At 56.0% G+C, this 230,686-nt stretch carries 218 protein-coding genes and 5 pseudogenes (1 of these 223 cut by a window edge); 116 read left to right on the forward strand and 107 right to left on the reverse strand.

The features are described from left to right. Positions 1–133: 133 nt before the first annotated feature. The 14 genes from FO268_RS14710 to FO268_RS14780 form a co-directional block, all read right to left on the reverse strand. The gene (locus FO268_RS14710) at positions 134–649 is read right to left on the reverse strand and encodes a hypothetical protein (RefSeq protein WP_150994068.1); all 516 of its coding nucleotides are present in this window, start codon (positions 647–649) and stop codon (positions 134–136) included. 124 nt (positions 650–773) lie between these two features. Continuing rightward, positions 774–1,058, reverse strand: coding sequence for a hypothetical protein (locus tag FO268_RS14715; protein ID WP_150994069.1), 285 nt, complete (start codon positions 1,056–1,058; stop codon positions 774–776). A gap of 101 nt (positions 1,059–1,159) precedes the next feature. After that, a complete protein-coding gene (locus FO268_RS14720; RefSeq protein ID WP_150994070.1) occupies positions 1,160–1,486 on the reverse strand; it encodes a hypothetical protein in 327 nt (108 codons plus the stop codon). A gap of 515 nt (positions 1,487–2,001) precedes the next feature. Continuing rightward, positions 2,002–2,343, reverse strand: coding sequence for a hypothetical protein (locus FO268_RS14730; RefSeq protein ID WP_150994072.1), 342 nt, complete (start codon positions 2,341–2,343; stop codon positions 2,002–2,004). A gap of 109 nt (positions 2,344–2,452) precedes the next feature. Beyond that, positions 2,453–2,737, reverse strand: coding sequence for a hypothetical protein (locus tag FO268_RS14735; RefSeq protein WP_150994069.1), 285 nt, complete (start codon positions 2,735–2,737; stop codon positions 2,453–2,455). A gap of 126 nt (positions 2,738–2,863) precedes the next feature. Beyond that, positions 2,864–3,163, reverse strand: coding sequence for an antibiotic biosynthesis monooxygenase family protein (locus FO268_RS14740; RefSeq protein ID WP_225316741.1), 300 nt, complete (start codon positions 3,161–3,163; stop codon positions 2,864–2,866). Between the two features lie 433 nt (positions 3,164–3,596). Further along, positions 3,597–5,279 carry an AMP-binding protein gene (locus FO268_RS14745; RefSeq protein ID WP_227716502.1) on the reverse strand — a complete coding sequence of 561 codons (1,683 nt, stop codon included), beginning with the start codon at positions 5,277–5,279 and terminating at the stop codon, positions 3,597–3,599. 75 nt (positions 5,280–5,354) lie between these two features. Beyond that, entirely contained in the window at positions 5,355–5,933 is a 579-nt protein-coding gene (locus FO268_RS14750) for a peroxidase-related enzyme (protein ID WP_150994075.1), read from the reverse strand. A 145-nt stretch (positions 5,934–6,078) separates the two neighbouring features. Then, positions 6,079–6,987, reverse strand: coding sequence for a hydroxymethylglutaryl-CoA lyase (locus FO268_RS14755; RefSeq protein WP_150994076.1), 909 nt, complete (start codon positions 6,985–6,987; stop codon positions 6,079–6,081). Then, positions 6,987–8,990 carry an acetyl/propionyl/methylcrotonyl-CoA carboxylase subunit alpha gene (locus FO268_RS14760; protein ID WP_150994077.1) on the reverse strand — a complete coding sequence of 668 codons (2,004 nt, stop codon included), beginning with the start codon at positions 8,988–8,990 and terminating at the stop codon, positions 6,987–6,989. The genes FO268_RS14755 and FO268_RS14760 overlap by 1 nt, the downstream gene beginning before the upstream one ends. After that, positions 8,990–9,796 (reverse strand): enoyl-CoA hydratase-related protein, encoded by an 807-nt coding sequence (locus tag FO268_RS14765; protein ID WP_150994078.1) that lies wholly within the window; start codon positions 9,794–9,796, stop codon positions 8,990–8,992. The genes FO268_RS14760 and FO268_RS14765 overlap by 1 nt, the downstream gene beginning before the upstream one ends. Before the next feature lie 14 nt (positions 9,797–9,810). Beyond that, positions 9,811–11,418 carry a carboxyl transferase domain-containing protein gene (locus tag FO268_RS14770; RefSeq protein WP_150994079.1) on the reverse strand — a complete coding sequence of 536 codons (1,608 nt, stop codon included), beginning with the start codon at positions 11,416–11,418 and terminating at the stop codon, positions 9,811–9,813. Positions 11,419–11,674: 256 nt separating this feature from the next. Beyond that, on the reverse strand, positions 11,675–12,841 hold the full coding sequence (locus FO268_RS14775; RefSeq protein ID WP_150994080.1) for an isovaleryl-CoA dehydrogenase: 1,167 nt from the start codon (positions 12,839–12,841) through the stop codon (positions 11,675–11,677). Positions 12,842–13,006: 165 nt separating this feature from the next. Beyond that, positions 13,007–13,447, reverse strand: coding sequence for a MerR family transcriptional regulator (locus FO268_RS14780; RefSeq protein ID WP_150994081.1), 441 nt, complete (start codon positions 13,445–13,447; stop codon positions 13,007–13,009). Positions 13,448–14,028: 581 nt separating this feature from the next. Between FO268_RS14780 and FO268_RS14785 the strand changes: the two genes are divergently transcribed. The 5 genes from FO268_RS14785 to FO268_RS14805 all read left to right on the forward strand — a co-directional run bounded on the left by FO268_RS14785 (position 14,029) and on the right by FO268_RS14805 (position 20,049). Continuing rightward, positions 14,029–14,844, forward strand: a complete 816-nt coding sequence (locus tag FO268_RS14785; RefSeq protein ID WP_150994082.1) for a PilZ domain-containing protein — start codon at positions 14,029–14,031, stop codon at positions 14,842–14,844. Between the two features lie 63 nt (positions 14,845–14,907). Beyond that, entirely contained in the window at positions 14,908–16,536 is a 1,629-nt protein-coding gene (locus FO268_RS14790) for an acyl-CoA synthetase (RefSeq protein WP_150994083.1), read from the forward strand. Between the two features lie 189 nt (positions 16,537–16,725). Further along, positions 16,726–17,487, forward strand: coding sequence for an SDR family NAD(P)-dependent oxidoreductase (locus FO268_RS14795; protein WP_150994084.1), 762 nt, complete (start codon positions 16,726–16,728; stop codon positions 17,485–17,487). A gap of 32 nt (positions 17,488–17,519) precedes the next feature. After that, complete coding sequence (locus FO268_RS14800; protein WP_150994085.1) at positions 17,520–18,671, forward strand: acyl-CoA dehydrogenase family protein; 1,152 nt, start codon at positions 17,520–17,522, stop codon at positions 18,669–18,671. Between the two features lie 196 nt (positions 18,672–18,867). Further along, positions 18,868–20,049, forward strand: coding sequence for a thiolase family protein (locus FO268_RS14805; RefSeq protein WP_150994086.1), 1,182 nt, complete (start codon positions 18,868–18,870; stop codon positions 20,047–20,049). A gap of 12 nt (positions 20,050–20,061) precedes the next feature. On the opposite strand, the gene FO268_RS14810 is transcribed toward FO268_RS14805, so the two are convergent. Further along, positions 20,062–21,066, reverse strand: coding sequence for an AraC family transcriptional regulator (locus FO268_RS14810; RefSeq protein WP_150994087.1), 1,005 nt, complete (start codon positions 21,064–21,066; stop codon positions 20,062–20,064). A 116-nt stretch (positions 21,067–21,182) separates the two neighbouring features. On the opposite strand from FO268_RS14810, the gene FO268_RS14815 reads away from it, so the two are divergent. Continuing rightward, positions 21,183–22,067, forward strand: coding sequence for a chemotaxis protein (locus FO268_RS14815; protein ID WP_150994088.1), 885 nt, complete (start codon positions 21,183–21,185; stop codon positions 22,065–22,067). A gap of 9 nt (positions 22,068–22,076) precedes the next feature. On the opposite strand, the gene FO268_RS14820 is transcribed toward FO268_RS14815, so the two are convergent. After that, positions 22,077–22,850, reverse strand: coding sequence for a GntR family transcriptional regulator (locus FO268_RS14820; RefSeq protein ID WP_150994089.1), 774 nt, complete (start codon positions 22,848–22,850; stop codon positions 22,077–22,079). A gap of 204 nt (positions 22,851–23,054) precedes the next feature. Here FO268_RS14820 and FO268_RS14825 point away from each other — a divergent pair, with 204 nt between their 5' ends. Further along, positions 23,055–25,859, forward strand: a complete 2,805-nt coding sequence (locus FO268_RS14825) for an FAD-binding and (Fe-S)-binding domain-containing protein (protein WP_150994229.1) — start codon at positions 23,055–23,057, stop codon at positions 25,857–25,859. Here the strand turns inward: FO268_RS14825 and FO268_RS14830 are convergent. Beyond that, positions 25,853–26,926, reverse strand: coding sequence for a mechanosensitive ion channel family protein (locus FO268_RS14830; protein WP_150994090.1), 1,074 nt, complete (start codon positions 26,924–26,926; stop codon positions 25,853–25,855). The two genes, FO268_RS14825 and FO268_RS14830, sit on opposite strands and share 7 nt — an antisense overlap. Before the next feature lie 141 nt (positions 26,927–27,067). Here FO268_RS14830 and FO268_RS14835 point away from each other — a divergent pair, with 141 nt between their 5' ends. Next, on the forward strand, positions 27,068–27,742 hold the full coding sequence (locus FO268_RS14835; protein ID WP_150994091.1) for an NAD-dependent epimerase/dehydratase family protein: 675 nt from the start codon (positions 27,068–27,070) through the stop codon (positions 27,740–27,742). An 18-nt stretch (positions 27,743–27,760) separates the two neighbouring features. Here the strand turns inward: FO268_RS14835 and FO268_RS14840 are convergent, their stop codons facing one another. Then, positions 27,761–28,072 (reverse strand): hypothetical protein, encoded by a 312-nt coding sequence (locus FO268_RS14840; RefSeq protein WP_150994092.1) that lies wholly within the window; start codon positions 28,070–28,072, stop codon positions 27,761–27,763. A gap of 138 nt (positions 28,073–28,210) precedes the next feature. Here FO268_RS14840 and FO268_RS14845 point away from each other — a divergent pair, with 138 nt between their 5' ends. Next, entirely contained in the window at positions 28,211–29,101 is an 891-nt protein-coding gene (locus tag FO268_RS14845; RefSeq protein WP_150994093.1) for a LysR substrate-binding domain-containing protein, read from the forward strand. A 72-nt stretch (positions 29,102–29,173) separates the two neighbouring features. Here the strand turns inward: FO268_RS14845 and FO268_RS14850 are convergent, their stop codons facing one another. Together FO268_RS14850 and FO268_RS14855 are read right to left on the reverse strand one after the other, a co-directional pair. Then, entirely contained in the window at positions 29,174–29,554 is a 381-nt protein-coding gene (locus FO268_RS14850; protein ID WP_150994094.1) for a DUF4168 domain-containing protein, read from the reverse strand. A gap of 227 nt (positions 29,555–29,781) precedes the next feature. Next, positions 29,782–30,576, reverse strand: a complete 795-nt coding sequence (locus FO268_RS14855) for an enoyl-CoA hydratase/isomerase family protein (protein ID WP_150994095.1) — start codon at positions 30,574–30,576, stop codon at positions 29,782–29,784. Positions 30,577–30,747: 171 nt separating this feature from the next. Between FO268_RS14855 and FO268_RS14860 the strand changes: the two genes are divergently transcribed. Genes FO268_RS14860 through FO268_RS14885 form a run of 6 tightly spaced genes read left to right on the forward strand, consistent with a single transcriptional unit; the run spans position 30,748 to position 37,371 of the window. Then, entirely contained in the window at positions 30,748–31,563 is an 816-nt protein-coding gene (locus tag FO268_RS14860) for an ABC transporter ATP-binding protein (protein WP_150994096.1), read from the forward strand. Further along, the gene (locus tag FO268_RS14865; protein ID WP_150994097.1) at positions 31,563–32,441 is read left to right on the forward strand and encodes a branched-chain amino acid ABC transporter permease; all 879 of its coding nucleotides are present in this window, start codon (positions 31,563–31,565) and stop codon (positions 32,439–32,441) included. The genes FO268_RS14860 and FO268_RS14865 overlap by 1 nt, the downstream gene beginning before the upstream one ends. Position 32,442: 1 nt before the next feature. Beyond that, positions 32,443–33,486 carry a branched-chain amino acid ABC transporter permease gene (locus FO268_RS14870; protein WP_150994098.1) on the forward strand — a complete coding sequence of 348 codons (1,044 nt, stop codon included), beginning with the start codon at positions 32,443–32,445 and terminating at the stop codon, positions 33,484–33,486. 59 nt (positions 33,487–33,545) lie between these two features. Then, positions 33,546–34,754 carry an ABC transporter substrate-binding protein gene (locus FO268_RS14875; protein WP_150994099.1) on the forward strand — a complete coding sequence of 403 codons (1,209 nt, stop codon included), beginning with the start codon at positions 33,546–33,548 and terminating at the stop codon, positions 34,752–34,754. Positions 34,755–34,762: 8 nt separating this feature from the next. After that, a complete protein-coding gene (locus FO268_RS14880; RefSeq protein WP_150994100.1) occupies positions 34,763–35,572 on the forward strand; it encodes an ABC transporter ATP-binding protein in 810 nt (269 codons plus the stop codon). After that, a complete protein-coding gene (locus FO268_RS14885) occupies positions 35,569–37,371 on the forward strand; it encodes an AMP-dependent synthetase/ligase (protein WP_150994101.1) in 1,803 nt (600 codons plus the stop codon). Before FO268_RS14880 ends, FO268_RS14885 begins: the two co-directional genes overlap by 4 nt. On the opposite strand, the gene FO268_RS14890 is transcribed toward FO268_RS14885, so the two are convergent. From FO268_RS14890 to FO268_RS14920, 7 genes are all read right to left on the reverse strand, one after another. After that, positions 37,362–38,378: an L-threonylcarbamoyladenylate synthase gene (locus tag FO268_RS14890; protein ID WP_150994102.1), complete on the reverse strand. Its 1,017-nt coding sequence runs from the start codon at positions 38,376–38,378 to the stop codon at positions 37,362–37,364. The two genes, FO268_RS14885 and FO268_RS14890, sit on opposite strands and share 10 nt — an antisense overlap. After that, positions 38,379–39,293 carry a sulfate adenylyltransferase subunit CysD gene (cysD, locus tag FO268_RS14895; RefSeq protein WP_263645068.1) on the reverse strand — a complete coding sequence of 305 codons (915 nt, stop codon included), beginning with the start codon at positions 39,291–39,293 and terminating at the stop codon, positions 38,379–38,381. It lies immediately after the preceding gene. A 14-nt stretch (positions 39,294–39,307) separates the two neighbouring features. Next, the gene (locus FO268_RS14900) at positions 39,308–40,705 is read right to left on the reverse strand and encodes an NAD(P)(+) transhydrogenase (Re/Si-specific) subunit beta (protein WP_150994103.1); all 1,398 of its coding nucleotides are present in this window, start codon (positions 40,703–40,705) and stop codon (positions 39,308–39,310) included. Positions 40,706–40,707: 2 nt separating this feature from the next. After that, on the reverse strand, positions 40,708–40,995 hold the full coding sequence (locus FO268_RS14905; protein WP_150994104.1) for an NAD(P) transhydrogenase subunit alpha: 288 nt from the start codon (positions 40,993–40,995) through the stop codon (positions 40,708–40,710). Continuing rightward, positions 40,995–42,164, reverse strand: coding sequence for a Re/Si-specific NAD(P)(+) transhydrogenase subunit alpha (locus FO268_RS14910; protein WP_150994105.1), 1,170 nt, complete (start codon positions 42,162–42,164; stop codon positions 40,995–40,997). The genes FO268_RS14905 and FO268_RS14910 overlap by 1 nt, the downstream gene beginning before the upstream one ends. Then, the gene (gene mqo / locus FO268_RS14915) at positions 42,161–43,678 is read right to left on the reverse strand and encodes a malate dehydrogenase (quinone) (protein WP_150994106.1); all 1,518 of its coding nucleotides are present in this window, start codon (positions 43,676–43,678) and stop codon (positions 42,161–42,163) included. Before mqo ends, FO268_RS14910 begins: the two co-directional genes overlap by 4 nt. Positions 43,679–43,855: 177 nt before the next feature. After that, positions 43,856–44,956, reverse strand: a complete 1,101-nt coding sequence (locus FO268_RS14920) for an oxidoreductase (RefSeq protein ID WP_150994107.1) — start codon at positions 44,954–44,956, stop codon at positions 43,856–43,858. A 162-nt stretch (positions 44,957–45,118) separates the two neighbouring features. Between FO268_RS14920 and FO268_RS14925 the strand changes: the two genes are divergently transcribed. The 4 genes from FO268_RS14925 to FO268_RS14940 all read left to right on the forward strand — a co-directional run bounded on the left by FO268_RS14925 (position 45,119) and on the right by FO268_RS14940 (position 49,494). Then, complete coding sequence (locus FO268_RS14925; protein WP_150994108.1) at positions 45,119–45,337, forward strand: DUF3565 domain-containing protein; 219 nt, start codon at positions 45,119–45,121, stop codon at positions 45,335–45,337. A 185-nt stretch (positions 45,338–45,522) separates the two neighbouring features. Continuing rightward, positions 45,523–48,108: a sensor domain-containing protein gene (locus tag FO268_RS14930; protein ID WP_150994109.1), complete on the forward strand. Its 2,586-nt coding sequence runs from the start codon at positions 45,523–45,525 to the stop codon at positions 48,106–48,108. 2 nt (positions 48,109–48,110) lie between these two features. Then, positions 48,111–48,872, forward strand: a complete 762-nt coding sequence (locus tag FO268_RS14935) for an FkbM family methyltransferase (protein ID WP_202336637.1) — start codon at positions 48,111–48,113, stop codon at positions 48,870–48,872. A gap of 82 nt (positions 48,873–48,954) precedes the next feature. Beyond that, complete coding sequence (locus FO268_RS14940) at positions 48,955–49,494, forward strand: cytochrome b (RefSeq protein ID WP_150994110.1); 540 nt, start codon at positions 48,955–48,957, stop codon at positions 49,492–49,494. An 8-nt stretch (positions 49,495–49,502) separates the two neighbouring features. Here FO268_RS14940 and FO268_RS14945 read toward each other — a convergent pair whose 3' ends face one another. The 9 genes from FO268_RS14945 to FO268_RS14980 all read right to left on the reverse strand — a co-directional run bounded on the left by FO268_RS14945 (position 49,503) and on the right by FO268_RS14980 (position 56,911). After that, on the reverse strand, positions 49,503–49,757 hold the full coding sequence (locus FO268_RS14945) for a sulfurtransferase TusA family protein (protein WP_150994111.1): 255 nt from the start codon (positions 49,755–49,757) through the stop codon (positions 49,503–49,505). Continuing rightward, complete coding sequence (locus FO268_RS23225) at positions 49,750–49,875, reverse strand: hypothetical protein (protein WP_263645072.1); 126 nt, start codon at positions 49,873–49,875, stop codon at positions 49,750–49,752. The genes FO268_RS14945 and FO268_RS23225 overlap by 8 nt, the downstream gene beginning before the upstream one ends. Continuing rightward, on the reverse strand, positions 49,872–51,044 hold the full coding sequence (locus tag FO268_RS14950) for a formate dehydrogenase subunit gamma (RefSeq protein ID WP_150994112.1): 1,173 nt from the start codon (positions 51,042–51,044) through the stop codon (positions 49,872–49,874). The genes FO268_RS23225 and FO268_RS14950 overlap by 4 nt, the downstream gene beginning before the upstream one ends. Before the next feature lie 85 nt (positions 51,045–51,129). Next, positions 51,130–51,738, reverse strand: a complete 609-nt coding sequence (gene fdh3B, locus FO268_RS14955) for a formate dehydrogenase FDH3 subunit beta (protein ID WP_150994113.1) — start codon at positions 51,736–51,738, stop codon at positions 51,130–51,132. Between the two features lie 18 nt (positions 51,739–51,756). Beyond that, positions 51,757–54,642 (reverse strand): formate dehydrogenase subunit alpha, encoded by a 2,886-nt coding sequence (locus tag FO268_RS14960; RefSeq protein ID WP_150994114.1) that lies wholly within the window; start codon positions 54,640–54,642, stop codon positions 51,757–51,759. Between the two features lie 90 nt (positions 54,643–54,732). Continuing rightward, positions 54,733–54,924: a twin-arginine translocation signal domain-containing protein gene (locus FO268_RS14965; RefSeq protein ID WP_150994115.1), complete on the reverse strand. Its 192-nt coding sequence runs from the start codon at positions 54,922–54,924 to the stop codon at positions 54,733–54,735. A gap of 41 nt (positions 54,925–54,965) precedes the next feature. After that, positions 54,966–55,577 (reverse strand): TorD/DmsD family molecular chaperone, encoded by a 612-nt coding sequence (locus FO268_RS14970; RefSeq protein ID WP_150994116.1) that lies wholly within the window; start codon positions 55,575–55,577, stop codon positions 54,966–54,968. A gap of 126 nt (positions 55,578–55,703) precedes the next feature. Beyond that, a complete protein-coding gene (locus tag FO268_RS14975; RefSeq protein ID WP_150994117.1) occupies positions 55,704–56,333 on the reverse strand; it encodes a DUF3306 domain-containing protein in 630 nt (209 codons plus the stop codon). Further along, entirely contained in the window at positions 56,333–56,911 is a 579-nt protein-coding gene (locus tag FO268_RS14980) for a DUF3305 domain-containing protein (RefSeq protein WP_150994118.1), read from the reverse strand. The genes FO268_RS14975 and FO268_RS14980 overlap by 1 nt, the downstream gene beginning before the upstream one ends. A gap of 170 nt (positions 56,912–57,081) precedes the next feature. On the opposite strand from FO268_RS14980, the gene FO268_RS14985 reads away from it, so the two are divergent. The 4 genes from FO268_RS14985 to FO268_RS15000 are packed head-to-tail and all read left to right on the forward strand — an operon-like array spanning position 57,082 to position 61,101. Beyond that, positions 57,082–59,061 (forward strand): 4Fe-4S binding protein, encoded by a 1,980-nt coding sequence (locus FO268_RS14985; RefSeq protein WP_150994119.1) that lies wholly within the window; start codon positions 57,082–57,084, stop codon positions 59,059–59,061. 20 nt (positions 59,062–59,081) lie between these two features. Further along, positions 59,082–59,927 carry an Mrp/NBP35 family ATP-binding protein gene (locus FO268_RS14990; protein WP_150994120.1) on the forward strand — a complete coding sequence of 282 codons (846 nt, stop codon included), beginning with the start codon at positions 59,082–59,084 and terminating at the stop codon, positions 59,925–59,927. Then, positions 59,924–60,628, forward strand: a complete 705-nt coding sequence (locus FO268_RS14995; protein ID WP_150994121.1) for a biotin/lipoate--protein ligase family protein — start codon at positions 59,924–59,926, stop codon at positions 60,626–60,628. Before FO268_RS14990 ends, FO268_RS14995 begins: the two co-directional genes overlap by 4 nt. Then, positions 60,625–61,101, forward strand: coding sequence for a DUF6505 family protein (locus FO268_RS15000; protein ID WP_150994122.1), 477 nt, complete (start codon positions 60,625–60,627; stop codon positions 61,099–61,101). The genes FO268_RS14995 and FO268_RS15000 overlap by 4 nt, the downstream gene beginning before the upstream one ends. A gap of 11 nt (positions 61,102–61,112) precedes the next feature. Here the strand turns inward: FO268_RS15000 and FO268_RS15005 are convergent, their stop codons facing one another. From FO268_RS15005 to FO268_RS15035, 7 genes are all read right to left on the reverse strand, one after another. Beyond that, on the reverse strand, positions 61,113–62,360 hold the full coding sequence (locus tag FO268_RS15005; RefSeq protein ID WP_150994123.1) for a molybdopterin-binding protein: 1,248 nt from the start codon (positions 62,358–62,360) through the stop codon (positions 61,113–61,115). Beyond that, the gene (mobB, locus tag FO268_RS15010) at positions 62,344–62,898 is read right to left on the reverse strand and encodes a molybdopterin-guanine dinucleotide biosynthesis protein B (protein ID WP_225316745.1); all 555 of its coding nucleotides are present in this window, start codon (positions 62,896–62,898) and stop codon (positions 62,344–62,346) included. Before mobB ends, FO268_RS15005 begins: the two co-directional genes overlap by 17 nt. Beyond that, complete coding sequence (gene mobA / locus FO268_RS15015; protein WP_150994124.1) at positions 62,874–63,461, reverse strand: molybdenum cofactor guanylyltransferase MobA; 588 nt, start codon at positions 63,459–63,461, stop codon at positions 62,874–62,876. Before mobA ends, mobB begins: the two co-directional genes overlap by 25 nt. After that, positions 63,454–64,323, reverse strand: a complete 870-nt coding sequence (locus FO268_RS15020; protein ID WP_150994125.1) for a formate dehydrogenase accessory sulfurtransferase FdhD — start codon at positions 64,321–64,323, stop codon at positions 63,454–63,456. The genes mobA and FO268_RS15020 overlap by 8 nt, the downstream gene beginning before the upstream one ends. 65 nt (positions 64,324–64,388) lie before the next feature. Then, positions 64,389–65,195 carry a substrate-binding domain-containing protein gene (locus tag FO268_RS15025; protein ID WP_150994126.1) on the reverse strand — a complete coding sequence of 269 codons (807 nt, stop codon included), beginning with the start codon at positions 65,193–65,195 and terminating at the stop codon, positions 64,389–64,391. Positions 65,196–65,226: 31 nt separating this feature from the next. Continuing rightward, positions 65,227–65,970, reverse strand: coding sequence for an ATP-binding cassette domain-containing protein (locus FO268_RS15030; RefSeq protein WP_150994127.1), 744 nt, complete (start codon positions 65,968–65,970; stop codon positions 65,227–65,229). Then, positions 65,967–66,668 carry an ABC transporter permease gene (locus FO268_RS15035; RefSeq protein WP_150994128.1) on the reverse strand — a complete coding sequence of 234 codons (702 nt, stop codon included), beginning with the start codon at positions 66,666–66,668 and terminating at the stop codon, positions 65,967–65,969. Before FO268_RS15035 ends, FO268_RS15030 begins: the two co-directional genes overlap by 4 nt. Positions 66,669–66,783: 115 nt before the next feature. Here FO268_RS15035 and FO268_RS15040 point away from each other — a divergent pair, with 115 nt between their 5' ends. The 3 genes from FO268_RS15040 to hppD all read left to right on the forward strand — a co-directional run bounded on the left by FO268_RS15040 (position 66,784) and on the right by hppD (position 70,129). Next, positions 66,784–67,668: a helix-turn-helix transcriptional regulator gene (locus FO268_RS15040; RefSeq protein WP_150994129.1), complete on the forward strand. Its 885-nt coding sequence runs from the start codon at positions 66,784–66,786 to the stop codon at positions 67,666–67,668. A 34-nt stretch (positions 67,669–67,702) separates the two neighbouring features. Continuing rightward, positions 67,703–68,839: a putative sulfate/molybdate transporter gene (locus FO268_RS15045; protein ID WP_150994130.1), complete on the forward strand. Its 1,137-nt coding sequence runs from the start codon at positions 67,703–67,705 to the stop codon at positions 68,837–68,839. Between the two features lie 216 nt (positions 68,840–69,055). Continuing rightward, entirely contained in the window at positions 69,056–70,129 is a 1,074-nt protein-coding gene (gene hppD / locus FO268_RS15050) for a 4-hydroxyphenylpyruvate dioxygenase (RefSeq protein WP_150994131.1), read from the forward strand. A 98-nt stretch (positions 70,130–70,227) separates the two neighbouring features. On the opposite strand, the gene maiA is transcribed toward hppD, so the two are convergent. From maiA to phnD, 9 genes are all read right to left on the reverse strand, one after another. Next, positions 70,228–70,869 (reverse strand): maleylacetoacetate isomerase, encoded by a 642-nt coding sequence (gene maiA / locus FO268_RS15055; RefSeq protein ID WP_150994132.1) that lies wholly within the window; start codon positions 70,867–70,869, stop codon positions 70,228–70,230. Then, on the reverse strand, positions 70,866–71,891 hold the full coding sequence (locus FO268_RS15060) for a fumarylacetoacetate hydrolase family protein (protein WP_150994133.1): 1,026 nt from the start codon (positions 71,889–71,891) through the stop codon (positions 70,866–70,868). The genes maiA and FO268_RS15060 overlap by 4 nt, the downstream gene beginning before the upstream one ends. Positions 71,892–71,912: 21 nt before the next feature. Next, complete coding sequence (hmgA, locus tag FO268_RS15065; RefSeq protein WP_404802929.1) at positions 71,913–73,229, reverse strand: homogentisate 1,2-dioxygenase; 1,317 nt, start codon at positions 73,227–73,229, stop codon at positions 71,913–71,915. A 101-nt stretch (positions 73,230–73,330) separates the two neighbouring features. Next, positions 73,331–74,086, reverse strand: a complete 756-nt coding sequence (locus FO268_RS15070; protein ID WP_150994134.1) for a DeoR/GlpR family DNA-binding transcription regulator — start codon at positions 74,084–74,086, stop codon at positions 73,331–73,333. Beyond that, entirely contained in the window at positions 74,083–74,862 is a 780-nt protein-coding gene (locus FO268_RS15075) for an HAD-IIB family hydrolase (protein WP_150994135.1), read from the reverse strand. Before FO268_RS15075 ends, FO268_RS15070 begins: the two co-directional genes overlap by 4 nt. Positions 74,863–74,887: 25 nt before the next feature. Continuing rightward, positions 74,888–75,697, reverse strand: a complete 810-nt coding sequence (gene phnE / locus FO268_RS15080) for a phosphonate ABC transporter, permease protein PhnE (RefSeq protein ID WP_150994136.1) — start codon at positions 75,695–75,697, stop codon at positions 74,888–74,890. Next, positions 75,691–76,509: a phosphonate ABC transporter, permease protein PhnE gene (gene phnE / locus FO268_RS15085; RefSeq protein WP_150994137.1), complete on the reverse strand. Its 819-nt coding sequence runs from the start codon at positions 76,507–76,509 to the stop codon at positions 75,691–75,693. The genes phnE (FO268_RS15080) and phnE (FO268_RS15085) overlap by 7 nt, the downstream gene beginning before the upstream one ends. Continuing rightward, positions 76,506–77,300, reverse strand: coding sequence for a phosphonate ABC transporter ATP-binding protein (gene phnC / locus FO268_RS15090; protein WP_150994138.1), 795 nt, complete (start codon positions 77,298–77,300; stop codon positions 76,506–76,508). The genes phnE (FO268_RS15085) and phnC overlap by 4 nt, the downstream gene beginning before the upstream one ends. Before the next feature lie 78 nt (positions 77,301–77,378). Then, positions 77,379–78,374, reverse strand: coding sequence for a phosphate/phosphite/phosphonate ABC transporter substrate-binding protein (phnD, locus tag FO268_RS15095; RefSeq protein ID WP_150994139.1), 996 nt, complete (start codon positions 78,372–78,374; stop codon positions 77,379–77,381). Between the two features lie 215 nt (positions 78,375–78,589). Between phnD and FO268_RS23025 the strand changes: the two are divergent. Together FO268_RS23025 and nadE are read left to right on the forward strand one after the other, a co-directional pair. After that, a pseudogene (locus tag FO268_RS23025) lies at positions 78,590–79,042 on the forward strand (CinA family protein); the annotation flags it as partial. 75 nt (positions 79,043–79,117) lie between these two features. Further along, positions 79,118–79,927, forward strand: coding sequence for an ammonia-dependent NAD(+) synthetase (nadE, locus tag FO268_RS23030; RefSeq protein WP_202336661.1), 810 nt, complete (start codon positions 79,118–79,120; stop codon positions 79,925–79,927). Positions 79,928–79,954: 27 nt separating this feature from the next. On the opposite strand, the gene FO268_RS15105 is transcribed toward nadE, so the two are convergent. From FO268_RS15105 to FO268_RS15115, 3 genes are all read right to left on the reverse strand, one after another. Continuing rightward, positions 79,955–80,146, reverse strand: a complete 192-nt coding sequence (locus tag FO268_RS15105; RefSeq protein ID WP_150994141.1) for a hypothetical protein — start codon at positions 80,144–80,146, stop codon at positions 79,955–79,957. Continuing rightward, positions 80,146–81,309, reverse strand: coding sequence for a zinc-dependent alcohol dehydrogenase (locus FO268_RS15110; protein WP_150994142.1), 1,164 nt, complete (start codon positions 81,307–81,309; stop codon positions 80,146–80,148). The genes FO268_RS15105 and FO268_RS15110 overlap by 1 nt, the downstream gene beginning before the upstream one ends. Positions 81,310–81,537: 228 nt before the next feature. Next, positions 81,538–82,206 (reverse strand): hypothetical protein, encoded by a 669-nt coding sequence (locus FO268_RS15115; RefSeq protein ID WP_150994143.1) that lies wholly within the window; start codon positions 82,204–82,206, stop codon positions 81,538–81,540. Between the two features lie 108 nt (positions 82,207–82,314). On the opposite strand from FO268_RS15115, the gene FO268_RS22845 reads away from it, so the two are divergent. Further along, positions 82,315–82,464 carry a hypothetical protein gene (locus FO268_RS22845; RefSeq protein WP_191966971.1) on the forward strand — a complete coding sequence of 50 codons (150 nt, stop codon included), beginning with the start codon at positions 82,315–82,317 and terminating at the stop codon, positions 82,462–82,464. 245 nt (positions 82,465–82,709) lie between these two features. On the opposite strand, the gene FO268_RS15120 is transcribed toward FO268_RS22845, so the two are convergent. From FO268_RS15120 to FO268_RS15150, 7 genes are all read right to left on the reverse strand, one after another. Continuing rightward, a complete protein-coding gene (locus FO268_RS15120) occupies positions 82,710–83,333 on the reverse strand; it encodes an SCO family protein (protein WP_150994144.1) in 624 nt (207 codons plus the stop codon). Further along, a complete protein-coding gene (locus FO268_RS15125; RefSeq protein ID WP_138435657.1) occupies positions 83,330–84,172 on the reverse strand; it encodes a cytochrome c oxidase assembly protein in 843 nt (280 codons plus the stop codon). The genes FO268_RS15120 and FO268_RS15125 overlap by 4 nt, the downstream gene beginning before the upstream one ends. A gap of 19 nt (positions 84,173–84,191) precedes the next feature. Beyond that, on the reverse strand, positions 84,192–84,830 hold the full coding sequence (locus FO268_RS15130) for a DsbA family protein (protein WP_150994145.1): 639 nt from the start codon (positions 84,828–84,830) through the stop codon (positions 84,192–84,194). Positions 84,831–84,874: 44 nt separating this feature from the next. Next, positions 84,875–85,867 (reverse strand): arsenic resistance protein, encoded by a 993-nt coding sequence (locus tag FO268_RS15135; protein WP_225316747.1) that lies wholly within the window; start codon positions 85,865–85,867, stop codon positions 84,875–84,877. Positions 85,868–85,909: 42 nt separating this feature from the next. Further along, the gene (locus tag FO268_RS15140) at positions 85,910–86,818 is read right to left on the reverse strand and encodes a cation diffusion facilitator family transporter (RefSeq protein WP_150994146.1); all 909 of its coding nucleotides are present in this window, start codon (positions 86,816–86,818) and stop codon (positions 85,910–85,912) included. 97 nt (positions 86,819–86,915) lie between these two features. Further along, positions 86,916–87,431, reverse strand: a complete 516-nt coding sequence (gene lspA / locus FO268_RS15145) for a signal peptidase II (RefSeq protein ID WP_011786687.1) — start codon at positions 87,429–87,431, stop codon at positions 86,916–86,918. Between the two features lie 4 nt (positions 87,432–87,435). Beyond that, positions 87,436–88,332 carry a cation transporter gene (locus FO268_RS15150; protein ID WP_041343110.1) on the reverse strand — a complete coding sequence of 299 codons (897 nt, stop codon included), beginning with the start codon at positions 88,330–88,332 and terminating at the stop codon, positions 87,436–87,438. Positions 88,333–89,006: 674 nt separating this feature from the next. Here FO268_RS15150 and FO268_RS15155 point away from each other — a divergent pair. From FO268_RS15155 to FO268_RS15165, 3 genes are all read left to right on the forward strand, one after another. Continuing rightward, positions 89,007–89,996, forward strand: coding sequence for a porin (locus FO268_RS15155; RefSeq protein WP_225316749.1), 990 nt, complete (start codon positions 89,007–89,009; stop codon positions 89,994–89,996). A gap of 248 nt (positions 89,997–90,244) precedes the next feature. Continuing rightward, positions 90,245–91,651, forward strand: coding sequence for a hypothetical protein (locus FO268_RS15160; protein ID WP_150994147.1), 1,407 nt, complete (start codon positions 90,245–90,247; stop codon positions 91,649–91,651). A gap of 73 nt (positions 91,652–91,724) precedes the next feature. After that, positions 91,725–93,263, forward strand: coding sequence for a hypothetical protein (locus FO268_RS15165; RefSeq protein ID WP_150994148.1), 1,539 nt, complete (start codon positions 91,725–91,727; stop codon positions 93,261–93,263). 30 nt (positions 93,264–93,293) lie between these two features. Here FO268_RS15165 and FO268_RS15170 read toward each other — a convergent pair whose 3' ends face one another. Together FO268_RS15170 and FO268_RS15175 are read right to left on the reverse strand one after the other, a co-directional pair. Beyond that, positions 93,294–94,607 (reverse strand): ATP-binding protein, encoded by a 1,314-nt coding sequence (locus FO268_RS15170; RefSeq protein ID WP_150994149.1) that lies wholly within the window; start codon positions 94,605–94,607, stop codon positions 93,294–93,296. 185 nt (positions 94,608–94,792) lie between these two features. Continuing rightward, entirely contained in the window at positions 94,793–95,089 is a 297-nt protein-coding gene (locus FO268_RS15175) for a hypothetical protein (RefSeq protein WP_150994150.1), read from the reverse strand. A 600-nt stretch (positions 95,090–95,689) separates the two neighbouring features. Between FO268_RS15175 and FO268_RS15180 the strand changes: the two genes are divergently transcribed. The 8 genes from FO268_RS15180 to FO268_RS15215 all read left to right on the forward strand — a co-directional run bounded on the left by FO268_RS15180 (position 95,690) and on the right by FO268_RS15215 (position 109,183). Further along, a complete protein-coding gene (locus FO268_RS15180) occupies positions 95,690–96,943 on the forward strand; it encodes a DcaP family trimeric outer membrane transporter (RefSeq protein ID WP_225316752.1) in 1,254 nt (417 codons plus the stop codon). Positions 96,944–97,233: 290 nt separating this feature from the next. Then, complete coding sequence (locus FO268_RS15185) at positions 97,234–98,535, forward strand: TolC family protein (protein WP_150994151.1); 1,302 nt, start codon at positions 97,234–97,236, stop codon at positions 98,533–98,535. A 47-nt stretch (positions 98,536–98,582) separates the two neighbouring features. Beyond that, positions 98,583–99,767 carry an efflux RND transporter periplasmic adaptor subunit gene (locus tag FO268_RS15190; RefSeq protein ID WP_150994152.1) on the forward strand — a complete coding sequence of 395 codons (1,185 nt, stop codon included), beginning with the start codon at positions 98,583–98,585 and terminating at the stop codon, positions 99,765–99,767. A gap of 14 nt (positions 99,768–99,781) precedes the next feature. Then, positions 99,782–102,889, forward strand: coding sequence for an efflux RND transporter permease subunit (locus FO268_RS15195; RefSeq protein WP_113880236.1), 3,108 nt, complete (start codon positions 99,782–99,784; stop codon positions 102,887–102,889). A 17-nt stretch (positions 102,890–102,906) separates the two neighbouring features. After that, positions 102,907–103,251 carry a P-II family nitrogen regulator gene (locus FO268_RS15200; protein ID WP_007151691.1) on the forward strand — a complete coding sequence of 115 codons (345 nt, stop codon included), beginning with the start codon at positions 102,907–102,909 and terminating at the stop codon, positions 103,249–103,251. A 227-nt stretch (positions 103,252–103,478) separates the two neighbouring features. After that, positions 103,479–104,696: a TolC family protein gene (locus tag FO268_RS15205; protein ID WP_058092801.1), complete on the forward strand. Its 1,218-nt coding sequence runs from the start codon at positions 103,479–103,481 to the stop codon at positions 104,694–104,696. Between the two features lie 24 nt (positions 104,697–104,720). Then, a complete protein-coding gene (locus tag FO268_RS15210; RefSeq protein ID WP_004581709.1) occupies positions 104,721–105,971 on the forward strand; it encodes an efflux RND transporter periplasmic adaptor subunit in 1,251 nt (416 codons plus the stop codon). A 14-nt stretch (positions 105,972–105,985) separates the two neighbouring features. Then, positions 105,986–109,183 (forward strand): efflux RND transporter permease subunit, encoded by a 3,198-nt coding sequence (locus FO268_RS15215; protein ID WP_004581710.1) that lies wholly within the window; start codon positions 105,986–105,988, stop codon positions 109,181–109,183. An 87-nt stretch (positions 109,184–109,270) separates the two neighbouring features. On the opposite strand, the gene FO268_RS15220 is transcribed toward FO268_RS15215, so the two are convergent. Next, on the reverse strand, positions 109,271–110,638 hold the full coding sequence (locus FO268_RS15220) for a sensor histidine kinase (RefSeq protein ID WP_225316754.1): 1,368 nt from the start codon (positions 110,636–110,638) through the stop codon (positions 109,271–109,273). Positions 110,639–110,948: 310 nt separating this feature from the next. On the opposite strand from FO268_RS15220, the gene FO268_RS15225 reads away from it, so the two are divergent. Both FO268_RS15225 and FO268_RS15230 read left to right on the forward strand, forming a co-directional pair. Next, positions 110,949–111,179 (forward strand): hypothetical protein, encoded by a 231-nt coding sequence (locus FO268_RS15225; protein WP_150994153.1) that lies wholly within the window; start codon positions 110,949–110,951, stop codon positions 111,177–111,179. Positions 111,180–111,708: 529 nt separating this feature from the next. Further along, on the forward strand, positions 111,709–112,437 hold the full coding sequence (locus FO268_RS15230; protein ID WP_004581713.1) for a TorF family putative porin: 729 nt from the start codon (positions 111,709–111,711) through the stop codon (positions 112,435–112,437). A 123-nt stretch (positions 112,438–112,560) separates the two neighbouring features. Here FO268_RS15230 and FO268_RS15235 read toward each other — a convergent pair whose 3' ends face one another. The 3 genes from FO268_RS15235 to FO268_RS15245 all read right to left on the reverse strand — a co-directional run bounded on the left by FO268_RS15235 (position 112,561) and on the right by FO268_RS15245 (position 115,464). Beyond that, positions 112,561–113,247 (reverse strand): response regulator transcription factor, encoded by a 687-nt coding sequence (locus FO268_RS15235; protein WP_004581714.1) that lies wholly within the window; start codon positions 113,245–113,247, stop codon positions 112,561–112,563. 209 nt (positions 113,248–113,456) lie between these two features. Then, positions 113,457–114,812 carry an ATP-binding protein gene (locus FO268_RS15240; RefSeq protein WP_150994154.1) on the reverse strand — a complete coding sequence of 452 codons (1,356 nt, stop codon included), beginning with the start codon at positions 114,810–114,812 and terminating at the stop codon, positions 113,457–113,459. Continuing rightward, positions 114,799–115,464 (reverse strand): response regulator transcription factor, encoded by a 666-nt coding sequence (locus FO268_RS15245; protein ID WP_058092402.1) that lies wholly within the window; start codon positions 115,462–115,464, stop codon positions 114,799–114,801. Before FO268_RS15245 ends, FO268_RS15240 begins: the two co-directional genes overlap by 14 nt. A gap of 204 nt (positions 115,465–115,668) precedes the next feature. Here FO268_RS15245 and FO268_RS15250 point away from each other — a divergent pair, with 204 nt between their 5' ends. The 9 genes from FO268_RS15250 to FO268_RS15290 all read left to right on the forward strand — a co-directional run bounded on the left by FO268_RS15250 (position 115,669) and on the right by FO268_RS15290 (position 124,340). Next, a complete protein-coding gene (locus FO268_RS15250) occupies positions 115,669–116,196 on the forward strand; it encodes a cupredoxin domain-containing protein (RefSeq protein ID WP_058092401.1) in 528 nt (175 codons plus the stop codon). 87 nt (positions 116,197–116,283) lie between these two features. Further along, on the forward strand, positions 116,284–118,068 hold the full coding sequence (locus FO268_RS15255) for a copper resistance system multicopper oxidase (protein ID WP_150994155.1): 1,785 nt from the start codon (positions 116,284–116,286) through the stop codon (positions 118,066–118,068). After that, positions 118,065–118,814 (forward strand): copper resistance protein B, encoded by a 750-nt coding sequence (locus FO268_RS15260; protein ID WP_150994156.1) that lies wholly within the window; start codon positions 118,065–118,067, stop codon positions 118,812–118,814. Before FO268_RS15255 ends, FO268_RS15260 begins: the two co-directional genes overlap by 4 nt. Positions 118,815–118,965: 151 nt before the next feature. Then, positions 118,966–119,319: a hypothetical protein gene (locus FO268_RS15265; protein ID WP_150994157.1), complete on the forward strand. Its 354-nt coding sequence runs from the start codon at positions 118,966–118,968 to the stop codon at positions 119,317–119,319. 11 nt (positions 119,320–119,330) lie between these two features. Beyond that, the gene (locus FO268_RS15270) at positions 119,331–120,686 is read left to right on the forward strand and encodes an APC family permease (protein ID WP_149600501.1); all 1,356 of its coding nucleotides are present in this window, start codon (positions 119,331–119,333) and stop codon (positions 120,684–120,686) included. A gap of 27 nt (positions 120,687–120,713) precedes the next feature. Further along, on the forward strand, positions 120,714–120,941 hold the full coding sequence (locus FO268_RS15275; protein ID WP_096006448.1) for a DUF805 domain-containing protein: 228 nt from the start codon (positions 120,714–120,716) through the stop codon (positions 120,939–120,941). Further along, positions 120,934–123,294 (forward strand): heavy metal translocating P-type ATPase, encoded by a 2,361-nt coding sequence (locus tag FO268_RS15280; protein WP_022990674.1) that lies wholly within the window; start codon positions 120,934–120,936, stop codon positions 123,292–123,294. The genes FO268_RS15275 and FO268_RS15280 overlap by 8 nt, the downstream gene beginning before the upstream one ends. A 24-nt stretch (positions 123,295–123,318) precedes the next feature. Further along, positions 123,319–123,705 (forward strand): DUF302 domain-containing protein, encoded by a 387-nt coding sequence (locus FO268_RS15285; RefSeq protein WP_022990673.1) that lies wholly within the window; start codon positions 123,319–123,321, stop codon positions 123,703–123,705. Positions 123,706–123,881: 176 nt separating this feature from the next. Further along, on the forward strand, positions 123,882–124,340 hold the full coding sequence (locus FO268_RS15290; protein ID WP_022990672.1) for a hypothetical protein: 459 nt from the start codon (positions 123,882–123,884) through the stop codon (positions 124,338–124,340). Between the two features lie 60 nt (positions 124,341–124,400). On the opposite strand, the gene FO268_RS15295 is transcribed toward FO268_RS15290, so the two are convergent. Further along, on the reverse strand, positions 124,401–125,693 hold the full coding sequence (locus FO268_RS15295) for an ATP-grasp domain-containing protein (RefSeq protein WP_150994158.1): 1,293 nt from the start codon (positions 125,691–125,693) through the stop codon (positions 124,401–124,403). Between the two features lie 188 nt (positions 125,694–125,881). Here FO268_RS15295 and FO268_RS15300 point away from each other — a divergent pair, with 188 nt between their 5' ends. Next, on the forward strand, positions 125,882–126,952 hold the full coding sequence (locus tag FO268_RS15300; RefSeq protein ID WP_150994159.1) for a YncE family protein: 1,071 nt from the start codon (positions 125,882–125,884) through the stop codon (positions 126,950–126,952). 56 nt (positions 126,953–127,008) lie between these two features. On the opposite strand, the pseudogene lspA (FO268_RS15305) reads toward FO268_RS15300, so the two are convergent. Next, a pseudogene (gene lspA, locus FO268_RS15305) lies at positions 127,009–127,386 on the reverse strand (signal peptidase II); the annotation flags it as partial. Between the two features lie 3 nt (positions 127,387–127,389). After that, positions 127,390–128,286 carry a cation transporter gene (locus FO268_RS15310; protein WP_004574643.1) on the reverse strand — a complete coding sequence of 299 codons (897 nt, stop codon included), beginning with the start codon at positions 128,284–128,286 and terminating at the stop codon, positions 127,390–127,392. Between the two features lie 95 nt (positions 128,287–128,381). Here FO268_RS15310 and cadR point away from each other — a divergent pair, with 95 nt between their 5' ends. Beyond that, positions 128,382–128,789, forward strand: a complete 408-nt coding sequence (gene cadR / locus FO268_RS15315; RefSeq protein WP_068812297.1) for a Cd(II)/Pb(II)-responsive transcriptional regulator — start codon at positions 128,382–128,384, stop codon at positions 128,787–128,789. Positions 128,790–128,950: 161 nt separating this feature from the next. Here the strand turns inward: cadR and FO268_RS22850 are convergent, their stop codons facing one another. Together FO268_RS22850 and FO268_RS15320 are read right to left on the reverse strand one after the other, a co-directional pair. Next, positions 128,951–129,190 carry a hypothetical protein gene (locus tag FO268_RS22850; RefSeq protein WP_191966975.1) on the reverse strand — a complete coding sequence of 80 codons (240 nt, stop codon included), beginning with the start codon at positions 129,188–129,190 and terminating at the stop codon, positions 128,951–128,953. A gap of 149 nt (positions 129,191–129,339) precedes the next feature. Then, positions 129,340–129,624 carry a hypothetical protein gene (locus FO268_RS15320; protein ID WP_150994161.1) on the reverse strand — a complete coding sequence of 95 codons (285 nt, stop codon included), beginning with the start codon at positions 129,622–129,624 and terminating at the stop codon, positions 129,340–129,342. Positions 129,625–129,890: 266 nt separating this feature from the next. Here FO268_RS15320 and FO268_RS15325 point away from each other — a divergent pair, with 266 nt between their 5' ends. The 4 genes from FO268_RS15325 (at position 129,891) to FO268_RS15340 (ending at position 136,403) form a co-directional block, all read left to right on the forward strand. Further along, complete coding sequence (locus FO268_RS15325; protein WP_225316762.1) at positions 129,891–131,159, forward strand: TolC family protein; 1,269 nt, start codon at positions 129,891–129,893, stop codon at positions 131,157–131,159. 5 nt (positions 131,160–131,164) lie between these two features. Further along, the gene (locus tag FO268_RS15330) at positions 131,165–132,460 is read left to right on the forward strand and encodes an efflux RND transporter periplasmic adaptor subunit (RefSeq protein ID WP_150994163.1); all 1,296 of its coding nucleotides are present in this window, start codon (positions 131,165–131,167) and stop codon (positions 132,458–132,460) included. Next, on the forward strand, positions 132,457–135,579 hold the full coding sequence (locus FO268_RS15335) for an efflux RND transporter permease subunit (RefSeq protein ID WP_022990635.1): 3,123 nt from the start codon (positions 132,457–132,459) through the stop codon (positions 135,577–135,579). Before FO268_RS15330 ends, FO268_RS15335 begins: the two co-directional genes overlap by 4 nt. 209 nt (positions 135,580–135,788) lie before the next feature. After that, a complete protein-coding gene (locus FO268_RS15340) occupies positions 135,789–136,403 on the forward strand; it encodes a tyrosine-type recombinase/integrase (RefSeq protein ID WP_149600559.1) in 615 nt (204 codons plus the stop codon). Between the two features lie 264 nt (positions 136,404–136,667). On the opposite strand, the gene FO268_RS15345 is transcribed toward FO268_RS15340, so the two are convergent. From FO268_RS15345 to FO268_RS15375, 7 genes are all read right to left on the reverse strand, one after another. Continuing rightward, positions 136,668–137,390 (reverse strand): cytochrome c biogenesis CcdA family protein, encoded by a 723-nt coding sequence (locus FO268_RS15345; protein ID WP_150994164.1) that lies wholly within the window; start codon positions 137,388–137,390, stop codon positions 136,668–136,670. Positions 137,391–137,416: 26 nt separating this feature from the next. Further along, the gene (locus FO268_RS15350) at positions 137,417–137,893 is read right to left on the reverse strand and encodes a hypothetical protein (protein ID WP_150994165.1); all 477 of its coding nucleotides are present in this window, start codon (positions 137,891–137,893) and stop codon (positions 137,417–137,419) included. 49 nt (positions 137,894–137,942) lie between these two features. Further along, the gene (locus FO268_RS15355) at positions 137,943–138,398 is read right to left on the reverse strand and encodes a c-type cytochrome (protein ID WP_011784882.1); all 456 of its coding nucleotides are present in this window, start codon (positions 138,396–138,398) and stop codon (positions 137,943–137,945) included. After that, complete coding sequence (locus FO268_RS15360; protein ID WP_150994166.1) at positions 138,391–139,245, reverse strand: WD40/YVTN/BNR-like repeat-containing protein; 855 nt, start codon at positions 139,243–139,245, stop codon at positions 138,391–138,393. The genes FO268_RS15355 and FO268_RS15360 overlap by 8 nt, the downstream gene beginning before the upstream one ends. A gap of 10 nt (positions 139,246–139,255) precedes the next feature. After that, positions 139,256–139,765: a DUF411 domain-containing protein gene (locus FO268_RS15365; protein ID WP_008173723.1), complete on the reverse strand. Its 510-nt coding sequence runs from the start codon at positions 139,763–139,765 to the stop codon at positions 139,256–139,258. Between the two features lie 99 nt (positions 139,766–139,864). Beyond that, on the reverse strand, positions 139,865–140,149 hold the full coding sequence (locus FO268_RS15370; RefSeq protein WP_008173724.1) for a hypothetical protein: 285 nt from the start codon (positions 140,147–140,149) through the stop codon (positions 139,865–139,867). A gap of 111 nt (positions 140,150–140,260) precedes the next feature. Next, positions 140,261–140,644, reverse strand: a complete 384-nt coding sequence (locus FO268_RS15375) for a hypothetical protein (RefSeq protein ID WP_008173725.1) — start codon at positions 140,642–140,644, stop codon at positions 140,261–140,263. A 270-nt stretch (positions 140,645–140,914) separates the two neighbouring features. On the opposite strand from FO268_RS15375, the gene FO268_RS23230 reads away from it, so the two are divergent. Beyond that, positions 140,915–141,046 (forward strand): hypothetical protein, encoded by a 132-nt coding sequence (locus FO268_RS23230; protein WP_263645069.1) that lies wholly within the window; start codon positions 140,915–140,917, stop codon positions 141,044–141,046. 24 nt (positions 141,047–141,070) lie between these two features. On the opposite strand, the gene FO268_RS15380 is transcribed toward FO268_RS23230, so the two are convergent. Both FO268_RS15380 and FO268_RS15385 read right to left on the reverse strand, forming a co-directional pair. Then, positions 141,071–142,645: a multicopper oxidase family protein gene (locus FO268_RS15380; RefSeq protein ID WP_150994167.1), complete on the reverse strand. Its 1,575-nt coding sequence runs from the start codon at positions 142,643–142,645 to the stop codon at positions 141,071–141,073. Next, a complete protein-coding gene (locus FO268_RS15385; RefSeq protein WP_150994168.1) occupies positions 142,645–142,866 on the reverse strand; it encodes a hypothetical protein in 222 nt (73 codons plus the stop codon). The genes FO268_RS15380 and FO268_RS15385 overlap by 1 nt, the downstream gene beginning before the upstream one ends. Before the next feature lie 171 nt (positions 142,867–143,037). Here FO268_RS15385 and FO268_RS15390 point away from each other — a divergent pair, with 171 nt between their 5' ends. The 4 genes from FO268_RS15390 (at position 143,038) to FO268_RS15405 (ending at position 146,939) form a co-directional block, all read left to right on the forward strand. Next, the gene (locus FO268_RS15390) at positions 143,038–143,439 is read left to right on the forward strand and encodes a MerR family transcriptional regulator (protein ID WP_036206275.1); all 402 of its coding nucleotides are present in this window, start codon (positions 143,038–143,040) and stop codon (positions 143,437–143,439) included. Between the two features lie 69 nt (positions 143,440–143,508). Beyond that, positions 143,509–145,995, forward strand: a complete 2,487-nt coding sequence (locus FO268_RS15395) for a heavy metal translocating P-type ATPase (protein WP_150994169.1) — start codon at positions 143,509–143,511, stop codon at positions 145,993–145,995. Between the two features lie 31 nt (positions 145,996–146,026). Then, positions 146,027–146,212 (forward strand): hypothetical protein, encoded by a 186-nt coding sequence (locus tag FO268_RS15400; protein WP_091704931.1) that lies wholly within the window; start codon positions 146,027–146,029, stop codon positions 146,210–146,212. Continuing rightward, the gene (locus FO268_RS15405; RefSeq protein WP_091704929.1) at positions 146,190–146,939 is read left to right on the forward strand and encodes a TVP38/TMEM64 family protein; all 750 of its coding nucleotides are present in this window, start codon (positions 146,190–146,192) and stop codon (positions 146,937–146,939) included. The genes FO268_RS15400 and FO268_RS15405 overlap by 23 nt, the downstream gene beginning before the upstream one ends. Before the next feature lie 33 nt (positions 146,940–146,972). On the opposite strand, the gene merA is transcribed toward FO268_RS15405, so the two are convergent. The 3 genes from merA to merT all read right to left on the reverse strand — a co-directional run bounded on the left by merA (position 146,973) and on the right by merT (position 149,127). Beyond that, the gene (gene merA, locus FO268_RS15410) at positions 146,973–148,379 is read right to left on the reverse strand and encodes a mercury(II) reductase (RefSeq protein WP_091704926.1); all 1,407 of its coding nucleotides are present in this window, start codon (positions 148,377–148,379) and stop codon (positions 146,973–146,975) included. 86 nt (positions 148,380–148,465) lie between these two features. Further along, complete coding sequence (gene merP / locus FO268_RS15415) at positions 148,466–148,762, reverse strand: mercury resistance system periplasmic binding protein MerP (protein ID WP_011784884.1); 297 nt, start codon at positions 148,760–148,762, stop codon at positions 148,466–148,468. 14 nt (positions 148,763–148,776) lie between these two features. Then, positions 148,777–149,127: a mercuric ion transporter MerT gene (merT, locus tag FO268_RS15420; RefSeq protein WP_011784885.1), complete on the reverse strand. Its 351-nt coding sequence runs from the start codon at positions 149,125–149,127 to the stop codon at positions 148,777–148,779. A 73-nt stretch (positions 149,128–149,200) separates the two neighbouring features. On the opposite strand from merT, the gene merR reads away from it, so the two are divergent. From merR to FO268_RS15485, 12 genes are all read left to right on the forward strand, one after another. After that, complete coding sequence (gene merR, locus FO268_RS15425) at positions 149,201–149,641, forward strand: Hg(II)-responsive transcriptional regulator (RefSeq protein WP_011784886.1); 441 nt, start codon at positions 149,201–149,203, stop codon at positions 149,639–149,641. A 1,319-nt stretch (positions 149,642–150,960) separates the two neighbouring features. Next, positions 150,961–151,407 carry a MarR family transcriptional regulator gene (locus FO268_RS15435; RefSeq protein WP_150994170.1) on the forward strand — a complete coding sequence of 149 codons (447 nt, stop codon included), beginning with the start codon at positions 150,961–150,963 and terminating at the stop codon, positions 151,405–151,407. Between the two features lie 336 nt (positions 151,408–151,743). After that, complete coding sequence (locus FO268_RS15440) at positions 151,744–152,676, forward strand: lipid A deacylase LpxR family protein (RefSeq protein ID WP_225316764.1); 933 nt, start codon at positions 151,744–151,746, stop codon at positions 152,674–152,676. A gap of 56 nt (positions 152,677–152,732) precedes the next feature. Then, positions 152,733–153,986 carry an efflux RND transporter periplasmic adaptor subunit gene (locus FO268_RS15445; protein WP_104416573.1) on the forward strand — a complete coding sequence of 418 codons (1,254 nt, stop codon included), beginning with the start codon at positions 152,733–152,735 and terminating at the stop codon, positions 153,984–153,986. Next, entirely contained in the window at positions 153,983–157,150 is a 3,168-nt protein-coding gene (locus FO268_RS15450; protein ID WP_150994171.1) for an efflux RND transporter permease subunit, read from the forward strand. The genes FO268_RS15445 and FO268_RS15450 overlap by 4 nt, the downstream gene beginning before the upstream one ends. Next, positions 157,140–158,576, forward strand: a complete 1,437-nt coding sequence (locus tag FO268_RS15455; protein ID WP_150994172.1) for an efflux transporter outer membrane subunit — start codon at positions 157,140–157,142, stop codon at positions 158,574–158,576. The genes FO268_RS15450 and FO268_RS15455 overlap by 11 nt, the downstream gene beginning before the upstream one ends. Further along, positions 158,560–159,030: a GbsR/MarR family transcriptional regulator gene (locus tag FO268_RS15460; protein ID WP_150994173.1), complete on the forward strand. Its 471-nt coding sequence runs from the start codon at positions 158,560–158,562 to the stop codon at positions 159,028–159,030. Before FO268_RS15455 ends, FO268_RS15460 begins: the two co-directional genes overlap by 17 nt. Positions 159,031–159,256: 226 nt before the next feature. Continuing rightward, the gene (locus FO268_RS15465) at positions 159,257–159,877 is read left to right on the forward strand and encodes a glutathione S-transferase family protein (RefSeq protein WP_104417610.1); all 621 of its coding nucleotides are present in this window, start codon (positions 159,257–159,259) and stop codon (positions 159,875–159,877) included. A gap of 62 nt (positions 159,878–159,939) precedes the next feature. Further along, positions 159,940–160,608 (forward strand): cupin domain-containing protein, encoded by a 669-nt coding sequence (locus tag FO268_RS15470; RefSeq protein WP_150994174.1) that lies wholly within the window; start codon positions 159,940–159,942, stop codon positions 160,606–160,608. Positions 160,609–160,652: 44 nt separating this feature from the next. Beyond that, complete coding sequence (locus FO268_RS15475) at positions 160,653–161,219, forward strand: TetR/AcrR family transcriptional regulator (protein WP_150994175.1); 567 nt, start codon at positions 160,653–160,655, stop codon at positions 161,217–161,219. Between the two features lie 144 nt (positions 161,220–161,363). Further along, complete coding sequence (locus tag FO268_RS15480) at positions 161,364–162,170, forward strand: dienelactone hydrolase family protein (RefSeq protein ID WP_150994176.1); 807 nt, start codon at positions 161,364–161,366, stop codon at positions 162,168–162,170. 84 nt (positions 162,171–162,254) lie between these two features. Further along, positions 162,255–163,340, forward strand: coding sequence for an aldo/keto reductase (locus FO268_RS15485; protein WP_104425591.1), 1,086 nt, complete (start codon positions 162,255–162,257; stop codon positions 163,338–163,340). Between the two features lie 88 nt (positions 163,341–163,428). On the opposite strand, the gene FO268_RS15490 is transcribed toward FO268_RS15485, so the two are convergent. From FO268_RS15490 to FO268_RS15510, 5 genes are read right to left on the reverse strand one after another with little or no spacing between them, the layout of a single operon-like run. Beyond that, on the reverse strand, positions 163,429–166,467 hold the full coding sequence (locus FO268_RS15490) for an efflux RND transporter permease subunit (RefSeq protein WP_150994177.1): 3,039 nt from the start codon (positions 166,465–166,467) through the stop codon (positions 163,429–163,431). Next, on the reverse strand, positions 166,464–167,516 hold the full coding sequence (locus tag FO268_RS15495) for an efflux RND transporter periplasmic adaptor subunit (RefSeq protein WP_150994178.1): 1,053 nt from the start codon (positions 167,514–167,516) through the stop codon (positions 166,464–166,466). The genes FO268_RS15490 and FO268_RS15495 overlap by 4 nt, the downstream gene beginning before the upstream one ends. A 37-nt stretch (positions 167,517–167,553) precedes the next feature. Further along, the gene (locus FO268_RS15500; protein ID WP_150994179.1) at positions 167,554–168,456 is read right to left on the reverse strand and encodes an alpha/beta fold hydrolase; all 903 of its coding nucleotides are present in this window, start codon (positions 168,454–168,456) and stop codon (positions 167,554–167,556) included. Then, positions 168,446–168,937: a PaaI family thioesterase gene (locus FO268_RS15505; protein ID WP_150994180.1), complete on the reverse strand. Its 492-nt coding sequence runs from the start codon at positions 168,935–168,937 to the stop codon at positions 168,446–168,448. Before FO268_RS15505 ends, FO268_RS15500 begins: the two co-directional genes overlap by 11 nt. Further along, complete coding sequence (locus FO268_RS15510) at positions 168,934–169,419, reverse strand: PaaI family thioesterase (RefSeq protein ID WP_150994181.1); 486 nt, start codon at positions 169,417–169,419, stop codon at positions 168,934–168,936. Before FO268_RS15510 ends, FO268_RS15505 begins: the two co-directional genes overlap by 4 nt. Positions 169,420–169,673: 254 nt before the next feature. On the opposite strand from FO268_RS15510, the gene FO268_RS15515 reads away from it, so the two are divergent. Further along, on the forward strand, positions 169,674–170,282 hold the full coding sequence (locus tag FO268_RS15515; RefSeq protein ID WP_150994182.1) for a TetR/AcrR family transcriptional regulator: 609 nt from the start codon (positions 169,674–169,676) through the stop codon (positions 170,280–170,282). 38 nt (positions 170,283–170,320) lie between these two features. On the opposite strand, the gene FO268_RS15520 is transcribed toward FO268_RS15515, so the two are convergent. From FO268_RS15520 to aupA, 4 genes and pseudogenes are all read right to left on the reverse strand, one after another. Continuing rightward, entirely contained in the window at positions 170,321–171,391 is a 1,071-nt protein-coding gene (locus FO268_RS15520) for an AraC family transcriptional regulator (protein WP_150994183.1), read from the reverse strand. Between the two features lie 88 nt (positions 171,392–171,479). Continuing rightward, positions 171,480–171,800, reverse strand: a pseudogene (locus tag FO268_RS15525) (transposase); the annotation flags it as partial. Between the two features lie 187 nt (positions 171,801–171,987). Beyond that, positions 171,988–175,182 carry an Ig-like domain-containing protein gene (locus tag FO268_RS15530; protein ID WP_150994184.1) on the reverse strand — a complete coding sequence of 1,065 codons (3,195 nt, stop codon included), beginning with the start codon at positions 175,180–175,182 and terminating at the stop codon, positions 171,988–171,990. 11 nt (positions 175,183–175,193) lie between these two features. Then, entirely contained in the window at positions 175,194–176,534 is a 1,341-nt protein-coding gene (aupA, locus tag FO268_RS15535; protein WP_150994185.1) for an alkane uptake protein AupA, read from the reverse strand. A 119-nt stretch (positions 176,535–176,653) separates the two neighbouring features. On the opposite strand from aupA, the gene FO268_RS15540 reads away from it, so the two are divergent. Then, a complete protein-coding gene (locus FO268_RS15540) occupies positions 176,654–177,178 on the forward strand; it encodes a TetR/AcrR family transcriptional regulator C-terminal domain-containing protein (RefSeq protein WP_225316766.1) in 525 nt (174 codons plus the stop codon). A gap of 30 nt (positions 177,179–177,208) precedes the next feature. Here the strand turns inward: FO268_RS15540 and FO268_RS15545 are convergent, their stop codons facing one another. From FO268_RS15545 to FO268_RS15560, 4 genes are read right to left on the reverse strand one after another with little or no spacing between them, the layout of a single operon-like run. Further along, entirely contained in the window at positions 177,209–178,171 is a 963-nt protein-coding gene (locus tag FO268_RS15545; protein WP_150994187.1) for a lipid A deacylase LpxR family protein, read from the reverse strand. 33 nt (positions 178,172–178,204) lie between these two features. Beyond that, a complete protein-coding gene (locus tag FO268_RS15550) occupies positions 178,205–178,996 on the reverse strand; it encodes a MipA/OmpV family protein (RefSeq protein WP_150994188.1) in 792 nt (263 codons plus the stop codon). A gap of 13 nt (positions 178,997–179,009) precedes the next feature. Continuing rightward, complete coding sequence (locus FO268_RS15555) at positions 179,010–180,419, reverse strand: TolC family outer membrane protein (protein ID WP_150994189.1); 1,410 nt, start codon at positions 180,417–180,419, stop codon at positions 179,010–179,012. Then, positions 180,416–181,039: a TetR family transcriptional regulator gene (locus tag FO268_RS15560; RefSeq protein WP_150994190.1), complete on the reverse strand. Its 624-nt coding sequence runs from the start codon at positions 181,037–181,039 to the stop codon at positions 180,416–180,418. Before FO268_RS15560 ends, FO268_RS15555 begins: the two co-directional genes overlap by 4 nt. Before the next feature lie 307 nt (positions 181,040–181,346). Between FO268_RS15560 and FO268_RS15565 the strand changes: the two genes are divergently transcribed. The 15 genes and pseudogenes from FO268_RS15565 (at position 181,347) to FO268_RS15645 (ending at position 201,589) form a co-directional block, all read left to right on the forward strand. Further along, positions 181,347–182,366: an efflux RND transporter periplasmic adaptor subunit gene (locus FO268_RS15565; RefSeq protein ID WP_263645070.1), complete on the forward strand. Its 1,020-nt coding sequence runs from the start codon at positions 181,347–181,349 to the stop codon at positions 182,364–182,366. Further along, positions 182,366–185,482, forward strand: coding sequence for an efflux RND transporter permease subunit (locus FO268_RS15570; RefSeq protein ID WP_150994192.1), 3,117 nt, complete (start codon positions 182,366–182,368; stop codon positions 185,480–185,482). The genes FO268_RS15565 and FO268_RS15570 overlap by 1 nt, the downstream gene beginning before the upstream one ends. Before the next feature lie 88 nt (positions 185,483–185,570). Continuing rightward, positions 185,571–186,284: pseudogene (locus FO268_RS15575) on the forward strand (amino acid permease); the annotation flags it as partial. Positions 186,285–186,314: 30 nt separating this feature from the next. Next, entirely contained in the window at positions 186,315–186,542 is a 228-nt protein-coding gene (locus tag FO268_RS15580) for a DUF805 domain-containing protein (protein ID WP_075195217.1), read from the forward strand. Further along, positions 186,535–188,898 (forward strand): heavy metal translocating P-type ATPase, encoded by a 2,364-nt coding sequence (locus FO268_RS15585; protein WP_150994193.1) that lies wholly within the window; start codon positions 186,535–186,537, stop codon positions 188,896–188,898. The genes FO268_RS15580 and FO268_RS15585 overlap by 8 nt, the downstream gene beginning before the upstream one ends. Positions 188,899–189,924: 1,026 nt before the next feature. Next, positions 189,925–192,333 (forward strand): phosphoketolase family protein, encoded by a 2,409-nt coding sequence (locus FO268_RS15600; protein ID WP_150994194.1) that lies wholly within the window; start codon positions 189,925–189,927, stop codon positions 192,331–192,333. A gap of 94 nt (positions 192,334–192,427) precedes the next feature. Next, positions 192,428–193,939 (forward strand): thymidine phosphorylase family protein, encoded by a 1,512-nt coding sequence (locus FO268_RS15605; protein ID WP_150994195.1) that lies wholly within the window; start codon positions 192,428–192,430, stop codon positions 193,937–193,939. A gap of 2 nt (positions 193,940–193,941) precedes the next feature. Then, positions 193,942–194,859, forward strand: coding sequence for a ribose-phosphate diphosphokinase (locus FO268_RS15610; RefSeq protein WP_191966972.1), 918 nt, complete (start codon positions 193,942–193,944; stop codon positions 194,857–194,859). 195 nt (positions 194,860–195,054) lie between these two features. Beyond that, on the forward strand, positions 195,055–195,261 hold the full coding sequence (locus FO268_RS15615) for an MBL fold metallo-hydrolase RNA specificity domain-containing protein (RefSeq protein WP_225316768.1): 207 nt from the start codon (positions 195,055–195,057) through the stop codon (positions 195,259–195,261). 174 nt (positions 195,262–195,435) lie between these two features. Next, positions 195,436–196,398: an HlyD family secretion protein gene (locus tag FO268_RS15620; protein WP_191966973.1), complete on the forward strand. Its 963-nt coding sequence runs from the start codon at positions 195,436–195,438 to the stop codon at positions 196,396–196,398. A gap of 6 nt (positions 196,399–196,404) precedes the next feature. Then, positions 196,405–198,135 (forward strand): ATP-binding cassette domain-containing protein, encoded by a 1,731-nt coding sequence (locus FO268_RS15625; protein ID WP_150994198.1) that lies wholly within the window; start codon positions 196,405–196,407, stop codon positions 198,133–198,135. Further along, the gene (locus FO268_RS15630; RefSeq protein WP_150994199.1) at positions 198,132–199,226 is read left to right on the forward strand and encodes an ABC transporter permease; all 1,095 of its coding nucleotides are present in this window, start codon (positions 198,132–198,134) and stop codon (positions 199,224–199,226) included. Before FO268_RS15625 ends, FO268_RS15630 begins: the two co-directional genes overlap by 4 nt. Further along, the gene (locus FO268_RS15635) at positions 199,226–200,329 is read left to right on the forward strand and encodes an ABC transporter permease (protein WP_150994200.1); all 1,104 of its coding nucleotides are present in this window, start codon (positions 199,226–199,228) and stop codon (positions 200,327–200,329) included. Before FO268_RS15630 ends, FO268_RS15635 begins: the two co-directional genes overlap by 1 nt. A 168-nt stretch (positions 200,330–200,497) precedes the next feature. Continuing rightward, positions 200,498–200,746 (forward strand): hypothetical protein, encoded by a 249-nt coding sequence (locus FO268_RS15640; RefSeq protein WP_150994201.1) that lies wholly within the window; start codon positions 200,498–200,500, stop codon positions 200,744–200,746. Between the two features lie 3 nt (positions 200,747–200,749). Further along, a complete protein-coding gene (locus tag FO268_RS15645) occupies positions 200,750–201,589 on the forward strand; it encodes a universal stress protein (RefSeq protein ID WP_150994202.1) in 840 nt (279 codons plus the stop codon). Between the two features lie 145 nt (positions 201,590–201,734). Here FO268_RS15645 and FO268_RS15650 read toward each other — a convergent pair whose 3' ends face one another. Beyond that, entirely contained in the window at positions 201,735–202,031 is a 297-nt protein-coding gene (locus FO268_RS15650; protein ID WP_150994203.1) for a MipA/OmpV family protein, read from the reverse strand. On the opposite strand from FO268_RS15650, the gene FO268_RS15655 reads away from it, so the two are divergent. Both FO268_RS15655 and FO268_RS15660 read left to right on the forward strand, forming a co-directional pair. Beyond that, entirely contained in the window at positions 201,986–202,108 is a 123-nt protein-coding gene (locus tag FO268_RS15655; RefSeq protein ID WP_082905064.1) for a type II toxin-antitoxin system RelE/ParE family toxin, read from the forward strand. The two genes, FO268_RS15650 and FO268_RS15655, sit on opposite strands and share 46 nt — an antisense overlap. A 10-nt stretch (positions 202,109–202,118) precedes the next feature. Continuing rightward, entirely contained in the window at positions 202,119–202,331 is a 213-nt protein-coding gene (locus FO268_RS15660) for a HigA family addiction module antitoxin (protein ID WP_150994204.1), read from the forward strand. A 105-nt stretch (positions 202,332–202,436) separates the two neighbouring features. On the opposite strand, the gene FO268_RS15665 is transcribed toward FO268_RS15660, so the two are convergent. Continuing rightward, the gene (locus FO268_RS15665; protein ID WP_318527311.1) at positions 202,437–202,802 is read right to left on the reverse strand and encodes a hypothetical protein; all 366 of its coding nucleotides are present in this window, start codon (positions 202,800–202,802) and stop codon (positions 202,437–202,439) included. 229 nt (positions 202,803–203,031) lie between these two features. Here FO268_RS15665 and FO268_RS15670 point away from each other — a divergent pair. The 20 genes and pseudogenes from FO268_RS15670 to nadC all read left to right on the forward strand — a co-directional run. After that, positions 203,032–203,555: pseudogene (locus tag FO268_RS15670) on the forward strand (NapC/NirT family cytochrome c); the annotation flags it as partial. Between the two features lie 295 nt (positions 203,556–203,850). Next, complete coding sequence (locus FO268_RS15675; RefSeq protein WP_150994205.1) at positions 203,851–205,311, forward strand: 2-hydroxymuconic semialdehyde dehydrogenase; 1,461 nt, start codon at positions 203,851–203,853, stop codon at positions 205,309–205,311. A 17-nt stretch (positions 205,312–205,328) separates the two neighbouring features. Further along, positions 205,329–206,114, forward strand: a complete 786-nt coding sequence (gene dmpE / locus FO268_RS15680; protein ID WP_150994206.1) for a 2-oxopent-4-enoate hydratase — start codon at positions 205,329–205,331, stop codon at positions 206,112–206,114. 23 nt (positions 206,115–206,137) lie between these two features. Further along, a complete protein-coding gene (locus FO268_RS15685; RefSeq protein WP_150994207.1) occupies positions 206,138–207,073 on the forward strand; it encodes an acetaldehyde dehydrogenase (acetylating) in 936 nt (311 codons plus the stop codon). 13 nt (positions 207,074–207,086) lie between these two features. Beyond that, positions 207,087–208,130, forward strand: a complete 1,044-nt coding sequence (gene dmpG, locus FO268_RS15690) for a 4-hydroxy-2-oxovalerate aldolase (RefSeq protein WP_150994208.1) — start codon at positions 207,087–207,089, stop codon at positions 208,128–208,130. Next, on the forward strand, positions 208,127–208,915 hold the full coding sequence (gene dmpH / locus FO268_RS15695) for a 2-oxo-3-hexenedioate decarboxylase (RefSeq protein ID WP_202336643.1): 789 nt from the start codon (positions 208,127–208,129) through the stop codon (positions 208,913–208,915). Before dmpG ends, dmpH begins: the two co-directional genes overlap by 4 nt. A gap of 37 nt (positions 208,916–208,952) precedes the next feature. Then, positions 208,953–209,150, forward strand: coding sequence for a 2-hydroxymuconate tautomerase (locus tag FO268_RS15700; protein WP_150994210.1), 198 nt, complete (start codon positions 208,953–208,955; stop codon positions 209,148–209,150). Then, the gene (locus FO268_RS15705; RefSeq protein WP_150994239.1) at positions 209,150–209,983 is read left to right on the forward strand and encodes an alpha/beta fold hydrolase; all 834 of its coding nucleotides are present in this window, start codon (positions 209,150–209,152) and stop codon (positions 209,981–209,983) included. Before FO268_RS15700 ends, FO268_RS15705 begins: the two co-directional genes overlap by 1 nt. A gap of 71 nt (positions 209,984–210,054) precedes the next feature. Beyond that, a complete protein-coding gene (locus FO268_RS15710; protein WP_150994211.1) occupies positions 210,055–211,365 on the forward strand; it encodes an aromatic ring-hydroxylating oxygenase subunit alpha in 1,311 nt (436 codons plus the stop codon). A gap of 36 nt (positions 211,366–211,401) precedes the next feature. Beyond that, the gene (locus FO268_RS15715; protein ID WP_150994212.1) at positions 211,402–211,932 is read left to right on the forward strand and encodes an aromatic-ring-hydroxylating dioxygenase subunit beta; all 531 of its coding nucleotides are present in this window, start codon (positions 211,402–211,404) and stop codon (positions 211,930–211,932) included. Between the two features lie 144 nt (positions 211,933–212,076). Beyond that, positions 212,077–213,120, forward strand: coding sequence for a TAXI family TRAP transporter solute-binding subunit (locus FO268_RS15720; RefSeq protein WP_150994213.1), 1,044 nt, complete (start codon positions 212,077–212,079; stop codon positions 213,118–213,120). Positions 213,121–213,279: 159 nt separating this feature from the next. After that, a complete protein-coding gene (locus FO268_RS15725) occupies positions 213,280–214,617 on the forward strand; it encodes an OprO/OprP family phosphate-selective porin (protein ID WP_150994214.1) in 1,338 nt (445 codons plus the stop codon). 51 nt (positions 214,618–214,668) lie between these two features. After that, positions 214,669–216,687, forward strand: a complete 2,019-nt coding sequence (locus FO268_RS15730) for a TRAP transporter permease (protein ID WP_225316778.1) — start codon at positions 214,669–214,671, stop codon at positions 216,685–216,687. A 40-nt stretch (positions 216,688–216,727) separates the two neighbouring features. Next, positions 216,728–217,585 carry a VOC family protein gene (locus FO268_RS15735; protein ID WP_008172184.1) on the forward strand — a complete coding sequence of 286 codons (858 nt, stop codon included), beginning with the start codon at positions 216,728–216,730 and terminating at the stop codon, positions 217,583–217,585. Between the two features lie 56 nt (positions 217,586–217,641). Then, the gene (locus FO268_RS15740) at positions 217,642–218,448 is read left to right on the forward strand and encodes an SDR family NAD(P)-dependent oxidoreductase (RefSeq protein WP_039881928.1); all 807 of its coding nucleotides are present in this window, start codon (positions 217,642–217,644) and stop codon (positions 218,446–218,448) included. 88 nt (positions 218,449–218,536) lie between these two features. Continuing rightward, positions 218,537–219,433 carry a DMT family transporter gene (locus FO268_RS15745; RefSeq protein ID WP_008172181.1) on the forward strand — a complete coding sequence of 299 codons (897 nt, stop codon included), beginning with the start codon at positions 218,537–218,539 and terminating at the stop codon, positions 219,431–219,433. 17 nt (positions 219,434–219,450) lie between these two features. Beyond that, positions 219,451–219,801 carry a non-heme iron oxygenase ferredoxin subunit gene (locus tag FO268_RS15750; protein WP_008172179.1) on the forward strand — a complete coding sequence of 117 codons (351 nt, stop codon included), beginning with the start codon at positions 219,451–219,453 and terminating at the stop codon, positions 219,799–219,801. Between the two features lie 20 nt (positions 219,802–219,821). After that, a complete protein-coding gene (locus tag FO268_RS15755) occupies positions 219,822–220,814 on the forward strand; it encodes an amidohydrolase family protein (RefSeq protein WP_039881927.1) in 993 nt (330 codons plus the stop codon). Between the two features lie 9 nt (positions 220,815–220,823). Next, positions 220,824–221,900, forward strand: a complete 1,077-nt coding sequence (locus tag FO268_RS15760; protein WP_202336651.1) for an FAD-binding oxidoreductase — start codon at positions 220,824–220,826, stop codon at positions 221,898–221,900. A gap of 94 nt (positions 221,901–221,994) precedes the next feature. Then, the gene (gene nadC / locus FO268_RS15765; RefSeq protein WP_008172173.1) at positions 221,995–222,843 is read left to right on the forward strand and encodes a carboxylating nicotinate-nucleotide diphosphorylase; all 849 of its coding nucleotides are present in this window, start codon (positions 221,995–221,997) and stop codon (positions 222,841–222,843) included. Positions 222,844–222,850: 7 nt separating this feature from the next. Here the strand turns inward: nadC and FO268_RS15770 are convergent, their stop codons facing one another. The 7 genes from FO268_RS15770 to FO268_RS15800 are packed head-to-tail and all read right to left on the reverse strand — an operon-like array spanning position 222,851 to position 227,632. After that, a complete protein-coding gene (locus FO268_RS15770; RefSeq protein WP_008172171.1) occupies positions 222,851–223,642 on the reverse strand; it encodes an energy-coupling factor ABC transporter ATP-binding protein in 792 nt (263 codons plus the stop codon). Then, positions 223,639–224,403: a cobalt ECF transporter T component CbiQ gene (gene cbiQ / locus FO268_RS15775; RefSeq protein WP_225316780.1), complete on the reverse strand. Its 765-nt coding sequence runs from the start codon at positions 224,401–224,403 to the stop codon at positions 223,639–223,641. The genes FO268_RS15770 and cbiQ overlap by 4 nt, the downstream gene beginning before the upstream one ends. Further along, the gene (locus FO268_RS15780) at positions 224,400–224,975 is read right to left on the reverse strand and encodes a carboxypeptidase-like regulatory domain-containing protein (protein WP_008172169.1); all 576 of its coding nucleotides are present in this window, start codon (positions 224,973–224,975) and stop codon (positions 224,400–224,402) included. The genes cbiQ and FO268_RS15780 overlap by 4 nt, the downstream gene beginning before the upstream one ends. Further along, positions 224,968–225,588 carry a cobalt transporter CbiM gene (gene cbiM / locus FO268_RS15785; protein ID WP_150994215.1) on the reverse strand — a complete coding sequence of 207 codons (621 nt, stop codon included), beginning with the start codon at positions 225,586–225,588 and terminating at the stop codon, positions 224,968–224,970. The genes FO268_RS15780 and cbiM overlap by 8 nt, the downstream gene beginning before the upstream one ends. An 8-nt stretch (positions 225,589–225,596) precedes the next feature. Then, complete coding sequence (locus tag FO268_RS15790; protein ID WP_150994216.1) at positions 225,597–226,385, reverse strand: DUF4198 domain-containing protein; 789 nt, start codon at positions 226,383–226,385, stop codon at positions 225,597–225,599. A gap of 27 nt (positions 226,386–226,412) precedes the next feature. Continuing rightward, the gene (gene nikR, locus FO268_RS15795) at positions 226,413–226,895 is read right to left on the reverse strand and encodes a nickel-responsive transcriptional regulator NikR (RefSeq protein WP_150994217.1); all 483 of its coding nucleotides are present in this window, start codon (positions 226,893–226,895) and stop codon (positions 226,413–226,415) included. Between the two features lie 53 nt (positions 226,896–226,948). Continuing rightward, a complete protein-coding gene (locus tag FO268_RS15800; protein WP_150994218.1) occupies positions 226,949–227,632 on the reverse strand; it encodes a dienelactone hydrolase family protein in 684 nt (227 codons plus the stop codon). A 316-nt stretch (positions 227,633–227,948) separates the two neighbouring features. Here FO268_RS15800 and FO268_RS15805 point away from each other — a divergent pair, with 316 nt between their 5' ends. From FO268_RS15805 to dctP, 3 genes are all read left to right on the forward strand, one after another. Then, positions 227,949–229,418 carry a hypothetical protein gene (locus FO268_RS15805; protein WP_150994219.1) on the forward strand — a complete coding sequence of 490 codons (1,470 nt, stop codon included), beginning with the start codon at positions 227,949–227,951 and terminating at the stop codon, positions 229,416–229,418. A 20-nt stretch (positions 229,419–229,438) separates the two neighbouring features. Beyond that, the gene (locus FO268_RS15810; RefSeq protein ID WP_150994220.1) at positions 229,439–230,215 is read left to right on the forward strand and encodes a citryl-CoA lyase; all 777 of its coding nucleotides are present in this window, start codon (positions 229,439–229,441) and stop codon (positions 230,213–230,215) included. Between the two features lie 95 nt (positions 230,216–230,310). Next, on the forward strand, positions 230,311–230,686 hold the 5' portion of the coding sequence (gene dctP / locus FO268_RS15815; RefSeq protein WP_150994221.1) for a TRAP transporter substrate-binding protein DctP. The gene runs 602 nt beyond the window's last position; 376 of the gene's 978 nt are visible here — the first part of the coding sequence; it begins with the start codon at positions 230,311–230,313; its stop codon lies off the right edge, out of view.

A 230,686-nucleotide genomic window follows, 5' to 3' on the forward strand; every position in this document is an offset into this window, starting at 1 on the left:
TGTGAGTGCCTGACAGCCCCACGAGACTAGCGAAGCAGGCGTTCTCGCTCATGGGTTTAAGTTGGCCGCTGGCGCGGCCAAAAAAATGACTATTGCCTATTGATCCCGAGAAGGCTCATATGTGTTAACAGGTCTATGATTCAGCGACATATTTTCGGTGCCACGAATGAATTTCACTGCCAGTACGTAAGGTAGCAAAATACGGTAACGACACGATGAAATATAGTGAACGCTCAAGAAGGCTATCGAATACAAAAATTGATGAAAGCAGCAGGTAGCCGATGCCTAATAATGCCCCCGCGAGCAAGGAGCTGACCCAAATATTTGAAACTACTAAACACGGGTACTTTGAGGCCGCTACCGCTACAAGAGGGTCATCGATATCGCGCAACACATTAAAAGCTCGACTTGTTGAAAACCAAGCAGTGACCCCAGAGCCGATGTATAGAACAAGAAGTACAACCTGGAGAGACTCTAGAGAGCTGAACTCGACGTTTAAAAACGGCACGCCCGGAAGAGCCCTGCCTTCATCCATATGTCCCAAGTAATGCACTATTCCCGCAACAAGAAGCCCCAGAAAAATTGAACGCTGGGTAAGCTTCAGAGACTCACGAAAATTCTCGACCTGGATGCTCTGAACGTGACTCAATGCTCCCTCCCTGGGAACTGCTAACGCCTTGGTTTAGCGGCGCACATGTAGCGCAGCGAAATGGGCGTCCGGTGGAGGGCCAAAGGCCCGGAACGTACTACAACAAATTGTTAAAATGTCTCGATCAAGACAGCTTGAAGTACACCAGCGCCCCAACTGGAATCACAACGAAAAAGTACAGGGTGAGGCGAACCCAATCCCGAGCCATAGTCCAGATGAACGCGGGCAAAAGTACGTAAACGCCCACACCAAGAAAGAAAAACCACAGAACTATGGCCACGTCTGCGACCCTTGCAGCCAAATAATTGCCTGTGGCTGCATAGGAAAACATCACGATCGCGACAACCGCGGTGAATATGTAAAAACCTCTCGCCCAAAGGCGGAAAACTCTATCTTTTATATCGCTCATCTATACTTTTAACGCGAAGCTTAGCGGCGCCCTTGTAATGGAGGCGAAGCCGCAATGAAAAGGGCGTCCGGCGGCCATCGGCCGCGTACTACAGCGCCTTGTTAAACGGTTCCCCTAGAGCTCAAGAGCCGGCCACTTACCGCTGAAAGCATGATGATTAGAGCCGACCAAATTACCAAGAACGTATGGGGATGGAAAACCAGAACACCGACCAAGACAACCGTTGCGATGAGTACGTTCAGACCAAGAAGTACCAACTGATATTTCGTTTTTTGGGAACGAATTGAGACCACCAGTAGCCCTCCGCAGAAAAACATAGCGATGCCAAAAATGACAGCAGGAATATTCCCCACTGCAGCTACGATGACAGGTACAGACACGCCGACCATAAGTCCACCGCAGAGAGCTATTGGAATTTTTGGACTCACGACATTTCCTTAGGCAATACGTTTAACGCTGAATGTTAAGCGGCGCCTGCGAAGCGCAGCGTAGTAGGCGTCCGGCGGACGGCCGCCAGGCCGGTAGCGAACTTGAACGATTGGTTATACACAAGGCTACCAGCCCCACCAACGCTCGACCCTGACAATACCGCGCCAGATACCCCCGAGAATAGATGGAAACAGTTGCGGGAGTAGCAACGCCAACACAGCAAAAATGATGATACAGGCGACAAGGTAGGTACTGCTGAGAAACCCACCCCAGTACGCGAGTTCTTTGTTAACCCCGAGCCAGATAAACGCTGCGGTCGGGACAGAGAAAAACAGAGATGCGAAGAGGCTGATCAACCTTGATTCAATTGGCCCACCTTGGCCGCGATTCCTTGCCATTTTCTGTGACTACTCCTTGTGTATAACGCCGAAGCACAGCGGCGACCTTGGAGTGGCGACGAAGGAGCCACGTAAAGGGCGTCCGGCGGCCACCGGCCGCGAACTGCTGCGCCTTGTTATGCACGCTGAGCCACCTTGCGCGAAGCCACGATGAAAATGATTAGCGGCAGCCATACCAAAATAGCCAGAATTGCCGCTTTGAAGCTATAGGGTGCAAACATTAGCCCGTAGACCGCCCACGCTGGAAGGTTGAGCCAGGCCGACACAATGTCAGATGCCCAAAACCCCTGACAGTGAAAACCAATCACCATTGCATCGGTAAGATAGCAACCAACAGATTCAGCGGTCAGCGCACCACGCCCGATGAATAATGCGACGAGGATATCTGCTAACACTGCCAAACCGATCAATGTCAGCGCTCCGCCTGATAATTTTTTAGCGATTGACCAGTTCATCATCCTGCATAACGCCTTGGTTTAGCGGCGCACATGTAGCGCAGCGAAATGGGCGTCCGGTGGAGGGCCAAAGGCCCGGAACGTACTACAACAAATTGTTAAAATGTCTCGATCAAGACAGCTTGAAGTACACCAGCGCCCCAACTGGAATCACAACGAAAAAGTACAGGGTGAGGCGAACCCAATCCCGAGCCATAGTCCAGATGAACGCGGGCAAAAGTACGTAAACGCCCACACCAAGAAAGAAAAACCACAGAACTATGGCCACGTCTGCGACCCTTGCAGCCAAATAATTGCCTGTGGCTGCATAGGAAAACATCACGATCGCGACAACCGCGGTGAATATGTAAAAACCTCTCGCCCAAAGGCGGAAAACTCTATCTTTTATATCGCTCATCTATACTTTTAACGCCAATGTTAAGCGGCGACCTTTTTGGAGCGCAGTGGAGAAAAGGGCGTCCGGTGGACGGCCGTCAGGCCGGGAACGAACTTGAACGACTGGTTACAAAGCAAGTGCACCCGTTTACCCCCGCTGCTCTGACGAAATCTGATGTTCGATGACCTCATAGTGCTGCACAGAAAGGTCAGGCTCAAGCTCGTAAACCTCATCTTCCGGGTACAACCGAGCCTGTGAAATATCGTTGCCAGCAAACGCCTTGATAGACTCCAGGTTGTCCCAGTACGTGATGAGGGTAAGCTCTATTTTGGCGACCAGTGAACGACGGAAAATTTGAGCACCGAGAAAGCCAGGTGTTGCAGACGAATCCTTGATGCCGGTTTCGTAGAGGTAGCTTGTGAACCCTTCACTATGTGCTTCAGGCACTCGGCATTTCCATTCCCTGGCGATCATTACTGCTCAATCTCCCTTGATTTGTAACAGCGTATTATACGAACGCGTTCGTATATCCCCCATTCGTATAATTCCAATTTCAGCCGCCCAGACGACCTCCAAAAATGTTTTTAAAACAACAGCTAACCAAGATTCGCCATAGCTACCGCCGAAGTTATACGCCCTGCTTGGTCTGCGCTTCTCCCTCTAAGGAGGGCGTATAATTCCAAAGCATTAAAATTCAGCTTTAACAGTATCAGATACTTATAAAGGTTTCCCGCCCCTTCCTTGGAGTTTTGCGAACCGGTTCGTATAACTCCGGACCGCTACAGCCCTTGCATGCTCCCGGCTTCTCTGGGAGCGCACATAAAGCACAAACCCCAGCACATAGCTGGGGCTTGAAGCAGGAACGGAATGGAGGAGAGGCCTACTTCTTCAACCCCATCTCCTCAATAGAAATCTCCCGCATTTTGAACTTCTGGATCTTCCCGGTGACCGTCATGGGGAATTCATCCACGAACTTGTAGTTCCTGGGGATCTTGAAGTGGGCGATCTTGCCTTTGCAGAATTCCCGCAGTTCGTCGCCGGTGACCTGGTCGGCATCCGGGGCCAGTTTTACCCAGGCGATGAGCTCTTCGCCGTACTTGTCGTCGGGGATGCCGGTTACCTGCACTTCCTCGATGGCGGGGTGGGTGTAGAGGAATTCCTCGATTTCTTTCGGGTAGATGTTCTCGCCGCCGCGGATGACCATGTCTTTGATGCGACCGACGATCTGGATGTAGCCTTCTTCGTCCATGGTGGCCAGGTCGCCGGTGTGCATCCAGCCGGCTTCGTCGATGGCCTCATTGGTTTTTTCTTCGTTGTTCCAGTATCTCAGCATCACACTATAGCCGCGGGTGCAGAGCTCGCCGGTTTCGCCCCGGGGCAGGATGTTGCCGGTGCCGGGGTCGACGATCTTGGTTTCCAGGTGCGGCTGGGTGCGGCCCACGGTGGTTACCTGCTTCTCGAACGGGTCGAGGGAGCTGGTCTGGGTGGACACCGGGCTGGTTTCGGTCATGCCGTAGGCGATCTGAACTTCTTTCATGTTCATCTTGCCGTTGACCTTTTTCATCACTTCCGCCGGGCAGATGGAGCCGGCCATGATGCCGGTGCGCAGGCTGGAGAGGTCGTAGCTTTCAAACTCCGGCTCGGCCAGTTCGGCGATGAACATGGTGGGCACGCCGTAAAGGGCGGTGGCCTTTTCCTGGTGCACCGCCTGCAGTACGGATTTGGGCTCGAAGCCTTCACCCGGGTAGATCATGGTGGAGCCGTGGGTGATGCAGCCCAGGTTGCCCATTACCATGCCGAAGCAGTGGTACAGGGGAACGGGGATGACCAGGCGGTCTTTCTCGGTCAGGCGCTGGCTCTCGCCCACAAAGTATCCGTTGTTGAGGATGTTGTGGTGGGTGAGGGTGGCGCCTTTGGGGTTGCCGGTGGTGCCGGAGGTAAACTGGATGTTGATGGGGTCATCAAACTGCAGCACGCTCTGGCGCTTGTCCAGTTGCTGCTGGGTGACGTCGTCGGCCTTGCCGAGGAAGTAGCTCCAGGTCCACATGCCTTCGTGGCTGCGCTTGTCGAGGTTGATCACGCCTTCGAGCTTTTCAAGGCGCCGGGACTTGAGCTTGCCGGGTTGGCTGGCGTGCAGTTCCGGCGCCAGTTCGTAGATCATCTTGCGGTAGTCGGAGGTTTTGAAGCTGTCCGCCGAGACCAGAAAGCGTATGCCAGCCAGGTTGAGGGCGTATTCCAGTTCGTGCACGCCGTAGGCCGGGTTGATGTTTACAAGGATGGCGCCAACCTTGGCGGTGGCGAACTGGGTGACGGTCCACTCGTAGCGGTTGGGGGACCAGATGCCCACCCGGTCGCCGCGTTCAACGCCGATGGCCATGAAGGCCCGGGCCGCTTCGTTGACCTTTTCCAGGAATTCCTTGTAGGTCCAGCGGATGTCCTGGTGTAGGGAGACCAGTGCTTCGGTGTCTGGATACTTCTCGGCGGTGCGGTCGAGCATTTCGCCGATGGTCATGCCCAGCAGTGGGCTTTCTGAGGTGCCACTGGTATAGCTTGGGAGAGTCATGCTCATTATCTCTACCTCCGTTGTTCTTGTATTTGGAAACGTTGTTGTATTCGAGGGCGAGCAGGGTCGAACCTGCTAGCGACTCTGGCTGTGATATTCCGGGTTTGGTTGCATATCGCTGGCGATGGCCACGCGATTGGACATGTTGTAGAAGCCGATCAGGTTGCTCAGGTCCCAGATGCCGCGGTCACTGAGGCCGGCATCCCGCAGGGCCTGGATGTGTTCTTCGGTGACGGTGGCCGGGGAGCGGGTGAGGTGCGATGCAAAGTCCAGCATCGCCCGCTGGCGCTTGTCGAGATTGGCGGTGCGGTAGTTCATCACCATGTGCTCGCCCAGTTGAGGGTCACCACTTAATACGCGAACGGCGGCGCCGTGGGCTACCAGGCAGTAGAAGCATTTGTTCTCGGAGGACACCACCACGGCGACCATTTCCCGCTCGAGTTTGCTGAGTTCGCCTTCGCCCATCATCAGTTCGTTGTAGAGGCGGGTGAAGCCTTCGAGTTGTTTGAGGTTCTGGCTGTAGGCGGTGAGCACATTGGGGATCATGCCGAGTTTTTCCTGGCAGATCTGGAAGTACTTCTGGGTGTCTTCTGGCATGTCTTTGATCTCCGGGATTGGGAGATCCAGGGCTACTACATTCTTGGTCTGGGTCATTGAAAAACGCTCCTAGCCTGTTAATTGAGTGCTTTGGGGAGCGGGCCCGGTTGCCCGGGACACGCCGTTAATACGTCCATGTAGGCTCGTAAAAAACATCCCTGTTTTTTACGGTCCCGGGCAACCGGGCCCGCTCCCCATTTGATCATTTGCAGTTACCGCCCAGGGCTTGGCCTACTTTTGAGCCGTTTTGGCGATTCAGCTGTGCGCTTATCCATTCGCCGGTTGCCACTAATTTGTCCAGATCGACGCCTGTTTTTATGCCCAGACCGTTAAGCAGGTATAGCACGTCTTCTGTTGCCACGTTGCCGGAGGCGCCCTTGGCGTAGGGGCAGCCGCCGAGGCCGGCTACGGAGGCGTCGATAACCGAAATGCCTTCTTCCAGTACGGCGTAGAGGTTTGCCAGCGCCTGGCCGTAGGTGTCGTGGAAGTGGGCGGCCAGTTTTTCGATGGGTACCTCGGCGGCGACGGCTTCGAGCATGCGTTTTGCCTTCAACGGAGTGCCAACGCCGATGGTGTCGCCCAGGGAGATTTCGTAGCAGCCGAGTTCGGCCAGGGCTTTGGCAACCTTGGCGACCTGTTCGGGGGCGATGTCGCCTTCGTAGGGGCAGCCGAGGACGGTGGAGACGTAGCCGCGGACCGGTATGTGGTGCTGTTTGGCGGCTTCCATCACCGGCAGGAAGCGTTCGAGGCTTTCGGCGATGGAGCAGTTGATGTTTTTCTGGCTGAAGGATTCGGACGCAGCGCCGAAGACAGCCACTTCGTCCACCCCGGCCGCGAGGGCGTTTTCGAAGCCCTTGAGGTTGGGGGTGAGTACGGAGTAGCGCACGCCGGGTTTGCGTTTGATGCCGGCCATGACGTCGGTGGCGTCGCCCATCTGCGGGACCCATTTCGGGGACACGAAGCTGGCGGATTCGATGTGGTTGAGGCCGCAGTCGGCCAGCCGTTCGATGAGCTCGGTTTTGATGGCGGTGTCGATCACCGGGCCGGGCTCGTTCTGCAGGCCGTCCCGGGGGCTCATTTCAACCAGTCGTACTTTTTGGGGAAAGGCCATTATCCTGCCTCCTTCTCCGCGTCTGCGGTGACTTCAATAGCGATCAGTTCGGCGCCTTCGGATACCTGGTCGCCTTCGGCGAAGAAAATGTCGGTTACGACGCCGTCAGCCGGGGCTTTGATGGCGTGTTCCATTTTCATGGCTTCCATGATCACCAGGCTCTGGCCAGCCCTAACGGTGTCGCCCACCTTGGCCTGGACGGCAACGATGGCGCCGTTCATGGGGGCGGCCAGGCTGCCTTCGCCGGCCATTTCTTCGAAGCCGTAGGTTTCCCGGTACAGAATGCACTGGAAGGTGTCGCCTTCGTAGAAGAGTACCAGTTGGTCGTTGTGCAGGTTGCCGTGGATGCTGATGCGGTGGCCGTTGATGACGGCCTGCAGGTAGTCGTCGTCCAGGCGGGCGGTGAGGTTGTACACGCTGCCACCAACGAACACCTGGTAGCGGTCGTCCCGCTCCAGCACCTTGAGTTCGTGGATGTCGTCACCCACCTGCAGTTGCAGGGGCTGGGCGTATTCAGAGTTCATGCGCCAGCTGTTCTGGCGGCCGAAGGGCGACCAGGGGTCGGTGCTGATTACTTCCCGGGATTTGCGCTGTTCCAGCACGAAGCCGGCGGCCAGTACCAGGGCTTTGTGGGTGTCGAGTTTGGATTTCGGGAACAGCAGTTCGCGGTGTTTTTCGATAAACCCGGTGGTCAGCTCCGCTTCCCGGAACGGCTGGGCATCGGCCAGGGCATGGAGGAAGCGGATGTTGGTTTTGACGCCAGCAATCCGGTAATGCTCCAGGGCCTGGACCATGCGGTTGATGGCCTGGTCCCGGGTTTCGTCCCACACGATGAGCTTGGCGATCATCGGGTCGTAGTGGATGCTGATGTCGTCGCCTTCGGTGACGCCTGTATCCACTCGCACATGCGCGCTCTCATCAGGAGTACTCAGGTAACGCAGGTTGCCGGTGGCGGGCAGGAAGTCCTGGTCCGGGTCTTCGGCGTAGATGCGCGCCTCCAGGGCGTGGCCCCGGGTTTTCACCTGGGACTGTTCCAGCGGCAGCGGGTCGCCCCAGGCCACTTTCAACTGCCATTCCACCAGGTCCTGGCCGGTGACCATTTCGGTGACCGGGTGCTCTACCTGCAGGCGGGTGTTCATTTCCATGAAGAAGAAGGAGCCGTCCACGTCGTAGAGGAATTCCACGGTGCCGGCGCCCACGTAGTTGATGGCCTGGGCGGCTTTGACGGCGGCTTCGCCCATGGCCTTGCGGGTGTCGTCGCTCAGGCCGGGTGCCGGGGCCTCTTCCAGTACTTTCTGGTGGCGGCGCTGTACGGAACAATCCCGCTCGGCCAGGTACACGCCTTTGCCGCTTTTGTCGCAGAACACCTGGATTTCCACGTGGCGTGGCTGGGTCAGGTAGCGTTCGATGAGCATGTCAGGGTTGCCGAAGGCGTTCTTCGATTCCCGTTTGGCGGCGGCCAGGGCGTCATCAAATTCTTCCATGCGCTCAACCACCCGCATGCCTTTACCACCACCACCGGCAACGGCTTTGAGCAGCAGCGGGAAGCCGCATTTCTCGGCTTCCTTGCGCAGGGTGTCCGGGGACTGGTCGTCACCGTGGTAACCGGGCACCAGGGGCACGCCGGCTTTTTCCATGATGGATTTGGCTGCGGATTTGGAGCCCATCGCCGCGATGGCGGAGGAGGGCGGGCCGATGAACACGATGTTGTTGGCTTCGCAGGCTTCGGCGAACTGGGTGTTCTCGGAGAGAAAACCGTAGCCCGGGTGAACGGCCTGGGCACCGCTTTCTTTCGCCACTTCGATGATCTTGTCGGCTTTCAGGTAGCTCTCGGAGCTGGGGGCCGGGCCGATGTTGAAGGCTTCGTCGGCCATCGCCACGTGCCGTGCGTCGGCGTCGGCGTCAGAATAGACGGCGACGACACGGATGCCCATGCGATGGGCGGTCTGTATGATCCGGCAGGCGATTTCGCCGCGGTTGGCGATCAGGATTTTGCTGAACATTAGTCTTCCTCCGGAACCCAGTTGGCTTTGCGCTTGTTCAGGAAGGCATTGAGCCCTTCCTGCCCTTCGGCACCCACCCGGATGTCCGCGATGCGTTGTGCGGTGTCGTCGATGACGTCGTTGCCGATGACCTTGTGGCTGACAGCGAACACCAGGTCCTTGGCCGCCTGCATGGCTTCAGGGCCGTTGAGGGCAAGCTGCAGCAGCAGCTCATCACAGCGGCGCTCCATGGCGTCCACGTCGTCACACACTTCGTGTACCAGGCCGAAGTGTTCGGCTTGCCGGGCGGTGAAGATTTCGGCTGTAATGAAATAGCGGCGGGCCTGGCGTTCGCCAATGGCGCGGACCACGTAGGGGCTGATCACCGCCGGAATCAGGCCGAGTTTGACTTCACTCAGGCAGAAGCTGGCTTTTTCGGTGGCGAGCACGATGTCGCAGCAGGCAGCCAGGCCCACAGCGCCGCCAAAGGCCGCGCCCTGCACTAGCCCGATCACCGGCTTGCCGAGGTGGTTCAGGGTGTTCATCAGCCGCGCCAGTTCCCGCGAGTCGTCCAGGTTTTCCTGGCGGGTGTTGTCCGCCATGCGGCGCATCCAGCCCAGGTCTGCCCCGGCGGAGAAGTGCTTGCCCTCGGAGCGCAGGATCACGATGTTGGTTTTGTCGTCGGCGTTCACTTTTTCCAGCGCGTTGATCAGCTGCTGGATAATCACGTCGTCGAAGGCGTTGCGTTTGTCCGGCCGGTTGAGCACCACTTCGGTGACACCCTCGGCGCGTTGGTTGAGCAGTACCGCTGATTCCTGATCGGTCATGGCGTTGTCCTCCGTTACATGCGGAACACGCCGAAGCGTGTTGGCTTGGCCGGGCGATTAAGGGTGGCGGACAGGCTCAGGGCGACCACTTCGCGGGTCTGGGCCGGGTCGATCACGCCGTCGTCCCACAGGCGGGCGCTGGCGTAGTAGGGGTGGCCCTGGTGTTCGTAGGAGTCGACGATGGGTTTCTTGAATTCTGCCTCTTCATCGGTGCTCCACTCCTGGCCCTTTCGCTCCATGCCTTCGCGCTTGACGGTCGCCAGTACGCCTGCGGCCTGTTCGCCGCCCATCACTGAGATGCGGGCGTTGGGCCACATCCACAGGAAGTCGGGGCTGTAGGCGCGGCCGCACATGCCGTAGTTGCCCGCGCCAAAAGACCCACCGATCAGTACGGTAATCTTGGGCACTTCGGCACAGGCCACAGCCATCACCATCTTGGCGCCGTGCTTGGCGATGCCTTCAGCCTCGTGTTTCTGGCCCACCATGAAGCCGGTGATGTTCTGCAGGAACAGCAGCGGGATGTTGCGCTGGCAGCAGAGTTCAATAAAGTGCGCGCCTTTCTGGGCGGACTCGCTGAACAGGATGCCGTTGTTGGCAATAATGCCCACCGGGTAGCCGTGGATATGGGCAAAGCCGGTGACCAGGGTCTGGCCGTAGTAGCGTTTGAATTCATCGAATTCGGAGCCGTCGACGATGCGGGCGATGACGTCGCGCACATCGAACTGTTTGCGAAGGTCGGTGCCGACGATGCCGTAGATTTCTTCGGCGTTGAACAGTGGCGCCTTGGGCTTGCGGATCTCCACGTCCGCCGGTTTGCGGCGGTTGAGATTGGAGATGCAGCGCCGGGCGATTTCCAGGGCGTGGGCGTCGTTTTCAGCGTAGTGGTCAGCCACGCCGGAGACTTTGCAGTGTACGTCGGCACCGCCCAGGTCTTCGGCGCTGACCACTTCACCGGTGGCGGCTTTGACCAGCGGCGGGCCGGCCAGGAAGATGGTGCCCTGGTTGCGCACGATGATGGATTCATCTGCCATGGCGGGTACGTAGGCACCGCCGGCGGTGCACAGGCCCATGACGACGGCGATCTGGGGGATGTCGTCGGCGGACATTCTCGCCTGGTTGTAGAAGATGCGGCCGAAGTGGTCGCGGTCCGGGAAGACTTCGTCCTGCCTGGGCAGGTTGGCGCCGCCGGAGTCTACGAGGTAGATGCAGGGCAGGCGGTTCTGCAGGGCAATTTCCTGGGCGCGGAGGTGTTTTTTAACCGTCAGCGGGTAGTAGCTGCCGCCTTTTACAGTGGCGTCGTTGGCGATGATCATGCATTCGGTCCCGGACACACGGCCTACGCCTGCGACAACGCCGGCGGCGGGGACTTCTTCGTCGTAGACGTTGTAGGCGGCGAACTGGCCTACTTCAAGAAACGGGGAGCCGTCGTCCAGGAGGCGGTTGATGCGCTCTCTCGGGAGCAATTTGCCGCGGGCAATGTGGCGTTCCTGGTAGGAGGGGCCGCCGCCCTGCTGGATGGTGGCTACCTTGTCCCGCAGGTCGGCCACGGCTTTGGCCATGGATTCCTGGTTGGCCTGGAATTCTTCGGACCTTGGGTTAACTTTGCTTTGGAGTACCGTCATAGCATTTTAGTCCGTGTGTCTGAGTCCGTGCGTCGGGTCTGGTGGCATGGCGCTCCAGACCCTCGTCTGAATTTGGTTGCTATCCGCTCTTTGTACTTCTGTTTGAGGGCAACTACCCAAGTTCGGGCGGTTGGCCGGGTGGGGCTTTCGGGAATGTCGTAGGCCAAGGATGGCCTACGTCAAGCGCACATGGATGTGCTCGTAGCGGTTCCCGAAAGCCCCACCCGGCCAACCGCCTCCACCCGGAACAGCGGGCCTAGTTGTTCAGGTACAGCTCACGACCGATCAGCATCCGGCGGATTTCGGACGTGCCGGCTCCGATTTCGTACAGTTTGGCGTCCCGCAACAGGCGTCCTGTCGGGTATTCGTTGATGTAACCGTTGCCGCCGAGCAGCTGGATGGCGTCCAGGGCCAGTTTGGTGGCCATTTCCGCGGAGTAGAGAATCGCGCCAGCAGCGTCTTTTCGGGTGGTGTTGCCGCGGTCGGCGGACATGGCGACCATGTAGACGTAGGACTTGGCGGTGTTCATCCAGGTGTACATGTCGGCGACTTTGCCCTGGACCAGTTCGAATTCGCCGATGGCCTGGCCGAACTGTTTGCGTTCGCGGATGTAGGGAACCACTACGTCCATGGCGGCCTGCATGATGCCCAGCGGGCCGCCGGAGAGAACGAGGCGCTCGTAGTCGAGGCCGCTCATGAGCACTTTGGCGCCGTTGCCGACGCCGCCCATGACGTTTTCCTTGGGTACCTTGGCGTCTTCAAACACCAGCTCACAGGTGTTGGAGCCGCGCATGCCCAATTTGTCGAGTTTCTGCGCCTGGCTGAATCCCGGGGTGTCGCGTTCGACGATGAAGGCGGTGATGCCCCTTGGGCCGGCGGCCGGGTCGGTTTTGGCGTAGATGACGTAGACGTTGGCATCCGGGCCGTTGGTGATCCACATTTTGCTGCCGTTGAGCACGTAGTGGTCGCCGGCGTCTTTGGCGCTGAGTTTCATGGAGACGACGTCGGAACCGGCGTTGGGTTCGGACATGGCCAGGGCGCCGATGTGTTCACCGCTGATGAGCTTGGGCAGGTACTTCTCTTTCTGCTCGTCGGTGCCGTTGCGGTTGATCTGGTTCACGCACAGATTGGAGTGTGCGCCGTAGGACAGGCCAACGGAAGCCGATGCACGGCTGATTTCTTCCATGGCGATTACGTGTGCAAGGTAGCCCATGCCGGAGCCGCCGTAGGCTTCATCGGCCGTAATACCCAGTAAGCCCATGTCGCCGAACTTTTTCCACAGGTCGTTCGGGAACAGGTTTTCGCGGTCAATATCTTCGGCGCGAGGGGCGATGTCCTTTGCGGCAAAGCCGTTGATCTGCTCCCGGAGCATATCGATGGTCTCGCCGAGGCCGAAGTTGAACTCTGAGTATGCTGATTTCATTGTTGGCTACCTTATGATCTTTTGACCTTCGCAGAGAGTTGGCTGACAAGGTGAGCGGGCAGGGCTTCCGAAACCGTGCGGAGCCATGGATGGCGGAGCCCGAGCGTACAGGGACGTATTTACAGCGTGTTTCGGAAGCCCTGCCCGCTTGCCTTGTCATTCCCGTTATTTCTGTTCAACTGGTTCTTCCGTCTTAGCTTTAGTCTGTTGGCGCTTTTTCTTCTGAAGCTCGGCGAGGGCTTCCCTGCACCGGGCTTCTGCCGTATCCATTTCCATTTCTGCCTGGGCGATGTCGTTTTTCTGCTGCTCGAGCTGGGCCCGCTTGTTTGCCAGGGTGTCCAGCATCAGCAGCAGCTGTTTTTCGTTGCCGCTGAGAGTTTCGTCCCACAGGTCGAACAGCTCCTTGGTTTCTGCCAGGGAGAAGCCCATGCGCTTGCCGCGCAGGATCAGCTTCAGGCGCACCCGGTCTTTTGAGCTGAAGATGCGGGTCTGCCCACGTCTGGTGGGGTGTAGCAGGCCCTGGTCTTCGTAAAAACGTACGCTTCGGGTGGTGACGTCGAACTCCTTGGCGAGTTCGCTGATGCTGTAAGTTTTCTTGATGTCCATGGCGGTTTCCTTTTTTAGACTTAGGTTAGATAAAGTTTACGTAAACGTAAAGTATTTTTCGGGCCCAATTTAAACCAGGAGAGTTGAACAGAAGAGGGTGATGAAGGGCGCTCAACGATGTGGAGCCCATTGTAACAGGGGGAGCTTCGGGCTGGGATGAGGGCGGGTGTCGCTGATTGCACCACTTAAAGGGTGCAATTTTCTTCGTACAGCCTCGTATAACGACGGTTCCGGCAGTGGGGTTCCATGCGCAAAATAGCGCCTGATTCGATTTTTTTATAACAGCTTTTGCTTTGTTGCGAAAACGAAATAGATAAAGCTCTTTCCGGTCCCCCCAGGCAGCTTTGGCCGATATAAACAGGTGGTCTTCTTCCGCAGCAGGCCTTGCGCGACCTGCCGTAGAGGATTATCTGTAGTCTTGGATTCCACAGTTAAAAAATAGACATGTATCTGCTTTATGTATTCCTGATTATGGTTTCGTAACCGGTATTTAACATCGAGTTGCGATAATTTGCTTGTGGTTGGAGCAGCGCGGAAATTTCCCGTGAATACCAATTGACGATCACGCAAGGGCCAGATTAATGAATACGGCATCAGTGGCACCGCACTTTGTCCGCGAATCCGAAGCGCAACAAAAGTACGCCCGGATAACTATTGCGGCCTGGCTGCATGTAAACCTCGACGGCAGGATACAGAAATTTCCGGTGGCTGAATTGTCAGCTGCCGGTTTTAGTGTGAGCGCGGGGCTGGAAGCCTTGCGGCTGCGTCAGGTTTACAATGGTCACCTGGTGTTCGAGGTTGATGGCTCTGATGTCTCCATCGACGTGAACTTTGTCCCGCGCAGTTTTGATTCGGTGAATGATCGCTGCGGGTGTGAGTTCCAGAACCTGGGGCATCGCGAGTTTTCAGCCCTGCGACACTTCATTACCGCCTCCCTCAGTGGTGAACTGGTTTCCGCCAATGACGTGCTCAGCACGCTATCCCGCAAAGACGTCGACAAGGCCCGCAAGGGTAAGGGCAGCGATGAGCCCGGTTTCTTCGGCATGCCTCGGGCCATGGTCGGCAGCGTGATCGTGATGCTTGTCGCTCTGTTTGCCATCAGCTTTGTGACCTCTGCGCTCTCGGACATCTATTTCATGACCAAGGCGGAGTCCGAGGCTGTTGCCACGTTCCACGCTGCTGAGTGGGCGAACGGGGAGGATCTGCTGGGCGACGACACATACAGTGTCAGTCAGGTTGACGTTGCCAGCTTGTCCGTTGAGGCAATTGAAGCCTTGCCGTTCGACGCCGGCGGGCGCCCAGGCAGTGTCCCCAATGATCACTTGTGGGCGCCGAGCCTGCCGGAGGTCGTCGTTCCGGAAGGCAGCCGGAATAGCGAAAGCATATCGGCTCCGTAGACTCGCCGAAACGTCTGCTGTGCCCTATAGTCAGGTGTTAAATAACAACACCAGGAGACCGGTATGAACTCCATCTTTGACACGGGCCTGCAACCAAACGACGCCAATCGAGCCACCCTGAGCCCACTGGATTTTCTGGCACGCACTGCCAGCGTTTACCCCGAATATCCGGCCGCGATTCATGGTCAGACACGCCGCAACTGGCAGGAAACCTATGAACGCTGCCGGCGCCTTGCCTCTGCGCTGTCGGCGAAGGGGGTGGGCAAGGGAAGTACGGTTGCGGCGATGCTGCCGAACATTCCCGAGATGCTGGAGTGCCATTTCGGTGTTCCCATGCTGGGCGCAGTACTGAATGCGCTTAACACTCGCCTGGACGCCAAGACCATTGCCTTTATGCTGGAACATGGCGAAGCCAGGGTGCTGATTGCCGACCGGGAATTTGGCGATGTGATCAATGAAGCCGTCGGGCTGCTGGATAATCCACCGCAGGTGATTGATGTGAACGATCCGGAGTTCGGCGGTGGTGGCACTCAGGTGAGTGACCTGGACTACGAAGATTTCCTGGCCAGTGGCGATCCCCAATTCGAATGGCAGATGCCGACGGATGAATGGGATGCCATTTCCCTGTGTTATACCTCCGGCACCACCGGCAATCCGAAAGGGGTGGTGTACCACCATCGTGGGGCCTATGAGAATGCCATGGGCAACCAGGCGGTATGGTCCATGGGCATGCACCCGGTGTACCTGTGGACGCTGCCGATGTTCCATTGCAATGGCTGGTGCTTCCCCTGGACCATCACTGCCTTTGCAGGCACCCATGTGTGCCTGCGTAAGGTGGACCCGGAGAAGATTCTGCAACTGATCAGCGAACACAAGGTCAGCCACATGTGTGGTGCGCCCATTGTGCTGAACACCCTGCTGGGTGCATCGGACGCCCTGAAATCCAGCTTCAGCCATACCGTGCAGGCAATGACGGCTGGCGCCGCACCCCCGGCCAAGGTTATCGAGGCCATTGAAGAAATGGGCATCCAGGTGACCCACGTATACGGCCTCACCGAGGTGTATGGCCCGGTCACCGTGTGTGCCTGGAAATCCGAATGGGACGACCTGCCGGTGGAAGACCGCGCCCGCATCAAGGCGCGGCAGGGGGTTCGTTACCATACCCTCGCTGGCATGATGGTGGGGGATCCGGACAGCATGGAGGCCGTGCCGAAAGACGGTAAAACCATCGGCGAGATCTTCCTGCGTGGCAACACCGTGATGAAGGGCTATCTGAAAAACCCAAAGGCTACTGAGGAAGCCCTGCGGGGAGGCTGGTTTCACACCGGCGACCTGGCGGTGTGGCATCCGGATGGCTACGCGGAGATCAAGGACCGCCTGAAGGATATTATTATCTCCGGCGGCGAGAACATCTCCACCATTGAAGTGGAAGACGTGCTCTACCGCCATCCCGATATTCTCGAAGCCGCCGTAGTGGCCAGGCCGGACGAAAAATGGGGCGAGACCCCCTGCGCCTTCGTGACACTGAAGCCGGAAGCCGGGGAAGTGAGTGAAGAGGACATCATTGCCTTCTGCCGCGAGCGGCTGGCGAAGTTCAAGGTGCCCAAGACCATTGTGTTCAGTGAACTGCCGAAAACCTCCACCGGCAAGATCCAGAAGTTCGTGTTGCGGGACGACGCCAAAAAGCTCTGAACGCCTGCAGTAAGCCCTGGGGCCGGATCGGTTTTGGCCCCAGGGTGTCAATTTTTATCAAATTTCCTGCTCGGTTATGTCATGGCGCCCAGGAGGTGACTGAGACAGACTGCCCCCATATCCAAATTCGAACTGTTCGCCGGCGGGCCTTTGCGGCTGCGCCGGCGGCTCTGATATCAGGAGATAACCATGGAATTTCAGGGTGTACCAGCAATAGTAACCGGTGGCGCTTCAGGTCTTGGCGAAGGTGCTGCCCGGGCGCTGGCTGCGGCCGGCTGTAAAGTAGCCATTTTTGACCTGCAGAAAGAGCAGGGCGAAGCCGTTGCAAAAGACATCGGCGGTGTATTCATCGAGTGTGACGTGTCTTCCGCCGATAGTGCTGAAGCTGCCGTAAAAGCGGCCCGTGACGCCCATGGCCTGTGTGGCATCGCGGTCAACTGTGCCGGCATTGCGCCAGCGGCCAAGATCCTCGGCAGGGACGGCCCCATGCCGCTGGAGAACTTTAACAAGGTTATCCAGGTCAACCTGATTGGCACCTTCAACATCATGCGCCTGGCCGCCGCCGACATGGCCCAGCGCGAGCCCAACGCCGATGGCGAACGCGGCGTGGTGATCAACACCGCTTCCGTTGCGGCCTTTGAAGGCCAGATCGGCCAGGCCGCCTACAGCGCCTCCAAGGGTGGCGTCGTCGCCATGACCCTGCAGTCCGCACGGGAGCTGGCGCGGGAAGGCATCCGCGTGAACACCATCGCCCCGGGCATCTTTATGACCCCGATGATGGCCGGCATGCCTCAGGAAGTGCAGGACAGCCTGGCCGCCACACTGCCGTTCCCCAAACGCCTGGGCAAGGCCGAGGAATTCGGCATGCTGGTGGACCAGATGGTGCGCAACCCGATTCTCAATGGCGAGGTAATCCGCCTCGATAACGCCCTGCGTATGGCGCCCCGGTAATTCTGGTGCCAAAGCAAGTGGAGGAAACACCCATGACCAGCGTTGTTGATAAAGAAGAACTCGAGATGTTCCGGGAGTCCGTCATCAAGGCCCTGGAAACCGAGGTAACTCCCCATTACGAAGCCTGGGAAAAATCCGGCATCGTACCCCGGGAACTCTGGAACACCCTGGGCAACGCCGGCATGCTGTGCGTCGACGTCCCGGAAGATTGGGGCGGCTGCGGCGCGCCCTTCCAGTACTCCGTTGTAGTGGGTGAAGAAATGGCCCGCATGGGTTTCGGCGCCCTGTCCACCAACGTCATGGTGCACTCCGACATCGTCGCCCCCTACCTCAGCCACATCGGCAACGAGGAACAGCGCCAGCACTGGCTGCCGAAAATGGTCTCCGGCGAAGCCGTCGGCGCCATCGCCATGACCGAACCCGGCGCCGGAAGCGATCTCCAGGCCATCCGCACCAGTGCCGTCAAAGACGGCGACGACTACATCCTCAACGGCTCCAAGACCTTCATCACCAACGGCCAACACGCCGACATGGTCATCGTCGCCGCCAAAACCGACCCTAAAGCGGGCGCACGAGGCATCAGCCTGTTCCTGGTAGATACCTCGTTGCCGGGCTACAGCAAAGGCCGCAACCTCGACAAAATCGGCCAGCACTCCGGCGATACCTCGGAACTCTTCTTCTCCGACATGCGCATCCCCGCCTCGGCACTGCTGGGCGAAGAAGGACAGGGCTTCATGTACCTGATGCGTGAATTGCCACGCGAACGCCTGGTCATAGGCGCTCTCGGCGTCGCCGCCGCCCGCGGCGCCCTGGACCTGACCATCGCCTACTCCCAGGAACGGGAACTGTTCGGCCAGAAACTGGCCCAACTGCAAAACACCCGCTTCGAAATCGCCCGCATGGAAACCGACTGCCGCGTGAACCGCGCCTTCGTCGACGAATGCATTGCCCTGTACGAAAAAGGCGAACTCGACGCTCCGACGGCTTCCATGGCCAAGTACAGCGCCACGGAAATGCAGTGCCGGGTAGCGGATGGTTGTCTGCAGTTGTTCGGTGGCTACGGTTACACCAGCGAATACCCGATTTCCAGAGCGTTTATCGATGCGAGGGTACAAAGAATCTACGGCGGTACATCCGAGGTGATGAAAGAAATCATCGCGAGGTCTGTTCTAGGCAAAGCGTGAACACAATCCTGAATCAGACCAGGAGATAACTCACAAGCCGGAAGCTGGGTGGCGTCCCTCCCCTCCGGGACAGTAAAAAACAGGGATGTTTTTTACGAGCCTACATGGACGTATTAACGGCGTGTCCCGGAGGGGAGGGGCGTCACCCAGCCAACTCCCGAGCTAGCAGTCTTACCGAACAAAGAGGGCACGAAAAATGTCAAACACAGAAGTAGTCATAGCAGGCTCCGCCCGAACCCCCATGGGTGGAATGATGGGCGACCTCAGCACCGTGCGTTCCCCGGACCTGGGCGCCACCTCCATCAAGGCAGCCATCGAAAGAAGCGGCCTGCAACCCGCTGACATCCAGGAAGTCATCATGGGCTGCGTACTGCCCGGCGGCCTCGGCCAGGCACCCGCGAGACAGGCCTCCCGCGCCTCCGGCATCCCGGATTCAACAGGCTGCACCACCATCAACAAAATGTGCGGCTCCGGCATGCAAGCCGTCATCATGGCCCACGACCAGATCAAAGCCGGCACCAACAACATCATGATTGCCGGCGGCATGGAAAACATGAGCCAGGCGCCTTATCTGCTGCCCAAAGCCCGCGCCGGTTATCGCATGGGCCACGGCCAGGTCATGGACTCCATGTTCCTCGACGGCCTTGAAGACGCCTACGAAGGCGGCCTCATGGGCGTATTCGCCCAGCGCACCGCCGACAAGTTCGACATCAGCCGCGAAGCCATGGACAACTTCGCCATCGCCTCCCTCGAGCGCTCCCTGGCGGCCATCAAGAACGGCGGCTTCGCCGACGAAATCACCCCCGTGACCGTCTCCGGTCGTGGCGGCGACACCGTTGTCGATACCGACGAACAACCCGGCAAAGCCAAACCCGAAAAAATCCCCCAGTTGAAGCCGGCCTTCGCCAAAGACGGCTCCGTGACCGCCGCCAACTCCAGCTCCATCAGCGACGGCGCCTCCGCCATGGTACTGGCCAGCCGCGAAGAAGCGGAAAAACGTGGCCTCACACCCCAGGCCCGCATTGTGGCCCACGCCACCCATGCCCGCCTGCCGGCCGAGTTCACACTCGCGCCCATCGGTGCCATCGAAAAAGTACTGAAAAAAGCCGGCTGGAGCCGCGACGACGTCGACCTGTTCGAGATCAACGAAGCCTTCGCGGTGGTCACCCTGGCGGCCATCAACGAACTCGGGCTCGACCCCGACAAGGTCAACGTCCACGGCGGCGCCTGTGCCCTGGGTCACCCCATCGGCTCCTCCGGTTCACGCATCATGGTCACCCTGATCAACGCCCTGAAACAGCGTGGCCTCAAGCGCGGTGTGGCATCCCTGTGCATTGGTGGCGGGGAAGGTACTGCGGTAGCGATCGAACTGCTGTAATCGCAGAGGGAACTACTGGTCCTGCTTGCGGTAGGCCAGTGGGCTGAGCCCGGTCCAGTGCTTGAAAGCACGGGAAAAAGCGCCGGGCTCGGCAAACCCCAGCTGTGACGAAATCTCCGACACCGTCAGGTTCTGCCGCGTGAGCATGATCACCGCCTGATCCCGCCGCAGGTTGTCCTTGATCTTCTGGTACGAACTTCCTTCCGCCTTCAGTTTCCGCGACAGGGTATAGGCTGTCATGTGCAGTTGCTCGGCCATCTGCTCCTGGGTGGGTAACCGCTCGTCTTCGACATTCTCTAGAATCTGCCGTACCCGGGTGGTGAGGCTGTCGTCCTCATCGGTCCAGATCAGCAGGTTGCGAGGCGACTGTGCGATAAATTCGTCCAGCTCTGCCGGCGTTCGTGTGACCGGCATGTCCAGGTAGTTGTGGCTGAAGAACAGGCTGTTGCGGTCGCGATTAAAGAAACACTGGCAGGGAAACACAAAGCGGTATTCATCAAAGTGGTGGGGCAGCGCGTGCTGAAAGGTGGCGTGGCTCAGCACGATCTTGCGGCCAATCAGCCAGCCCACCAGGCGGTGCCATACCAGTAACAGCCACTCCACCAGAAAATTGTCCGGGTCCAGCTCGGGGTGGCGATGGGTGATGCTGAGCTCCACTTCTTCGCCTCGGGTGTCCAGCTCGATCACGATGTCGTCGGAGAATAAGCGGTAACAGCGAATGCTCTGGCGGATCACCTCCTCCAGGTTATCGCTGTGAACCGCAAGCGATCCCATCAGGTGAAAATGCCCGACACGGCAGGGCTGGGTGGTGCGGCCCATGAATTCGTCGTCCAGTTTGCCCCAGACCAGACGGAACAGACGTATAAACTGCTCAGTGGGCACCCGCGCCCGAGGTGAGCTAATGAATTCCGGATCGATGCCGTTATTACACAGTAGTTCATCGGAATAGCCGCCCGCCTTCTCAAGGCCGTACAACACGGCCCTGGCGTAGTGGGAGGAGAAGGTCAGGTGCTTCATCGGGCGTTCATCTCGGGTGAGGCTGGCGGCTGCAAAATCTTACAATTTCAGAGAGGCCGACGTGTTATTGTCGGCGTCATATATTTTTCGCAAAGTTCGAGACAGGTTACAAGGTTATGGCCGAGGGCACCAAGCACCCCCAGAAACTGTTGCTGTTCTATCTGACCAGTCACCGGCCTTTTGGCCTGGGTACTCTGAAAATTCGCGAAATCATGCCGTTTGTTCCGTTGACCAAGCTGCCACATAGCCATTCGGCGGTCGTTGGCACCATGAGTTTCCGTGGCTCGGCGGTGCCGGTGATCGACATGGCGGCGGCAGTGGGGTCGCCACCGCTGACCGCGGAAGAGCGCAAGACAGCTTCCATCATCGTGACCGATATTCAGCGCAAGGAAATCGGCTTTCTGGTGCGAAGCGTGCGGAAAATCGTCGAGACGGACTGGAAGGATGTGATGTCACCGCCCCAGAGCCTGGGCGACCGGGCTTTCATTACCGGCCTGGTGAACATCGAGGACGAGATTGTCCAGTTACTGGATGTGGAGCTGCTGCTGGCGCGGGTGTATCCGGAATCCGTCAATCCCCGTGAAGTGGTGCTGACCGATGTGCAGCGGGAAACCCTGAAAGGCCTGAACATCCTGCTGGTGGACGACTCCCAGGTGGCACGCAAGCAGTTGTCCGATGCGCTGGACAGCAAGGACGTTACCTATTTCGTGACCACCAACGGCCAGGATGCGCTGGACCTGATGATCAACGCCAATAACGATGGCAAGCCTATTGATATCCTGGTGAGTGACATCGAGATGCCGGGGCTGGACGGTTACGAGCTGACCTTCAATGTCAGGGACAGCAGTTCCCTCCGGCAGCCCTACATTATTCTACATACCTCGCTGAACAGCGAAATGAGCGTGAGCTACGCCAAACAGGTGGGGGCAGACGAAGCCCTGACCAAGTTTGATGCCGAAGAGCTGCTGCACGCGATCCTGCGCGGTGCAGAGCGCGACTAGAGAGCGCAACTAGCTCGTCGGACTGCTCCGGCGCAGGGATCGTTCCATCCTCCGGTTACTTTCGTGTTGTTCGGATAACACATTCTGTGCGTACTGGATGTGCTGCCCGGCGAAATGCCGGGCGTCGTCCGCGCGCCCTTCAATAATCGCTTCGAACAGCAGCCGATGCTGTTCCATCAATTCGCTCCGGGTCTGCTTTTCCCGGGCGTACATGCTGCCGATAGTGTTGACTACGTTGGTTTTCAGCAGGCTGAACAGCCCCCGAATAGTGTGGAGAAGAATGACGTTGTGGCTGGCTTCGGCGATGGCCAGGTGAAAGCGGGCGTCGGCAGCTCCCTCCTCGCTCAGGTCACTGCTGCTGTCCGAGGCGTAACAGGCCTGCAGGGTTTCGTAGGCGGTTTTCAGGTGCGCCTTGTCCACCGCCGTTGCCCGGAGCGCGGCGTAATAGGCGCAGTCTGCTTCCAGGGTGCGGCGGTATTCCAGCAAATCCCGCTGGGCGTCCGGGCGCCCTTCCAGCAGGGCGATCAAAGGATCGGTAAAGCTCGATCCCAGTGATTCCGCCACATAGTGGCCGCCACCCTGGCGGCTGACCAGCAGGCCTTTGGCCGCCAGCCTTTGAACGGCTTCCCGCAATGACGGGCGCGACACCCCGAACCGTTCAGCAAGGGTACGCTCAGCCGGAAGCCGCTCCCCGGGCTGCAGGGTGCCCTCCAGAATCATGTTTTCCAGCTCTTCTACAATGCTGTCTGCGAGACGTTTTGGTGCAATTTTCCCGATACTCATTGCGTTCCCGATGTGGTCTTACCAATTTTCAATTATGACGAACAGCCCGGTGAATGGAATACCTGATATCCGGGAACGAGACTATTGTCTAGATATTATTCTTTGAAGTTGTCGCAGAATTTCCCTATCTTATTACCCCAGACAGTATAAATTGGTATGACCAATTATCCAAAACTTCTGATGGGCAACGCCCAGAGGTATCTGATGTCACCTGACGTCATCGCGGCAATAAAAGAGCTGGTTCCGGCTGCGCGGGTTTACGATGACCCTCTGTCGACCCTGGCTTACGGTACCGATGCCAGCTTTTACAGGCTGATTCCTGGCGTTGTGGTGAAAGTGGAAAGCGAAGAGGAAGTGGTCAGCCTGCTGGCCATCGCCCGACGCTTCTCCGCCCCGGTGACGTTCCGGGCCGCCGGCACGAGTTTGTCTGGGCAGGCCATCAGCGACTCCATTCTGCTGGTGCTGGGTGACCAGTGGAAAGACCACGAGATTCGCAATGAAGGCCGGCAGATCCGCCTGCAGCCGGGCATTATTGGTGCTCAGGCCAACGCCTGGCTGGCGCCTTATGGCTACAAGATAGGCCCGGACCCCGCCTCCATCAATGCCTGCAAAATAGGCGGGATAGTGGCCAACAACGCCAGTGGCATGTGTTGTGGTACAGCCCAGAACACTTACCATACCCTGGCCAGCATGCGGCTTGTTCTGGCGGACGGCGCGGTGGTGGATACCGAGGACTTCGCAAGCGTTAAAGTGTTTCGCAGCAGCCACGCCCCGTTGTTGGCAGAGCTGGAGCAGTTGGCGGCGGAGACCCGGGCCAATACCGAGCTTGCGGACCGTATCCGCCACAAATACCGGCTTAAAAATACCACCGGCCTGTCGCTCAACGCCCTGGTGGACTACAGCGATCCGCTGGATATCCTCACGCACCTTATGGTGGGCTCCGAGGGTACTCTCGGGTTTGTCAGTTCGGTTACCTACAACACGGTGCCGGATTACCCCAACAAGGCCACTGCGTTGCTGGTATTCACCAATGCAGACAGCTGCTGCCGTGCGGCTGCGTTGTTGCGTTCGCAGCCGGTTGCTGCTGTGGAGCTGCTTGACCGGCGAAGCCTGCGCTCGGTACAGGACAAACCCGGCCTGCCGGGTTGGATACACGGCTTGTCGGAGGATGCCTGCGCCCTGTTGATCGAAACAAGGGCGCCGGATGCCACCATCCTGCAGGAGCAACTGGTGCAGGTCCGGGCCGCCCTGGCTGAGTTCCCGGTAGAAGAAAAGGTGGATTTCACCACTGACCCAAAGGTGTCTGACCTGTTGTGGGCCATACGCAAGGGTACCTTTCCCGCAGTGGGCGCAGTGCGGCCAACCGGTACCACGGTTATCATCGAAGATGTCACTTTTCCCCTTGATCAACTGGCCGAGGGCGTCAAGAGACTGCAGGCGCTGTTTGTCAAACACGCCTACGACAACGCCATCATCTTTGGCCACGCCCTGGAAGGAAACCTTCACTTCGTGTTTCCCCAGGGTTTTGACGACCCTGATGAAGTGGCCCGCTACGACGCCTTCATGAAGGACGTCTCGCAGCTGGTGGCAGTGGAGTTTGGTGGTTCCCTCAAGGCGGAGCACGGCACCGGCCGCAATATGGCGCCGTTTGTGGAGTTGGAGTGGGGGCACGATGCCTGGGAACTGATGTGGAAGATCAAGGGCCTGCTGGACCCGGAGAATCTGCTCAATCCGGACGTGGTGCTTTCCCGGGATCCGGATATTCACCTGAAGAACCTGAAGCCGTTGCCCGCCGCCGATCCATTGATCGACAAGTGTATCGAATGTGGTTTCTGCGAACCGGTGTGTCCATCGGAAGGGCTGACCCTGTCGCCGCGCCAGCGTATTGTTATCTGGCGGGATATCCAGGCGAAAAAACGGGCCGGCAAGGATACCTCGGAACTGGAAGCGGCCTACCAGTATCAGGGTATAGATACCTGTGCCGCAACGGGGCTATGCGCCCAGCGTTGCCCGGTGGATATCAACACCGGCGATCTGGTGCGCAAGCTGCGGGCTCAGAAAACCGGCCACGCCGGAACGGCTGATTGGGTGGCGGAGCATTTTCAAACGGTGCTGCGTGGGACCCGTTTCGTGCTTACCGTGGCCTCTGGTGTCGAAAAGCTGCTAGGTGCGCCAAGGCTGGCAAAACTCAGTGCGGGGCTGAGCAGAATCTCCGGTCAGCGGCTGCCGCAGTGGGACCCGTCCATGCCCCAGCCCATCCGTTTTGTGCCGCAGGCTCCGGCAGCGGAAAGCGACGCACCACGAGTGGTTTACCTGCCAGCCTGCGTTTCGCGGGTGATGGGCCCTGCCAGTGGCGATGCAGAGCAAACCACGTTGTATGACAAAACCCGCCAGTTGCTGGAAAAAGGTGGCTACCAGGTTATTCAGCCCCAGGGGCCCGATACCCTGTGCTGTGGTCAGCCCTTTGCCTCGAAAGGTTACCCGGAGCAGGCGGACCGCAAGAAATCCGAATTGTTGCAGGCGTTGCTGGCCGCCACCCGTAACGGCAGGGACCCGGTCTACTGTGATACCAGCCCCTGTACCCTGCAGATCCAGGACGCGGCGCGGGAGTTGGGGATGGACCTGTATGACCCGGTGAAATTCATCCGCGAGAAGCTGGTGGACCGCCTGGTGTTCAAGCCCGAAGACACATCGATTGCTGTCCACGTTACCTGCAGTACCCAGCATCTGGGCGAGTCACAGGGGCTGATCGACATTGCGCGGCGCTGCAGCACCAACGTGGTGATTCCGGAAGACATCCACTGCTGCGCCTTTGCCGGCGACAAAGGATTCAATGTGCCCGAGCTGAACAGCCATGCCCTGCGAACTCTGCCACGCCAGGTCGCCGGCTGTACGGAGGGCATCTCCACCAGCCGCACCTGCGAGATCGGCCTCAGCCGCCACGGCGGGATCGATTATCACGGGCTGGTTTACCTGGTGGATCGGGTAACGGAAGCTGCGCCTTACTGATCGGGTTGCTCTACCAGCCTTGCGCGAACGCGGGGCAGTTGGTCCGGGAACTGCTCCTGAATGAAGGTGATCATGCCTTCGCGAATGGCGCAACGAAGATCCCACAGTCCGGAAGAGTCTTTGGCGCTCATCAACAGGCGAACCTCGATGTTGGTGTCGCCGGCGTCGGTAACCTGGACGGTGGCGGTGTGGCCATTCCACTGCGGTGCCCGCTGTAGCAGGCGGTTGAATTCAGTTCGCAGTGGTTCAATAGGCATGGAATAGTCCACGTGAATAAACACCGGCCCCGTCAGTTCGGTGTCGTTTCTCGACCAGTTCTGGAACGGATTCTCGATAAACCACTGCAGGGGCACCACCAACCGCCTCAGGTCCCAGACCCTCAGCACCACGTAGGTGGCGGTTACTTCCTCCACCCAGCACCACTCGCCCTGCACGTGCAGTACGTCGTCGATGCGGAAAGGCTGGGTCAGGGCGATCTGCATGCCTGCCAGCAGATTGCTGAGCACCGGTTTGGCGGCAAAGCCGAGGATGATGCCGCCAATGCCGGCCGAGGCCAGCAGGCTGCCGCCCAGGTGGCGAACCGGTTCGAAGGTCATCAGAGCAACACCCAGCCCCAGGATGACGATAAGAATGTTCAGCACCCTCACCAGGAAACGTGTCTGGGTTTCCACCTTGCGGGCACGTTTCCATTGCCCCTCCAACACCGGGTTCATAGCGACAATCACATTGCCGATGGCGGATGTGCACCGGACCAGTGCCCAGGTGACCGCGATAATCAACAACAGGGTCGCCATGTGTTGGATGTGGCTCAGCAACGGCAGGTCGGAAGGGGCGGTTTCCAGAACGCCGTTGAGGACCAGTAACGCAATGACAATCCCCAGCGCTGTGGACGAAGCGTCCAGGAAAAGGCGGGGAACCGTCTTGCTGCGGGTCAGTCGTTGAATGACCGCTAACACACCCCTGTAAGCGAGGAAGGTGAAAACAACGGACAGTACAGCGGTAATGCCGGGGCGGAACCAGTCCTGGAGGACGGCCTGCATCACGTTCAGGGCTTCAAAATCATTCATTGGCAACCGACGTTGAATCAGCAGGTGTATCAGCTTTTTACTGTGGTCAGTTTAAACCGCTTTTTAACCTCGTGATATGGTTGCGACCCGATCACTGGCACTAAACTGAATTTATGAAACGTCCTGGTTGAGGAAGACTGTATGAAAGTGATGCTACTGGGTGCCACCGGCCTGACCGGCGGCAAAGTACTGGAAGGACTCCTGACGAGGGAGGAGGTGTCATCGGTGGTGGCGCCGGTGCGCCGGAAACTGCCCGTGAGCCATGCAAAACTCGAGCAGCACGAAATCGATTTTGACCGCATGGACGAGCACAGCGAATTATTCGCGGTGGATGCGATCATCTGTTGCCTGGGCACAACCATAAAAAAGGCCGGTTCCCGGGAGCAGTTCCGCAAGGTGGATTTCGGTTATCCCCTGAAAGCGGCCGAGCTTGGTCGGGCAAACGGCGCAAAGGCATTTGCCCTGATGTCGGCCATCGCGGCATCGTCGTCCTCCACCGTTTTCTACAACCGGGTGAAAGGTGAGTTGGAAGATGCGGTGAAAGCCCTGGGTTATTCCTGCCTGGCTATCTACCAGCCCAGTCTTTTGCTGGGCGACAGGGCCGAGCAACGCACCGCCGAAGCTCTGGGCATGAAAGCCATGCCGCTGATCAACCGGGCGCTGATAGGCCCGCTGGAAAAGTTTCGGGGTATTGAAGCGGCTACCGTGGCCAGTGCGATGGTCAACGAGGTGTGCAGCCTTTCCCGGGACGCTTCCACTGCGTCAGTGGTGCGGGTACATGAGTACCCGGACATCGTGGCATTGGCACGGGGCTGAGCGTCAGCCCCGGCGCTTTCATTTCTTTGCTCGCCCCTTGCGGCAGACTTCCAGTGCCTTCAGGGCGTCCACTTTCAGGGGCAGCTTGAGTGCCCACTGAATGTCCGTCCTTTCGAACCCGATATCAGACAGTGTCCTGTCCTCCTCATCCAGCAGTGGCACAAACAGGTGCCGAAAATGATACCGGCGGCGGAAGATCTTTATCCAGAACTCCAGCGTTGCAATGAAAGCCAACGGCGGTGTTGCCGGCATGTACAGATCCAGCTCGGGTGGCTTCACCGGGGTATCCGGGCGTAGCCTGGGGCGATGGAATTCCTGCTGATTGCACATCCTGGCGTCCTCCTTCTTAACGATGGGCATGTTTCAAGCATGCAACGCCATCTTTGATCAGACAAACGAAAAGATTTAACATGTGTGTTAAGTAAAATTGAACGATCAGAGGTCGGGAGCGGAAGAGAGGGTCAGGCGATGGACAGTTCGAAGCCGGTGATTACACGCGAGGCTATCCCGCTGCTGGATACCGACGTACTGAGAACCTTTGTGGCGATTGCCGAGAGTGGAAGCTTCACCCGGGCGGCAAAACAGGTTTTCCGCACTCCCTCGGCCCTGAGCATGCAGATAAAACGGCTTGAGGAGATTCTCGGGCATGTCCTGTTTGTGCGTGAGGCTCGCCATGTCAGGCTCACGCCTGAAGGTGAAGTGTTGCTGGGCTATGGGCGCCGGCTGCTGCGGTTGAATGAGGAGGCCATACAGCAGTTCCTGGCGCCCAGCCTGCAAGGCCGGGTCAGTTTCGGTACTTCGGATGATGTGGGCAGCCGCATTCTGCCCAGAGTGCTTGCCCAGTTTGCCCGGTCCTACCCGGCTGTGCAGGTAGACGTGGTGGTGGGGTCAAGCCAGCAGAATCTGGAGCGCCTCGATGCCGGCGAACTGGATATGGTATTGATCACCATCGGGAACGACGGCCAGGAATGGCGGGGCGAGGTGGTGCACACGGAGCCTTTGGTGTGGGCAGGGCGCGAAGGCGGCATTGCCGCCAATCGTTCACCCTTACCGGTGTCCCTCGCCAACCACGGCTGTGCCTGGCGCAGGATGGCGCTGAATGCACTGGATGACGCCCATATGTCTTACCGGGTTGCCTATACCTGTGATAATTGTTTCGGTCAGGAAGCGGCCATGCTGGCGGACCTGGCCGTCGCTCCTTTCCCGGTCAGCCTGGTGCAATCACCCTTGCGAAAGCTGGACAGGGAGGGCCTGCCGGCATTGCCGGATTATCAGATCGCCCTGGTGCGCAGTGGCAGCAATCCGGTAAACGATGCATTGGCTGGTCATGTAAAAGAGGCGTTCGCTGACTTGAGGTGAAGAATCTGAAGTTGCACAAAAAAAGTCCCGGCGCGGAACGCCGGGACTTTTCGGGTTTGCACTCGCTGACTGTTACATCATCTCATCAACGCGCTCACGGGTTTCAGGATCGCTGTTGTACGCGGTGGCGATGCTGTTGTAGGTCTGGATTTCCATGTTCTCGTCTTCGATGACCTTGACCATTTCGTCATTGGCTTCCTGTTGGAGCTCCTGAGCTTTGGCCTGGTCATCCGCAGACTCGATCTTCTTCATGTACTCATCGCGGACCTCGTTGATGCCTTTCTGGGCACTTACGAATTTTTCCAGTTCCTGGTCGTTGAAATCGGTCTGAGGAGCGCTTTGCTCACCCTGCATGGCATTGCTGCCGCTTTGCTGATTCTGATCCTGTGCCAGAACAGGGCCGGTTGCCAGCAGTGCCAAAGATGCGGTCAGTGAGATCAAAAGCTTGTTCATACGTCTCTCCTTGGTTTGCTCAGTTTGCTTCATTCAAGTGCGGGCGGATTCACCCGCCTTCTAAGGTTCACTGAGGACGTATCAAGTCCCGTGCCAGTATGAAGTTCTACTGGAAAATCGAATGAAAAGGTAAAATTATCAGTGTCTTACGGATTTCGGGCAGGTTAACTCCGCTTAACCCGGTTTGTGGCATATCGCCTCATGAGGCGTTGTTGTGTGGCAACGGGTCAATACCCGTGAAAACGGGCGGAGCGCTTGGCCAGAAACGCTGAGACTCCCTCGGCAAAATCTTCGGTTCGGGTCATTTCCAGAAATGCCGCTCGCTCTGCTTCCAGGTGGGCGGCTAGCTGATTGCCATTGGCCCGATCGGTAAGCCGGCGGAACGCGCCAAAGGCACGGGTCGGTCCGCTGGCAACTTTGCCGGTGACCTCGGTCAACAGATCTTCATAGCTGTGCTCCGGGGCATACTCGGTGATCATTCCCCAGTCTTTGGCCTCCGCAGCACTGAGCGTTTTCCCAAGCAACATCAACTCTGCTGCCCGGCCAGCGCCTATTTTGTGGGCCAGAAACCAGCTGCCACCACAGTCAGGAACAGCACCGATGCCGTTGTAGGCGACCAGAAACCTGGCATCCTCCCGGGCGACCACCAGGTCTGACATCAGCGCCAGACTGAGCCCCGCGCCAGCGGCGACGCCCTTGACCGCGGCGATCACCGGCGCATCCAAACTGCGCAGCAGCAGGATGGCAGGATTGACAGCGTCCAGGATGGCGCTGATGGCATTGCCCGCCTGCTCTGGAGTGCCTGCCATACTGGGTACGTCACCGCCCGCCATAAAGGCACGCCCCGCCCCTGCCAGAACAACACATCGCACGCCCGATAAGGATTTCAGTCCCTGGACAGCGGCCAGAAAATCCTCCGCCAGGGGCACATTGATCGCGTTCAGGGCTTCCGGCCGGTTGAAGGTCAGTGTTGCCACACCGGTCTCAGGGGCAAAATCGGTGGTTACCATTTTATCGGCCATATCGGATTTTTCTCACGCCATGGTGCATCTGGAGGTCAATTCCCTGCGTAACGTCATCATCCTGCGTCAGGTAACAGCGTAGAAGCGTTTGCCTAATGTTGCCTGCATGAACTACTTTAAATCTGGGTCGGGGCGTGCCTCGATGACAATAAAAAAATAAGAATTACAATCATGAGCATCCTTGAAATCAGTAACCTGTCTCTCTCGTTTGGTGGTGTAACGGCCCTGCAGGATGTCAGCTTCCGCGTGCCCGAAAACACCGTCACGACCATTATCGGCCCCAACGGCGCCGGCAAGACGTCCCTTTTCAACTGCATTTCCGGTTTCTACAAACCCCAGCAGGGCACGATCAGTTATCAGGGCCAGATACTTTCAGGCGGTATCAAGCCGCCCAAGCGGGCTGCGCTAGGGCTGGCCCGGACTTTTCAGAACATTGCCCTGTTCCGTGGCATGACCGTACTGGACAACATAAAACTCGGCGCCCACGTTCACATGAAAAGCGGCCTGCTGAGTGCGCTGGCCTATTTCGGCCCCGCTCGTCGGGAGGAAATAGCCGTTCGCAAAGATGTCGAGCAGCGAATCATCGATTTTCTGGAAATTGATCATATCCGTCGCCAGCCGGTGGCGAGCCTCTCCTACGGTTTGCAGAAGCGGGTGGAACTGGCACGGGCCCTGGCCATGCGTCCGAAAGTGCTGATGCTCGACGAGCCGGTGGCCGGCATGAACCGGGAGGAAAAAGAGGACATGGCCCGTTTTATTCTGGATATCCGGGAAGAATGGGGCATCACCGTGCTGATGGTGGAACACGACATGGGCATGGTGATGGATATTTCCGACCACATTGCGGTGCTCAATTTTGGCCAGGTGATTACCGAGGGTCTGCCGGAGGATGTCCAGAAAAACCCGGAGGTGATCAAGGCCTACCTCGGTAACAGTGACATCGACAGCTTACGCAAAAAGCTCAATCCGGAAGGGGAGGCCGCCTGATGGATTGGATGTTCTTTGGTGAAATAAGCCTGGCGGGCCTCGCCATGGGCGGGCTCTATGCGCTGATTGCCTTGGGCTTTGTCATTATCTACAAGGCAACCCGGGTCATCAATTTCGCCATTGGCGAAATCATGATGTTTGCGGCCTACCTGTTCCTGGCCTTTGCTGGCGGTATGGAGATGTCGGCCTGGATTGCGCTGCCGCTGGCGGTGATCGGCGGCAGCCTTCTGGGCGGGGTGATCGAGAAAACCATGATCCGGCCGATGCTGGGGGAATCTCCGATTTCAGTGGTAATGGTGACCATCGGTATTGCCAGTATTCTGGTCGGTCTGGTGGAGTTTATCTGGACCGCCGATCCACAACTGCTTCCGAGTTTTCTGCCCCGGGAGCCAGTGTTTATCGGTGATCTCTACCTGGCTCCGAAAATCGCCTACGGCTTCCTGATCGGTGCCGCCGTGCTGATTGTTTACCTGCTCTATTTCCGCTTCTCCCGTGGCGGCGTGGCGTTGCGGGCGACTGCCTCGGACCAGGCCGCAGCCTATTCCATGGGCATCAACGTGCGCCGGGTATTCAACATGGCCTGGGTATTCGGTTCGCTGGCCGCTTCACTGGCCGGCGTACTGGTGGCGGCTACCGGTGGTCTCAGTCCGCAGTTCGGGATCATCGGTCTGAGTGTGCTGGTGGTGGTCATTGTCGGTGGCCTGGACAGCATTCTGGGGGCGCTGATTGCCGGCGTGTTCATCGGCTGGCTGGAAACCGTGGCCGGTGCCTATTTCGGTGGCGAGTACCGGATGCCGGCTACGTTTCTGGTTCTGGCCGTGATTCTTGTTATCCGACCCTATGGCCTCTTTGGCACCCACGAAATAGAGCGAGTGTAAGATGCGTATCGCTGATGCGAAACAGACTTACGAGGCCGATGAGGCGATCTGGACCACCCAGACCCAGAAGCTCTGGTTTGGCCTGTTCCTGCTGGTACTGCTGGTGTTCCCCTTCATGGCCGATTCCTATCTGCTGTACCTGGGGTGCCTGGTGGGCATTGCCGTGATCAGCACCACCGGCCTGAATATCCTCACCGGCTTTACCGGCCTGATTTCCCTGGGCCAGGCCGGTTTCATGGGGGTTGGCGCCTATACCGTTGCCTGGCTTTCCCTCAACACTGGCTTGCCGTTTCCCGTAACACTGCTGCTGGCAGGGCTCATGGCAGCCGCGGTGGGTATACTGGTGGGCCTGCCTTCACTGCGGGTCAAGAAGCTTTATCTGGCAATCGCTACCCTGGCGGCCAGTGTTTTCCTGCATTTCATTTTCGCAGAATGGGAATCGGTCACCGGCGGCATGGGCGGTCTGAGTCTGGAACCGGCGCATCTGTTCGGGTGGTCGTTCCAGAGCGATTTCATGATGTATTTCATCATCGTACCGCTGGCGGTGCTGATGGTGCTCGCAGCCGCCAATGTATTCCGCACCCGGATTGGCCGGGCTTTCATTGCCATTCGTGACCGCGATATTTCCGCCGAGATTCTTGGTATTAACCTGTTGCGTTACAAGCTGATGTCCTTTGCGCTCAGTTCTTTCTACGCCGGGATAGCCGGAGGCCTGTTCGCCTACTTCTACCGTGTGGTAACGCCGGAGAGTTTTCCGTTGTCCATGTCCATATTCTACCTTGCGGCGGTGATCGTGGGCGGCATGGGTAACCTGCTGGGGGGCATACTGGGTGCGGCCTTTATGACCCTGGTACCGGAAGCCCTGAAGTTGCTCACTGCAGCACTGACGCCATTCTATCCAGACGCCCCGGTGTTCATGTCGCCGATGCTGGAGATCATTTTTGGCGCCCTGATTGTGGGCTTCCTGATTTTCGAACCCCATGGCCTCGCAGAAATATGGCACCGCATCCGCCGTTTCTTTCACCTGTGGCCGTTCAGAAATTAACCGTGTTTCAGCGACAACCGATGCACCACCAACAACAAGAAGCAGCAAGGAGAAGGAACATGTTCAGAAACATACTTGAAAAAGGACGCAGGCTCGCCGGGCTTGGCAGTCTGGTTGCGGCATTAACCGTAACCGCTCCGGCCATGGCGCAGGACAAGGAACCCATCGTGTTCGGTGGCTCCATTCCACTTTCCGGCGTGTTTGCCTTTGCCGGCATTCACATTCATGCAGGCCTGACGGACTACACGGACTGGATTAACAGCGAGGGTGGCATCAACGGTCATCCGGTAAAGTACGTGATGGAGGATACCGCCTACGAGGTGGACCGCTCGGTGGCTGCTTTCAAGAAAATTTCCGGCAGTGAATCACCGGCCACCTACTACGGTGATAGCACCGGTTTCATGAAAGCCATTGCCTCGGAGCTGAACAGCCAGGGCAATACCCTGATGAGTGGCGCGTCCTTTGCCACTGCGCTGACGGATAACGAGCAATACCCGTATCAGTTCATTCCGGGCCCCAACTACAGCCAGATGTTCGGCATTATTCTGGAGTACATTGCTGACCAGGGTAAGGATGGCGACATGCCGACCGTGGCCTTTGTTTACAGCGATACCGAGTTTGGCAAGGATCCCATCGAGAATGGCAAGGCACGTGCCGCCGAGCTGGGTATTGAGGTGGTTGAGGACATCGTTACCAAACCCGGTAGCGTAGACGTGTCGTCTGAAATCCTGAAACTGCGCCGGGTTCGCCCGGATTACGTGGTGTTCCACGGCTACGTTCTGTCGCCGATCAACGAGTTCATGGTGCAGATGCGTCAGATGGGGCTGGATACCCAGTTCATGGGCACCTTCTGGTCGTCGGACAAGCTGATCATCGACAAGATGGGTGAAGACGCCGACGGCTACATGGGCGTGATGCCCTACAACTACTATGACAGCGAAGAAAGCGGGCCAATGCTGGATGCACTCAGGGCACAGGCCGAGAAGAGCGACCCGGAAGCCGGTTACCGTCCCACCGGTTACATGCAGGCCTGGTTCAACGCCATGGTGTGGACCGAAGTGGTCAAGCGCACCCTCGACGCTGACAAGGAACTGACCGGTGACAACATGGCCGAGGCACTGGCCTCCATCGAGGACTGGGATACCGGCGGCATCATCGGCATTCCCGTAACCGTCCGGGACATGTCTTTTCCAGTAGGTCGTATCTGGCGCGTTAATGCCGAAAAAGGCCGTTACGAGCCGGTATCGGACTGGATCCACCTCGACTGAGGGGCTGTATGGAAGCCTTACTGGAAATCGATAACATCGAGGTGGTCTACAACAAGTCGGTACAGGTCCTCCGGGGCCTGTCGCTGCGGGTGCCGGAGGGGGCCATCGTGGCGCTCCTCGGCTCCAACGGTGCCGGCAAGTCCACCACGCTGAAGAGTGTCTCCGGCCTGCTGACTCTGGAAGACGGTGAAGTAACCGCCGGGGAAGTCCGTTTCCAGGGCAAGGATGTAAAGGGCACACCGCCCGAGAAACTGGTACGTAACGGGCTGTTCCATGTAATGGAAGGCCGCCGCGTGTTTGAAGACCTGACGGTGGAAGAGAACCTGGTTGCCGCTACCTATGCACTCAGTGGCAACAGGCCACCCCTGAGCGACAGCTATGAACTGGTCTATAACTATTTCCCGCGCCTGAAGGAACGTCGAAAACAGCTGGCGGGGTACCTGTCCGGTGGAGAACAACAGATGCTTGCCCTGGGGCGGGCACTGATCGCACAACCGAAGCTGATCATGCTGGATGAACCTTCGCTGGGTCTGGCGCCGCTGTTGGTGGAGGAAATTTTTACCATCGTGGCGCGGATCAACCGGGAGCAGGGCACCGCCATTCTGCTGGTAGAGCAGAATGCTGCGGTTTCGCTGGCGATCGCATCCTACGGTTACATCATGGAAAGCGGCAAGATCGTGATCGACGGGCCGGCGGACAAACTGACCTCAAACGAGGATGTCCGGGAGTTTTACCTCGGGGTGGGTGGCAAGGAAGGCGAAGCCCGCAGTTACCGTGACATCAAGCACTACAAACGCCGTAAACGGTGGCTTTCATGACAACACCTTCCATACCCGATCTGACCCTGACCCAGATGTTACGGGCCCATGCCAGAGAGCGGCCTGAGGCGCTGGCCCTGCGCCAGAAGGATTTCGGCATCTGGCAGGCCTATAGCTGGCAGGATTACTACCGTCGCGCCCGGCATTTTGGTCTGGGACTGCGCGCGCTGGGGCTCAAGGAAGGTGGCCATGTGGCCATCATCTCGGAAAACCGGGTGGAGTGGGTTATTGCCCAGATGGGTATAGGCATAGCCCGGGGCATCTGTGTGGGAGTCTATCCGACCAGCCCGTGGAACGAGGTGGCCTATGTCCTCGAGCACAGCGATGCGGAAATAGTGGTGTGTGAGGATCAGGAGCAGACCGACAAGGTACTGGAAGCCTGGCCCGACCTGCCAAAGCTGAAGTACACCATCGCCGTCGATATGAAGGGGCTTGGTTATTATCCGGAGCCTCCGACGGCGTTCGAGGATGTCGAGGCCAGGGGGCGGGAATTCGAGAATGAGCACCCGGGGCTGGCTGATGAATTGCTGGATGGCCAGCAGATGGGTGATACCGCGCTGATGGTTTACACCTCCGGCTCCACCGGCCGGCCAAAGGGCGCCATGATCAGCTGGGGCAACCTTCATGCAGCAGCCCCCGGTCTTATTGAGCTGTTACAGGCAGACGAACATGGGTCCTGTCTTTCCTACCTCCCGCTATGCCATGTGGCAGAGCAGGCGGTCACCAACATTGGGCCGGTTTACGCGGGCAGTTCGGTCAGCTTCGGTGAAAGCCTGCGGACAATCCAGGAGGATTTGCGGGAAATTGCACCGACCTTTTTCCTGGGGGTTCCCAGAATATGGGAAAAACTGCACTCCTCCATCTATATCAAGATCCAGGAAACCGGCCGGTTCCGCCGGGCACTGTTCAAGTGGGCGGTCCAGGTGTGTTCGCCCATGGCTACCAGGCCCCGGGCGCAGTGGAGCCTGAAGGAAAAATGTCTGTACAGCCTCAGTTACTGGCTGATCTTCCGGGCATTGCAGAACTTTATTGGACTGCGCCGTTGTACCCTTGCGATGACCGGAGCCGCCCCCATTTCCACCGGCATTCTGGAGTTCTTCCGCACCATGGGAATTCCCCTGGTGGAAGTCTACGGACAGACGGAAAGTACAGGCGTTGCAACCGCCCAACCGGTGGACAACGTGCATCTTGGAACCGTGGGGGTTGCCATTGCCGGTGTGGAGGTCAAGCTCGGCGAGCATAACGAGATCATCATGCGTGGCGGCAGTATGTTCAAGGGCTATTACAAGAACGAGGAAACAACCGCTGCAACCCTGAAAGACGGCTGGTTGCACACGGGGGATGTGGGCGAATGGCGGGACGGCCAGCTCAAGATTGTTGACCGCCTGAAAGACATCATCATAACGGCCGGGGGCAAGAATCTCTCCCCAACCGAGATCGAGAACACCATCAAGGCCAGCCCCTATATCAAGGAATGCATCGTGATTGGCGAGGCCCGGAAGTATGTCTCTGCCCTGATCCAGATCGATTTTGACACCGTCGCCAAGTGGGCCGAGCAGGAGCGGATTGCCTACACCACCTTCCGTAGCCTGACGGAGCAGCCGCAGGTGAAAGACCTGATTGAGGCGGAAGTGAACAAGGGTAACGAACAGCTGCCCCAGGTGGCGCAGATCAAACGCTTCCACTTGCTCACCAAGGAACTAGATCACGACGATGATGAAGTAACGGCCACCATGAAGGTACGCCGGAGCAAAATCTACGAAAAATACACGGATGTGATCGAAGCGCTCTATACCTGATCATGTGTTGCTGGATAGGTGAACGCCTGGCTGCAGGCACGGCCCAGCCTGTCATGAATGGCCAGCCATGGCTCTGTCTTCGGTGGCAATTCAATCACGATACGGGCCAGATCTGCCTGGTCCATGGCATGCATGGCGGTGTAGAGCATACGGGCATAGCCGTCGGGGTTGTCACCGAGGCGGATTGACTCGGAAAAGGCAGGCCCCGGTGGCGGTGATCGCCACCAGATTGCACCTGTTCGCCCGGCTTGCCCGGTTAACTCTTGCAGCGCCTCGGAAAAGTGCTCTGGTGGTACGCCGATGGTGGGGGTGACGGGCTGGTAGTGGTGTTTGACGTTTCCGGGCACGGCTGGCGTGACGGCTGCATGGTCAGAGAAAGACATGCCCAGAAAAGCCTCAAGTTCGCTCCGGCCTATCTGGCCGGGGCGTGCAATCCTGGGCACGTCACCGGTGAGATCGAGGATTGTGGATTCAATGCCAACCGCACAATCACCGCCATCAAGAACCGCATCGATACGGCCGGCCATTTCCCGGAGGACATGGCTGGCAGACGTCGGGCTTATCCTGCCGTAAGGGTTGGCAGACGGGGCGACGATATCGCCACCCAGTAAGCGGATGGTTTCCAGTGCAACGGAATGGGCCGGCATTCTGATGGCCACCCCCGGGTGGCCACCGGTAATGAGTTCGCTTACTCCTGCCTTTTTGGGCAGCAGTATGGTCAGAGGGCCGGGCCAGTAGGTATCAACAAGTTGCCACACAAAGTCCGGTACCTGCTCCACCCACCGGTGAATTCTCGCGGGGTCGGACAGGTGTACGATCAGGGGGTGCCCGATCGGCCGCTGTTTCGCCTCAAAGACCTTTTTGATCGCCGCCGGGTTGCTGGCGTCTGCCGCGAGGCCGTAAACTGTTTCCGTTGGAAGAGCCACTAGGTGCCCGGCCCGGAGAAGGTCTGCAGCCTGTTCAATGGAGCCGGGTTGCACGGAGTCAAGGTTAAGGGTATCCGGCATTCAGAAATATCCCTCGCGTTTCTTGCGCTCCATCGACGCAGTCTGATCCTTGTCCAGTAACCGGCCATCCCTTTCGCTGGTGCGAGCTGCGATCATTTCCATGACAATCGCCTCTGCGGTTTTTGCCGTACTTTCAACAGCGCCCGTCTGTGGGTAACAGCCGAGTGTCCGGAAGCGTATGGTGCGTTCGGAGAGAGACGCTTTTTCGCTGGCCGAAAGGTAAGGGAGCATGCGTTCATCATCCAGCGCCAGAATAATGCCCGATGCATCATCCTGCCAGCTTAGCCGCGGGGCGGAATAATAGAGAGGCACGATCTCGATCTGTTCCCTGAGGATATACATCCAGATATCCAGCTCTGTCCAGTTGGACAGCGGGAATACCCTGACCGACTCGCCTTTACTGATCTTCGTATTATAGATGTTCCAGGGTTCGGGCCGCTGGTTCTTGGGGTCCCATTGCTGCTGGCTGTTTCTGACAGAGAAGATACGCTCCTTGGCCCGCGATCGCTCTTCGTCACGCCTTGCTCCGCCCAAGGCTGCGTCGAAGCCGAAATGGGCAAGTGCCTGCTTCAGCGCCTGTGTTTTCATCTGATCGTTGTACACAACGGATCCTGATTCAATCGGATGCACGCCATTTTTGAGGGCATCGTTATTGACCCAGACCTTGATATCAAGGTTATGTTGGCGCGCCAGCCGATCACGGAAGTGGCCCATTTCCGCGAATTCCCAGGTGGTGTCGATGTGCAGCAGCGTCAACGGCACAGAGCCGGGCCAGAATGCCTTGCGCGCAAGATGGAGCATAACCGTGGAGTCTTTGCCGATGGAATAGAACATGCAGGGGTTTTCGAAGCAGGCTACGACCTCCCGCATGATATGAATTGCTTCCGCTTCCAACTGGTCCAGGTGTGTCAACACGGTGATTTTTCCTTCTAAAGGTCCTTGATGGCCCGGGTGGTTGCCTGCAATACATCCTTGGCATCGCCCTTGAGCATCAGGCTGTTTTCCTTGATGAAGAGGCTGTTGGGGATGCCGGCAAAACCGGGGGAGAGGCTGCGCTTCACAACGACCACGGTCTTTGCCTTGTGAACATTGAGTATGGGCATGCCGTAGATGGGTGAACTGGGCTCCTCGGCCGCGGCCGGATTGACCACGTCGTTGGCACCGAGAACGATAACCACATCCGCCTGGGGTAGCTCCGGATTAATGGCATCCATGTCCTTGAGTTGGTCGTAGGGAATTTCGGCTTCAGCCAGCAGCACGTTCATGTGCCCGGGCATCCGGCCTGCAACCGGATGGATGGCATAGCTGACACTGGCGCCACGGCTTTCAAGCTGGGACGCCAGCTCCTTGACCGCATGCTGGGCCTGGGCCACAGCCAGACCGTAACCGGGAACCATGACAACCTTGCGAGCGCTATCCAGCAGCAACGCCAGGTCATCAGCGGTGGCGTATTTCACCTTGCCGGCGTAAAAATCACCTTCGTCCTGCGCTTTGGCTCCGCTGCCACTCTGACCAAAAGCACCTCCAAACAGGACATTGGGCAGTGACCGGTTCATGGCCTTGCACATGACCGCCGTCAGGATCAGGCCGGAGGCACCGACCAGTGAGCCGGTGATGATCAGCCCCTGATTGTCCAGCACAAAGCCCGTGGCGGCGCCCGCGAGGCCCGAATAGGCGTTCAGCAGGGCGACAACCACCGGCATGTCAGCGCCACCGATGGGTTGCACCAGGCCTATGCCCAGGAGCAGGCACAGTCCAGCCAGCGCTGCCAGTACCAGGGGCTGAACGCCAGTGCCGGTGGCAAACAGGGCGCTGCCGCCCACAACAGCGATCAATGTGAGCAGGGCGACCGCCTGCCAGGCTCTGTTCCTGCCGGAGTCGCCAATGGTGCCGTGCAGTTTGAGCACGGCAACCAGCGAGCCAGAGAGCGTAACCGCACCAATCACAATCGATACCAGAATCGCCACGGTCCAGCCCGTGCTGCCCAGGTTGTCGGTATTCAGGGCATGAAGCCAGGTGCTGGTGGCGACCGTAACGGACGCGGCACCGCCGACACCATTGAGGCTTGCCACCAGTTCCGGCATCTGTGTCATGGCGGTGCGCCGGGCTAGCCAGACACCAATGGCCGCGCCCAGCAGCATGCCCGCTATGATGGTTGCGTAGTTAATGATTTCCTTGTGCAGCAGCGCGGCAATGACGGCGATGAGCATGCCAACGGCGGCAAGCTGGTTACCCCGGACTGCGGTACTGGGCTTGGTCATACCCTTGATGCCGAGGATAAAGCAAACGGCCGCTGCCAGGTAAGAGAAGTTGATCAGTGCAAACATGGTTATCCCTTCCGCTTGAACATGTTGAGCATCCGGTCTGTGACCAGAAAGCCGGCCACGATGTTGATGCTGGCCAGGGTAACGGCAACAAATCCGAGGGCCCCGGCCACATTGGGTGACAGATCGGTACTGCCAGCGCTGATGATGGCGCCGACAATGACCACGCCCGATATGGCGTTGGTGCCGCTCATCAGCGGCGTGTGCAGGGTGGGGGGCACCTTGTTGATAAGCTCGACGCCGACAAACAGGGCAAGAATGAAAATCGTGAAACTAAGAACAAACATTTCCATCAGGCGGTTTCCTCAGTGTCCGTTTCCGCATTTTCCAGAGCAACGGTTTCCCTGGGCTCCTGACCATGCAGGATCTGGCCCTGATGGACGACTCGTGTTGCGGTGACGATGTCATCCTTCGGGTCGGGTTCAAAGCGCCCTTCGCTGGTCATGTTCAGCAGGAAGCCGGTGATATTCCGGGTCAGGAGCTGTGAGGCGTGCACCGGTACCCTCGAAGGGTGGTTGGCATGGCCCACCAGGGTAACGCCATCCAGGTCCACCTTTTTGTTCAGCACCGTACCTTCGACATTGCCACCTTTGTCAGCGGCAAGATCGACAATGACAGAGCCGCTTTTCATGCGGTGGATCATGTCGCGATCAATCAGCTTTGGCGCCGGTTTTCCCGGTATGGAGGCGGTGGTGATCACCAGGTCTGCCCGGGCCACGCAGTCAGCGAGTTGTTGCCTCTGGGCGGCGTAGAACTCGGCGTTCTGGGCCCTGGCGTAACCGTCGTTCCCGGAGGCCGCCGGTTGTGGAACCTCGATTTCTATAAAATCCGCACCCAGGCTGTTCACCTGCTCCTTTACCTCAGGGCGCAGGTCATAGGCTTCTACCACGGCACCCAGTCGGCGGGCCGTGGCAATGGCCATCAGGCCGGCGACACCAGCCCCGATAACCAGAACGCGGGCCGGGTGGATAGTGCCGGCGGCGGTCATCAGCATCGGGAAGTAACGTGGCAGGGCCATGGCACCACTGAGCACCGCCCGGTACCCGGTGATTCCGGCCATGGCACTGAGTACGTCCATGGATTGGGCGCGGGTGGTACGTGGTACCAGGTCCAGTGCGAATGCCTGTACGGACTGGTCAGCCAGTTGCTGCAGAAGAGGCCGGCTAAACCAGGGGTCGAGCAGGCAGATCAGGGTGGATTCAGGCTGGATCAGGGCGGCTTCATCAGGCTCAGGAGCCCGCACCTTGAGGATGATTTCAGATTGCCGGTAGAGTGCTGCGGCGTCATCGGCGATGATGGCTCCGCAATGTCGGTACTCTTCGTCTGTAAAGTGAGCAGCCAGGCCTGCACCGCTCTCCACGACCACTTCGTAGCCGGATTCCAGTAGTTGCGTTACGCCTGGGGGGATAATCGCGACCCGGTTTTCACCAGCGAGTTTCTCCCGGGGGATACCAATCATCATGCGGAAATGCTCCGTTCAGGGGAAAGTTGTGAGGGGGTGGGCGTCAGTCCCAGGGTTGCCGAGGTGTACTGCCGAACGTCCTCCAGCAGTACGGAATCCTTTTGCAGCGACTGGCCGTAACTGGGAATCAGTGTCTGAAGGGTTTCCAGATGCCTGCCTGTGACCAGTTCGGGCAGGCAGCGCTCGATCACGTTCAGCATTGCGGATACACAGGTGGAGGCGCCCGGGGATGCCCCGAGTAAGGCCGCCATTGATCGGTCGGCTGTTGTGAGCACTTCAGTGCCGAATTCCAGCGTGCCGCGGTTACGACCGTTGGATTTGATGATCTGGACCCGCTGGCCGGCCTGGCGCAGGCGCCATTGTTCCGGTTGCATATCCGGCAGGAATTTACGGAGCTGGTCCAGCCTGGAGTCTCTGGAACTGAGGGCTTCTTTGATCAGATAGCGGGTCAGCGGCCAGTTCGTTGCGGCCACATCCATGAGGTTCTGCAGGTTATGGCCGCGAACGGATTTGACGAGGTCGAACGCCCCTCCGGCCTTCAGGAAGCGGGTGGTGAATCCTGCAAACGGCCCGAACAGCAGGGCTGGCTTGCCATCGATGAAGCGGGTGTCAAGGTGTGGCACCGACATTGGCGGCGCACCCACCGGCGCTTGGCTGTAAACCTTGGCATTGTGAACCATCGCCAGCGACTCGTCCTCACAGGCCAGCCATAGCCCCGAAACCGGGAACCCGCCGTAGCCTTTTGCTTCGGGTACACCGGATTTCTGCAGCAGGTGCAGCGCAGCGCCGCCGGCGCCGACGAACACGAAATCGGCGGTCAGTTCGGTCGTCTTTCCGGACTCAAGGTCTAGTAGTGTGACCAGCCAGCTATTCTGCTTGCGCGTGAGATTGGTAACGCGGGTTTGCAGGCGGATATCCGTGTTTTTCTGCTGGGCCAGGGAATGCCCCAGCAGTCGGGTCAGAGCGCCGAAGTTCACATCACTGCCATGGGCAACGCGGGTGGCGGAGGTGGGTACAATGGATGACCGGGAGCCCGTCACCAGGGGCAGCCAGTCCGACAGGGTGGACGGCCGGCTGGAAAATTCCATGGCTGCGAACAGTGGGTGTGACTGGAGGGCCGAATACCGTTTGTTCAGGTACTGACATGCATCCGCCCCCTGAACCCAGCTTAAATGAGGGACGTTGCGGATAAAGCGATCAGCCCGGGGAAGCACCTTGCGATCAACCAGCGAACTCCAGAACTGCAGAGACACCTCGAACTGTTCGTTGATTTTCAGTGCGCGCTCGATGTCTACCGTGCCATCTGATTTCAGAGGTGTGTAGTTGAGCTCGCAGTAACCGGCATGACCGGTGCCCGCGTTATTCCAGGCATCGGAGCTCTCTTCGCCAAGCTGGCCGGATTGCTCGGCCAGGGTGATAGATCGAGAGTTATCCAACTGGCTGATCAGCGAAGCGAGCGTAATGCTCATAATGCCGCCGCCAATCATCAGAATGTCAGTGTGGTGACTCGCCATATCGTGACCTTTTTGGTAGTGCCCGGAAAAAGGCCTGCTACCTTAGTCTAATGACGAATCACACAAAAACAGATTTAAAAATAAGAATGGATCGAAAAATTCGATGCAATACGATAGGTAATGGCTCATCAGGACCGCCTGAGTAAGGAGATCAGGATGAGCCAGCTGGGTCTGGCTTTAGGCTGCGTTCTGCTTCCGCCACGTCAGTTCGTTGGTGATGGTGGCCTTGGGTTGCAGCATTCCGAAGTCAAGATCGGCAATTTCCTTGCCGTCCTTCAGGCGCTGCACGAAATCCGGATTTGCCAGGGCTTTCTTGCCTACAGCCAGCAAGGCACCGGGGAACTGGTTGGCTAGGTCCTGGTAGTTGGTTTCTTCAATGCCGCCATTTACGATCAGATCAATACCCTGAACGTCAGTGGCAACACTTGCCAGGCTCTGGTCACCATCGGTGAAATGCTGCCGGTTAACATCGCCGTCGGTGGTGTGGACAAAGTCTGCACCGGCATCACGCACGGCTTCGACTATCCGGCGGAAGCCTGCTGCGCCTTCGGGTAACTGGTAGTCAGGGTCGGTCACGGTACCCTGGGAAAGCCGGATGCCGACTGGGTAGTTATCGCCAACGGCCTTGCGAACGGCATGAACTACTTCCACGACCAGGCGCAGGCGGTTCTCCAGTGAGCCGCCATAGTTGTCATCGCGTCTGTTGAAATACGTGCTCAGGAACTGGTTAAGCAGGTAACCGTTGGCACCGTGAATTTCGATGCCATCGAAGCCAGCGGCTTTGGCATTCACAGCGGATTGGGCGAAGCCTTCAATGGCTGTCTGGATATCGGCCGCAGTCATGGTAGTGGGTGTTTGCCAGGCCGTCTGGTCGCCGTAAAAGCTCAGGGGGGCGCCCTTGGGTGCAACCTCACTGGGGCCGATCGGCTGGTCGGTGTAATGGTTGGCCTGAAATTGGGCCCCGGCATGCATGAGCTGGACAAAGATCTTGCTGCCCGCTGCATGAACACGGTTAACAATTGTCGCCCAGCCCTCTATGTGGGCGTCGTTGATAATACCCGGCTGATTTGCGTAGCCCTGGCTGGCTTTGTTGTCAGTGTATGTACCCTCGGTGATCACCAGGCCAAATCCACCTTTGGCGTAGCCTTCATAATGATCGGCCATAAGAGTGTTCGGCGTGCCATCGGCCTCTGCGCTGGTGCGCGTCATGGGGGCCAGAGCAAACCGGTTCGGCACTTCAATGGATTGGAAACTGACAGGCTGCATTTCGTCGCTCATAGGAACCCCTTAGGTTGTTGGAAAGCTACAGGCTCTGCATTCTCCGCGGGGCCAGAGAATTCTTAAACCGAAGATAATTGACCTAGCTCGTCAGTATTTTTGAACGAATGATCAAGTGGCTGTTTTTGCGGCAGCAATGGAAGACCGGTATAGACTGGGGGTATGAAACAACCCATCACCGGCTACCATAAAGATGAAGAAAACCACTGGGTCGCTCAGTTGGCGTGCGGCCATAACCAGCATGTGCGCCATACGCCGCCGTGGGTGAACCGCCCCTGGGTCACCACGGAGGAGGGGCGGGAGTCGATGCTGGGGTTTGAGCTTGACTGCAGGAAGTGTGACGAGGGTGCGCCGAAAGATGAGAGAGGCGAACACCATTGATAATCTGTCATCTCACAGATGGAGGTCCACGGCGGCAGATAGAGTATAGTTAACGGGCACGCCTTCAGGACTTCAAGTATTGTGAAGATCTTTGCGTAAGTACTCTGACAGTTCTCTTGGCAGTCTTTGCGTCTGGACTGACAGGCAGGCTGGCGGAACGGCGTTCGAATCTTTAGGTGGAGGCTATGAAAGGAGTTGACCATCAGAATGTGTTACGCACACATGAGGCGGAGTTCCGGACGCTGGTCGAAACCATGCCGCAAATTGTCTGGGTCACCCTCCCCGATGGGCGCCACATCGACTTCAATCAACACTGGCTGGATTTTACCGGGCTGACACTTGAAGAGAGCCTCGGACACGGCTGGAACCCGCCTTTCCACCCGGAAGACCGAGAGCTTGCTGCAGAACGCTGGCGGCAAGCGATCAACAGTGGCGAACCCTATGAGATCGAGTACCGGCTACGTCGGTGGGACGGGGTTTATCACTGGATGCTCGGCAGGGCACTGCCCATGCGCGATGCTGAGGGCAACATCATCAAGTGGTTTGGCACCTGCACGGACATTGACGATCTCAAGCGAACCCAGGAGCGCCTGGATGAGGCCCAGCGCATCGGGAAGATCGGGGATTGGGAATACAATCTCGTCACAGAAGAGACCACCTGGTCACCGGAGGTCTACAGGATATTCGGAAGAGACATCCGGCTCGGCCCACCCCGAACCTTCCATGACAGCGCGGCTCTCTATGATGCTGAAAGTGCCGTTCTTCTGGAAGAAATGATCAGCCTGGGAATCGCCTCGGGCGAAGCTCAACAATTTGACCTTCGAACAAAGGGGGTCGACGGCAAACAGTCTTATGTCCAGATCGTTGCGGTCCCAAGGAAAGATGGTCATGGTCAGGTGGCAGGTCTTTTTGGCACCGTTCAGGACATTTCCGAACGCAAACATGCAGAACTGGCGCTGCACGACAGGGCCCAGCAACAACTGCTCGTCGCAGCGCTTGGACGGTTTGCACTGTCCGCCGCGAGTCTTGACGATGTGTATGCCGAAGCTGCGTCAACCATCACGAAAGGGCTGAATGTGGAGTTCAGCAACGTCCTGCTGCTGAACGGGCTTCAAAACCCCCTGGTTCTGAAGGCCGGTATCGGATGGGGGCCAGGATGGGTCGGGCGCCAGGTGGACGACCCAATGGAGCAGACACAAACTCATCGGGTTCTTGCCTCCCGAGAACCGGTCATCATTCATGATTTCGGTAACGATTCGCGATTCACTCCCTCCGAACTCCTCTCCTCCCATGGTGTGGTCAGCGGCGTCGAGGTGCTGGTTGGGGGAACTGAAAGGCCGGTTGGTGTTCTGGGCGCTTACGCCAGTACGCCCCGTAAATTCTCAACCGATGATGTCGGTTTTCTGCAAGGGGTTGCCAATATTCTTGGTGCTGCAGCCGAACGCCAACGGGCCAATGCCCAGCTTAGCCACATGGCTCTTCATGATCCGCTCACAGACTTGCCAAACCGTCTGCTCTTAATCGATCGGCTCAATATAGCCCTGTCGCATGCGCAGCGGCATGATCAGCAGGTTGCGCTCCTTTTCCTGGACCTCGACCGGTTCAAGCATGTGAATGACGTATTCGGGCATGCCCTGGGCGACCATGTTCTTCATGAGGTGGCGAAGCGCCTCTCCCACTGCGTCCGCTCAGAGGATACGGTAAGCCGACAAGGCGGCGACGAGTTTATTGTGGCCCTGACGGGCATTGACGAAGAAAAGGATGCCGCCCTTATCGCTGAGAAGGTTCTCGCTGCCATTACCTCCCCCTTTGTTCTGGAAGGGACCGAAATTATCCTGGGCATCAGTATCGGGATTGCGTGTTTCCCCCGCGATGGCGAGGACGCAGAAGCGTTGCTGCGTAATGCAGATGCGGCAATGTACGTTGCCAAGGACCTGGGGCGTAACGGTTACCAGTTTTACGCGCCTGAAATGAACATGCGAGGGCTCGATCGTTTAACCCTGGAAAGCGACCTGCATCGTGCCATCGAACGTGATGAGCTGTTTCTGATGTATCAGCCCCAACTTGACCTCAACACCGGAGAGGTTGTCGGCCTGGAAGCGTTGGTTCGATGGCAGCATCCATCCCGGGGGCTGATATCCCCCGCCCAGTTTATCCCTATTGCGGAGATCTGTGGCCTGATCACCCCGGTGGGGGACTGGGTGCTGGAGTCCGCCTGCAACCAGCATGTTCGCTGGGTCTCTCAGGGTTTGATAAAAGGGACTATGGCGGTCAACATCTCGGCCCATCAATTCCGCCAGGCTGACTTCTGTGATCGGGTAAACGATGTGCTTTTACGTACAGGACTTAAGCCTGATCTACTGGAACTGGAGGTCACGGAAAGCGTGGTGATGCATGGCATTGACCAGGTTCTGCACAAGCTCAACATACTTCGTGAATTGGGTGTCACGCTTGCCATAGACGACTTCGGAACCGGCTATTCAAGCCTGAGTTACCTGAAGCAGTTCCCGCTCCATCGGTTAAAAGTCGATCAGTCATTCACCTGGGGGCTACCCGCTGATCTGGAAAGCAGCGCAATTGCCGAAGCGATCATCCAGATGGGGCACAGTCTGGGACTGGACGTATTGGCTGAGGGAATCGAGACCATGGCGCAGGTAACGAATCTACAATCCCTGGGGTGCGACGCCGGGCAAGGTTTTCTGTACGCCAAGCCGCTTTCGGCCGAGGAGTGCGGGGAATATCTTCTTGAGGCCGAAAGCAACAGGAGCTGACCTTGCCCGTTGCCATTACCGACCAACTGAACCGCGGGTGGGGACTGCTACGCTCCCTGTTCATCTATCGACGCCCCGGGCGCCAGAAGTCTCTACGCCGTCTCTACCGTGAATTTATCCGGCCCGGGGATCTGGTATTCGACATCGGCGCTCATCTTGGGGACCGCAGCTCCGCGTTTGCCGCGCTGGGAGCGCGGGTGGTGGCGTTGGAACCGCAGCCACAGTTGCTGAGTTGGCTTCGGCGGCTCACGCGGCATCAACCCGAAGTGGTGTGCCTGCCACTGGCCGTGGGGCGGGCCCCGGGTAACGCCGAACTGGCACTGAGCTTGCGCAATCCTACCGTGGCCTCACTGGACAGCCGTTGGCGTGAACACCTGTGTACAACAACTGCCGGTTTCCGGCACGTGCGCTGGGAGGACTCGGTTACCGTCACCGTCACCACCCTGGACGAGCTGATACGAGAATATGGCCGCCCCAGCTTTTGCAAAATTGACGTGGAAGGTTTTGAGGCGGAGGTGTTGGCGGGGCTGAACCAGCCGCTGCCGGCCCTGTCTTTTGAATTCGTGAACGGCGTGCTGGATCAGGTGCCGCCCTGCCTTGAGGAGCTTGAGCGACTGGGGCGGTACGAGTTCAATGTTATTGCTGGCGAGCGGCGCTGGTTTATCTGGTCTTCATGGCAGAAGCCGGACTCACTCCGGCGTTGGATTGATGCGGGAGCTGACGAAATCGCCTCGGGGGATATTTATGCGCGGCTTCTCACATGAACACTCCTCTTGCGGACTACCCGAATAAATCCGATGATGGATTCAGCACCGAAGCGAAAGGGACTGACGTGGAGGGAAGAGTATGCCGCAGGTTCAGAAATACCCCGCAGGCTGGCGGGTACTGCATTGGGTAATTGCGCTGCTGGTTCTGACGCTGTTACCTGTTGGGCTCTGGATGGCTTCACGCGCGGAAGCGGACATCTGGGGAGCGCTGACAAATACCTTGTACAGTGTGCACAAAGCAATCGGCTTCAGCGTGCTGTTGCTGATGATTCTTCGAATCGTGGTGAAAATCCGGTTAAAGGGCCCGCCATACCCGGCAGAGATGCCACGCACATTGCAGATTGCCGCCAAGAGCGTGCATCACCTCATGTATGTAATGCTGGTAATAACACCGTTGTTTGGCTGGGCCGGTGTGACGGCGTATCCGGCTCTGGCCATAGTGGGCGATTTCAAACTGCCCGCCATGCCTTTTGTACCTGAGGACGAAGAATTGGCTGGCACCCTGTTCTACATACACGGGTGGCTTGCCATAACGTTGAGTGTGCTGATTGCAGGCCATATCGCGGCAGCTTTACGCCATTTGTTGCGCAAAGACGGTATTTTTCAACGGATGGTTTGAAAAGGCAACTACGCCAGACGGATCCTGTACCGGAGGACGCCAGCGTCTTCTTCGCGGACCCATTCAATCCTGTGGCCGGTCAACTCACACAGTACCTGCAAGTCCCGGCGGCCACTGGGGTCATCGGCCAGGAAGTCGACCTGCGTGCCGCTGGGTAAATGTTGAGTGCGTTTTTTGAAACGCAAAATGGGAAGCGGGCACACCAGGCCGACAGCGTCGACCAGATGTACCTCCTGATGTGCTTCTGATTGATCATCAGTCAAGCCGCACGCTCTCACTGCTGTATTGCTCCGCTGAAGACCACCCGAACTGCTCCAGAACGACCGGAGCGAGTGCGGCGATCACCAGGGCGGCGACAAATCCCAGAATCATGACTTTCACGGTGATTCTCCCTTGCCTTGTTTGGCCTGACGCTCTTCCACCCACAGATCGTGGTGTTGGCGAGCCCACGCCAGGTCAACATGACCGTCACCCATGGCATCGTACGCGCCTTCCATACCAACCGTACCGATATATATGTGTGCGATGATGGCCAGCATCATCAGGAACGCCACAATCGAGTGCCAGATGTTGGATAACTGCATCTCTTCATGAGGTGCCAGGGCTGTCGGGAAATCGGTTCCCAGGACGCTGTTGATGACTTCAAAGGTTGAGGCAAACATCGGCATTTCAAACGGAAACAGCAGCGACAGGCCCGACAGGGAGACTGAAAAGCCCAGTATCATTACAGTCCAGAAGATAATTTTCTGGCCGGCATTAAACTTCTTTGCCGAAGGGTGGGAATTGGTAAAGATACCTCCGCCCGCCTTGAGCCAATGCCAGTCCAGCTTGTTGGGGATGTTGTGTGCCACCCACATAACGAACGTCATCACCAGGCCCAGCATAAAGGCCCAGGCGATGTTGTTGTGAAGCCACTTCGAGCCGATAGCCAGAGGGGAAAAGGCTTCCTGTCCTATAACAGGAATCAGGAAACTGCGCCCCATGAGGGTGAGCAGCCCCGTCAGGGCCAACGCAATGAACGAGCCGGCCAACAGCCAGTGGCCAAATCGTTCGATGGCCTTGAAGCGTTCAATCTTGGTGCCTGAAGGGCCGCCGTCGATCTTGATTCTGCCGCGAACAAAGTAGAACACCACCAGCAGCAACAGGAAGGCCAGGATTGCACCACCGCCATAGGTGATGACCGGCCCTCTCCGTAACTCATACCAGGGCATGCCTCCGTCCTGAATGAGGACGTCGACTGCAGGCCCCCGAACCTGGGTGCTGGTTTCAATCTCGTTGTAACGAACGCCTCGCCAGATCTCGGGCTGAGAACGTCCTCCGAGGGTGCCCAGTTGCTCATTGATCGGCGCCGCGCGGGCAGGATCACCCAGGTTTTCTGACCGGAAGGACTCGTCAACTTTCAACTGCTCCTGACGAGCCATGATGTCTTCCAGGGTCTGAGCCCCCCCGGTACTTGTCCGATCAACCTCGGGGGCTTCTTGTGCCCAACCCGGGTTGGTAAACAGTGTCGCCAGTACAAGAACCGCGGCACCGATTATTTTAACGTTCATGAGAGCGCTCCAGCGGAATGAACAAAAAGAATCCATTGCCTCAATGAATTCCGGGGCGCAGAGGCCCCGGATTCATCAGGTGGGCTCAAGCGCCCTTCTTCTCATAGGCTGTGCCCCATCCCCAGGCGCCTGAACCGAAACCGCGGTTCACCACACGCTGGCGATAGATGTCTGCCACGTCGTTGCCATCACCGGCCAACAACGCTTTGGTCGAGCACATTTCCGCACAGATCGGCAGCTTGCCCTCCGCAATACGGTTGCGACCGTACTTGTTGAATTCGGCTGTCGAATTGTCTTCCTCAGGACCACCTGCACAGAACGTACATTTGTCCATCTTGCCACGGCTGCCAAAGTTACCCGCTTGCGGGAACTGCGGCGCGCCAAAGGGGCAAGCGTAAAAACAATACCCACAACCAATACACAGGTCCTTGGAGTGCAACACGATTCCGTCTTCGGTCTGGTAGAAGCAATCCGTCGGACAGACGGCCATACAAGGCGCGTCTGAACAGTGCATGCAAGCTACCGAGATCGAGCGCTCGCCAGGTTTGCCATCTTCGATGGTTACCACGCGGCGACGGTTGATGCCCCAGGGAACTTCATGCTCATTCTTACAGGCCGTAACGCAGGCATTGCATTCGATGCAGCGTTCGGCATCGCAAAGGAATTTTGCGCGTGCTTGTCCTTCAAGTGCCATTTTGTACACCTCTTATTGTTATGCCGGCGTAATCGCACACAGGGTGCATTTTGTCTCTTGCATCTGCGTGACCGAGTCATACCCGTATGTCTGAACCGTATTAGTGGATTCCCCCAGAACATAGGGGTCGGCACCCTTGGGATACTTGTCCCTTAAATCCTTACCTTCCAGGTGTCCACCGAAGTGGAAGGGCATAAAGGCTACGCCTTCGCCGACACGTTCTGTGATCATCGCCTTCACCTTGATGCGTGCGCCTTCAGGGCCGGCGACCCAGACATCCTCCCCGTCACGGAGATTCAGGTTATTGGCATCGCGCGGATTCACCTCGATGAACATGTCCTGCTGCAGTTCTGCCAGCCAGGGGTTTGACCTGGTCTCGTCACCACCGCCCTCATACTCAACCAGTCGGCCGGAGGTCAGAATGATGGGGAAGTCCTTGCTGAAATCCTTCTTCTGAATGGACTCGTACAGGGTCGGGACACGCCAGAAGTGCTTGTCTTCATAGGTCGGATAATCTTCCACCAGATCACGGCGATTGGTGTACAGGGGTTCGCGGTGAAGCGGCACGGGGTCCGGGAAGTTCCAGACGATAGCGCGGGCCTTGGCGTTACCAAAGGGTGCGCACTCGTGCTTGATCGCAACACGCTGGATACCGCCTGACAGATCGGTCTTCCAGTTGGTCTCGGGGCCCGCAACCGCGTCAATGCTGGCACGCTCTTCGTCCGTCAGGTCACCATCCCAGCCCAGGTCCATCAACATCTGCATGGTGAACTCGGGATACCCGTCCTTGATCTCGGAGTTTTTCGAGTAGACGCCTTCAGCAAGCAGGTTATCGCCGTCACGCTCGACACCAAATCGGGCACGGAATGTCAGGCCGCCCTCGGAAACCGGCAGGGACATGTCGTACAGATTCGGAGTTCCCGGATGGTTCATCTCGGCGGTGCCCCAGCATGGCCACGGCATACCGTAGATATCACCATCGCAGGGCCCTCCCGTCGCACGCAAGGTAGTCCTGTCGAAGTGGTGCTGGTTCGCCATGTGCTTTTTGAGGCGATCAGGCGATTGTCCGGTGTAGCCGATTGTCCACATGCCGCGGTTGAACTCGAGCGTGATGTCCTCGATGACCGGCTCGTCGCCTTCAATGGCAATGTTGCGGAACATGCGATCGGTAAACCCGAACTTGTCCGCAAACAGCTTCATGATTTCGTGATCGACCTTCGAGTCAAACAGCGGCTCGATGACCTTTTCACGCCACTGGAGCGACCGGTTGGAAGCGGTTACTGAGCCTGAGGTCTCGAACTGGGTTGTTGCTGGCAACAGGTAGGCACCGTCCTTGCGGTCGTGCAGCACCGCGGAGACGGTGGGGAAGGGGTCCACGACGACCAGCAGGTCCAGTTTTTCCATGGCCTCCTTCATTTCCAGCATACGGGTTTGCGAGTTGGGGGCGTGGCCCCAGAGAACCATGGCCCGGGTGTTGTCGGGCTGGCCCAGGTTTTCCTTGGCTTCCAGAACACCATCAATCCAGCGGGAAACGGGAATGCCTTTCTCGTTCATCATCGCGCGGGACTTGCCATCTTTGTCCCAGGTCGCAAAGCGACCCTTGAGCCATTCCAGATCTTCGTCCCAGACACGGGCCCAGTGAGCCCAGGAGCCAGCGGCCAGGCCGTAGTAGCCGGGCAGGGTATCGGCAAGTACGCCCAGGTCTGTGGCACCCTGAACGTTATCGTGGCCACGGAAGATGTTGGTGCCGCCGCCGGGGACGCCCATGTTACCCAGCGCCAGCTGCAACACGCAGTAAGCACGGGTGTTGTTGTTACCGTTGGTGTGCTGTGTGCCACCCATACACCAGATCACGGTGCCCGGACGGTGATTGGCCAGGGTACGCGCGACGCGTTCGAGCTGTGCACCCGGCGTGCCGGTAACGCGTTCCACTTCCTCAGGGTTCCAGCGCTTCACCTCTTCACGGATGTCGTCCATGCCGTACACTCGGGTGCGGATGAACTCCTGGTCTTCCCAGCCGTTCTCAAAGATGTGCCATAACAGGCCCCAGATCAGCGCGACGTCTGTGCCCGGCCGGAATCGCACATATTCATCAGCATGCGCCGCAGTTCGTGTGAAACGCGGGTCACAGACAATGAGCGGCGCGTTGTTCTGTTCCTTGGCTTTGAGGATGTGCAGCAGCGACACCGGGTGTGCTTCTGCGGGGTTACCCCCGATCAGGAAGATCGCTTTGGAATTGTGGATGTCGTTGTACGAGTTGGTCATCGCCCCATAGCCCCAGGTATTGGCTACGCCGGCGACCGTCGTTGAGTGACAGATCCGGGCCTGGTGATCGACGTTGTTGGTGCCCCAGTAGGCGGCAAATTTGCGGAACAGGTAGGCCTGTTCGTTGTTGAACTTTGCGCTTCCAAGCCAGTAGACCGAGTCAGGGCCGCTCTCATCGCGGATCTGCAACATCTTGTCGCCGATCTCGTTGATCGCCTGGTCCCAGGGAATCTTCTGCCATTGGCCATTGACCATCTTCATGGGGTATTTCAGGCGGCGTTCACCATGACCGTGCTCTCGCACCGAGGCGCCCTTGGCACAGTGGGCACCCATATTAAAGGGGCTGTCCCAGCCGGGCTCCTGGCCCGTCCATACGCCATTCTGAACTTCGGCTTCAACCGTGCAGCCGACCGAACAGTGGGTACACACCGATTTCTTCCGAACGACTTCGCCCCCCTCCGTTGATGGGGTGGCTGCCTTGACGCGCGTGGACGGCAGCGATAAAGCTGCCAGGCCTCCCACTGCGACGCCAGAGGCCGTCAGGAATCCCCTGCGGTCCATAGTCGTTGCGGCGAGGGATGAAAGTAAAGATCCCGCACGGGAGCCTTTCGCTACCCCGTTTGTTTTCTTCCTCAACATGTCTCGTACCTCTCTCTTTTTGTTATTCTCGTTTTCCGGGAACTGCGGTCACTCAAGAGCCTTTCGCAACCTTGAATGACTCACGCTTCCTCAAAAGCGAGCCGATTCCAGATACTTTCGTGTGTGCTCAGTGTCACGTAGACCGCTGCTTTTAGGGGCGTCTGCAGAGACGACCTCGGCTGCGGCGTTCGGTGCTACTGCCACGGCAACGGCAGCCGGAACTGCTGTTGCTGCCATCCGCAAGAAGCGGCGACGGCTGTTATCACGCTGTTGGTTGTCCATAGGACACCTCCACCCGGGTTAAGGGATCCGGCAGATCCCGGTTATTGAAGTGCAAACGCCTCGGCCTCTACGGCCATGAAAGCCCGACCCAACGAGCCAACAGGCGCGTAGAAAATCGCGGTTTGCGCTTTCTCCAAATCGGTAAAAAATAACGCCGCCCACTTTGCCAGGTGCGCGTCAAAAAAGGTCTTTTGAGACGACAGGCCACTGTCGCACTCGAACTCGCCCGTAATAATGCCCGCCATGATTTCACACAGCGTGCCGATGTGATCTTCCGGTTCCTTGATGTCGTCACTGGCTTTGATGCCCCTGGCCATCAGATCGCCACGCAAATCCGCCAGGGGCTTCTCATTCAGGAAACCGGTGAGGTAATAACTCGCGTAGGGGAGCAGTTCGCCACGGCCGACGCCGATAAAGAGGTTGTTGTATTCCCGGTTGGCGTCTTCAGGGGAGGTGCGCTCGGCAAGGGCCGCCAGTGTTCTGGAGGCGGACCCCAGCGTGGTTTCATCGCCCTTCAAAGATGCCAGCCCCCGGAGTAGCTCACCCGTAGGTGGGCCGCTCAGCAAGACACCGAGCAACTGATACATCTGGGCCCGGGCGCGCTCTTCGTCGGTGATAGAACGGGGGCACTGAATTTCAGCCGTGTTGTTCAAATCTTTGTCCTTTATGTTATTTTTGTGCGTTTTTCGCGACACTAATTTATGGACATTTGTTCATTCTTTATACGCCCAATCAGGTTCGTGAGCAATTGCACTTCCAATCGTGTCTGATAGCCAAAACTAATGATCAAAACGCATCCGGGGACGATAGCGCGGTTCCGGTTCCGCCTCAGCCTGAGGCGCCCCGACATCCGTGTGCCCAGCAGTGATCGTGTGCCCGACTGCGAGTTCGGGCTCTGAGCTCTCAGCCGGCTCTTTATTTTCAGGTACCCCTGCAGGAATGCCAGCTTCTGACGCCTCGGCGGGCTCCTTAATCTGATCCCCGGCCTGACCATCCGTTTTCTCAGCCACGGCTGGTGTTCTGTCAAAACCCTGCCCCACCTTGTACAAGGTTTTCATGGCGTTGGTCGCAACGGCAGCGTCGGTATAATCTTCGTCGTAATCATTGAGGCCGTCGAGCACCGCCAGTACGGGGTTGGATCTCCAGAGGGAGCGCAGGGCCCTGCGGCGCAGGAGTTCCGGAATCTCTTTTTTCATGAATCCGGTAATGTCGGTGCCCAGCTCGATGGCATCCGGGTCCGGAAGATCGTACTTCTGCAATACCTCCTGTTCAGGCAGGGCTTCATTGACAGCAAGTTCCTGCTCTTCGGGGGAGGGCTCGGGCTCGATGACCGAAGGAGGGGGAAGCTCGGCCTCTTTGCTGGCGCCGGTTTTTCTTCGCGACCAACGCTGTAACCGTGACTCAGCCATCAGTGCACTCCCGGTTTTTTCATGTCTGAGGGGGCACGGAAAACATCGCTTTGCTGACGAATACGGGCATCGCCTTTGCCGTCTTCACTGCCATCAACACGGACCTCGTCACGGCGGCGCTTCTTGAAAGGCTCTTCGATATAGTGCATGTCGACAAATTCTTTGATCCAGGCCGCCATGGACTCGGGAATCGGCACTGCCTCGACGATGCTTTCGCCGCTGTCCAGAGCATCCAGGGCTTCATGGGCACTGGCGGTAACGGTGCTGACAACCCATCCTGACGGAGACTGGCTGGTCTGGTCTTTGTCCATTACGATCCAGACGGAGGGGGAGGCCATGTTCAGGGAGACAAGGTAACCTTCCACATCGGCGCGAAATAACTCCATCGCCACTGTGGCCGCGTGATAATCGACGGTTTCGCCCTCGCGGAGCAGTTCTTTCCAGAACGCCTCCGGCGCGCCCGGTATCACCGCCACTGGCTTCCAGACCTCACGAGCCCATTGTGTTACGCCAGGGGACCGGCGAACCACGGCACCGACTTTCAACTCGCGCTTCCAGCTAGCTACATTACGGCTCATGACAGATCTCTTTACTGCGGCTGATGCGACAGCTCTACTTTCTATGAAGCTAGCAGAGCCCCGGCAATTAGCCAATTATTCAATTGTCGAAGGACAAACGGGTGTGGCATCCTCGATGAACGGCATTGAACATGTATACGTATAAAAATAACTACAAGAGCAGAATCCTGATGAGCGCACCCAAGACCCTACTGATATGTTCCTGCGACAAGACCCAGTCTCTTGATCCTGAGGTATTGCGAACGGCCGCGGCAGCTGAGCAGGTGATCATGGTGGATCAACTGTGCGGCGCCGACATGAAGACGGCGGCCGAGTACCTGAGCGGCAGTCATGAGCTGCTTATCGCCTGCCGCCAACAGGCCGCCCTGTTCGAGCGTCTGAGCGAGGACGTAGAGGCTGAAACCGGGCAGTCCGCTCCGCTGAGTACCATCGACATCCGGGATCGCGCTGGCTGGAGTGCGTCCAGCGCAAAGCCCGGGCGCCTGCACGCCAAGCAGGCGGCGCTGCTGGCCGCCGCTCAGATACCGGCTCCTGTGGCGCCCGTGAAAACGATTCAGTCCAGCGGCGTGTGTTGCATTATTGGCCCCACCGAGCAGGCCATCAGAATGGCCGAGCTGGTACAGGACGAACTGGGCGTTACCTGTATCGTCAATGATGCGGGGCCGATACAGCTCCCCTCCGCCGGTTACGACTTTGCCAAAGGTCGGTTGACGGGCGCCTATGGCGCACTGGGCAACTTCAAACTGGAGTTTGCCCAGCTACAGGCCCTGAATCCCTCGGGCCGTGGCCAGCTCGGGTATGGCGAGGTCAAAGCTACCGCCAGTAGTGAGTGCGATGTGTTTATCGATTTGCGTGGTGGTGCGCCAGCGTTTCCCCACCATGAAAAACGCAACGGCTACTTCTGGGCTGATCCGGCCAAAACCGGCGAGTTGGAGCGTATCGCCCTGACGGCCAGGGACCGGGTTGGTGAATTTGAGAAAACCGTGTACTTCAACCTGGAAACCTCCCTGTGTGCCCACTCACGGGCGAATCAGCCCGGTTGCACTCGCTGTCTGGATGTTTGCAGCACCGAGGCGATTTTCTCTTTCGGGGAACATGTGCAGATTGATTCTGATATTTGCGCTGGCTGCGGGACCTGTGCGGCGGTTTGCCCTACCTCTGCCATCACCATGAACGAAACCCCCTTCGAGGCCCTGACCCAGGCCATGGACGTTATGGCCCGGGTCTATCGCGAGCATACCGGGGAATCCCCGCGCCTGGTTATTCATACTCTGGGCGCTGGTGCTGACGCCATTGCTTACCTGGCAAGGTACCACGATGGATTGGCGGACGACCTGCTTCCGCTGGGGCTGGAACAGGTCGACCGTATCGGCCACGCAGAGATTATGGCCGCCTTCGGCGCGGGTTATGCCGAAGTCCTGCTCCTGGCGGACAGCGAGCTGGATCGCCGGGCAGTTGCTTCGGAAGTTGAACTCGCACAGGCAATGTTGAAAGGTACCAAAAACTCTCCCGGCCGGGTCCGGGTAATCGCAGCCGAAGAGCTTGGCGAGGCCGGAGACAACGCCGGGCGCGTGAGCGAACCGGTTCTGCTGGTCGGCGGCCGCCGGGACATCACGCGGGTCACCGTCGCTGCCATGGCGAACAGGATCGAGGCACCGATCCCCCTGCCAGCGGGCGCACCCTACGGCGCGATCGAGATCAACTCCGACAAATGCACGCTCTGTCTGGCCTGCGTGTCGCTGTGTCCCACTGGTGCCCTTGGTGATCATCCGGACCGGCCGGAGGTTCAGTTCACCGAAAATGCCTGCGTTCAGTGCGGCGTCTGCGAGAGCACCTGTCCGGAGACGGCTATCACCCTGGTACCCCAGCTGGATGTGTCGAAAGATGCCCTGAGTCCGCGGGCACTGCATGGGGAGGAGCCGTTTGAATGTATCAAATGTGGCAGGCCCTTTGGCGTAGCAAGTACGATTAACCGAATCGTTGAAAAGCTGGAAAACAAACACTGGATGTACACCAAGTCTGACAATGTTCAGCTCATCAAGATGTGTGACGACTGTCGCGTCAATGCCCAGTTCCATGGGGAGACCGCGCCCATGGCCGGAGGCGAGCGTCCCCGGGTTCGTACCAGTGACGACTACCTCGACAGCTGAAAAATCAAACAGGACACAACATGGTTCAATACACCGAAGTGGGAAAATCCAACCTGATCGGTACGGACGCGCCCCGGCCGCAGGATAAAAATCCGAAGGGCATTGATCGCATCATCGCCATTGCCTCGGGCAAGGGCGGCGTCGGAAAGTCGACAGTGGCGTCCAATCTGGCGGTAGCGCTGGCTTCGAAAGGTCTCAAGGTGGGGCTGCTGGACGCTGATGTTTACGGCCCCAGCCAGCCTCGCATGCTGGGGGTTTCCGGCCGCCCCTCCAGCCCCGACGGCCATACCATCCTGCCCCTGAGAAATCATGGCGTGACCCTGATGTCCCTCGGTCTGATGGCTCCGGATGGCGAAGCCATCGTCTGGCGCGGTCCCATGCTGATGGGCGCCCTGGAGCAGATGATGAACCAGGTGGACTGGGGAAGGCTGGATGTGCTGTTGGTCGATCTGCCCCCGGGCACCGGTGATGTCCAGATGACCCTGAGCCAGAAATTCTTTGTGGCGGGCGCGGTTGTGGTGTCGACACCCCAGGACATTGCCTTGATGGACGCGCGCAAAGGCATCGACATGTTCAACCGGATGGATGTGCCGCTGTTTGGCATCATAGAGAACATGGCATCCTTTGTCTGCGACGGCTGCGGTAAAGAGCACCACCCCTTCGGTTCCGGCGGTGCCCGGGCTGAAGCCGAAAAACTGGGGGCGCCCTTCCTGGGTGAAATTCCGCTCGATCTGGATATCCGGATTGGTTCGGACGGCGGTGTCCCGATTGTGGTGTCCAAGCCGGACAGCCCTCAGTCCCGGTCCTTCCAGCGCATTGCCGATGAAATCATCGCCTCTGATGTCTACGCACAGGCCATCCGATGATCGAATCACCTCAATTCCCGCCGTTATTGTCGGGGCAGCCCGTGCCCAGGCACACGGACCCTTTTGATAAAGCCGTTAGCCAGGCCATTGCAGGAGTGGACTCCGGCACGATCTTTTACTCGGAAGCGGGCGATATCCTGCGCGCAGCCCTGGTGCTGGCACCAGAAACGCCTCTGGAAGAAGCTATTCAGGCTGTCTATGTGGCCCAGATAGGCCTGGCGGAGAGTCTCGGCGCCCTGGCCCCGCCCGAAGTTCCGGTGCACTTCCAATGGCCCGATCGCATCAAGGTCAACGGTGCCGTTTGCGGTCGCGTACGCTTTGCAACGGATGCGTCGGATCCCAAAGCGCAGCCCAGTTGGCTGGTTATCGGCATCGAAGTGCCGTTCATTCCTGCGGGCGACGAGCCGGGCAAAAACCCGAACGAAACCTGTCTGCTGGAAGAGGGTTGCAGTGATGTCCAGCCCATGGCGCTGTTGGAAAGCTGGTCCAAGCACACGCTGCTTTGGCTGACCTACTTCATGGACAGCGGATTTGAGCGCGTACACAATGAATGGCGGCCACGCTGCGACACACTAGGCAAAATGATTGAGCAACCAAGGCCCGGCATTTTTGTCGGGCTGGATGAGAAAGGCCGTATGCTATTGCGCCAGGATGTCATGACTGAAACAGTGAGTTTGATTGAATTCGCGGAGCACACATGAAACTGGCCCGAACCCTGCGACTGGATATATCCGATGAAAATGTTTACGAACAGCCTGCCCCCAGCGGCGAATGGGCCATTTCGGGCGGGTTCGAGTTCTCCAACTGGAACGAAGCGGACCTGAAAGGCAAGGCTCGTCAGGCCTTTACCAACGGTTGGTACAGCATAGAATCGGGTGGCCGCGCCAGCTTCGTTGGCGTATGCAATATTACCGAGGCCGAGCTGGAACAGTTGCAGCAGACGTTGGCGCAAACCTTTGTGGAGGTTTACGGCGCGCCGGACATTGATGCGGCCTATCCGGTGGCCTGCGAAGAAATCGACCAGATGCGCAGGATGTGCGAGGACTTCGAGGAGAATACCCTGCTGATGGTCAGCCGTACGCTGACCGAGCTGGGTGTTGAGGAAACCTATCGCTCCCGCGCCCCGCAAGACGCCTCGCTGGAGGCCTTTGCCGTACACGGCGGCTATGAGTGATTAATGCGTGATTAAAGCCCGAAGCTGGAGTAGGGGATAAACCGCACCGGGGTCCCCGGCTCGATCTGCATGGCACTCTCATCCAGTTCCACCATACCCTCGGACCAGGCCAGACCGGTCACCCGGCCCGAGCCTTCAGAGCCGAATACTTCAACCTGGCCATCACGGACCCTGGCGCGCAACATCTCGCTGCGACCCGGTTTCTTGTTTTTGGAGAAGTTGGCGGGCAGGACATAGCTGCGGGGTTCGAACCATTCCCCGCCGGCCAGCAGTGCCATCGCCGGAGCGCCAAAACGGAGCGCGCAGACCCAGGCGGCAACCGGATTTCCCGGCAAACCCACCACAGGCGTCTCCTGGAACATGGCCAGGGCGAGTGGTCGGCCCGGCTTGATCGCGATGCGCCAGTTGCTGATCTCACCATGGGCTTTCAGGGTTTTCGACACATGGTCCTCGTCTCCTGCTGAAACGCCGCCACTGGTCAGTATCAGATCGCACTGCTCGGCACCGCGCTCCAACGCTTCCCTGACGTCCTCGGCCCGGTCCAGCACATGTCCCAGGTCCACCAGCGCATAGCCAAGCTGCGTGACCATGGCGCTCAGCATCGGGCGGTTGGCATCGTAGATCTGCCAGTCGGTGACGGCTGAACCGACTGGCTTCACCTCGTCACCGGTGGACAGCACTCCGACGCGTAGCCGCTGATAGACGTCGACTGCGCCGACTCCGACACTGGCGAGGACGGAAATCTGGGTGGGGGTCAGACGGGTTGCGGCCGTGAGGATCCGCTCTTCAGCCTGAATGTCCTCCCCGGCCTTCCGGGCGTTGGCGCCCGCTTTCAGCGTGCCGTTCAGGTGTAGCTGTCCGTCTTTAACCTCGCAGTCTTCTTCCAGGACCACCGTATCGGTGCCGGCCGGAATGACCGCGCCGGTCAGAATCCGGATGGCATGGCCTTCGGGCACCTGCCCGGTATATGGCCCTCCGGCGGCACTGCGGCCGTCCACCAGAGGCAGGGCGCAGGGCACCTTGGTTATCGGTCCTGCAAGGGCATAGCCATCGACCGCAGAATTGTTGCTGGGGGGGTGGGCGCGGGGGGCAAACACGTCGCTTGCCAGTATCCGGCCATTCACCTGTGACAGCGGGACAGCGCGATCCACCCCAACCACTGGGTGCAGTCGTGAGCGTAAACGGTCCAGTGCTTCTTCCACCGGCGTCCAGTTGACTCCGGGGGGCAGGGCAAAGCAGTCGTTACGAAGCGGTTTCATCGCTTTCCCGTTGCTGGTTGTATCGTTCATGGTTTTCAGGGCTCAGAATAAAGTCAGCGATTGCGGGGACATCGTTCATATCGAAAACGGGCCCCGAAAAATCTGCAGCATAGTCTGCCGCTACCGCAATAATATTGGCGTCCTCCGGGTAGAGGGGGGGCCGCGGGCTTTCCTTTCGGTGGACCTCTATCTTGGGGTGTGAATGGGTTTTGAAGCCCTCAACCACCACCCAGTCGCAGGGGCCCAGACGGCCCAGCAATTCATCCAGGGTCGGCTCTTTGGCCCCTTGCAGCTCATGCATGATGGCGAAACGCTGTCCTCCCGCAAGAAGGACTTCCCGGGCGCCGGCCTCACGATGTTTGTAACTGTCGGTGCCGGGCTGATCTACATCCACCATATGGTGGGCGTGCTTGATCGAGTTAACCGTTAATCCCCTGGCGGACAGCTCGCGGATCAGAGCCGCAGCCAGCGTGGTTTTTCCGGAGTTTTTCCAGCCCACAATGCCTATGACGTTCACTTCAGGTACTTCTCCGCCCAAGCCAGGTCTTCCGGTGTATTGATGTTGAAAAAGTCATTCTCGCCAAACACCACCAGGGTCTCACCCTGAGCCTGTGTCCACTGGCGAATCTTGCGTACTCCGTCGTTCAGAGCGGCTCGCAGCTCATGCCGCAACGCCACCTGCCAGCGGCCAAAGGTGGGTTGGGGCAGTCTCCCGCGTTCCGGATCCGGCGTAGCTGCCAGCACCACGGGGGTATCATGCCCGGCCAACCGCTTAGCCAGATCCCGGGGGAACGAGGGGGTATCCGCCGCCACGCTGATCAGCCATTCATGCCCGTGTTCGGCAGCCCAGTCCATACCGGCGAGTACACCCGCCAACGGGCCCGGGAAGTCGCTGATCGAGTCGGCCACCACGGGCAGACCCAGATCGTCAAACCGGCTCAGATCCCCGTTGGCATTCAGTACCACCGCGTCGACCTGGGGCGTGATCCGCTCGATGACCCGTTGGATCAGCGATTGATCGCCCAGCATCAGCCGCCCTTTGTCACCGCCGCCCATGCGGTTCGCCTGGCCGCCGGCCAGAATGACGGCACACTCAGTCATGCTCTGCCCCTTTTCGACGCATTTTTTTATCTTCATCGGGAATTTGAGACAGGTCCTGATCGAACACCAGCCGGTGCTGGCCGCTGAGACAGGTGAACTTCTTGCCCCGCATCCGGCCTATCAGCGTCAGCCCCACCTGTCGGGCAATATCCACACCCCAGGCGGTGAAGCCGGACCGGCTGATCAGTGTGGGAATGCCCATCAGGGAGGTTTTAATGACCATTTCGGAGGTCAGGCGCCCAGTGGTGTAGAGGACTTTATCTGCCGCCGTGATGCCGTTTAAGTGCATCCAGCCTGCAATTTTGTCGACGGCGTTATGGCGCCCGACATCCTCCATGTACGCCAGAACCTGAAGTCCCTGGCACAAAGCGGTGCCATGAATGGCGCCGGTTTCCATATACAGGCTGGGGGTGTGGTTAATCTGGTAGGAAAGGTCGTAAAAGGTACTGGTGTGCACCGGCGTGTCCGGCAACTGTAACCCATCAAGCCCGGCCATCATGTCACCAAATACAGTGCCCACGGCGCATCCGGAGGTACGGGTTTTCTTCTCCAGCTTGTCTTCCACATCAGTGACACCTGCGGTGCGGACCACAGCGACTTCCAGTTCTTCGTCGTAATCAATCCTTGTGACCTGGTCGGTGTCACGCAGCATTCCCTGATTCAGGAGGAAACCGAGCGCCAGATATTTCGGGTGATCGCCGATGGTCATGGCCGTGACGATTTCCTGGCTGTTCAGATAGATGGTCAGAGGGCGCTCTTCGATCACGCTGATCGACTTCGACTGTCCGTGTTCATCAACACCTTCAACAGCGCGGGAAAGCCGGGGATCTTTGGGGTCGGGAAGCAGGGAATCAATCGTCATTTTTGTTATAGCCGTTTCAGGGACACCGCAGAATGGAATATTTACGGGGACAGGAAGAGATTAGCCTATTTGGCATTCGGGAAAAACAGTTGTTGGCCGTCTACCCTGAAGTGGGTAATCGCTTGTTGGCCCTCCCCGGACACCAGCCAGTCGTGCCACCGCCTGGCCAGATCATGCTTGAGATGCGGGTGTTTCTCTTCGGAGAGCAATAAGCTGCCGTATTGGTTGAACAGCACGTCGTCACCTTCAAAAAGCAACGTCAGGTTCTGACGGTTTCCAAAGGCCACCCAGGTGGCGCGATCTGACAGTACGTAGGCGTTCATGGCGGCGGCGGTGTTGAGCGTTGGCCCCATGCCGCTGCCCAGTTCACGGTACCAGTCGCGGTCGGGTTCGACCCCGGCCTTTTCCCAGAGGCGTAACTCGGCGCGATGGGTGCCGCTGTCATCGCCGCGTGACGTGAAGGGCGCTGTGGCATTGGCGATCGCCGCGAATGCTTCGGCAGCGCTTTGCGTTCCACGGATATTCGCCGGATCATCGGCAGGGCCAATCAACACGAAATCGTTGTACATGACATCGGCCCGTTCGCTGGCGTGACCGTTCTCCACAAAGCGTTGCTCACCGGTGGTATCGTGCACCAGAAGGCTGTCCGCGTCGCCCCGGCGGGCGATTTCAAATGCCTGCCCGGTGCCCACCGCCACCACCCGCACCTCAATGCCGGTGGCGTCTTCAAACTTTGGTACAACAGCGTCGAACAGCCCCGAGTTTTCGGTGGAGGTTGTCGAGGCGAGGGTGATGTAGTCGCCGGCGTAAGCGGTGAACGCCAGGCCCAGGCTGGTGACGCCGGCGAACAACAGGTTTACCATCTTTGTCATCTTTTTTTCTCCTGGCGTACCCAGAGCCGACTTACTCGACCAGTTCGCCGGCAATATACGCTTGCGCCTCTCGCGAAACGGGCCCGTTGAAGAAGGCGGCAGCGGGGGTGTGTTCGCGCACTTTTCCGCCAGAAAGAAACAGTACATCCCCGGCGAGGCGCCTGGCCTGATGGAGGTCGTGAGTGGTCATCACGATGCGGGTTCCCCGCTGATGAAATTCCCTCACTGCAGCCTCTACCGCTTTAATCGCTGCCGGATCGAGGGCGGAGGTGGGTTCATCCAGAAACAGTACCTGGGGAGAAAGCACCCAGGCGCGCGCCAGTGCCAGGCGCTGCTGTTCGCCGCCGGAAAGTACCCGGGCGGGCGTATTGGTGCAGGCGCTGAGGCCAAAACGCTCAAGCGCATCACATGCGAGTTTCACACGGGTCCTGCGTGGCACATTATTAACTGCCAACGCGTGAGTGAGGTTGGCTACCGCCGAGCGCCGCAAAAGCACCGGTTGCTGGAACACCATCGCCTGGCGGGGGCGAAGGTCACTTGACCAGGTTACCTCCCCCTGCGTGGGCGCGAGCAAACCGTGAGCCAGCCGCAGCAGAAGACTTTTACCGGCGCCGTTTGGCCCCATCACCAGGGTGGGGCCGGTGCCCTGCAGGGTGAAGGAGCACGGCCCCAGCAGTAGCTTGTCCTCTTGGCTGAAGCTGACCTCTTCAAAGCACAGCGTCGGTGCCGGGATAAGGGCGGATGAGGCGAGGAGGGGGCGGTTGAATGAGCTCATCCTGTCCGCCTTCTGGTCAGTTCGCCCACGAGATAGACGCCTGCGTTAATCAGCATGACCAGCATCAGCAGCACAATGCCCAGCCCCAGCGCGAGGGGCAGGTTGCCTTTGCCGGTTTCCAGCACAATGGCGGTCGTCATTACCCGTGTGACTCCATCAATATTGCCCCCCACCATCATCACCGCGCCCACTTCGGCGCTGGCGCGGCCAAATCCGGCAAGCAGGATGGTCAACAGCGCAAAACGGGCATCCCACAACAGGGTGGGCATCATGCGTGGGCGTGACATACCCAGCGAAACGAACTGTTCGCGGTATTCACCCAGCAACTCTTCTACCTTCTGACGTGACAGTGCGGCCAGGATCGGTAACACCAGCACCACCTGCGCAATGACCATTGCCCCCGGTGTAAACAGCAGCCCCCAGTCACCCAGCGGACCGGCACGCGAGAGCAGCAAATACACCATGAGCCCGGCCACCACCGGAGGCAGTCCCATCAGGGCGTTGAGCAGAACAATCACCCCGCCGCGGCCCGGGAAGCGCCACAGCGCGACCGCCGCGCCGAGGGGAAACCCCAGCACGGCCGCGATCAGTACCGCGAGAATCGAAACCTGCAGCGACAGCGCCACGATCTGAACGAGCGAAGCGTCGAAATCCAACAATAGCGACAGCGCCACATAAAACGCATTATTATTTTCCACGGCTGCGTCTCCTTGATATTGAGCATCGTGGCGTTTATGACTACGCTTTGCACAGCTTGCTGAAAAATATGCAGCTGAAAACAGTCTTACGCTTTTTCGGACAGCAGGATAGACGATGCCCCTTCCTACTTACCTCACCACGGCCGAAGCCGCCGAGTATTTGCGTCTGAAAGAGCGCAAAGTCTACGATCTGGTCAGCCAGGGCGTTATTCCCTGTGTGCGGGTAACGGGAAAGCTATTGTTTCCACGCCAGCGTATAGATCTGTGGTTGATGAACCACCTGGAAGGTGACGACGCCGTCAGCTCCCCGATCCCGCCGGTGCTGGCGGGCAGTCAGGATCCGTTATTGGAATGGGCCGTAAAGGAGAGCAACGCAGAACTGGCTTTGTTGTGTCAGGGAAGCGGCGATGGCGTCCAGCGATTAATCGCAGGGCGGGCGATGCTCGCCGGGATGCATATCTGGCATGCCGAAACCCAGCGTTATAACGACCCCGCCACGCTGGGGTTGAGCGGGATGCGCGACCTGGTACTGATCCGGTGGGCCAAACGCCAGCAGGGACTTCTTCTGGCTGCGGATAATCCTCATCAACTTGAACAACTTGAGGATATCGCCCGTACCGGCATACGTATTGCGCATCGCCAACCCGATGCCGGCGTCAGCCATTTGTTGCAGAGCCTGCTCACGCGTCACCGGATCGATGCCAGGCACCTTATATGGGCTGCTCATCCGTCGCTCAGTGAGGACGATCTCGCGTTGGCCATTCGCCAGGGCGAAGCAGATGTTGGCGTGGGAATCGAAGCTGCGGCGCGGCGCCAGGGCCTGGCGTTTATTCCTTTGCAGCAAGAACGCTTTGACCTGGCGATGCGCCGGCGCCACTACTTCGAGCCGGCAATCCAGCGTCTGCTGGCGTTCGCAGGTACTGAGCGCTTTGTCCATCGTGCCGAGGCGCTGGGTGGTTACGACATCAGTGAACTGGGCCAAGTTGTGTATAACGCTTGAACAGCCCCAATAACAACAAACAGGCGGATCAATCATGCCTTCAGTACCAAAAAACCTGGTAAGGGATGCCAGTGGAGCGCTCGGTGACATTGGTACCCTGATTCCACTGGGTCTGGGGGCTATCGGGGTGGCGGGGTTGGCACCGATACCCGTTCTGGTGGGTTTTGCCGTTTTCTACATCGCCACGGGGCTGTATTACCGTCTGCCCGTACCAGTACAGCCCATGAAAGCGGTTGCGGCGTTGTTGCTGACTACCCAGGTGAGTTCCCAGAGCCTGGTCGCCAGTGGCGTGCTGATCGGGGCGATACTGTTGGTACTGGGCGCGACGGGCTGGATTAACGGGGCAGCCCGCCTCATACCCAGGTCGGTATTGAGCGGTCTCCAGCTGGGGCTGGGGTTGATGCTGGCCAGCATGAGTATGGGGTTGATGGCCACTTCCCTTCCGCTGGGCGCGTTCACGCTGGTGTTGTTGGGGATTACCCTGAAAATGTTGCCGACCTGGCCAGCGGCGCTGATAGGGCTTGTTGCATCGGTCGCAATCGGTGCGGTACTGGGTGCACCGGGACTGACGTTTTCTGTGGTGGATCCGGTGGTACTTTCATTGCCTGAGTTACCGGGCATAGACGATTGGCAACAGGCGATCTCCACGCTGGTGTTACCCCAGCTGGCCCTCACGCTGACCAACGCCATCGTACTGACGGCACTGGTGGTTGAGGATTACTTCGGCGAGCCATCGCACCGCGTGACCCCGGCCCGGCTGTCGGTATCCACCGGCCTGGCCAATCTCTTTATGGTGCCGTTTGGCGCCTTGCCCATGTGCCATGGAGCGGGTGGGGTGGCGGCGCACTATCGCTTCGGTGCCCGCACTGGCCTGGCGCCCGTTGTAATGGGAACGGGTTTGCTGATGGTCGCCTTCCTACCGGGCGGCCTGTCCGTTGTTGCGGCCATTCCCATGGCTGGCCTCGGAGCCTTGTTGTTTGTGGCGGCAGTTGAGCTTGCTTTGTCCAGGCGCCTCCGGACCGCCAAACCGTCCTGCTGGCCCGTCATCGCCATAACCGCACTGGTTACCGTCTGGGCCGACCCGTTTTTCGGGCTTCTGGCCGGGGTGGCTTCGGAAACGGTTCGGGCGGCCTGGGTGCGTGGACAAGGAGGTGAATATCCACTAACTTGAATATTACTCAATTCAGACAAGATTTTCGCAAGTTATGGAATATCTCCATCGGCGGGAAAAACCCAGGAAGGGAAAAGCTACGACTACAATAACTCCTGCGATTCCCAAGCTAATCATGGGTAGTCACCTGGCGCGCAGTATACGAGGAGTATCCTGCGCGCCGCCTCCTAACGATTAAGGCATAGCAAAAATATCTAATATGTTGGAGGTATTACAGTGACTGATCTTTTAAAAAATCCCATGGGTCTTGATGGCTTCGAGTTCGTTGAGTTTGCTTCACCAATCCCGGGTGTGCTTGAGCCTATTTTTGAGTCAATGGGTTTCGTTAAAGTCGCCCGGCACCGTTCTAAAGATGTGCTTCTTTATCGCCAGAATGGCATCAACATTATTATCAATCGCGAGACTACTGGTCCGGCGCGCTATTTTGCTAACGAGCATGGCCCTTGTGCATGTGGCATGGCGTTTCGTGTCCGGGATGCTCACCAAGCCTTTGACCGGGCCCTTGAACTCGGAGCCGAGCCTATTGAAATTCCAACTGGCCCTATGGAATTGCGCTTGCCCGCAATTAAAGGAATTGGCGGTGCGCCGCTTTATCTGATCGATCGCTACGGTGACAAGGGGTCCATTTACGATATCGACTTCGAATATCTGGTCGAGGATCGATACCCTGAAGGTGCAGGGCTGAAGCTTATCGATCACCTGACGCATAATGTGTACCGCGGAAGAATGAATTACTGGGCCGAGTTCTACGAACGCCTCTTCAACTTCCGGGAGATGCGGTTTTTCGACATCAAGGGCGAGTATACAGGGCTTACCTCGAAGGCAATGACAGCCCCCGACGGTATGATTCGTATCCCCTTGAATGAGGAGTCATCCAGGGGGGCGGGACAGATCGAAGAGTTCCTGCTGGAATTCAAAGGTGAAGGAATACAGCATGTGGCCTTCCTCAGCGACGACCTGATTGACACCTGGGATAAGTTGAAGGCCCTGGGGGTACCGTTCATGGATCCGCCGCCGGATACCTATTACGAGATGCTTGAGGAGCGTCTGCCGAATCATGGCGAGCCGGTGGAAGAGCTTAAGGCCCGGGGCCTGTTATTGGACGGTACAACGGATGGCAACAAACGTTTATTGGTACAAATTTTTTCTAAAGCACAGTTAGGCCCGGTGTTTTTTGAGTTTATCCAGCGCAAAGGGGATGACGGTTTCGGCGAGGGGAATTTCAAAGCGCTCTTTGAGTCAATCGAGAAAGACCAGATCCGCCGCGGAGTGCTTGAAACAGGAGGATAAGCTCGAGTCAAACTCTCCCTCTGCAAGACTCTCCCTCTGCAAGATAGGGACGGGTCGAAAATCCGGCGCGCGGCAGGTTCGCCGTGCTCCCGCGCGCCTCAGACGGCATCCGGTTGTTGGTCCGGATGGGCACGAGCGAAAGTTGGCAGTTCGTTACAGGCGGTGTGGATGCGCCGGATAGTGGGATACGATTCAAGGTCGCAGCCAAAGCGCTCGGCGTTGTAGACCTGCGGCACCAGGCAGACGTCCGCCAGCCCCGGCTGGTCGCCGTGACAATAGCGGCCGGTGCGTGGGTCACCGGCGAGCATTGCCTCCAGCGCATCGAAGCCCTCGGCGATCCAGTGGCGATACCAGCCGAGTTTGGTCTCCTCGTTGATACCCAGTTCTCCGGTAAGATACTTGAGCACCCGCAGGTTGTTGAGCGGATGAATCTCGATCGCCAGCAGGCCTGCAATAGCCCGGACACGCGCGCGGTCAACGGCGCTCGCTGGCAGCAGCGACGGCTCGGGGTAACGTTCCTCCAGGTATTCGCAGATCGCCAGCGACTGGGTTAGCTGTTCGCCCTTGTCAGTCTCCAGGGCAGGCACCAGGCACTGTGGGTTCAATTGCCGGTAGGGTCCTTCGCGGTGCTCGCCCTGGAGCAGGTTCACCGGCTGCTGCTGGTAGTCCAGCTCCTTGAGATTGAGCGCGATCCGCACCCGGTAGGAGGTCGACGAGCGGTAGTAGCCGTACAGCTTCATGACGCCCCCTCGTAGCGCACCACCTCCTGGTCGATGGCGCCGAAGATGCTCTTGCCCTCGCCATCGAACATCTCGATGCGCACCCGATCGCCAAAACGCATGAACGGGCTCTTGATCTCGCCGTGGAGGATCTTTTCCACCATACGTATCTCCGCCAGGCAGCTGTAACCGACTCCGCCGTCGGCCACCGGTCTGCCCGGGCCGCCCTCAGTGTCCGGGTTAGACACCGTGCCCGAGCCTACGATGGCCCCGGCCCCGAGGTAGCGGGTCTTGGCGGCATGGGCGACCAGCTGCGGGAAGCTGAAGATCATGTCCGGCCCGGCCTGGGGCTCACCGAACTTTTCACCGTTCAGATGTACCGTCAGCGGCAGATGCACGCGCCCTTCCTGCCAGGCGACGCCCAGCTCATCCGGGGTAACCGCAATCGGTGAGAAGCTGGAGGCCGGCTTGGACTGAAAAAAGCCGAAGCCCTTGGCCAGCTCGCCCGGGATCAGGCCACGCAGGCTCACATCGTTGACCAGCATCAGCAGTTTGATGTGCCCGGCGGCCTGCTCGGGGCTCACCCCCATGGGCACATCATCGGTGACTACGGCAATCTCGCCTTCGAAATCGATGCCCCAGTCCTCGCTGGCGGCTTCCATCGGGTCGTAGGGCCCGATGAAACGATCGGAGGCGCCCTGGTACATGAGTGGGTCGGTCCAGAAGGTTTCTGGCATCTCTGCACCGCGGGCCTGGCGCACCAGCTGCACGTGATTGAGATAGGCGGAGCCGTCGGCCCATTGATAGGCCCGTGGCAGCGGCGAGTGCAGGGCTTTGAGATCCAGTTCGAAGGCTCCTTCCGCTTTGCCCTCACTGAGAGCGTGGTAGACCTTCTCGAGGCGCGGCACGAGGGTGTCCCAATCTTCGAGGGCAGCCTGCAAGGTGGGGGCGATCTGCGGCACTCTGGCGGCACGGGCATGATCCCGGGAGACCACGATCAACTGCCCGTCCCGGGTATCGGTCTTGAGTGTTGCAAGTTTCATAGCCGGAATCCTTTGTGTCGTTTAGCGCGCGTCTGGCTTGAAGTGTGAGTGTAGCCCATGCCACACATCCACGTAGTCACGCTGGCGGAAACCGGCGGACAGCGCCGACGGGGTAGGGTTGAATACGTAGCGGCTCTCGAACATGAAGGCTAGCGTATTCCCCTGATATTGCGGCATGAGCTCCTCGGAGGAAGCCTTGTCGAAGGTATTTGCGTCGGGCCCGTGGGGCGACATGCAATTGTGCAGGCTGGAGCCCCCGGGCACGAAGCCTTCGGCCCTGGCATCGTAGGTGCCGTGGATCAGGCCCATGTACTCGCTCATGATGTTGCGGTGGAAGTAGGGCGGTCGGAAGGTGTGCTCAGCCACCATCCAGCGCGGAGGAAAAATAACGAAGTCGATATTGGCCATGCCTGCGGTGTCCGAGGGCGAGGTCAGGACGGTGAAGATTGATGGGTCCGGGTGGTCGAAGCTCACCGTGTTGATGGTGTTGAACCGCGCCAGATCGTATTTGTAGGGCGCGTAGTTGCCGTGCCACGCAACCACGTCCAGCGGCGAGTGATCAAGCTCGGCCGCCCAGAGCTTGCCGCCAAACTTGGCGATGAGCTCGAACTCGCCCTGGGTGTCTTCGTAGTAGGCCGTGGGAGTGAGAAAGTCGCGCGGGTTGGCCAAGCCATTGGCGCCGATCGGCCCCAGCCCGGGCAGTTCGAAGGGGCTGGCGTAGTTCTCGCAGATATAGCCGCGGGCGGCGTCGGTACCGGCCGTGCGGCGAACCTGGAACTTGAGGCCGCGCGGCAGCACGGCGACCTCGCCTGGGGCGACCTCGAGCAGACCCTGTTCGGTGCGCAGCACCAGAGTACCCAGTTGGGGCACCACCAGCAGTTCGCCGTCGGCGTCGTAGAAGAAACTGTCGGTCATGTCGGCGTTGAGCGTGTAGAGGTGAACCCCGCAGCCGATCTGGGTGCCGGCGTCACCGTTGGTGGCCATGGTGAACAGGCCGTCGATGAAGTTGGTAGCCCCCTGCGGCATCGGCAGCGGATCCCAGCGCATCTGGTTCGGGTCTGCTGCTACCTCCGATTCCGGTGCCGTGGATAACTGCCCCACCTCAAGCGGACGGTAGGCCGACTGCGCGGCCGAGGGGCGGATGCGGTATAGCCAGCTGCGCAGGTTATGGCTGCGCGGCGCCGTAAAAGCGCTGCCACTGAACTGCTCGGCATAGAGGCCATAGGGGCAGCGCTGGGGCGCGTTCTGCCCCTCTGGTAGCGCCCCGGGCAGGGCCTCGGTGGCGAATTGATTGCGAAAACCGCTTTGGTACTCAAAATCGCTCATTTTCAGGCCCATTTCCATGGAGATACCCTCGCTCTGGTTGCTGCGATCAAATAACTGCGTTCCCGGCTTTTCCTCCAGCTGCTTGCTCTGGTCCGGGGAACCCGGGCTCAGCATTACGGGGTCCGAATTATTTTCAGCGAGTCAGGAAGCACGGGGCGTTTGTCCTTCGGGATGGAGTCCGTAATAAAAAGATCAATCCCGGAGAAAGGCGCCACTTTTACTGACGCCGTTAGCTCCCATTTGCTTTGATCTGCCACCAGAATTCTTTGCCTTGAGTTTGCCAGAATCGCCTGGCTTATCTCGGCCTCCCTCGGGTCGAAATCCATCAGCCCATCGGCAGAATCCAGACTCCCTGTTCCAATTACCCCGAAATCCGTTCGGAAATCATTAAAAAACGCCACGGTCTGGTGGCCGACCAGATCCAGATCGTAGTGCCGCAAGCTGCCCCGGGAAACAATCACGTCGATACCCGGGTTGCCGCTCAGGGCAGAGACAACGCTCAGGTTGTTGGTAAACACCTGCAGGCTGCCATGGGCCGAAAGCTCCCGGGCCACAAATTCCATAGTGCTGCCCACGCCCAGAAAAACCGAAGAGTTTTCGGGAATATGATTTGCTAATCTCGCCGCCATGGCCTGTTTGGCAAACTGGTTCAGCCCCCGGCGGGACATGACCGATACATTGGTCATGGAAGAGGGCAGGCTTACACCCCCGTAGCGTCTTCTCAGAAGCCCCAGTTCGCAGAGCCGGTTGATGTCCTTGCGGATGGTCTGTGACGTTACCCGGAACTGCCGGGCGATGTCCTCTACCTCGACATGGTTATCGCGTCGCACCTGTTCGAGAATCAGGGTCTGGCGTTTCGTGAGTTTCATTGTGGTAAAGCAATCCTGGCGAGCCACTGGTCCGCAAGCTCGACAAACCCCGCTCCGCAGCGGCCCCTGGTGACATAGGCGGGCCGGAATGTCAGTTGATCAAGGTGTGGGGTTATGTTGGCAACCCCTACGCTCTGGGGGAAAAAAGCAAACATGCTTTCATCATTGGGCGCGTCACCTATGAAAACAGACTGGTCCTTCAGTTCCTCCGTCGAGAGGTTAAAAAGCTCGGCGGCCATGCGCCGGGCCATGGCGCACTTGTCAAAGGTTCCCTGGGCGACGTTGATGTGAATGGAGCTTTTTTTTACCCGGAAACCCTGGTTGAGCAGTTCCTGCATGACCTCTCGCACCTGACCATCCGGCAGCCGGCAGTCCTGATTGTAGTCGATGGCAACGTCCACCAGCCGGAAGTGGTGATCCTTCGACAGGGTGATGTTCAGCTCAGGATTCAGAGAGCTTATGGCCTCGATAATGGCAAGCCGGTCTGCCTGATGGCTTTCACGGTCCGCCCAGTATCGACAGTCGACCGAGCCGTTTTCGGTACGTGAAAAATAGAAGCTGCCACCTTCGCCTATAACCGCCTGCACGGGCCAGGTCCTTATGATCTGGTCGCACCAGCCCGCACAGCCGCCGGTTACCGGGATTATGACAATACCGGCATCTGCCAGTCGCCACAGGGCACTGTAGGTTTCGGGGTGCAAGCGGCCGTCGGTGGTCAGAGTGTCATCCACATCCGTAAACAGATATCTGGCATTCTGGAAATCAAAATCATGCATGGGCTTTGCTCATCAACATCACGGTTTACAGTACCTTCTTGCGCAGCATGCTCGTCAGGGCTTCCCCCAGCAGCACCAGACCAATGATGGCCAGCAGTATGGTTGCTACCGTCTGCCAGGCGAAGGTATCAATGGACCCCTGGAGAAGAACGCCGATACCGCCGGCCCCGACCAGCCCCAGTACAGTGGACTCGCGGATATTGATGTCCCAGCGCAGGATGACGATGGCAAAGAACGCCGGCATGACCTGGGGCACAATCCCGAACAGGACGACTTTCATCCGGGAGGCTCCGGTAGCTTCCATGGCTTCCACGGGGCGCCGGTCGATTTCTTCTATGGCTTCACCCATGAGCTTCCCGATGAACCCCACCGACCGGAACATCACCGCCAGGATTCCCGCAAGTACGCCCGGGCCGAAGATGGCCACAAACAGTAACGCCCAGATAATGGTGTTTACCGAGCGGCTGGACACCAGGATAAAACGGCCGATCCAGAGGGTCAGCCGGTTTGGCGTGGTGTTCTGGGCCGCTATATAGGACACAGGAAGGGCGATGAAGATGGTGAGCATGGTGGAAAGCGTGGCTATGTGCACGGTTTCCAGCATGGCATTGAGGATGGCCGACCAGGCCTCAAACTCAGGGGGCCACATGCGGCTGCCCAGGTTCTGGATCTGGGTAGGTGCGTCCCACACCCAGGGCCAGAAAATATCAATGTCCCTTATGGCCCAGACCACCGCGAAGAGCGTGACAAAATAGATCGCGAACCGAATCCAGCGCTCTTTTCTGCTGTATCGGGTCCAGGGGCGGGCGGTCAATTCTGCGGTCTGCTCTACCATATTTTCTTCCTCACCCATCCGCTGATCCCTTCGCTGACAAGAATCACACCGACGATGAGAATCAGGATTGCAAAGGCGAAGTCGTAATCGTAACGGCCGAATGCATTCATCAGGGTTGAGCCAATACCGCCTGCGCCGACAATACCTACAACGGCCGAGGCCCTCAGGTTACTGTCCAGCTGATACATCGAAAGACCGATCTGGCGTGGCAGTATCTGTGGAAAGACGGCATAAATCAGGGTCTTGAAGAAGCCGGCGCCCGCCGCCCGCATGGCTTCCATCTGGCCCCAGTCGATTTCCTCCACCTTTTCGGCCAGGAGCTTGGCAACGAACCCGATGGAGTAGAGTATCAGCGTCAGAATGCCGGCAAGGGGGCCAAACCCGACCGCCGCCACGAACAGGATGGCGACAATCACCGGGTGGAAGCTGCGGGACAGAATGATGAGGCCGCGCCCAAGAAGGTAAATCGGTAAGGGCGCAAGGTTTTTAGCCGCCATCAGGGCTATGGGTATGGATAGAATGACGCCAAGAAGAGTGGCCAGAAAGGCAATCTGAAAGCTCTCCTTGAAGCCTGTCCACATCAATTCGCCCCGCTCAAAGCTAGGAGGAAACGCTCCGCCGAATATACGGGCGGCCCGCGGCAGGCCCTCGGCGATCCGGTCCCAGTTGAATGGCAGTGTGTTGAAGGTCCAGTACAGATAAACCACCACCGCGACCAGCAGACCGTATCTGAGCCAGGGGCTGGCGATGAAGGGCGGTTTTTTCCATTTCTGCCCGGTAAGCGGGTCGGCGCCCGATTTTGTCTCCTTCATGGCGTCTGCGCCTCCTCCGTGGGCTGTTCCTCGCCTCCGGTTTCATCGGGAGCCTCGATGCCTCCGTAGATGGCATCGAGCGCCTCCTGGTTGAACTCGCCAGGCGTGCCGTCAAAAATCATCTGGCCGTTGCGCAGACCCACAATTCGATCGGTGTAGGTTCTGGCCTGGGAGACGTTGTGAATGTTGATCAGCACCGGCAGGGAGAGTTCGGAGGCGAGGCTTTGTAACAGCACCATGATCTGTTCGGATGTCTTTGGGTCAAGGGATGCGGTTGGCTCATCGGCAAGCAGGATTTCAGGCTCCTGCATCAGAGCCCGGACTACGCCTACGCGCTGGCGTTCGCCGCCGGAGAGTTCGTCCGCTCGCTTGTTTGCGTAATGAGCAATGCCGACACGGTCCATCAGGTGGAAGGCGCGATCTATGTCGGTCTGGGGAAATTTTCTGGTCATGGCCTGGTAAAGGGAAACATAGCCAAGGCGGCCCGCCAGCACATTTTCCATGACCGTCAGGCGGTCAATCAGGTTGAACCCCTGGAATACCATGCCGATTTTTCGACGGGCGTGTCGCAGGTTGGCCCCCCGGAGGTTGACCAGCTCCCGACCGTTCAGCTGGATGGAGCCAGAGGTGGGTTCTACCAGACGATTGATGCACCGCAGCATTGTGCTCTTGCCAGCACCAGATGCCCCGACGACAGAAACCACGGTATTGCCTTCCACGACCAGATCCAGGCCCTTCAATACCGGCGCATCGCTACCGTAACGTTTAACCAGGTTGGAAATTTCAAGCATAGGAGTCTTGCACCTGCGGAAATGAACGGAATGCTTGCCGGCACAGCCAGGGCTGACTGCACCGGCAAGAGGTCGACGTTACTGCAGATTGTCCGGAGTGTATTCCACGCCATTGGCAGACTGGATGGCCCGGATAACTTTCCAGTGCTCTTTGTAATTGATGGGAATAAAGGTTTCTACGCCATCGAATTCCTTGCCGAGTTCTGTCCCTTCGAACTTGAAGGAATAGAAGGCTTCCTTGATTTTATCGACCAGGTCAGGGTGCAGGTTGTAAGCGTAGTTGTAGGAAGTGGTGGGGAAGCGATCGGATTCCCACACAATTCGTACATCGTCTTCGTCGTAGAGGCCCCGGTCTGCCATGCGTTCAACGACCTCAGAGGCTACGGGCGCGGCGTCGTAGTCTCCGGCCACAACACCCAGCATGGACTGATCATGGCTGCCGGAATAGATCACCTTGTAATCCTCATCCGGTACCACGCCCAGGTCGGGGAAAAGTGCTCTTGGCGCCTGATTGCCTGAGTTGGATGTCGGCGAGGTGTGGGCTACGCGCTTGCCTTTCAGGTCTGGCATTTCCTTGATGTCCGAGTCTTGCTGAGTATAGACCTGCAGCGTGTAGCCGAACTGCCCCTCATCCGAACCCATTAAAGCGAAGGGAACCGCTCCGGCGAGATTAACGGCAAATGGTGTGGGGCCGGTAGAAAAGCCTGCGACGTGTAGGCGGCCGCTACGCATGGCTTCTACCTGGGCTGCATTGGACTGAACAGCGAAAAAGCGAACGTCCCGGCCGGTGACTTCTTCGAGGTGTTCGATAAAGGGCTGCCAGATATCCGAATAGATCGCGGGGTCTTCTACCGGCGTGTAGGCAAAAATCAGTGTGTCTGGATTGACCAACTCCGCCTTGTCGTCCGGGCGATCTGCAACGAGGTCGCCATCTTCGTCACAGTACATGGCGTCCAGAGCGCCCCTTTCGCAGTTAGCCAGGGCGTTGTTCATGCCCAGGGTCAGAACCGGGAGCAGCGATACTGCTATCCATAGCCGCGCAGGGCTTACAGGAAATCTTCTGACAGGTTTCATAGGCGTCCTTCCTTTTCTTGTTGATTGTCAGGGTAGCGGTTTCCGTATTCAGCTCTTTCTTTATAGTTCAATTGAACTGTTATTTCACTCTCAAATGAATTTTTGCGGTCAAGCCCAGTGGCAGTTATATATATCCTCAACCATCCTCGGGAAAATATCAGGGATGTCTTACTGGAAGTGGAATGCAAGGACCAGTCGGCACAAGGAGATGAAAAATGGAACTGCTGAAACGCATCACGGATTATCTGGTCGACAATGAACTGAGGCTTGCGACCGCCGAATCCTGCACCGCCGGCCTCATCTTTTCGGAGCTCGCAAGGGTGCCGGGCAGTGGCCAGAGTATCGACTCTGGCCTCGGGGTCTATTCGCCTCAATCCAAGCACCGCTACCTCGGTGTCCGCTACGACACCATCGAGCGTTACGGCCTGACCAGTGAGGCAGTATGTGGCGAGATGGCGTGTGGGGCGCTGGAGAACAACGGCGCCGACGTGGCTCTGGCCAACACGGGTATCGCCGGCCCCAACCCCGGCGATGACGATACGCCCATCGGCACCGTCTGTTTTGCGTGGGCGTTTCGCCACGAAGGCGACCATCACCTTTACTGCGAGACCCGCCGCTTCGACGGCGAGCGCAATGAAGTACGACTGGCTGCCGCCCACTATGCGCTGGAACGTCTGCCCCACTATCATCGGTTGTGTCTCGAAACCCGAGCGAATGCAGATGCGGGATACCGGCGAAAGGCGATTCAGCGTGCCATTGTGGCGCAGCTGCAAGCCCGGCCCGAAATCGATGCTCAGCACGAAATCAGGCGCCGCTGTGACTTCCTGTGCCGGGCCATGCAGGAAAGTGGTCAGAAGACCCTGGTACTGGGCATCAGCGGCGGCATCGACTCCACCGTGGCGGGGCGCCTGGCGCAGCTGGCCGTGAACCAGTTGCGTGACCAGGGCGAACAGGCCCGCTTCGTGGCCATGCGCCTGCCCTATGGCGAACAGAAGGACGCCGACGATGCAGACAGGGCACTGCAGTTTATCCAGCCTGACGAAGTGCTTGATGTGAATATCAAAAGTGCAAGCGATGCGTTATTGGAGTCGCTGGAAAGTGGCGGGCTGTCGTTCGATGACGCCAGCCAACGCGACTTCGTGTTGGGGAACATCAAGGCACGCCAGCGGATGGTGGCCCAGTATGCCGTGGCCGGGACGCGCGGTGGTCTGGTGGTTGGCGCTGACCAGGCTGCCGAAGCGCTGATGGGCTTCTTCACCAAGTATGGTGACGGGGCCTGCGATGTTGCCCCCCTCACTGGTTTGAACAAGAGCCAGGTGCGCCTGCTGGGCCAGCAGCTTGGCGCAGCGGAATCGCTGGTGGATAAGCTGCCCACCGCCGATCTCGAGTCGCTCGCGCCGCAGAAGCCCGACCATGAGGCGCTTGGCGTCACGTATCAGGAGATTGACGCCTTCCTGGAGAACCGGGAGGTTTCCGAGCGCGTTTTCGATACGATCGTGGATGGCTACCGACGTACCGGGCACAAGCGTCAATTGCCCTTTGAGCCGGAGTGAGAATCAGGCGGGGCAGGGTTCTTATCTTCAACGCCAGGGATAGGCCGGGTAGCCGGCTTCAAGCACGTTGGTCTTGGTGGATTCCTCCTGCCCTGCAGCTTCAATATCAGGTTCGGACGTCTCAGAGCCTGTGCAGCCGCCTAAAACCATTATGAGAGGCAGCAGAGCAAGGGCGTCAACACGCCCCCGCGTCGTCTTCGACAGTTGTCGTTGTGGCATCACGGAGTCATGACCACTTTAATGCAGCCATCGGACTTGGTGTTGAAACGCTCGTAGGCACCCGCTGCGTCTGTCAGCTTTTCCCGGTGGGTAATAATGAACGAGGGGTCTATCAAGCCCTGTTCAATTGTCTTAAGCAGCGGCGGCATATACTGCTGCATATGGGTTTGGCCACTTTTTACCGACAGACTTTTATTCATGAGCGCATTGAGCATGAATCCGTCCACCGGAGCGGTGTAGACCCCCGGGAGGGACAGGTGCCCCCCCTTGCGGCAGCAACGAATCATTTCATTGATGGCAAGTGGATGATTGGCCTCGCCTGAGTCGGGATCACGACGTTCGGCCTCTGGATCGCCGGCGCCGTGTGCCTCTGCGCCTACTGCGTCAATGCAGCGATCCGGGCCGTAGCCCTTGGTCATCTCTAACAGTTTTTCATAGACATTGTCTTTTTCGAAGTTGATAACTTCGGCGCCGCCTTTTTCTTCCGCCAACTTCAGACGCTCGGGCACCCGGTCGATGGCTACCACCCGTCCGGCGCCCAGCATCCAGGCGCTGCGAATAGCGAACTGCGCTACCGGGCCACAGCCCCAGACAGCTACGGTGTCGCCGGGCACGATGTCGGCGTTTATCGCCGCCATATAGCCAGTGGGATAAATGTCCGACAAGAACAATAATTGTTCGTCGGAGTAGTCGGATTCGACCTTGAGCGGGCCAACGTCAGCGTAAGGGACGCGGACATACTCGGCCTGCCCTCCGGGGATGCCGCCGAGCATGTGCGAATAGCCGAATAAGGCGGAGGGCGAATGGCCCAGTTGTTCGGCGGCCATATCCGCGTTGGGATTGGAGTTATCGCACAGCGAGTACAGGCTCTGGTTACAGAAGAAACAGCTGCCGCACGCAATCGTGAAGGGCACCACCACGCGGTCCCCCTTGTTGAGGTTTGGTACCTCGCTACCGGTTTCCACGACCTCGCCCATGAACTCGTGGCCGAGCACATCCCCCTCCTGCATGCCGCCCATCAAGCCGTTGTACAGATGGAGGTCCGAGCCGCAGATAGCGGTGGCTGTAATCTTGATAAGAGCGTCGCGCGGTTCCTGGATTTCAGGGTCTGCGACGTTTTCCACGCGTACGTCATGTGTGCCGTGCCAGGTAAGTGCTTTCATAATTAGCTCCTTCCTTGCTAACGAGTTTGGGGGCAGCAGTAGGCCCGCTCCCTAAAATTACACCCGATTATCGCTTCCTGACACTGCCTAATATTTGTACACGTATGGGCATGTCCATCCCACGCCATGCTCTCCCTAAGGCGACACCTCTCCTTAATTTTCTTGGCATTACCGGGCTGAAAACGGCCGGGACAAGTCCAGCTCCGCGCAAGACCGTCCATAAAACAATCAGAATCGCGCCCGGAAAATCACGCCCCGTCCCGTCAGGTGCCAGTTGTAGGCAATGCGTAGCGCGGAGTGCCGGTCGAGGCGTATCGAGGCGCTTTCCCAGCCCTGCATCTGGTCCCTCACACGGGTAGGCCGGGTTCGGATACGGGCCTCGTTGACCAGCATACCCACGGCAAATCTAAGTGCGCCGTCGCGCGGACGGTCATCACTCACCCCAATGGCCAACCCTGCCAGGGTGTTGACGATTAAGCCGGGCACACGGTTTTCCCAGCTTTGGATGTATTGTTGTCGCCCGGCAATGGTTCGTGCCGGTTCCAGGTTGCCGTTGTTGACTAGCTGGCTTTTCGCACCTGCATAGTCCAGCGGATCGCCGTAATATGCCCAAAGCGTACCTGCCAGACCCAACGAGGACGTGATGGTGCTAACGCGGGCATCGTATCGATCCCCCTCCTCATCGGCCTCACTGGCCAGGTAACCGTTGAGAGCGATGGACGTGGAATAGAAGGCGGTCCATCCTGCAAACCAGATATCATTGTGCCTCTCGCTTTCCTTCAGGGCGTTCGCCAGGTCGGTACTATATGGAGCGTCGTTTGCCGACTGTGACCAGGATGTAGGAACGACAAACAGCAGAAAAAGCAGTGTGAGGATACGACTCGAAGGCATTAGCATGATGGGACCATTCTTATTTTCTGTTTGCAGGGGACACCGGCAGGTGAGCGCGACTTAAACGAGCACAGTACCGGCTCGCGTTCGGTTGCTCTGAGAACTGGTCGCGATTTGGCCGATCTGACCACCGGAGGGTTTGTGTTCTATTCCCTGGCAGGCGATCTGGTGCTGCTCATTCATTTGCTGTTAAACAAAAGCGAACATTCGAGTCAGGCCTTCGTTCTCCCCCCCGAAGGTTCCAAGCTCGTCATTGGCCTTTGATTCATCATGGTTGATGGAGCAACTTTCAGGCGCCAACTAATTCCGGTATAGAGTTAGCGATAATGGGCTAAGCCGATGTTTACCCCGATTGACCTGCCCCCAGCTTTCCAAAGGCCAAAAAAGCTGGATATGTGAAGCCCGGCAAAAGATGAACATAAGCGTCCGACAATCAAATCTTGAGTCAAGGGCTGCTGCCGTATTCCGCAGCAGCTAGGCATTACTTTCCAATGGCAAGCTTCGTTAACTCAGGAATCCTCCTGAATAAGAGCAACGAGATCATGTCGAATCTCCTCGGCGCTTAGATCAGATCTCATTAACAGTCGGGGATCGCCCTCACGATCAAATACATAGATTGCGCTGCTGTGTGACACGGCATAATTTCCGTCGGGGCCGGGCTCTTCATATCCGAAGGTTGTCCGATATCGTTTAGCCAGTTGGCGAAGCTGGGGTTCTTTTCCAGTGAGCCCTACAATATTGTCACCGAAGAAATCCACGTATTTTGCGAGGCGCTCGGGCGTGTCACGTTTCGGATCGACACTCACGAACAAAGTGAGTACTTCATCCTGAAGCTCGGGGTCCAGGCCACTGGTTACCTGATTGAGTTTTTGCAGGGCGGTCGGGCAAACATCGGGGCACGAGGTGAACCCGAAAAACAGCATTCTCACGCGGCCACTGTAATCATCGCCAGATACAGACTTGCCCTGGCTATTGATCAGGTCGAATTCCAGCTCAGGCATCAAGCCACTGATGTTTTTACCGTTCCAGTCTTCCTCGTCATTGCCAAAGCAACCAGTCAGCAATAGGGATGCTATCAGCGTTAAGGTCGCCGATATGATGTTGGTGCGCTGTCGCCAGAAGCGAGTTCTCATGACGCTGTTTCCTCAAGTTGTTTGGATTGGTTGGTATATTTTCCGTCCTGATGCATGGCTCGCCGGAGCATCAGAAGAATGCCAAGAATGCTCATCATGGCCGGAGGAATATAGGTCAGCATGCCGCCCAGAAGCTGGTCGACTTCTGGATCCAGCGGCCAGGCCCTGCCACAGACTTCGTAAACGTCATAGACCATGTCACGTGAGAACACGATCCACGCCCCAAGAAACATCTGAAGCACACCCGCGGCAGCCAGAACCAACATGCGTCTGCCATACCCCAACGATGAGGTGATCGCCGGCGGTCTTGGGTCAAAGATCAACCACCAGAAGAGAAGACCATCCAGCAACATGCTCCAGTTCATGACCCAGTACAGCTCCCGGCTGAGCATGGCGTCGAAATGGATCGATGGCCACAGCCAGAAATAAATGAGCCCAACAAATAGGAAAAGGGCGATAAAGGGCTGTTGCAGAACCTGATAAACCCAACCCAGAGGCCGTAGCGCGCGCCTCCAGCCCGGGCGGATTTTTTCAAACCAGAACCGCAGGACCGGCAACGGATTGGACAGGGCGATAAGGATAGGCCCGATGTGATGAAGAATCAGATGCTGGCCCCGATGGACGAAGAACATGTATTGCGCGTAGTAATCGAAGCGCGTCTGCATCACCGCATAACAGATCAGCACCCCCAGGGTGAACGCAAAAATCCGTAGCGAGCCAGGCCGATCCTGATCCGGCATCCGAATTAGCCCGACGCCATAGAACCCCATCACGAGCATGTAGCTCAGCACGGTCAGCGGCGAGAAATCGTAGGGTAGAAGGTAGTCAAGCAGTGACATAGCGTTGCCGGTTTTGTTGTTATTCCAGTGACTCTACCTTGGATGTCACCAGGTCGTACAGTTCCTGAGGCCCCAGGCGGCTCAAGATGTCTCCGTTAACGTAGAATGTTGGGGTTCCGGAAATTCCAACCGCCTTAACGTCCGCAGCATCCTGTTGAATAATGCCGTCAATCTCGGGTGAGTTCATACCGGCCCGGGCGGCTTCTACGTCAAGCCCGGCTGACGCCGCCGCATCCCATGCTGCGGTGACCTTTGGATCATCGTGCCATTTCGGCTGTGCTTCCATAACAGCGTCAAGCACCGGTTCATAGATTCCCTGTTCACGGGCGGTTTCCAGAATTCTGACGGCCTCTTCCGAGCCTTTGTGAAACAATACGTAGCGCAGTACCAGACGCACGTTGTCCGGGTAGGCAGCCTGAATCTGTTTCACATAGGGATGCATGGCGCGACAACCTTCGCAGGATGGGTCGAAGAACTCGACAATGGTTACCGGCGCGTCCTCAGGGCCAATAACGGGAGAGTAATCCCTCACCAGTGGCGTTTTTTCAACAACAGCAGGCTCATTAGTGCCCTGAGAGCCATCGTAAATAACAAAAGCACCAGCAAAGACAACCAGACAAAAAAGAATAAGACTTATGACCAGGGTTCGGGTTCGCACGGGAGATGTTCCTATTTTCGATGAGTTTACGGGTTTCAGATTTTTCAGGTGTCCGGTAGCAGCCGACTGGGCACCCACCGCAGATAAAGCATCATTCCAAACAGTTCCACCAAAGACTGGACAACAATCACCACGACGGCCACAGCCCAGGCCTCTGGCATTGACAGTGCCAAAGGTAAAACCACGAAGGAGTTGCGTGTTCCTAGGCTGAAGATGACGGTGCGACCGGTTTCTACCGGTAATCGAAAGACCCGGCGCAGAGCCTTTCCAACCAGAGCCGCAGCTAGAAGATAGGCCGGAAACAGAATCATCAAGGGCCAGATAAGTGAGCCGGTACTGTCGATCTGGCTGACCTGTGTCATTGAGATGATGAACAGTACGACTGTCAGCAGAGGGACCGGCATCAGACCCATGAAGCGAATGAACCCGATGGCTTTTCTGGAGTTTTCGGCCCATTTTTCAGTCAGAAATGCCAGGATAAGCGGGACAATAATCAGCCCGCCAAAGGCCGGCAGGAGGTGCCGCCCAAGCTCAAGATTCACGTCGAACTGATTACCCATGAAAAGCCAGAGGTAAAGTGGAAGAAGACCCAGTTGAGCAATCAGCAGAACCGGTGTTGCCGCAATGGCTCGGGTGCTGTCCCCCTTGCCTAGGTGAGTGAAGGTGACAAACCAGTCGGTACAGGGCATCAGCAATACCAGAAGCACTCCCAACTTCAGCGCGTCATTGTCCGGCAGCGCCAATATCAGCAAGGCAGTGATCGCCGGCATGACCAGAAAATTTCCGGTGAGCAAGGCACCCATGAACCGACGGTCCCGGAACATATCAGACAGGTGGGTCAACGGTGTTTGAGTAAATGTGGCGTAGAGCAGAACTCCGAGCAACCCCCAGATTAAGTAATCCGGCACACTGTCACCGAGGGACGATGTCCAATCCACAGACAGTCCGAAAACAACAGCGATGAGGTAGGCCCAGACCTGGTGGCGTTCAATTACGTCTCGCATGGCGTGCTCGTAACCGAGTGGAATGTCGGCCATTCGCAGCATATCTGCCACACGGTACCCTTTTCAGCAGCCCTGCTAGCCATGGCCATAAGTATGGGCATCTTTGTGACTGTGATCAGGATGTTCAAACTCCAATGTTGAATGAGTGATGCCGAACTCGTTTTCCAAAGTTCGTTTTATCCCACCCTTGACTTTTTCAAGTTCATTCCAGGCACTTATTTCGACCACCACATGGGCGTCGAGGGAGGCATCATGCTCACCCATCTGCCAGAAATGTACGTGGTGAAGGTCTAAAACGCCTTCTACGTTTGATAAAGCCTCGATGACAGAATCTGTGTCGATATCCAATGGACTACCCAGCATGAGTGTCCGGATGGTTCCGCCGATTTCCGTTAGACCCAGGTAGAGAATATAGCTTGCGATACCAATTGTGATCGCGGGATCAACCCAACGCATGTCGTACAGGAGAATCAGGGCGCCGCCTACAACGACTGCAATTGACGCAAACGCATCAGACAAGTTGTGTAGAAACAGCGCACGGATGTTGACGCTGTCCTTTTGCATGGAGTAAGTAAGCAGCGCGGTCAAACCATCCACTACCAATGCGATAATGCCAAGCCAAACTACCCACCACCCCTTGATTTCCGGGGGATCTATGAATCGCATGCCACCTTCGTAGATCAAATATGCCCCGATCATTATCAAAGTGGTGTAATTTATGAGTGCCGCAACAACCTCAATTCTCCCGTAGCCAAAGGTCATCTTCGAGTCGGCCGGGCGGCGTGCAATCTTCCGCGCCGCAAATGCGATAAATAGTGACGCCATATCCGAAAAGTTGTGTATAGCGTCGGCTATCAGCGCCAAGCTGCCAGCGAAGATCCCTCCAGCGATCTGAGCCAAGGTTAGGATACCGTTCGCCCAGATAGCTACTGCAACTCTCTTATCCTTAGTATCCGGTGACATTTGAGCATGCTCGTGGCCCATTGTTTTCTCCTTGGTCGTTGCTGTTCAATTAAACGTAGTCGCAACACTCGCTAAGCCTGGCTCAGAGGGCTTAGCGAGTGTTGCGACCGCGCGAAAACTAGCCATTCTGGCGATTTTCCATGTTATTCCCGGCACCTTTCTCGGCTGTGAAGCCCGTGACCAAAATCATGGCCACGCTCAGGAGGATGAACACGTCGGCAAGGTTGAACGCCGGCCAATGCCAAGATTGCCAATGGAAATCCAGGTAATCGACAACGTAGCCTCGGAAAACTCGGTCGATGACATTTCCGAATGCACCGCCAAGTACCATCGCATAGGCCAGGGCTTCTGTTCGCTTATGGCTGTCCCGCATCAATTTGACCAGAACAGCCGAGACGACAACGGCTATCGCAATAAAAAAATATCGCTGCCAGCCCCCGCCATCGGCGAAGAGACTAAAGGCAGCGCCTTTATTCCATACGTGCACCCAATTAAAGAAAGGAGTGATCTCAACCGATTGCCCGTAAGCCATGGATTGCTGGACGAGCCATTTAATAAGCTGGTCGGCCAGCGCTACCAGTGTGGAAAAGCCGAGAAAGATAAACGTAGAAAAACTAGCACGGTGTTCAGACATCGAATTATCCTTTTAGTGCAAGGATGCGCTTGGCACCAATGAATACAATGCCTCCCACAACGCCGCCAATAACCAGATCCGGATAGTTTGAACCGGTCCAGGCAACAAGAAGCCCCGCAAGGATAACTCCCAGATTGATAACCACATCATTGGCCGAAAAGATCCAGCTGGCTTTCATGTGAGCACCGCCTTCACGGTGTTTTGCGATCAGAAGAAGGCAGCTGATGTTGGCAACGAGAGCAACAGAGGCGACGGTCATCATCATTGACGACTGGGGATCACTGCCGAACAGAAAACGCCTGCCAACCTCAACCAGTACACCGACGGCAAGGATAAGCTGGAGAATGCCAGCCACATGCGCAGCTCTGACCTGCATTTTGATGCCGTGCCCAACGGCGTAAAGAGCAAGACCGTAGACGGCAGCGTCGGCAAGCATGTCTAGCGAGTCTGCAATTAGGCCAGCAGACTGCGCGATCAGGCCCATCGTCATCTCGACCAGAAACATCAGGCCGTTGATTGCCAGCAGTATCCATAAAGTGCCGGATTCCTCAGTCTCGTTGGCATGAGACGATTCAGCCGCCCTGACGGACTCAGGGCTGGCGTCTTCTGTCTTCTGCAAGGAAGCGCCCAGACCCAGGGTTTCCAGTTTGCTGGTAATAGGTCTGACTTCGCCTTGATGGATAATTTCCAGCTTTCGATTCGATAGGTCGAATGAGAGTGACTGAATGTTGTCAAAACCCGTGAGCGCCACTCGAATCATTCGCTCTTCTGAGGGGCAATCCATTTTTGGCACGCTGTAGGTGCTGAGCTGGCTGTCTGTTTCGGCGGTGACGGGTCTCTGAAGCTCATTGTTTACGACTGAATCTTCGCTGCCACACTGTCCATCGCAGGGTTTGCTCATTTTCGCGGCTCCGGTTCTCACACAAATCCGTTATTTAAAACCCTGTAGTCACTACAGGGTCAACGTTAAGTTGTTAGTTTTTGACGACACTGGTGAACCCACCGCGATTCGACGACTTGCGGTATGACCCTGTAGTAACTAAAGAGTTGAACTGGAGTACATTAAAAGGAGTTTGAGCAACGATGAGGCAGGGCAACAAGAGCGTACTAATCCTTGGTAGCTACGGAGCTGCAGGGGCGGCTATTGCAACACTCTTGGGCAACGGATCGACAGCGACATTGTCTTGGCAGGCCGGTCGCTGGAAAAAGGGCGTGAACGGGCGGAACAATTAGATCGCCCGGGGAATACCGGGCAGAGCTGGCATCAAATTAACAAGGTGGTGTCCGGTTTAGCGGGGGCCACCACAGGGAGCGAACAGAAGAATTTAGTGAATGACCTGGCGTCAGACGGAAAGCGCTTCCGTGCCCACGACGCGATGTACGAAGACAGCCGCTTATATTCAAGTTCAATTCAGTGTCAAAGGATATAATAAAAGGTTTTGGTTTTAGGTTGTTGAAATACAAAGAAAAAATTTAAAAATGTAACAACTCTGCAATAAGTGCAAAGCACCATCTACTCAGCATTTGAAAGACTTCAAGTGTCATTTTGAATCTATCTAATCTGAAGAGGTGTCCATGAAAAAGTGTCTATCAATGTTGGTGTTTGGTGGGGTTGCAGTAACTTCAATGAATGCACTAGCGGGGGAAGGTCCTATCCTGTACGGCAAAGCCAATGTTTCGTATGAAAACCAGGACGACGGTAATAGCGATACCTGGAAGCTCCAGAGTAATGCGTCCCGTCTGGGGGTAAAAGGGGCGCTCAATACCGACCTCGAAGGCTTGGAGGCGATCTACAAGGCAGAATTTGAAATATCGATTGATGATGGAGATAAAGATGGCCAAACCTTCTCTCAGCGTAATATTTACGGTGGCTTCAAGCAGGCGAACCTTGGTGCACTGATTGCGGGAAAATTTGACACACCTTTAAAGTCAGCGCAGGGCAAGGTTGACCAGTTCAACGACCTACAGGCGGATATAAAAAATATCATGGCTGGTGAAAATCGGACCAGCAACATTGTTCAATACAGTTCCCCACGTCTGTTTGATGCTGTGGGCGTTAGTGTTGCCGTCATCCCGGGTGAAGAGCAGTCAGCTGGGGCAGAGAACGACGGACCCGCGGATGCAGTTTCCAGCTCTTTTACGTTTGAGAACGAACATTTCTACGGCAGTATTGCCTACGATTCTGATATCGAAGATTCACTGGAAGCCGATTCCAGTGGCGATAGCCGTCTCAATATCCTGCGAACCGTAGGGAAGGTCCGATTGAGTAACTTTGAGGTCGGTGCAGTTTACCAGTTAGCAGAAGAAAGCGATGGCCCTGGAGAAGATACGTCTTATCTGGTTGGCGGTGCCGTTAACCTTGAGCGTTGGAAGATCAAGGCGCAGTACGGACTGACAGAAGCTGAGACAACAAACGAGGAGCTAACCCTGCTGGCCTTGGGGCTGGATTATAAACTGGCTAGCAAGAGTAAGGTTTATGCTTACGTGTCTCAGGTGGAGGCGGACTTGGCTGACTCTGAGGACTCCACATTTGGTGTGGGCTTCGAGCATAAGTTTTCCATGTAGGGTCGAGCGCGGTCGCTGAATACAGGGAGACCGACGTATCTGAAATCTTTTCCGGATTTCAAGTTCATTTAAGGTTCGTGTGAGATCCTACGTGCGAGTTAACTAAGGTTATTTAATGGCGGGAATGCTTCATTCCCGCCTTTTTTTTGACCTTTAGTCCGTTGTTCTAGCTGGTTTTAAGATTTACGCCACGATCCGTACGAATCGGATATCACAAACAATCAAGAAAGAAACTGGAGGGGATTACGTTGAAACGCAACATTCTGGCCACTGCGATTGCAGGGATGACAACACTGTCGGGAAGTTGGGCCGCGACGGCAGCGGAGATTGAATTCCACGGTGATATGGATAACCGCTTTCAGGCTTACACCAATCAAAGAGACTGGTTTTCTGGTGGTAACTCAGGTGGCGGTACGCTGAAAGATGACGAGCCGACCGAGAGCTTCGGCGAGGTCAAATATCGCTTCTGGGCGAAAGCAACTTCCGATGACAAAAAAGTTACCGGTGTTTTTGCGACGGAGATTGGTGGCATCCGCTACGGTGAGGGCTCGGGTGGCGACTATTCCGGTGATGGTGTCAACATCGAAACACGGTGGGCTTATGTGGATTTTTTGGTGCCCAACACGCTAGATCAGCGCGTATCGCTAGGCTTGCAGCCAGTGTCAGTAAACCGACATGTCTGGAATGAAACCGCCACAGCCGCTGTTTGGAAAGGCTCACTGGGCTCTGGATTTGACTATCAGTTGTTATGGGGGCGGGGTGACTCTTCCAATGAGAGCGGCGTCGACTCAGAACAGGACGAAGGCTGGGATGGCGCGGACAACTTCGCGATCAACCTGAACAAGCGTTACTCACCGAACCTGAGCGCAGGCCTTTTCTACCTCTATCAGATGAATGATCAAATTGCTGAAGGAGTAGGTACGGTAAATAGCAGGGAATATGAACTGAAGAGCATCGCTGATAACTCCAAATATTCCGTTTCAAGCTTTGGGGTGGAGATGGATTATGATCAGGAGACGTCGCTAGGCCGCATGTTCGTGAAGGGTACGGTGATTGGCCAAAGCGGCACAATAGAGGGGGTCAATTTCGTTCCTTTGAATGGTGCTACGAATCCCAATACGAACTACGACCTTTCCACCTTTCTGGGACGCGGCGAGCTCGGGCTGCAATTTGGACCAAACCAACTGACGTACACCTTGCTCTACGCATCGGGCGATGGCAATGAGCAAGATGCGGACTTCGACGCCTTCATCGCCACGGATGTCGACTTCAGCGACAGTATGATTTTTCAGGAAAACATGACGAGCGATGACTACTTCGCCGAAACGCCCTATATCCTCGACAAAGGGTATTTCATGAACAAGCTTCAGCTCGATCATAAACTAGCGGCCAATATTACGGTCAGCGGAATGATGGTCTACAACCGCTTGGCTGAGAATATTGCACTTGCAGATGGATCGTCCTCAAAAGATCTCGGACTGGAATTTGGTTCCAAGGTCTCGTACTTCCCATACCCTTCGCTTGAGCTGTCGGCAGAAGCTGCATACCTGGCATCAGGCGATGCCATGGATGCGCTGGAGGAAACTGCCTTACAGGACGGCAAAAGCGATCAGGACATTGTTCATGTTGCCGGTCGGGTAAGGTACAAGTTCTAACAAGAACGGGGTGGTGGGAGCGCCACCCCGCTTTTGTTATACGAAATGAATCCGCATTAAGTGACTTTTTCCTATGATGACTCGTTCTGCAGTATTTGTGTTCCTGATGCTACTACTAGCTGGTGCGGTACAGGCGGTTGAGCGTGAGCATCCAGCAAAGGCAAAGGTCATTCAGGTAGATCGTGATCAAAAAGTGCTTTCCCTCACAGTCGACGATGCCACTGTTGAGGTAGGTGATTTGTTTGTTGTGTTGCGGGAGCCTGATCATGCAGGCATCCCGGAGAAAAACCTTGCAGTCATCGGTATCGAGAGTATCGGAAAGGATCAAGCAGTAGGGAAAGTGCTGTTTGGAACGATGCCCTCCGTTGGAGCTGTATCGAAGCGCTTCTACGGTATTCCGGCGGTGTTTACTGACAGAGCCGGCGATCCCAGGCCGGTAACGCCGGCGTTGAAATCCAGGTTTCCTGATCTCCTGTGGCGGGAGGAGCCAGAGGCGTCAAGTGATCTGCCATTGGTGCGTTTTCAGGTTACTGGTAGAGGTCAAGCCGTCGCGACCTACAATAACACCTGGTTGGTCGGCATTGTACAGACCGATGCTGAAGCACATCGGGTAGGTTCAGTTGAGGGGGAGGCTTCATCGTCTCCATATGCGAAGCTGCCAATCAATGCAAAGTCGTTGTCCGCGTTTCGTTCTGGCAGCGATTACTATTTTGCGGCGGAGCATGGAAACAAACTCAGCTTTTTCCTTGTTGATTCCAGCGGGGCTGTTCAGAGCCTGGCGTCCATTGAGGTGCCCCGTCGGGAGAAAGTCATCCGAATGGACTGGTACGTTTCAGAGAACTCATATTACCTCATTTTGAATCAGTGGAATGGCCGTAGTGTTTCAAGTTCTTTGATCCAGTTGGCCGAGGGGAAGGCTGAAACCATCGGTTTCATTCCCTTAATCTTGGGATTGCAGGATTTGGACGCTGACGGTCGCCGGGAAACTATTCTCGGGCAGTCTTTCTACTCAGAGCAGGGGTTTGGTTCAGAGATCTATAAAATATCAATCTCACCGAACGGGCCTGATCTTGAGAAGGCCGTTCATGAAGAATTAAGCCAGTACACGCCAGTGTTCCGGGTAATCGGTGCCGTTGTTCAGAACGAACCGAGACCTTTGAATATGGTGACCGTCTCCCAAGGGAAGGTTTCATTTTTCCCTGCTGGCACCGAGGGCCCACATCTGGACTATGAGATTGGAAGCCGGGTGGCAGGCACGAGTATGACTTACGACGTGTCGCCTGAGTTGGTGTTTAGTCCGAGGCAAACACTATTTTTGCCGAACCTGCTCGTACGCTCCGGTGGGGACGCAGTTAATATCGGGATTCCACAGGAATCCAGTGCAGCCGAAGATATGATAGGTGTTTATGATACTCGAGTTGATTGGTTGACGCTGAGATCCGGGAAATCTCCCAAAACGCAGTCAACAAGTCTTCTAACGTCGGTTCCGGTGTCCCCCGTATCAGGCAATACAGAGTTATTCTTTATGTCGCCGGATGAAAACTCAGTTCAAAGTGACAGTTTTGACGTTGAGACGTTGGTGTATCGGGCTGCTATGCCTACTGGTCGCTGACTAAAGCTGGATAAGTTGCCCTTGTAGTCGTCAAATGCTTCTGGGAAGCTCGATTAGAACCCGAAGACCGCCTTTAGGTGATGTTGAAAAGTGCATGGCGCCACCGTAGTCATTTATGATTTCCTGAACGATTGAAAGTCCAAGACCGTAGCCAGGAGTTGTTTCATCCAATCTTTTCTGGCGCCTGGTAAGATCGGCAAGTTGGTGTGAAGCCACTCCTGGGCCGTCATCTTCAACAAGAATAGTCAAAATGTCATCGTGAAGTTTCAAGTGTAGATGAGCTTCCTGGGAGCACCATTTGCTAGCGTTATCAAGAACATTGCCCAAGATCTCATTAAAATCACGCTCATCAATTGGCCAGACAAGCTCTCTGGGTAATCTTTCTTGAAGATGGATCTGTTTGTAAGGATAGATTCGGCTGACGACGTCCACCAGTGCCAGAGTTCTCTCAATGATTGGTGTCGCCTTTCCAATGTACTGACCGGACATTTCGGTTTTTCTCATTTGAGTGTCGATCAGCTCGTGCATTTCAGACAGTTGAGACTTAATTTGACTCGCGATTGTGGTGGGAATGGCTTCGTCATTGATCATGGAGTTTATGACGGCAAGGGGGGTTTTTAAGCTATGAGAAATATCTGCGGCTAGGTGGCGTGAACGGGCAAGTTTTTTGTCGTACGACTCTAATAGACGATTAAGATGTTTGACAAGTTCATCGAATTCTTCAGGTACGCTCTCATCCAGTCTATTACGCTCACCCTTTTTAAGCGAAGTTAATTGGGCGCTCATCATTTTTAAAGGTTTTAGTGCGATAGTTACCCCAATAAATATGATCATTGATATCGTAACGAGAATTGTAAACGATATGATCCATATAATAACATGGATTTTGTCAAGTGTGTTTGGGGAGTAGGAGCTTCTTTCAATTATAGTAACGCTTAGTTTATCTTGCCTTTTATTAAACATTTTGTAGTAGCCAAGGATTGATCGATCATCATCCGATATGTGAAAAATTCCAGGCTTTCTGAACGATTCTACCACCTGTAATTTCGGTTTAATGTTCTCGCTTGTAAAACTCCGGCCTTGACTGTCTTCGATGTGAACAGAATATTGAGACAATGAAAAATTTCTGAGAGAGGATTTTGTAATTACTTCTTTATCATTGGTTAGTATCTTTGAGAGCTGGTTAGCTGCAGCCTGTAGCTGCTGTCTGTGAAGCTCGTCATGGATATAGTCGATTAAAAGGGTGTGTGAGAAGAATATTAGCCCGGTACACGCGAAACCCGTTAGTGTCAGAAAAGTAAGCAGTTTCCGTTTTATTGAAGGGCGTCGTTTTTTTCTGGGCATGTTGTCTGCCAAGCAGTTGGTTAGAAGTTGTTATCGATTAAATCTAGGACTAAAAAAGCCGCACTACAAAAGTAGTGCGGCAAGACGGAATGGTGGAGACCATTCACGATGCAACTGGCTTTGAAACGTCATTTATCGAAAGAATTTTCTTCTTAAATCAACAGGCGCTTAGTGCGAAACTTGTTCTAATGACTAAACTGATCTTTTGAAAACTGGTCCAATTCAGATAGATTGATATCTCCCGATTCGATCATCTCGTGATAGATATCGTCCTTATTCGATAGCATCAATTTTCGGCGAGCCTCCATGCCCACTTCAGATGCGGCTGCCTGTGTCATTACTCTATGCTGTCTCTTCATGTCCTGAATGCCGCTTTCGGAAAGCATGTTTTGTGCCAGCTTACCACTATTGGCCTCAGTGGCATGGAGACTTCCTGCAGCCAAGGTTAATGCTAGAGATGCGAGAAAGAGATGTTTTCTCATAGAGTCACCTTTAAGTTGAATGATCTTCCCATTTATGAAAACAGATGAACTTTAACTCAGCTTGAAAAAATAAAATTAGATCATGAAAAGAGAACACCGTTAGAAAAACGTTGCGACGGGATCGTTAATACAAAGGTATTAAAGAGCATTTTTTTCAATTTCGTTTCAAGTTCACCTGCTATACATGGCACGTCGTTGATTTGGCGAAAAGTGCGAGATCAACGACCCACTTACCGGAAGTGGCCTACAACTGAGACGCGCTAGTGTGCTGTCTGGTTAATTCGTTTACCTACTGAGGTCCTGAGAATCTGGAAAGCAAGGCGCAGCGGCGAAGGTGTGGTGGTTCCACGTCAAGCCGGTGCAACGCCGCTAGCCAGATTATCAGGGCCTCCCGCCGGGCGAGCTTATGAAGGCTTTGGATCTGCGTTGCTGCTCTTCGACATGGAACCACCATGCCTTCAGATCAGCGCCTTGCCCAAAGCCTTCATAAGCTCGCAGTAGGTTAACGAATTAACCAGACAGCACACTAGGGGTCGGTTTGTTCGATGCCAATTACCGGTCAGATGAAATACAACGAAGGCTCATGGAGACTGATTTACAATGCAAACTAATAAACTCAGGTTAGCGATGAGAGCGACACTGGCGCTTGCGGTAACGGGTCTGCTGGCCCCGTCTGTTCATGCGCAATCTGCAACTGAACTTCAGACACAAATAAATGATTTGCAGCGTCAACTGGATGGCATGGCGGAAAGCAAGGGTTCGGAAGGTTGGATGGTGCCCGGCACCAATACCGCCGTAACAATCGGTGGTTATGTCAAGCTGGACATGATTTACGATTTTGATCAGGACATGGGTGACAGTCTTTTCGTAGCTGGCCTCGACACGGCTAACGATGAAAGCGATCCTTCTTTTCGCGCCCATGCCCGGCAGTCACGTGTCCGCATCAAGACAACCACTCCAACCGACGCGGGCGAGGTAAAGACCACCGTTGAAGGTGACTTCTACGGTGGTGGCGGTAACGAAATCTTCTCCAACTCCAGAGGCCTGCGTATACGTCACGCCTATGGCGAATTGAACGGTCTGCTTGCGGGTCAGACTTGGAGTAACTTCATGCAATTTACCGCATATCCGTCTACTGTTGATTTTGATGGCCCTGTAGGTGTTTCTTTTATTCGTCAGGCACAGCTGCGCTACACGATGCCTCTTGGCGGTGGCGCTAACTTCTCAGTGTCCGCTGAGAATCCGGAAACCACCGGATTTGAAGACTCTCGCGATAATGCGCCGGATCTGACTGCCAAGTACAAGTGGGCAGGCAGTGCAGGTGGCATTGAAGTTGCCGGCCTGGCACGTTCGCTGCAGACTGACTCTGCAACTGCTACGGGCGATGATAACGCCTTTGGTTATGGCGTTTTGATTGCTGGTCGGCTAAGCCTGACCGACGCCACCACGGTCATGGCAGGGGCGATCTTTGGTGACGGCGTGGGTCGTTACATCTACAGTTCCTTCAGCAATAATGACAGCAGCGCTAGCCGCACTGGTATTGGTGAAGCATACATCGACGCCAACGGCGATCTTGAAACCATTGAGGCATACGGTGCCAACGTTGCTATCAGTCAGCAGTGGACGCCGAAGTTCTCCTCTGGTCTGTCCTATGGGCGCGTAGAGGGCGATCAGCCAGCAGATCTGTTCCCGAACTCCTTTGAAACCCTGCAAAGCGTTCACTTCAGCAACTTCTACAAAGTTGCTGACCCGGTAACGCTGGGATTGGAGCTTTCCTTCGCAGACAAAGAGTTGGCCAATGGCGAATCTGCTGATAACACTCGCCTGCAACTGGCTGCGCAGTTCGATTTTTAATCGTTCATAGTGTTGCTTCACATAATTGGACCCAACGACGGGCTGAAATAGGCCCGTCGTTTCTTATCTGCGCTCCCTCCCATGCGCTGGACGATGCCCTCCTCTTTTGTCTCTTTCTTTCACCTCTTTTTGGCGTATACCCCGCCATAGTTTCGTTGAACTCCGTACGAGTTTAGGTGTGATGGCGCCGAATTCAGACTGATTTAAAGGTCTGTCTGTAGGGTTGTCTTGGTAGTTACGGCGAAAACGCTGATTCATGTATCTCAGTCAAATAGCCAGGATGATATTGAATGAACAAACGACTGTTGTTGTGGGTGCTGATAGTACCCGGAGTCTTGAACGTCATACCTTCGGTGGCTGCCACTGCCGGGGAGAGCGTTTCACTCAAGGAGTTCCAGCGAGCCAAGGCCAGCCAGTCTGTCTCCTTGAATGAGGCAATGGCAATGGCATTTGAGAATAGCCCGGTGTTGGCGTTGAGACGGGCTGCAGTGTCCATGCAAGAAGCTGAGCTCGACCATGCCAGCCGCTGGGCGCCAAGCAACCCAGAGCTTGAGCTGAGTGGCCGTGATAATCCAGATAAGGCAGATCAGTCACTGAATTACGAGGTTCGGGTTACTCAGGAAGTCTGGATGGGCAATCGGGGCGATCTCGGTCAGTCGCGTGCTCAGAGCGCTCTCACTTCTCAACAGCAGGAACTCGAATACCTGAAAGTGGCCACCAAGGCGCGAGTGCGGTCAGCTTACTTCAAGATACTGCTTGCTCAGAAAGAGCTGGAAACTGCAACCCGCACCGTTGAGCTGATGCGTCGAACCAAAGAGCTGGTTGAGGTGTCCGTTGAGCGGGGTAAGCAGACTCGAATTGAGCTCAATACCGCCGTCATTGGCTTGGCAAGAGCTAAAAATCAAAAGGCTGAAGCGGCGCAAAAGCTTAGGCAGTCAAAAATTGACCTGACGGAAGTTCTTGGAGTGTCCCCCTCCGATGCGGTTGGGGTGACGGGAGAACTCAATGTAGTTCGTGCCAACTTGCCACCAACTAATCGGCTTGTCGCGATGGCTCAGCGCCAGAGAGGGGATCTGAAGGCGGCGGCCGAGAGAATTGCTGCGAATGAGTCCAGCCTGGAACTGGCCAAGAGCCTGACGATTCCGAACCTGAAAGTATTCGGATTCTACGAGCGGGAGGAAAGATCCAACCTTTTTGGTGCAGGTGTGTCGATGCCTCTGACCGTGTTTCATGATTATTCCGGTGAAAAAAAGAAGGCCTCGGCTCAGTTGAAAATCTCCGAGCTTGAGGCCGAGGCGCTACGTTTGGCTACTGAGCGCCAGGTCGTATCCGCTGTGGCCCAGTACGAATCCGCCGCACGCAGATTGCGCCAGATGAACGAGTCGATTCTCGAACGTTCGGAGGAAACGCTGCAACTGATGCAGAAAGCCCTTCAGGCGGGAAAAGTCGATGCTTCCGATGTCCTGGCCGCCCAGGACAATCTTTTGTCGGTGAGGCAGGAATACGTCCAAGTGCAACACGACTATATCGACGCCGTCCGGGCATTGGAAGTGAGCACCGGTGGTGCCCTTTCAATGTCATCCGGGTCCTGATGAAAAAAATTAATGGTTGAACATTCTCTTACATCGAAGGTGTTTAGATGATTCGAAATATGCAGATATTGTTTGTCGCGATCAGTTTTCTGGTCTATCAGCCACTGGTGTCTGGCGCCGAAAACGCCGAAGGAGGGCAGCACCAAGAAGATGAGGCTGGGCACGCGGCTGAAGGCAGTGAGGCTCGCGAGGTTCACCTGACTCCAGAGCAGCGGGAGTTGCTCTCCGTGCAGACTGTAACGGTGCCCCGAGGTCGTGCTGATAATATCGTTACTGCGCCAGCTGAAGTTCATTATGTTCCGGATCGCGTCGCTGAGGTAGGGCCGCTATTGCAGGGAAAGCTTACGAGACTGGCTGTTGATCTGGGGGACCAGGTTGAAAAAGGCCAGTTGTTGGCCACGTTAAACAGCGTTGAGTTGGCTCGCATTCGTTCCCGCCTGAACTCGTTGAAAGCTCGGAAAGAAGCCGCGACTGCGGAGTATCAGCGAGAAAAGCAATTGCGGAGTGAAAGCTTCACCAGCGAAGAAGAGTTCCTGGACGCCAAGGCCGCTTATCTTGAGATTACAGCGGAGTACGATTCAATTCGTGAGCAACTGGAGGTTTTTGGCAGTGATTCGTCAGGCGCAGATAGCAGTCTTGCACAGTACGCGCTCCGTTCTCCTATCCAGGGGCGCATTGAGCGCATGGATGCCCGGTTGGGCCAAACCTTAAGCTCTTCAGATACGCCTTTTACCGTAGCTGATACCTCTGTGGTGTGGGTGATGTTGCAAGTTGCCGAAACTGACATTGGCAGGGTATCCGTCGGAGATGAAGTTCAGGTCTTCTCAAAGTCGGTTGCAGACCGCTTTCACACCGGGGAAGTGTCCTGGATCTCAAATGAGCTTGATGAGGAAACCCGCACCATTACGGTTCGCGTTGTACTCGAATCCCCCAACGGCGACCTTCGTCCAAATACCTATGCCAAAGCGAGAGTCATGACTCAATCGGCGGCATCACTGCCCCTAGTTCCACACGATGCCGTGCAAACCATCGATGACGAGTCCGTTGTATTTGTTCCGGGTAATGAAGGGGGAGCCTACAAGGCGGTTCCAGTCACTCTTGGTAAGGAGGCTAACGACTGGATAGAGATTAAGTCCGGCATCAGCGCAAACACGGAAGTGGTCTCAGTGGGCGCTTTTGATCTGATGTCGGCCATTACCGCCAGTGGCCGCAGCGCCGCTCACGGACACTAATACTCGGGGGGAGCATGATCAACGCAATTGTGAATTATGCGCTGAACAATCGTCTGATGACGCTTGTCTTTGCTATCGCCGTGATCGTTGCCGGCGTATTTTCATTTCAAAAACTGCCGGTGGATGCGTTTCCGGACGCGACACCGACCATGGTTCAGGTATTCACTACCAGTCCTGGATTGTCGCCGGTTGATATCGAAACGCTGATTTCCTATCCCGTTGAGATCAGCATGTATGGTATTCCCAAGTTAGAAAAAGTGCAGAGCACGTCGATTTTCGGACTTTCGCGGGTGACCATCTATTTCGAAGATGGCACCGATATCTACTTCGCCAGGCGGCTGGTAAACGAACGGCTATCCGAGGCCAAGCGCCAGATTCCCAAAGGGATGGGGGAACCCGAACTCGGGCCCATCGCAAGCGGTCTTGGGCGCATCCTGATGTATTCCCTGGAAGCTGAGGATAAAGATCAATACAGCCTGCAGGAAATTCGCACGATTCAGGACTGGATTGTCAAACCCCAGCTCAGGACCGTGCCGGGCGTAACCGGTGTGCTTTCTATCGGCGGCGAGGTAAAGCAGTACCAGGTCAATATTGATGCGCAGAAGCTTCAGGCAAGGAACCTGACGGTGTCTGATGTTCGCGGTGCCCTCACCCAGAATAATCGTAACGTTGGCGCCTCATTCATTACTCGAGGAGGTGAAGAGTACATTGTCCGTGGTTACGGCTGGGTCAACTCCGGTACCGCAGGCATCAAAGATATCCGGAACATCATTGTGTCCAAGAGTGAGGGAGAATCTCCTATTTACGTCAAGGATGTGGCGGAGGTTGGCCTTGGACCGGCAATTCGCCGTGGCGCAGAGGTGTCCTCAGGTGAGGAGTCCGTGGGCGGCTACGTGATGAAATTGATTGGTACCAACACCAGTCAGGTTCTAGAGGATGTCAACTCAAAAATCGATGATCTGAACAAGTCACTTCCTGAAGGGCTGAAAATAGAAGCGTATTACTCTCAGGCAGACTTGGTGGGCAAGGCTATAGGCACTGTCGAGAAAGCGCTGCTTGAAGGCTCGGTTCTGGTGCTGGTTTTTCTCTATCTGTTCCTGGGTAATATTCGTTCCACACTGATCGTGGTGGCGACGTTGCCGTTGTCTGTACTCTTTGCGTTCATTGCTATGCGCATGTCGGGCCTGTCGGCCAACCTGATGAGTCTGGGGGGGCTGGCTATTGGCATCGGCATGATGGTGGACGGCGCTGTCGTGATGATAGAGAACATCTTCCGACACCTTGAGGAGCGATCCGATGAAAAGATCAGCGTTCTGAGGCTTGTAGGTGAGTCAGCCCGGGAAGTGGCTCGTCCGATCGTGTTTGCGATTGGCATTATTATCATCGTTTTTCTTCCGTTGTTTACGCTACAGGGCGTTGAGGGCAAGCTGTTTTCGCCCATGGCCTACACCATCAGCTTTGCGTTGATCGGTGCGCTGTTACTCGCGTTGACGTTGGTGCCTGTTCTGGCCTCCCTGACATTCAAGATGGGCGGGCGTCACAAAGAGCCGAAGCTGGTTCTGTTCCTGAACCGGCTATACAAGCCGGTAGTGAATACTGTCGTCAAAGCCCCTAAGATTGTGATGGGCGTTGCCGTCATTGCTTTTGCCGGCAGTCTTCTGCTGTTTCCCTATCTCGGGAGCGAATTCGTGCCCACGCTCAGGGAAGGCACGTTCCAGATTCGCTCGACACTGCCTCCTGGAGCCAGTCTTGAATCCGCCATCAAATATGGCAAACGGATTCAGTCCGTTGTAGACGAATTTCCAGAAGTCACCGGCACCTATGCCAGGATCGGTCGTGCCGAGGTCGGTGGTGATCCTGAACCTGTGAACGTTGTCGCGACGCTTGTCAATCTGAAGCCCCTGGATCAGTGGCGAGAGGACGTGAGCTACGAGGATCTCCAAAGCAGGATTGCCGATGCTTTGGATGATCGGGTTCCTGGGCTTGCCAACAATCTGTCCCAACCGATTCAGCTCAGAACCGACGAACTCCTGTCAGGCGTTCAGGCGCAACTGGTTGCCAGCATTTTCGGCGACGACCTGGACGAGTTGGGCCGGATCGGCAGGGAAGTGGCGGCACTGGCGCAAGAGGTGCCGGGTGCAACGGACGTCCGCGCTCAGCAGAGTGCGGGTAAAAAACAGATCGTGATTCGCCCCGACCGTGAAGTACTGGCGCAGTTCGGCATCAGCGTCGATAACCTGATGAGTACGGTTGAAACCGGTATAGGTGGTAAAGGCGCCGGGCTGGTCTTCGACGGTGTCCGTCGATTTGAGATTTTCGCCCGGCTGCAAGAGTCCTATCGCGGGTCCATCGATGAAATCAGAAAGCTTCCCCTCAGGGGCAACAGTGGCGAGCTTATCCCGCTTGCACGGGTGGCCGATGTTGAAATGTACGCAGGCCCCAAGAAAATTTCACGCTCCAATGCCAGTCGCCGTCAGTACGTGCAGATGAACGTGCGTGGTCGCGATATGGGCGGTGTTGTTCAGGATTTGCGCAAGCGGATCGAGGAGCAAGTGGATATGCCGCCGGGGTATTTCGTGGAGTTCGGCGGTCAGTTTGAGAACCAAGAAAGGGCCATGGCGCGGCTAGCGATCGTTGTGCCCATTACCCTGGCGCTTATTTTCCTGCTTCTCTTTTCTGCATTCAGTAGTCTTCGCTATGCGGCGCTGATCTTCATGAATGTGCCCTTTGCGGTTACTGGTGGCATTGTCGCGTTGTTTGTGACGGGGCTTTACCTCTCCGTGCCCGCTGCTGTGGGGTTCATTGCGGTGTTTGGCGTAGCCGTACTGAACGGTGTGGTAATGGTGAGCTACATCAATCAGTTGCGGGACGAAGGCTACGAAGTCACTGAAGCAGTCAAGCTGGGCGCTCAACGTCGTTTGCGGCCGGTTCTGATGACAGCCTCTGTGGCTATTCTGGGGCTGATTCCCCTGCTGCTGGCCGATGGCATTGGCTCTAATGTCCAACGGCCACTGGCAACGGTTGTGGTTGGCGGTCTGATCACGTCAACGCTGCTGACGTTGGTAGTGTTGCCCAGCGTGTATCAATGGTTTGCATCCGAACGTCGTGACGTTGAAGTCTGATAGTCAGGAGGCGGTTTATGTATGAAATAAAAGCGTATGTCAGAGAAGTGATGGCAGAGCATGTGGTTGATGCTCTGGCCAAAGTTAAGGGGGTGGCAAGCATTGCTGTCGTGTCTCTCAACGAATTTGGTCATCTGGTTGGCGATGAATCGCCTCTGGAGAAAGTGCAGATGGTCAAGCTGGAAGTAGATGTAGCGACCGATGCTGTTGCCGATGAAGTTGTGGACATCATTGTGCGAACGAGCAGGACCCGGGATGGACACCCGGGGGACGGCAAGGTACTGGTATCCCGACTGGTTCAGGCCGTTCGTATTGAAGACGGGGCGACCGACGAAAGCGCACTCCAACCCACTTCAATCTAGCCCCTTCCTGAAATGAGACGGTGGCATCGCGGCGATTGGTCGCGAGCTGCCGTTCTTAGCCTCATTGAGAAGCGCTACAAAGAGTTTTTAGCGACTCATATCTGAACTGTTTTTCCGAATTCAAACTCATTTCAAAGTTTGCACTTATTATCTCGATCTTTTCCTGCCTCGTCATAGGCGCCTTACACCTATGATTTTTGGCTATTAATCGCTTCGGGAGAAAGTCGATGAAGGCAAGCAAGCACTCGCCTCGGGCGTTGCTGTGTTCAGTACTATTGTCCATTCCTCTGTTCGGTCAAGCTGAGACTGTTAATTGGGCGAATTGGCTCACTGGCCAGATAAGCAAGCACCCGGAGGTACTGGCAGCGACAGAGCAGGCGGCAGCGCGGAAAGAGGACGCTGAGGCAAGCGAACAACCGCTGTATAACCCGGAGTTGTCCGTAGGAGCAGACAGAACGGGCAGTGAGAATAACTTTGAGGCAGGGCTGTCACAAACGATCGATTGGTCTGATCAACAGGGCGCATTACAGGAGAAGGCAAAGCTGATCAGGCTGTCTGCGCAAGCTGGCTTGAGCGAAGCAGTTCTGACACAAACGTCTGAATCATTGTTTGCGCTTGTCGAGTGGCGCGCCACTACGCTGTTTGAGGAAATTGCTGAATCCCAACAGCAGCGCCTGGATGCTTTGCTGGACCAGGTTGAACAGCGCCAGCAGGCAGGTGATCTGGGGCGTGCCGATGCAGAGCTTCTGTTTCTAAATCTATCCCGTCAGTTGAGCGAAGTCGCCCAGGCAAAGGCCGCAGTTGATCGGGCAGAAACTCAGGTTCAAGAACGTCTGCCGGACTGGAGGCCTCAGGATGGGGGAATCCCCGAGTATATATGGCCAGCGCTGGAGTCCCAGATTGGTGAGGCTGATCTGCTGTCACACCCGTCAATTGCAGTCGCTCGAGCCGAGTGGCAGGTGCTGAAAAGTGAGGCAGAGGTTGCGAGACGCAAAGCCACAGCATCGCCGACAGTAGGGCTGAGCGGAGGGCGTGACGGCGGCGAGAACGTGGTTGGCCTGACATTCTCGATCCCTCTGAACGTCCGTAATAACTACAGCGCTGAAATCCGGGCCGCGAATCGACGGGCTCTGGAGGCCGAAGCGCGGTTTCAGGCGCTCTACCGGAAACAACAATATGACCTGGCAGGCGCTCGCGCTTCCTGGAAGCGATACGACAAGCAACTTCGTCGATGGAAAGAACTATCCCAGGGGCGTGTACAGCGAAGTGCCGATTTGCTTGAGAAGCAGTGGCAGGTCGGCGACCTCTCCACCTCTGAGTATCTCCAGGCGTTAGGCCAGCGCGCGGAGAGCCTGAAAACCGGTATTGAACTGGAAAAGCTGGCGCAGCTGGGCCTGATTGAACTCTTGAGCCAGTCTGGCGAACTGATCACCCCCTTCCAATAATATTCTGGAAACTGGATAGTCATCATGAAAAAAACTCTGATTTCAGTATTTGTATTGACGCTGTTTATAGCTCCCCCTTCATTGGTGCAGGCCGAGGAAGATGCGCATAACGAGGCGGGCCATGATCATGCCGCCGGTGGCGACGATCATCGAGAAGGTACCGGTGAAGAGGATGAGCATGAGGGCGGGCATGCTGAAGAACGTGAGCATGAAGAGGAAGAAGGTCATGGCCACGAAGAGGAGAGCGATGGTGGTCATGAAGAATCAACTACCGCAAGCATCAATGCCAAACAGAAAGAGCTCGCCGGCATTGAGGTAGCAACCCTCGAGAGCAAGCGCGTTGACTATGAAATCTACGCTCCCGGTGAGCTGCTGACCAACGGCTATACCAGCTATCACGTGTCCCCCCGGGTTGCCTCGGTGGTGTTGAGACGTCACGTGGAATTGGGTGAGCACGTAACCAAAGGTCAGCAACTGGTAACCCTGTTCAGTGAGACGGTGGCACAGGCGCAGGCTGATTACAGGAAGGCTTTTCCTGAATGGGAGCGAATCAGCGGGCTGGGTCGTTCCGTGGTTGGTGATCAGCGGTTCAATACGGCGAAAGCGAATATTGAAGCGGCGAGGGCGACTCTGCTTGCTTATGGGCTAAACGATGATGACATTGGTGCGTTGAAGGCCAGCGGCGTAGGTAGTCTCGGTGAATACACGCTCAGAGCTCGCGTGGATGGCGCAGTGCTGACCGATGAGTTTGAGCAAGGACAAAGAGTTGAGGCAGGCCAACCGCTGGTGACTCTGGCTAATGAAAGCGAACTTTGGGTAGAGGCTCACCTGCCAGCAAACTCCGACATTGTCCTTAAGCAAGGGGCCGAAGCGGAAGTAAGAGTTGCAGGCCGAGTAGCTGTGGCAACGGTATCCCAGGAAGCTCATACCATTGACGCTGTGACCCGCACGCGAATTGTTCGGTTGGAGCTGGACAATCCGGAAGATCGTTTTCATCCCGGAATGTTTGCAGATGTGTATTTCCTTTTTAAAACCACGGAGCCGGTGCTTGCGGTGCCGGAGAGTGCGTTGATGCGAGGCGCCGATGGCGACTGGACGGTCTATGTGGAAGAGGCTGAAGGGGAGTACGAGCCTGTGGAAGTGGAACTGGGTCGCGCAATTGGCGGACTCCGTGAAATTTCGGGCCTGACTGCAGGCCAACGGATCGTTTCGCGGGGCGCATTTTTTGTGGCCTCTGAAATTGCCAAAGGCGGCTTTGACCCACACAACCACTGATTCCGGGAGCCATTATGTTCAACCGAGTTGTCGACTGGGCGGTTCAGAACCGCCTGTTGGTTCTTATTGCGCTTGCAGTGCTTATCGCCACGGCCGCGTTTCAGATCCCAAAACTGAATCTTGATGCTTTCCCTGACGTTACAAACGTCCAGGTCGCTGTTAATACAGAGGCGCCCGGACTTGCGGCCGAGGAAGTCGAGCAACTGATCACCTATCCCATTGAAGCGGTGATGTATGCGTTGCCGGATGTTGAGGAGGTTCGGTCCATCTCCAAAACCGGGTTGTCTGGTGTCACCGTGGTCTTTAAAGAGGGCACGGATATCTATTTCGCGCGCCAACTGGTGTTCGAGCGGTTGCAGGCCGCGCGGGAGCTGATTCCGGACGGGGTCGGGGTGCCTGAAATGGGCCCGAATACGTCCGGTCTCGGCCAGGTCTACCAGTACTTGCTGATAGCGGACCCGGATTCGGGGTACGACGCAATGGAATTACGCAGCTTGCACGACTGGCTGGTCAAGCTGTTGCTGATACCTGCTGAAGGGGTAACAGAGATTCTGTCGTTTGGCGGAGAGGTCCGCCAGTACCAGGTCAATCTGAACCCGGCGCGAATGCTGTCCTATGACTTATCACAGAACGACGTCATGGACGCCCTGGAGAACACCAACTCCAATGTTGGGGGCTGGTATATGGGCCGTGGACAGGAGCAGTTGGTTATTCGCGGTATGGGCTGGCTGGGTAATGGCGAGCAGGGGCTGGAGCAGATCCGTCAAGTGCCCGTTAAAACCAGTGATGGCATTACAGTGACGGTGAGCGATGTCGCCCAGGTAGCGCTGGGCACTGAAATTCGCCAGGGTGCGGTGACCATGACCCGGAAGGATGAAGACGGTCAGGTTGAACAACTGGGTGAAGTGGTTTCTGGCATTGTACTCAAACGAATGGGGGCCAATACAAAAGCCACCATCGACGGCATCGAGGCCCGCATTGATCGCATAAATCAGGCGCTTCCGAGTGGGGTTCGTTTTGAGCCCTATTACAACCAGGCGGATCTGGTGACCAAGGCCGTAGAGACGGTGACCAATGCACTTCTGTTGGCTTTTGTGTTTATTGCGATCGTGCTTGCCCTGTTTCTGATGAATCTTCGGGCAACAACGCTCGTGCTGCTTTCTATACCGATTTCTATCGGTATTGCGCTGATGATCATGGCCTGGTTCGGTCTCTCGGCCAACTTGATGTCTCTGGGCGGCATTGCTGTGGCAATTGGCATGCTGGTGGACGGCTCTGTTGTTATGGTCGAGAACATGTTCAAACATCTGACGCATCCGGATGCTGAGCATGACGCCCGTCGGGATGAATTGGTGAAAAACGACCCTGACCCATTGGACGCGTCACACGATGACCATGGCATTGCGCTTCGACTGCAGGAGGCAGGCCGGGAAGTGGCGCGACCAATTTTTTTCGCGACGGCGATTATCCTGGTCGTTTTCATGCCTTTATTCAGCTTTGAAGGTGTGGAAGCCAAGCTTTTTCAGCCAATGGCGATCAGCATAATGTTGGCCATCGTGTCCGCTGTGATCGTTGCTCTGGTGGTTGTGCCGGCCTTGGCATCGTTTATGTTTCGCAAGGGTATTCGGGAGCGGGAAAGTTTCATTTTAAAGCCCCTCGAAAAGCTTTATCGCAAGGGCCTTGACTGGTCGTTGAAACACACCCGCTCTGTTGTCGGTGCAGCAGCTGTCCTTGTTGTGCTGGCGGCCTTGGTCGTGCCGCGACTCGGTACTGAGTTTGTCCCCGAATTGGAAGAGGGGACCATTAACCTCCGGGTAACGCTAGCCCCCTCATCAAGCCTTGATACCGCGCTTGAAGTGGCGCCGAAACTGGAGGCCATGCTGATGGAATTTCCAGAGGTGACCTACGCCCTGTCCCGGGCTGGCCGAGCGGAAATAGGCGGCGATCCGGAACCAGTCAATAACATCGAGATATATATTGGTCTCAAACCAACAGCCGAGTGGACCAGCGCCAGTAATCGCTATGAATTGCAGGCTTTGATTGAGGAGAAGCTCGAACAACACCCGGGGCTACTGTTTAACTTTTCTCAGCCTATCGCGACTCGGGTTGATGAATTGCTGTCAGGTGTCCGCGCGCAACTGGCCATCAAACTCTTTGGCCCGGATCTCGACGTACTGGCGGAGAAAGGCCAGCAGATTGAAGCGGCGGTCCGAACAGTTCAGGGAACACGAGACGTGGCCATGGAGCAGATTGCTGGTGAAGCGCAGTTGGTGGTTCAGCCTGACCGTCAGGCACTCTCCCGGTACGGACTTGCCGTGTCTGATGTGATGAGTGTCGTCCGGGATGGACTGGGTGGTGCCGCCGCGGGCCAGATCATCAACGGAAATGAGCGGTACGATATCTATGTGCGTCTGGCCAAACGTTTCCGGGAAGACCGGGATGCCATTGCCGATTTCAGGTTACAGGCGCCGTCCGGAGCCTGGGTGAGACTCGGTGATGTGGCCGATGTGTCTATTGAGTCCGGCCCGCCTCAGGTGCGCCGCGATGACGTTCAGCGCCGTGTGGTCATTCAGTCTAATGTGCAGGGTCGTGACATGGGCAGTGTGGTTGCCGATATTCAGGATACCATCGCGACAGAAGTGAACCTTCCCCCCGGCTATTCGGTGGATATTGGTGGTCAGTTTGAAAACCAGCAACGAGCTCAGAAGCGATTGACCATTGTGGTACCTGTATCTCTGGGCCTGATCGCGCTGTTGCTGTACTTTGCTTTCAGTTCGGTTGGTCAAGCGCTGTTGATTCTGGTCAACGTGCCGCTTGCCGTTATTGGTGGCGTCTTTTCACTCTGGATCTCCGGCCAGTATCTTTCGGTGCCCAGTTCCGTTGGATTTATCACACTGTTTGGTGTGGCGGTGCTTAACGGGGTCGTAATGGTCGAAAGCATCAATCAGCGAATACAGGATGGGTTGAACGTGGATACTGCGGTGTTTGAAGGTGCCGTCTCCCGTTTGCGTCCTGTCTTGATGACAGCAATAACCTCGGCACTCGGTTTGATACCGATGCTATTGTCGACGGGCGTGGGTGCGGAAATCCAGAAGCCATTGGCCAGCGTGATTGTAGGTGGCCTCGTGACTGCGACTTTCCTAACGCTTTTTGTTTTGCCGGCTCTATTCACGCGCTTCTCAAGGTCTAAACTCGATGATATGCAACGGTAGAAGAGAGGTGGAAATACACAGTTTTGATCGCGAGCAGGGGAGGGTAATCCCTCCGTCATAGCGGGGCGGAGGAATTATGGTTGTGCTCTACTCTGGGAAAGGAAGCACAACTGTAATTCTGGCGCCCCCTGTTTCTGAGGGGCCAATGTTCATCCGTCCGAAATTGTCTTCTAGTATTTCGGACACGATGGACAGTCCCAATCCAAATCCAGAAACGGTTTCGTCAAGCCGGGAACCTCTATCCATCACTTTTGAGGCCGCTTCTGGAGTAATCCCAGGGCCGTCGTCTGCAACTTCTATCGTTAGCCCGGAATCGGTCTGGCTTATTGAAACGTCAATCTCAGCCTGACTCCATTTCCCGCCGTTTTCGAGCAGGTTACCGAATAACTCTGATAGGTCCTGACGCTCCATGGGCCAACTGAAGTTATTCGGCAAGGATGTATTAATACGGAAACTCTTATCGGGAAAGATTTTTTCCATGACAGAAATGACGTTGTTCGCTATTTCAATCGGCAAACATGTTTGCCCCATCTGCCTGCCGGAGATATCTGCCTTGCTCATGCGGTAGTTCAAGGACCGGCTTAGATCCTTTAGGTTGGAGGTCATGAACTCTATGTCGTCGCGGGACGGAGGTAATGAACCAGTGTCTGACAAGATTGCGAGATTGGCAGAGATCGAGGTCTTGACCATGTGAGAAAGATCGGAATTGAGGCGGCGGTGGCGGTCAAGGCGACGACTTGCTAGTTCAAGTAGGTTATTGAACTGTTTGATCAGCGGACTGAACTCCTCTGGTGCGTCAGGATTCAAACGAGGTTGTTTGCCAGATTGCAGTCTCCTCATGTCTTCCTTGATGTGTTCGATCGGTTTCAAAGCGAGGTAAGTAGTGGTGCCTACCAGAGCCAAGAGAACAACAAGTAATAATGCGGAGGCAGCCAGCAAGGTCAGGTGAGCCCCACTGGATCGCTCGGCGAGTCCACTTTCCATTTCCAGGATGGTGACTGACGAAAGCGGGCTGTCAATTCCGAAACCTCGTTTCAATCCAAGAAGGCCATCTGCACCTTGGGATATTTCTACAAAGCCCGCCGGCTTTCTTGAAACCATTCGCAACGTTGTTTGATCTATGTTGCTACTGGCAATGATGCTTCCGTCTTTCACTTCGACGACGAGGGCGTGCTCCAGTAGCAATTGGAATCGATCAATCATGCTGCCAATCTCGTCGGGCGTCGGAACTTCGTTTTCAATGATGGTTTGAAAACTCTCCACCTCCTTGTCAAGGCGATGTTTTCTGGACTCGTTCGAAAGCTGCTCTATTACATAAGTGTGCGAGAAAAAAATTAGTAAAAAATACAAGAGGCTGAAAGCGATGCCATATTGGAGGACAGTTTTTCCGATGCTTTTCTGCGCTGTCATGAAGGTGCTTTTGTCGATTGAGCGGAAGGCTTCAGTTGAAGGCACATAGAGGTGCTCTGATCGGAAAGCATAGTTGGAATCGAAGCGTGCCGCAACGGGTGCGAGCCGGAGCGAGGGACGCTCTGGTCTTCAGATCGGTCTGGCTTGGTCTTATCGTTCTTAGGCATTTGAATAACTTGATTTAGTGTCATCAAATCAAAGCCGACCTAAATGGCTTTTGAGCTTGTGGTAGCCGCTGAAAAAAACGTTTCATCAGCATATATTTTCAAGTGTGTTTAAAGTTTCGATGTTCTACTAAACACCCAAGGCCATTGAATGTTGCTGGTCTAATTGAAAAAAATGTCGGAGCCGTTTTATGAAGAAAGTATCCATGATTATAGTAGCTTCTTTCGTGGCAAGTGGTGCTTCTATAGCCCACGCAGGAGGGCAAGCGGACAGATACAACGAGGCAAGAAGCTATCCTAATAAGAGCATAGGTGAACGTTCCTCCCAGTATCGTGTGGAAGAGAGCGAGACCATCAAAAAACTGAAGGAAGAACATAGATTGATTAAAGAGTTGATTGGGGATCTCTTGGAAAAGCAATAACATTTATCGTTGTTTACTTGGAGCCAGACGGGCAATTACGTGGCTCCAAGATTAATTTAATGGTAGATTTTTGTTAATTTTCCCAAAATTGCGAAAGTCGCGCTTTAGTATTGATGAATCTCGTAAGGAAGACAGAGCGCAAAATGTTGGAAAGCTGCATTCTTAACTAAGATATTTTGCAGTATTCATGGCTAATTCAGACCTCCCTCGATTTTTCATAAAACCATATCTAATCTAGAATTACCAAGTTAAAAATAGTTCTATTTTAGTCATCGTTTTTTCAATTCTTGTTCCTATTTGGTGCGCATTATTGATGAGCGCACTATCGACGAGCAATGCAACACTTGAAGCAGAGTGCTTATTGCATTGAATTGTTAAATATTTAATCATTTTTATGAACTGCGGCCCTGATTTGACAATAATTGCTCATAGAATAAGTTTTTTAAAAGGTGGCACAAAACGTGTATGCATTATAGGTGCGTTATTCAATGCGCAAATAACTAAGCTGCCCAAATAGAAGGTAAAAACGATGAAAAGACGTATCTCGACTAAAGATTGTTTGCTAAGTGTTGGTTTGCTCGTAACTCTCCAAGCGGTCCCGTTAATTGCCAGCGCAGGTGTTAGTGCTAATTTGGGCATAACAAGCAACTACTTATTTCGCGGTGTGACACAAACAGATGGCTCAACGGCGACGCAAGGCGGGCTTGACTACGAACATGCGTCGGGGCTTTATGTTGGCGGCTGGGGCTCCAATGTGGATTTCGGCGATGGGACGAGCTACGAGCTTGATCTTTATGCTGGCTTCTCCGGTGTAATTGAGGATATCGGTTACGATGTTGGCTACATTTATTACTCTTACCCTGATGCTCCTGAATCTATTGATTTTGGCGAAATATACGGAGAGTTGAGTTACAGCATTGTATCTATAGGTGTTGCTTACACAGCAAACAGCGACGTAAGCGGCGAAGGGCTGTTCGTTCCAGGCGATATCTATTATTACGCATCAGTTGATGTGCCACTGGAAGACGATTTCAGCACAGGTGTTTTGATTGGCTATTATGATTTCACTGATGATGGCAAGGCGTCTATTGGCGAGGCGAGCTACGGACATGCAGCTGTTAACGTCACCAAAGATGCGGGAAGCTTTGGAGCTTTTAGTGTTAATCTGGAGTACGCTGATATCGATTCAAGTAACGCACTTGGTTCGGTCAGTTCGGACGACCCGAAGTTTTGGCTGGGCTGGACTAAGTCTTTTTAATCTATTTGGTATTTTTCACCGAAATGGTTAATCGTTGAGAAAGCTGGCCCGGTTTGTGGGCCAGCGCATTTATCTGGCGAGCCCTGGTCCTTGAGGAAAATGGTTAAATCACAGTAAAATCATTTAAGCTTCAACCCTTTTTTGAAGAGAATCTCTTGCAAAGTAATATCCTTGTCCTCTCAATGTTTTTATTCGTTTTTTTCCGAGTATCTTTCTGAGCCTGGCTATGTAGACTTGAACGACATTTCTGGTTGGGCACCTTTCGATATTATAGAGTGCTTCAACAAGTTCGTCCTGTGAGAAAACTCTGTCAGGAGAGCGAAGAAAGCATTGTAAAAGGCGGTACTCCGTTGCGGTTAGTCTGAACTCTTTATGATCGGGAGTTGTTAGGGTTCTATAGGTTGCATTAAGTAGAAAACCATCCACGATGATCTTATCAGTTGCTCGCCCGTCTTTTCTTCGTATTATGGCGCTAAGTCGAGCTTTTAGTTCATCGAATTCGAAGGGTTTTGGAAGATAATCGTCTGCCCCGGCATTCAAGCCCTCAACTCTCTCTGTCCAGTTGGAGCGGGCAGTTAGAATAAGAATAGCTTCATCTCTGCCACTGCTTCTCCATTTTTGCATCAAAGAAAGCCCGTTCTCGTCGGGCAGTCCTATATCCAGAATGATCGCCTGATAACTGCTTGTCTCTACGAAGAAATTTGCCTCTTTTCCGTTTTGGGCAACATCTACAGTAAAGTTTTCCTTCGCAAGCCAAACGGAGATTTTTTCTGCGAGTACCGCGTTGTCTTCGACAATTAGAACCTTCATCTATAAGCGCCGTCTCTGGATGTTGGAAAATTGTGGCTGTCGCCCTTCTCGAGAGCAAATCAAAATTAGCTAAGAGACCGGACTTCAAGCGACCCGCTATAACAACAGACGAAGCTGAATCTAGCTTGAAAAAGGCATTACGGTGAGGAAAGTTTTCTATACAAACACTATCCACATGTGATCGCTTAACCACATACCAGGTGGCCGGGTCAACGATTGATCACCGGGACCGCCCTGGGAAGGTCAACTATCACGGACAACCCACTTTTCGGAGCAGGTGAGAAGTTGAGGGTTCCACTGTAGCGTTCGACAATTTCTCGAACAATCGCCAGCCCAAGGCCATGGCCTGGGGTCTGCTCGTCCAGCCGCAACCCCCGTCGACCCAGATTGCCGATTTCAGCGTCCGCGACGCCGAGCCCATCGTCTGTTACGCCGATCTGCAGATTTCCGGAGTGTTGAACGAGTGACAGCTCCACGCATCGTTCCGACCATTTGCCTGCATTGTCCAGAAGGTTGCCCATGATTTCATTCAGGTCGTGCTCCTCGATCGGCCAGCGGGCGTCCTCCGGCAGGGAGCTCGACAGTTCAAAGGACTTTTCCGGGTATAGTCGCCCCAGCATCCAAACTAGATCCCGTGCCTGTTTCAGAGGGTAAGCGCTTTTCCCAACCTGTGGCCCTGCAAAGCGACTTCGGCGCATCTCGGCTTCAAGCTGTTTGTCGATGTCATTGAGTCTCGCGGTCATCTGAAGGCGGAGATCGTTGGAGAGCGGACGACTGGTGTCCTCAAGAATCTGCCGGACGGCCGCAATGGGGGTTTTGACGCTGTGAGACAGATTCGCCAGCGCATCCCTTGATCGTTCCAGGCGTTGATCCAGCGAGTCGAGCAATTGGTTGAGCTGCTGGACCAGCGGTCGAAATTCCTCAGGTGCTTGGACATGAATCCGCGAGACCTTGCCATCCTGAAGTCGCTTCAGCGTGGCCTTCAGTTCGACGACAGGGCGCATGGACAGATTGATACCGAACCAGATCACAACGACCAACAGCAGAATCAGCAGAATAGAGACGATGGCCGTCCACCCGTGCAACTCTGCCTGGCTGCGTTTCAGTGCGCCAAGATCCTCGGACACGATCACTACAATCGGCGTATCGCCGATCCGGAACGACTTTCGGTACGCAAGAATGCTCTTTGGGCCTTCGACGGTGTCCGCATCCCGAACACGAACGGTCCCATCCTTTGCTGATTCTATTAACGACGTTAACACCGGTGCCCAGGAATCCGGGGAAATGATCGTTCTGGACGGAGAATGTATGGCGAAGGCGTGGTGAAAGACTTCCTGAAAATAGTCACCAGTCTGGAGACTGTCCAATTGACCGCCAGAATCACGAATCTGATGCTCCAGAAAGGCGACCTCATCCTTGAGACGTGTCTCGACGAATTCCCGGGACATCCGGTCCAGTAAGAGGCCGTGAACCAGCCATGCAAGCCCCATTAGCGCAATGCCCGCTGGCAGTAGCAATAAAAGCAAGATGCCTTTGACGGATCTGGGCTTGCTAAACCGCGTCATTAAACAGATACCCCTGGCCGCGACGGGTTGCAATGGTGTCGTTGCCAACCAGTTTTCGCAGTCTGCGGATATAGGCTTCGATGACGTTCTCATTCGGGCTGTCGTTCAGGTTGTAAAGCTGTTCCATTAATTGTTCTTTCGAGAACACATGGCCGGGACGGCTCATCAGACAGCGCAGCAGGCGAAATTCCGTGCCGGTGAGGCTGTGCTCCGTGCCATCCTCGGATTTCAGGCTTTGACGATTCTCATCCAGTTCGAAGCGTCCGGCTTTGACCATTGAATGAATGCGACCTTCGCTTCGACGCACAATGGCGTTAAGCCGGGCGATGAGTTCTTCGGTCTGAAAGGGTTTTGCAAGGTAGTCATCCGCTCCAGCTTTAAGGCCTTCCACCTTGTCGTGCCAGTCGCCCCTGGCGGTCAGAATAAGCACCGGACAGACGACCTGATGTTTTCGCCACTTCCTTAATACGTCTAATCCATTGCCGTCAGGAAGGCCAAGATCCAGAACGACGGCCCGATAGTCCTCCTGCTCGCCCAGAATCGCGGCTTCTTTGGCGGTGTAGGTCGTATCAACGCTGAACCCTGCCTTTTCAAGCTGACCACGTAATCCTTCAGCCAGCAAACGGTCATCTTCAACGAGCAGTAATCGCATCGGACATTCCTTCTCTGAGCCAAGAAATAGTCTTGGAGTGTCGCCGATCAACCTGAATTCAGCCTGAACGACAAAATAGTTTGGTATTTTTCAGCGAGAATTCAGGTTAATGCGCGATGGTGTGATTCGTATTTTGGCATCGCTCTTTGCTCAGAGCTAACCGACGCCGGGATTTCCGGCCACTTTATCAATGGAGAAGACAAGATGAACGCATCCAAGTTGATTGTTGCAGCCGCTGCCATGTCAATGTCCGCAGCGACCCTCGCCGCCGGTGCTCATGGCGGTGGCCATGGTGCCAGCAGCGGCGAACCGGGTAAAGCCTCGGAGGCCTCTCGCACTATTACAGTGGAAATGTACGACAACTACTACGAACCCGAAGAAATCAGTGTGAAGCCTGGTGAAACCGTTCGCTTCGTGGTGGAGAACAAAGGAAACCTCGTGCATGAGTTCAATGTTGGCACTCCCGACATGCATGAAGCTCATCAAGAGGAAATGATGATGATGGTTGAGCATGGCGTGATCCAGGGCGGCAAGCTCAACCAGGACATGATGAACATGGATATGGGCAATGGCAAAACCATGAAGCATGACGACCCGAACAGCGTGTTGCTGGAGCCCGGCCAAAGCAAAGAAGTGATTTGGAAGTTTTCTGATAAAGGCAATATCGAATTCGCCTGCAACGTGCCAGGCCACTACCAGGCCGGCATGTACGGTGACGTTAACTTTGAGTAAACATGCGTACTGAAAACCCGCGAATGCACGGGTTGGGACTGTTTTCCAGCCCTGCTTCAACGAAGTGCAGTTTGGAGTAAGAAAAAGATGAAAACACGCCTACTGACAGGACTTTTAAGCCTGCTGATGCCAGCCATGGTTATGGCCGGTGAGTACGACCTGACGGTCGACCGGGTAAAAATTGATACTGGCGATTTCGTGAAAGAAGGCATTGGATACAATGGCGCATCTCCGGGACCGGTGATGCGCTTCAAAGAAGGCGAAAACGTAAAGATCAACGTGACCAATAACCTGGACGAGATGACGTCCATTCACTGGCACGGCCTGATCCTTCCTTTTGATCAGGACGGTGTGCCTGGTATCAGCTTTCCAGGCATCAAGCCGGGTGAAACCTTCACCTACGAATTTCCTATTCAGCAGGCAGGCACCTACTGGTTTCACAGCCACTCCGGTTTTCAGGAGCCGGATGGCGCCTACGGTTCCATCGTTATCGAACCCGAGGGACGTGAACCGTTCCGCTACGATCGTGAATACGTGGTGCAGTTGACTGACAAGCACCCCCATTCCGGTGACCGCATCATGCGCAACCTGAAAATGATGCCGGATTACTACAATCGCGAGCAGCAAACCGTTGGCGAGTTTTTCTCGGACGTGTCAAAAAATGGCCTGATGAACACCGTCAGTGACCGTATGGCCTGGGGTGGCATGCGGATGATGAAAGCGGACGTTGAGGATATCCATGGCTTTACGGGCTTGATCAACGGCAAAGGACCAAGCCAAAACTGGACAGGGATCTTCGAGCCGGGCGAACGCATTCGGCTGCGTTTTATCAACTCTTCGGCGATGACTTACTTTGATATCCGGATCCCCGGTCTGGACATGACGGTTGTGCAGGCAGATGGCAACAACGTTCAGCCGGTTAGTGTGGACGAGTTCCGGATCGGTGTGGCGGAAACCTACGATGTGATCGTCCGTCCGAAAGATGAGCAGGCCTACACCATTTTTGCTGAATCCATGGGGCGTTCGGGCTATGCCAGGGCAACATTGGCCCCTGAAGAGGGTATGGAAGCGGCCGTGCCGCAACTGCGCGAACCGGCGCGCCTGACCATGGCTGACATGAGCGGTATGGCCGGCATGGACCATGGCAGCATGGCCGGAATGGATCATGGCGACATGAATATGAGCAGCTCAGAGGGGATGGGCGGAATGGATCATTCTTCGATGGAGGGAATGGACCACTCGAATATGAAAGGAATGGATCATTCCAACATGGAAGGCATGGATCACTCTGGTATGTCCGGCATGGATCACGGTTCCATGGCGATGGGTAAAAAAGGGGGGCCAAGCGATCCCTTCTATGCCAAGGGCAGTGGCCTTGTACCTACAGCAGCCAATGGCGGTAAGTTCTTGTCATACGCTGACCTGAAGGCTCAGGATCCGTTGTATGAACTCCGCGAGCCAACCCGCGAAATTGAGCTTCGTTTGACCGGCAATATGGAGCGGTATACCTGGAGCATCAATGGCGTCAAGTACGAAGATGCCGATCCGATTCGCCTCAAATACGGTGAGCGGGTCCGCTTCAAGTTTGTTAACGAAACCATGATGACTCACCCCATGCACCTGCACGGCATGTGGTCCATCCTCGATGTTGGCGCAGGCCAGTGGAACCCGATCAAGCACACGATTAGCGTGAACCCAGGCACTACGGTGTACATGGAAACCGAGGTTGATGAGCCAGGCCAGTGGGCGTTCCACTGTCACCTGTCCTATCACGCGGCCGCTGGTATGTTCCGCAAGGTAATTGTTGAAGGTGGGCCAGAGTCGGCGCAGGCCAAAACAGACGTGCTTGTCGAAGATGGAGGTGAGGTATGAGCTGTATTCGATCAATTGTCGCAGTCAGCGTCCTTGCCTCTATTGGTGTCTCAACGGCGGTGACAGCTCAGGAAATGATCTCCGACACGACCGCTCGAAAACAGCCGCTCACAACCTGGGGTGTTCAATTCGAGGAATTTGAGTACCGCTACAGCGACGATGACGAGGAGCTGGGCGTCTGGAATGCGGATGCCTTCTATGGTACTGACGATTTTAAAGTCCGGTTGCTCACAACCGGCGAATACGAAATAGAGGAGCAGGCCTACGAAACGCTGGAAAACCAGTTGGTCGGCCAGATCCCCATTTCCAAGTTCTTCGACGCCAAAGCGGGCGTGCGTTTCGATACTCCGGAAGGGCCGGACCGGACATACGCCGTTCTCGGTGTCGCCGGCCTGGCGCCCCAATGGTTTGAGATCGATGCAAACCTGTACGTCAGCAACGATGGTGATACGTCAGCCGAACTGGACGCTGAGTACGAATTGCTGTTCACCAATTACTGGATCCTGGCGGCAACTCTGGATGCCTCGGTAGCGTTCAGTGAGGATGAAGAGATTGGTGTCGGCAAAGGATTGGTTTCCACCGAAACCGGCCTCCGGCTCAGCTACGACCTGATAGACCGTGCGTTCTCGCCTTATGTGGGTGTGGTGCACGAGCGTAAGTATGGCGATAGTGCCGACCTGGCCGAGGCGAGCGGCGGCGGCACAGAAGATTGGTTTGCCGTAATCGGCGCTCGAATCGCATTCTGATGCTGAAGGGCCATGGGAAACCCATGGCCTTTTTTCGTCTATGATTTGATGTAACTCAAATTCACCGAAAGCATGTGTCCATTTTCAGCCGCAGTTCAGATTGAAGTGTTTTGATACAGGGAGAAGTCATCAGGAAGAGAGGTGTCACCCCATGACCAAAGCACACAAAGCAACCAATCAGGAGCAGTTTTTGTTGCGCCGAAAAATGACCGTCGAGGGGCTTGGAGAGGATCAGTGGGAGGGGCTCATCCACGATCTGAATCACCACCCATGCGTTGATTTCGCCGAGCGTAAGCCAAATGGCACATTGCAGGTGACGTACGACGGAACCCACTGGTCCGTCGATGAATTACTGGAACTGATCAAGGCTTACGGTGGCCAATTGAAAACCGGATGGTGGACCCGGCGCAAATTGGCTTGGTACCGGTTTACCGACGACAACGTCCGGGCAAATGCCAAGCATGAGCCGTTCTGCTGTTCCAAGATTCCACCCATGAAAAAATAACAGGAGGTTGAATGAACAGGGAGGAAGATCGAAGCACTCGCTACCAGGAAGGTAGTCTCACTCTGTCAGGGACGGTGATGCTGGGTACCGGCGTCATGATTGGCGCCGGTATTTTTGCACTTACCGGGCAGATGGCCCAGATGACCGGTGTCCTTTTCCCGCTGGCCTTTCTCGCGGCGGCCTTGATTGTTGGCTTCAGCGCGTATTCCTATATCAAGATTTCCAACGCCTACCCGTCGGCCGGGGGCATTGGCATGTACTTGCATAAAGCCTACGGAAACCGGCTGCCAACGGCTTTCAACGCCCTGTTGATGTACTTTTCCATGGTGATCGCTCAGAGCTTCCTGGCCCGGACCTTTGGCTCTTACACCATGCAACTTTTCGGCGGGGATGACAGTGGCCGCATGGTGCCCATTCTCGGCGTGGCGCTCATTCTTGCGGCCTTTCTGATCAACCTGCTGGGCAATCGGATGATTCAAGGGGTGGCTTCCTTTATCGGGATCCTGAAAATCGGCGGCATACTGATTTTCGGTCTGGTCGGGATCTGGATTGCCGACTCAGTCGCGGTTGATTTTTCGGAGCCCGGTGAAGCCGGAGCGCTGGGCAACTTCCTGGGCGCAACCGCACTGGGGATTCTGGCGTTCAAAGGCTTTACGACCATCACCAACAGTGGTTCGGAAGTCATCGACCCAAAGCGAAACGTCGGGCGCGCCATCGTGATTTCCATTGCCGCCTGCGTGGTGATCTACACGCTGGTGGGCTTCGCGGTCGCCAGCAACCTGTCACTGGCTGAAATTATCGAAACGCAGGATTACTCCCTCGCTGCTGCTGCGCGTCCCGCTCTCGGCGATTACGGTGTCTGGTTTACTGTCGCTATTGCCATGATGGCCACGGCGGGCGGTATTCTCGCCAGCGTCTTCGCGGTATCCCGCATGCTGGCGATGCTGACGGAGATGAAGCTCGTACCACATCGGCATTTTGGCATGCCCGGCAGCATCCAGAAACACACACTGGTGTATACCGTTGTCCTGGGGCTGATCCTCACCGCCTTCTTTGATCTGTCACGAATTGCCGCGCTGGGTATCGTGTTTTACCTGATTATGGACATTGCCATTCACTGGGGTGTACTGCGCTATCTTCGCAAAGACATTAAGGCCAACACCTGGGTGCCAACTACAGCCATCTTGTTGGATCTTTTGGCTCTGGGCGGCTTTGTCTGGGTAAAACTGAATACGGACCCGTTCGTCATCGGCGTGGCAGTGGTCACCATGATTGTGCTTGCAGTCTCCGAGCAGATTTTCCTGAAAAGATCGCCGGAATCCGCGCAAGCGAAACAGGAAGAGAGTCACGCGCATCGTCACCATTAACCAGAATCAGGAAGAGAGGCTATTGCCATGATGGGAGATAACATGTTCGGGAACACCATGTGGGCAGGCCACTGGCTGTGGATGCTGGTGATTGCCATTGTGGTCGTCATTCCGGCCTGGCGTATTTGCCAGCGCACGGGGTATCCGGGGTGGATGGGTGTACTGATACTGATCCCTATCGTCAATCTGGTTCTGCTGTATTTCATTGCATTTGCAGACTGGCCCGCCGATAAAACAGGAGAACAGAATGGCTGAGCACCATCACGCCCATGACCACGATCACCACGCCGATAAAGAACCTGGCGGGCACACCGCCAAGGATCCGGTTTGCGGCATGGCAGTCGATCCGCATACCGCGGAACACCGCAGCCAGCATGGCGGTAAAACCTGGTACTTCTGCTCGTCGCGTTGCCAGTCCAAATTCGACGAGGACCCTGAGCAGTACCTCGATTGGGAAAAGAAACAGCAAGAGCCGGTAGCGCCGGGCACTATGTATACCTGTCCCATGCACCCCGAGATTCGGCAGCAAGGGCCAGGGGACTGCCCAATCTGCGGCATGGCCCTAGAGCCCGAGCAGGTAAGCCTGGACGACGGGCCTTCGGAAGAACTCAAAGACATGACCCGCCGATTCTGGATCGGCCTGGTGCTGGCCCTGCCTGTACTGGTACTGGAGATGGGTGGGCACCTCACCGGACTCGATCACATTATAGCCCCGCAGATGTCCAACTGGATTCAACTGGTGCTGGCAACGCCTGTGGTGCTCTGGTGCGGTTGGCCCTTCTTCGTCCGGGGTTGGAAATCCGTGGTTAGCCGAAACTTGAACATGTTTACGCTCATTGCCATTGGTACCGGCGTCGCGCTGATCTACAGCCTGGTGGCGACCCTGGCGCCGCAGATCTTCCCAGGCGCCTTCCGGCAGGAAGACGGGTCGGTCGCCGTCTACTTCGAGGCGGCTGCTGTCATCGTGGTGCTGGTGCTGCTGGGGCAGGTGCTGGAATTGCGCGCCAGAGAGAAAACCTCTGGTGCCATCAAGGCCCTGCTGGATCTGGCACCGGCGACGGCCAGAAAACTGGACGACGATGGCAGCGAATCCGATGTGTCGCTTGATCAGGTCAAGGTCGGTGACCGCTTGCGGGTGCGTCCGGGAGACAAGGTGCCGTTGGACGGCGAGGTGCTTGAAGGCAGCTCCAACGTGGATGAATCCATGGTGACCGGTGAGCCTTTGGCAGTCAGCAAAAAATCCGGCGACCAGGTGATCGGCGGCAGTATCAACCAGCAGGGCAGCTTTATCATGCGGGCCGACAAGGTTGGCCGTGACACCATGCTGTCCCAGATTGTGCAGATGGTGGCGAGCGCCCAGCGCAGCCGCGCGCCCATTCAGGGCCTGGCCGACAAGGTGGCGGGTTATTTTGTGCCTGCGGTGATCGTGATCGCCATTATCGCCTTCATAGCCTGGTCATTCTTCGGGCCCACGCCGCCTATGGCGTTCGGGCTGATTGCAGCGGTCAGTGTTCTGATCATTGCCTGCCCTTGCGCACTTGGCTTGGCGACGCCCATGTCCATCATGGTGGGTGTCGGACGCGGTGCTCAAAGTGGCGTTCTGATTCGCGATGCGGAAGCCTTGGAGCGTATGGAGAAGGTGGACACCGTGGTGGTGGATAAAACCGGCACGCTGACAGAGGGCAAGCCGCAAGTCACCCGGCTTGTCGCGGCCAACGGGTTCGATGACAGTAGTCTCATGCGTTATGCAGGCGGCCTGGAGAAAGGCAGTGAGCACCCACTGGCTCACGCCATACTCGATAAAGCCAAGGGCATGGACCTGAAGCTTCCGGATGCGGAAGACTTTGACTCTCCGAATGGTAAAGGGGTTACCGGTCGAATAGACGGCAAGCGGGTGCTACTTGGTAACCGCCTTCTCATGGAGTCGGAAAATGTCGACACCACGCGATTTGACGGCGACGCCGACCAGCTCCGAAAAGATGGTGCTACCGTGATTTTTGCTGCTGTCGACGGAAACGTCGCAGGGTTGCTGGCGATTGCCGATCCGGTCAAGGAAACCACCGAAGCCGCTATTTCCGCGCTGCAAAAAGACGGCATCCGGGTGGTCATGCTGACCGGCGATAACCGCACTTCAGCTGAAGCAGTTGCCCGAAAACTGCATATCGACGAAGTGGAAGCGGAAGTCCTGCCGGAAGATAAGGGCAAGATCGTCCAGCGCCTGAAAGACGAAGGCCGTGTTGTCGTGATGGCGGGTGACGGCGTAAACGATGCGCCTGCACTGGCAACGGCGGATGTCGGTGTGGCCATGGGCACCGGGACCGATGTCGCCATCGAAAGCGCCGGCATTACGCTGCTACGCGGCGACCTGATGGGCATTGTCGAGGCGCGCCGTTTGTCTCTGGCGACCATGCGCAATATCCGTCAGAACCTGTTTTTCGCCTTCGTTTACAACTCCGCCGGTGTTCCGATAGCGGCAGGGGTTTTGTACCCGTTTTTCGGGATACTGCTGTCGCCCATTTTTGCAGCGGCCGCCATGTCGCTGTCCTCGGTCAGCGTGATCGTGAATGCGCTGCGTTTGAGGGTGGTGAAACTCGGGTCAAAGCAATGAACTTCTGAATCATTGGAGGTAGCTATGTCATACACGATCGATCGAGTTATCAAAGATGTCGATTTCGAGGACGTGGACAGAAGAGCGCGTCAGGCCCTCACTGATCACGGGTTCGGTGTGCTGACAGAAATTGATGTCAAAGCCACCATGAAGAAAAAGCTGGACAAGGATATGTTGGCCTATCGGATTCTCGGGGCCTGCAATCCTGGCATGGCCTGGGAAGCCATCGGTGTGGAGCCTCGCGTGGGTGCCATGCTGCCTTGCAACGTTATTCTTCGTGAGGTTTCGGAGGGCATTGAGGTAAGTGCAGTGGATCCATTGGCTTCCATGAGCGCCATCGATAATGACGAGCTCAAGCAGGTTGCCGGGAAGGTCAGGGATATGCTCTCTGAGGTTGTGGAATCGATCTGAAGCCGGTAGAGGCGTCGATTTGCTGCAGTGCCTGCGGTTTGCAATGGATTAGCGAATTAGCCAGGCGAGCGCATAGCCCAACTGAACACTGGAAATGCAAATAGGACTCCTCATTTGACGACGGGATACCTATTTGATGTCAGTCATATTATGGAGAAGAAAAAAGGAAAAAAGATATGGATATAAAGACTTTTGGACAACTGATCGACTGGACGCGCGATCTGCACTCACATCTGGCGAGCTGTCTGTCCCATTGCGCAACAAAGCACGAGGAAGAACGGGCCCGTGCGCTTTTGGATTATCTGGCAGCTCATGAATCGGAAATAGAGCGGATCGTGAACGAGTTTGAGCACCAAGGGGATAAGAAGGCACTGGAAACTCGGGTGTACGACTACCTGTCCCATAATCCGATCAAAACTCATCGAACCTGCGACGAGCCTTACGCGAAGCTTGATTTTGATGGTATCTGCCGGGAAGTGTTCGACTTTCATGATCAGATTATTGATCTCTACAAAACGCTGATTGGAAAAGCCGAAATTCCAGAAGCAAAAGAGCTGTTCGAATCTCTTTTGGCGATGGAGGAAAATGAGTCGATGAGACTGGCTCGTCAGGTTGGCCGAATGCAGGATCTATGAGATCCGAGCACTTTTGCTGACGGCTTAATCCCTTTGAATGTTTCCAATTGAGGCTCACCTTCACACCTCAAAGACGGGCGCAAAGCCACCTCCCGGCGTTCGAAAGTTGGTGGCCTGGCCCTGGTACACACGGGCAGCGGCAAGCAGATGTTGCCCGGCATAGGTGTACAAACGGATATCGACCTTTCTGGTGGTGACCGTGCCATCCACTCTCAGGGTGCGTTCTCCGGCGGGAACGAAGTTCTGCGCGATGTAATCACCCTTCAGGATCTCTTCGAAAACGCGGCGGGTTAGTTTTTCGCCCCGATAGACGCCCTTGCTGCCATGGCCCGCTACCGGTTTGAAAAACAGTTTACGCCGGTTGCTCCACAACTCCGCCTCATCACTTGCTGAAACCAGCCGGGTCTTCGGTACAGCTCTATCCAGAAATCCTGCCTCGGTTTCACTCAGGCCCCAGTCGCGCAGGGTTTGGGCATCAGATAGCAGGATCAGGTTCCGTTTGTCGGCCATCAGCGCATGGGCGCGTGGATTGGGCGTGACGACCGCCGCGCCGTCGAGGTAGGCGCGCCTCAGCGCCCCAAGAGCCGGGGCCTCCAAGGCAAAATCCACCAGGCGGTTGTACACCATGTCAATAGGCTTGCCGTGGGCGCTCAGGGCACCATCAACATACTCAAGCTCCGATGGGTCGAGGATCAAGGTCTCTATGCCTCTGGCCTGGAATAACTGCTGGGCCAGTTGGAATTCCGGGAACATAAACTGGGATTCTGGGGCATCGTCCACAATGGCCAGCCAACCGGGCGTCGAGTCGCCACCTTGCCGTTCCCACTCCTGCTGGAACATGGCAAACACCGCGTCCTCGAACCCATCCAATGCACGGTTGGTGCCAGCGGTCTGCTGGGACGGGTCACAGCATCGGTGTTGAGCCCGGGCCAATACCGTGTTCAGAAATGCGCCGCCGGCGTTGGTGTTGATTTCGATCAGCTGAGGCCCGTTCTCGCCCAGGTGAAAGTCATAGCCCATGAAGGCCCCGATGGGGCCTGGATCAAAACTGGCGATGTCCGGCGCCCAGGACAGAGCTCTTTCCTTATAGGGCGGAAGCTCGGCTGCGGATTCGATCGCCTGAACAATCCGCTCCATCGTCGCGATGTCAGCCTGGGGAACAAAAACCGGCGTGTTTGAAAAGAGATGATGGATCTCGGGAGTGGCCGGCGCCTCGTTCCCAGTGTCTGAAAACTGCTTCCGGAGGCTGTCAGTGAGCGCTTTTCGGTCAAGGGTGATGCAGTAACACTGCCGGTTGAGCTGGTCGGCTTGGGTTTTGGTTGTTCGCTGGTTTTCCTGGGGCACGTCTTGCATTGGTCGTCCAAGGTTATTGTGAATCGTTCCACCTTGATTCTGGTCAAACGGATGCATGTTTCGCAACTGTTTTCAGGCCTGTTTCAGCTTGGTGTGATGGACTGCCAAGTAATGACCATGCCTGTTCGGGATCTTGCTTACCGGGCGAGGAAATCTTACTGAAACCCTCTGACCAAAAAGGGCACGCTATGAAACATTCGTTGCGCAAGAAGTGGATTGCTGGAATTACGGCCAGTGTCGCTATGAGTTTTTCGCTGATGGTGGCCGCAGACACAAACCGGGCATTTGTTCCCATGGGCACAGCGGATGCCGTCGGCGTTATTGATCTGGAAAACCGCAAGGTGACGTCGTCCATTGGCGGCACACTGAATACCCACGGTTCGGCACTGACCCCGGATGGCCGGCATCTGGTGGTGGGTAGTTTGTCGGCGCATGATCGTCAGGAGCCGGTTAGTCGCCCCGAAGGCGTTTCAGAAGATGAACACGCCGCTCATCATGGGGGCGGGAAGTCTACTGAATTGGAAGCAGGGAGTACCGGGCTGCTCTATTTGGTGAACACGGCCACAAAGACGATTGACCGCAAACTGGAAGTGCCGGGGCCGGTGCACCATGTGCTGGTGACTTCCAACGGTCGCTATGCCGTTTCCACGCATCCTACTAGTGGCAGTATCAGCGTTGTGGATCTGGATTCCGGTCAGTTGGTCAAAACTGTGGCGACGGGGCCGGCCCCCAACTATCTGGTGCAAACCGACGACGGCCAATCCCTTCTGGTCAGCAATACCGGTAATGGCACGGTCAGCGAAGTGGATACCGAGTACTGGTTCGTCGAGCGCAATTTGCGAGTTGGCGGCAACCCAGAGCATATGGTGCTTGCCCCCGGCAACCAGCGGCTCTACGTGAATGATGCTGCATCCGGCCAGGTTCTTGTCCTTGAGCTTGCCAAAGGCGGGGTGGCGAACCGGTACGAGGTTGGGGAGGCGCCCCATGGCGTTGGCTTGAGCGCAGATGGCCAGACCCTCTATGCCACCAGCCAGGGCGGCAACCAGGTGGTCCGGATTGAGCTAGCCAGCGGCGCCCGCCACACCAGGCCGCTGGCTCCTGCGCCCTATCATCTTGCGGTCTCTCCCTACGATGGCCAGCTACTGGTGACCAGTCGGGCAGAGAACAAGCTTTGGGTGCTCGACCCGGAATCCCTCGATGTGGTTGATGAGATCGCGCTGAGCGGCATAGGCCATCAGATATCCCTTGAGGCCCATTAGTACCCTGTTCTGACACTGGCTTTTTCGCAAAGGAACCGCTCATGGATCGACGCTTTAAAATCAAAGGAATCCACAACATAGCCGCGAAAGACCCGGTCAATCAGGTTGCCCATGGCGCCACCGAGGATAAGACTGTAAGCGATGGCTTCTCCTTTATGACGATTTTCAAGGATCAGCTTGATCAGAAAAATCGAGACCACTACCGCGATTCCGATAAATAAGTAGCGCTGCCAGCCTCCACCATTCGCAAAAAGACTGAATGCGGCACCGGTGTTCCATAGGTGCACCCAGTTAAAGAACGGGGTCACCGAAACATACTCGCCATAGGCCATTGATTGCTGCACCAGCCACTTTACAGCCTGATCAGACGCTGCCAGCAGGCCCGATATGGACAATAGGGCATACGGCGAGAGCTTTTTGCCAATAATGAGCATTATTTAACCCTTCAACGCCAAAATGCGTCTGGCACCGTTAAGTACAATGCCCCCCGCGATGGTGCCGATAATCAGATCCGGATAATTGGAACCGGTCCACGCGACCAGGGCGCCGGCGGTGATGACCCCCAGGTTGATCACCACGTCGTTGGCCGAGAATATCCAGCTTGCCTTCATGTGCGCCCCGCCTTCCCGATGTTTGGATATGAGCAGCAGACAACTGGTATTGGCAATCAATGCGACGAATGCGATAGCCATCATCACCAGCGATTCAGGCTCACTACCGAATACAAAGCGTCTCACCACCTCTACGAGCACGCCCACAGCCAAGATCAGTTGCAGTACACCAGCAAGATGCGCGGCACGTACCTGCATTTTCACGCTATGTCCAACCGCATAAAGGGCAAGCCCGTACACCGCCGCATCGGCAAAATTGTCCAGGGATTCTCCAATCAGGCCGGTGGACTGGGCGATCAGACCGGCAGTCATTTCCACCACGAACAGAAGTGCATTGATGCCGAGCAACCAGCGCAGGGTCCCGGATTCTTGCTTAGCAGAAGCTGCCGAAAACTCGGCGGCCTTGATGGTCTCCGGATTTGCAGCGACGGTTTCCTGAAGCGAGGCGCCTAGCCCCAAGGTCTTCAGTTTCGAGGTGACGGGCTCGACCTCGCCGTCATGCACGACCTTCAGCCGGCGGTTCGACAAGTCGAAGGACAGCGCCCGAATCTCCTCAAAGCCGTTCAGGGCTAGGCGAATCATTCGTTCTTCTGATGGACAGTCCATCTTCGGCACGGCATAAACACTGACCCATCTCCCTGGCGCCTCGGAGGAGGCCTGTATATCGGTATCCGCTGCGGACGTTGCATCACCGCCACAGGCGCCACCACAGGATTTGCTCATGATACGACTCCACTTGAACAATGTTGTGGTACCATTTAAAACTATAAAGCTACTATAAGGTCAATAGAGTAAAGAATCCGTTGGGGAGGAGGCTGATGCGCATTGGTCAGTTGGCGCAGTTGGTAGGGGTCGAAACACAGACGATCCGCTTCTATGAACAGCAGGGCTTGTTGCCGCCGCCTGATCGGCAGGACAACGGTTACCGTGTCTATACCGAGAAGCATGGTGAGGGGCTGGCCTTCATCCGTCGCTGCAGAATCCTGGGCCTGTCACTGGCTGAGATTCAGGAACTACAGAGCTATCAGGACGACCCTCATCAGCCTTGTACCGCCGTCAACGCCTTGCTCGATGATCACATCTCTCATGTGCGGTCGCAGATAACCGCTCTGCAAGCGCTTGAGAAACAACTCGTTTCACTGAGAGCGAGTTGCAACGATGACCGGGAAGTTGAGGCGTGTGGGGTTCTTGCTGGAATTAGCGAAGGAAACATGCACCAGCAGTAGGTGAAGCATCAACCAGATAATCCGATGAGATGCCGGTCTGTCTCACTCTCATGCAAAGGTAAGATCAACCATTTAATCCGCTTACCCAAATTGAATAAATAGTCGACTGTCGTTCTAAGAGACAGTCGACTATTGATTTTAATCTGACTTTCTGTATTTGTTTAAGTATGATTGTGACGTGTATTGCTTCCTGATCTTATTTCTTGTTTATTGATATTGGACCCCTTCATATCTTTTTGAGATTGCATGTCTTTCATGCAGGTCATCATTCTGGTTTTTGCGTCGGCTGTTTTGTTCGGGTAAGTGCGCGCTTCATTAATTCGATCGGCCAATCCTGAATTGGCAGTGGCCATTGTAGAAAATAAAGTGGCAGCTGCGGCAGCGATAATGATTTTTTTCATGATGCTCTCCTTAATTACCTTAAACCGTTCAAGAAATTCAGTTCAGTTTCAGTTTTCTGTGATTTACTTGAGCGTGATCAGGACGTCGACTGCTCGAAGCCCGAGCCAGCCGACGCTTGCGTCTCCACGAGTTGACTTTACCGCAGGGATTACCCTGCGGTATTTTTTTGCCTTTGTTTCAGAGCTTTGTGATAAGCCCGGCCTTCTTTCGTCATCATTTGCACGCGAGCCTCAAAGCCCCCTTCGGACATCGCATTACGTGTCATGTCTCTGTGTAAGCGCTGCATCTCTTCATTCTTAAGTATTTCTTCAATGGATGATTTTTCCATCATTTGGCTGTGCATGGCCTTCATGTCCTTATTGTCTGACATGTTGCCGGCGAGTACGGACGTTGAAACAGTAACTGCTGCTGCAAATATAAGTAAATTTTTCATTTTTACACCTCCTAGTTGGTTGATGAGTTAATTAAAACATCGGTTTCTGAATTGATCCTGAAAGAAACAAAACAATTTAAAATAAAGTAACTTTTTTCAGGAATAACAGTATCTTGATATAAATCAAATTGTGCATTTTCGTTCTGCAATTCAGTTTGGTTTCAGATAAGCGCTATAAGATTGCGATTCAGAAACATTTCAATGGAGATATAACATTGTCCATTCTTCCTCACCTTATAAAGCCGGCCTTTCTCGGTGCTTTGGTTTTGACCAGTTTGCCCGCTTGGACGGCACCCAGACTTGAGTTAACCGGCGCGATTGATGCGGCCATCGAGAACGATCCGTGGCTGCGTCAGAGTGTGCAGATGCAAGATGCTCTGTTGGAAGAAGCTGTTGCCGATGGGGCACTCCCGGACCCCCGGATGACGCTTGGTGCCGCGAATTTGCCCACGGATACTTTCGATACCGGACAGGAGGCAATGACTCAGGCCACCATTGGATTTACCCAGCGAATTCCGCGAGGTGATAGCCGTCAGCTGGCCAGTGAAAAAAAGCAGGAAATGGCAGGCGTTCAGCCTTTTCGGCGCGAGAACCGCCGGGCGCAGGTCATGGAATCGGTAGCGCATCTCTGGCTTGAGGTCTGGCGAACCCAGCAAAGCATCGAACTGATTGAAGATAATCGTGCTCTGTTTCAGCAGTTAGAGGATGTCGCCGAGGCCGGGTATACCTCAGCAAGCATAGGTTCCAGGCAGCAGGATGTAATCCGTGCCTCGCTGGAACTGACGCGACTTGAGGACCGGCTGACGGTGCTGCATTTGCAACAGGCATCGAACCGCGAGGCGCTGGCAGAGTGGATAGGCCCGGACCAAGCCAAGCTGGCTGTCAGTAAAGATGTACCCAACGAGTTGCTGAGAGTGTTTCCTCTGGGCTGGGCTGAAACATCCGCAGAGGCACTGATCCGTCATCCGTCAATCCGCGCGACTGATCAGCTGATTGATGCCCAGAGTGTTGACGTTGACCTGGCTCGCCAGGCCTACAAGCCGGAATGGTCAGTATCTGCACAATATGGATACAGGGAGCGGGCACCAAACGGTCAGGACAGGGCCGACCTGTTCTCTGTAGGCATTGGCTTTGATCTCCCGATCTTTACAGGCAACCGGCAGGATCGAAAACTGAATGCATCAGTGGCGCGACTGGAGGCGGCAAAAACAGAACGTATTTTGCAGATCCGGGGACTTCAGGCCAAAGCCCGTGCGGCCGTGGCCCGGATCGAACGACTGGATGACCGCATAGAGCTCTACGAACAGACCCTGCTGCCGCAAATGGAGGCGCAGGCAAGCGCAGCATTGACTGCTTACAACAACGATGACGGCGACTTCGCCGAAGCGGTACGAGCGCGAATTGCAGAGCTTAATACCCAGGTTGAATTGATACAGATGATGGCCGAGCGGGCCAAAAATCTGGCGAGTTTCCGTTATCTGACGTCCGACACTTCCGACATACCTTCCTTTTCACTGAATCGTTACCAGGACTGACCATCATGGCTAATTTTGCTCGCCCTTTGGGCTTTGTATTGCTCGGCGGCCTCGCCGGTGCAGGGGCCACGTACTGGCTTGACACTGACGCGACTTCGACGCCTGCAGCTGAAATGGCCGCTTCTGGCCCAAAGGAGCCGCTGTATTGGGTAGCCCCGATGGACCCCAATTTCAAAAGTGACAAACCCGGAAAATCCCCGATGGGGATGGATCTAATCCCGGTATTCGAGGAGGGTGGGTCAGCTGAGGATCCAGCCGGCACGGTCCGAATTTCACCAACGGTCGTCAACAACCTTGGGGTTCGAACGGAGCCGGTGATTCAGGGGCGCCTGCCTAACAACATTACTACCGTAGGCTACGTGCAGTACAACGAAGACGAGATGGCCCATGTGCACCCTCGTGTTGAAGGCTGGATCGAAGCGCTTTATGTCAAAGCCGAGGGCGAGCCTGTTGAGCAAGGCAAGCCTTTGTACACGCTTTACTCGCCCACCCTTGTGAATGCGCAGGAAGAACTGCTTCTCGCGATGAACCGTGGCAATCAGAGACTGGTTGATGCTGCTACCGAGCGATTGTTGGCGCTGAACGTACCGGCTAGTCTGATCAGCCAACTGCGCCAAAACCGCGAAGTGCAGAGAACCATGACGGTTTACGCTCCGGGTTCCGGGGTGATCGAGAATCTGAATGTTCGTGAGGGTATGTTCATCAAGCCCGGAAACCGGGTTTTATCGATTGCCGCGCTGGATGAGGTCTGGGTGATCGGCGAAGTGTTTGAAAGCCAGCTTTCCGCCGTAGAGGCTGGTAACCGGGTGCAGATGACACTGGATTACATGCCCGGTCGCGAGTGGCGCGGAAACGTGGATTACGTCTACCCCGAAGTGAACCCGAAAACCCGGACGGCGCAAGTGCGGATGCGCTTTGATAACGATGATGGTGTCCTGATGCCAGGCATGTTCGCTCGCCTGGATGTTCAGGGCGAACGGGGACAGCGGCAGTTTCTGGTGCCACGGGAGTCGGTCATCCGCACCGGACAGAGCGACCGACTGGTTCTGGCGATGGAAGAGGGCGCCTTCAAGTCGGTTAACGTGACCGTTGGGCGCGTCGGCGACAAGTATGCGGAAATACTCAATGGCCTCTCGCCAGGCGACACGGTGGTCACATCCGCCCAGTTCCTGATCGATTCGGAATCCAGCAAAACCTCGGACTTCCAACGGATGTCATCCCCTCAGGATATGGATGAGCAGGGGATGGATCATGAAGGCATGGATCACAGCACCATGAGCCATGGCGGGGGCGAGTCATGATTGCCGCTATTATTCACTGGTCTATTCGTAACCGCTTCCTGGTGTTGCTGGCGACGTTGCTTATCACAGGGCTCGGCCTTTATTCGCTGAAACAAACGCCGGTGGATGCTCTGCCGGATCTGTCCGATGTGCAGGTCATTATCAAAACCAGTTTCCCGGGCCAGGCGCCGCAGGTGGTGGAAGACCAAGTGACCTACCCGATGACGACAGCCATGCTCTCGGTACCGGGCGCGAAAACGGTCAGGGGATACTCGTTCTTCGGTGACTCCTATGTTTACGTGATCTTCGATGAAGACACCGACATGTACTGGGCCCGCTCCCGGGTGCTGGAATACCTGTCCCAGGTTGCGCCCAGCCTTCCAGACTCTGCAAGGCCTCAGCTCGGGCCAGACGCTACCGGAGTTGGCTGGGTTTACCTGTATGCGCTGGTAGACCGCACTGGGAACCAGGACCTAAGCCAGTTGCGCAGCCTGCAGGACTGGTTCCTGAAGTACGAACTGCAAACGGTGCCGGGTGTCTCTGAGGTGGCTGCGCTAGGCGGTATGGTGAAGCAGTACCAGGTCAAGGTCAGCCCGGAAAAGCTCAGGGCGCTGGGAATTCCTCTGGCTCACATCCAGAACGCCATTAAGAGAGGCAACCAGGAAGTGGGCGCCTCCGTCATCGAGATGGCCGAGGCGGAATACATGGTGCGCACGTCTGGCTATATAAAGTCCCGTGAGGATCTTCTGTCGATTCCATTAGGACTCGATGACAACGGTACCCCCATATTGCTGAAAGATGTGGCCACCGTTGAAGTTGGCCCGCAGATGCGGCGTGGGGTTGCCGAACTGAATGGGGAAGGTGAAACCGTCGGCGGTGTTGTGGTGATGCGCTTTGGTGAGAACGCTCAGGCAACCATTAATGGCGTGAAGGCGAAACTGGAAGACCTGAAATCCAGTTTGCCTGAAGGCGTCGAGGTGGTGACGGTTTACGATCGCTCTGGTCTGATTGAGCGGGCGGTCAATAATCTCGGCTTCAAGCTGCTTGAAGAGTTTCTGGTGGTGGGCCTGGTGTGCATCGTCTTCCTGTTCCACGTGCGCTCGTCGCTGGTGGCGATTCTCAGCCTTCCCGTGGGTATTCTGGCGGCCTTTATCGTCATGCACTGGCAAGGCATCAATGCCAACATCATGTCACTCGGGGGGATTGCCATCGCTATCGGCGCCATGATTGATGGTGCTATTGTAATGATCGAGAACATGCACAAACACATGGAGCGAACCCCGTTAACGTCTGAGAACCGATGGGAAGTCGTTGCACGGTCAGCCTCTGAGGTCGGGCCCGCGCTGTTTTTCTCGCTCCTGATCATTACCGTCAGTTTTGTGCCGGTGTTTGCCCTGGAGGCGCAGGAAGGGCGGATGTTTTCTCCCCTGGCGTTCACCAAAACCTACGCCATGGCGGCGAGTGCGGCCCTGGCGGTGACGCTGGTGCCGGTGCTGATGGGCTATTTCATTCGCGGCAAGGTGCTGCCGGAGCACAAGAACCCCGTGAACCGCCTGCTGGTTGGCGTTTATATGCCGGTGCTGAAGCTGGTGTTACGCTTCCCGAAAACGACGGTTATTGTTGCGTTGCTGGCATTGGCTGTGGGCCTTTGGCCAGCCACCAAAATCGGCAGTGAATTCATCCCGCCACTGGATGAAGGCGACCTGATGTACATGCCCACCACCTACCCGGGCATCTCCATTGGTAAGGCTCGGGAACTGTTGCAGCAAACGGACAAGCTGATTGCCACCGTACCCGAAGTCGAAACCGTGTTCGGCAAAGTGGGGCGGGCGGATACCGCTACCGATCCGGCTCCATTGACGATGATCGAGACCTTCATCCAGCTCAAGCCGAGGGATCAATGGCGGGAAGGCATGACCACCGAAAAGCTGAAGCAGGAGCTCAATACTCTGATTCGGTTCCCGGGGGTAACCAATGCCTGGGTTATGCCGATCATCACGCGCATCGATATGCTGGCAACGGGTATTAAAACGCCGGTGGGCATCAAGATTGCCGGTCCGGACCTTACCGTCATCCAGAACATCGGTAAACGCCTTGAGGAAGTCATGGTCGACATCCCCGGTACAGCCTCCGTTTACTCTGAGCGAGTCGCTGGGGGCCGCTACATCAAGGTGGATATTGATCGTGAGCGTGCCGCTCGTTATGGGCTGAATATCGCTGATGTTCAGCAGGTAGTGGCCTCCGCTATTGGTGGAATCAACGTTTCCAGAACCATCGAGGGACTTGAGCGGTATCCCATTAATCTTCGTTATCCGGAAGACTACCGGGATTCGCCCGAGAAGCTGGAGCAACTGCCCATCGTGACCGCATCCGGCCAGCGCATTGCCCTGGCAGATGTGGCGGAGATCGGCGTGGAGGATGGCCCGCCGGCCATTAAGAGTGAGAATGCCCGCCTGAACGGCTGGACCTTTGTGGATATTGAGGGTGTCGACGTAGGCACCTATGTTGAACAGGCCATGGTTACCGTGAGTGAAGAGCTGGATCTACCTCCCGGTTATTCAATCAACTGGTCTGGTCAGTATGAGTACATGCTCCGTGCGAAGGAAAAACTGACCTATGTGGTGCCGTTAACGCTGGCCATCATCGTCATCCTGCTGTTTCTTAACTTCCGCCGTTTTGCCGAAGTGGGGATTATTATGGGCACGCTACCGTTTGCGATGATCGGTGCTATCTGGCTGATGTATCTGCTTGGTTATAATTTTTCGGTAGCCGTCGGTGTCGGTTTCATTGCGCTGGCCGGCGTTGCGGTAGAGATTGGGGTGATCATGCTGGTGTATTTGAATCAGGCTTATAACGCAATGCTGGAAACGTGTGATGACAAAGGGCTGACGCCAAGGCGAGAAACCCTCCGCCATGCCGTACTACACGGTGCCGGTATGCGGGTTCGGCCAATCATGATGACGGCGGCCGCCATTATCGGGGGGCTTGTGCCCATTATGATTGGCACCGGTACAGGGTCGGAGGTGATGGGCCGGATTGCGGCACCTATGGTGGGCGGTATGATTTCCGCTGTCATTCTGGCGCTGCTGGTGATTCCTGTGCTCTTTTACCTCTGGAAACAGCGAACTCTTGGTGAGTAACGCCGATAGCAAGGTGCCAAGATTCGGCCTGGCACCTTGCTATCACGTCTTTACCGGTTATCACGATCATTCGCAGAGTGCCTACCCGTCTACTGCGCATATTCCAAAATCTATTTGCCTGAACGTTCGCTTTGCGACCTGGCTGGCCAGCAGAAAACAATATTCTGAACCATACTTAAAGGCCTTTACCCTCCAAAGAGGGCCACGTCATGACATTTCCTATCAGCAAAGCTCCCTGGAACAAGGGAAAGCTCGTTGGCCAGAAGCTGCCGCTCAAACTCGAACAAATATGGGCTATCCGGATTCGGTTGGAGATTGCAGAGAACATCCGCGAGCTGGCGATGTTCAACATGGCAATTGACTGCAAACTCCGATCCTGTGATCTGGTAAAGCTATTGGTTCGAGATATTTCCAGAAACGGTGAGGTTCTGGACCGGGCGCAAGTCATCCAGCAGAAGACTAGTCAGCCTGTTCAGTTTGAGATAACCAAAAAGACGCGCGAATCGGTCGAGGCATGGATCGAGTTGCGCGGACTTTCGGGTATGGATTATTTGTGGCCGAGCCGGATGCGAAAGTTCGACCATATCACTACTCACCAATACGCCCGTCTTGTCAAAAAGTGGATTACCAGCATCGGACTTGACCCTTCAGTCTACGCAACCCATTCAATGAGACGCAGCAAAGCGACATTGATCTACAAGAAGACCAAAAATCTTCGAGCCGTTCAGTTGCTGTTGGGACACACGAATATGTCGAGCACCGTGCGGTACCTTGGTGTGGAGGTTGAGGATGCTCTGGAGATAGCCGAGAGTATTGAGATCTAAATGCGTAACTTGGCTCCTTGGTCGCTGGATGTTGCAGACGCTGGCAGATCCGGTTGATGAACACCTTCGGGTTTCGATCAGGCTCCTTCAGTCGTAAACAAAAGCGAACATTCGAGTCAGGGCTTTCCTCCGGAGCCTCCAAACTAATCACAACCATTTCGTACAGTATGATTGGCGGAGCCTCTTCTGTTCATGAAACCTGCTCATATGCAGTACTTGAGTATGAAGCCATGGACCGTTCCCTGTAGTTTGGCTGTAGGAAGCTCACCCAAGCCTTCCGAGAACCGGAAACGTCGACAACATCCACGACGCAAAGAGTGTCATCCGACCGGTGAGCACCATTACTCCCATTACAACGAGCACCAAGCCAGCAAGCACTCTCAGCAGTCTACTCCAGCGACTGAACCAGCGTACTCGTTGCCGAAAGTGTTCAATAAACAGGGCAGTTCCGAGAAAAGGAAGAGCCAACCCCAACGAATACGCCGCCAGATACAGCATGCCCGCCTCAGCATTGGCATGCGTGGAGCTGAGCGCCAATATGGCCCCGAGTATGGGGCCTATACAGGGTGTCCAGCCGATGGCAAACGCGATGCCAAGGAGGAAGGCGGCAGTGGGGCGCCCGCCTTCAAGTGACTGCCCAATGCGCCAGTCCCGCTGTAACGCCGGCATGCTCCACCAACCCAACATAAACAGGCCCATTAACACGATGAGCACGCCAGCCACCAGGTTGGCCTCTTCGCGATAAGCCATCAGCCATTGCCCAAGAACACTGGCGCTTGCACCCAAGGCGACGAATACCAGACTGAACCCCATCACGAAACAAAGACTCAGCCAGAACGCCTTCAACCGATTTGAAGCCTCAATCAGAGCGCCTCCGGTAACAACCGACAGGTAGCCGGGAACCAAGGGTAAAGTACAGGGTGAGAAAAACGACACGAGACCTCCGGCAAACGCGGCGGCAATTCCCCAGGTTGCAAGATCAGGCATTTAGTCCCCTAAGTTTTATCAGTTCGTTAAACCGCCCAGAAATCAAATTTGATGCCTTCCTTGAACGTGCCGTTGTCGATGATGGCCCTCGACCGCCATAGCATCTTGCCGGTACCGCACTCCGGCAGGGTAATGGTTCCCTGGTAAACACCCTGGGCATTCGGTAGCAGCTGGGTGCGGACCACGCCCATGTACATTTCAAGCCCTTCGAAATCCACGATCAGGGAGTCTGCTGTCATGTTATCGAGACGCACACGAATGGGAATCTCTGTCATCGATTCGATGGCTTCATTACCTAAGCCGACTGTGATGGTTTGATCGCCCTTTCGCCCGATACACTGACCTTCAAAAGGTGCGCATCCCTCGGTGGCGTAAAAAGTGACACCGGCATCCAGATCAGGCTTCAGGTACTGCGGCAACACGAAAATTGCAGCGACCACCAGACTGAAACCGGCTATACCGAATAACCATGACCATTTATTGAAGTGCTGCTTCAACGACATTTTCGAGTTACCGAGATTTAAAGGAGTGTTGTCTGGTATCCGTGAGAAGTCAGGAGGGGCTCTCGGCCTGGTTAATGTCCTGACTTTCGTTCTGTTGATAGCGGCGCTGGTCGTCTGTCCATAGTGTTCTCAGGTACTCGATCACCCACTGAATTTCCTCGTCGGTGAGGGTGTCCTCAAATGCTGGCATAGCCAGCCGATCTGTTTTGTTGAAGGGATGCCGCCATCCCTCGGCAATCATCCTGAACAGCATGGCATCACTGTGGCGCCAGGTGTGGCCGGTCTCATCGTGTGGTGGCGGGGGCATTTCGCCTTTCTCATCCGGTTTGTTCCAGTTGGCCGCACCTTCACCCTGCCATCCGTGGCAGGCGGCGCAGTATTGCTCGTAGATCTGGCGACCCTTGGCCACTTCGGTCGGCAAGCTGTCGCTGTTTGGTGGCGCGCCACCGGCCATCAGAAGGGCCGGGGCAACGAGCAAGACCAGCGGGACAAACCACTTATTCATGAACAGGCACCCATTCGCCAGAGGCGTTCCGCGAAAGCAGGTCTCCGTTTTCCGTGCCCACCACGAGTCCTTCCTTGGGTGAGAATGTCAGAGCGGTGATTGCCTGGGGTATTTCAAGGCCAACCCAGGTTTCGCCGCCGTCAGAACTGTGGTGAAGTTGCCCCTCGATCACGGCGTAGACGTTCTCCGGGGCAGAAGGATCGTAATCAATAGCAGTCACAGTCCCTCGTAATTCGCCGGCATCGCCCCAGAAGCAGAAACAGTCCATGGAGCGGGCAACGCCGCGGGTGGTGCCAGCGAACAGCCAGCCACTTTCCATACTGCCCGGCATATCCGAGTGCAGGAATGCCTGCACCGGCTCCCGGGGGCCACTGTCTACCTTCACCCATTCGGCACCGCCGTCCCTGGATCGGAACATGCCACTTTCACCGAGATAGACGTAAAGCGTTTCGGCTTGGGTGGCGTGGGCGGCAATCGCCGTGATTCCGAGATCCGGCAGGGTGTCATTGAGGGATTGCCAGCGCTTGCTGGCGTTGTCATAGCGCCAGATACCAAGGCCAGGCCCTGCCAGGTACAGACTTTCGTCCGCGCCCTTTGCCATGGACCGAGGGGGAGCGCCGGAATCGGACGGTGGCAGCGGGATCTCGGTAGTGCTCTGGCCTTCCACGGCAAGCAGGCCGCTATTCCGAAGCACCAGTAGGGCGCCGGAGGCGTCAGTCGTCAGCGCCTTCACTGCTTGGCCATCAGTCGCAGACTGGGCTTGAACCAGACCCGGCATGACGGCAATCAACGCGAACAGGAAAAGCCTGGAAACGCCAGAATTCAGGCGGTAAACCTTCGCTTTCATGGGGCTGACCTCAGTAATCCTTGTGTTCACGGAAAACACCCTGCTTGCCATTGGCGTTAAAAGCGATGACCTGATAATCGTCCTTCCGGCCGGTTTCCATGCCGGGGGTGCCATGGGGCATGCCCGGCACTGATAGCCCAATCGTATTGAACTGCGGGTCCTCAAGGTAGGCGACGATGTCATTGGCCGGCACATGGCCCTCAATCACCAGGTTTCCGATCAGCGCAGTGTGGCAGGACGCCATATCTCGGGGTACGTCGTACTTTTGCTTGATTTCATTAAGGTTGTTGGTTTCAACGATGCGGGTCTCAAAGCCATTGGCCGCGAGGTGCTCGGCCCAGTCCTGGCAGCAACCGCAATTGGGGCTTTTGTAAATGGTGATGGCCTGACCTGTCTTTCCACTCTCGGCTTGCGCAACCGATGACTGGTCAGATTCGTTGGTCTGGATGGCCAAGGTGGTGCCAGCGCCGATAACGACAGCGGCTATACCCGTATAAAGGGCGAGTTTCATGGTCTTCATGGAAAATCCTCGGTTGGAATCGCTTACATGTAGTGCAGGGCGCGGGGATGCACATGCGTCCCCGGCCCATAGCTTCAGTTCATGAGGGTGTCCAAATGGTTATTTGGTGCCGGTGTCTTTGTCTTTCATGCCATCGCCACCATGAGCCTGCATCATCTTCATGCACGCTTCGGTCATGGCTTTGCGGTCTTCTGGGGACATATCGGACATCATCCCCATCATGCCGCCCATACCCTCCATGCCTTGCGAGGACATCATGCCATTTTGCTCGGAATGTCCGGCCATCATGCCGGCTCCTTCGCCGTGGGCAACGGCAGAGAAGAGGGCAACACTGCCTGCCAGAACGGCGGCGGTTACGGTGAGGTTGATTTTTGAATTACGCATTTGATTTACTCCAGTTAAAGTCTCGTTACGGATGGACGGAAGTACGAGACTTTGTTGTAAGAATTAACGTTAAAGAGCTTGCCTCCTAGAGGCAAAAATCCGGGTTAAAACTCAGGAGTGGTGTTCTGGAGGGGGCGTAATAGAAGCCAGGAACGGATCCTGGTAGAAGGTTGATCGTGCGGTCAATACCGGGTGGGAGCCCGTATCGGTAAAACCGATGGAATCCCCCGGTAACAGGGCAACGCTGACGCTGACCCCGCATTTGATCAGCCCACTGGCGCTCGGGCAGGCCATGTCAGGGGCTGAGGCACAATCCGCTTCAGTGTCTGTTGAGGAGCCGGCGCTCTCAGCCTGAGCCATCATCATGGAACCACAATCCGGCATCGCAGTGTCCGCGTCGCTGTCCGCTATTTTGGACATAGCCAATGCCGGTCCGCTTATCACCAGAAGCAGTGATAGCAGCGCGGAAATAAATTGGCGGGTTGTTGCGGTCATCCTGATTCCAAGCACCAAGCTGTAAAGGTTCAACGCTGTGACACACAGCTCGACTTTCAGTTCACCAAATCCTAGCAGTTTTTATTTCAATGACACAACGCCATCGATATCCAAAGGCTCAAGGTGAATTCACTTTGACCATTCTGACAAAAGTCTTGACCTTAAACCGTGCTTCAACGTTATTTTCTCAAAAATGCTCAACTGCAACTGTTTACCGCATAAGCGGTGGAAATGAGCAACCAACAACCACGGTAAAAATGAGGGACGATAATGAGAGGAGGACCGGTGGGTTTGCTGACAGGGCCACGGCGTTGGTGGTTGTTTGGCGCCTTCGGGGTCATCGCGGGACTCACCTTTGGCTGGGAACAGCTGGTGATATTCGGGCTCGGTGACAACGGTTGAGCAGACCAAGGAGACTGGTAGCGCTTAGCTTTGCACCTGAAAATAGCGCATCATCCCTGCATCCTCATGTTCCATGTTATGACAGTGGTAGATGTAAAGGCCGTCAAAGCGCTCGAATTTCATCGCCACCTGAACCGTTTCACGAGGCATAACCAGAACCGTGTCGTGCCAGCCACTGTCTACCAGGCCCTGCTGTAGACTGTCCGAGTTGCCGCCTCGTCGCCCTACAACGTTGAATTGCAAGCCATGAATATGCATCGGGTGAGGCATCGGTGTGCTGTTGTGGAATTCCCAGATTTCCGTGTCACCAAGGCGGACTTTTTCGTCATCAGCAACATTCATTCCGTCAAACCGCCGGCCATTCATGGCAAATCCCCGCATCATCACCGGGCTTAACTCGAAGGACCGGATTCGCGTATTGCTGTTTACCGGTATTTTTTGCCGCTGCACACCTAGCTGTGCCGGTAAAGGTTCGCTGGCCTTTAATGACTTGGACACCTCCAGCCTGGCCAAGGGGAATCGGCTGCCAAGGGGCAGGGCGTTGCTGCCCATCATGCCCATTCCGTCCATCATACCTCCGCTCATCATGCCTGCCCGGAAACGGTCACTGATAAGCTCCAGCGTATCACCCGGCTGGAACTCGGAAAGATCGACCCATATATCAAGCCGCTGAGCCGGAGCCAGCACGGCGTAAGGCCTGTCTTCCGGTTCCTGAAGAAGGCCGCCGTCTGCACCGATAACGGTGACAGGTCGCCCGTCGCTCCAGGCCAGTTTGTAGATGCGGGCGTTGGACCCATTGAGGACTCGAATTCTGTAGGGGCGGGTGGCAACCTTGCGGGTGGTTGGAGGCGCCCCGTTAGCCAGCACTCTATCCCCCAGAAAACCGTGCATACGGTCCATCATGGACCCCATGCCACGGCCCATGTAAACCAGTTCATTGTTACCAGCAAAGGTGCGGTCCTGAAGCACCAGCAGCAGCTCGTTATCGCCCGACGGCAATTTGAGGTCCGCTTCTTCCTCGTCTTCAACGATCAGGAGTCCGGCCAACCCTGCGTAACTTTGAAATCCTACGCGACCACCTTGCTTGCCGTGGGCATGAGAGTGGTACCAGAACAGTCCGGCCCGGTCCAATACCTCGAAGCCAACAGTCATTGTCTCGCCTGGGCGGATCGGTAGTCTTGGCTGTCCGTCTACGTCGGACGGCACGTGAAGTCCGTGCCAGTGGACGGTGGTGTCCTCTGGCAGCTCATTGTGAATATGGATTTTGACGGTTTGGCCGCGGCGTAGCCGGATCGTTGGGCCGAGGTAACTGTCCGGATTTTCGGAGACTGTGTTTTTTGGACCTTTCAGCAATTCCGCCCTATAGCGCCACACTTCACTGGGGGCGCCCGGAAGTATGGGCACCGAATCGGGCATGGCGTAAAGATTCAGTTCAACATCGTATTTATCGGAGTCAAGGCCGAGCGTTTTCGATCCACTCGTTTTTACCTCTCCATCACACCCGGTAAGCAGAAGTCCCGGCGACAGCGTGAGAAGGACGCCGGTGCCCGCCACAGCCTGAAGGACTGTTCGCCGATGGACACTTTTACTCCGGTTCATCACTTATTCCTCAGATATTTAATCAGTGCCAAAATCGCGAGTATCAGGAGCACAACCAAAAGAATCATCACAATCATCATGAATAGCCCCATACCTCCCATGCCCTGCATCATGTTGCCCCCCATCATGCCTTCTCCCATGCGCCCGGGCTCATCAGCGAATGCAAAAAGGGACAGGAAAAGTCCCACAACCAGCGTAGATAGCCTCTCAAATACCTTCATTACAGTGTGTCTCCGTATTTTTGCCCCACTTGATTTAAAAAACGGGGGACCTTGGCCCAGTTTGGTGCATCGCCCCCGATCTGACAATGCATGAAAAATACCTTGACCTTAAAGTTTACTTTAAGGTTATGGTTAGGATAAGTCATTGACCACTCGTTTTGAGGTGCAGGAATGAAAACGTTCAATATCGGCGAACTCTCTGAAAAAAGCGGCGTGGCCAGCCATGCCATTCGCTTTTACGAGCGGGAAAATCTCATGCCAGAGCCTGCCCGAACCCAATCGAATTATCGTCGTTACCCCGAGGATGCGATCGCCAGGCTGCAATTCATCATCCACGCCAAGCAATGGGGTTTCACCCTTGATGAGATTCGCGAACTCCTGATGCTTCAGGACGCCAATGGCGACCGCGCCGAGGCCAAGCGAATTGCAAAGAAGCAACTGGAAAAAATCCGGCATCAGATTCAGAGCCTGTCCCGCATTGAGGCCGTCCTGTCGGAAACCCTGGAGGAATGCTCCGGTGAAGGACCCATGGACGGCTGCCCGATTGTCGAAGCCATAGCCCAGCGAGGGTGACGCTGCCAGTTGCCTGCGAATGAACTGATTAAAGGCACGGAGTTAGCTGTGCCGAGGAGCCAAACGGGTATGCAACGAATAGAGATTCGTGTTGATGGAATGTCTTGCGCTTCGTGCGTCGGGCGGATTGAAAAGGCGCTCATGGGTCAGCGCGGCGTTGCGGAAGCCCAGGTGAATCTGGCGACCGGAAAAGCCACCGTGGAATTTGATCAGCCCGCGACGCCGGCCATGCTGATCGACTCGATTAAGGAGGCGGGTTACCAGCCACGGGTACAGTCCGCCGACATTCCGGTCATCGGCATGACCTGCGGCTCCTGCGTATCCCGGATTGAGTGGGCATTGAATAAGCAACCCGGTATGGTTAAGGCCAGCGTCAATCTGACCACCCAGAAAGCGTTTGTGGAGTTCCTGCCTGACACCTTGTCAGTGCCGCGAATTCATCGGGCTATCCGCGATGCGGGGTATGAACCTCAGGAGCCGGACGCCAGTAGCGAAACGGAAGAGCAGGACAGGGAGGGCATCGACCTCCGCCGGAAAGTGATTTTCGCTGCAGCGCTGACTATCCCGGTAGTTCTGATTGCCATGGGTAAGATGGTCCCTGCTCTTGAGGCTTTGTATGTCAGTGTCTTACCCCATCGGGGGTGGATGGCTATTGAGTGGCTCCTGACCACGCCGGTGTTGTTTTATGCCGGATTGAGGTTCTTCCGGTCCGGGTACACTGAATTGCGCCATGCCAATCCTGGCATGAACAGCCTGGTTATGATCGGCACCAGCGCTGCCTATTTCTACTCCGTCGCAGCACTGTTGGTTCCAGGATTCTTTCCCGCCGGTACCGCCGAAAGCTATTTCGAGGCAGCGGCAGTAATCGTGACGCTCATCTTGCTGGGCCGATACTTTGAGCACATCGCAAAAGGCCGGACGTCGGAGGCAATCAAAAAGCTTCTGCAATTGCAGGCCAAGACCGCCCGAGTCATTCGGGACGGGGAAGCCGTCGAAGTGCCCATCGAAGCCGTGGTACCTGGTGACCGTATCCAGGTGCGCCCGGGAGAGCGGGTTCCTGTTGATGGCGTGGTGGAGGAAGGCCAATCCTACGTGGACGAGTCCATGATCAGCGGCGAGCCCGTTCCCGTGGCCAAACAGAAAGACGCCGAGCTGGTGGGTGGAACCATTAATAAGAACGGTTCCCTGACGTTCCGGGCTACGAGGGTCGGTGCGGACACCGTTCTGGCACAGATCATCAGAATGGTGGAATCGGCCCAGGCTGATAAACCCCCGATTCAGGCGCTGGCCGACAAGATAGCGGGAATTTTCGTTCCCATTGTGATTGTGCTCGCGATTCTGACGTTCATCACCTGGTTCAGCTTCGGGCCCGAGCCGGCCCTGTCCTTTGCCTTCGTCACGACGGTCAGCGTACTGCTGATTGCTTGTCCCTGCGCGATGGGACTGGCTACGCCAACAGCCATTATGGTCGGAACCGGTAAGGGCGCCGAAATGGGGGTGCTGTTCCGCAAGGGAGCGGCTCTGGAGACATTGTCTCGGATGGACACCATCGTCCTCGACAAGACCGGCACCCTGACCCGGGGCCAGCCTGAGCTGACGGATTTCATTCTGGTGGAAGGCCGCGAGGATGAAGTCCTGGCCTGGGTTGCGGCTGTGGAGACCGAAAGTGAACATCCGATCGGGGAAGCCATCGTCAAAGGTGCAAGGGATCGCGGGCTCACGTTGCCCGCGACCAGTGAATTCCAGGCGGAGCCGGGCTATGGCATTCAGGCACAGGTGGCCGGACGCCGGGTCAATGTGGGCGCGGACCGTTATATGCGCCGCCTCGGTATCGACCTGGCCAGCGTCGCCGACAGTGCCGTGTCTCTCGCTGAAAAAGCCAAATCCCCGCTGTATGTTGCCGTCGATGGCCGCCTCGCCGCACTGATTGCCGTGGCCGATCCTCTCAAGGACGGCTCGATGGAAGCGATTGCCGCGCTCAAGGCTTCAGGGCTGAGTGTAGCCATGCTCACCGGTGATAATCGCGCCACGGCCGAAGCTATTGCGCTGCAAGCCGGCATCGAACGGGTGCTTGCGGAGGTATTGCCGGACCAGAAAGCGGCCGAAGTGAAGCGCCTGCAGGAAGAAGGTGCCCGGGTTGCTTTTGTGGGTGACGGTATCAATGACGCACCGGCCCTGGCGCAAGCCGATGTGGGTATCGCCATCGGCACCGGTACCGACATTGCCATTGAGGCCGGCGACGTGGTTCTGATGCGCGGCGACCTCCGAGGCATCGTGGATGCCGCAGCGCTCTCCCAGCGCACCCGCAAAACGATCCTCGGCAATTTTGTCTGGGCCTACGGATACAATCTGGCACTGATCCCCGTGGCCGCAGGTGTTCTATTCCCGTTTACCGGTTACCTGCTCAATCCCATGCTGGCTGCGGGTGCTATGAGCCTTTCCAGTGTATTTGTGGTGACCAATTCCCTCCGGCTGGGCCGGTTCAAATCCAATAGCGGAGACTCTGCGGCTAGCAATATCAGCGAAAGCGGAGCCGCACAGGCCAGCGTCTCGTAAGAGGCCTGGCACACAGAATCAGGAGATTGACATGATGACAAATGAGGCATGCATGTTTGGAATGGCGGGAATGGGGTTGATATCCCTTTTGCTCATCGTCGCCCTGGTACTTGGCGTCGCAGCCCTCGGCAAGTACCTGCTTTCGAAAAACAGGGACGATTCTGGACGCGCGAGTAAGAACGCCAGAGGAGATTATGACTACCACCCTGAAGCATGAATTTCATCGGGTACCCATGGCAAGTATGGGAGTTAGACCGAACGCAAAAGCAAAAATAGTCGGGGTTATGCTCTTGCTGGCTGCACTGGCTGCGATCTATTGGGTCATGCTGGAGACCGGAGCATTGACCACCGTGACCAACAAGGCGGCCTTGTCGGAATGGATTGACCAACTGGGGTATTGGGGGCCGGTGGGTATCATTGGCCTGATGATCACGGCCATTGTCCTGAGCCCGATCCCCAGCGCCCCGATCGCCATGGTTGCCGGTGCAGTCTATGGATCGCTATGGGGAACAGTCATCGTGGTTATCGGTGCTGAAGCCGGCGCACTGATCGCTTTCGCCATTGCTCGATCCTTGGGGTACGACGTTATCCATCGCTGGAAGCGACTACGTCCGGTATTGAATTGGCTTGGCAAGGAACGCTCTCAGGGCGCATTGATGCTTGTCATTTTTACATCAAGGTTGGTGCCTTTTATCTCCTTCGATGGGGTCAGCTATGCAGCGGGCCTGACACCACTCGCGTTCTGGCGCTTCGTGGTCGCAACGCTGGCCGGTGTTATTCCGACAGCCTATCTGATCACTGCGTTTGGTGGCTTGCTCATGGCCTCTGAGTCCGGGGTGGTGACGGTGCTTCTGATTCTGGTCAGTGGCATTACCCTGTTACCGATTGTTGCCAAGCTGCTCATGGCTCGCCTAAGGCACCAGAAAGCGTCCGAACTTGCATGATAGAGGTTGGGTTGAAGGCGCCTTGGCAAATACTCATCCCGCACAGCAGGACAGCTGTTTCACGTCTTTGGTGAAGGTTTGCGCGCAGAGCTTGAGGCCTTCCACCATGGTCAGATAAGGAAACAGTTCATCGCCGATGTCCTGCACGGTCATCCGTGACCGAAGTGCAATGACTGCCGTCTGGATCAGTTCACCGGCTTCCCCGGCTACCGCCTGCACCCCCAGCAAGCGTCCCGAATCGCGCTCGGCCACCATCTTAATAAAGCCATGGGTGTTGAAATTCACCAGCGCTCGCGGCACGTTTTCCAGATCCAGCAGACGGGTGTCCACATTGTAGCCCTGCTTGAGCGCTTCGGCCTCTGTCAGGCCAACTGTGGCGACCTGAGGATCGGTAAACATCACCCCCGGCATGGCGCTGAGATCCAGGGTGGCCTCGCCTCCCGTCATGTTGACCGCAGCCCGGCTGCCCCCGGCAGCGGCGACGTAGACAAACTGCGGCTGATCGGTGCAGTCACCGGCGGCATAGACACCGGGGACCGTGGTTTGCAGTTGCCCATCTACCTGAATCGCGCCACGGGAGGTTTCCACACCGATGCCCGCCAGGTTCAGGTTTTCGGTATTGGGTATCCGGCCGGTCGCCACCAGCAGTTGATCAGTTCGTAAGGTACCGGCATTGGTCTCGATAACGAATTCATTGTCGGTATAGTCCACACGGCTGGCCTGGGTCTGCTTGAGCACCTCGATGCCCTCGCGCCTGAACGCCGCCTCTATGGCCTCACCGACGGCGGGTTCTTCACCGGATAGCAGGTGGCTGCGGGCCAACACGGTGACCTTGCTATCCAGCCGGGCGAACGCCTGGGCCAATTCCAGGGCAACAAAACCGGCGCCGATAACGATCAGCCGTTCAGGCACAGTAATTAATGCCAGCGCACTGGTGGAGGTGAGATAAGGCGTCTCAGCCAGCCCCGGTATCGACGGCTCTGCGGGACGGGCGCCAGTGCCAATAAAGGCGCGATCGAAATGGACGTTCTGCTCGCCGCCCTCGTTCAACTGGACCACCAGGTTATTGGCATCGACAAACCGGGCTTCACCGTTCAGGACCGTGATTGCCGTCTGGTCGCGCAGAATCCCTTCGTACTTGGCGTCGCGCAGTTCCTCGACACGCGTCTGCTGTTGCTGAAGCAGGTTCGCCCGGTCCACCTTCGGTATCTGGGCGCTGACGCCCCCGTCAAATGGGCTCTCCGTGCGCAGATGCGCGATATGCGCGGCACGACTCATGATTTTCGACGGCACGCAGCCGGTATTCACGCAGGTACCACCAATAATGCCGCGCTCGATCAGGGTGATGCGGGCGCCGCGCTCCGCGGCCTTCAGGGCAGCCGCCATGGCTGCGCCGCCGCTACCAATCACAGCGATATGCAGGTTTTTGTCACTATTCATTCCGAGTTCCTTGAATTACTGGGGCATTGTCACGGCAGGCGCCGAGTCGCGTGTAACAGAGGGCGCTTGGAGTCCTTTATCACAACTCACTTACTGTCCGTTTCCAGGGATTTCAGGGTGGAGGGATAGCCGACATCGCCCGTTGCCTGGGTTAAGGCTTCCACCGATGTTCGTGTGTCGTCAAAGGTAATCACGGCTTCTCGATCCGGATAGCTCACGTCGACTTGTGAAACACCGTCCACCTTGTTCAAGGCCAGCTTGATGGTAATGGGGCATGCGGAACAGGTCATCCCCGGAACTGAAAGCGTCACTGTCTGCATGGCGGCCCACGAGGGCATGCTGAGCAGGGCGAAAAGCAACGTCATGGCAAAGCGCATTTTCATGGGACAATCTCCTTTCAATAAAACAGAGGAAGAGCATAGGGAAACAACAGGGCGACCAGTATCAGTGCCGTTACTGCCCAAAAGATCACCTTATAAGTCGTTCGCACCCGTGGTACGGCACACACTTCACCGGGTTGACACTGTTCCACTGGCCGGAAGATTCGACGCCAGGCGAAGAACATGGCCACCAATGCAACGCCGATGAAAATCGGGCGGTAAGGTTCAAGAGCCGTGAGGTTGCCCATCCAGGCACCGGAGACACCCAGCGCGACAAGTACCAGCGGTCCGAGACAGCAGGCCGAAGCCAAAAGGCCCGCAATACCTCCCGCAGCCAAGGGGACACGCCCCGATTTGGAATTCGGCATAACGCTGACACCTTTCATGGTTTCATTCGATGAGATAAGATTACTTCCGTAGTCAGCTACGGAGTCAAGGGGTATGCCGGATAAAGCGAATTCATTGACCATCGGTGGCCTGGCTAAGGCTGCCAACGTCCATGTCGAGACAATCCGCTATTACCAGCGGCGACGTCTAGTACCGGAGCCGGAACGTCCTCCAGGTGGTATTAGGCGCTATGGTCCAGCTGATATCGAGCGGTTAATGTTCGTGAAAACGGCTCAGCAGCTGGGCTTCAGTCTTGTCGAAATCAGTGACCTGCTACAACTTGAAGATGGCGCTCACTGCCAGGAGGCCAGCGCTCTGGCCGAGCACAAGTTGCGGGACGTGCGTGAGAAAATCGACCAACTGGGGAGAATCGAGAAGGTACTGGGCGAGATGGTTGAGCAGTGCCATGCCCATCCGTACAATATTACCTGCCCATTGATTGCATCATTGCATGAGGGGGCAGTGGGGGGGAACGATCAACGTGAAAGAACATGATTTTCACTCGACTGAGGGCTCGAGGGAGAGCGGATGTTTTATCCCCGGATAGTCCCCACACCCAAGCTTCTGAGGAACTTATGTGCGCCGCCAACATCTTACTCTGGTAGCCGAATTGGCGGATACGGTGATGGAGCGTGTCTGTTTGCACTTCCGCCAATGTAGGTTAAAGTGGGCGACTATCTTCCCACGCGGAAGATGTTTTAGCTGTTCTGTAATCAGGATATCAGTGCGATGACCACACGGCTTATGGGACTGGCAGTACTACTGCTCGTGGCTCTTCTCCCCGTTGCACAGGGAGTTGCCGCGACCTCTTTTGAAGCGGAACCCATGGCCGAGGCTTGTGTCATGTTGCCAGACACCCAGGTGATGCATGACTGCGCCGGGCTCAATGCCGAGGGCAGCTGCAGTAGCCCGTGTTCAACGTCCCATGTCGGGAAATCTGCAATTAGAGACTCGGTAGTGCTGTTATCTTCCCCCTGCCCGAAAGGCTATTCTTCTCATTCCGGCCGTGTACTTTCTGGCCCAGACCCCTTTCCTCCCAAGTAATCAACAGTCTCCTGAACCTTTGATTACCAGAGGCTTTCGCTTCGAGTGCCTGTCGTTTGGCCTTGCGCGGTAGACCATCACGTAGGCAGCTTTGCTGGTGATTTTATCGACTGATGAATACATGAAAACGGGAACGTATCTGTGATGTCATTCTATCTGGAATACCCGGTGCGCGGCATGACCGTGCTCTGCCATAAGCTTTCGATGGCACTTTTTTTGAGTTTATTCGCTGCCTTGGCCTCGGCGTCACCACCAATGGAGGGTTGGCAGACAAACGTGAAAAATAGCCCAAAAACACTCCCAACCTATTGAACTACCGTTTTTTTGGTCACCCGAACCCGAGTTCATGTCATTCTGACCGATAAAAGTAACTCAGCCTTGTTGTCGGCCCCGCAGACTCTACTCGACTGGGGACTGACCTTAGCTGATGCGGATGGCCTGGAAGACGCCGTGCCGAAGACCCGGCTGGTGTCGAGTGAAGATGCTACGGTGTTGTGGGGCGCTCGGCACCAGCTTTTTAAAAGCCGGTCGCCGGTCACGACAGACAGCAAGGGTGTCTGCCAGGGCGACAATACGCTGAGGGCCTCCGGTCTCTGAAGAAGCGAGGAGTTACCTGTCTCAGTGGAAGGAGAAGTTCCTTAGTTGGCCTCGGAATCCACGTGATGTTGCATATTGATCTGGTGCAAACCTGGCTAATGTGTAACTGACGCTTGTCTATATGATTAGCTTGCGATTTACTGTTACTGAATCATCAATAGCAGGACAGTTAGATGGACCCACAAACCCCTCGAGATCAGTTTCCTTTCACCAATGCCCGGGTAGCAAGACGCTGGCGCAAGTTGCTGGATGAGCGCCTGAAAGACCTGGGAGTTACCCAGGCTCGCTGGTTCACCATGATCTGCCTGCAGCGTGGTGGTGGAGGATTGACCCAGCGGGAGCTAGCCCGCTTGATGACCATCGAGAACCCGACATTGGTCCGCCTGCTTGACAGCCTCGAGGAGCAGGGTCTGATTGAGCGCCGGCCCAGTGAGCGTGATCGGCGCGCCAGGCTGCTTTATCTTACCAATGCCGGTGAGCACTTTATGAGCGAACTGAATGAGCGGGCGAATGTCTTGCGAGAGGAGATGCTGAAAGGCATTGAAAATACCGACCTGGAAGTCGCCCTGCGTGTTTTTGAGCGGGTTATGGAAAATTCTGCCAACCTCAAAAATACCTGAACCCGAAACATTTTTCAGGCGCGAGCGACAAGATTAGAACTGGAGCGTTCCGCACATTCCACCGGCACAGGACAGTTCCATCACGGCTAGCTGTCAATCATTACTTGTGTTACGTTTAGTTTATACTGAACAGATTGAACAAGTTGTGCGGACAGCCGTCTCATCATTTCTGGCCGGCGACCAAAAAGTCGCCGTACGGAAGGTATGTCAGCATCCGGGAGCAAGTTCTTTTACATCCGGTTCAACCCAGCTTTGGCAGAGGAATCTTCAGTGAAATCTGGATGTTGCAGAAAGCGTTACCGGAATTGGTGCTCAGGTCTGTTGCTGGGTTCTCTTGTGACATCAGCTTCCGCTGAAGGCCTGCTGTCCCTGAAAGTAGAAAATGATGCGTTTTCCGCCGGCGGCGATGGTCAATATACCAACGGCGTAGAGGTGATCTGGGCTTTTGAGCCCCCTGATCGACATTGGAGCCGCCGTCTTGCGGACGTTATTCCCGGCTGGTCTGGCAGTAGTCTTGCCGGCGCAACATATCGGCTAGGACAACAGATGTATACGCCGGAAGATATAGAGGTTGAAGCGCTTATTAAAGATGATCGTCCCTATGCCGGCCTTTTGTTTGGTGGGATTTCGCTACTAAGCGAAAGGGAACACGGTGGTTTGCGTTTGGCAGACAGCCTGCATATCGACGTGGGCATCGTAGGCCCGGCCTCCGGCGCTGAGGTGGGTCAACGAAATTTCCATGAACTTATTGCGGCAGACAAGCCGAGGGGTTGGGATAACCAGCTTGATAACGAGCCAGTTATCAATTTCGGTTATGAACGTGCCTGGTTTATGAAGCAAAACTTCTCTGGGCTGACCATTGAATATGGGCCGTCTGCCGGGTTTGCGCTCGGCAACCTGTATACCTACGCTTCCGGCGGCCTGGGGTTTCGTTTGGGAGAGGGGCTTGATCGTAGTTTCGGCATTCCGTCAGTCGCTCCTGCACAAGGCGGGCAATCCTCTTTTCGGCGGGATCAGGGCTTTAGCTGGTACGTCTTCGCTGCCGTTGAAGGGCGCTATATGGCACACAACCTGCTGCTCGACGGCAACAGTTTCGAGGACAGCCACTCCGTTGATAGTCGCGAATGGGTTGGCGACGCCCAGGTGGGTGCGGCATTGACCTGGGATCGCTGGCAGATCGCTTACACCTACCTGTGGCGAAGCGAAGAATTTGAGGAAAAGGACGGCGTCGATCAGTTTGGATCGATCGTTCTGTCTACCTGGTTATAAACGAAGGCATGGATCGAACGGTTTTTGAGTCTTTGGCCCATTCAGAGGTTAGTTATATGGAAACAGAGAAGAGTTTGATGGTGCGTCTATTTGGGGCCCGCATGCTGCCCATGTGGTTGGCGGTTCTTTTGCTGGCTGGTTGTGACAACTCCTCCGGTCAGACAAAGGCTGAACGGTCTGCGCCGCCGCCTCCAGAAGTCGGCGTTGTTGAGGTGCAGCCGCAGCGTGTGAATCTTTCAATGGAACTGCCGGGCAGAACCGCCGCTTACCGTATCTCGGAAGTGAGGCCGCAAGTCACGGGCATTTTGCAGGAGCGCTTGTTTGAACAGGGCGCCCAGGTCAAAGCAGGTGAGGTCCTCTACCAGATCGACCCCAACCGATACCGTGCTGCCCATCAGCGGGCCCAGGCAGAACTGGAGCGCGCACAGGCCGAATTGCGACAGGCGCAGCGGGAGTGGGCACGTACGTCAGACTTGTTTGAGAAGAATGCGGTCAGCAAGCGTCAACGTGATGAAGCGCTATCGGCCTTGGAGGCAGCCCGGGCGGATGTCTCCCGATCCCAGGCGATGCTCGAAACGGCGGGTATCGAGCTGGCGTATACCGAGGTCAAGGCTCCCATCGCCGGGCGCATTGGCCCGACACTGTACACGGAGGGTGCGCTGGTGACCGCCAATCAGCCCCAGGTCCTGGCGCGCGTGGTGCAGCTTGATCCCATGTATGTCGATATTCAGCTACCGGTCGAAAAACTGGCTCGAATTCGGTCGTCTCTGAAGGAGGGCGCTGCTTCTGAGGCCGGCCCAAATGAAGCCGAGACTGTTTTGTTGCGCGAAGACGGTACCGTCTATCCCCACAGAGGTCGCGTTGACGTTACGGATGTTACCGTCAACCAAAGCACGAGTTCCGTCACTGTGAGAGCCGTTTTTCCCAATCCGGACGAAGATCTCCTGCCAGGAATGTACGTGCGCGTTCGTCTGAGTGAGGGAATTCGGGAGAACGCCATTCTGGCGCCGCAGCAGGGCGTGAGCCGTAACCCGCAAGGAGAGGCCACCGCGTTGCTGGTCAACCCGGAGGGTGAAGTTGTCGCCCGCCAGTTAGAGGCAGAGCGGGCCATTGGCGCTTTCTGGCTGGTGGAAAAGGGGCTGGAACCGGGGGATCGCCTCATTGTCTCCGGCCTGCAAAAGGTTAGGCCAGGAGCCAAGGTGAAGCCGGTTGCCGCAGATATTCCATTACATCCCCCCCAAAACCAGCAAGCCAGTGGCACGAATAATCCGAAGAAGAACGCCTCCGACGACGAGGGCACCGCGCAATGATTAATTTCTTTATTTCCAGGCCCGTTTTTTCCTGGGTTCTGGCCATTGTCGCCATGCTGGCGGGTATCATGGCGATCTTCGTTTTGCCGGTCCAGCGGTATCCGTCGGTGGCACCGCCGGCGGTGGAAATTCAGGCCGATTATCCTGGCGCCTCGGCGGACACCGTGTCCAATACGGTGGTTCAGGTCATTGAACAAGAGATGACGGGCCTCGACAATCTGCTCTATATGGGGTCGACAGCGGATTCCTCAGGCCACGCTACGGTTACTCTCACCTTTGCGGCGGGCACCGATCCGGACATTGCCCAGGTCCAGGTACAGAACAAGCTCAAACTGGCGGAACCCCGACTCCCGGAAGTGGTGCGCCAGCAGGGGATCAGCGTCGAGAAATCCAGCACCAGCTTTCTGATGGTAATGGCATTCGTCTCTACCGACGGTCGTCTCAGCAAGCTGGATATCGCCGATTTTATCAGCTCCGAGTTAGCCGAACCCATCGGACGGGTAACCGGTATCGGCAGTGTGCAGGTTTTCGGCTCTGAATATGCGATGCGGATTTGGCTGGACCCTTCGGCGTTGACCAATTACGGCCTGACCGTCGCCGACGTGAGCGCCGCCATCGAGGCGCAAAACGCCCAGGTCACCGCCGGTCAGCTCGGCGGGCTGCCCGCAGTCGAGGGCCAGCAGCTCAATGCCACGGTCACCGCCCAGACCTTGCTCACCTCAACCGAAGAGTTCCGCAACATCCTGCTCAAGAGTATGCCCGACGGGTCCCGGGTGCGCCTGGGGGATGTTGCCCGCGTTGAGCTGGGCGGCGGTGCAGTCCAGATTGACACTTTCTACGATGGCGAGCCGGCTGCCGGCCTTGGCATCAATCTGGCGCCGGGTGCCAACTCGCTTGCGGTCACAGAGGCTGTTAAAGCGCGGCTCCAGGAGCTCGAGCCCTATTTTCCCGAAGGGGTGGAGATTCGGTACCCCTACCAGACGGCCCCTTTCGTGGAGGCCTCCATCGACGCGGTGGTCACAACCATCATCGAGGCAATCGCCCTGGTGGTCTTGGTCATGCTCGTATTTCTCCAGAGTTGGCGGGCTACCCTGATACCAGCGATCGCAATCCCGGTGGTGCTGCTGGGCACGTTTGCGATCATGGCGGCCTTCGGCTTTTCCATCAACATGCTCACTCTCTTCGGTCTCGTATTGGCGATCGGCCTTCTGGTGGATGACGCCATCGTGGTGGTGGAGAACGTCGAGCGGGTGATGCATGAGGACGGCCTGGGCCCGATGGAGGGGACGCGTAAGTCCATGGGGCAGATTGCCAGCGCGCTGATTGGCATCGGTGTGGTGCTGTCTGCTGTTTTTATTCCGATGGCCTTCTTTCCGGGCTCCACGGGGGCCATCTATCGACAGTTTTCTTTGAGTATTGCCGGTGCCATGGTGCTTTCGGTGCTGGTGGCTCTGATTCTGAGCCCCATGCTGTGTGGTCGGATACTCAAGCCCACGCACGAAAGAACCTTGCTGCAAAAGCTGTTCGGCTGGTTTGAAGCAGGCCTGGGGCGGCTGACCCGGGGCTATGTCCGGCTGGTTGGCCATACGGCGCGCCACGCCTGGCTCTACACATTGGCGTTCCTGGGCATCGTCGTCCTGGTGGCCGTTCTCTTTGTGCGGTTGCCCGGCGGGTTCCTGCCCGCGGAGGACCAGGGATTCGCCGTGGTGCAGTATCAGTTGCCCGCGGGTGCGACCCAGCAGCGCACAATCGATACCATTGAGGTTATCGAAGATTACTTTATGGAGCAGGATGAGGTGCAGGGCCTCTTCACAATCGCTGGTTTCAGCTTCGCTGGCCGGGCGCAGAACGCGGGACTGGCGTTCGTCAATCTCAAGCCATGGAGTGAGCGCGATCCCGAGACGCAAAGCGCCGGCGCCATCATTCAGCGGGCGAACCGGGCGCTTGCCGGGCTGGTGCGTGATGGGCGGGCTTTTGCTTTCAATTTGCCACCGATACCGGAATTGGGGCAGGCCCTGGGCTTTGAATTGCGTTTACAGGATCGGGGTGCCATCGGGCATGAAGCACTCATGGCAGCGCAAGGTCAATTGCTGCAGTTGGCGGCCGAAAGCCCCGTGCTGGCGAGTGTGCGTCCCAACGGTTTGGCGGACAATCCCCGCTACAAAGTGGACATTGATCACGAAAAGGCACAGGCCCTTGGCATAGAGCTATCCGAGATCAGTCGACTTCTGTCGGTGACCTGGGGCTCGCAATACGTTAACGATTTTCTCCATGAGGGGCGGGTCAAGCGAGTCTATGTTCAGGGTGATGCCCCTTTCCGGATGCTGCCTGAGGATTTTGAGGCGTGGTATCTGCGAGCCGGTAACGGAGAGATGACCCCGTTGAGCGAAGTGACGAACGGACGCTGGGAGTATGGCTCACCGCGCCTTGAGCGTTTCAACGGTGTTCCGTCCCGCCAGATTCAGGGTGAGCCGGCACCGGGGTACAGTACCGGTGAGGCCATGGCGGAGGTCGAACGTTTGATCGCTCAACTCCCGGACGGTGTGGCCGGCGCCTGGAGCGGCCTGTCCTATCAGGAGCGCCAGGCTGGTGCCCAGGCATCCCTGCTTTACGCGCTGTCGGCACTGGTGGTGTTTCTGGCGCTCGCCGCGCTCTACGAAAGTTGGACCATACCCATTTCCGTGATGCTGGCGGTGCCCTTGGGCGTACTCGGGGCGGTACTTGCAGCGATGGTTCGCGGGCTTCCTAACGACGTCTTCTTCCAGGTTGGCATTCTGACCACCGTTGGTGTGACTGCGCGCAACGCTATACTTCTGGTGGAGTTCGCCCGAACACTCGAGGAGCAGGGAATGAAGCTGATTGAGGCAACCAAGGAAGCGGCGCGAGTGCGCTTGAGGCCGATTCTGATGACATCGGTTGCTTTCGGCATGGGTGTGTTGCCGCTTGCTTTCGCCAGTGGAGCCGGGGCAACCACGCGTATTGCGATAGGAACGGCGGTTCTCGGCGGCATGATTTCGGCAACGATACTGGCGACGTTCTTTATTCCACTGTTCTATGTGGTGGTCCGCCGTATCACGGATTTTCTGAGTGGCTCCAGAGACCAGGATGACTCGGCTGCGGCCGCTCCCGGACGTGCAGACGGAGGTGTGGCTGATGACCGTTAAGGTATTGCTGGCCACTGTGATGGCGTTGTCACTTGGTGGCTGCTCACTCGCGCCGACTGTTGAGAAACCCGAGCCGTCGGTGCCGGAAAACTGGTCTTCCGCACGACTTTCGGCGAACGAGAAACTCCCCCTGGATTGGTGGCGTGGCTTTGGCGATCCGGCGCTTGTCACCCTTGTTGAAGAGGCGCTTGGTGCCAACAGCGACCTGCAACTTGCTGCTGCCAGGGTCGCCGAAGCACGGGCGCGCCTTACCGGGCAGCAGGCGGAACAATATCCGCTTCTGGAGGTAGAGGGCTCTGCGGTGCGCCAGGGGCCGAGTGAGGAGGTGGTCAACAGCGCTGGTGGTGGTCAACCCTTCAACGATATCCAGGTCGGTGGGGTGCTATCGTACGAGCTGGATCTTTGGGGGCGGCTTGCGAATGCCAGCGAAGCAGCCCGGGCGCGTCTCCTGGCCAGTGCAGCGAATCGCGAGGCCGTGCGACTAGCCGTGATTGGTGAGGTAGCCAATGGTTACTTCAATTTGCGTGCGCTTGATCGTCAGATCGACATCACCGAACGCACCGTGTCATCCCGCCGCGAATCGGTCGCCCTGCAACGGGCCCGGTCCGAAGGAGGCGAGGTTAACGAGTTGGTCCTGCGGCAGGCTGAAGCCGAGCTTGCAGCCGCTGAATCCGAACTTCCGAGGCTTCGCCAGCAGCACGCCCTTCAGCGAAACGCCTTGGCAGTGCTTCTGGGGCGAGATCCACAACAGATTGTACGGAGTGATATTTCCGTAGCGGATACCATTGGTGAGATGAATGTTCCGGGCAGCGTCCCTGCCGGCCGGCCGGCGGATCTGATGGTCCGCCGACCTGACATTGCGGCAGCCGAACAGGAGTTGATAGCGGCCAACGCCGAAATCGGTGTTGCCCGGGCGGCGTTCCTGCCCAGGATTTCGTTTGAGGGCCTGCTGGGCCTGCGAAGTGCCTCCGGTGGCGACTTGTTCCAGGGCTCCGCATCCACTTGGCAGTTGGGCGGCTCGTTAGTCGGCCCGTTGCTGGACTTTGGGCGTTCCGAGGCACTGGTCAATCAGGCGGAGGCGCGTCAACGCCAGGCCCTGATTGCGTATCGTCAGGCCATTCAAGTGGCGTTTCGGGAGGTGCTCGACGCTATGGCCGGGGTGCGTGGTACCGAAGATCGCTTGGAAGCGCAGGCCCGGCAGGTAGCAGCACTGCGAAGCACAACTAAACTTGCGCGATTGCGCTTTGAGGGGGGCGCGTCCAGTTACCTGGAGGTGCTGGACGCTGAACGAAGCCTGTTTACAACCGAACTTGATCTCGTGGAAACGCGGCGTGATCAATTGCAGTCAACGGTTAATTTGTATCGAGCTCTGGGCGGGGGTTGGCAGAGTTCGTTACAATCTTCTGATTATGCAAACACTGACTGATTCAGACAGGCGTTTTATTGAGCGCCTCGGTCTTCAGGCTCAATCTGAAGGCTTTTCCCGCATCGCTGGCCAACTTTGGGCGACACTTATCGTGTCGGATGGTCCCGTCAGCTCATCGCAGCTTGTGGATACGTTGCGCGTCAGTAAGGCGAGCGTCAGTACGAATACGTGCTTTCTTGAAAGACTCGGCATTGTTGAACGTCGAACAATGCCGGGTGAACGCCAGGATTTTTTCGCGATTCGTCCCCATCCTTACGCTGCCTTGGTGGAAGGGCAGATAGAACGGCTCGAGGCCAGAAAGGAGGTGATTGCCGAAGCCAAGGCAACCATTACCAATGAACAAACGCTTGCCAAGCTGACTGATCTCGATCAGTTCTACACTCTGTATTATGAGAGCTCCAAAGACCTTCTGAAGCAGCTGAAATCTCAAGTCCGAGGTCATAAAACAAAATAAAACCAAAGGAGTAGGCTCGAGCTTCATCCGGGCCTGAATGAAACGCTGGCTATGTCAGAGCAACCCCCGTCGGTGTTACTGAAAGGAGGGCCTGGACCGTTCTCACCGTTTGGAATGCCTTGTCAACGGTTCTAAACAAAGCAGGCTCGTCAATTTGTCTCTTGCAAACCTACCTACTGATAGGTAAATTACGTGTCGTATGCTTAATGACCAACAGAGGTAATCAATGAAAATTTACGACACTGAAGGCTTTCCCAACCCGCTACGGGTTCGCATCGCCCTGGCAGAAAAAGGCGCAACGAATAAGGTGGAATTCGTCCCGGTCGATGTCATGGGCGGGGAGCACCGTTCCGATGCGTTCAAGACGAAAAACCCGGATGCCACCGTGCCCATGCTGGAACTTGACGACGGCACCTGCATCGCCCAGTGCAATGCCATCACTGAATATATCGACGGTGTCTTTGATGGTCCGTCCCTTATGGGTACAACCCCAGCGGAGCGTGCCCGTATCGCAATGATGAATCTGCGGGCAGAAAACGGTCTGATGAATGCCGTGGGGGCCTATTTCCATCACGCGACCCCGGGGCTTGGTCCGGATCTGGAAACCTGGCAGTGTGCTGAATGGGGTAATAAACAGAAAGAAATTGCCAGCGCAACCATGGCCTACCTTGACAGCGTTCTGGCGGACAATGAGTTTCTCGCAGGCGACAGCTTCTCGGTCGCAGACATCACCGCCTTTGCCGGCCTGGGGTTTGCGGATTTCGCGAAGGTTGACATTCCCGAGTCCCTGACCAATCTCCAGGCCTGGCGCGCAAAAGTCGCAGCCCGTCCTTCAATTGCCGGGTGATCCGATACCCTCGGGTTTCATGCAAGCGCGGAAAACATGAAGGCCAAAAAGGGAGGAATATCATGGAGATTAATGCAGATTTCTCCAAACCGGTGGTTATGCATTCCGACCAGATTGAATGGCAGCCCTCGCCCATGAAAGGCGTGGAGCGGCGCATGCTGGACCGGATCGGGGAGGAAGTTGCCCGCGCCACGACCATCGTTCGTTATGCGCCGGGGAGTCGTTTCTCGGCACATACCCACACCGGTGGAGAAGAATTCATCGTACTCGATGGCGTGTTCCAGGATGAGCACGGTGACTTCCCAGCGGGCAGCTATGTGCGCAACCCCCCAACCACGTCACATATTCCGGGCTCTGAAACGGGCTGCACGATATTTGTGAAACTGTGGCAGTTCGACCTGGCCGACCGCACCCAGTTCAGCAAGAATATGGAGGCCGGGCTGGGCGCCCCAGTGGGCGGCGTTGCCACCACAAAGCTGCATGAGGACGATCGTGAGATCGTGACCTACAGCCAGCTCGATGCGGGGGCGACACTGACCTCTGAGGCGCCCGGCGGAATCGAGCTGCTGGTGATCGAAGGTTCGGTCACCAGGGATGGCGAGATGCTGGCCAGGCATGACTGGCTGCGCCTCCCTGAAGGACACAGGTTGTCCGTGGCGGCCGGGGACGGCGGCGCCAAGATCTGGAGGAAAACGGGGCACCTGCGATTTGCCGGGGCACCGAGGGTATAAGGCCCGGCAATAGCGGGATTGCAAAGGCAAACAGGTGAATAACCATGAACCGTGATACCAGAACAGCCCTGATGGACCTTGCCGAGCACACCGTTCGGTCACGGGGCTTTGACGGGTTCAGCTATGCGGATCTGGCTGAGGCCATCGGCATTCGAAAGGCCTCGATCCATTATCATTTCCCCACCAAGGCGAAGCTCTCCGAAGCCTTGATCGAGCGCTATCAGACCAGTCTGCAGCAGGGTCTGACCGAGATAGATGCAGCCCATGCCAGCGCCGGCGCGCGCCTCAAGGCACTCATTGCCCTGTACCGCGGGGCCTTACATGATGGACAAACGGTCTGCCTGTGCATTGCTTTTTCGACCTGCCGCGAAAGCCTGTCCGACACTGTCATTGCCAGAGTCGGCGCCATTCGCGCAATGGTCTTGCAGTGGATTACAGCAACGTTTGAGCTGGGGCACAGGGATGGATCCGTCTCGGCCATCCTGGGTCCCGCCGATGAAGCGCAGGCGACCCTGGCGATGCTGGAAGGAGCCCACCTTGCCGCGCGCACCGAAGAAGACCTCGCCGTGTTTGATGCCGCAACGCGACTGCTGCGCGCCCGCTGCCAGTAACGACGGGACAGGAATCGCGCTTTGAGCGAGCGATTAAATTCGTGTTCGCTCACGTGGCGACATTTCCTGTGAGCTTTGGTCGATGTCTACCCGTACATAATCGCTACGCAAATTGACTCATAACGAGCGAAAAGGAGCAAACAGATGATGAGCACCCTGAAAACAGCACTGGCAGCAGCCACGCTGTCACTCACTGTTGCCAGTACGCAGGTACTGGCAGAAACGCAAACCAGAACCATTGAGTATCAAGTCGGCGACGAGACCTTTACCGGCTACATGGCCTGGGATGATGAATTCGGGCAAAAGCGCCCGGGGGTTCTGGTGGTCCATGAATGGTGGGGGCACAATGAATTCGCCCGGAATCAGGCGGAACGGCTTGCTTCCGCCGGCTATACAGCGTTTGCGCTGGATATGTATGGCTCTGGCAAACAAGCCGACCATCCCGATACTGCCCAGAAATTCATGCAGGAAGCCACCAGGGACATGGACCAGGTTAAGGCACGCTTCATGAAGGCGATGGACATCCTGAAGAACCACGAAAGTGTTGATGGGTCCCGAATTGCAGCACAAGGTTACTGCTTTGGCGGTGCCGTTGTTCTCAACATGGCGCGCATGGGTGTCGATCTGGACGGCGTTGTCAGCTTCCACGGTGCGCTCGGCAGCCCCCTCCAGGCTGAACACGGGTCCGTAAAAGCCAGGGTCCAGGTGTATACCGGCGGTGCCGACAAGCTGGTCCCCTCGGATCAGGTGGCGAGCCTGGTCAAAGAGATGCAGGATGCCGAAGTCGATCTGACACTGGTGAGCTTCCCCGGAGTGCTGCACTCATTTACCAACCCGGGTGCTGACAAGATCGCCGAGGAGTTCGGCATGCCGGTGGGTTATGACGAAGCGGCTGCCGCCCGCTCCTGGGATGGCACCATGCGTTTCTATAAGGCCATCTTCGCCGAGTAACACAAGCGAATGCAAAAAAACCGAAACCGGCAGTATTTACAGTGAATTCTGGAACATCAACCGAAAAGCATGAGGAGGTGCAACATGGCAACTGAGAGTTTACCGCGGTTCAATGATGACAATCGTCCAGGCTACAAGTCGCTGGGCAACTCGGGTCTGTTCGTCTCCGAACTGTGCCTGGGCACCATGACCTTCGGCGGTGATGAGGACATCTGGGGGCTGATCGGCCAGTTGCAGCAGGAACAGGCCGACGAACTGGTGAAGATCGCCCTGGAAGCGGGGATTAACTTTATCGATACCGCCAACATCTATGGTTTCGGCGCCAGCGAGCGCATCGTCGGCCAGTCCCTGAAGAACCTCGGCGTTCGCCGGGAAGATGTCGTGCTGGCCACCAAGGTGCTCGGCCCGATGGGCGAGGGCCCCAATGCCCGTGGCGCTTCCCGCGGCCACATCATGAATGAATGCAAGGCGAGCCTGGCGCGCCTGCAAACGGATTATATCGACCTGTACCAGATCCACGGTTTTGACCCGGCCACCCCGATCGAGGAAACCCTGGAGGCACTGAACACCCTGGTGCGACAGGGCCATGTGCGGTACGTGGGTCTGTCCAACTGGGCCGCCTGGCAGGTGATGAAAGCCATCGGCATCAGCCAGGCCCGCAACCTGTGCCCGATCATATCCCTGCAGGCCCACTATACCCTCGTAGGTCGCGACCTGGAGCGGGATATTATTCCGATGCTGGAATCTGAGAACGTCGGTCTGATGGTGTGGAGCCCGCTGGCAGGCGGTTATCTGTCCGGTAAATACGAGGGGCCGGACGTGTCCGAGGAAAACCGGCGTGCCAAGTTTGACTTTCCGCCTGTCGACCGTGAGCGGGGCAGCGACGTCATCAAGGTGATGCGGGAGATTGCCGGCGGAAAGCAGATCGACGGCGAGCCGGTTACCGTAGCCCAAATAGCCCTGGCGTGGCTGCTACACCAGAAGCCTGTATCCAGTATTATCGTTGGCGCCAAGCGGCCGGAGCAGCTGAAAGCCAATATCCAGGCAGCGCAGATCCGGTTGTCTGGCGAAGAACTTAATACGCTCGACGAGGTGAGCCGTATACCGGAGGAGTATCCGGGCTGGATGATGAAAATGATGGCCGGGTATAGGGACTCTACTGAGTCCTGATTCTTCACATCGCGCTGCGCCCCGGCGGCGCAGCCGCTCAACTTGAGAAGTGGCCTATGCTGTCAACACGTAAACGTCCGTGACTACTTCAATCTTCTATCTGTAAGCGAAACCAGAGTGCATAAAGCGCCGGAACAAACAACAGCGTGATCAGAGTGCCGACCGCCACGCCCCCTATAAGCACATAAGCCAGCGGTCCCCAGAACAGGTCAAAGGTCAGAGGTACAAACGCCAGAACGGCCGCCAGGGCAGTGAGCACCACGGGGCGGGCGCGTTGGACTGCCGCCTCGACCACGGCTTCCCGGGCAACCATCCCTGCTTTGAAGTTGTCCTGCACCTGTTGGGTCAGAATCATGGTATTTCGCATCAGGATGCCGCCCAGGCCAATCAGTCCCAGCAACGCGGTAAAGCCAAAGGGTTGGTTAAACAGCAGCAAAGCCAGCACAGCGCCAATCAGCCCCAGTGGCGCGGTGGCCAGAACGGTCAATGTACCGATAAATGAACGCATCTGAAGCATGATGAAGATCAGCATCAACGCCAACATCACCGGCTGTAATGCCTGGATGGACGCATTGGCTTTGGCTGATTGCTCCACCGTACCGCCGATTTCAACACGATAACCCTCCGGTAACTGTTCACGCAGGCCTGTCATCGCACTCCAGATCTCCTTGGTGACATCCGGTGGCTGGGCGCCTTCTACATCCGCCTGAACGGCCAGGAAGAGGTCACGGTTGTAACGCTTTATAACGGGCTCCTCATAGCGAACCTGCCACTTGCCCAGTTGCTGTGCGGAAAGTTTGCGGCCGTCGCGGGTCTTGATTTCAAGATCTTCGGGCATCATCACTTCGCCACGGGCATTACGCGCCACCAGTTGAACGCTCCTTATTCCCTGACGTAGCTCGGTGACGGCCACTCCGCGAAGTTGGAACTGCAGTTGCCGGGCAACTTCTGCCGGGGTCAGGCCGATCCAACCCAGGTTTTCCGGGTCCAACTCAAGATAGAGAGTGGGTACGCGCTCATCCCATTCGAGATGCGGCATGACGATATTCGGATGCCCGGTCATAAGAGTCCGGATCTGGTGCGCGATCTCTCTGAGTTGATCGGGTTCCGGGCCCAACACTCGAAAACTGACCGGCCAGGCCACCGGGGGACCATACAGCAAACGCGTTACCCGCACTCGTGCCTCCGGAAACTCACCCACCGCGATTCTGGTTTCCAGCGCCGAGATGATGCGATCGCGCCCTTCAACGTCCTGCCCGATGGCAATCAGCTTGGCAAATGCCGGGTCCGGCTGCTCGGGGTTGGCAGATACGAAAAACCGGGGGGCACCGGCACCGATGTAAGCGGAAAGGCTTTTCACCTCCGGCATGTCCATCAATATCGCTTCCAGGCGTCTGACACTTTCATCTGTGGTAGCGATAGCGCTTCCCTGTGGAGCAAAGACGCTGACCAAAACTTCGGGGCGATCAGAACTCGGAAAAAACTGCTTCTGCACCTGAGTTGCCATACCGAAAGCACTGATCACCAGCAAACCCAACGTGATAAAAACGACGGTTTTCCGGTATTGTACACACGCGGCAATGACCCCACGCAACCGCTGATAAAAAGCGCTTTGGTAAAGGTCCTGGCCACCATGACCGGGATAGTTGGGCAAAAGCTTGACGCCCAGATAAGGCGTGAAGGTTACCGCCACTACCCAGGAAATCAACAACGAAAAAGCCAGCACCCAGAAAATGTTGCCGGTGTATTCCCCGACACCGGACTGGGCAAATCCGATGGGGACAAATCCGGCCACCGTCACCAATGTTCCAAACAGCATGGGAGCAGCTGTTACGCTCCAGGCATGACTGGCGGCCCGTACCCGGTCCCAGCCGCTCTCCATTTTTACAATCATCATTTCAATGGCGATGATCGCATCGTCCACTAACAGGCCCAATGCGATAATCAACGCGCCCAGGGTGATGCGGTCCAGGTTAATGCCCGCCATTTTCATCAATAAAAAGGTCAGGCCGAGAGTGACGGGAATCGCGATGCCCACCACCAAACCCGCGCGCAGACCGATCGCCAGTATGCTGACCCCCATCACGACGACCAGCGCCACCAGAAACTTGACCTGAAAAAGATCAACCGCCTGAGTGATGGCTTCGGCCTGGTCGGTCAGGGTCTGTATTGACATCCCCAGGGGCAGCCTGGCCTGTTCAGTATTGACAAACTCGCGCAGGCGCTCGCCAAACGCCAGGCCATTTTCGCCCGTCTCCATGACGACGCCCAGGAGGATCGCATCCTCACCGCTGGAACGGACGATGTAGTTCAGCGGATCTTCATAGCCCAAACGCACCTCGGCCAGATCAGACACGGTGATAAGCTGGTCTCCGATACGCAGAGGTACTGAGGCGAGGCGCTCAATGTCAGACAGGTCGATGTTGCTGCGGATGTAAACCCGCGGGCCGGCCAGATCAACAAAGCCAAGAGGCTCAAGACGATTGTTGGCCTCTATCGCCTGTAACACGTCTTCTGCCGACAAACCGAGGTTGTTGAGCCGGTCCTGATCAAACTCGAGATACACCCGCTCAGGACGCTCCGCCAGGAGCTGTGCTTTTTGCAAGCCGGGCAACCGCTGCAGGCGATCTCGTATCGATTCTGTCTCGCGGGTCAGTTCACCCATTGGCATTCCGGGTGCCGTCAGGGCCAGCAGAGAGAAATACACATCCGCGAAATCGTCGTTAACGATGGGCCCGATCACACCCCGGGGGAGGGTGGGTCTCTCATCGGACATGCGTTTGCGGACCTGGTAAAAGAGGTCCGGCACTTTTTCACTGGGCGTATAATCCTGGAACCGGATAAGCATGGAGGCCTGTCCGGGCCGAATGGTGGTTTCAACGGTGTCAAAATACGCCACCTCCTGGATTTGCTTTTCCAGACGATCCACCACCTGATTCTGCAGCACCTCGGGGGTTGCTCCCGGCCAGACCACAGAGACCACCATCGACCGCACGGTGAACGCAGGGTCTTCTGCCCGACCAAGGGATGAGAACGCGTAGAAGCCCGCAACAACCGACATCAAAAGAAAAAAGAGGGTGACCGAACGCTCGCGCACTGCCAGCGCGGAGAGATTAGGCAGGCTCATCGCGCCAGCTCCCGCACCGCCATGCCAGGAGTGAGCAGGTGTGTCCCCAACGCGACAATGGACGTTCCCGCATTGATATCGGCCCTGATCTGCGCATACTCCTCACCCAGATCGATAACCTCGACCGCCAGGGGGTTCACCGTGCCGTCGGAGACCAGCCAGACCTGCGGCGTTTGCCCTCTCTCATCCAGGGCACCCAGCGGTACGCGATGGCTGGGCGCGGTTTGCTTCTGTGCTAACCGGACACTCACCACCGAACCCAGGGTTAAAGATGAGGGGTAGGGCCCCTCCAGGCTGTATCGGGCACGCCAGCTCAGGCTTCTGGGGTCGGCAGCCCCGGCAATCTCTCTCAGACTCACAGCAAGCTGTTCGCCAGTGGGTAAAGGAACATAACCGCGCCTGGGTGGGTTACTGCCCTCTGGCAAAAAAACCTCCACTTCCAGCGATTGATCTTCAGCCAGAACGGCAAGTGTTTGTCCGACCCCCACCACCTGACCGGGTTCAACGATGACCTCAGTGACCACACCTGTGTTGGACGCTTTTAGTTCCGCATACCCCAGAGCATTCTGAGCCTGCTGATTGCGCGCAGAAGCCGTTTCCACCTGGCTGCGCGCCTCGCGCTCTGCCAATTCAAGGCGTTGCAGGGTTTGTTCGCTGACAAACTGACGTCCTACGAGTTGCTGCTGACGCTGGAGCTCATTGGTGGCAATGGCCAGGGCTGCTTCTGATCGCTTGAGTTCCGCGGCAGCTCCCCCCGCCGTTGCCACAAGGTCTCGTGTGTCGAGCTTGAACAGTAAGTCGCCTTTTTTCACGCGCTGACCGGCATCGATAAAACGCTGTTGAATCCGGCCGGAGATCTGAAAGGCCTGAGGAACTTCGTGGCGGCCTCGCAGGGTTCCGGAAAATCTCTGCGCTGTTGGGTCTGCCGCCTTTAGAACAACTGTTTTTACCCAGGGGATAGAGGCGAGAGCCTCTGGGGGCGGTTCCGAAGACTGCTGACAACCAGACAGAAGGAGCAGCGAGATAAACAGTGTCAGCATACAGCGCATGGCAGGTGTCCTGATTGGCAAAATCCAGGTGTGGGTATCAGTTCTCGCGGCATCCGGATAAAGCAAGCTGCAGGATGGCGTCGCGAACGGTGTCGTTCTGCTCCATGGGCAGAAAATGGGTTGTACCTTCAACCACCCGCACGCCAGCCGAGGGCAGCAGGGTCTGCAGCCGTTGTCGGGCCGCCGGCGAGAAGGTTGACCCGCGTTCCGCCGCCAGCGCGATAACCGGGCACCGCAACTGACGAATACCGGGCCAGGGGTTGTGTTCGGTGTGGGCAAAGGTAACGCTTTCCCACTCCGGGCTGCACGCCAATTGAAGTTGATCTTCCTGCGGCACGAAGGCGTGTTGGACGTAGGCTTCCAGCCATGCTTCAGGCCAGGTTTTGAAACCACCGCGACCTCGATAGTTGTCCAGCGCGGCAGTGTGCGAGTCGAACACCCTGCGCCGACGTGCCGCTCCGGCGGCCAGTGACAACCGATGTGACTGACGCAGCAGTTTGGCCAGCCCCAACTTCAGGCCCTGCACTGGATCTATGATCACGGGTTCCGCCAGAATCAGGCCCAGCACTTTGTCAGGCCGGCGGGCAGCGGCCATGATGCTGGTGGTGGCACCGATGGAATGGCCGGCAAGCCAGACCGGCTCGTCCTGGCTATCCAGCAGAGCCGTCATATCGCGATAGTAGGTTTCCCAGCCCCGGAATGTCGAAACATTCGCCGCATCGGCGCTGGCGCCATGCCCCCGCATGTCCCAGGCCAGGACATTGACGTCCGTGGCAAGCTCGTCAAGGAGGGGGTGGTACAGGCGGCCATGGAAACCCGTGGCGTGTGCCCAATGGAGCGTAGGGCGCGCTTTGGAATGCGGCCAGCGCCACAGTGCGATGCCGGCGCCATCCGTCGCCCGGAATTCGTCGCGTTCAGGTGTGTTGTGCTTAATGTCCATGTCGGTCTTCTTGTTGGGCGGCCATTGTCGGGAGCAATAACTGAACCTGACCCGTGGCGATCGGTTTGTTCTCATCGCCTTGCCAGCAGGTCACCTGGACCAGGCTGGTCCGCCTGCCTTGCCGAATAATGTCGGCCCGGGCGAACGTCGATCGGGCCTGCGCGGAGCGGAGGTAATTGATGTGGCTGTCGAGAATGCGCGGGCAACGTGTCTCTGTATCCTGGCTTTGCGCAGCCACCCGCGCAGTGAGTTCGATCAGGGCCCCAAGCACACCGCCATGGAGGGCGGGTAGCATGAAGTTGCCAATCAGCGCTTCACGACACGGCAAATGAACCAGTACACCTCCATCACCCCACTGAACCTCAAGCCCGAGGTGCCCTGCGTAGGGAATGCGCTCCAGCAGAGCCTGCCAGTCAGCACATTCTTTCCCACTTTCCGCAGCGCCTGAGATGTGTTGTGCCGAATCGCCAATCGTGGTCATGCGCTCTCCTTTCCTCGTCCACCTGCATGGAATTGCTGGCCCTGGGTGTTACGCATGAAGGTGGCGTTTGCCGTCGCCAGCAACTCACGATTGCCCTCGCTAAGGATGTCACAATGAATAAACGCGACCTCGTCCGTTAAATGTCGACAGGTAGCCAACGCTAACAGGGCCCGGTCGCCGCTGGCAGGGCGCAGATAATCCATGCGCAAATCCAGCGTGGCAATGGGCATCAACTCCAGGGCCCCCGCGAATACCGCCAGGCCTCCGGCGGAGTCTGCCAGCGAGTAAAGTACGCTGGTGCAGATTTCTTTCGTATCATCCTGGGCGAACATCCATGACTGTGGCGTCAGACGCATACAGACCTGGCCCTGGTCTACCGAGACAACCTGCATACCCAGCTCCCTGCCGTGGGGAACCTGCTCGGTGAACTGCCACGCTGTCGCCACAGCGTTACTGTGCTGAGCTCTGTTCGGCTTGGTCATCAGATCTGCCCAGCCTGGCATGCCTTTCGTACCGAGGCGGAAGTGATGGGAACCAGCTGATTTTCATTGATCATTGCCATGTCATTGTCTACCGAATAATATTGTTGCTGGATTTTGGTTGGTTAACCAACCAAAAGTCAAGGCTATGTTTGCGGACAAATGGCACGTCGCCTGCGGAATGGCGTAAGATCAGTGCAGCGAGTCTGACCGCTCTGATGAATAATAAATGGGCTTGCTGAGGAGATACTCAAGCGATGGTTAACAGACAGATTGCTCCTGCAAGCAAACTGGGCGACCAGGGCGACGTTTTGTCTAACGCAGCCCGGCTTTTTCGTGAGAAAGGTTTTGAAAGGACGTCGCTCAAGGAGATTGCCGAGGCCTGCAATATGCTGCCCGGAAGTCTGTATTATCGTTACAACAGCAAGGAAGCGCTGCTTGTTGAGCTGATGCGCCGGGGAGTCGACCTGGTGACCGCAGAGGTCAAGTCGGCTTACGCCAGCTCGGACGACCCGGTTGCGCGTTTGCGTCTTTGTATCAACGCACATCTGCGAGCCCTGCTGTTAGATTCGGATGCGGTTTACGTGCTGTTGTTTGAATGGCGGGCGCTGGGCCCGGAGGCTCGTAAGGAAATCATCGAACTGCGTGACCAGTACGAGTCCCTGTGGGCTGAGATCCTCGAAACAATGATTGAACAGGGCGTGGTCCGGAAGAATGTTGACGGCCGCTTGCTTCGCTTGATCGGCCTTGGGGCGCTCAACTGGGTTGCAACCTGGTTCGACCCGAACGGGGCCCATTCACTCGACGCCATTGGTGATTTGATCTGGCAGATCGCTATGGAGGGCGTGATCAATAAAAGTGAGTAAACATTGGCGCCGGCTAAACAAGCGCAAGTGGTGGCTTTTTAAGGTCGCCCATCAGGTGGGTGCAGGGTTTGTGCTCTGACATTTAGCCTGAATCGCTCCGGTGGCTGGTCAAACCAGCGCTTGAACGCGCGCCTGAAATTGGCACTGTCGTGATAGTTCATCAGTGCGGCAATGGCCTCAATGGACAATTGGCTGTCACGCAGGTAGCTCGCGGCCTGCTGGGACAGAATCTCGCCGCGAATGTTTCCGAAACTGGTACGCTCCTGTTTGAGTTTGCGCGCCAGAGTGCGTTTACTCATGAACAGAGAGGCCGCCGCTTCGTCTTCACTGGGCGTTCCGGGCGGTCGGGACAACATCATCTTCTTCAGTCGGGTCTGATAGGTCGGCTTATCAGAATGAAGTTGCGCAAGCATGGATTGACACTGCTGCAAGGCCAGACGATAGTTTTCATGATTGGCGGCGGCGTTCGGTTCCCGGCACAACGCCGTTGGCAACGTGAGTTTTAACTGGTCGCAGTCAAAGTGAATCTGCCCGGACAAAAAGTCTGGATATATCGAGTGGTACTCGGGCTTCGGATGGACGAAGCATATTTCGGCCTCATGCAAGGGGCGACCAACTATGAACTCGCCGAATTCGAAAAGTGCCTTGACCATCGCATCCGAGAAGCACCGTTGTATGTCATCGTCCAGCAACTCTTGAAAGTCCAGAATGCATTCCAGGCGCTCGTCGACTTGCTGCAAATGCAGCTGGATGAAGCTCGCGCGCGTGGGCAGGAATGTATGAATCGCCTGCAGTGCATTGAGGAGGTCAGCGCTACTGTAGGCCACAAACCCCATCGCTCCGTGGGTTGCCGGGGTTAGCCGCTTGCCGAGCCGTAACCCTAATTCCGGCTGGCCGGACAGCTCCAGAGCGTTGCGCAGAATCCGCACTTGCTGCGTAGCCGTAAGCAAGCTGTCCTCGGTCAGAAATTGCGTAATTCCAAGTCCAGTACCCTGCAGCAGACGTGGCAGTTGTTTGGCGGTTAAATCCAGCTCACGGGCAATTAGCCGTGAATAATTCGATGGAATGTCCCATCCGGGTTTTTGCAAACCACCCGTCTTCGCCGTCATGAGTTACCGTCATGTTGTTGTCTTTAAATGACCTCCGCTTGTCAATAAATGACCTGACAGGAGTGCCGGCAAGTAGCCAATATCTTGATTACGCATAAGGCTCAGCCATCGTCAAGAGCCGGTACGGCATTGGCGGCGTTCTGGCGGCTACCGCGAGAAGGCGCGGGATCATGGCCTCGAGATCATAGTGCCGATTGAAGCGATATTCGAACTCGGCCAGGTAGGGCGGGGCATGCTGCCCGCGGATGGCATGGTACGTACCGGTGATCGCGTTCTTGGCGTTCCCGAGCAGCGTATTGACCCAGTTGAACTGCGGATTTGCCACGCTGGCACGCCCACAGCCGATGATATGGCGCTCATAAGCGTAGGTGGGCGTATCGTAGGCCCGGAAGCATCCGAGGCCATCGCTGTTACCGGGGCCAGTCTTTTTGGCTTTGATCTGGCCCGCTTTTGGAAGACCTTAGCACAATGGGCTGAGGCACGTAACACAAGCCAGTGTTGACTCGCTGACGCCAGCAGGCTCGTTTCCAAGGAGGTGGTTTCGCCTTCAACAGGAAACAGGGCCAGCCCGGAAGCCAGCCCGTGAAACCTATGAATCAGTTTTGCGTGTAGGGCGACACATACCTGAGGTGGAGTTCATTCGGGGCAATTCCGATGGTCAGGTCGGTGTCGACGTCGATTACCGCGTTAACAATTCCATCGACAACCCCGCCCAATAGGCGGCAAAGAAGACCTGTTCCGATACTACAAATTGCAGACTCCTCTTCAAGCAAGCCCACAGTTGCTCGCCCTAAAAGCCTCGTTGACAGCACAATCGGCTCAACATTTCGTTGTTCTATGACGATCCTGCCATCATCAAGGAAGGTTATCGGTCCAGAGAGCTTCAATCCATTAATTGGATAGCTGCGCAGATTATCCTCAAGGCGGGTGTTCGCCAGTCCGCTCAGCCTAACGTTCAGATACGGTGCATCAAGGTAAACATCCAGCTCGGTCTCGAAGGTCAGCTGACCGTCTTTCTGTAGAATCACGCCATCAATCAGGCCGTCGCGGTTTTCGCCCTGGTAACGCATGCGCAAGGCGAGGGGGCCGGTGTCAAACTCTTGAGAGGTCTGTAAATCACTGGTCGCAAGTGCTGCGAGCAACTGATTGCTCAGATTGACCCAGATGTCGCTAGGCGTGGTAAGCAGTACCGACGGATGCAACTTCACAGGCACTCGCATGCTGCCATCTTCGGCAACGGTTGGTTCACCCACTATCTCAACATCAAGGTTTGCGGTCAGAAAAATGAATTTTTTGAACTCATCGCAAGCTTCAGCACCTACTTCACAACCAATCTGCCCGTTATCCTCCAGAACCCCGCTACTGATCTCCGTTATGGCAAGCTTCATGGAATTTTCAGGAATTCCGCTGATTGCATCAGGCTCTTCCGGATCCAGCTTCAGATTAGCATTCACATCCCTGCTCGGGAGGTTTTTCAGCGGCAGAAGCACGGAGGTTCTGGTTATATCTCTGGCAACAAACCGGTTTTCAAGCGGTTGTCCGCCTGACGAGAGATCCCCGAGGCTCCTTCCCGGGTCGGCGTACTGGCTCAGGAGCCTGGTGTACAAGGGGGTACCCTGTTGATTGGTAATACCATCGGTCAGCACGTAACGGTAGCTTGTGCCTGGCTCCCACCTTTCAAGCGGCACGGCTCTTAGTTCACGGCCGTTGAGAAGGCGCAGGCTGTACCCCTCAACTGATTTCCATTTGCCGTTCTCGTCCTGCTTTTCCACAACAACAGTTTCGCCGGCCACAATGGAGTCCGGATCGATATCCTGTGAGAAGCGAACGATGATCGGCTCGCTGGCCGAATGCTCCGTTATGGGCAGCAAATCATCCAGCGGGCGCTGTCCAAAATTCGCGGACGCAGGGGTTTGGCTCGTGATGCCACCAAGGCACCGCCCCTGCTTCCCGGCCTGGACATCCATGTCCGTCTTGGCGCATGGGTAACCAGGAAGGGTTGTAAGGGCAATCGGACCAACGTCAGCTGGCGGGACAGCCGCCGCTGGGTCGAGCCTGAAATCACGGCTTGTGCTGGTCATCGGATTACCCGACAGGTCAACAAGGCCGTCCATCGTAAGGGTATAATCGATGCCATGCGTTAACGGCTCGGTTGGCCGGATAACGAGAGCCGGGCCGTCAAGCCGGGATTTAAAGGTAACCTCTGCCGATGTGGTGCCGTCATTGGCGATGAGGGTGATATTGTCCGGATTGATGGATGACGGAAGGAGAGGTTCCGAGAAATAGACAATCAAAGGGTCAGAAGGCCTCTGTATGTCGGAGTGTTCCCCGGGTACCCAGCTCTTGATGAAGGGCGCTGCGGTGTCCGCAAAGTCGGCCTGTAGCGGGGCATCTTCGACGTTGCGGAAGCCGTTCAGCTTGAAGGAGATCAGGCCTGAGGCTGTGTCAATGCCCATCACGTCCGGCTCAATAACACCAACGGCTTCGATGCTCAGCTTTCCGTCTTCGACGAGGGCAGTGCCCACCAGTTGCACGTGCATGAGCTGTTGGCCAAGGGCGCCGTTGGCAACGGTGTTCCCGGTATTCAGGGCCATATCGATGTAGAGTTCGAGCAGTCGGGGTGCATCCACTGCATCGGTATAGGGGTTGGGTATCAGGAAACCATTGGCATCCGAGAGAAAGCGAACCCCGACGGCTTCGGACTCGAATCCGGCCGGCACAGCCCCCGCGATGCTGACTTCTACAGAGCTTCCGGTGAGCAAGGTGCCCCGGTCGATCCTCAACGGAATGCTCTGAGCGGCCGCCTCAAACTTGGGAATAAAACCCAGTTCCGCGAACACAGTGCCGGCGACACTGGTCGGGTTTTCTTCGCCCAGAAGAAGGGAGCTCAGGTTTACCGAATTGTAATCGGCACCCGTCAGTGGCAGTTGGCCTGGTATGTTTTCAGCTACCTGGGCCATGATCTGGCGCTTGCCAGTCGGAGAGCGGGAGTCGGTCGGGTTGAAGGTCAGTGTGCGATCTTCGGACAGGGTGTCACCAAGCAGTGCACTTTTGATGCCGGTAGTCAGGGTTAGGTTATAGGTTCGGGCCGGATCCAGGTAGCCTTCCGGATCCACCGTGACCCGGTGACCCTTGACGTATATTTCGGCATTGACCGGTTCGCCGGCCTGGTCCGCCAGGCGGATGGTCTGGCCGTAAACCACCGATTGCGGGTCGACGGGCTCGGTAAACTGAAGCCGGAAGGTCGTAAAGTCCGTGACGGGGTAGTCGTTCCCTCCGTCCGGAATGGTTCGCGCCAGTTCAAATCCGGTACCTTCGGTCTGGCTCAGAAGCGGGCCGGATGTTGCCGGTGCTGTTCTGAATTTGATTCCGTCCGCGGTCAGGGACACTGGTGCGCCGCCAACCTGAAGTCCCTCTGCGGTCAGGGTGTAGCGGGTTCCCGGTGCAAGCGCCTTGTCCGGCTTTGCCGCAAGCCCCATCTTGTCTTCATCAGTGAACATCACGTCTGTGAGGGTAACCTCGTTCCCGGTGGCATCCCTCAGGATCAGAGAGTCAGGAATGTCGGTCAGCGGTGTGTCGATGGACTTGTTGAAACGCAGGAAGACCGGTGTTGTTGTGGGAACGGTGGACGTGACACCGGGCTGATTGCCGCCCGGGGGCGTACTGTCAGCCGGATAGGTAAATGTCAGCGATCCGGGTGTCGGAGCCCGGGTAACGGTCTGCTCGTCGCCGCTATCCCCGCAGCCTGCGAGTGCTGTGGTGACAATCAATGCAATAGTGGTTTTTTTCATGCCGTACCTCTTCAAAATCTCAGCGTAATTGAGCCGCTGAACACGTGAATATCGCCGTCTGCAGTAACGTCTTCTTCATTGCCATTGAAGTCGACAATGGTGAAGTCACGCTCTTGCAGCATCTGGTACTGGTAACCGAGGTCCACGCGAACGGGGTAGGCCAGAAGACGGGTCCGATTGTAGGTGGCACTTAAGCCAAGCCCGACAGAAATCTTGTCTGTGTCCAGGTAGTTAATTTCCGGATTTCGGGTGGTTTTCAGAGGGGATTCTTCATAGGCGACGCCGGCACGGAAGGTAAAATTGTCGTTCAGCATGTACTCGCCACCGAGGCGGGGAACCAGGGTGTTGTCAAACTGCATACGGGCAGCGGGGGGAAGGCTGTTCTGATCCTTGATGGTGTCGCTGGTAAATTTATCTTCCAGGCCTGACCAGTTCTGTTGTTCTACACTGCCGCCAATACGCCAGCCGTCACCTTTATACTGGGTGCCGACGACCCAGATTTCCGGCTGAAAGGAGTCTATCGTGGTAACCGCAAGCGCAAGCCCCGGATCGGGAATCGTCTGGTCGACAATGACGTTTGCGTCGATACTGGTGGAAGCCGATGATTCTGCCCGGTAAGCAAGGGCCGTTTCCCAGCCGCTCAACCAACAGCCGCTTTCAGGGCAGAAAGTTTTGCCCCAGTCGATGGAGGTACTGAGAATCGACTTTACAGAGGGTTCGGCATTGACTGACAGGCGCTCACGTCGTGTCTCACCGGCCAGGTTCGATAACGTATCCAGCTTGGCTGTGGCTTCGAGGGTGACTCTTGCCGAGATTCCGGCGTCAATACCTCGCCAGATGTTGGTGGCACCACCGATATTGAGGAACAGGGGTTCCCTGCCATACTCCATGAACTGGCCGCTTTCTGATGTGTTTGAACTGAAGGCCAGCAGTTCCTTGCCATACTTCTCTACTCCCGCGATGAAGCCAAAGTAAATGGGGTGCTTAAAACGGGTCAAGGAAGAAAGATTTGTTTTCATGCCGATGAGCACATGCTGACTCGGTGAGTCGGCGAGTACGTCGCCATCCCGCAGGGGGCCATCCGCTCTCAGTTCCTGTTCTGCATGAAGCAGGCCTAGGGTCAGCTCTCCCCGGGGATCTTTTGTCAGATAAGCCGGGTTATAGTAAGTGGCAGACACCTGATCGTTGAACATAGACAGGGATTGCGCTGTAGCCACGTCGGCTGCCATTACCCCGTAGGTGGTGCCGATGTTGCCCATGCTGGCCTGAGTGGGAAAAGAACCCCCAGCGGACAGAATTGCGATTGCAAGGCAAGAGGTAGGGCCCTTAGTAAAAAGGGGAGTCTTAGGCATTAATATGCTCCGTTTTCTCGTTATTGTTGTCAGTACATCTATACAGCGCTTGTTGAGGCGGTCAGATGCTGTTCAGCAAAAAAGCTTACTTAAACTGTTTTTTCGGAACATTGGCCCTCTTGACGCCACAGATCGTCTTTAACGTAGCCAGGCTTTTCCGTGAGAAAGGTTTTGAAAGGACGTCGCTCAAGTACATTGCCGAAGCACTGCTTGTCGAGCTGATGCGCCGGGGAGTCGACCTGGTGACCGCAGAGGTCGAGTCGGCTTACGCCAGCTCGGATGACCCGTTTGAACGATTGCGCCTTTGTATCAACGCGCATCTGCGAGCCCTGTTGTTAGATTCGGACGCGGTTTACGTGTTGCTGTTTGAATGGCGAGCGCTGGGCCCGGAGGCTCGCGAGGAAATCATCGAACTGCGTGACCAGTACGAGTCCCTGTGGGCTGAGATCCTCGAAACAATGATTGAACAGGGCGTGGTCCGGAAGAATGTTGACGGCCGTTTGCTTCGCCTGATCGGCCTTGGGGCGCTCAACTGGGTTGCAACCTGGTTCGACCCGAACGGAGTCCATTCACTCGACGCCATTGGTGATTTGATCTGGCAGATCGCTGTGGACGGTGTCATCAATAAAGGAGTCAAGGCATAGGGTAAACACTGCCGGAAAATGTCTCGGTACTCAGAAGTGATACGCAGCCGACACAGTTCCAAAAGAAAGTGCATCTTTATTGCTTTCATCCTGACTGGTCGTCGCTCTGAGTGTGATGGCAATCTGGATTCCAGGCGAATGCCAGCCAACGCCCACGCCACCCAGACCGACAACAGGACGCTGGTCATAATCGTAGCGCCCTGACTGCTCCTCCAGATAGGAATAGGGTATGAATTCCATACCCAAACCAATGAACACGGACCAACCCGAGCCGGGGGCATTCAGTGAGCCCGGCAGGGCGATGGTTGAAGAGGCTCCTGCATAATCCGGGATGATATTGGCGGGCAAGTTGGTGCCGATTCGCCAAGACATCCCCAGCTCACCACTGCTGACGAAATTCGACAGCCTGCCACCGGTTACCCAGGCCATCTCCTGGTGAATCCCACTGCCGATATTATCGCGAAACAACCGCTGGGCATGAAAGGCGTGCACTTCGCCAATGACATCGGTGCCCAGCTGGTTATCCCAGCCATTCGGATTGGTGCTGCCGGTCAGTTTGTGGACCCATTTCTGCGTTACTTCGGCGCCGGAATTCGGTCCAACGACGCCCAGACCGATGCCATAGCCGGTCAGGGATTCTGAACTCCAGCTCCAGAGAGTGATTGAGCCAGAGAGGTAGCCGACGTAAGGCAAGTCTTCATAAATCGGCCCAGATGCTTGTATGTTCTCTGGGGTGACCATCAGTTGGCTCAAGCTGAAAGTCAAGGCATGAGCGTTGCCCGTGCGACCAATAACGGGCAACCAATCCATCGCGTTCCTGGCGCTTCTGGCCAGACACACCTCGCAGTTGTTGTTTTCTGCCGAGGCACTCAGATAGGACAATCGACCGCCATTGGTATACCCCTTATCCGAGCCGGTCAGAAGGTCGTTGTCCCAGGAAATGCTAAAGGCCCCGGAATTGGCCCCGGCAAATTCGGGAACAAGTGCAAACAAAAAAATGATCAACCTCAAGAGAGCTTTGTCCCGTTAAAAGCGATAGTTCATCAATAATCCGCCGAAGCCCTGAACATGATCTCCAATATCCGCAACTATCGGACTGTCTTTGGCCTCTCCAGTCAGGTAAGCCACTCCCGCAAGACCGGTCAGTGACCAATCAGCACTTAGGCGGTAAGTCATGGCGCCGCCAAAACGTATGCGCAGGTAACCTTTATCAACGTCATAGGCGCTCAGCCCGGAGCGGGCGCTCTCTGCCTCGGATACGCCAAACTTGCTATCCGTCCAGCGCTCACTGCTATAAATGAGGCCCGGACCGGCCGACAAGAAAAGGTTTTCTGTCAGCGGGGTTCGCCAACTTCCCTTAAGTGTCAACTGATAGCCGTCGACGTCACCGGTCACCGGTGTCTTTACCGACGCGCTGTAATTGAAAGGCCCGTCCTCCAGGGCAACGCGCAAACCAATGGCAGCCCCACTGTCCACCTTATCTAGGTTGCTCAGGTCATCCTCATTATCACGGCCCCCGACATAGCCGATGTAGGTCGACAGCGACCATGCGCCATAATTAATAAAGTTCCAGCCGAGGCCATCGCGGATATTCAGATAGAACCGGTCGTCATAACTCAGGTTCAGGTTGGGCAGGCCTCGGGTTTCATAGTCGTCACTGCCAAGATAGTCCGGCGCATAGAAGGCTCCGGCCCCGATGCTGCCATCCCAGTCCGGGTTGGTCATGGCATTCTGCCAGTCAGCGGCTGCAAACACGGTGGGGCTGAGCACTACCAATGACAGGGCCATCGCTGTGGGGGCGTATTTGTTTCGTAACATAAAGCTAGCACCCTCAGTTTCGGGTTGGATCGTCGATGGTTTCATCGTCCTCGGCCAGAGCTTCGATGCCTGGCGCTGATGCACTGAGCCAGCGGTTCAGATTCATCAAATCCTGTGGGCTGAGGGTGCCGGCGGACTGTTTCAGGTTAAGAGTGTTGACTACGTAGTCGTAGCGGGCATTGGCATAGTTTTGCAGGGCTTCGTAATAGTCCCGTTCGGCATCCAGCACTTCGACGATGTTGCGAGTGCCGACTTCGTACCCCGCGCGGGTAGCATCCAGTGCACTGCGGCGCGAGATGATGGTCTGTTCGAGTGCCGAGGCGGATTCGATATTGGTATTAACCTGACGAAACAGACTGCGGGTGTTGACCCGCACGTCCCGACGAACGGTATTCAGGGCCTGATCGGCCACCGTGACCAGTGATCGCTGTTGCCGCACTCCGGCCTGTGTTCCGCCGCCGAGGTACAACGGCACGTTTAGTGTCAGACTGATCACGCCCTCAGTGGTCGTTCCATTACCAGAGCGGGTGGCGCCGCCGCTGCCTGCGGTGGACCCCGTGCCGCCGGGCCCGAGGCCGTTGATGTCTGTTTCACCGTAAGAGGCGTTCAGGTCCAGCGTCGGGTAATGCCCCGCCTTGCGGCTTTCAAGGGTGGACTTGCTGGCATCGAGCTCAAGCAGGGCGGTCTGGATTTCCCAATTCTGTCCCAACGCGATCTTCTCCCACTCTGTGGGATTCGCGGGCGCGGGTCTGGCCAGAGGGAATTCCTGGCGCAGGTTGTCCAGTTGTTCGGTGTATTCTCCGGTCAAGCGGGCAAGATCTTCCCGGGCGATGTCCAAGTCACTTTCGGCGGCAATACGCCGGCTTTTGGAATCATCGTAGCTGGCGCGGGCCTCATACACTTCGGTAATGGCGATCAGGCCGACATCGAAACGCTCCTGAGCTTGCTCGTACTGTCTGCCTATAGCTGTCTCGGTGGCCTGTGCAGTGGTCAACGCATCTGCCGCCCGCAACACATTGAAGTAACCTTCGGCAACGTCGAGGATCAACTGCTGCTGCGCCAGGTTGTACCGGGCTCGGGCGGCCTCGCTCCGAATCTGGCTGGTTTCAAAATCAAACCAGGCGTCAGCGCGGAACAGCGGCTGAGTCAGTTCAACGCCGTAGCTGAAAGTTTTGTACGAGTCTCCGCTGGCGTTGTCCGGATCGATATCTGTGTGCCTGGCATCACCAAACGCATTGAGCCGGGGCAAAAGGTTGGCGCGGCTAACATCAATGCCGGCCTGTTCTGCCTGCAGGGTAGCTCGGGATTCGGCGATGCCGGAATCGTAGGTAAGCGCTTTCTCATAGGTTTCGACCAGGTTCATGGCCGGCACGTGCTGGGCTGCAAGCGCCGCCATCAGGCCAGGCAACAGGCGTTTGTTCATGGGGTTTCCTTGTTTGTTTGGAATGGCTCGTTTTCAGGGCAGAGGCCCCGGAACAATGTATCGACCAGGCATTCCGCTTCGGCGCTCAGGTCGTAGGCGTCAGGATTCCTGAGCCAATCAACGTAGATGCCCAGCATTTGGGTATGCAGCGAACGGGCGGCCTGACTGGCGGTTAGTGATGAATGGGGTGGGTGATTGCTGAAAAACCGCGTCAGTGTATCAATAGATTCCTGCGTCATTTCATCCTGCAGCCGCAGACCGTGTTCGGATTCCGTGTGGTGAAACAGGATCTTGTAGACACGGAAGTGGCGTTGATCCTTAACGAGGGTCTGAAGCGCATACACACACAGGTTTCTGAGTGTCCGAAGGTCACCAGTGCGCTCGTCAGCGGCGTTTTCAGTCATCTCTGCCATCGGCAATCGAACCCGCTCGAGCATGGCCTTGAAAACATCCGATTTGTTCTGGAAGTGCCAGTAAACCGCGCCACGGGTGACCTGGGCGGTGCGGGCGATTTCCTCCAGTGAGGCCCGGGCCACGCCCTTGTTGAGAAAGACCTGCTCTGCTGCGTCCAGCAAAGCCTGATAGGTGACTTCAGCTTCCGCCTTGGTTTTTCTGGCCATGGTGAATATCCGTCATTCTGAGTGTAGGCCCCACCGCTAAAGTGCATACGGGTCCGTTTGTCTTGGGCGCCATCATGCCAAAGTTTTTTGCATACATCCATGAATGTAGGTATTGTCCCATCAATTCTAACAACGTTTACCCAAGGAGACCTCCGTCATGCCGTCGCATGCTGCCCTACTGTATTCCTCCAGAGCACTACGTCGAACATTATTGCTTTCTGTGCTTGTGGCCGGTCTGGCTGCCTGCAGCGGTGACAATAATCAAAACGCTGGGGAGGGTAGTGGCAGGCCAGCCCCGGAGGTCATCGTGGAAACGGCTGAAACAACCGACGTGACAGTGCGCCAGGACTATGCCGGTCGGGCTCGCGGGGCTCGTGAAGTAGAAGTTCGCGCCCGGATTCAGGGCATCCTCGAGGAGCGCCTGTATCGCGAAGGCCAGATTGTCAGTGAGGGTGACTCTCTGTTCCGCATTGACCCCAAGCCTTCGGAAGCCGCCCTGCAGGGAGCAAAGGCTCAACGCCAGGTGGCTGAAGCGGATCTCCGCCAGGCTGAGCGGGAATGGAATCGCATATCCTCATTGTACGAGCGTAATGCGGTCAGTGAACGGGATCGTGACTCCGCCCGTTCTGCCCTGGAACTGGCCCAGGCCAATCTGGCTGTTGCCGAGGCGGGCGTTACGGTAGCTGAACTGAATTTGGGCTATACCGACGTCAGGGCTCCGGTCAATGGCGTGACCAGCCTTGAAGACCTGCCTGAAGGGAGCCTGATTGAACAGGGCACGCTGCTGACCACCCTCGTGCAACAGAATCCGGTGCATGTTCGGTTTGCGCTGCCGGAGAACGATGCTGCAATACAGCGTGCCGCCCGTGAAGCAATGACGGATTCGGCCAGCGCTAAAGACATGGACGCCACGCTGATCATGACGAACGGGAAGGCGTATGATCGCACCGGCAAGGTGGATTTTACTGCCTCCACCCTGGACCCTCGCACGGGTACCGTGTCCGCCCGGGCTGTTTTCCCCAACCCTGACAACGAGATTATCCCCGGGCAGTTTGTGCGCGTAAGAGTGCAGCTCCGGAGCCTGGAAGGTGTTGTTACGGTGCCGGAAAAAGCGGTGACCGAAGGTGCGGACGGGGCGCAGGTTTTCGTGGTTGATGATGACAGCGTTGCCCGTGCACGCCCTGTCAGTCTCGGGCCGGTTGTGGATGGGCGTCAGGTCATACTGGAAGGCCTGAAAGCCGGTGAAGCCTTCATTACCAGTGGCCTGGTCAATCTCAGGGGTGGGGCTGAAGTAAGCGTCAGGGATGAGAGCGAGGAGCCCAAGTAATGCTGCGCACTTTCATTGACCGCCCAATATTCGCGTCCGTTATTTCCATAATCATTGTCATTGCGGGGGCCATCTCGCTCCTGGGGTTGCCCGTTGAGCAGTATCCCAATGTGGTGCCACCCCAGGTTGTGGTTGATGGCCGTTACCAGGGTGCCAGCGCCGACGTTATCTCGGAGAGTGTTGTGGCGCCACTGGAGCAGGAAATTAACGGCGTGGATCAGATGATCTACATGGAATCCAACAGTACCGACTCGGGAAGTTTTCGCGTTACGGTCTCGTTTGAAATCGGCACCGATCCGGACCAGGCCACCATCAACGTCAACAACCGGGTGCAGCAGGCCCTGGCAAGTTTACCTCAAGCCGTGCGGGACCAGGGGCTGACCGTAGAGGCCAGGTCCACATCGATCCTGCAGGTCCTGACGTTGTCGTCCCCTGACAAAAGCATGGACGTCGTGGAAATTTCCAATTATGCCCTGCTGAATGTGCTGGACGAACTTGTACGCCTGCCGGGGATTGGTAACGCCTCTCTGTTCGGCGCCCAGGATTACTCCATGCGAGTCTGGTTGCGCCCGGACAAACTGGCCCAGTATGAGCTGACACCGGCGGATATAGCCGCCTCTTTGCGGGCCCAGAACGCTCAGTTTGCGGCAGGCCGCATCGGCGCCGAACCGGCACCGCAAGGCCAGGCCTTTACATTCAGTGTGTCGGTGCCGGGGCGCCTGACCAGCCCCGAAGAATTCGGCGAAGTTATTCTGCGCAGCGATGAAGAAGGCGCGGCGCTGAGGCTCAAAGATGTGGCCCGGATAGAGCTGGGCGCCCAGAACTACGATTTCGAGGCGGCCTATAACGGCGACGATACGGTTCCCATGGGGGTCTATCTGCAGCCGGGAGCCAACGCTCTGGATGCCGCCGATGCCGTGCGCGAAGCCATGAAAGAGATCAGTGAGCGCTTCCCGGAGGGGCTGGAATACGACATCCCCTACGACACCACCCGCTTTATCGATATCTCGATTCAGGAGGTCATCAGCACCTTCATCATTGCCATACTGCTGGTTGTGGTGGTCACCTTCCTGTTCCTGCAACACTTGCGGGCCACATTAATACCCCTGGTGGCGATCCCCGTGTCGCTGATTGGTACGTTTGCGGGCATGCAGGCTCTGGGATTCTCCGTCAACCTGCTGACCTTGTTCGGGTTGATACTAGCCATCGGTGTCGTGGTGGATAACGCCATCATTATTATGGAGAACGCCGAACGGTTAATGAAAGAGGAGGGGCTGTCTGCCTACAATGCCGCTGTGGTCACCATTCAGCAGGTTTCCGGGGCAGTAATTTCATCCACGCTCGTTCTGGTTGCAGTCTTCGCACCGGTTGCCTTCCTGGGCGGACTGAGTGGCGAGCTGTATAGACAGTTTGCAATCACCATCGCCGTGTCGGTGGTCATTTCGGGTGTTGTGGCCCTCACTCTGACGCCAGCCATGTGCGCACTTTTGCTGGGTGGGCAGCCGGAAAAACAATGGGCGCCGTTTCGTTGGTTCGACGCCGGCTTTGACCGGATAACCAACGGGTTCTGTGCAGTTGTTGACTGGCTGCTACGCCATGCCGTGGTGGGTGTTCTGTTATTTGCGGCCATGATTGGCGGCGTTGTGCTTTTGATTGACCGAATGCCTACGGGCCTGGTGCCTCAGGAAGATCAGGGCTTCGTGCTTGCCGCTTATTCGCTGCCCGCGTCGGCGTCCCTGAGCCGCACATCGGATTTCCGCGACGATCTGGTTGGCGGCATGATGGACGTGCCTGAAGTTCAGGATGTGGTGGCGTTTTCCGGCTTTGACATTATATCCAGTGCATTACGTACCAACAGCGGTGTTGCTTTTGTAACCCTCGAAGACTGGGCAGAGCGCACCGGTGGGGGCCAGGATGCCGCCAGTGTGGCTGGCAAGATCATGGGCCTTGGGGGCAAACTGCCTGAGGGGGCGGCCTTCGCTTTCACACCGCCGCCAATCCAGGGACTTTCGACAACTGGTGGCGTTGAAGGCTATATTCAGGCGCGGGGCGGTAGAACACCTGACGAGATCAAGGCCATTGCCGATGAGTTCACCCGCAAAGCAAACGAACGGCCTGAACTGCAGAACGTAAGGGTGACGCTGGATACCGGCATCCCCAAATATCGTGCGGATGTTGACCGGGAGAAGGCTTTGGCCGCGGGGGTGCCCGTTGACCAGATCTTCACCACCATGCAGAGCACCTTTGGTGGACTCTATGTAAACGACTTCACGCTGCAGGGCCGCAACTGGCAGGTAACGCTGCAATCGGAGGGAGAGTTCCGCAGCCATCCGGACGATCTGCGACGGGTGTTTGTCCGGTCCGACTATGGCGAGATGATTCCGGTCAGTTCGTTGGTGAGCCTGGACCGGACCAGTGGCCCGGATATTCTCAACCGCTTTAACCTCTACCCGGCTGCCAAACTGCTGGCCGACCCTGGGCCGGGATTTACTTCAGGGGATGCACTCGCCGCTTTACAGGAAGTCGGTGCTGACGTGTTTGACCGCAACACCCTGCTGGGCTGGACCGGGGAAGCTTTCCAACTTCAGGATTCCGCAGACTCCGGTGTGCTTGCGTTCGGTATGGGCCTGTTACTCGTATTCCTCATTCTTGCAGCACAGTATGAACGATGGGGTCTACCGGTAGCGGTTGCTACGGCCGTTCCGTTCGGGGTTTTTGGTGCGATCCTGGCAGCCATGCTGCGGGGCTTCCCCAACGACATCTACTTCCAGGTTGGCTTGCTGGTGCTGATCGGGCTGGCAGCGAAGAATGCCATTCTGATTGTGGAATTTGCCGCTCAGAATCGTAAAACCGGTATGTCCGCAGCAGAAGCCGCCAGTGCAGCAGCCAGACAGCGGTTCCGCGCCATTATGATGACCGCCTTGACCTTCATCATTGGCTCCCTGCCGCTGGCCGTCAGCACCGGCGCCGGTGCTGCTAGCCGACAGGAGATTGGTACCGTGGTGGTTGGGGGTATGATCGCCGCCAGCACACTTGCGCTGTTCTTTGTGCCGCTGTTCTACAAGTTAATTGAGGATTTGGGTGACTGGCGGAAAGGTTTAAAAAGTGCCGCTTAGGAAATATTGAGCAAAAGGAAATCGCCTGTATCGCCCCACCTTGGATTACGGTGGGGCGGTGTTCCTCAAATGAGGCCGAAGCGCTTAACGGATGGTGCCAGTTCTCGGCGTATCGCTCATTCTGGCTGTCTTTCTGGTTAACCTGCTGGGTAACCGAATGATCCAGGGGGTAGCGTCATTTATCGGGATTCTGAAAATCGGAGGTATCCTGACCTTCGGGCTGGTGGGTGTCTGGATCGCCGACTCCCTATCGATAGGCTTCTCGAGGGATTCACCACGACCACACCAACAGTGGCTCCGAGGTCAAAGACCCCCACCGGAACGTTGGTCGTGCCAGGCATCCTTGCCAGCATCTTTGCAGTCTCGCGGATGCTGGCCATGCTGACCGAGATGAAACTGGTTCCGCACAGTCACTTTGGCATGCCGGGCAGCATCCAGAAGCACACGCTGGTCTACACTGTAGTTCTGGGGCTTGTCCTCACGGCTTTTTTTGATCTTCCCGGATTGCCGCGCTCGGGATCGTGTTCTACCTGGTTATGGATATCGCCATTCACTGGGGTGTACTGCGGTATCTGCGCAAGGATATAAAGGCCAATATCTGGGTGCCGGCCACCGCCATTATTCTGGATCTCCTGGTGCTGGGGGGCTTTGTTTCGGTCAAACTCCATACCGATCCGTTTGTAATCGGCGTAGCGGTTGTCACAATGATCGTGACCGCCGTGGCCGAGCAGATTTTCCTGACCAGGTCCGGGAATGCCCGGCAATCGGAACACGAGGGGCGCATGATGACCATCATCAGTAACCGGTACTTTTTAACGTGGAGGGCAGGGCCGTGATGGGAGATAACATGTTTGGCAATACCATGTGGGCGGGGCACTGGCTGTGGATGCTGGTGATCGCCATCATCGTTGTCATCCCGGCCTGGCGTATTTGCCAGCGCACGGGTTACCCGGGTTGGATGGGCTTTCTGATGCTGGTCCCTCTGGTCAACCTCATTCTGCTCTATTTCATTGCCTTCGCCGATTGGCCGGCGGACAAGAGTGGAGGCAGCAATGGCTGAGCACCAGCACGCCCATCATCACGATCATGAGCATCATCACGAGGAATCCGGCGAACACAAGGCCAGGGATCCTGTCTGCGGGATGTCGGTGGATCGGCACACCGCGGAGCATCGAAGCCAGCACGCGGGCAAAACCTGGTATTTCTGTTCGCCTCGCTGCCAGGCCAAATTCGAAGACAACCCGGGGCAGTACCTTGGTGAGGAGCAGAAGCAGCAGGAACCGGTAGCGCCGGGCACCATGTACACCTGCCCCATGCATCCGGAAATCCGACAGCAGGGGCCGGGAGATTGTCCCATCTGCGGTATGGCGCTTGAGCCGGAGCAGGTGAGCCTGGATGACGGCCCCTCCGCAGAGCTTACGGACATGACCCGCCGATTCTGGATCGGGCTTGTTCTGACTCTGCCAGTGCTTGTTCTCGAAATGGGCGGGCACCTGACCGGGCTCGATCACATTGTCGCCCCTCAGCTATCCAACTGGATCCAGTTGGTGCTGGCAACGCCGGTTGTCCTCTGGTGTGGCTGGCCGTTCTTTGTCCGGGGCTGGAAATCCGTCGTCAGTCGCAATCTGAACATGTTCACTCTGATCTCCATCGGCACCGGCGTGGCGTTGATCTATAGCCTGGTGGCGACCCTTGCTCCCCAGGTATTCCCGGCAGCCTTTCGGCAGGACGATGGCTCGGTTGCCGTGTATTTCGAAGCAGCGGCGGTCATCGTGGTACTGGTGTTGCTTGGGCAGGTGCTGGAGCTGCGAGCCCGGGAGAAAACCTCAGGCGCTATCAAGGCCTTGCTGGATCTGGCGCCCGCGACCGCCAGAAAACTGGATGATGACGGCGGCGAGGCCGATGTGTCGCTGGATCAGGTCAAGGTTGGCGACCGCCTGCGGGTTCGGCCCGGAGACAAGGTGCCGTTGGATGGTGAGGTGCTTGAGGGCAGCTCCAACGTGGACGAATCCATGGTCACCGGGGAGCCGCTGGCAGTCAGCAAGAAATCGGGCGATCAGGTGATTGGTGGCAGCATCAACCAGCAGGGTAGCTTTATCATGCGGGCCGACAAGGTTGGCCGGGACACCATGCTGTCCCAGATCGTGCAGATGGTAGCCAGCGCCCAGCGCAGCCGGGCACCGATTCAGGGGCTGGCTGACAAGGTGGCGGGATACTTTGTGCCGGCGGTGATCCTGGTCGCCGTTATCGCCTTTATCGTCTGGTCATTCGTCGGACCGACGCCGCCTATGGCATTTGGCCTGATTGCCGCGGTGAGCGTGTTGATCATCGCCTGCCCCTGTGCATTGGGCTTGGCAACGCCCATGTCCATCATGGTCGGTGTCGGCCGGGGCGCCCAAAGCGGTGTGCTGATCCGCGATGCGGAAGCTCTGGAGCGCATGGAAAAGGTGGATACGGTTGTAGTGGACAAAACTGGCACCCTGACCGAAGGCAAACCTCAGGTCACGAAACTGGTTCCTGCCGAGGGATTTAGCGAGGAAGAGCTGATGCGGTTTGCCGGGGGGCTGGAGAAGGGCAGTGAGCACCCTTTGGCCCACGCTATTCTCGGCAAAGCCAAAGCGATGGACTTGCAACTGCCAGACGCCGAAGGCTTCGATTCCCCGAACGGCAAAGGCGTGACGGGCAAGATTGAGGGGCAGCAGGTACTGATTGGCAATCGTCTGCTAATGGAGGCCGAAGGTGTTGAGACCTCGGATTTTGAATCTGAGGCCGATCAGCTTCGGAAGGATGGCGCCACCGTTATTTTTGCAGCCGTCGACGGCAAAGTGGCCGGCCTGCTTGCCATCGCCGACCCGGTGAAGGAAACCACCGAAGCGGCCATTGCAGCCCTCCAGAAAGATGGCATCCGGGTAGTGATGCTGACCGGTGATAACCGCACCTCGGCCGAGGCGGTTGCCCGAAAACTGCACATTGATGAAGTGGAGGCGGAAGTCCTGCCGGAAGACAAGGGCAAGATCGTCCAGCGGCTGAAAGACGAAGGCCGCATAGTCGTGATGGCCGGTGATGGCGTGAACGATGCGCCGGCTCTGGCAACGGCGGATGTCGGCGTTGCCATGGGCACCGGCACGGATGTCGCCATCGAAAGTGCCGGTATAACCTTGTTACGGGGCGATCTGATGGGGATTGTGGAGGCGCGTCGACTGTCTTCAGCAACCATGCGCAATATCCGCCAGAACCTGTTTTTTGCCTTTATCTACAATTCGGCCGGCGTTCCCATTGCCGCGGGTGTTCTGTATCCGTTTTTCGGCATACTGCTGTCGCCGATATTTGCGGCTGCCGCCATGTCCCTTTCTTCGGTCAGCGTGATTGTGAATGCGCTGCGTTTGCGAGTGATCAAACTTGAACCGAAGCAATAAATATCTGAATCATTGAAGGTGGCCATATCATGTATGACCGCCATTGGCGGCTATCAGTAACTGGCGGTCAACGCTGCTCAATCCACCCACTGTACATCCAGCGCAGGGTGTAAAGTGATAAGGGTGGAATCAGTGACCATTGCAATAACGGAGCCGCTCCGGTTCCGGTTATTGGTAGCACGGGCATTGATTCACTGTATTGCCAGCGGTCACCTGTGCCGGTGGCCCAAGCTTCGAAAAGCACGGTTATCAGTAAGCCGGCTGCCAGAAAGGTCCCCAAGGTACGGCCCCGCCAAGGGCCCTGTATCCAGAAGCCATCTTTCGTTACTAAAGCAGCAGCGCCATAAGCCAAAAGCGCAATATTGGCATCGCCCACCGTAGCCCGGGTGCATAGCCAAACTACCTCTCCATGAGACGCCTCAGCCATCCCTATAAATAAAGGCACCTGGATCATTTCCCAGAAAAAGTGTAAAAAAAGCTGACGGACCAGATCATCATAGCGAGAACCCAACCCCTGCACAGCAAGCGACTTGAATGCATTATGGAGCCCCCTATTGTTTTCCGGTCAGTCAGACTTCCCGGCCTCAGTAATCTTTATGTTCGCGGAATACGCCTTGCTGCCCGTAGTTGGCACGGAAGGCAATCACCTGGCAATCGTCCTTGCGACCGGTCTCCCTACGGTGCTGCCTTGCCATTAGAAGCCAGCGGGACTAATGACTCGGCGAATTCGGTGACCTATACCCTGGTTTAAATGCTTTTTGAACCCAGGAAGGACGGCAAGCAGAGTAACGACTTTGACTATAAAGACCATGATAAAACCTTTGAACAAGTCATACGTCAAGCTACAGCATTGTTATTTTTTGTTGGGTGATTACGGGTTTGATTGAAATCAAAGTGCGGCTCGATCCGTTCCAATAATTCAGTTTGGATTCAGGTAGCTGTGCTTTGCTGACGTAACCCTATGCTATCCGGGTGCGGCCCTGATCTGAAGCACCACCAAGCTGGATTTTTGTGGAGGATCTGATTTTGAAACAAACGACGCAAGCCGGAAAAAGCAATTCCGAACCGGGCCCGCTGACGCCGGGTGAACTCCACGGAATGGACGCCTACTGGCGGGCCGCCAACTACCTATCGGTGGGGCAGATCTACCTGCGCGGCAACCCGCTACTCACCGAACCGCTAACTCTGGAGCACGTCAAGACGCGATTGCTGGGGCACTGGGGCACCACTCCGGGGCTGAACTTCATCTACGTACACCTGAACCGGATGATCCTAGCGCAGGATCTGAACATTATATACATCACTGGCCCCGGACATGGCGGGCCGGGCCTGGTGGCCAATACCTGGCTGGAAGGCAGCTACAGCGAGTTTTATCCGAACATTCCTCAGAACGCAGCGGGTATGCAGCGGTTGTTCAGGCAGTTCTCGTTTCCCGGTGGCGTACCGAGCCACGCGGCGCCGGAAACCCCGGGCTCCATCCACGAGGGGGGCGAGCTCGGGTACTCCCTGTCCCATGCCTTCGGCGCGGTATTCGACAATCCCGAGCTCATTGCCGCCTGTGTGGTCGGTGACGGCGAGGCTGAAACTGGCCCGCTGGCCACCGCCTGGCACTCCAACAAGTTTCTCAATCCTGCCCAGGACGGCGCGGTACTGCCGATTCTGCACCTGAACGGCTACAAGATCGCCAACCCCACTGTGCTGGCGCGCATTCCCCGTGAGGAGCTGGAGAGTCTGTTCATCGGCTACGGCTACCGGCCCTATTTCGTCGAGGGCGATGAGCCCTCGCGGGTGCACCAGCGTATGGCGGCGACCCTGGATACGGTCATGGCCGAGATCCGGGCAATCCAGCACGAAGCCCGCACCAGGGGCACCGCCGGGCGCCCGCGATGGCCAATGATTATCCTGCGCACCCCAAAGGGCTGGACCGGCCCGAAAGACGTGGATGGCCTGAAGAGTGAAGGTACCTGGCGCTCGCATCAGGTACCTTTCTCCGCGATGGCCGGCAAGCCGGAGCACCTGAAACTGCTTGAAGACTGGATGAAAAGCTACCGCCCTGAAGAGCTTTTCGACCCGAACGGAGCCCTGAAACCGGAGCTGGCAGCCCTGGCCCCGAAAGGTGAACGGCGCATGGGTGCCAACCCGCACGCCAACGGCGGGCTGCTGCTCAGGGATCTGCAGCTGCCCGACTTTCGCGAATTTGCCGTTGCCGTCACCAGCCCGGGCACGGAACAGGCGGAATCGACCCGGGTAATGGGCACTTACCTGCGCGACGTCATGCAGCTGAATACAGAGACGCGGAACTTCCGCGTGATGGGCCCGGATGAGACCAACTCCAACCGCCTTGGCGCCCTGTTCGAGGTGACCGACCGAGCCTGGATGGCGGAGACCCTGCCTGGAGACGATCACCTGGCGCCGGACGGCCGGGTCATGGAGATCCTCTCCGAGCACACCTGCCAGGGCTGGCTGGAGGGGTATCTGCTGACCGGCAGGCACGGGCTGTTTTCCTGCTACGAGGCCTTTATTCACATCATTGATTCCATGTTCAACCAGCATGCCAAGTGGCTGAAGGTTGCTGGCAAGGAGGTCCCCTGGCGTCGCCCCATTGCTTCACTCAACTACCTGCTGACGTCCCACGTCTGGCGCCAGGACCACAACGGCTTCTCACACCAGGATCCCGGCTTTATCGACCATGTGGTGAACAAGAAAGCCGACGTTATTCGTGTCTATCTGCCACCTGATGCCAACACCCTGTTGTGCGTAACCGACAACTGCCTGCGTTCGCGCAACTTCGTGAATGTGATCGTGGCCGGCAAGCAACTCGAGCCACAGTGGCTCGGCATGGACGCGGCCATCAAGCACTGTACCGCGGGTATTGGCATCTGGGAGTGGGCCAGCAACGATGAGGGCAGCGAGCCGGATGTGGTCATGGCCTGTGCCGGCGACGTGCCCACCCTGGAGATTCTGGCGGCGGTGGATATCCTGCACCACCACCTGCCCAAGCTCAGAGTGAGAGTGATCAATGTGGTGGATCTCATGACCCTGCAGGACCAGGCGGAACACCCGCACGGGCTGTCGCACAAGGACTTCGACACCCTGTTCACCACCGACAAACCGATCATCTTTGCCTACCACGGGTATCCCTGGCTGATCCACCGCCTGACCTACCGGCGCACCAACCATAAGAATCTCCATGTGCGTGGCTATAAGGAGGAAGGCACCACCACCACCCCCTTCGACATGGTGGTGCGCAACGACATGGACCGTTTCCATCTGGCGGCAGACGTTATCGACCGGGTTCCACAATTAGGGGCTCGGGCAGCCTATCTCAAACAGTGGCTGCGGGACCGGCTCATTGAGCACCAGCATTACATCACCGAGCACGGCGTGGATATGCCGGAAGTCATACAATGGCAATGGGGAACACCGGCCAACTGAGGAAGTCTTCATGGCCCGTAAGGTTGGTCGCATGGACGATCTTTCAGAGTTGTTAATTTTGTAAACAGTTGTCAGTTTTTCGCAGAGAGGGACTATGGGTTCAACTAACCAGTTAAACGCCTTTCTGATCGGCATTGATACGCATCAGGAGCCCGTTATCTTCATGCGGGATGATTGTGAGGTGTGCCGATCAGAGGGGCTGGCCGCCCGCACCAGGGTGGATGTGACGGCAAAGAACAAAACTATTATCGCGACGCTCAATGTGGTCTATGGTGGGGCGGTTCCGGAAGGCTATGCGGGGCTCTCCAACATTGCCATGGAGCGGCTGGGCGTATCGCCAGAGGAGCCGGTATTAGTCCACCACGCGCCGGTTACTGAATCACTGAGCCTGATGCGAAAGAAAGTGTTCGGCCACGCACTGAGCCAAGATGAGCTGACCAGAATCGTCGCCGACATTTCCGAGTATAGATACAGTGATCTTGAAATTGCCTGCTTTTTAAGCGTTTGTGCGGGTGGCCGGCTGGCTTTGAATGAAATTACCGGGCTGACCCAGGCCATGGTGGACTGCGGAGAACACCTGGCATGGGAGGGCACCGCCCGTGTGTTCGATAAGCACTGTGTGGGTGGTCTCCCCGGAAACAGGACCACACCGCTTGTGGTGTCCATTGTCAGTGCGGCAGGGCTGGTCATGCCCAAGACGTCTTCCCGGGCCATTACCTCGCCTGCCGGCACGGCGGATACAATGGAAGCCCTGACGACTGTCAATCTGGCGCTTGCAGACATTCAGCGTGTCGTCAGGAACACCGGTGCTTGCCTGGCCTGGGGAGGGGCCATCAACCTCAGCCCGGCGGATGACCTGCTAATCCGAATTGAGCGGGCACTGGATCTTGATGGTGAAGGGCAGCTCGTGGCCTCGGTTCTATCGAAGAAGATTGCTGCCGGCTCAACCCATGTGGTGGTTGACATTCCGGTGGGCGCGACAGCAAAAGTCCGAAGCCGTGAGGAGGCTGACCGCCTGGCCTTTCTGTTTTCTGAAGTGGGCGCTGCCTGCGGGTTGGTCGTCCGCTGTGTTCTGACGGATGGCAGCCGCCCGGTTGGCTCGGGCATAGGGCCGGTGGAGGAGGCTCGGGATGTGATGGCGGTACTTCAGGGAAGGCAGGAAGCTCCGGATGACCTTAAAGAGCGAGCGTTGCTCCTGGCGGCCCATGTGCTCGACATGGCAGATAACGACGGACTGGAGGCCAGCCAGCAGAAGGCCCGGGACATTCTTGAAAGTGGTCGGGCCTGGGAACAGTTCCGGCGTATTGCTCAGGAGCAGGGCGGATTGAAACAATTGGGGAATGCCCGGTTCCGGCACCGGGAATTAGCCACCGAACCGGGGACCATTCAGTCTGTTGATAATCGCCGGCTAGCGCGGCTGGCCAAGCTCGCCGGTGCACCGGAGAGTCCTGCGGCCGGGTTGCGGCTGTTTGCCAACGTGGGCGATACCGTAGCGGTGGGGGACCCGCTCTACGAGTTGCTGAGTGAAAGCATCGGCGAACGGGATTACGCCCTGGCCTATGTAGCGGGTGAGGTGCCAATTTTTTCTCTTCGGACGGAGAGGTGATTATGGGCAGTAGTAGCGGGCGAGTGGTTCTGTTTTGCCTGGAAAGCCATCCCTTACGGGAAAAGCTGTGTGATCAGCTTGGCTTGGAGCAGGGGCGCCTGGAGTTTCGCAGGTTTCCCGATGGTGAGACCTACCTGCGCGTTGATACTCCGGTCAGTGGCGCCCGGTGTATCGTGTTGGCCGACTTGTCCAATCCGGACGCCAGATACCTTGCCCACCTTTTCCTGTTCGAGACCCTGCGAGAGCTCGGGGCGAGCTCGGTGGGGCTGGTCGCCCCCTATTTGTGCTACATGCGCCAGGATCGTCGCTTCCAGGACGGGGAGGCGGTCACGTCTGCTGTGTTTGCACGCTCCTTGTTGCGCCATATCGACTGGCTGATCACGGTTGACCCGCATTTGCATCGATATCACGCCCTCGGTGAAATTTATAGCGTACCCACCCAGGTTGTTCAGGGCGCGCCTGCACTGGCGGGGTGGCTCAGGGGGCAGAGCGATCTTCTGCTGGTGGGCCCGGATGCCGAGAGTGAGCAATGGGTTGCCAGTATTGCCCAGGCCAGCAGTCACCCTTATGTCATCGGTGCCAAGCAGCGCCTGGGCGACCGGCGTGTCGAAGTCGCACTGCCGGATATATCCCGGTACCAGGGCCGCACCGCCATCATCATAGATGACGTCATCTCCAGTGGCCGCACGGTTGGCGAATGCGTCAAAGCGCTAAGGTCACAGGGTATGGAGGCTATTCTCTGTGCTGCGGTGCACGGCATCTTTGCCGAGGCCTCGGACCAGTACCTTCTGGACACGGGTTTACAGGCTCTGGTGACCACCAACACCATTCCACACCGTACCAACGGGATTGATATCAGTGAGTTGCTGGCGCCGTCGATCAGGCATTTTCTCAATCAGGACAGGAGTAAGAGCCGATGAATATTACGTTCCTGGGTGGCACCGACACGGTTACCGGATCCAAGTTTCTGGTTGAAGCGGGTGAGACGTTTATACCCATCATGCAACCCGACATGCTGATGCTGGAGTCAACGTATGGCAATCGTCGCCATGACCCAGTACCGCACAACCGTTATTTTTGCCGGCTATCAGGCCGGGGGAACATGAGGCGCCAAGATGGTTGTTGGAGCGGAGAGGGTGAAGATCCACGGTGACTTCGCAGAGATTGAACAATGGCTTGCCCAGAGTGCTCAGGACCCCGAAACGACGATTAATCTGATCCACGGGGATCCGGAGGCGCTGGAGGCGATGAGGGATCACTTGCGTCAGAACACCCGGTTTGGGGTGGATGTGGCAGGCTACCCATCCATTTTGCGTCTTTGACGATGCCCTGAAGGCCATCTTCGGGGCCACCTGAATGAGCCGCTTGAGATCCGGCAACGACCTTGGTCGCGGTTGCTGCCGAGTGCTAGAGTGGGCGAACTCATTGGCTGGAGTGATAGGCAGTGGCCCTGATCCCGGCTCCAACCTGAACAGTAATGTCATAAGGAGTGTTTGGTGAAATCCCAATCCTGGCTCTGGTCTCTGATAGCGGTGTTGGTGCTCGCCGGCGGTTCTTATGGGGTTTTTGTTCTGTTCGGGGAAGAGCCCTTACCTCAGGGAATCGCCTATGGCAATGGTCATATCGAGGGGCGGGAAGTGCGCATTGCGGCCGAAGTGACCGGTCGAGTCATCGAGCACCATCTCACGGAAGGCAGCAGGGTTTCGGCTGGCGACACGATCGCCGTGATCGATCCCGCCGATGCCAGGGACCGCCTACGGTCGGCACAGGCTGAGCTGGCCGGCGTGCGGGAAGTCCGTCACGGCTTCGACAGCCAAATCACGACCTGGCGTCATCATCTGATGACTGCCGAGAAACAACGGCAGCGGATCCGTGACCTGCGCTCCCGCAATCTGGCGAGCTCCAGTGATCTGGATCAGGCGGAAAATGCCGTCAGTGAGGCCCGGGGCCGACTCGAGTCTCTCCAACGGCAGAAGGATGCCGCCGAAGAACAGGTCGCTGCAAGGGCGGCGCAGGTGGCGCTGGCCGAATCACAACTAAACAAAGCGGAGGTTGTCGCGCCCTTGTCCGGGACCATACTGATCCGGGCGGTGGAGACAGGAGAGGTGGTCGATGCCGGCCAGCCGCTGGCCATGATGGTGAACCTGCAACAACTCGAACTCAAGCTCTATGTCCCCGGCGATATCGTCACCCGGATCAGTCTCGGATACCCGGCCCGAATCCGCGTGGACGGTTTGTCCGGGGACTTTTCCGCCAAGGTCGCCAGGATTGACGATTTTGCCCAGTTCACCCCCCGTGATGTCCACATGCCCGATGAGAGGGTTCGAATGGTCTATGGCGTTACCCTGGCGCTGGATAATACGGCGGAGGCGCTCAAACCCGGTATGCCGGCGGATGCCTGGATTCGTTGGGATCCGGATACCGAGTGGCCAGACCCCCTCTCGGTTCCGGCGCGCTGAGCCGTCATGTCTTCCCCGGAACCCATCGTCGCCAAGGGCCTTGGCCGCCAATTTGGAGGCAATGTTGTCATCGAGCCACTGGATGTTTCGGTTGGTTGCGGCCAACGAGTGGGTATTGTCGGTGCTGATGGCGCTGGCAAGACGACGCTGTTACAGATGTTGGCCGGCATCCTGGACCCCACTGTGGGGGAATGCCAGGTCCTGGGTGTCGATACCCGTCAAGGGGCCAAGCAGATTGCTGCCCGGATTGGCTATATGTCTCAGGGATTTACGCTTTACGATCGACTCAGCGTCAAGGAAAACCTGAGCTTTGCCGCTCGCATCCGGGATGTGCCCGACGAGCTCTATCGGGAGCGCTCAGAAAGGTTGCTATCCATGTCGGGGCTAGGCCGCTTTACCGACAGGCCCGCGGCCAAGCTGTCCGGTGGCATGCGGAAAAAGTTGTCGCTATGTACCAATCTGGTCCATGAACCGGAGCTGCTGATCCTTGACGAACCGGGGCTCGGCGTCGACCCTCTGTCCCGGCGCCATCTCTGGGCCATGCTCGACCGCTTCCGCGCGCAGGGCCTGACCATGGTTGTGGCCACCTCCTACATGGACGAGGCGGAACTCTGTGACAGAATACTGCTGCTGGAACAGGGCCGCGTTCTCGCGGATGGCTCGCTGGAAGAGCTGCTGAGGCCCGCCGCAGGAAGGGTGTTCACCGTGAATGCTGGGAATATCGGGCGGGGCTTGCGGGAGTTGTCCGGCATCCTGGCTCACATTCAAAGCGTCCATTCAGTGCAGTGGTTGCCGGATCACCTGCGACTGGTGATGAACGCGGACATCGCTGAAAACCAGCTCGCCGAGTTATTGCCTGAGGGAGCCCACCTGGCGGCGGCCGAGCCCCGGCTTGAGGGCCTGTTTGTTCTGCGGACGGAGAAGATGACTGGCGAGCAGCAGTTTCCGAAATTGACCCGGCAAGACAGGGGAAAAGAGGAAGGGCTGGTGGCCACCGGTCTGAGCGTCCGCTTCGGCCATTTCAAGGCCGTTGACCGGGTGAGTTTCGAGGCGCCATCTGGCGAACTGCTTGCCTTGCTGGGGCCCAACGGGGCGGGCAAGACGACCCTTATCAGGGCCTTGTGCGGGCTTGTTGCCATCGATGAGGGCAGCGCCCGGGTGGCCGGGGTGAGCTCCGGTGGGGGTAGCACCGCGTTGCGCCGGCAAATTGGTTATATGTCACAACGATTTTCACTCTATCTGGAATTGACCCCCTGGGAAAATCTCCGCTTCTTTGCCAATGCCTACGGCCTGGCCGGAGGCGCGGCGCGGGCTGCGATCGACTGGGCCAGGGAAGTAACGGGGCTGACAGATATTCCCGACAAGCTTACCGGTGATCTTTCAAGTGCCTTGCGCCAGCGTCTGGCGCTGGCCTGCAGCCTGCTTCACCGGCCCCGTGTGCTGTTCCTTGATGAGCCCACCTCGGGTGTCGACCCCGTCGCCCGGTACCGTTTCTGGCGGGTTATCCGTGAGCTGGCCGCCAGCGGTATGACCGTGCTGGTCACTACCCATTACCTGGAGGAAGCGGCCTACTGTGATCGTCTGGCGTTAATGCTGGACGGGCGGCTGCTCGCGCACGGTAGCAGATCATCGCTCAATCATTCTCTCGGCCTCGAAGCCGACGCCACGGTGGAGACGCTCTTCACGGCGGCCATAGAACAGGCGGGAACGGCCAATTCCCGGGCGCTGGGACCATGAAGGCTCATCGGCTTGGAGCCCTCATCGTCAAGGAAAGTCGCGAGCTGATTCGTGACCCGGTTACCGTTGCGCTGGCCGTGATCATGCCGCTGATCATGCTTTTTCTGTTCGGCTATGCGGTCAATCTGGATGTGGAACAGGTTGCCGTGGGCATTTACGATCTGGACAACACGCCGGCAAGCCGCGAACTGACAGCCCGTTTCGACAGCTCGCGGTACTTTCAATTGGAGCAGAAAACGACCGATCTCCACGACCTGGAATCGGCATTGCAAAGCTCGACCATCAGCATGGGCGTGGTGATTCCAGCCGGCTTTGCCCGGCAACTGCTCAGGGGCGACGAGGCGCCTGTCCAGGTGGTCGTGGACGGCGGCTATCCTGTTCTGGGTCGATTGGCCTCGGCCTATGCCGAGGCGGTAATCACAAATTTCCCCGCCCCGCGTCAGAGCGCGGTCCGGGTCCAGGCCAGGGTCTGGTTCAATCCCTCCCTGCGCAGCGTCAATTTCGTCATCCCCGGATTGTTCGCCGTGATCCTGATGGCGTTCCCACCCCTGCTGACCGCCCTGGCGATCGTGCGTGAAAAAGAGACCGGTACCATTGAGCAGATCTATGCATCGCCGGTCACCTCAACCGAGTTTGTTGTCGGCAAGCTGGTGCCCTACGGTCTGGTGGCTTTCCTGGAGATTCTTATGGTCATGGTGGTAGGATTTGCCTGGTTTCACGTCCCCATTGCCGGCAGCCCGATACTGCTGCTGACGTCCGCTTTCGTTTATGTGCTGACCACGGTGGGTATCGGCCTGTTGGTCTCATCGCTGGTCCGTACCCAGTTGGCGGCCATGTTGATAACGCTGATTGTCACCTTGATGCCGTCGTTTTTGTTTTCCGGCTTTCTGTTCCCCCTGTTCACCATGCCTCTTACCCTGCAACTGTATAGCTGGCTTTTCCCTGCCGGTTATTTTATGGAAATCTCCCGTGGCATCGTACTGAAATCAGCCGGCCTTGAAGCCGTTCTGCCGAATCTGATGATGTTGATCGTCTATACGGTCATGGTATTTGTCTTCGCGGCCTGGCGAATGAAGCAGAAGGTGGCCTGATGGCAATTGCCTTATTTGGTTTGTTACGCAAGGAGCTCGTGCAGTTCTTTCGTGACCGGTTGATACTGACCCTGATACTTTGGCTTTACACCATTGAAGTGGTCATTTGTGCCGTTGCGCTCAGTTTTGATGTAAGCCACCTGCCCCTGGCGGTGGTGGACGAGGATCGCAGCGCCTTGAGTCGCTCGTTGATCCAGAAATTTGCGGTGAGCGAAACCTTCGACCTGAAATTTCAGGAAACCCGTGTGGCAACCGCCACCGACCTCCTGGAGAAAGGCGATGCCACCGCGGTGTTGGTTATTCCCGCCGGGTTCGAAGGTGATCTGCTCGCTGGCGAGAGTGCTCAGCTCCAGTTCCTCCAGGACGGCACCAATTCCAACATTGCCGCCAATGCCGTCAATGATGCTCTGCAGATCGTCCAGCGCCAGGAGCGCGAAGCGCTCCCTGCTGCCGGGAAGAAGGGGGGCGCGGTACCCCTGATCCGTATCTGGTATAACCCCGACCTGACAACATCGGGTTTTATCGTGTTATCCATGATTGCCCTGGCCGGCATGATGGTGGGCGTTATTCACCCGGCAGCCTCTATTGTCCGGGAAAAGGAGCGCGGCACCATCGAGCAGCTGCTGGTAACGCCCATTTCTACCCTGGAACTGTTCCTGGCCAAGGTCACACCGACGCTGATCATGGGTGTACTCTCTATCTTCCCGAGCCTGGTAATTGTCAGAGCTTTCGGTGTGCCCCTTCAAGGCAGTCTGCTTTTATTTCTGGTGCTGACGGCCATCTTTTTGCTCAGTGCGATTTCGTTGGGCGTACTGATTGCCGCCTACAGCCGGACCCTTCAGCAGGCGTTGCTGCTCTCCTTTTTCGGACTTTTCCCGCTGATGTTCCTGTCGGGCAGTCTGACGCCGGTAGAAGCCATGCCGGCTTTCCTGCAAAGCCTCTCCCTGCTGAGTCCACTGCGTTATTACATGGATATCACCGTCGGCATTTTCCTCAAGGGTGCCGGTCTGTCCGTCCTCTGGGATGAGGCTCTGGCCATGCTGGCAATCGGTGTGACCCTGTTTCTGTTATCCCTCTGGGTCTTTCGGCGCCGGATGCAGTGAGATCGGCTGAGTGAGCGCCCGGCAACCGGCTTTAAAAAAACTGGCCTCGGAATCCGCGTGATGTTGCCTATTGATCTGGTGCAAACCTGGCTAATGTGTAACTGACGCTTGTCTATATGATTAGCTTGCGATTTACTGTTACTGAATCATCAATAGCAGGACAGTGACATGGCCCCGCACTCCCCTCGAGATCAGTTTCCTCTCACCAATGCCCGGTTAGCAAGGCGCCGGCCCAGTGAGCGTGATCGGCGCGCCAGGCTGCTTTATCTTACCAATGCCGGTGAGCGCTTTATGAGCGATCTGAATGAGCGGGCGAATGTGTTGCGGGACGAGATGCTGAAAGGCCTCGAAGACGAGGACCTGGAAGTCGCCCTGCGTGTTTTTGAGCAGGTTATGGAAAACGCGACCAGGAGGTGAAGCATGCTACCTAAGGATATCGTTGTCTTTCTTGAGGAGGCTCGACCCTATGACCGACGACTGGCGATCGCCGCTGACATCGCCGCGTGCTGGAATGCCTATCTGATAGCGGTGTTTGTGGCAACGCCACTGAGAGCGATGCCTCATGCGCACTCTGTGGCCGGCCCTGCCATGCGCGCCTTGCTCGAACAGCATCGCGTGCGTGTTCGGGACGCAGAGGCTCAGGTCAGGGAGCGCTTTGAGGCAATGGTTCGCGCAAGGGGCATTAGCGCAGAGTGGCGCTTGTCCGAGAGCGAGTTAGCGGAGGAATTAATGCTACACGCGCGCTATGCAGGGCTGGCGTTGGCTCCTCCCTTCGAAAGCTCCCCCGAACCTTCCATGACGGTCAGGATGGCCGAGCATGTTATCTTCGGCTCGGGACGCCCGACTATACTCATTCCTGACGAATGGGCGGCCGGACGGATTGGACGACGTGTCGTTGTCGGCTGGAACGCTAGCCGGGAGGCAACACGAGCGGTCGGCGATGCGTTACCCTTTCTGGCCCAGGCCGAAGCAGTGAAGGTGGTTTGTGTCTGCGATGAACCGGATGGCGAGCTGGAGTGTAGAGAGGATTTCGGCGCGGACCTGTGTCGCCACCTCGCGCGTTATGGCGTACAGGTAACACTGGAACAAGTCGACGGTGGTAAGGTCGGCCCAATGCTACTCGAACAGGCGCGGGCGTTCAATGCCGACATGCTGGTGATGGGCGCCTATGGCCATACGCGGCTCACCCGACTGGTGCTGGGTAGCGCTACTCGAACAGTACTCTGTCAAGCGTCAATCCCAGTGCTGGTGTCGCGTTGACCATAAACGAGCGCGCTGGCGGGCTATCGACGGAGCCCTTCGGGTGCGCGATGACCGGAGGGCTTGATCGTTGCGGGCAATTGGCTCAGGCAGCCAGGATCCAGTGGCCCAGCTCCAGAGACTCTGGCTGGTTCAGTTATCGTGGTCAGAGCCGGTAGTTGATCAGTGCACCACCGAAGGCCTGAGTGGCGCTGCCAATGTCCTCCACAATCGGGCTTTCTTTGGCATTGCCGGTGAGGTAGGTCATACCGACAATGCCGGTCAGCGACCATGAAGGGCTCATCCGGTAGGTGAGTGCGCCGCCTAGGCGGGCCCGCAAATAGCCGGCATTAACCGAATAGCGGGCCAGACCTGAGCGGACGCTCTCTGCCGCCGAGACGTTGAACTGGTCTTCGTTTGCACGAACTCTCTGGCAATCGAACCGGAATCTGGTCAGTGACAGTCAGTGGTCACTGGCGAGTGACCTTCCGGTTCGAAGACGGAGATGCCGAGATTGTGAACTACGAGGATTATCACTGAGGTACCGCCAATGTTAATGCACAACTCTCCGCACCCGGGTGAAGTATTGCGAGAGCTTTGTCTTGAGCCTCTTGGCCTCTCTGTCACCGCTGCATCAGAGGCATTGGGCGTTAGCCGCAAAACGCTGAGTGCAGTGTTGAATGGCAAGGCCGGTATAAGTCCCGAAATGGCAATCCGTCTCTCTATTGCTTTCGATACTTTGGCAGAAAGCTGGCTGAATTAGCAGTCTCTATATGAACTCTCGCACGCCGAACAACATCGCAAAGAACTTAACGTGAAGTGGCTTGTTGCGGCCTGAAGCAGCACATAATCGGGTAGCCGGGGGTATCTAACCCCCAGCCCCCACAACACCCTGCACCGATGCGTCGGACCGACGGCTCCGCACAGGGCGTTTCACCGGGAATGGTGAAGCCTTGATCCATCCATCACGCAGTGATGCCAAGCCTTCAGCTTTCAGGTAGTCATTCGACAGAGCCTGCTGAATACCCGGCGTCTTGGAGCTGCGCCAAGGACCTTTGCTGGTGATGCCACACGCCACAGCGGCCTGCACATGAACACCCAACTTCATCAGGTTCCTGACTTTGGTGCGCGGCTTGCGCCACTGTCGCAAATAGTCCATCCGGACGCGACGGCGAATCCAGTGATCCAGATCGCAGCAGCGCTGATAGCCGGTGGCGATACCAACGTAGTTAATCCAGCCACGGAGATACTGGCTGACTTTGAAGAGCTAGTAGTGAGCCTGACTGGTAATTAACCGATCGCTCGTTGAGCAGATCCCGATACGTCGGACCGCCGCAGATAAGGACATGCACTGTCACCGCACTGCTGCATCATTTACGGTGGCCGTTAGATCACGTGGCTTCGTCGTCTGTTCGGCGACAATTAGGATGACCGGACAAGATAGTTGACGCCAGACACGGTGGGGGGGATTTCTCGCCGGCATCATATTCTGGGGCGGCTTCAACATCGCCCTGGAGGTCACCAACACGGAGCAGTTCTGTATTGGTTGCCACGAGATGTACAGCAATCCCTATCAGGAGCTGAAGGGAACCATCCACTACAGCGACCGCTCCGGGGTTCGCGCAGAATGTTCCGATTGCCACGTGCCCCATGACTGGACCCACAAGATAGGCCGCAAGATGGAGGCGTCCAAGGGGGCTGGGGCTGGCTGTTTGGTTCTATCAATCCTCCGGAGAAGTTCGAGGCCAAGCGCCTTGAACTTGCCCAGCGCGAGTGGCACCGGCTTAAGGCCAATGATTCACTGGAATGCCGCAATTGCCACGAGTTCGAGTCGATGGACTTTACGCTTCAGGACCCACGGGCTGCAAAGGCGCACTCAACAGCATTGACTGATGAGGGCGACGAAACCTGCATCGACTGCCACAAGGGGATTGCACGCGAACTGCCGGACATGGCAGGTGATAAGACGGTAAGCAATTCCACTTAAAACGCTTCGTTGGGGATGGATGCAAACCCATCAATTGTTACGTATTACCCATCGACCCAATGTATTGAACTGCAGGGTGGCTCCTACTGGGTGCCGCGGAGTTTGGTGCATCTTAATATTCCTCCTGCTGACGACTCTACTATTTTGGTCCCGAAGGAACATTAGTTCGGTTGACAGGATCAAGATCTGCTTATATCATCTTTATAAATAAGATAATATTTCACCAAATGAGAAAAATCCTTTAGAAAACTGAGACTGGGTCACCTGCAAACACCAGTTAGTTAGGGAGTCTACAATGCGGGAAATAAAAAACTTCATTAATGGTCAATTTGTTTCGTCAGAAAGCGGGCGTACTTTTGACGATGTCAATCCGGCCAGCGGTGAAGTTATAGCACGAGTGCATGAAGCCGGCCGGAAAGAAGTTGACCAGGCTGTCGCTGCCGCAAATGCCGCCATGAATGGACCCTGGGGTACGATGGCGGTCGCCGAGCGGATGAAATTTTTGCAGAAAGTTGCCGACGGAGTCATGGCTCGTTTCGACGAATTTGTTGAAGCGGAGTGTCTTGATACCGGTAAGCCAAAATCACTTGCGTCTCATATTGATATTCCCAGGGGTGCTGCTAATTTCCAGGTTTTTGCGGATCTCGTAAAGAATGTACCCACCGAAAGCTTCCAGATGGATACACCTGACGGGCTGGGTGCTCACAATTACGCTGTACGCAAACCCCGTGGCGTGATTGCCGTGGTAGCCCCATGGAACCTCCCGCTTCTGTTGATGACGTGGAAAGTCGGCCCCGCGCTTGCCTGTGGTAATGCCGTCGTTGTGAAGCCTTCTGAAGAAACGCCTCACACAGCAACACTGCTGGCTGAAGTAATGAACGAGGCGGGCATTCCAGAGGGTGTCTACAACGTTGTTCATGGCTTTGGGCCGGATTCTGCGGGTGAATTTCTGACCCGTCATCCCGGCATTAATGGCATTACGTTCACAGGTGAGTCGAAGACGGGTACAGCGATAATGAAGGCTGCCTCTGAATGCCTCGTGCCTGTCTCCTTTGAACTGGGTGGAAAGAACGCCGCCGTTGTTTTTGCGGATGCGGACATCGACAAGGCGATCGAGGGCACCATGCGTTCCGTCTTCGCTAACTGTGGCCAGGTATGCCTTGGCACAGAGAGGGTCTACGTCGAGCGCCCACTGTTTGATGAATTTGTCAAGCGGCTCAAGGAGGGGGCGGAATCCCTGCGCATGGGGTGGTGGCAGGATGAGAATGTGAACTTTGGTCCGGTGATCAGTCAGGAGCATCGTCAGAAGGTTCTTTCCTACTACGAAGTAGCGCGCAAGGATGGTGCCAATATCGTGACCGGTGGGGGTGTTCCGGAGATGCCTGCGAACCTGAGTGAAGGTGCGTGGGTAGAGCCAACAATCTGGACAGGCCTTGGTGAGGATTCTGCGGTAGTACAGGAGGAAATCTTTGGGCCCTGTTGCCATATCGCACCGTTTGACTCCGAAGAAGAGGTCATCAGCCTCGTAAACGATACCCCTTACGGCCTGGCGGCTGCTGTATGGACGGAAAATCTCAGCCGTGCTCATCGCGTGGCTCCGAAACTGGAGGTGGGACTTTGCTGGGTCAATAGCTGGTTCCTTCGTGACCTCAGGACACCTTTCGGCGGCAGCAAGCAGTCCGGTATCGGCCGAGAGGGTGGTGTCCACGGTTTGGAATTCTACAGCGAACTCTCAAATATCTGCATCAAACTTTGAGTTCAAAGGCCACTCCCATGAAGCAGGAACAGATTGACCAATATAGCAGGGCATTGTTCAGCGCGTTGAGATCACAGTCAGCGATCGACCCGTTGACGCAGTCAGAACCTGATATGACGATTGAAGATGCCTACGAGATCTCCCTTGGCCTGATGAATCTGAGAATTGCAGAGGGCGAAAAGGTTATCGGGAAAAAAATAGGTGTCACCAGCAAGGCGGTTCAGAACATGCTGAACGTACACCAGCCGGATTTCGGTTATCTGACAGACCAGATGGTGTATGCCAACGGTGAAACACTGCCTGTCAGTACTCAGATGATTGCGCCGAGGGCAGAAGGAGAAATTGCATTTGTCCTGAAGCGGGATCTGGCCGGGCCTGGCATCACGAACGCTGCTGTTATCGCGGCCACCGAATGTGTAATGCCCTGTTTCGAAATCGTCGATTCAAGAATCCGGGACTGGAAAATCGCCATTCAGGATACCGTGGCTGATAACGCATCCTGCGGTTTTTTCGTGTTGGGAGACCGGGCCGTCTCTCCACGCCTGGTGGATCTATCGACTTGCGGCATGGTGGTTGAAAAGAACGGTCAGATTATCAGCACAGGTGCAGGCGCAGCGGCGCTTGGGTCTCCACTTAACTGTGTTGCTTGGCTGGCTAATACGTTGGGGCGTTACGGTATGACGTTAAAGGCCGGCGAGGTAATTCTATCCGGTTCCCTGGTGCCACTGGAGCCAGTAAGCGCCGGCGATTACATGCGCGTCGATATCGGCGGTATAGGCAGTGCCTCGGTGCGCTTCGCCTGATCCGAGTTAAAGAGGACAATACTATGAGCAAGAAAATCAAAGCCGCAATCATCGGTTCGGGCAACATCGGCACTGACCTGATGATGAAGATTCTGCGGAACGGCAAAAATATAGAGATGGGTGCTATGGTAGGCATCGACCCTGAGTCCGATGGGCTGGCCCGTGCAGCCCGCATGGGCGTGGCCACCACCCACGAGGGTGTGGAAGGACTGGTTAAAATGCCGGAGTTCGCCGACATCGACATCGTGTTTGACGCCACCTCCGCCAAGGCTCACATGCACAACGAAGTGTTTCTCCGGGGCTACAAGGAGTCGATCAAAATCATCGATATGACTCCCGCTGCAATTGGCCCTTATTGTATTCCAGTCGTTAACCTGGAGCGAAATCTGAAGGAAGGTAACGTCAACATGGTCACCTGCGGCGGCCAGGCCACCATTCCCATGGTCGCTGCGGTGTCACGGGTAGCTAAGGCCCATTACGCCGAGATTGTGGCTTCCATTTCCAGTAAATCGGCAGGCCCTGGAACCCGTGCAAATATTGATGAATTCACCGAGACGACCGCCAAAGCCGTCGAAGTGGTGGGCGGCGCGCAAAAGGGTAAGGCCATTATCATCCTGAACCCGGCCGAACCACCGCTATTGATGCGGGACACCATCTACGTTCTCTCGGATGCCGCAGACAAAGCAGAAATTGAGGCCTCTGTGGACGAAATGGTGAAGGCCGTGAACACTTACGTGCCTGGCTATCGCCTGAAGCAAAAAGTCCAGTTTGACGACATTCCGGCTGATCAGCCCATGAACGTCCCAGGTTTGGGGCGCTTTAGCGGCCTTAAGACCTCCATCTTTCTGGAGGTGGAGGGCGCCGCCCATTACCTGCCGGCCTACGCCGGCAACCTGGACATCATGACCTCTGCGGCCCTCGGTACTGCAGAGCGCATCGCCGAATCGCTGGTCAACTGAGGAGGAAAATATTATGACCTTTAATCCCGGCAAAAAACTCTATATCTCCGACGTGACCCTGCGGGACGGCAGCCACGCAATTGGCCACCAGTATTCGATCAAGAACGTTCAAGACATTGCTCGTGCTCTGGATAAGGCCAACGTGGACTCCATTGAAGTGGCTCACGGTGATGGGCTGCAGGGCTCCAGCTTTAACTACGGTTTTGGCGCCCACACGGACCTGGAGTGGATCGAAGCAGTGGCCGAGGTGACCGAGCACGCAGAAATTGCCACATTACTTTTACCCGGTATTGGTACCGTCGATGACCTGGACGATGCGTATCGGGCCGGAGCAAGAATCGTGCGTGTCGCCACCCACTGCACTGAAGCGGATGTATCTAAGCAGCACATCGAACACGCAAGAAAGCTTGGCATGGACACTGTGGGTTTCCTGATGATGAGTCACATGCAGACGCCTCAAGGTCTGGCGGAGCAGGCGAAGCTCATGGAAAGCTATGGCGCCACCTGTATTTACGTGGTGGACTCGGGCGGTGCCTTGAGCATGCAGGATGTACGGGATCGATTCCGCGCGCTCAAGGATACGCTTAAGTCGGATACGCTGACCGGTATCCACGCCCATCACAACCTCGCATTAGGTGTTGCAAATTCTATCGTTGCCGTGGAGGAGGGCTGTGATCGCATAGATGCGAGTCTGGCAGGCATGGGAGCGGGTGCTGGAAATGCCCCCCTTGAAGCGTTTATTGCGGCTGCCGACCGTATGGGGTGGGAACATGGAACGGACCTGTTCGTACTCATGGATGCAGCAGACGACATTGTGCGCCCTCTCCAGAAGCGTCCAGTCAGAGTGGATAGAGAGACCTTGGCTTTGGGCTATGCGGGTGTCTATTCCAGTTTCTTGCTCCACTCGGAAGTTGCTGCAAAGAAGTATGGGCTCAAAACGGTCGACATTCTGGTTGAACTGGGGCGTCGTCGTATGGTCGGGGGGCAGGAGGACATGATCGTTGATGTCGCGCTGGATCTTCTCGAAGCAAAGAAAAAAAGTGGGGTATCTGCATGAGCTTGAGTAAAGAACAGGTCGCGGCATTGGCTGAGCACCTTGAGAACGCTGAGCTCAACGCGCATGCCGTCAAGAAGATCACCGATGATTATCCGGATATGGACTTCAGGGATGCTTATAACGTCCAGTATGAAATCCGCCGCCGGAAAGAGGCGCGAGGTATTCGAATCATTGGCATGAAAATGGGGCTGACTTCCCGGGCCAAGATGGAGCAAATGGGTGTTGATACGCCGATCTATGGTTTTCTTGCTGATTACTTTGAGCGGGCTGAATCGGGCGAAATTTCTGTCAAGGATCTAATTCACCCAAAGGTGGAAGCCGAGATTGCCTTCGTCACAAAAAGCCCTCTGCGTGGTCCCGGCTGTACCGCTGCTCAGGTGATCGCAGCCACGGACTTTATCATGCCGGCAGTGGAAGTAATTGATTCTCGGTATGAAAACTTCCGTTTCGACCTTGTTAGCGTTATAGCCGACAACGCATCTTCTTCCCGTTTCTTTACCGGTGGGCAGGTGTTGGCTCCTATGAGCACCGATATGCGCACCATCGGTGTTGTACTTGAGAAAAATGGCCAGGTGATGGAGGTCGGTGCCAGTGCAGCTGTTCTGGGTAACCCCGCCACAGCTATCGCCATGCTTGCCAATCAGCTTGCGGAGCGGGATGAATACATTCCAGCGGGGAGCACCATTCTTTCCGGTGCTATTACGGCTGCCATCCCGGTGGATGCAGGCGATAACGTAACCTTGCGCGCTCATGGAATGGGTTCCGTATCCATGCGATTCGTCTGAGCCCGAAACTGATCAAAAAGAACTGGGGGAACTAACAATGCCAATGCTACAGGTTTCAATTCTGGAAGGCCGCACACCGGAGCAGAAAGAAGAACTGATCAAGCGTCTCACCGCAACGGTAACCGAAACGCTTTCTGTGAAGCCCGAGTCCGTCAGGGTTCTGATTCAGGAAATGCCAAAAACCAACTGGGGCATTGCCGGTCAGTCAGTCGCCAAGCGTGATGGGGGTAAATGATGGGCTCAGATAACCCGGAAATCGGCCTGAAAATCAGCGCCGGCGGCATCGAAACCAACTATCATGACATGGGAAGGAATAGTGGTATCCCGTTGCTGTTGCTTCATGGCTCAGGGCCTGGTGTGACGGCTTGGGCTAACTGGCGGTTTAATCTCCCGGTGTTGGCGGAAAGCCGTAGGGTGGTTGCCCCTGATATGGTGGGGTTTGGATACACGGAGAGGCCCGCCGGAGTTGAGTATAACCTGGATACCTGGGTTAAGCATGCAATTGATTTTTTGGATGCCTTGGGAATCGAACGAGCGGATATTGTTGGTAATTCCTATGGCGGTGCTCTGGCACTTGCCATGGCAATTCGCCATCCCGACAGAATACGGCGTCTGGTCTTGATGGGAGCAGCCGGAGTCGACTTTGAGCTGACTGAAGGGCTTGACGCTGTCTGGGGTTATACACCTTCGGTGGAGAACATGCGGGAACTCATAAAGATGTTTGCGTTTAACAAAGAGTTGATGAGTGACGAGCTGGCGGAGCTTCGCTATCGGGCGAGTGTTCGCCCGGGGTATCAGGAGGCTTTTGCGTCAATGTTTCCCGCGCCTCGACAACGCTGGGTGGATGCGCTGGCGAGTTCTGAGAACGATATCCGGGCGATGGATAAGGAAACCCTAATTATTCATGGTAGGGACGATGTGATTGTTCCGCCTGTAACGTCCAATAAATTATTCGAGTACATCGAATATGCCCAGTTGCATCTGTTTGGTCGGTGTGGCCACTGGACCCAGATTGAGCACGCCGATCGTTTTAACAAACTGGTAACGGATTTTCTGAATGAATCCTGAATACCGGTTGTGGAAATCACCGGCTTTAAGGTTTAAATCCTAAGCGCCGCGAACCTAAAGAGGTTTCTGATATGTCAACTAGAAATAGCAACATCATTGGCACCGATCGTGACTATGAATCACTGGTAAAAGAGGATCGGGTTCACAGTTCCATTTTTACAGACGAAGCTATCTTCGAAGACGAAATGGAACGTATCTTCCACAAGACCTGGCTTTTTGCTCTCCATGAGAGTGAAGTGCCGAAGGAGGGCGACTTCAAGTTGCTGAAGCTTGGCCGCTTTCCTGTAATTGCTGTCCGCGACAACAACAATGAAGTTCAGTTGCTGATTAACCGTTGTCGACATAGAGGTGCACAAGTTTGCGAAGCTTCCCAGGGCAATGCTAAAGCTTTCCAGTGCTGGTATCACGGCTGGACGTATGACACCAAGGGTGAGCTGGTTGGCGTGACCGGTGAAGAAGCCTATGACAAGACGTTCGACGCCAAAGATCACGGGCTGACCAAAGTGGCCCGTGTGGGCAACTATAGGGGTTTCATTTTTGCCAGCCATTCCGATGAGGGGCAGAGTCTTGATGATTACCTAGGCCCCGCGAAAAAATTCATCGATATTCTGGTCGATGCCTCACCAACGAGCGAAATTGAAGTAAAACCTCAGGTTGTCAGCAAGACTGTGTATCGGGGCAATTGGAAACAGATCGGCATGGACGGGTATCACCCCCATTATGTCCACGTGTCTGTCTTTAAAATTTTCAGCAAGCGTGAAAGCACCACAGGCTCAGCAGTTGGCGCTATTCACCTGGAAGATCCGTTTTCAGATAGCTCTCCAAGCCTGACGCGGGGCTTCCCGAACGGTCATGCCGCTCTGGATTTCCGTTTTCAGCGATTGCCCCATGCCAAAGATAATATGGCAGAGCTGCAACAGAGCGAGGATGGACGTAAGTATGTTGAAGACATGATTGCACACCATGGCAAAGAGCACGCCGAAGAATTGATTGCCTGGCATGGCGATCCTCACCTGGGTGTCTTCCCTAATCTGCAGCTCATTCACGATCACATACGCGTAGTGATTCCGGTTTCGGTTTCCGAGACTCAGGTGCTTATGTATCCGGTCTTCCTGAAAGGAGTCGGCCAGGAAATCAACAATAAGCGCTTACGTGCTCACGAGGCGTTCTACGGCCCCGCTTCTAATGGGTCTCCTGATGATGCTGAAATCTTTGAGCGTGTTCAGCGGGGACTTGAGGGCGATGCAAATCCATGGATCCAGCTGGGAAGAGGTATGAACCGGGAGGAAACCGACTCGGATGGTACTGTGTCGGCTCGGATCAGCGATGAGATCACGCAGAGAGCTCAGATGCAGGAGTGGAAACGGTTGATGACCGAATAGTGTTTCAGGAAACCAATTTAGATCGGAGATATATCCATGGCTAAACAACTATTGAATGCAGGTTCCGACGTTATAAATAAAGGCATTGTTAGTGTGGAGCAGCAGCTTCGAGTGGAACGTTTTCTTACTTACGAAGCGGCACTGATGGATGAGCACGAATACGACCGCTGGATGGCATTGTGGACCGGTGACGACATTACATACTGGGTCCCCTGTAACAGTGACGATCAGGACCCCAATACCGGCGTTGCAGTCATCTATGACGACCGTCCGAGGCTCCTTGAGCGCATGATGCGACTTAAAGACAAGGCGGCGCACGCCTATCGCCCAAGAGCGCGTCTCATCCGGAACGTCTCTGGTGTGGTGCCGCTCTCCGCGACGAAGGAGGAGCTTGAGGTTGTGTCCAGTTTCAGCCTCGGTGAGATTCGTACCGGTACCGAAAATATCTGGTTTGGCAAGTGTCATTATGTGCTGGTGGATACATCCGAAGGTTTTCGCATTCGCTGGAAGAAAGTATTGCTTCTGAACAATGATGAGGCAATGCCGAATCTGACGTTTTTGGTGTGACCGGGCGACGGTTTGAGTTAGGCGGAAACATATTTAATTACAGATTGCGGATGTGCAGCGAGGGGAAAATCGATAAAGCGGAGAGCAAAACTAGTTAGTGAGTAAAGCCAATTAACAATTACAATTGAGTGCGGAGAAAACGCTATGATTAAAATAAGAGGAAGAAAGTTCCTAATCAATGCTGTGGGCTGTGCGCTGGTGACATTGTCAATGACAGCGAGCCTCGCAAGTGCAGAAAACCGTCCAGAAATTGGTGATTCGCCGGTTAACGTTACCATTGCAGGCTATTCCTCCGGTGGCCAGGTGGCCGTTTTTGGCGAGGGTGTTGTTGACGCCGTGCGCCGGACTTATCAGGGCTCTAGCATCATATATGAGCCAGGAAATCCAGCGGGAGCGCTGGAATACCTGAAAAGCGGGAGACGTCCTTTCGCTCTGGTAAGTACCGTAGAGCCGAAAATGGCGTACGCAGGTCGTGCGCCGTTCCGGGAAAAATACCCGCCAGGCACAGTAAAGGGTGTTCTTAATGGTTCTCCCGGTGTATTTGATTTGATGGTGTACGCGCGTGCTGATTTTCTGGATGAGCATGGCGTTACGAGTTTTCGTGATCTTATCGAGAAAAAAGTTCCGATGAGGGTGTCCATTAATCAGCCTGGCAATCTTTGGGCCCGGGAACATGTTCGTGCGCTATTCTCCTATTTTGGAAAGACCATGGAGGATGTTGAGGAATGGGGCGGTGAGCTGGTTCCACAGCCAACGGGTGCGTCGCATGACCTGATGCGTGACGGCCGTCTTGACGTAATTATTACGGGGGGTGCGACGCCGTCGGGTAGGGTTGTTGAGCTGGGAAGTGTCATGGATCTCGCTTTTGTCCAGCTTTCTGACGAATTGGTCCAGCATGTCGCGGATGAGCTGGGTGCCAGTGTTGGTTCCATCCCGGCTGGCTCCTATGAATTTGTCAATGAGGAACTGGTAACGGTTGTGAGTAGCTTTATGATTGCTGCCGGTCCGGCGGCGACTTATGAGGATGCGTATAAGCTGGCCAAATCCATGTACGAACAGATGGAACATTACCGTTCCTCTCACAGAGCACTGCAAAAGGCGTCTCGTGAACAGCTGCCAAATGTCAGCTATCTCGAACTGCACCCTGGTGCGAAGGCGTTCTATCAGGAAGTAGGACTAATCGACTGATGGGATAGCTTTATCCCTGAGCGAAGCCCCCTCAGGATGAAGGGGGTTCGCTGAAATGAAAATGCTAAAAATTTTTGCAAGTTTGAGTATAAGAGATATAGTTTCAATAAATGAGATAAATTCTTATCCGATTACAACAAGAGCAGAAAGGGGAAAAGCATGATGAACAAAAACAAATCCAATCAGTTTCTGGATAGAAAAAGTCTGCTGGCGATCACAAGTGCTGTCGTGTTCGGTATGGGGTCTCAAGCGGTCGTTGCTCAAAGTATGAGTGACCGTGTGGACATGCTCGAGAAAGAGCTGGAAGCCATTAAAGCTGAGCAAGAAAAGTCCAATGTTGTCACCGAATACAAAGGCAACCGTCTGGGATTCACAAGTGAAGATGGTGAATTTTCGTTCAACCTAAACGGGCGTTTGCTAACAGATATTGCTTGGGCTGATACAGATGATAATAGCCGCGAGCTTGGTCAGGAGTCGTTCTTCCGTGCCGCGCGCCTGGCAGCATCAGGAACGCTTTATCGGGATTGGCAATACAAATTTCAATACGACTTTAATGATAGCGGTGCAAGCGGCATCAAGGATGCGTATTTGCAATACCATGGTTTTAAGCCGGCAGGTAATGATTTTGTACTATCGATCGGTAACCAGTTTCAGCCATTCGGTTTAGAAGGTCTGCAAAGTTCGAAATACACAGCGATGATGGAGCTGTCCGGTCCTGCTCAGGTGCTTGGCGCAGGTGCCAGAAGACTCGGTATTCGTGGTGATTTAGTCGGTGATAGTTGGGGTTGGGCTTTGGGTGTTGCTCAGCAGGTGCCCGGTACTCCCTCTCCACAGGACGATGATGATGAGCTGGATTTCTCTACTAAATTTTGGTTTGACCCGGTACTTGAAAAAGGAAGGTTGGTTCATCTTGGCGCTTCTTTGAGGCAGCACAAAACAAGCAGTGCCAGCAATGGCTTTAGAGTCCGGGCTCGTCCAGAGACTCGCGTAGATGGTTTCCGGGCCGTGGATACTGGATCGATTGGAAATACGAATGGCTTTGTTGCAGCTAATGTGGAAGCTGCCTTCACTCAGGGGCCACTCAATCTTAATGCGGAATATTATTGGGCTGAGTACGACGAACTCGAAAACGCAGGGGCAAGCACTGGTGAGGAGCCATCGTTCACTGGTGCCACGGTTACGGGTCTCTATTATCTGACTGGTGAGTCTCGCCCCTATTCACACAAAGGAGGTGTATACGGGCCTGCACGCCCGAATAATCCCCTGAGCAGAGGTGGTAGTGGAGCATGGGCCATCAGTGCTCGGTTCAGCACGCTTGATTTGACCGATAGTGGTATCGACGGAGGCGAGATGGACGTTGCCTCCCTCGGGCTTAACTGGTTCCCCGAGCGGCGTATGCGCTTCACCTTGGAAGGCGGGGTGGCATCCGTGGATGGCGGTCCGAACGATGGCTCAGACCCGACCTATGTCCAGGCTCGAACCCAGTTCGAATGGTAATAAATTAAGGAAGTCTAAAAAAAGTAATTCCTTCTGAGCCGGCGCCGCAGCATGAGTGCCGGCTCAGAAGTAATCGGTTCTGTAGACGTTGGTGCTGAGTCTATTTTTACGAGATTTTTTATGAACTTATTAAAAAGAACCATTTGGCTCGCGTTTTCTATGGGTAACAAGGTGCCCATGGAAGGGGGGCGGTACGCGTTTGTTGCACTATTGGCGGTCCCGCTGACAGTGTTCGAAATCTGGTACGCCGTTGCAGGCAATTTCGGGCGCCTGGAGCTGGCGATACTTTTTGTCGTGCCGATGTACACCATTTCTTTTCTTTCGATCAGCCACGCGCCTGATTCTTACCGCACGACTTGGGTCGACTATCTTCTGGCGCTTGTAAGCCTTGTTGCGGGCGTTTATCTAATCCTACAGATGGGGCGTTATCAGGACTGGATTGCAGGGCTGGATGTCTACAATACCGGGGATCTGGTGGTCGCTGGTATTTATTCATTGCTGACGCTTGAATTGTTAAGGCGTTGTGTGGGGCCTGGTATTTCGGTCGTTGTATGGCTGGTCATCCTGTACAGTTTGTTCGGTGGTCATCTATCTGGTTTTTTTGGCCACCGCGGCCTGGATCTGAGCTATATGCTCGAAAGCCTGATGGTTACGCCGCATGACGGGGGGTTGTTCTCCGCGCCTATTCAGGTGGCTGCTGTTTACGCGTTCCTGTTTATTACATTTGGCAAGTTTCTGGAGAAAAGTGGTGGCGGCGACTTTTTCTTCAATGTGGCGGCAGTGCTTGCTGGCCGTCGTACCGGCGGCTCCGCCAAGATTGCAGTAACTTCCAGTGGACTGTTCGGCATGATATCCGGCAGTCCGGCCTCGGATGTTATGACGACCGGGTCGATCACCATTCCCATGATGAAACGTGTGGGTTATTCCCCTCGCTATGCAGCGGCTGTTGAAGCCGTAGCTTCAACAGGCGGCAGTCTTTTGCCACCGGTTATGGGGGCTGTCGTTTTCTTGATGGTTGAGTTTACCGGCATTTCTTACACAAGCATCATCGGTTCGATACTTGTGTGCTCTATTCTTTACTATGTGGGAATCTACGTTCAGGTGCATTGCTATTCGGCCAGGCATAATGTGGGCCATATCGATGCCGTTGATATCCCCACCTGGCTCCACACGTTCCGCACTGGTTGGATTTTCATCGTACCGATGGGGTTGCTGGTGTACGTGCTCATGAGTGGCAGAACGCCAGCGCTTGCGGCAACTTGCGGATTGGTTGCTGTTATCGTCGTCAGCTGGTTTGTTGGTGGCAAGGCGATAACGCCCAGAAAATTTGTTCAGGGTTGTGTTGAAATCTGTACGGCAATAGCACCACTGATCGCAGCGGTCGCCGGCGCCGGAATCCTTCTTATAGGCCTCAACGTTACCGGGCTGGCATCGAAACTGTCGGCGTTGATCTTCAGTGTTGCCGAGGCAAACCTGTTGCTTGCGTTGTTGCTGGCAACGATTGTCACAATCATCTCGGGCATGGGGATGCCGGTTGTAGCTGTCTATTCACTGGTGGCGGTAATGGTGGCGCCGGCGCTTGTCGACGCAGGTCTGACTTTGCTACAGGCCCACCTGTTTCTGATATTTTATGGAGTGGCATCCTATATCACTCCGCCAGTTGCAGTAGCGGCTTACGTCGCAAGCAGCATTGCGGACGAGCGACCGATGGCGGTTTCCATGACGGCCGCCAAGGTGGGTCTGGTTGCGTTTACACTTCCTTACGCGTTTGTTTACAACCCCGGAATTCTGATGATCGGACCGCTGGAGACCATCGTGTTCGACGTAATCAAGGTTACCCTTGGAGTTTTGGTGATGTCTACGGCGGTTGAGGGCTGGTACCACGGCGAACTCAACCGGTATGCCAGAACGGCGCTCATAGTTTGCGGGCTTGTTGCGTTCTCCGTGTGGGACGTTGCGGGAGTTATTGGGTTGTTGTTGGCGATATTCTATCTGCTATTCAAACGCTTTGGGTCTAACGGTTCGACGCGCATTGTGTCCACTAAACCGCAGGCCGGTTTTGATAAATAATTCGTCGTTTATTGACGGTTGATTGAGGGGAGCAATAGTTATGATTCACTTACACGATATTTCCTACCTTCGTCTGGGTTGCCAAAACCTGAGTGAAATGGTTGAGTTCGCAACCGATATCCTTGGCCTGGAGCTTCGCCATAAAACGGATACTCATGCCTACTTGCGAGGTGATAGCAGCGCGTACAATATTTGTTACATTGAAGGTGATGCTGACTATGACGCCTGTGCCTTTGAAGTAAGGGAGCTCTCTGAACTTGATAAAGCAGAGAAAGAACTGGCCGCGGAAGGTATAACTGCAAAACGCGCAACCGATGAAGAGTGTGAGGAGCGCCAGGTAAACTCGGCGCTGTTCTTTGCGGATCCCAACGGCAACCGCGTTGAATTGGTGTATCGACCCTACCAGACAGGTGTTCGTTATTTTCCTGGCCGCGATGCCGGCATCACTGAGTTTGGTCACTTCGGCTTGCACACTGGTGACAGCGAGCGGGATATTCGGTTCTGGACGGAAGTGATGAGTGCCAGGGTCAGCGACAAGATCGGCGAGGGTGCTCTGCTACGCATTGACCCGGTCCATCATAAGATCGCGCTTTTTGCCTCTGAACATACCGGGGTACAACACGTTAACTTCCAGGTCGCAAGCATCGATGATGTCATGCGTTCCTGGTACTTTCTCCAGGAAAAAAACGTCCCCATCGTATTCGGCCCTGGGCGTCATCCGACATCGACTGCGATGTTCATCTACTTCCTGGGGCCCGATAAGCGCGTCTATGAGTACTCGTCCGGTGTAAAACGTATTACGGATGAGGAAAATCATACACCCCGTCAGTTTGAGATGGCACCGACCTCTTTTTGCATGTGGGGTGCAAAGCCCAATGTCGATGAATTCAGTGAATGAGAGCCGACCATACGATAAAGGCCGACTTTTATCGAATCATGTTTTTGGAGATTTGAATGACGAATTATCAATGTAAGCGGTTTTCCGGACAGGTAGCATTAATAACGGGCGCGGGACAAGGTATTGGTCTTGCGACTGCATGGCGTCTCGGTTACGAAGGTGCCAGGGTGGTTCTGGCTGACAAGGCTGAAAAACCGATCACCGATGCTGCCCAAAAAATGAAAGCAGAAGGTATTGAGGCAGTGATCGCGGTTGCCGACCTGTCAACTCTGGCCGGCGCCGAACTGGCAATGAAAACCGGTGTTGACGCGTTTGGCCAATTAGACGTTCTGGTCAATAACGTGGGCGGTACGATCTGGAAGAAGCCGTTCTGGCATTACGCGGAGGAAGAGATCCGGGCGGAAGTGGACCGCTCTTTCTGGCCGCCGATGTGGTGTTGCCGTGCTGTTATTCCTCATATGCAGGAAAATGGCGGTGCCATTGTTAACGTTGGTTCAAATGCGACCATGGGGATTTTCCGGATTCCCTATTCGGCGTCAAAAGGTGGTGTGGTTGGATTGACAACATCACTTGCTATTGAGTTAGCGGACTTCAATATAAGGGTCAACTGTGTTGCACCCGGTAATACCGCGGTTAAAGAAAGGCCAACTCCGAGGCTTGATCGCGAACTGACAGAGCAGGAAAAAGCCTGGAATCAACAGTTTTATGACTACGTTAGCCGCGAGGGGCTCTTTAAGCGTTCCGCTTCGGTGGATGAACAGGCCGCGGCAATTGCGTTTTTGGCCTCTCCAGACGCTTCCTACATCACCGGTGAAATTATAGATACCGGGAAACGAGGCATGAGAATTTCGGAGGTAAGCTGAAGATGGAGTTTGAATCTCAGCGAATTCTCGCGTCAAGGAGGGTGTGTAAGGCACTGCCGGGAATAGACTCATCCCGGGTACGCAGGTCATGAGCAGTGAATTGATTGCAGTTACGCTGGCTTTGACTTCCGCATTGATGTTTGCTTTTACCTTTACCCTTGTCAGGGTTGGGGTAAAGACGGCTTCCAGCGAAACTGCTCTATGGGTTACGTTGGCCATCAATGTGGTCTTTCTCTGGGGCTGGAGTCTCGTTGGTTATGGCTGGCAGTTTGGTGACTGGTGGCAATGGCGATACTTTTTCATCGCGGGTATATTCGCCCCTCTCTTGGGGCGTCTTTTCCAGTTTCTGGGGATGGCGAAGCTAGGCTCTAACATCACAACACCACTGACATTGACCCACCCGGTGGTTACGTTGGTGCTTGCCATGGCGTTTCTTGGGGAGACGCTGACGCTTCTCGGGTTGTTTGGTGCGTTGCTCGTTATCATTGGGAGTGTGTTTGTTGGGTCTCAGGGAGGAAAAAACCAAACAGCCAGCTTGAAGGCGGTTCCGAAATCCTATCTTCTTCTGCCAATGGTGGCTTCTTTGTCTTACGGGATCTCGATGGTATTTCGTAAGATCGGAATCGATATAGGAACGGATGCTGTTACCGCGGCAGCGGTAACGACAACGTCTTCATGGTTGTTTGCTAGCATTTACACGGGGGGCAGCAGTGGATTCAGGAAAATTCGTTGCACTACGAATGAGTTCGGGTTCTTTCTTCTGGCGGGAATCTTTTCTTCACTTGGCCCGGTTCTTCTCTATTTTTCACTGCAGTATGCGGATCTTGTGATTGTAGCGCCTCTTGCATCGACAACACCGTTGTTTGTGTTGTTGATGTCCTACCTTTTTCTCCGTGCAGATGAAATTTTTACAACAAAGGTGGTCATGGGAACCATTGCCACAGTTTTGGGCGTTATGATGGTTACCATGTACGGAATAGCTTGAATCAATGAGGAGTAAACATGAATGATGCAAACGACAGAAAACATTTCTATGTGTGTAAGGAAGACGACCTAGCGGATAATGAAATGGTGAGGATTGACCCGCCCGATCAACCTCCTGTTGTCGTTTACAGAGTTGGGGGCAATTTTTTTGCCACAGATAACACCTGTACGCATGGAGAGGCCAGCCTAGCGGAGGGCGAGGTGGACGATGATTTTATCATAGAATGTCCTTTCCACGGTGGCACCTTTGATATTCGGACAGGTGAGGCTGTTGATTTTCCGTGCGTGCTACCCCTTAAGTCCTATCCCGTCACAGTTGAGGGTGGGTGTGTCTATGTAAATCTTGATGAGGGTAAAGCCCCGGCGTAAGGCCTTGGGCGGAGAGCGTTATGATTGATTCACATACTCATGTGGTGCCTGATAATTTCCCACCTTACCCTGGCAATGATGCCCACAATGCATGGCCTTGCATGCATTGTGGGCACGGTAACCATAAAACCGTCATGATCAGAGGGAAAGCATTCCGAGAAGTGAACGATACATCCTGGAGTGCCACCTCAAGATTACGGGAAATGGACGAAGAGGGCGTTGATCGGCAGGTCTTGTCACCGATGCCTGAGTTGTTGTCCTACTGGTTCAATACACAGGACGCACTTGCATTTGGCCGCCATATTAACGGCACGATTGCCAGCCTGGTGGCGGAGGTTCCAGATCGATTCTTCGGATTGGGCATGGTGCCTCTACAGGATCCGGATGTTGCGGCAAAGGAAGTCAGAGTTCTTAAAAATGAGTTCGGCTTGCTGGGTGTGGAAGTGGGAAGCAACATCAATGGCGTGGCCATGGGCGACCGTCGCTTTGACCCATTCTTTGCGGCTTTGGAAGAAGAAGATATGTGTCTGTTTGTTCATGCACTTCATCCCAATAAGGATCGGTTGTATCCGTTGCCGTTGATGGAGCCTCTCGTTGCATTCCCAAATGAGAACAGCATAGGTATTGCCTCGTTCCTGGTGAATGGTGTCCTTGAGCGTTTTCCAAAGTTGCGGATTGCCTTCAGCCATGGCGGTGGCGCATTTCCGATGACCTTGCCCCGACTTCAGAATGGCTGGGAGGTCAGCGGTGCTCTGCGGGAAGCAATGTCATTGTCACCAATGGAGCAGGCTCGTCGGTTCTGGTACGACACTCTCGTCTATGATGAAGACGCAATCTCTTATTTGACGAAAATCTATGGCATCCGGCAGGTAATGATGGGCACGGATTATCCTTTTGTTATCAGGGATAAACACCCGGGCAAACGATTTGAGTCCCTGGGGCTCAACGAGCAGGATGTGATGGCCCTGACTGACCACAATTGCTTGCGCTTCCTGGGATTGATGAAGTCTTAAGTTCGAGCTGTGATCTTGAGATTGTCGTCGAAAAGAAATCAGATCAATAATATACGAGGGAAAAATATGCCTACCATCAAGATTGAGGGTACTGGTGAGCAGTTTGAACAAACTGAATCGCAGGATTGTATCCTTCGCGCAGGCCTTACAGCCGGCTATGGTCTGGCCTATGAGTGTAACTCCGGTGGTTGTGGTACTTGTAAATTCCAGTTGATCGAAGGCGAAATTGAAGAGCCCTGGCCCACCGCGCCGGCTCTTAGTGCCCGCGATATAAAAAAGGGTAGAAAGCTGGCCTGTCAATGCAAAGCCAAAACTGATCTCGTGATTAAAATGCGCACCGACCCGGAATATGCGCCGATCAATCTGCCAGCCCGGTTTGAGGCAACCCTGAGTTCCCGTAGGGATGTCACAAGTGACATTGTTGAGTTCTGCTTCCAGGCCCCCGATAGCTCGGACGCAAAGTTTCTGCCAGGGCAATACGCAATGCTCACCTTTCCTGACGGCAGGGGGCCACGGGCTTACTCCATGAGCAATCTTCCCAATGGGGACGGGGTATGGGAGTTCTGGATTCGAAGAAAACCCGGGGGGGAAGTCAGCGGTGCGCTTTTCGATGAGCTCAGGGTTGGGGGTAGGATTGTCGTCGATGGACCATACGGCCACGCCTATCTGCGCGCTGAAAGTGAAAGGGATATTTTGTGTATCGCTGGTGGTTCCGGCATTTCGCCTATGCTGTCCATCGCGCGAGGCGTGTTGATGGACCCTGATATGGAAGGCCGTCAAGTACACTTCTATTTCGGGGGCAGAACGCCAGAGGACCTGTGTGGCCTTGATGAACTGAAAGCGCTACCAGGTTTTGACAGGCGTGTTCATTACCGGCCCGCGATTTCAATGCCTGAATATGCATCGGATTGGACGGGTGACACTGGATTCATTCATGAGATCGTAGAGAATCAACTTGGAAATGAGCTTTCAAGGTTCGAATGTTATCTTGCCGGGCCGCCGCCAATGGTTCAGGCGACCACAAAGATGCTTCAGTTGCAGGGAAATGTTCCAACTGGCCAGATACACTACGATCCGTTCTATTAACGTAACCCGCGGGTTTCAAGAATCAGGCGTTCCTATAAACTGAGGCTTTTGTCTCGAACCAGGCGTGTTGTTAAATTAGCAAGGAGTAAAACAAGTGCGTGTATCAAGATTGGTTGTTCGGGAAGATGTGAGACGTGCTCTGGACGAGGATCTCGGAGCCGGGGACATCACGGCGGGCCTGATTCCTTATGGACATGTTGCTCATGGGCAAATAATCTGCAGGGAACACGCTGTGTTCTGTGGAAGAGAATGGTTTGATGAGGTTTTCCAGGAGATTGATCCCAGGATTACCATTGAGTGGGACGTTGATGACGGCGACCCGCTGATTCCCGACCAGGTATTCTGCCGCTTCTCAGGACCGGCTGGTGCACTGGTGCAAGGGGAGCGTACTGCACTCAACTTCCTCCAGATGCTTTCGGGCATCGCGACCGTATCGCGGCGGTACTCGGATGCGCTTAAAGGCTTTGGCACGGGTGTGAAGTTGCTTGATACCCGTAAGACCTTGCCAGGGCTTCGGGTTGCCCAGAAATACGCGACCGCATGCGGAGGCTGCGTCAATCACCGCCTTACCCTTGCGGAGTCGTTTCTGGTCAAAGAGAACCACATCGTCGCCTGCGGCTCCATCACCAAGGCTGTAGGGGTTGCGCGTCAACACAACAGCTACTCGAAACTGGAAGTTGAAGTCGAGAACCTTGATGAACTGCAAGAGGCCCTGACTGCTGGCGCAGACATGGTGTTACTGGATAATTTCACACCGCAACTGGTGCATGATGCGCTAAAACTGAATCAGGGCCGGATGCTCATTGAGGTCTCCGGAGGAGTGAGCTGGGATACCTTGAAGGATTATGCCATAAAAGGGGTAGACTTCATTTCTGTGGGGGCACTCACCAAAGACCTGAAAGCAGTCGACTTCTCAATGCGATTCAGTTATTCCGGAACCTGATGACCGTCTAGCTTTTTTGCCTGTTCGCATCGCCGGGATGATAATGAGATGAATGCTCCGGGTCTGAAGGGGGAGTGTGTGTGAGGTCGTCATCTGAATGTACATGTTTGTGTGAGTGAACGTGAACATGGGGGTGCTGATGAAGAATGGAATTCACGAAAGATCCATTTTTTATCAGCACTGCCCGTGTAGCCAACTGGTCAATCAGATCCTGGTCGTGTGAGGTGAAGACGAGCGCTTGTGAGAGTTCTGCCAGACACTTGATGAGTCGTTGCCTGGCGCTTTCATCAAGGCCGGTTGTTGGTTCGTCCAGAAGAATGATGTCTGGGTCCATGGCGAGCACAGTCGCGATAGAGACCAACCTCTTTTCTCCGCCAGACAGTTTATAGGTAATCCTTTCTGATAATTCCCCCAAGCCGAGTTTGTTCAGAGTGTCAAGGGCTATAGCCCTGGCATGCCTGGGACTGTGCCCGAGGTTGATAGGACCGAAGGCGACATCCTCGATTACGGAAGGACAGAACAGCTGATCATCAGAATCCTGAAACACCAGGCCGATTTTCGACCGTATCTGATGAAAGTCGGATTTATTGTTGAGTGTTTTTCCGAATGCGGTGTAATCCCCCCCTGATAGTGGATGGAGCCCGACCAGAGCGTCCAGAAATGTGGACTTCCCAGTGCCGTTCGCTCCAAGTAAAGTAACCCTTTCGCCAGGGTTCAGGTGGAAGTTTATGTCACTTATCAACCGTTCGTTATTCCGATCAATGTTTACACCCTGGAGTTCCAGTAAGGAAGAGGTCATGTCATGTAACTCCTGAATATCAGGCATACGGAGGTAACGGTGGCTAGTGTGAGGGTAATACTGTCAAAAACTTTCCATTGGCTCTCTGAATGAAAGGTAAAGGAACCGTTGAAGCCGCGACACCTCATGGCGTTGCTCACTCTGCGCGAGCGCTCGAAACTTCTTACCAGTAACATGCCGACCAGCCAGCCAAAAGTGCGCCAGGTGTGGACATTGGATCTGGCGACGAACGCCCTTGCTTTCATGGCGCGACGAATGCGAGCATATTCGTTCTCCAGTACACTGATATAACGAACCGACATGAGCAACAACTGGACCAGATTCCCGGGCACTCTCAACAGCCTGAGTGCATTGCCAACCTGCAGCGGTGACAGGGTTCCAATCAAAGCAAGGTTCAGCAAGGTAATGGTATTGATTTTGAGGGCAATAACCGCTGCAAGCTTAAGGCCCTCCCCTGACGGTACAATCGGTCCGAGCTCGAATAAGGGTTCCCCGGTGGTGGTAAAAGGAAGAACCAACAGCAAGACAATCACGAACCCTTCCAGCAGAACTAAACGGTGAACCACCGAGAATGCACCGAGGCCTGCAAGTGCCGTGATCCCAGCTGCAAACACAAGGGCACCGGTGAGTATGACAAGACTATCAATACTGATCAGTGTGACTGTGGTCAAAACCGCTGTTAGCAGTCTTGTACGGGGATCAAGATAATTGATCGCAGAAGTACCACTTTGATCGGTCTGAGCGTGCAGGGCATTACTCACAGCCTGGATCCCCGACGCCTGGAAAACCAGAGCATACCGAGCCCGGCGAGTCCTGCTATATAACCAATACCCCCGAGTATGTCCTGAATTCGCCGTTCATCCTGGACCTCCTGCAGCTCCGCACGCAGCGGAGCAACCTGGCCGGAAACGGCACTTTCAATCAGTGTCTTCAACTTGCCTGACTGAGGCTCACACAACGGAGGTAGAGAAGCAGGGTTTGACGGTTGCAGACTGTCCGGTTCTGATTCGGACACAATCACTTCGGACATCTGGACGTCCCAATGTGCAACATGACCCTCCCCCGAATTGGCACTGATGCGGTAGCCCTGGCGAACATTAACAGGAAAAGAGAAGCTGCCGTCGGTATCCGTGCGTGTGTTTGCGATCTCGTCATCACCTTTGAGGCTGGCCAGAGAAACCCGTGCATTTTTCAGCTTCTGACCTCCAGAAAAGTATACTTCTCCGGTGATTCGATCCTGTTCAGCGTAAGCAAACACTTTAAGTTGATGCGCCTGTACTGGCCCATGGAAGATCAGAAAACCAAGAATTGTCAGCAGAGTTTTGTTAAACATGACGGCCCTCCTTTGGCAGAATTAATTCCGGTGCGACACGCTTGATAAACCCAACCGTGAAGCCCGTAATTACGCCCTCGATAGCCATCAAAGGAACAAAAGTTAGCAGGATGATCTTGGCTGCGGGAATCAGGTTTGGATCAGAGAGCATGATAGAACTCGTTAACAGAATGCCCGTCATGCAGGCACCAAGGCCGCCTGCGAGAAGACCGAGCCAGAATGATTTCCTGGGTGACGCGTTGTGAATTAGCGGACGTATGACAATGGCACACAACACCGCTGGGAGCGCCAGGTTGACCAGATTAACGCCCAGGACAACCAGCCCTCCATAGCCAAAGAAAACCGCCTGAAGGACGAGGGCAATCAGTATGGCGGGCACAGCCACGATACCCAGAACAATGCCCATCAGGCCATTCAGCAACAGATGAACACTGCTGACCCCCACAGGGATACTGACCAACGAAGAAACAAATAGGGCAGCTGCAAGCAGAGCTGTCTGGGGGATGCTTTCTGCCGGCATTCTCTTCAGAGAGTAGCCCAGCATTGCAATCCCCAGGACAGCACCACCGATCAGTACTGGCTCAGAAAGAATGCCTTCCGGTATATGAGCCACGTGGCTGTTTACTCCATATCCTGAACGTAAACCCAGATGAGCCCACCTTCTTCGACATCCACGGTTTTGCCATCCGGATTTTTCATCGGCTTATCCGCTGTTAGCAGTGCAGCGAACCCCCACCAGCCCTCACGGGGCATCGCGTAGCTGAATACTCCTTGCTGGTCGGCCTTAATGGTCTGGGTTACAAACTCATCAGAAGGGATGGCTACCGAACCATCGTTTCTCCACTCAACTTCTACCATTGCTCCGGGCACAGGCTCGCCATCTTTCAGTACCACGCCCCTGAATAGATTTCCGGACCACAATCCATAGGGTTGGGTCATAGGTTCGATTTCTACCGGCATGCCGACGAGTTGGTCCCAGGCGCTGCTGCCACCGTAGGCACTGACGATGACTTTGGTGTAATGAACGATCATGACTTCTTCTGAGGGTTCCCAATAAGGCTCCGGTTCAATGAAGAAAACATGATCGCCGGGTCGTGCGACAGAGTGGCTTGCTGAATAGTGTCGCTTTCCATCTTCTTCATGAATGGTCAGGGAGCCGAGAAGATCTTGCTGTTCGCCCCTTGTCATCACGCCAAACCGAACCGGCATGTCGATATCCATTCTGGGACCAGTGGCCATCGGATGGGTGAATTGAATATCGAGATTAATGGACTGGCTAGTCTGTTCTGAAATCACAGCGTGTTGAGGGATCAATTCCAGAAAATGGGCCGATGAAATGGCAGGTACAATGAATAACCAGGCTCCTGCAACAAGGGCGTACTTTCTTGCTTTCTGGGAACTAGCTGACATCGGTAATTCCTTTTCGCTTCGGCCAGTTCAGGTGGCCGGGTGAGTATGAACGTGCTGGTGTGGCTCATGGGACGTGGATAACCCGTTGTGACTGTGGGATGCCACTTCATAAACCACTGGCAGAAGGTAGATCTGACCGTGACGAATGCCCGGTTTTGCAATCAGGTTTTCGCTGAACGCCCTTAGCTCCTTTGTCGGGCCACGGGTTACAAGTGTTTCAAAGCAATGGTCATGATCCAGGTGGACCTGCAGCGTTGATACCAAAACGTCGTGGTGTTGATGCTGTATCCGTGCCAATCGGGTTGCCAGCTCCCGTTCCTTATGGCTATACACATAGGTAATCGTGCCAATAGAGTGGCCATCCAGGGAGTGCTCGAGCTCATCTGTTTCAAGTTTTTTCCGAATTAGATCCCGAATCGCCTCGGAGCGGTTGTTGTAGCTGAAGCGATGGAGAAACTGGTCAAAAAGTTCTGCAAGATCGTCGTCAAGTGAAACTGTGAAACGTTGCATGTATACTCCTTGATACTCCGGCGTCAGGTATGAGATACCTCAGCCTGGGGTGTTCAGGCACTGGTGAAGTTCTGCGACAAAAAGTCCAGGGTGCGTTGCCACGCCAGCTCTGCGCTGGGCCCATGAAAACTGTCCCGCAAATTACAGTTGAATCCGTGTCCCGCGTCGGGATAGATGCAGATATTAAGATCTGCCTCCGAGTTTGCGGCCCTGATGTCTTCGACGTTCTCCAGGGGGATCACGTGGTCGAGTGCCCCGAAATGGAGTAGAGCCGGGCACTGAGGGTGCTGATCTCTGAATTGGTGGATGTAAGAACCGTAGTAACAAACTGCGGCCTGGACCTTGGGCGTGCTGGCTACCAGCCAAGCGATCGTTCCCCCGTAACAGAAACCTACAACGGCCACGGGGCCGGACTGGGCGAGATAGCTAATGCTTGCCAGTGTGTCGTTGAGTGCGTCGTTCCACTCCAGGCGTGAACGCAGGTCCCTTCCCTTATCAACGTCCTCAGTCGAATAGCCCAACTGGACGCCTGGCTCCAGCCGATCAAAAAGCGATGGGGCAAGCGCGTCGTAACCACTCTGTGAAAACCGTTCACACACATCGCGAATGTGCTGATTAACTCCGAATACTTCCTGGATGACAACAACTCGTCCCTTGCAGGGAGTACTGAACGGTATCGAGTGGTAAGCGGAAAATTCATGCCCGTCATCAGCGTATAGCCTTAGCCAGTCAGCCATTATCTGAACCCTCTGACCGTTGGTATCAATTCACTATGGTCGTTCAAGTTGCCGTGGACCTGTCGTGCATTCATACCAATTATTAATTAATGAGATACTATCTTAACTGTAGAAATATTGGCGGCGTGTTGTCAATGTATTTTTGTTGGGGCATTAGCGCTTGACAGGTTTTCCTCCCAGAGCTAGCCTGATTTCCATATGATAAGAAAGCATCTTGATAGATGGAAACTAGTTGGCGGCCCAAATGTTTCTGGAGAGCCTTTAATCACCCTTTGATGTGCGAGGGGGAACGCAAGGTGAGTGGCGCGAGGATTTTATGAGTCAGATCAATTTTATAGATACAACATTGCGTGATGGTCAGCAAAGTCTCTGGGCGCTCAACATGAAGACGGAGATGATGTTGCCTGCCCTCAAGCAAATGGATGAGGCGGGTTTCGAGGCCATGGAGTTTTTTGTCCCGATTGTGCAGTTAAAGAAGATGATCAGAGATCTTAATGAGAATCCTTGGGAGTGGCTCCGCCAGGGAGCGGCTGTGGCCAGGAAAACGCCTCTTCGTTTGCACGCGGGTTACAAGGGTGGGTTGGGTAAGGTGCCTGAATCCGTCAAAAAACTCATGGTTCAGAAAGTCATTGACCAAGGTATAAGTTGTGCGAGGATTTCCAATCCGTGGAACGACTTTGTGGAGCTCCGTGAGGAAGTCGACGAGCTGAAGCGGATGGGAATGGATTCTGTTGTTAATATTATCTACTCCGTGTCACCGAGGCATACCGACGACTACTTCGTGAAGCGCGCTCGTGCTGCCGCGAAACTGAAGCCCTATCGTCTTTGCTTCAAGGATGTGGGTGGTTTGCTTACCCCGGAGCGAGTCCGTGAGTTGTTGCCCAAGATTCAGGCAGTTATTGGGGACATCGTTCTTGAATTGCATGTCCATTGCAACAATGGGCTTGCGCCACTGAACGTTATCGAGGCAGTCAAACTCGGCATCACTCATGTGCATACCGCCGTGCCCCCGTTGGCAAGCGGTTCGTCGAATCCGTCGATTTTCAATACTGCGAGTAATCTCCGTGCCCTTGGCCACGACACACTGGTTTCGGAAGAATTGCTGAGGCCCGTGGAGGAGCATTTCACGACGATCGCGAAACGCCACGGCTTTGTAATCGGTACACCTTTCGAGTACGACGAGAGTCTGTACAGTCATCAGGTTCCTGGTGGCATGATTTCCAATCTTGAATACCAGTTGGCAAAAGTCGGTATGTCGGGGCATCTGGAGGCGACTCTTGAAGAGGCGGCGCGGGTCAGGGCCGATTTTGGCTTTCCGATCATGGTAACGCCTCTCTCCCAGTTCATTGGTACTCAAGCGGCGATCAATGTGATGACCGGCGGACGCTACGAGCAAGTCACCGACGAGTGCATCTACTATGCGCTTGGTCAGTTCGGTAAGGAAGCGACCGAAGTAATGGACCCTGATGTCAAAGACAAGATCCTGAGTAGAAACCGTGCCAAGGAACTTGCCAGCAAAGAGTTTCCGGAGCTCACCTTACCGGAAGTGCGTCGTAAGTACGGTGAAAGCCTGACAGACGAAGAACTGATCCTTCGCGCCTTTATCGATGAGCAAGCTGTTGAGGTTGCACGGCAGTCGCGTCCTTCGTCAGAGGGAGGGCTCAGTTCGCGTCAACCCATCGTGGAACTGGTGGGTAGCTTGTCACGATTGAAAGACAGGGGCTTTGTATCTGTCCAGAAAGGTGGGGATTTCTCATTAGTCATGAGTAAGTCGCCACAGGCCTAAGCCAATTCGAAGGTTATGTGATGAAAATCGGACACTCTGAAGCGCGAAGCTCAATTGCAACGGCGGATGCGGCGTCGATACATATTCGCGGTCGCAATCTGAGCAAGGATTTGATAGGGCAGATCTCCTTTACCGAGTTTTACTTTCTTTCGCTAACCGGGGAGCTGCCAACAGAGATCCAGCGTGATTTTCTAGACGCCACCCTGGTTGCCATTGCTGAGCATGGATTAACTCCTAGCGTGCAGGCAAGCCGTATGACCTATGCTGCGGCGCCTGAAGCACTTCAGGGCGCTGTGGCGGCAGGAATTCTCGGGTGCGGGAGCACGGTTCTGGGGACTGCCGAAGCTGCTGGCCAGGTGCTGAAGGAAGGTGTTGAGCGGTGGCACAAAGAAGGAGGGGAGCACGGCCCCGTGGCACTGTCACAGGCAAAGTCGGTGAAGGCTTCGGGTAGGCGCTTTCCCGGTTTCGGACACCCCTTGCACAAACCGGTGGACCCTCGCTGTGAAAGTTTACTGTCCATGGCGGAAGAACGCGGTGTCGCAGGTGACTATTGCCAGTATACACGGGCCCTTCAATTAGCAGTGGATAAAGTGTGGGGAAAACATCTGGTAATGAACGTTTCCTTTGCTATTCCTGCAGTGCTGCTGGATGTCGGCTTTCCGGTTCAGTCGCTCAAAGGTATTCCGATCCTGGCGAGAACGGCAGGTTTGCTTGCGCATCTTTATGAGGAAGCAAACAAACCGATTGGCTTTCATATGGCTCACGCTGCGGAGGAATCGGTTCAGTATAAAAAATAACAGTGGATTACGTGCTCGAGCGAAGCAACACGGCAAGTTATTCAAAATTAGGGTATCGACAAACAGAACAAGACCAATCCCTGAAGGAGAAAAGTATGTGTCGTAAATTTGCATTATGTATGTCTCTGGTGATGAGCCTGACACTCAGCCAGGTACTGGCAGCTGAGCAATTCCGGGTACTGAGTAGCTGGGATGACAGCTATGAACCGGTTGGCCAGATCCTCGGAGGATTTCTGGAGCGCCTTGAAGAAGAGTCGAACGGCGAGATTACCTCCCGGGTTTCGGGGCCAGAAACTTTCCCCCCCTTTGAACAACTGGACCCGGTTTCCCGTGGACTAATGGACATGCTGTTCACCAATGGCGCCTATCACTACAACGATACCGCTGTGGCCATGTCTCTGGACTCTCTGATTGGTGGTCCTGACAAGCTCAGGGAATCCGGCATTTGGGATTATGTGGACGAGCGTTATC

The organism is Marinobacter denitrificans (assembly GCF_008795955.1).
Lineage (GTDB): Bacteria > Pseudomonadota > Gammaproteobacteria > Pseudomonadales > Oleiphilaceae > Marinobacter > Marinobacter denitrificans.

Coding starts and splice junctions, on each gene's coding strand:
- nikR (WP_150994217.1), bottom strand. CDS start 226,895: ATGCAACGTTTCACAGTTTCACTTGACGACGATCTTGCAGAACTTTTT.
- FO268_RS14980 (WP_150994118.1), bottom strand. CDS start 56,911: ATGAGCCGTAATGTAGCTAGCTGGAAGCGCGAGTTGAAAGTCGGTGCC.
- FO268_RS14835 (WP_150994091.1), top strand. CDS start 27,068: ATGAAAGTGATGCTACTGGGTGCCACCGGCCTGACCGGCGGCAAAGTA.
- FO268_RS15365 (WP_008173723.1), bottom strand. CDS start 139,765: ATGAAGACCATGAAACTCGCCCTTTATACGGGTATAGCCGCTGTCGTT.
- FO268_RS14755 (WP_150994076.1), bottom strand. CDS start 6,987: ATGGCCTTTCCCCAAAAAGTACGACTGGTTGAAATGAGCCCCCGGGAC.
- FO268_RS14870 (WP_150994098.1), top strand. CDS start 32,443: ATGCGTATCGCTGATGCGAAACAGACTTACGAGGCCGATGAGGCGATC.
- FO268_RS15660 (WP_150994204.1), top strand. CDS start 202,119: ATGTTAATGCACAACTCTCCGCACCCGGGTGAAGTATTGCGAGAGCTT.
- FO268_RS14780 (WP_150994081.1), bottom strand. CDS start 13,447: ATGGACATCAAGAAAACTTACAGCATCAGCGAACTCGCCAAGGAGTTC.
- FO268_RS15250 (WP_058092401.1), top strand. CDS start 115,669: ATGAACGCATCCAAGTTGATTGTTGCAGCCGCTGCCATGTCAATGTCC.
- FO268_RS15070 (WP_150994134.1), bottom strand. CDS start 74,086: ATGAAACTCACGAAACGCCAGACCCTGATTCTCGAACAGGTGCGACGC.
- FO268_RS15170 (WP_150994149.1), bottom strand. CDS start 94,607: ATGCCCAGAAAAAAACGACGCCCTTCAATAAAACGGAAACTGCTTACT.
- FO268_RS15530 (WP_150994184.1), bottom strand. CDS start 175,182: ATGAAAAAAACCACTATTGCATTGATTGTCACCACAGCACTCGCAGGC.
- FO268_RS15675 (WP_150994205.1), top strand. CDS start 203,851: ATGCGGGAAATAAAAAACTTCATTAATGGTCAATTTGTTTCGTCAGAA.
- FO268_RS14865 (WP_150994097.1), top strand. CDS start 31,563: ATGGATTGGATGTTCTTTGGTGAAATAAGCCTGGCGGGCCTCGCCATG.
- FO268_RS15185 (WP_150994151.1), top strand. CDS start 97,234: ATGAACAAACGACTGTTGTTGTGGGTGCTGATAGTACCCGGAGTCTTG.
- FO268_RS14815 (WP_150994088.1), top strand. CDS start 21,183: ATGGCCGAGGGCACCAAGCACCCCCAGAAACTGTTGCTGTTCTATCTG.
- FO268_RS14860 (WP_150994096.1), top strand. CDS start 30,748: ATGAGCATCCTTGAAATCAGTAACCTGTCTCTCTCGTTTGGTGGTGTA.
- FO268_RS14900 (WP_150994103.1), bottom strand. CDS start 40,705: ATGTTTGCACTGATCAACTTCTCTTACCTGGCAGCGGCCGTTTGCTTT.
- FO268_RS15495 (WP_150994178.1), bottom strand. CDS start 167,516: ATGCGCTGTATGCTGACACTGTTTATCTCGCTGCTCCTTCTGTCTGGT.
- FO268_RS15640 (WP_150994201.1), top strand. CDS start 200,498: ATGGCCCCGCACTCCCCTCGAGATCAGTTTCCTCTCACCAATGCCCGG.
- FO268_RS14990 (WP_150994120.1), top strand. CDS start 59,082: ATGGTTCAATACACCGAAGTGGGAAAATCCAACCTGATCGGTACGGAC.
- FO268_RS15120 (WP_150994144.1), bottom strand. CDS start 83,333: ATGAGAACTCGCTTCTGGCGACAGCGCACCAACATCATATCGGCGACC.
- dmpG (WP_150994208.1), top strand. CDS start 207,087: ATGACCTTTAATCCCGGCAAAAAACTCTATATCTCCGACGTGACCCTG.
- FO268_RS15585 (WP_150994193.1), top strand. CDS start 186,535: ATGGCTGAGCACCAGCACGCCCATCATCACGATCATGAGCATCATCAC.
- FO268_RS15810 (WP_150994220.1), top strand. CDS start 229,439: ATGAAAATCGGACACTCTGAAGCGCGAAGCTCAATTGCAACGGCGGAT.
- phnE (WP_150994137.1), bottom strand. CDS start 76,509: ATGAAGGAGACAAAATCGGGCGCCGACCCGCTTACCGGGCAGAAATGG.
- FO268_RS14775 (WP_150994080.1), bottom strand. CDS start 12,841: ATGAAATCAGCATACTCAGAGTTCAACTTCGGCCTCGGCGAGACCATC.
- FO268_RS14880 (WP_150994100.1), top strand. CDS start 34,763: ATGGAAGCCTTACTGGAAATCGATAACATCGAGGTGGTCTACAACAAG.
- merT (WP_011784885.1), bottom strand. CDS start 149,127: ATGCCGAATTCCAAATCGGGGCGTGTCCCCTTGGCTGCGGGAGGTATT.
- FO268_RS14940 (WP_150994110.1), top strand. CDS start 48,955: ATGCCGCAGGTTCAGAAATACCCCGCAGGCTGGCGGGTACTGCATTGG.
- FO268_RS15460 (WP_150994173.1), top strand. CDS start 158,560: ATGCAAACACTGACTGATTCAGACAGGCGTTTTATTGAGCGCCTCGGT.
- FO268_RS14875 (WP_150994099.1), top strand. CDS start 33,546: ATGTTCAGAAACATACTTGAAAAAGGACGCAGGCTCGCCGGGCTTGGC.
- FO268_RS15265 (WP_150994157.1), top strand. CDS start 118,966: ATGACCAAAGCACACAAAGCAACCAATCAGGAGCAGTTTTTGTTGCGC.
- FO268_RS14975 (WP_150994117.1), bottom strand. CDS start 56,333: ATGGCTGAGTCACGGTTACAGCGTTGGTCGCGAAGAAAAACCGGCGCC.
- FO268_RS14845 (WP_150994093.1), top strand. CDS start 28,211: ATGGACAGTTCGAAGCCGGTGATTACACGCGAGGCTATCCCGCTGCTG.
- phnD (WP_150994139.1), bottom strand. CDS start 78,374: ATGAAACCTGTCAGAAGATTTCCTGTAAGCCCTGCGCGGCTATGGATA.
- FO268_RS15075 (WP_150994135.1), bottom strand. CDS start 74,862: ATGCATGATTTTGATTTCCAGAATGCCAGATATCTGTTTACGGATGTG.
- FO268_RS15360 (WP_150994166.1), bottom strand. CDS start 139,245: ATGAAAGCGAAGGTTTACCGCCTGAATTCTGGCGTTTCCAGGCTTTTC.
- FO268_RS15685 (WP_150994207.1), top strand. CDS start 206,138: ATGAGCAAGAAAATCAAAGCCGCAATCATCGGTTCGGGCAACATCGGC.
- merP (WP_011784884.1), bottom strand. CDS start 148,762: ATGAAAATGCGCTTTGCCATGACGTTGCTTTTCGCCCTGCTCAGCATG.
- FO268_RS14910 (WP_150994105.1), bottom strand. CDS start 42,164: ATGATGATTGGTATCCCCCGGGAGAAACTCGCTGGTGAAAACCGGGTC.
- FO268_RS14800 (WP_150994085.1), top strand. CDS start 17,520: ATGACCAGCGTTGTTGATAAAGAAGAACTCGAGATGTTCCGGGAGTCC.
- FO268_RS15115 (WP_150994143.1), bottom strand. CDS start 82,206: ATGCTAATGCCTTCGAGTCGTATCCTCACACTGCTTTTTCTGCTGTTT.
- FO268_RS15465 (WP_104417610.1), top strand. CDS start 159,257: ATGAAAATTTACGACACTGAAGGCTTTCCCAACCCGCTACGGGTTCGC.
- FO268_RS15390 (WP_036206275.1), top strand. CDS start 143,038: ATGAAAACGTTCAATATCGGCGAACTCTCTGAAAAAAGCGGCGTGGCC.
- FO268_RS15030 (WP_150994127.1), bottom strand. CDS start 65,970: ATGAGCTCATTCAACCGCCCCCTCCTCGCCTCATCCGCCCTTATCCCG.
- fdh3B (WP_150994113.1), bottom strand. CDS start 51,738: ATGGCACTTGAAGGACAAGCACGCGCAAAATTCCTTTGCGATGCCGAA.
- FO268_RS14850 (WP_150994094.1), bottom strand. CDS start 29,554: ATGAACAAGCTTTTGATCTCACTGACCGCATCTTTGGCACTGCTGGCA.
- FO268_RS15240 (WP_150994154.1), bottom strand. CDS start 114,812: ATGACGCGGTTTAGCAAGCCCAGATCCGTCAAAGGCATCTTGCTTTTA.
- FO268_RS15725 (WP_150994214.1), top strand. CDS start 213,280: ATGATGAACAAAAACAAATCCAATCAGTTTCTGGATAGAAAAAGTCTG.
- FO268_RS15245 (WP_058092402.1), bottom strand. CDS start 115,464: ATGCGATTACTGCTCGTTGAAGATGACCGTTTGCTGGCTGAAGGATTA.
- FO268_RS15610 (WP_191966972.1), top strand. CDS start 193,942: ATGGGCAGTAGTAGCGGGCGAGTGGTTCTGTTTTGCCTGGAAAGCCAT.
- FO268_RS14820 (WP_150994089.1), bottom strand. CDS start 22,850: ATGAGTATCGGGAAAATTGCACCAAAACGTCTCGCAGACAGCATTGTA.
- FO268_RS15270 (WP_149600501.1), top strand. CDS start 119,331: ATGAACAGGGAGGAAGATCGAAGCACTCGCTACCAGGAAGGTAGTCTC.
- FO268_RS15615 (WP_225316768.1), top strand. CDS start 195,055: ATGGTTGTTGGAGCGGAGAGGGTGAAGATCCACGGTGACTTCGCAGAG.
- FO268_RS15480 (WP_150994176.1), top strand. CDS start 161,364: ATGATGAGCACCCTGAAAACAGCACTGGCAGCAGCCACGCTGTCACTC.
- FO268_RS15005 (WP_150994123.1), bottom strand. CDS start 62,360: ATGAAACCGCTTCGTAACGACTGCTTTGCCCTGCCCCCCGGAGTCAAC.
- FO268_RS15710 (WP_150994211.1), top strand. CDS start 210,055: ATGTCAACTAGAAATAGCAACATCATTGGCACCGATCGTGACTATGAA.
- merR (WP_011784886.1), top strand. CDS start 149,201: ATGCCGGATAAAGCGAATTCATTGACCATCGGTGGCCTGGCTAAGGCT.
- FO268_RS15200 (WP_007151691.1), top strand. CDS start 102,907: ATGTATGAAATAAAAGCGTATGTCAGAGAAGTGATGGCAGAGCATGTG.
- dmpE (WP_150994206.1), top strand. CDS start 205,329: ATGAAGCAGGAACAGATTGACCAATATAGCAGGGCATTGTTCAGCGCG.
- FO268_RS14830 (WP_150994090.1), bottom strand. CDS start 26,926: ATGAATGATTTTGAAGCCCTGAACGTGATGCAGGCCGTCCTCCAGGAC.
- FO268_RS15350 (WP_150994165.1), bottom strand. CDS start 137,893: ATGTCGTTGAAGCAGCACTTCAATAAATGGTCATGGTTATTCGGTATA.
- FO268_RS23230 (WP_263645069.1), top strand. CDS start 140,915: ATGAGAGGAGGACCGGTGGGTTTGCTGACAGGGCCACGGCGTTGGTGG.
- dmpH (WP_202336643.1), top strand. CDS start 208,127: ATGAGCTTGAGTAAAGAACAGGTCGCGGCATTGGCTGAGCACCTTGAG.
- FO268_RS15205 (WP_058092801.1), top strand. CDS start 103,479: ATGAAGGCAAGCAAGCACTCGCCTCGGGCGTTGCTGTGTTCAGTACTA.
- FO268_RS15215 (WP_004581710.1), top strand. CDS start 105,986: ATGTTCAACCGAGTTGTCGACTGGGCGGTTCAGAACCGCCTGTTGGTT.
- FO268_RS15630 (WP_150994199.1), top strand. CDS start 198,132: ATGAAGGCTCATCGGCTTGGAGCCCTCATCGTCAAGGAAAGTCGCGAG.
- FO268_RS15380 (WP_150994167.1), bottom strand. CDS start 142,645: ATGAACCGGAGTAAAAGTGTCCATCGGCGAACAGTCCTTCAGGCTGTG.
- FO268_RS15780 (WP_008172169.1), bottom strand. CDS start 224,975: ATGTTTAACAAAACTCTGCTGACAATTCTTGGTTTTCTGATCTTCCAT.
- FO268_RS15180 (WP_225316752.1), top strand. CDS start 95,690: ATGCAAACTAATAAACTCAGGTTAGCGATGAGAGCGACACTGGCGCTT.
- FO268_RS15800 (WP_150994218.1), bottom strand. CDS start 227,632: ATGGCTGACTGGCTAAGGCTATACGCTGATGACGGGCATGAATTTTCC.
- FO268_RS14745 (WP_227716502.1), bottom strand. CDS start 5,279: ATGACTCTCCCAAGCTATACCAGTGGCACCTCAGAAAGCCCACTGCTG.
- FO268_RS15445 (WP_104416573.1), top strand. CDS start 152,733: ATGGAAACAGAGAAGAGTTTGATGGTGCGTCTATTTGGGGCCCGCATG.
- FO268_RS15560 (WP_150994190.1), bottom strand. CDS start 181,039: ATGGCCAGAAAAACCAAGGCGGAAGCTGAAGTCACCTATCAGGCTTTG.
- FO268_RS14765 (WP_150994078.1), bottom strand. CDS start 9,796: ATGACCGATCAGGAATCAGCGGTACTGCTCAACCAACGCGCCGAGGGT.
- FO268_RS14770 (WP_150994079.1), bottom strand. CDS start 11,418: ATGACGGTACTCCAAAGCAAAGTTAACCCAAGGTCCGAAGAATTCCAG.
- FO268_RS14795 (WP_150994084.1), top strand. CDS start 16,726: ATGGAATTTCAGGGTGTACCAGCAATAGTAACCGGTGGCGCTTCAGGT.
- FO268_RS15405 (WP_091704929.1), top strand. CDS start 146,190: ATGACTACCACCCTGAAGCATGAATTTCATCGGGTACCCATGGCAAGT.
- FO268_RS15110 (WP_150994142.1), bottom strand. CDS start 81,309: ATGAAAGCACTTACCTGGCACGGCACACATGACGTACGCGTGGAAAAC.
- FO268_RS14805 (WP_150994086.1), top strand. CDS start 18,868: ATGTCAAACACAGAAGTAGTCATAGCAGGCTCCGCCCGAACCCCCATG.
- hmgA (WP_404802929.1), bottom strand. CDS start 73,229: ATGGGCCTGAAAATGAGCGATTTTGAGTACCAAAGCGGTTTTCGCAAT.
- FO268_RS14920 (WP_150994107.1), bottom strand. CDS start 44,956: ATGAGCGACGAAATGCAGCCTGTCAGTTTCCAATCCATTGAAGTGCCG.
- phnC (WP_150994138.1), bottom strand. CDS start 77,300: ATGCTTGAAATTTCCAACCTGGTTAAACGTTACGGTAGCGATGCGCCG.
- FO268_RS15625 (WP_150994198.1), top strand. CDS start 196,405: ATGTCTTCCCCGGAACCCATCGTCGCCAAGGGCCTTGGCCGCCAATTT.
- FO268_RS15195 (WP_113880236.1), top strand. CDS start 99,782: ATGATCAACGCAATTGTGAATTATGCGCTGAACAATCGTCTGATGACG.
- FO268_RS15000 (WP_150994122.1), top strand. CDS start 60,625: ATGAAACTGGCCCGAACCCTGCGACTGGATATATCCGATGAAAATGTT.
- FO268_RS15330 (WP_150994163.1), top strand. CDS start 131,165: ATGGCTAATTTTGCTCGCCCTTTGGGCTTTGTATTGCTCGGCGGCCTC.
- FO268_RS14715 (WP_150994069.1), bottom strand. CDS start 1,058: ATGAGCGATATAAAAGATAGAGTTTTCCGCCTTTGGGCGAGAGGTTTT.
- FO268_RS15385 (WP_150994168.1), bottom strand. CDS start 142,866: ATGAAGGTATTTGAGAGGCTATCTACGCTGGTTGTGGGACTTTTCCTG.
- FO268_RS15735 (WP_008172184.1), top strand. CDS start 216,728: ATGATTCACTTACACGATATTTCCTACCTTCGTCTGGGTTGCCAAAAC.
- FO268_RS14810 (WP_150994087.1), bottom strand. CDS start 21,066: ATGAAGCACCTGACCTTCTCCTCCCACTACGCCAGGGCCGTGTTGTAC.
- FO268_RS15605 (WP_150994195.1), top strand. CDS start 192,428: ATGGGTTCAACTAACCAGTTAAACGCCTTTCTGATCGGCATTGATACG.
- FO268_RS15255 (WP_150994155.1), top strand. CDS start 116,284: ATGAAAACACGCCTACTGACAGGACTTTTAAGCCTGCTGATGCCAGCC.
- FO268_RS14995 (WP_150994121.1), top strand. CDS start 59,924: ATGATCGAATCACCTCAATTCCCGCCGTTATTGTCGGGGCAGCCCGTG.
- FO268_RS15570 (WP_150994192.1), top strand. CDS start 182,366: ATGCTGCGCACTTTCATTGACCGCCCAATATTCGCGTCCGTTATTTCC.
- FO268_RS14785 (WP_150994082.1), top strand. CDS start 14,029: ATGAATACGGCATCAGTGGCACCGCACTTTGTCCGCGAATCCGAAGCG.
- FO268_RS15485 (WP_104425591.1), top strand. CDS start 162,255: ATGGCAACTGAGAGTTTACCGCGGTTCAATGATGACAATCGTCCAGGC.
- FO268_RS14825 (WP_150994229.1), top strand. CDS start 23,055: ATGTCACCTGACGTCATCGCGGCAATAAAAGAGCTGGTTCCGGCTGCG.
- FO268_RS15730 (WP_225316778.1), top strand. CDS start 214,669: ATGAGTGCCGGCTCAGAAGTAATCGGTTCTGTAGACGTTGGTGCTGAG.
- FO268_RS15400 (WP_091704931.1), top strand. CDS start 146,027: ATGATGACAAATGAGGCATGCATGTTTGGAATGGCGGGAATGGGGTTG.
- FO268_RS15310 (WP_004574643.1), bottom strand. CDS start 128,286: ATGAGCAAATCCTGTGGTGGCGCCTGTGGCGGTGATGCAACGTCCGCA.
- FO268_RS15770 (WP_008172171.1), bottom strand. CDS start 223,642: ATGACCTCTTCCTTACTGGAACTCCAGGGTGTAAACATTGATCGGAAT.
- FO268_RS15750 (WP_008172179.1), top strand. CDS start 219,451: ATGAATGATGCAAACGACAGAAAACATTTCTATGTGTGTAAGGAAGAC.
- FO268_RS15285 (WP_022990673.1), top strand. CDS start 123,319: ATGTCATACACGATCGATCGAGTTATCAAAGATGTCGATTTCGAGGAC.
- FO268_RS15335 (WP_022990635.1), top strand. CDS start 132,457: ATGATTGCCGCTATTATTCACTGGTCTATTCGTAACCGCTTCCTGGTG.
- FO268_RS15740 (WP_039881928.1), top strand. CDS start 217,642: ATGACGAATTATCAATGTAAGCGGTTTTCCGGACAGGTAGCATTAATA.
- FO268_RS15275 (WP_096006448.1), top strand. CDS start 120,714: ATGATGGGAGATAACATGTTCGGGAACACCATGTGGGCAGGCCACTGG.
- FO268_RS15705 (WP_150994239.1), top strand. CDS start 209,150: ATGGGCTCAGATAACCCGGAAATCGGCCTGAAAATCAGCGCCGGCGGC.
- FO268_RS14790 (WP_150994083.1), top strand. CDS start 14,908: ATGAACTCCATCTTTGACACGGGCCTGCAACCAAACGACGCCAATCGA.
- FO268_RS15550 (WP_150994188.1), bottom strand. CDS start 178,996: ATGTTACGAAACAAATACGCCCCCACAGCGATGGCCCTGTCATTGGTA.
- FO268_RS14750 (WP_150994075.1), bottom strand. CDS start 5,933: ATGACCCAGACCAAGAATGTAGTAGCCCTGGATCTCCCAATCCCGGAG.
- FO268_RS14885 (WP_150994101.1), top strand. CDS start 35,569: ATGACAACACCTTCCATACCCGATCTGACCCTGACCCAGATGTTACGG.
- FO268_RS15475 (WP_150994175.1), top strand. CDS start 160,653: ATGAACCGTGATACCAGAACAGCCCTGATGGACCTTGCCGAGCACACC.
- FO268_RS14760 (WP_150994077.1), bottom strand. CDS start 8,990: ATGTTCAGCAAAATCCTGATCGCCAACCGCGGCGAAATCGCCTGCCGG.
- FO268_RS15260 (WP_150994156.1), top strand. CDS start 118,065: ATGAGCTGTATTCGATCAATTGTCGCAGTCAGCGTCCTTGCCTCTATT.
- FO268_RS22850 (WP_191966975.1), bottom strand. CDS start 129,190: ATGAAAAAAATCATTATCGCTGCCGCAGCTGCCACTTTATTTTCTACA.
- merA (WP_091704926.1), bottom strand. CDS start 148,379: ATGAATAGTGACAAAAACCTGCATATCGCTGTGATTGGTAGCGGCGGC.
- FO268_RS14985 (WP_150994119.1), top strand. CDS start 57,082: ATGAGCGCACCCAAGACCCTACTGATATGTTCCTGCGACAAGACCCAG.
- FO268_RS15140 (WP_150994146.1), bottom strand. CDS start 86,818: ATGGGCCACGAGCATGCTCAAATGTCACCGGATACTAAGGATAAGAGA.
- FO268_RS15470 (WP_150994174.1), top strand. CDS start 159,940: ATGGAGATTAATGCAGATTTCTCCAAACCGGTGGTTATGCATTCCGAC.
- FO268_RS14965 (WP_150994115.1), bottom strand. CDS start 54,924: ATGGACAACCAACAGCGTGATAACAGCCGTCGCCGCTTCTTGCGGATG.
- FO268_RS15805 (WP_150994219.1), top strand. CDS start 227,949: ATGAGTCAGATCAATTTTATAGATACAACATTGCGTGATGGTCAGCAA.
- cadR (WP_068812297.1), top strand. CDS start 128,382: ATGCGCATTGGTCAGTTGGCGCAGTTGGTAGGGGTCGAAACACAGACG.
- FO268_RS15510 (WP_150994181.1), bottom strand. CDS start 169,419: ATGACCAAGCCGAACAGAGCTCAGCACAGTAACGCTGTGGCGACAGCG.
- FO268_RS14855 (WP_150994095.1), bottom strand. CDS start 30,576: ATGGCCGATAAAATGGTAACCACCGATTTTGCCCCTGAGACCGGTGTG.
- FO268_RS15300 (WP_150994159.1), top strand. CDS start 125,882: ATGAAACATTCGTTGCGCAAGAAGTGGATTGCTGGAATTACGGCCAGT.
- FO268_RS15060 (WP_150994133.1), bottom strand. CDS start 71,891: ATGAAACTTGCAACACTCAAGACCGATACCCGGGACGGGCAGTTGATC.
- FO268_RS15280 (WP_022990674.1), top strand. CDS start 120,934: ATGGCTGAGCACCATCACGCCCATGACCACGATCACCACGCCGATAAA.
- FO268_RS15515 (WP_150994182.1), top strand. CDS start 169,674: ATGGTTAACAGACAGATTGCTCCTGCAAGCAAACTGGGCGACCAGGGC.
- mobA (WP_150994124.1), bottom strand. CDS start 63,461: ATGACTGAGTGTGCCGTCATTCTGGCCGGCGGCCAGGCGAACCGCATG.
- FO268_RS14960 (WP_150994114.1), bottom strand. CDS start 54,642: ATGTTGAGGAAGAAAACAAACGGGGTAGCGAAAGGCTCCCGTGCGGGA.
- FO268_RS15635 (WP_150994200.1), top strand. CDS start 199,226: ATGGCAATTGCCTTATTTGGTTTGTTACGCAAGGAGCTCGTGCAGTTC.
- FO268_RS15105 (WP_150994141.1), bottom strand. CDS start 80,146: ATGCCACAACGACAACTGTCGAAGACGACGCGGGGGCGTGTTGACGCC.
- FO268_RS15025 (WP_150994126.1), bottom strand. CDS start 65,195: ATGACAAAGATGGTAAACCTGTTGTTCGCCGGCGTCACCAGCCTGGGC.
- FO268_RS15715 (WP_150994212.1), top strand. CDS start 211,402: ATGGCTAAACAACTATTGAATGCAGGTTCCGACGTTATAAATAAAGGC.
- FO268_RS15720 (WP_150994213.1), top strand. CDS start 212,077: ATGATTAAAATAAGAGGAAGAAAGTTCCTAATCAATGCTGTGGGCTGT.
- FO268_RS14925 (WP_150994108.1), top strand. CDS start 45,119: ATGAAACAACCCATCACCGGCTACCATAAAGATGAAGAAAACCACTGG.
- FO268_RS15210 (WP_004581709.1), top strand. CDS start 104,721: ATGAAAAAAACTCTGATTTCAGTATTTGTATTGACGCTGTTTATAGCT.
- FO268_RS15150 (WP_041343110.1), bottom strand. CDS start 88,332: ATGAGCAAACCCTGCGATGGACAGTGTGGCAGCGAAGATTCAGTCGTA.
- FO268_RS15700 (WP_150994210.1), top strand. CDS start 208,953: ATGCCAATGCTACAGGTTTCAATTCTGGAAGGCCGCACACCGGAGCAG.
- aupA (WP_150994185.1), bottom strand. CDS start 176,534: ATGCCTAAGACTCCCCTTTTTACTAAGGGCCCTACCTCTTGCCTTGCA.
- FO268_RS15505 (WP_150994180.1), bottom strand. CDS start 168,937: ATGACCACGATTGGCGATTCGGCACAACACATCTCAGGCGCTGCGGAA.
- FO268_RS15165 (WP_150994148.1), top strand. CDS start 91,725: ATGATGACTCGTTCTGCAGTATTTGTGTTCCTGATGCTACTACTAGCT.
- mqo (WP_150994106.1), bottom strand. CDS start 43,678: ATGGCGAGTCACCACACTGACATTCTGATGATTGGCGGCGGCATTATG.
- FO268_RS15490 (WP_150994177.1), bottom strand. CDS start 166,467: ATGAGCCTGCCTAATCTCTCCGCGCTGGCAGTGCGCGAGCGTTCGGTC.
- FO268_RS15455 (WP_150994172.1), top strand. CDS start 157,140: ATGACCGTTAAGGTATTGCTGGCCACTGTGATGGCGTTGTCACTTGGT.
- FO268_RS15135 (WP_225316747.1), bottom strand. CDS start 85,867: ATGGCCGACATTCCACTCGGTTACGAGCACGCCATGCGAGACGTAATT.
- FO268_RS15235 (WP_004581714.1), bottom strand. CDS start 113,247: ATGAAGGTTCTAATTGTCGAAGACAACGCGGTACTCGCAGAAAAAATC.
- FO268_RS15450 (WP_150994171.1), top strand. CDS start 153,983: ATGATTAATTTCTTTATTTCCAGGCCCGTTTTTTCCTGGGTTCTGGCC.
- FO268_RS15645 (WP_150994202.1), top strand. CDS start 200,750: ATGCTACCTAAGGATATCGTTGTCTTTCTTGAGGAGGCTCGACCCTAT.
- lspA (WP_011786687.1), bottom strand. CDS start 87,431: ATGTCTGAACACCGTGCTAGTTTTTCTACGTTTATCTTTCTCGGCTTT.
- FO268_RS15320 (WP_150994161.1), bottom strand. CDS start 129,624: ATGAAAAATTTACTTATATTTGCAGCAGCAGTTACTGTTTCAACGTCC.
- FO268_RS15345 (WP_150994164.1), bottom strand. CDS start 137,390: ATGCCTGATCTTGCAACCTGGGGAATTGCCGCCGCGTTTGCCGGAGGT.
- phnE (WP_150994136.1), bottom strand. CDS start 75,697: ATGGTAGAGCAGACCGCAGAATTGACCGCCCGCCCCTGGACCCGATAC.
- FO268_RS15520 (WP_150994183.1), bottom strand. CDS start 171,391: ATGACGGCGAAGACGGGTGGTTTGCAAAAACCCGGATGGGACATTCCA.
- FO268_RS15370 (WP_008173724.1), bottom strand. CDS start 140,149: ATGCGTAATTCAAAAATCAACCTCACCGTAACCGCCGCCGTTCTGGCA.
- FO268_RS15745 (WP_008172181.1), top strand. CDS start 218,537: ATGAGCAGTGAATTGATTGCAGTTACGCTGGCTTTGACTTCCGCATTG.
- FO268_RS15555 (WP_150994189.1), bottom strand. CDS start 180,419: ATGAACAAACGCCTGTTGCCTGGCCTGATGGCGGCGCTTGCAGCCCAG.
- FO268_RS15290 (WP_022990672.1), top strand. CDS start 123,882: ATGGATATAAAGACTTTTGGACAACTGATCGACTGGACGCGCGATCTG.
- FO268_RS15125 (WP_138435657.1), bottom strand. CDS start 84,172: ATGTCACTGCTTGACTACCTTCTACCCTACGATTTCTCGCCGCTGACC.
- FO268_RS14840 (WP_150994092.1), bottom strand. CDS start 28,072: ATGTGCAATCAGCAGGAATTCCATCGCCCCAGGCTACGCCCGGATACC.
- FO268_RS15225 (WP_150994153.1), top strand. CDS start 110,949: ATGAAGAAAGTATCCATGATTATAGTAGCTTCTTTCGTGGCAAGTGGT.
- FO268_RS14890 (WP_150994102.1), bottom strand. CDS start 38,378: ATGCCGGATACCCTTAACCTTGACTCCGTGCAACCCGGCTCCATTGAA.
- FO268_RS14735 (WP_150994069.1), bottom strand. CDS start 2,737: ATGAGCGATATAAAAGATAGAGTTTTCCGCCTTTGGGCGAGAGGTTTT.
- FO268_RS15020 (WP_150994125.1), bottom strand. CDS start 64,323: ATGACGATTGATTCCCTGCTTCCCGACCCCAAAGATCCCCGGCTTTCC.
- FO268_RS15045 (WP_150994130.1), top strand. CDS start 67,703: ATGCCTTCAGTACCAAAAAACCTGGTAAGGGATGCCAGTGGAGCGCTC.
- FO268_RS14905 (WP_150994104.1), bottom strand. CDS start 40,995: ATGGAAATGTTTGTTCTTAGTTTCACGATTTTCATTCTTGCCCTGTTT.
- FO268_RS14950 (WP_150994112.1), bottom strand. CDS start 51,044: ATGAACGTTAAAATAATCGGTGCCGCGGTTCTTGTACTGGCGACACTG.
- FO268_RS15355 (WP_011784882.1), bottom strand. CDS start 138,398: ATGAATAAGTGGTTTGTCCCGCTGGTCTTGCTCGTTGCCCCGGCCCTT.
- FO268_RS15375 (WP_008173725.1), bottom strand. CDS start 140,644: ATGACCGCAACAACCCGCCAATTTATTTCCGCGCTGCTATCACTGCTT.
- FO268_RS15175 (WP_150994150.1), bottom strand. CDS start 95,089: ATGAGAAAACATCTCTTTCTCGCATCTCTAGCATTAACCTTGGCTGCA.
- FO268_RS14730 (WP_150994072.1), bottom strand. CDS start 2,343: ATGATGAACTGGTCAATCGCTAAAAAATTATCAGGCGGAGCGCTGACA.
- FO268_RS15040 (WP_150994129.1), top strand. CDS start 66,784: ATGCCCCTTCCTACTTACCTCACCACGGCCGAAGCCGCCGAGTATTTG.
- FO268_RS15340 (WP_149600559.1), top strand. CDS start 135,789: ATGACATTTCCTATCAGCAAAGCTCCCTGGAACAAGGGAAAGCTCGTT.
- FO268_RS15230 (WP_004581713.1), top strand. CDS start 111,709: ATGAAAAGACGTATCTCGACTAAAGATTGTTTGCTAAGTGTTGGTTTG.
- FO268_RS14930 (WP_150994109.1), top strand. CDS start 45,523: ATGAAAGGAGTTGACCATCAGAATGTGTTACGCACACATGAGGCGGAG.
- maiA (WP_150994132.1), bottom strand. CDS start 70,869: ATGAAGCTGTACGGCTACTACCGCTCGTCGACCTCCTACCGGGTGCGG.
- FO268_RS15790 (WP_150994216.1), bottom strand. CDS start 226,385: ATGTCAGCTAGTTCCCAGAAAGCAAGAAAGTACGCCCTTGTTGCAGGA.
- FO268_RS15190 (WP_150994152.1), top strand. CDS start 98,583: ATGATTCGAAATATGCAGATATTGTTTGTCGCGATCAGTTTTCTGGTC.
- FO268_RS15295 (WP_150994158.1), bottom strand. CDS start 125,693: ATGCAAGACGTGCCCCAGGAAAACCAGCGAACAACCAAAACCCAAGCC.
- FO268_RS15500 (WP_150994179.1), bottom strand. CDS start 168,456: ATGGACATTAAGCACAACACACCTGAACGCGACGAATTCCGGGCGACG.
- FO268_RS15435 (WP_150994170.1), top strand. CDS start 150,961: ATGGACCCACAAACCCCTCGAGATCAGTTTCCTTTCACCAATGCCCGG.
- FO268_RS15395 (WP_150994169.1), top strand. CDS start 143,509: ATGCAACGAATAGAGATTCGTGTTGATGGAATGTCTTGCGCTTCGTGC.
- FO268_RS15155 (WP_225316749.1), top strand. CDS start 89,007: ATGAAAAAGTGTCTATCAATGTTGGTGTTTGGTGGGGTTGCAGTAACT.
- FO268_RS15755 (WP_039881927.1), top strand. CDS start 219,822: ATGATTGATTCACATACTCATGTGGTGCCTGATAATTTCCCACCTTAC.